General features: G+C 64.7%; 203 protein-coding genes and 1 riboswitch (1 of these 204 running past the window's edge). Of the genes, 99 read left to right on the top strand and 104 right to left on the bottom strand.

Features of this window, described 5'->3' with window-relative positions:
* Window positions 1–14: the 5' end (the start) of a serine hydrolase gene (locus AC6H0R_RS08605; RefSeq protein WP_497580947.1), read on the bottom strand. Its footprint begins 856 nt before the window's first position; 14 of the gene's 870 nt are visible here — the first part of the coding sequence; its start codon is at window positions 12–14; its stop codon lies off the left edge, out of view.
* 246 nt (window positions 15–260) lie between these two features.
* A complete protein-coding gene (locus AC6H0R_RS08600) occupies window positions 261–2,537 on the bottom strand; it encodes an NADP-dependent malic enzyme (RefSeq protein WP_497580946.1) in 2,277 nt (758 codons plus the stop codon).
* A 183-nt stretch (window positions 2,538–2,720) separates the two neighbouring features.
* Between AC6H0R_RS08600 and AC6H0R_RS08595 the strand changes: the two genes are divergently transcribed.
* Window positions 2,721–3,911: a pyridoxal phosphate-dependent aminotransferase gene (locus AC6H0R_RS08595; RefSeq protein WP_497580945.1), complete on the top strand. Its 1,191-nt coding sequence runs from the start codon at window positions 2,721–2,723 to the stop codon at window positions 3,909–3,911.
* A 56-nt stretch (window positions 3,912–3,967) separates the two neighbouring features.
* On the opposite strand, the gene AC6H0R_RS08590 is transcribed toward AC6H0R_RS08595, so the two are convergent.
* Both AC6H0R_RS08590 and ampD read right to left on the bottom strand, forming a co-directional pair.
* Entirely contained in the window at window positions 3,968–4,624 is a 657-nt protein-coding gene (locus AC6H0R_RS08590) for a lytic transglycosylase domain-containing protein (protein WP_497580944.1), read from the bottom strand.
* A 253-nt stretch (window positions 4,625–4,877) separates the two neighbouring features.
* Entirely contained in the window at window positions 4,878–5,453 is a 576-nt protein-coding gene (ampD, locus tag AC6H0R_RS08585; RefSeq protein ID WP_497580979.1) for a 1,6-anhydro-N-acetylmuramyl-L-alanine amidase AmpD, read from the bottom strand.
* 118 nt (window positions 5,454–5,571) lie between these two features.
* Between ampD and AC6H0R_RS08580 the strand changes: the two genes are divergently transcribed.
* Genes AC6H0R_RS08580 through AC6H0R_RS08565 form a run of 4 tightly spaced genes read left to right on the top strand, consistent with a single transcriptional unit; the run spans window position 5,572 to window position 12,485 of the window.
* Complete coding sequence (locus tag AC6H0R_RS08580; protein WP_497580943.1) at window positions 5,572–7,512, top strand: acyltransferase family protein; 1,941 nt, start codon at window positions 5,572–5,574, stop codon at window positions 7,510–7,512.
* On the top strand, window positions 7,509–8,690 hold the full coding sequence (locus AC6H0R_RS08575) for a glycosyltransferase (protein ID WP_497580942.1): 1,182 nt from the start codon (window positions 7,509–7,511) through the stop codon (window positions 8,688–8,690). Before AC6H0R_RS08580 ends, AC6H0R_RS08575 begins: the two co-directional genes overlap by 4 nt.
* A 7-nt stretch (window positions 8,691–8,697) precedes the next feature.
* Entirely contained in the window at window positions 8,698–10,536 is a 1,839-nt protein-coding gene (asnB, locus tag AC6H0R_RS08570; protein ID WP_497580941.1) for an asparagine synthase (glutamine-hydrolyzing), read from the top strand.
* Window positions 10,497–12,485, top strand: coding sequence for a glycosyltransferase (locus AC6H0R_RS08565; RefSeq protein ID WP_497580940.1), 1,989 nt, complete (start codon window positions 10,497–10,499; stop codon window positions 12,483–12,485). Before asnB ends, AC6H0R_RS08565 begins: the two co-directional genes overlap by 40 nt.
* Before the next feature lie 11 nt (window positions 12,486–12,496).
* Here AC6H0R_RS08565 and AC6H0R_RS08560 read toward each other — a convergent pair whose 3' ends face one another.
* The 7 genes from AC6H0R_RS08560 to AC6H0R_RS08530 form a co-directional block, all read right to left on the bottom strand.
* A complete protein-coding gene (locus AC6H0R_RS08560) occupies window positions 12,497–13,639 on the bottom strand; it encodes a glycosyltransferase family 4 protein (RefSeq protein WP_497580939.1) in 1,143 nt (380 codons plus the stop codon).
* The gene (locus tag AC6H0R_RS08555) at window positions 13,617–14,852 is read right to left on the bottom strand and encodes a hypothetical protein (RefSeq protein ID WP_497580938.1); all 1,236 of its coding nucleotides are present in this window, start codon (window positions 14,850–14,852) and stop codon (window positions 13,617–13,619) included. The genes AC6H0R_RS08560 and AC6H0R_RS08555 overlap by 23 nt, the downstream gene beginning before the upstream one ends.
* Window positions 14,849–15,577, bottom strand: coding sequence for a class I SAM-dependent methyltransferase (locus AC6H0R_RS08550; protein ID WP_497580937.1), 729 nt, complete (start codon window positions 15,575–15,577; stop codon window positions 14,849–14,851). The genes AC6H0R_RS08555 and AC6H0R_RS08550 overlap by 4 nt, the downstream gene beginning before the upstream one ends.
* A gap of 163 nt (window positions 15,578–15,740) precedes the next feature.
* Window positions 15,741–16,607 (bottom strand): glycosyltransferase family 2 protein, encoded by an 867-nt coding sequence (locus AC6H0R_RS08545; RefSeq protein WP_497580936.1) that lies wholly within the window; start codon window positions 16,605–16,607, stop codon window positions 15,741–15,743.
* A gap of 36 nt (window positions 16,608–16,643) precedes the next feature.
* On the bottom strand, window positions 16,644–18,656 hold the full coding sequence (locus AC6H0R_RS08540; RefSeq protein ID WP_497580935.1) for a hypothetical protein: 2,013 nt from the start codon (window positions 18,654–18,656) through the stop codon (window positions 16,644–16,646).
* A 115-nt stretch (window positions 18,657–18,771) separates the two neighbouring features.
* Entirely contained in the window at window positions 18,772–19,275 is a 504-nt protein-coding gene (locus AC6H0R_RS08535) for a pilin (RefSeq protein ID WP_497580934.1), read from the bottom strand.
* 214 nt (window positions 19,276–19,489) lie between these two features.
* The gene (locus AC6H0R_RS08530) at window positions 19,490–22,483 is read right to left on the bottom strand and encodes a fused MFS/spermidine synthase (RefSeq protein ID WP_497580933.1); all 2,994 of its coding nucleotides are present in this window, start codon (window positions 22,481–22,483) and stop codon (window positions 19,490–19,492) included.
* A 152-nt stretch (window positions 22,484–22,635) separates the two neighbouring features.
* On the opposite strand from AC6H0R_RS08530, the gene tviB reads away from it, so the two are divergent.
* A complete protein-coding gene (gene tviB, locus AC6H0R_RS08525) occupies window positions 22,636–23,913 on the top strand; it encodes a Vi polysaccharide biosynthesis UDP-N-acetylglucosamine C-6 dehydrogenase TviB (RefSeq protein ID WP_497580932.1) in 1,278 nt (425 codons plus the stop codon).
* A 4-nt stretch (window positions 23,914–23,917) separates the two neighbouring features.
* Here tviB and AC6H0R_RS08520 read toward each other — a convergent pair whose 3' ends face one another.
* Genes AC6H0R_RS08520 through AC6H0R_RS08510 form a run of 3 tightly spaced genes read right to left on the bottom strand, consistent with a single transcriptional unit; the run spans window position 23,918 to window position 27,041 of the window.
* Window positions 23,918–25,258 carry a sigma-54-dependent transcriptional regulator gene (locus tag AC6H0R_RS08520; protein WP_497580931.1) on the bottom strand — a complete coding sequence of 447 codons (1,341 nt, stop codon included), beginning with the start codon at window positions 25,256–25,258 and terminating at the stop codon, window positions 23,918–23,920.
* The gene (locus tag AC6H0R_RS08515; RefSeq protein ID WP_497580930.1) at window positions 25,255–26,814 is read right to left on the bottom strand and encodes a sensor histidine kinase; all 1,560 of its coding nucleotides are present in this window, start codon (window positions 26,812–26,814) and stop codon (window positions 25,255–25,257) included. The genes AC6H0R_RS08520 and AC6H0R_RS08515 overlap by 4 nt, the downstream gene beginning before the upstream one ends.
* The gene (locus AC6H0R_RS08510) at window positions 26,811–27,041 is read right to left on the bottom strand and encodes a PP0621 family protein (protein WP_497580929.1); all 231 of its coding nucleotides are present in this window, start codon (window positions 27,039–27,041) and stop codon (window positions 26,811–26,813) included. Before AC6H0R_RS08510 ends, AC6H0R_RS08515 begins: the two co-directional genes overlap by 4 nt.
* A 106-nt stretch (window positions 27,042–27,147) precedes the next feature.
* Here AC6H0R_RS08510 and mtnA point away from each other — a divergent pair, with 106 nt between their 5' ends.
* Both mtnA and AC6H0R_RS08500 read left to right on the top strand, forming a co-directional pair.
* Window positions 27,148–28,221 carry an S-methyl-5-thioribose-1-phosphate isomerase gene (gene mtnA / locus AC6H0R_RS08505; RefSeq protein WP_497580928.1) on the top strand — a complete coding sequence of 358 codons (1,074 nt, stop codon included), beginning with the start codon at window positions 27,148–27,150 and terminating at the stop codon, window positions 28,219–28,221.
* Window positions 28,214–28,861 (top strand): class II aldolase/adducin family protein, encoded by a 648-nt coding sequence (locus tag AC6H0R_RS08500; RefSeq protein WP_497580927.1) that lies wholly within the window; start codon window positions 28,214–28,216, stop codon window positions 28,859–28,861. The genes mtnA and AC6H0R_RS08500 overlap by 8 nt, the downstream gene beginning before the upstream one ends.
* Here AC6H0R_RS08500 and AC6H0R_RS08495 read toward each other — a convergent pair.
* A complete protein-coding gene (locus AC6H0R_RS08495; RefSeq protein ID WP_497580926.1) occupies window positions 28,840–29,730 on the bottom strand; it encodes a lysophospholipid acyltransferase family protein in 891 nt (296 codons plus the stop codon). The genes AC6H0R_RS08500 and AC6H0R_RS08495 overlap by 22 nt on opposite strands.
* Window positions 29,727–30,575: a lysophospholipid acyltransferase family protein gene (locus AC6H0R_RS08490; RefSeq protein ID WP_497580925.1), complete on the bottom strand. Its 849-nt coding sequence runs from the start codon at window positions 30,573–30,575 to the stop codon at window positions 29,727–29,729. Before AC6H0R_RS08490 ends, AC6H0R_RS08495 begins: the two co-directional genes overlap by 4 nt.
* 247 nt (window positions 30,576–30,822) lie before the next feature.
* Here AC6H0R_RS08490 and metK point away from each other — a divergent pair, with 247 nt between their 5' ends.
* From metK to metF, 7 genes are all read left to right on the top strand, one after another.
* The gene (gene metK / locus AC6H0R_RS08485; RefSeq protein ID WP_497580924.1) at window positions 30,823–31,989 is read left to right on the top strand and encodes a methionine adenosyltransferase; all 1,167 of its coding nucleotides are present in this window, start codon (window positions 30,823–30,825) and stop codon (window positions 31,987–31,989) included.
* A gap of 99 nt (window positions 31,990–32,088) precedes the next feature.
* Window positions 32,089–33,174 (top strand): calcium/sodium antiporter, encoded by a 1,086-nt coding sequence (locus tag AC6H0R_RS08480; RefSeq protein ID WP_497580923.1) that lies wholly within the window; start codon window positions 32,089–32,091, stop codon window positions 33,172–33,174.
* A 32-nt stretch (window positions 33,175–33,206) separates the two neighbouring features.
* A riboswitch (S-adenosyl-L-homocysteine riboswitch) is annotated at window positions 33,207–33,301 on the top strand.
* Window positions 33,302–33,377: 76 nt separating this feature from the next.
* Entirely contained in the window at window positions 33,378–34,787 is a 1,410-nt protein-coding gene (gene ahcY, locus AC6H0R_RS08475; RefSeq protein ID WP_497580922.1) for an adenosylhomocysteinase, read from the top strand.
* A gap of 43 nt (window positions 34,788–34,830) precedes the next feature.
* Window positions 34,831–35,487, top strand: coding sequence for a GNAT family N-acetyltransferase (locus AC6H0R_RS08470; RefSeq protein WP_497580921.1), 657 nt, complete (start codon window positions 34,831–34,833; stop codon window positions 35,485–35,487).
* Window positions 35,484–36,356, top strand: a complete 873-nt coding sequence (locus tag AC6H0R_RS08465; RefSeq protein ID WP_497580920.1) for a carbon-nitrogen hydrolase family protein — start codon at window positions 35,484–35,486, stop codon at window positions 36,354–36,356. The genes AC6H0R_RS08470 and AC6H0R_RS08465 overlap by 4 nt, the downstream gene beginning before the upstream one ends.
* A 27-nt stretch (window positions 36,357–36,383) precedes the next feature.
* Entirely contained in the window at window positions 36,384–37,214 is an 831-nt protein-coding gene (locus tag AC6H0R_RS08460; RefSeq protein WP_497580978.1) for a TlyA family RNA methyltransferase, read from the top strand.
* On the top strand, window positions 37,201–38,043 hold the full coding sequence (gene metF / locus AC6H0R_RS08455) for a methylenetetrahydrofolate reductase [NAD(P)H] (RefSeq protein WP_497580919.1): 843 nt from the start codon (window positions 37,201–37,203) through the stop codon (window positions 38,041–38,043). Before AC6H0R_RS08460 ends, metF begins: the two co-directional genes overlap by 14 nt.
* A 559-nt stretch (window positions 38,044–38,602) precedes the next feature.
* Here the strand turns inward: metF and AC6H0R_RS08450 are convergent.
* The 3 genes from AC6H0R_RS08450 to AC6H0R_RS08440 form a co-directional block, all read right to left on the bottom strand.
* Complete coding sequence (locus tag AC6H0R_RS08450; protein ID WP_497580918.1) at window positions 38,603–38,902, bottom strand: hypothetical protein; 300 nt, start codon at window positions 38,900–38,902, stop codon at window positions 38,603–38,605.
* Between the two features lie 66 nt (window positions 38,903–38,968).
* The gene (locus AC6H0R_RS08445; RefSeq protein ID WP_497580917.1) at window positions 38,969–40,453 is read right to left on the bottom strand and encodes a helicase HerA-like domain-containing protein; all 1,485 of its coding nucleotides are present in this window, start codon (window positions 40,451–40,453) and stop codon (window positions 38,969–38,971) included.
* A gap of 31 nt (window positions 40,454–40,484) precedes the next feature.
* Complete coding sequence (locus tag AC6H0R_RS08440; protein WP_497580916.1) at window positions 40,485–41,141, bottom strand: hypothetical protein; 657 nt, start codon at window positions 41,139–41,141, stop codon at window positions 40,485–40,487.
* 209 nt (window positions 41,142–41,350) lie between these two features.
* Here AC6H0R_RS08440 and AC6H0R_RS08435 point away from each other — a divergent pair, with 209 nt between their 5' ends.
* From AC6H0R_RS08435 to AC6H0R_RS08415, 5 genes are all read left to right on the top strand, one after another.
* The gene (locus AC6H0R_RS08435; protein ID WP_497580915.1) at window positions 41,351–42,076 is read left to right on the top strand and encodes a YebC/PmpR family DNA-binding transcriptional regulator; all 726 of its coding nucleotides are present in this window, start codon (window positions 41,351–41,353) and stop codon (window positions 42,074–42,076) included.
* An 80-nt stretch (window positions 42,077–42,156) separates the two neighbouring features.
* Window positions 42,157–43,032: a DMT family transporter gene (locus tag AC6H0R_RS08430; RefSeq protein ID WP_497580914.1), complete on the top strand. Its 876-nt coding sequence runs from the start codon at window positions 42,157–42,159 to the stop codon at window positions 43,030–43,032.
* A gap of 19 nt (window positions 43,033–43,051) precedes the next feature.
* Window positions 43,052–43,594: a crossover junction endodeoxyribonuclease RuvC gene (gene ruvC, locus AC6H0R_RS08425; protein WP_497580913.1), complete on the top strand. Its 543-nt coding sequence runs from the start codon at window positions 43,052–43,054 to the stop codon at window positions 43,592–43,594.
* A gap of 12 nt (window positions 43,595–43,606) precedes the next feature.
* On the top strand, window positions 43,607–45,397 hold the full coding sequence (locus AC6H0R_RS08420) for a Na/Pi cotransporter family protein (RefSeq protein WP_497580912.1): 1,791 nt from the start codon (window positions 43,607–43,609) through the stop codon (window positions 45,395–45,397).
* A 105-nt stretch (window positions 45,398–45,502) separates the two neighbouring features.
* Window positions 45,503–46,369: a dienelactone hydrolase family protein gene (locus tag AC6H0R_RS08415; protein WP_497580911.1), complete on the top strand. Its 867-nt coding sequence runs from the start codon at window positions 45,503–45,505 to the stop codon at window positions 46,367–46,369.
* A gap of 139 nt (window positions 46,370–46,508) precedes the next feature.
* On the opposite strand, the gene AC6H0R_RS08410 is transcribed toward AC6H0R_RS08415, so the two are convergent.
* Both AC6H0R_RS08410 and AC6H0R_RS08405 read right to left on the bottom strand, forming a co-directional pair.
* The gene (locus AC6H0R_RS08410) at window positions 46,509–47,084 is read right to left on the bottom strand and encodes a histidine phosphatase family protein (protein WP_497580910.1); all 576 of its coding nucleotides are present in this window, start codon (window positions 47,082–47,084) and stop codon (window positions 46,509–46,511) included.
* Between the two features lie 60 nt (window positions 47,085–47,144).
* Window positions 47,145–47,657 (bottom strand): Gx transporter family protein, encoded by a 513-nt coding sequence (locus AC6H0R_RS08405; protein WP_497580977.1) that lies wholly within the window; start codon window positions 47,655–47,657, stop codon window positions 47,145–47,147.
* A gap of 203 nt (window positions 47,658–47,860) precedes the next feature.
* On the opposite strand from AC6H0R_RS08405, the gene AC6H0R_RS08400 reads away from it, so the two are divergent.
* From AC6H0R_RS08400 to AC6H0R_RS08390, 3 genes are read left to right on the top strand one after another with little or no spacing between them, the layout of a single operon-like run.
* Window positions 47,861–49,912 (top strand): TonB-dependent receptor plug domain-containing protein, encoded by a 2,052-nt coding sequence (locus AC6H0R_RS08400; protein WP_497580909.1) that lies wholly within the window; start codon window positions 47,861–47,863, stop codon window positions 49,910–49,912.
* The gene (locus tag AC6H0R_RS08395; protein WP_497580908.1) at window positions 49,906–50,844 is read left to right on the top strand and encodes an ABC transporter substrate-binding protein; all 939 of its coding nucleotides are present in this window, start codon (window positions 49,906–49,908) and stop codon (window positions 50,842–50,844) included. The genes AC6H0R_RS08400 and AC6H0R_RS08395 overlap by 7 nt, the downstream gene beginning before the upstream one ends.
* The gene (locus tag AC6H0R_RS08390; protein ID WP_497580907.1) at window positions 50,841–52,154 is read left to right on the top strand and encodes a GGDEF domain-containing protein; all 1,314 of its coding nucleotides are present in this window, start codon (window positions 50,841–50,843) and stop codon (window positions 52,152–52,154) included. The genes AC6H0R_RS08395 and AC6H0R_RS08390 overlap by 4 nt, the downstream gene beginning before the upstream one ends.
* 7 nt (window positions 52,155–52,161) lie before the next feature.
* Here the strand turns inward: AC6H0R_RS08390 and AC6H0R_RS08385 are convergent, their stop codons facing one another.
* Genes AC6H0R_RS08385 through AC6H0R_RS08360 form a run of 6 tightly spaced genes read right to left on the bottom strand, consistent with a single transcriptional unit; the run spans window position 52,162 to window position 55,335 of the window.
* Window positions 52,162–52,518, bottom strand: a complete 357-nt coding sequence (locus tag AC6H0R_RS08385) for a NusG domain II-containing protein (protein WP_497580976.1) — start codon at window positions 52,516–52,518, stop codon at window positions 52,162–52,164.
* A gap of 32 nt (window positions 52,519–52,550) precedes the next feature.
* Window positions 52,551–53,411 carry an RNase adapter RapZ gene (rapZ, locus tag AC6H0R_RS08380; protein WP_497580906.1) on the bottom strand — a complete coding sequence of 287 codons (861 nt, stop codon included), beginning with the start codon at window positions 53,409–53,411 and terminating at the stop codon, window positions 52,551–52,553.
* A 13-nt stretch (window positions 53,412–53,424) separates the two neighbouring features.
* Window positions 53,425–53,577, bottom strand: a complete 153-nt coding sequence (locus tag AC6H0R_RS08375) for a DUF1289 domain-containing protein (RefSeq protein WP_497580905.1) — start codon at window positions 53,575–53,577, stop codon at window positions 53,425–53,427.
* Window positions 53,574–53,813, bottom strand: a complete 240-nt coding sequence (locus tag AC6H0R_RS08370) for a DUF1289 domain-containing protein (RefSeq protein WP_497580904.1) — start codon at window positions 53,811–53,813, stop codon at window positions 53,574–53,576. Before AC6H0R_RS08370 ends, AC6H0R_RS08375 begins: the two co-directional genes overlap by 4 nt.
* The gene (locus AC6H0R_RS08365; RefSeq protein WP_497580903.1) at window positions 53,801–54,727 is read right to left on the bottom strand and encodes a hydroxymethylglutaryl-CoA lyase; all 927 of its coding nucleotides are present in this window, start codon (window positions 54,725–54,727) and stop codon (window positions 53,801–53,803) included. Before AC6H0R_RS08365 ends, AC6H0R_RS08370 begins: the two co-directional genes overlap by 13 nt.
* Before the next feature lie 5 nt (window positions 54,728–54,732).
* Window positions 54,733–55,335 (bottom strand): 2-hydroxychromene-2-carboxylate isomerase, encoded by a 603-nt coding sequence (locus AC6H0R_RS08360; protein ID WP_497580902.1) that lies wholly within the window; start codon window positions 55,333–55,335, stop codon window positions 54,733–54,735.
* Between the two features lie 108 nt (window positions 55,336–55,443).
* Between AC6H0R_RS08360 and AC6H0R_RS08355 the strand changes: the two genes are divergently transcribed.
* From AC6H0R_RS08355 to AC6H0R_RS08330, 6 genes are all read left to right on the top strand, one after another.
* Window positions 55,444–56,463 (top strand): MBL fold metallo-hydrolase, encoded by a 1,020-nt coding sequence (locus AC6H0R_RS08355; protein WP_497580975.1) that lies wholly within the window; start codon window positions 55,444–55,446, stop codon window positions 56,461–56,463.
* An 18-nt stretch (window positions 56,464–56,481) separates the two neighbouring features.
* Window positions 56,482–58,308, top strand: coding sequence for a PHA/PHB synthase family protein (locus AC6H0R_RS08350; protein ID WP_497580901.1), 1,827 nt, complete (start codon window positions 56,482–56,484; stop codon window positions 58,306–58,308).
* Entirely contained in the window at window positions 58,305–58,757 is a 453-nt protein-coding gene (locus AC6H0R_RS08345) for a putative toxin-antitoxin system toxin component, PIN family (protein ID WP_497580900.1), read from the top strand. The genes AC6H0R_RS08350 and AC6H0R_RS08345 overlap by 4 nt, the downstream gene beginning before the upstream one ends.
* Window positions 58,758–59,401: 644 nt before the next feature.
* The gene (ald, locus tag AC6H0R_RS08340; protein WP_497580899.1) at window positions 59,402–60,505 is read left to right on the top strand and encodes an alanine dehydrogenase; all 1,104 of its coding nucleotides are present in this window, start codon (window positions 59,402–59,404) and stop codon (window positions 60,503–60,505) included.
* A 116-nt stretch (window positions 60,506–60,621) separates the two neighbouring features.
* On the top strand, window positions 60,622–61,590 hold the full coding sequence (locus AC6H0R_RS08335; protein WP_497580898.1) for a TAXI family TRAP transporter solute-binding subunit: 969 nt from the start codon (window positions 60,622–60,624) through the stop codon (window positions 61,588–61,590).
* 110 nt (window positions 61,591–61,700) lie between these two features.
* Complete coding sequence (locus tag AC6H0R_RS08330; RefSeq protein ID WP_497580897.1) at window positions 61,701–64,310, top strand: TRAP transporter permease; 2,610 nt, start codon at window positions 61,701–61,703, stop codon at window positions 64,308–64,310.
* A 61-nt stretch (window positions 64,311–64,371) separates the two neighbouring features.
* Here AC6H0R_RS08330 and AC6H0R_RS08325 read toward each other — a convergent pair whose 3' ends face one another.
* From AC6H0R_RS08325 to argS, 5 genes are all read right to left on the bottom strand, one after another.
* Entirely contained in the window at window positions 64,372–69,141 is a 4,770-nt protein-coding gene (locus AC6H0R_RS08325; protein WP_497580896.1) for an NAD-glutamate dehydrogenase, read from the bottom strand.
* Window positions 69,142–69,181: 40 nt separating this feature from the next.
* Window positions 69,182–69,619, bottom strand: a complete 438-nt coding sequence (locus AC6H0R_RS08320) for a PilZ domain-containing protein (protein ID WP_497580895.1) — start codon at window positions 69,617–69,619, stop codon at window positions 69,182–69,184.
* A gap of 91 nt (window positions 69,620–69,710) precedes the next feature.
* On the bottom strand, window positions 69,711–70,337 hold the full coding sequence (locus AC6H0R_RS08315; protein ID WP_497580894.1) for a thiol:disulfide interchange protein DsbA/DsbL: 627 nt from the start codon (window positions 70,335–70,337) through the stop codon (window positions 69,711–69,713).
* An 80-nt stretch (window positions 70,338–70,417) separates the two neighbouring features.
* Window positions 70,418–71,011: an SPOR domain-containing protein gene (locus tag AC6H0R_RS08310; RefSeq protein ID WP_497580893.1), complete on the bottom strand. Its 594-nt coding sequence runs from the start codon at window positions 71,009–71,011 to the stop codon at window positions 70,418–70,420.
* Between the two features lie 17 nt (window positions 71,012–71,028).
* A complete protein-coding gene (gene argS, locus AC6H0R_RS08305) occupies window positions 71,029–72,792 on the bottom strand; it encodes an arginine--tRNA ligase (protein ID WP_497580892.1) in 1,764 nt (587 codons plus the stop codon).
* A gap of 447 nt (window positions 72,793–73,239) precedes the next feature.
* Between argS and AC6H0R_RS08300 the strand changes: the two genes are divergently transcribed.
* The 12 genes from AC6H0R_RS08300 to AC6H0R_RS08245 all read left to right on the top strand — a co-directional run bounded on the left by AC6H0R_RS08300 (window position 73,240) and on the right by AC6H0R_RS08245 (window position 84,961).
* On the top strand, window positions 73,240–74,076 hold the full coding sequence (locus tag AC6H0R_RS08300; RefSeq protein WP_497580891.1) for an ABC transporter ATP-binding protein: 837 nt from the start codon (window positions 73,240–73,242) through the stop codon (window positions 74,074–74,076).
* Entirely contained in the window at window positions 74,073–74,903 is an 831-nt protein-coding gene (locus tag AC6H0R_RS08295) for an ABC transporter permease (protein ID WP_497580890.1), read from the top strand. Before AC6H0R_RS08300 ends, AC6H0R_RS08295 begins: the two co-directional genes overlap by 4 nt.
* A gap of 28 nt (window positions 74,904–74,931) precedes the next feature.
* Window positions 74,932–75,912: an ABC transporter substrate-binding protein gene (locus AC6H0R_RS08290; RefSeq protein ID WP_497580889.1), complete on the top strand. Its 981-nt coding sequence runs from the start codon at window positions 74,932–74,934 to the stop codon at window positions 75,910–75,912.
* Window positions 75,913–75,980: 68 nt separating this feature from the next.
* On the top strand, window positions 75,981–77,318 hold the full coding sequence (locus AC6H0R_RS08285) for an amidase (protein ID WP_497580888.1): 1,338 nt from the start codon (window positions 75,981–75,983) through the stop codon (window positions 77,316–77,318).
* A 6-nt stretch (window positions 77,319–77,324) separates the two neighbouring features.
* Window positions 77,325–78,134, top strand: a complete 810-nt coding sequence (locus tag AC6H0R_RS08280) for a sulfite exporter TauE/SafE family protein (protein ID WP_497580887.1) — start codon at window positions 77,325–77,327, stop codon at window positions 78,132–78,134.
* A gap of 104 nt (window positions 78,135–78,238) precedes the next feature.
* A complete protein-coding gene (locus AC6H0R_RS08275) occupies window positions 78,239–79,000 on the top strand; it encodes a GntR family transcriptional regulator (protein ID WP_497580886.1) in 762 nt (253 codons plus the stop codon).
* Between the two features lie 75 nt (window positions 79,001–79,075).
* Window positions 79,076–80,608: a ubiquinone biosynthesis regulatory protein kinase UbiB gene (ubiB, locus tag AC6H0R_RS08270; RefSeq protein ID WP_497580885.1), complete on the top strand. Its 1,533-nt coding sequence runs from the start codon at window positions 79,076–79,078 to the stop codon at window positions 80,606–80,608.
* A gap of 107 nt (window positions 80,609–80,715) precedes the next feature.
* Window positions 80,716–82,179 (top strand): high affinity choline transporter 1, encoded by a 1,464-nt coding sequence (locus tag AC6H0R_RS08265; RefSeq protein WP_497580884.1) that lies wholly within the window; start codon window positions 80,716–80,718, stop codon window positions 82,177–82,179.
* Window positions 82,180–82,201: 22 nt separating this feature from the next.
* Window positions 82,202–83,278, top strand: coding sequence for a VanZ family protein (locus tag AC6H0R_RS08260; protein WP_497580883.1), 1,077 nt, complete (start codon window positions 82,202–82,204; stop codon window positions 83,276–83,278).
* 77 nt (window positions 83,279–83,355) lie between these two features.
* A complete protein-coding gene (locus tag AC6H0R_RS08255) occupies window positions 83,356–83,673 on the top strand; it encodes a (2Fe-2S) ferredoxin domain-containing protein (protein ID WP_497580882.1) in 318 nt (105 codons plus the stop codon).
* Complete coding sequence (locus AC6H0R_RS08250) at window positions 83,673–84,329, top strand: alpha/beta hydrolase (protein WP_497580881.1); 657 nt, start codon at window positions 83,673–83,675, stop codon at window positions 84,327–84,329. Before AC6H0R_RS08255 ends, AC6H0R_RS08250 begins: the two co-directional genes overlap by 1 nt.
* A gap of 20 nt (window positions 84,330–84,349) precedes the next feature.
* Complete coding sequence (locus AC6H0R_RS08245; protein WP_497580880.1) at window positions 84,350–84,961, top strand: glutathione S-transferase; 612 nt, start codon at window positions 84,350–84,352, stop codon at window positions 84,959–84,961.
* A gap of 5 nt (window positions 84,962–84,966) precedes the next feature.
* On the opposite strand, the gene AC6H0R_RS08240 is transcribed toward AC6H0R_RS08245, so the two are convergent.
* From AC6H0R_RS08240 to AC6H0R_RS08220, 5 genes are all read right to left on the bottom strand, one after another.
* Window positions 84,967–87,330, bottom strand: a complete 2,364-nt coding sequence (locus tag AC6H0R_RS08240; RefSeq protein ID WP_497580879.1) for a 3-hydroxyacyl-CoA dehydrogenase/enoyl-CoA hydratase family protein — start codon at window positions 87,328–87,330, stop codon at window positions 84,967–84,969.
* Window positions 87,331–87,341: 11 nt separating this feature from the next.
* Complete coding sequence (locus AC6H0R_RS08235; RefSeq protein WP_497580878.1) at window positions 87,342–87,776, bottom strand: acyl-CoA thioesterase; 435 nt, start codon at window positions 87,774–87,776, stop codon at window positions 87,342–87,344.
* Window positions 87,773–89,704, bottom strand: a complete 1,932-nt coding sequence (locus AC6H0R_RS08230; RefSeq protein ID WP_497580877.1) for a 3-hydroxyacyl-CoA dehydrogenase NAD-binding domain-containing protein — start codon at window positions 89,702–89,704, stop codon at window positions 87,773–87,775. Before AC6H0R_RS08230 ends, AC6H0R_RS08235 begins: the two co-directional genes overlap by 4 nt.
* Window positions 89,701–90,981: an acetyl-CoA C-acetyltransferase gene (locus AC6H0R_RS08225; protein ID WP_497580876.1), complete on the bottom strand. Its 1,281-nt coding sequence runs from the start codon at window positions 90,979–90,981 to the stop codon at window positions 89,701–89,703. Before AC6H0R_RS08225 ends, AC6H0R_RS08230 begins: the two co-directional genes overlap by 4 nt.
* 69 nt (window positions 90,982–91,050) lie before the next feature.
* Entirely contained in the window at window positions 91,051–93,369 is a 2,319-nt protein-coding gene (locus AC6H0R_RS08220) for an acyl-CoA dehydrogenase (RefSeq protein WP_497580875.1), read from the bottom strand.
* 175 nt (window positions 93,370–93,544) lie between these two features.
* Here AC6H0R_RS08220 and AC6H0R_RS08215 point away from each other — a divergent pair, with 175 nt between their 5' ends.
* Together AC6H0R_RS08215 and AC6H0R_RS08210 are read left to right on the top strand one after the other, a co-directional pair.
* Window positions 93,545–95,134, top strand: coding sequence for an OpgD/OpgG family glucan biosynthesis protein (locus AC6H0R_RS08215; protein WP_497580874.1), 1,590 nt, complete (start codon window positions 93,545–93,547; stop codon window positions 95,132–95,134).
* 143 nt (window positions 95,135–95,277) lie between these two features.
* Window positions 95,278–97,326 (top strand): TonB-dependent receptor domain-containing protein, encoded by a 2,049-nt coding sequence (locus tag AC6H0R_RS08210; RefSeq protein WP_497580873.1) that lies wholly within the window; start codon window positions 95,278–95,280, stop codon window positions 97,324–97,326.
* Here the strand turns inward: AC6H0R_RS08210 and AC6H0R_RS08205 are convergent.
* From AC6H0R_RS08205 to AC6H0R_RS08190, 4 genes are read right to left on the bottom strand one after another with little or no spacing between them, the layout of a single operon-like run.
* Complete coding sequence (locus AC6H0R_RS08205; protein ID WP_497580872.1) at window positions 97,262–97,885, bottom strand: nucleotidyltransferase family protein; 624 nt, start codon at window positions 97,883–97,885, stop codon at window positions 97,262–97,264. The two genes, AC6H0R_RS08210 and AC6H0R_RS08205, sit on opposite strands and share 65 nt — an antisense overlap.
* Window positions 97,882–98,901, bottom strand: a complete 1,020-nt coding sequence (locus AC6H0R_RS08200) for an XdhC family protein (protein WP_497580871.1) — start codon at window positions 98,899–98,901, stop codon at window positions 97,882–97,884. Before AC6H0R_RS08200 ends, AC6H0R_RS08205 begins: the two co-directional genes overlap by 4 nt.
* Window positions 98,902–98,912: 11 nt before the next feature.
* Window positions 98,913–101,105 carry a xanthine dehydrogenase family protein molybdopterin-binding subunit gene (locus AC6H0R_RS08195; protein ID WP_497580870.1) on the bottom strand — a complete coding sequence of 731 codons (2,193 nt, stop codon included), beginning with the start codon at window positions 101,103–101,105 and terminating at the stop codon, window positions 98,913–98,915.
* Window positions 101,106–101,116: 11 nt separating this feature from the next.
* Window positions 101,117–101,575 carry a (2Fe-2S)-binding protein gene (locus AC6H0R_RS08190; RefSeq protein WP_497580869.1) on the bottom strand — a complete coding sequence of 153 codons (459 nt, stop codon included), beginning with the start codon at window positions 101,573–101,575 and terminating at the stop codon, window positions 101,117–101,119.
* A 102-nt stretch (window positions 101,576–101,677) separates the two neighbouring features.
* Here AC6H0R_RS08190 and AC6H0R_RS08185 point away from each other — a divergent pair, with 102 nt between their 5' ends.
* From AC6H0R_RS08185 to AC6H0R_RS08175, 3 genes are read left to right on the top strand one after another with little or no spacing between them, the layout of a single operon-like run.
* Complete coding sequence (locus tag AC6H0R_RS08185; RefSeq protein WP_497580868.1) at window positions 101,678–102,607, top strand: LysR family transcriptional regulator; 930 nt, start codon at window positions 101,678–101,680, stop codon at window positions 102,605–102,607.
* Window positions 102,608–102,616: 9 nt separating this feature from the next.
* A complete protein-coding gene (locus AC6H0R_RS08180) occupies window positions 102,617–104,416 on the top strand; it encodes an ABCB family ABC transporter ATP-binding protein/permease (protein ID WP_497580867.1) in 1,800 nt (599 codons plus the stop codon).
* A 4-nt stretch (window positions 104,417–104,420) separates the two neighbouring features.
* Window positions 104,421–105,398, top strand: a complete 978-nt coding sequence (locus tag AC6H0R_RS08175; protein WP_497580866.1) for an asparaginase — start codon at window positions 104,421–104,423, stop codon at window positions 105,396–105,398.
* On the opposite strand, the gene AC6H0R_RS08170 is transcribed toward AC6H0R_RS08175, so the two are convergent.
* The gene (locus tag AC6H0R_RS08170; RefSeq protein WP_497580865.1) at window positions 105,386–106,330 is read right to left on the bottom strand and encodes a CysB family HTH-type transcriptional regulator; all 945 of its coding nucleotides are present in this window, start codon (window positions 106,328–106,330) and stop codon (window positions 105,386–105,388) included. The two genes, AC6H0R_RS08175 and AC6H0R_RS08170, sit on opposite strands and share 13 nt — an antisense overlap.
* A gap of 145 nt (window positions 106,331–106,475) precedes the next feature.
* On the opposite strand from AC6H0R_RS08170, the gene AC6H0R_RS08165 reads away from it, so the two are divergent.
* The 7 genes from AC6H0R_RS08165 to AC6H0R_RS08135 all read left to right on the top strand — a co-directional run bounded on the left by AC6H0R_RS08165 (window position 106,476) and on the right by AC6H0R_RS08135 (window position 113,138).
* Window positions 106,476–108,161, top strand: coding sequence for a nitrite/sulfite reductase (locus AC6H0R_RS08165; protein WP_497580864.1), 1,686 nt, complete (start codon window positions 106,476–106,478; stop codon window positions 108,159–108,161).
* A complete protein-coding gene (locus AC6H0R_RS08160) occupies window positions 108,154–108,675 on the top strand; it encodes a DUF934 domain-containing protein (RefSeq protein WP_497580863.1) in 522 nt (173 codons plus the stop codon). The genes AC6H0R_RS08165 and AC6H0R_RS08160 overlap by 8 nt, the downstream gene beginning before the upstream one ends.
* A 10-nt stretch (window positions 108,676–108,685) precedes the next feature.
* Window positions 108,686–109,417 carry a phosphoadenylyl-sulfate reductase gene (locus tag AC6H0R_RS08155; RefSeq protein ID WP_497580862.1) on the top strand — a complete coding sequence of 244 codons (732 nt, stop codon included), beginning with the start codon at window positions 108,686–108,688 and terminating at the stop codon, window positions 109,415–109,417.
* Window positions 109,387–109,512, top strand: coding sequence for a hypothetical protein (locus AC6H0R_RS08150; RefSeq protein WP_497580861.1), 126 nt, complete (start codon window positions 109,387–109,389; stop codon window positions 109,510–109,512). Before AC6H0R_RS08155 ends, AC6H0R_RS08150 begins: the two co-directional genes overlap by 31 nt.
* A 13-nt stretch (window positions 109,513–109,525) precedes the next feature.
* Window positions 109,526–110,440, top strand: a complete 915-nt coding sequence (cysD, locus tag AC6H0R_RS08145) for a sulfate adenylyltransferase subunit CysD (protein ID WP_497580860.1) — start codon at window positions 109,526–109,528, stop codon at window positions 110,438–110,440.
* Window positions 110,441–110,484: 44 nt separating this feature from the next.
* Entirely contained in the window at window positions 110,485–111,765 is a 1,281-nt protein-coding gene (gene cysN, locus AC6H0R_RS08140; RefSeq protein WP_497580859.1) for a sulfate adenylyltransferase subunit CysN, read from the top strand.
* Between the two features lie 131 nt (window positions 111,766–111,896).
* A complete protein-coding gene (locus AC6H0R_RS08135; RefSeq protein WP_497580858.1) occupies window positions 111,897–113,138 on the top strand; it encodes a nitronate monooxygenase in 1,242 nt (413 codons plus the stop codon).
* A 61-nt stretch (window positions 113,139–113,199) separates the two neighbouring features.
* Here AC6H0R_RS08135 and AC6H0R_RS08130 read toward each other — a convergent pair whose 3' ends face one another.
* The 6 genes from AC6H0R_RS08130 to AC6H0R_RS08105 form a co-directional block, all read right to left on the bottom strand.
* Window positions 113,200–115,350 carry an AsmA family protein gene (locus AC6H0R_RS08130; protein ID WP_497580857.1) on the bottom strand — a complete coding sequence of 717 codons (2,151 nt, stop codon included), beginning with the start codon at window positions 115,348–115,350 and terminating at the stop codon, window positions 113,200–113,202.
* Window positions 115,351–115,441: 91 nt separating this feature from the next.
* On the bottom strand, window positions 115,442–116,317 hold the full coding sequence (locus AC6H0R_RS08125) for an AEC family transporter (RefSeq protein WP_497580974.1): 876 nt from the start codon (window positions 116,315–116,317) through the stop codon (window positions 115,442–115,444).
* Between the two features lie 89 nt (window positions 116,318–116,406).
* Window positions 116,407–116,931, bottom strand: a complete 525-nt coding sequence (locus tag AC6H0R_RS08120; protein WP_497580856.1) for an acyloxyacyl hydrolase — start codon at window positions 116,929–116,931, stop codon at window positions 116,407–116,409.
* Between the two features lie 11 nt (window positions 116,932–116,942).
* Complete coding sequence (gene hslU / locus AC6H0R_RS08115) at window positions 116,943–118,271, bottom strand: ATP-dependent protease ATPase subunit HslU (RefSeq protein ID WP_497580855.1); 1,329 nt, start codon at window positions 118,269–118,271, stop codon at window positions 116,943–116,945.
* Window positions 118,268–118,807, bottom strand: a complete 540-nt coding sequence (gene hslV / locus AC6H0R_RS08110) for an ATP-dependent protease subunit HslV (RefSeq protein ID WP_497572515.1) — start codon at window positions 118,805–118,807, stop codon at window positions 118,268–118,270. The genes hslU and hslV overlap by 4 nt, the downstream gene beginning before the upstream one ends.
* A gap of 27 nt (window positions 118,808–118,834) precedes the next feature.
* Window positions 118,835–119,884 carry an STAS domain-containing protein gene (locus tag AC6H0R_RS08105; protein WP_497580854.1) on the bottom strand — a complete coding sequence of 350 codons (1,050 nt, stop codon included), beginning with the start codon at window positions 119,882–119,884 and terminating at the stop codon, window positions 118,835–118,837.
* Between the two features lie 224 nt (window positions 119,885–120,108).
* On the opposite strand from AC6H0R_RS08105, the gene ybgC reads away from it, so the two are divergent.
* The 9 genes from ybgC to queC all read left to right on the top strand — a co-directional run bounded on the left by ybgC (window position 120,109) and on the right by queC (window position 126,664).
* On the top strand, window positions 120,109–120,558 hold the full coding sequence (ybgC, locus tag AC6H0R_RS08100) for a tol-pal system-associated acyl-CoA thioesterase (protein ID WP_497580853.1): 450 nt from the start codon (window positions 120,109–120,111) through the stop codon (window positions 120,556–120,558).
* Window positions 120,555–121,229 (top strand): protein TolQ, encoded by a 675-nt coding sequence (tolQ, locus tag AC6H0R_RS08095; protein WP_497580852.1) that lies wholly within the window; start codon window positions 120,555–120,557, stop codon window positions 121,227–121,229. Before ybgC ends, tolQ begins: the two co-directional genes overlap by 4 nt.
* A gap of 19 nt (window positions 121,230–121,248) precedes the next feature.
* The gene (locus AC6H0R_RS08090; RefSeq protein ID WP_497580851.1) at window positions 121,249–121,656 is read left to right on the top strand and encodes an ExbD/TolR family protein; all 408 of its coding nucleotides are present in this window, start codon (window positions 121,249–121,251) and stop codon (window positions 121,654–121,656) included.
* Window positions 121,653–122,567: an energy transducer TonB gene (locus tag AC6H0R_RS08085; RefSeq protein ID WP_497580850.1), complete on the top strand. Its 915-nt coding sequence runs from the start codon at window positions 121,653–121,655 to the stop codon at window positions 122,565–122,567. Before AC6H0R_RS08090 ends, AC6H0R_RS08085 begins: the two co-directional genes overlap by 4 nt.
* A gap of 112 nt (window positions 122,568–122,679) precedes the next feature.
* Entirely contained in the window at window positions 122,680–123,948 is a 1,269-nt protein-coding gene (gene tolB, locus AC6H0R_RS08080) for a Tol-Pal system beta propeller repeat protein TolB (protein ID WP_497580849.1), read from the top strand.
* Between the two features lie 38 nt (window positions 123,949–123,986).
* Window positions 123,987–124,556: a peptidoglycan-associated lipoprotein Pal gene (pal, locus tag AC6H0R_RS08075; RefSeq protein WP_497580848.1), complete on the top strand. Its 570-nt coding sequence runs from the start codon at window positions 123,987–123,989 to the stop codon at window positions 124,554–124,556.
* Window positions 124,556–125,278: a tol-pal system protein YbgF gene (gene ybgF, locus AC6H0R_RS08070; RefSeq protein ID WP_497580847.1), complete on the top strand. Its 723-nt coding sequence runs from the start codon at window positions 124,556–124,558 to the stop codon at window positions 125,276–125,278. The genes pal and ybgF overlap by 1 nt, the downstream gene beginning before the upstream one ends.
* Window positions 125,279–125,296: 18 nt before the next feature.
* Complete coding sequence (gene queE, locus AC6H0R_RS08065; RefSeq protein ID WP_497580846.1) at window positions 125,297–125,962, top strand: 7-carboxy-7-deazaguanine synthase QueE; 666 nt, start codon at window positions 125,297–125,299, stop codon at window positions 125,960–125,962.
* A gap of 12 nt (window positions 125,963–125,974) precedes the next feature.
* On the top strand, window positions 125,975–126,664 hold the full coding sequence (queC, locus tag AC6H0R_RS08060; RefSeq protein ID WP_497580845.1) for a 7-cyano-7-deazaguanine synthase QueC: 690 nt from the start codon (window positions 125,975–125,977) through the stop codon (window positions 126,662–126,664).
* Between the two features lie 35 nt (window positions 126,665–126,699).
* Here queC and AC6H0R_RS08055 read toward each other — a convergent pair whose 3' ends face one another.
* The 8 genes from AC6H0R_RS08055 to frc (AC6H0R_RS08020) form a co-directional block, all read right to left on the bottom strand.
* Window positions 126,700–127,524, bottom strand: coding sequence for a cytidylate kinase family protein (locus tag AC6H0R_RS08055; RefSeq protein ID WP_497580844.1), 825 nt, complete (start codon window positions 127,522–127,524; stop codon window positions 126,700–126,702).
* Between the two features lie 82 nt (window positions 127,525–127,606).
* On the bottom strand, window positions 127,607–129,076 hold the full coding sequence (locus tag AC6H0R_RS08050) for a tripartite tricarboxylate transporter permease (protein WP_497580843.1): 1,470 nt from the start codon (window positions 129,074–129,076) through the stop codon (window positions 127,607–127,609).
* Between the two features lie 130 nt (window positions 129,077–129,206).
* A complete protein-coding gene (locus AC6H0R_RS08045; RefSeq protein WP_497580842.1) occupies window positions 129,207–129,728 on the bottom strand; it encodes a tripartite tricarboxylate transporter TctB family protein in 522 nt (173 codons plus the stop codon).
* Between the two features lie 143 nt (window positions 129,729–129,871).
* Window positions 129,872–130,882 carry a Bug family tripartite tricarboxylate transporter substrate binding protein gene (locus tag AC6H0R_RS08040; RefSeq protein WP_497580841.1) on the bottom strand — a complete coding sequence of 337 codons (1,011 nt, stop codon included), beginning with the start codon at window positions 130,880–130,882 and terminating at the stop codon, window positions 129,872–129,874.
* Window positions 130,883–131,404: 522 nt separating this feature from the next.
* A complete protein-coding gene (locus AC6H0R_RS08035) occupies window positions 131,405–132,088 on the bottom strand; it encodes a DsbA family oxidoreductase (protein ID WP_497580840.1) in 684 nt (227 codons plus the stop codon).
* A 53-nt stretch (window positions 132,089–132,141) separates the two neighbouring features.
* On the bottom strand, window positions 132,142–134,001 hold the full coding sequence (locus tag AC6H0R_RS08030; RefSeq protein WP_497580839.1) for a DEAD/DEAH box helicase family protein: 1,860 nt from the start codon (window positions 133,999–134,001) through the stop codon (window positions 132,142–132,144).
* Window positions 133,985–134,296: a hypothetical protein gene (locus tag AC6H0R_RS08025; protein ID WP_497580838.1), complete on the bottom strand. Its 312-nt coding sequence runs from the start codon at window positions 134,294–134,296 to the stop codon at window positions 133,985–133,987. Before AC6H0R_RS08025 ends, AC6H0R_RS08030 begins: the two co-directional genes overlap by 17 nt.
* Window positions 134,297–134,445: 149 nt before the next feature.
* A complete protein-coding gene (frc, locus tag AC6H0R_RS08020; protein ID WP_497580837.1) occupies window positions 134,446–135,693 on the bottom strand; it encodes a formyl-CoA transferase in 1,248 nt (415 codons plus the stop codon).
* A 334-nt stretch (window positions 135,694–136,027) separates the two neighbouring features.
* On the opposite strand from frc (AC6H0R_RS08020), the gene AC6H0R_RS08015 reads away from it, so the two are divergent.
* Window positions 136,028–137,014: an NAD(P)H-quinone oxidoreductase gene (locus AC6H0R_RS08015; protein WP_497580836.1), complete on the top strand. Its 987-nt coding sequence runs from the start codon at window positions 136,028–136,030 to the stop codon at window positions 137,012–137,014.
* Between the two features lie 87 nt (window positions 137,015–137,101).
* Here AC6H0R_RS08015 and fdhF read toward each other — a convergent pair whose 3' ends face one another.
* From fdhF to oxc, 4 genes are all read right to left on the bottom strand, one after another.
* Window positions 137,102–139,924 (bottom strand): formate dehydrogenase subunit alpha, encoded by a 2,823-nt coding sequence (fdhF, locus tag AC6H0R_RS08010; RefSeq protein WP_497580835.1) that lies wholly within the window; start codon window positions 139,922–139,924, stop codon window positions 137,102–137,104.
* Window positions 139,925–139,966: 42 nt separating this feature from the next.
* Window positions 139,967–141,667, bottom strand: a complete 1,701-nt coding sequence (locus AC6H0R_RS08005; RefSeq protein ID WP_497580834.1) for an NAD(P)H-dependent oxidoreductase subunit E — start codon at window positions 141,665–141,667, stop codon at window positions 139,967–139,969.
* A gap of 398 nt (window positions 141,668–142,065) precedes the next feature.
* Window positions 142,066–143,322, bottom strand: a complete 1,257-nt coding sequence (gene frc / locus AC6H0R_RS08000) for a formyl-CoA transferase (protein WP_497580833.1) — start codon at window positions 143,320–143,322, stop codon at window positions 142,066–142,068.
* A gap of 302 nt (window positions 143,323–143,624) precedes the next feature.
* Entirely contained in the window at window positions 143,625–145,382 is a 1,758-nt protein-coding gene (oxc, locus tag AC6H0R_RS07995; protein WP_497580832.1) for an oxalyl-CoA decarboxylase, read from the bottom strand.
* A gap of 383 nt (window positions 145,383–145,765) precedes the next feature.
* On the opposite strand from oxc, the gene AC6H0R_RS07990 reads away from it, so the two are divergent.
* Window positions 145,766–146,284, top strand: coding sequence for a Crp/Fnr family transcriptional regulator (locus AC6H0R_RS07990; RefSeq protein ID WP_497580831.1), 519 nt, complete (start codon window positions 145,766–145,768; stop codon window positions 146,282–146,284).
* Window positions 146,285–146,350: 66 nt separating this feature from the next.
* On the opposite strand, the gene pyk is transcribed toward AC6H0R_RS07990, so the two are convergent.
* On the bottom strand, window positions 146,351–147,769 hold the full coding sequence (pyk, locus tag AC6H0R_RS07985) for a pyruvate kinase (RefSeq protein WP_497580830.1): 1,419 nt from the start codon (window positions 147,767–147,769) through the stop codon (window positions 146,351–146,353).
* A 287-nt stretch (window positions 147,770–148,056) separates the two neighbouring features.
* Window positions 148,057–148,944, bottom strand: coding sequence for a 2-hydroxy-3-oxopropionate reductase (glxR, locus tag AC6H0R_RS07980; protein ID WP_497580829.1), 888 nt, complete (start codon window positions 148,942–148,944; stop codon window positions 148,057–148,059).
* Window positions 148,945–149,306: 362 nt separating this feature from the next.
* Between glxR and AC6H0R_RS07975 the strand changes: the two genes are divergently transcribed.
* Complete coding sequence (locus tag AC6H0R_RS07975; RefSeq protein ID WP_497580828.1) at window positions 149,307–149,966, top strand: hypothetical protein; 660 nt, start codon at window positions 149,307–149,309, stop codon at window positions 149,964–149,966.
* Between the two features lie 49 nt (window positions 149,967–150,015).
* Here the strand turns inward: AC6H0R_RS07975 and AC6H0R_RS07970 are convergent, their stop codons facing one another.
* On the bottom strand, window positions 150,016–153,414 hold the full coding sequence (locus tag AC6H0R_RS07970) for a PAS domain-containing protein (RefSeq protein WP_497580827.1): 3,399 nt from the start codon (window positions 153,412–153,414) through the stop codon (window positions 150,016–150,018).
* 180 nt (window positions 153,415–153,594) lie between these two features.
* On the opposite strand from AC6H0R_RS07970, the gene AC6H0R_RS07965 reads away from it, so the two are divergent.
* The 3 genes from AC6H0R_RS07965 (at window position 153,595) to AC6H0R_RS07955 (ending at window position 157,807) form a co-directional block, all read left to right on the top strand.
* Entirely contained in the window at window positions 153,595–154,284 is a 690-nt protein-coding gene (locus AC6H0R_RS07965; RefSeq protein ID WP_497580826.1) for an ABC transporter ATP-binding protein, read from the top strand.
* A complete protein-coding gene (locus AC6H0R_RS07960) occupies window positions 154,274–156,775 on the top strand; it encodes an ABC transporter permease (protein WP_497580973.1) in 2,502 nt (833 codons plus the stop codon). The genes AC6H0R_RS07965 and AC6H0R_RS07960 overlap by 11 nt, the downstream gene beginning before the upstream one ends.
* A gap of 63 nt (window positions 156,776–156,838) precedes the next feature.
* A complete protein-coding gene (locus tag AC6H0R_RS07955; protein WP_497580825.1) occupies window positions 156,839–157,807 on the top strand; it encodes a YcjF family protein in 969 nt (322 codons plus the stop codon).
* 48 nt (window positions 157,808–157,855) lie between these two features.
* On the opposite strand, the gene AC6H0R_RS07950 is transcribed toward AC6H0R_RS07955, so the two are convergent.
* A complete protein-coding gene (locus AC6H0R_RS07950) occupies window positions 157,856–158,968 on the bottom strand; it encodes an NADH:flavin oxidoreductase/NADH oxidase (protein ID WP_497580824.1) in 1,113 nt (370 codons plus the stop codon).
* 83 nt (window positions 158,969–159,051) lie between these two features.
* Between AC6H0R_RS07950 and AC6H0R_RS07945 the strand changes: the two genes are divergently transcribed.
* Entirely contained in the window at window positions 159,052–160,107 is a 1,056-nt protein-coding gene (locus AC6H0R_RS07945; RefSeq protein WP_497580823.1) for a lysylphosphatidylglycerol synthase transmembrane domain-containing protein, read from the top strand.
* Entirely contained in the window at window positions 160,104–162,362 is a 2,259-nt protein-coding gene (locus AC6H0R_RS07940) for a glycosyltransferase (protein ID WP_497580822.1), read from the top strand. The genes AC6H0R_RS07945 and AC6H0R_RS07940 overlap by 4 nt, the downstream gene beginning before the upstream one ends.
* A gap of 13 nt (window positions 162,363–162,375) precedes the next feature.
* On the opposite strand, the gene AC6H0R_RS07935 is transcribed toward AC6H0R_RS07940, so the two are convergent.
* The gene (locus AC6H0R_RS07935; protein WP_497580821.1) at window positions 162,376–162,984 is read right to left on the bottom strand and encodes a carboxymuconolactone decarboxylase family protein; all 609 of its coding nucleotides are present in this window, start codon (window positions 162,982–162,984) and stop codon (window positions 162,376–162,378) included.
* A 162-nt stretch (window positions 162,985–163,146) separates the two neighbouring features.
* On the opposite strand from AC6H0R_RS07935, the gene AC6H0R_RS07930 reads away from it, so the two are divergent.
* A complete protein-coding gene (locus AC6H0R_RS07930) occupies window positions 163,147–163,320 on the top strand; it encodes a DUF1127 domain-containing protein (RefSeq protein ID WP_497580820.1) in 174 nt (57 codons plus the stop codon).
* Between the two features lie 3 nt (window positions 163,321–163,323).
* On the opposite strand, the gene AC6H0R_RS07925 is transcribed toward AC6H0R_RS07930, so the two are convergent.
* Both AC6H0R_RS07925 and AC6H0R_RS07920 read right to left on the bottom strand, forming a co-directional pair.
* Complete coding sequence (locus AC6H0R_RS07925) at window positions 163,324–164,112, bottom strand: enoyl-CoA hydratase/isomerase family protein (RefSeq protein ID WP_497580819.1); 789 nt, start codon at window positions 164,110–164,112, stop codon at window positions 163,324–163,326.
* 104 nt (window positions 164,113–164,216) lie between these two features.
* Entirely contained in the window at window positions 164,217–165,137 is a 921-nt protein-coding gene (locus tag AC6H0R_RS07920) for a LysR family transcriptional regulator (RefSeq protein WP_497580818.1), read from the bottom strand.
* Between the two features lie 174 nt (window positions 165,138–165,311).
* On the opposite strand from AC6H0R_RS07920, the gene AC6H0R_RS07915 reads away from it, so the two are divergent.
* Complete coding sequence (locus AC6H0R_RS07915) at window positions 165,312–166,067, top strand: SDR family oxidoreductase (RefSeq protein ID WP_497580817.1); 756 nt, start codon at window positions 165,312–165,314, stop codon at window positions 166,065–166,067.
* 49 nt (window positions 166,068–166,116) lie between these two features.
* Here AC6H0R_RS07915 and AC6H0R_RS07910 read toward each other — a convergent pair whose 3' ends face one another.
* Window positions 166,117–166,737, bottom strand: coding sequence for a LysE family translocator (locus tag AC6H0R_RS07910; RefSeq protein WP_497580816.1), 621 nt, complete (start codon window positions 166,735–166,737; stop codon window positions 166,117–166,119).
* A gap of 175 nt (window positions 166,738–166,912) precedes the next feature.
* Between AC6H0R_RS07910 and AC6H0R_RS07905 the strand changes: the two genes are divergently transcribed.
* Window positions 166,913–167,311, top strand: coding sequence for a tautomerase family protein (locus AC6H0R_RS07905; protein ID WP_497580815.1), 399 nt, complete (start codon window positions 166,913–166,915; stop codon window positions 167,309–167,311).
* A 14-nt stretch (window positions 167,312–167,325) separates the two neighbouring features.
* Here the strand turns inward: AC6H0R_RS07905 and AC6H0R_RS07900 are convergent, their stop codons facing one another.
* On the bottom strand, window positions 167,326–168,207 hold the full coding sequence (locus tag AC6H0R_RS07900) for a LysR family transcriptional regulator (protein ID WP_497580814.1): 882 nt from the start codon (window positions 168,205–168,207) through the stop codon (window positions 167,326–167,328).
* Window positions 168,208–168,224: 17 nt separating this feature from the next.
* Here AC6H0R_RS07900 and AC6H0R_RS07895 point away from each other — a divergent pair, with 17 nt between their 5' ends.
* The 16 genes from AC6H0R_RS07895 (at window position 168,225) to AC6H0R_RS07820 (ending at window position 183,260) form a co-directional block, all read left to right on the top strand.
* The gene (locus tag AC6H0R_RS07895) at window positions 168,225–169,118 is read left to right on the top strand and encodes a LysR family transcriptional regulator (protein ID WP_497580813.1); all 894 of its coding nucleotides are present in this window, start codon (window positions 168,225–168,227) and stop codon (window positions 169,116–169,118) included.
* Between the two features lie 108 nt (window positions 169,119–169,226).
* The gene (locus tag AC6H0R_RS07890; RefSeq protein ID WP_497580812.1) at window positions 169,227–169,721 is read left to right on the top strand and encodes a cupin domain-containing protein; all 495 of its coding nucleotides are present in this window, start codon (window positions 169,227–169,229) and stop codon (window positions 169,719–169,721) included.
* A 109-nt stretch (window positions 169,722–169,830) separates the two neighbouring features.
* A complete protein-coding gene (locus tag AC6H0R_RS07885) occupies window positions 169,831–170,796 on the top strand; it encodes an SdiA-regulated domain-containing protein (protein WP_497580811.1) in 966 nt (321 codons plus the stop codon).
* Window positions 170,797–170,958: 162 nt separating this feature from the next.
* Window positions 170,959–171,243 carry a toxin-antitoxin system TumE family protein gene (locus AC6H0R_RS07880; RefSeq protein WP_497580810.1) on the top strand — a complete coding sequence of 95 codons (285 nt, stop codon included), beginning with the start codon at window positions 170,959–170,961 and terminating at the stop codon, window positions 171,241–171,243.
* Window positions 171,240–171,599: an HVO_A0114 family putative DNA-binding protein gene (locus AC6H0R_RS07875; protein ID WP_497580809.1), complete on the top strand. Its 360-nt coding sequence runs from the start codon at window positions 171,240–171,242 to the stop codon at window positions 171,597–171,599. The genes AC6H0R_RS07880 and AC6H0R_RS07875 overlap by 4 nt, the downstream gene beginning before the upstream one ends.
* A gap of 231 nt (window positions 171,600–171,830) precedes the next feature.
* Window positions 171,831–172,385 (top strand): hypothetical protein, encoded by a 555-nt coding sequence (locus AC6H0R_RS07870; RefSeq protein ID WP_497580808.1) that lies wholly within the window; start codon window positions 171,831–171,833, stop codon window positions 172,383–172,385.
* Window positions 172,386–172,538: 153 nt separating this feature from the next.
* A complete protein-coding gene (locus AC6H0R_RS07865; protein WP_497580807.1) occupies window positions 172,539–173,162 on the top strand; it encodes a peroxiredoxin in 624 nt (207 codons plus the stop codon).
* Entirely contained in the window at window positions 173,132–173,737 is a 606-nt protein-coding gene (locus AC6H0R_RS07860; protein WP_497580806.1) for a hypothetical protein, read from the top strand. The genes AC6H0R_RS07865 and AC6H0R_RS07860 overlap by 31 nt, the downstream gene beginning before the upstream one ends.
* 181 nt (window positions 173,738–173,918) lie before the next feature.
* Window positions 173,919–175,340: a hypothetical protein gene (locus AC6H0R_RS07855; protein WP_497580805.1), complete on the top strand. Its 1,422-nt coding sequence runs from the start codon at window positions 173,919–173,921 to the stop codon at window positions 175,338–175,340.
* A gap of 98 nt (window positions 175,341–175,438) precedes the next feature.
* Window positions 175,439–175,792 carry a hypothetical protein gene (locus tag AC6H0R_RS07850; protein ID WP_497580804.1) on the top strand — a complete coding sequence of 118 codons (354 nt, stop codon included), beginning with the start codon at window positions 175,439–175,441 and terminating at the stop codon, window positions 175,790–175,792.
* Between the two features lie 117 nt (window positions 175,793–175,909).
* Entirely contained in the window at window positions 175,910–176,482 is a 573-nt protein-coding gene (locus tag AC6H0R_RS07845; protein ID WP_497580803.1) for a peroxiredoxin, read from the top strand.
* Between the two features lie 141 nt (window positions 176,483–176,623).
* Window positions 176,624–177,796, top strand: a complete 1,173-nt coding sequence (locus tag AC6H0R_RS07840; RefSeq protein WP_497580802.1) for a GmrSD restriction endonuclease domain-containing protein — start codon at window positions 176,624–176,626, stop codon at window positions 177,794–177,796.
* Window positions 177,786–178,886, top strand: coding sequence for an AAA family ATPase (locus AC6H0R_RS07835; RefSeq protein ID WP_497580801.1), 1,101 nt, complete (start codon window positions 177,786–177,788; stop codon window positions 178,884–178,886). Before AC6H0R_RS07840 ends, AC6H0R_RS07835 begins: the two co-directional genes overlap by 11 nt.
* A 5-nt stretch (window positions 178,887–178,891) precedes the next feature.
* Complete coding sequence (locus AC6H0R_RS07830) at window positions 178,892–179,869, top strand: hypothetical protein (RefSeq protein WP_497580800.1); 978 nt, start codon at window positions 178,892–178,894, stop codon at window positions 179,867–179,869.
* Window positions 179,870–179,997: 128 nt separating this feature from the next.
* Complete coding sequence (locus AC6H0R_RS07825; RefSeq protein ID WP_497580799.1) at window positions 179,998–180,867, top strand: hypothetical protein; 870 nt, start codon at window positions 179,998–180,000, stop codon at window positions 180,865–180,867.
* Window positions 180,868–181,055: 188 nt separating this feature from the next.
* Entirely contained in the window at window positions 181,056–183,260 is a 2,205-nt protein-coding gene (locus AC6H0R_RS07820; RefSeq protein ID WP_497580798.1) for an OsmC domain/YcaO domain-containing protein, read from the top strand.
* A gap of 145 nt (window positions 183,261–183,405) precedes the next feature.
* Here the strand turns inward: AC6H0R_RS07820 and AC6H0R_RS07815 are convergent, their stop codons facing one another.
* Together AC6H0R_RS07815 and AC6H0R_RS07810 are read right to left on the bottom strand one after the other, a co-directional pair.
* Complete coding sequence (locus tag AC6H0R_RS07815; RefSeq protein WP_497580797.1) at window positions 183,406–184,404, bottom strand: pyridoxamine 5'-phosphate oxidase family protein; 999 nt, start codon at window positions 184,402–184,404, stop codon at window positions 183,406–183,408.
* A 12-nt stretch (window positions 184,405–184,416) separates the two neighbouring features.
* On the bottom strand, window positions 184,417–185,064 hold the full coding sequence (locus AC6H0R_RS07810) for a glutathione S-transferase family protein (RefSeq protein WP_497580796.1): 648 nt from the start codon (window positions 185,062–185,064) through the stop codon (window positions 184,417–184,419).
* A gap of 110 nt (window positions 185,065–185,174) precedes the next feature.
* Between AC6H0R_RS07810 and AC6H0R_RS07805 the strand changes: the two genes are divergently transcribed.
* Window positions 185,175–186,080, top strand: a complete 906-nt coding sequence (locus tag AC6H0R_RS07805) for a LysR family transcriptional regulator (RefSeq protein WP_497580795.1) — start codon at window positions 185,175–185,177, stop codon at window positions 186,078–186,080.
* A gap of 9 nt (window positions 186,081–186,089) precedes the next feature.
* Here AC6H0R_RS07805 and AC6H0R_RS07800 read toward each other — a convergent pair whose 3' ends face one another.
* Complete coding sequence (locus tag AC6H0R_RS07800; protein WP_497580794.1) at window positions 186,090–187,016, bottom strand: ketopantoate reductase family protein; 927 nt, start codon at window positions 187,014–187,016, stop codon at window positions 186,090–186,092.
* Window positions 187,017–187,237: 221 nt separating this feature from the next.
* Between AC6H0R_RS07800 and AC6H0R_RS07795 the strand changes: the two genes are divergently transcribed.
* Complete coding sequence (locus AC6H0R_RS07795; RefSeq protein ID WP_497580793.1) at window positions 187,238–187,657, top strand: putative signal transducing protein; 420 nt, start codon at window positions 187,238–187,240, stop codon at window positions 187,655–187,657.
* 59 nt (window positions 187,658–187,716) lie between these two features.
* Here the strand turns inward: AC6H0R_RS07795 and AC6H0R_RS07790 are convergent, their stop codons facing one another.
* From AC6H0R_RS07790 to yjjJ, 3 genes are all read right to left on the bottom strand, one after another.
* On the bottom strand, window positions 187,717–188,322 hold the full coding sequence (locus AC6H0R_RS07790) for a DUF6498-containing protein (RefSeq protein ID WP_497580792.1): 606 nt from the start codon (window positions 188,320–188,322) through the stop codon (window positions 187,717–187,719).
* Between the two features lie 142 nt (window positions 188,323–188,464).
* Window positions 188,465–190,159, bottom strand: coding sequence for a DUF945 family protein (locus tag AC6H0R_RS07785; protein ID WP_497580791.1), 1,695 nt, complete (start codon window positions 190,157–190,159; stop codon window positions 188,465–188,467).
* A 102-nt stretch (window positions 190,160–190,261) separates the two neighbouring features.
* A complete protein-coding gene (gene yjjJ, locus AC6H0R_RS07780; RefSeq protein WP_497580790.1) occupies window positions 190,262–191,581 on the bottom strand; it encodes a type II toxin-antitoxin system HipA family toxin YjjJ in 1,320 nt (439 codons plus the stop codon).
* A 251-nt stretch (window positions 191,582–191,832) separates the two neighbouring features.
* Here yjjJ and AC6H0R_RS07775 point away from each other — a divergent pair, with 251 nt between their 5' ends.
* Window positions 191,833–192,366, top strand: coding sequence for an NADPH-dependent FMN reductase (locus AC6H0R_RS07775; RefSeq protein ID WP_497580789.1), 534 nt, complete (start codon window positions 191,833–191,835; stop codon window positions 192,364–192,366).
* A gap of 61 nt (window positions 192,367–192,427) precedes the next feature.
* On the opposite strand, the gene AC6H0R_RS07770 is transcribed toward AC6H0R_RS07775, so the two are convergent.
* The 6 genes from AC6H0R_RS07770 to AC6H0R_RS07745 form a co-directional block, all read right to left on the bottom strand.
* Window positions 192,428–193,138: an anti-sigma factor gene (locus AC6H0R_RS07770; protein ID WP_497580788.1), complete on the bottom strand. Its 711-nt coding sequence runs from the start codon at window positions 193,136–193,138 to the stop codon at window positions 192,428–192,430.
* Window positions 193,135–193,713: a sigma-70 family RNA polymerase sigma factor gene (locus AC6H0R_RS07765; protein ID WP_497580787.1), complete on the bottom strand. Its 579-nt coding sequence runs from the start codon at window positions 193,711–193,713 to the stop codon at window positions 193,135–193,137. The genes AC6H0R_RS07770 and AC6H0R_RS07765 overlap by 4 nt, the downstream gene beginning before the upstream one ends.
* Before the next feature lie 110 nt (window positions 193,714–193,823).
* Window positions 193,824–194,228, bottom strand: coding sequence for a COG4315 family predicted lipoprotein (locus AC6H0R_RS07760; RefSeq protein WP_497580786.1), 405 nt, complete (start codon window positions 194,226–194,228; stop codon window positions 193,824–193,826).
* Between the two features lie 114 nt (window positions 194,229–194,342).
* Entirely contained in the window at window positions 194,343–195,851 is a 1,509-nt protein-coding gene (locus AC6H0R_RS07755) for an efflux transporter outer membrane subunit (protein WP_497580785.1), read from the bottom strand.
* A 14-nt stretch (window positions 195,852–195,865) separates the two neighbouring features.
* The gene (locus AC6H0R_RS07750) at window positions 195,866–199,066 is read right to left on the bottom strand and encodes an efflux RND transporter permease subunit (RefSeq protein ID WP_497580784.1); all 3,201 of its coding nucleotides are present in this window, start codon (window positions 199,064–199,066) and stop codon (window positions 195,866–195,868) included.
* Window positions 199,063–200,286, bottom strand: a complete 1,224-nt coding sequence (locus tag AC6H0R_RS07745) for an efflux RND transporter periplasmic adaptor subunit (protein WP_497580783.1) — start codon at window positions 200,284–200,286, stop codon at window positions 199,063–199,065. The genes AC6H0R_RS07750 and AC6H0R_RS07745 overlap by 4 nt, the downstream gene beginning before the upstream one ends.
* A gap of 498 nt (window positions 200,287–200,784) precedes the next feature.
* Here AC6H0R_RS07745 and AC6H0R_RS07740 point away from each other — a divergent pair, with 498 nt between their 5' ends.
* Genes AC6H0R_RS07740 through AC6H0R_RS07730 form a run of 3 tightly spaced genes read left to right on the top strand, consistent with a single transcriptional unit; the run spans window position 200,785 to window position 206,262 of the window.
* Window positions 200,785–201,804: a LysR family transcriptional regulator gene (locus AC6H0R_RS07740; RefSeq protein WP_497580782.1), complete on the top strand. Its 1,020-nt coding sequence runs from the start codon at window positions 200,785–200,787 to the stop codon at window positions 201,802–201,804.
* A 19-nt stretch (window positions 201,805–201,823) separates the two neighbouring features.
* Entirely contained in the window at window positions 201,824–203,971 is a 2,148-nt protein-coding gene (locus AC6H0R_RS07735) for a sensor histidine kinase (protein WP_497580781.1), read from the top strand.
* A complete protein-coding gene (locus tag AC6H0R_RS07730; protein ID WP_497580780.1) occupies window positions 203,968–206,262 on the top strand; it encodes a TonB-dependent receptor in 2,295 nt (764 codons plus the stop codon). Before AC6H0R_RS07735 ends, AC6H0R_RS07730 begins: the two co-directional genes overlap by 4 nt.
* Before the next feature lie 11 nt (window positions 206,263–206,273).
* Here the strand turns inward: AC6H0R_RS07730 and arfB are convergent, their stop codons facing one another.
* The 14 genes from arfB to AC6H0R_RS07660 all read right to left on the bottom strand — a co-directional run bounded on the left by arfB (window position 206,274) and on the right by AC6H0R_RS07660 (window position 218,505).
* Window positions 206,274–206,687, bottom strand: coding sequence for an alternative ribosome rescue aminoacyl-tRNA hydrolase ArfB (arfB, locus tag AC6H0R_RS07725; RefSeq protein ID WP_497580779.1), 414 nt, complete (start codon window positions 206,685–206,687; stop codon window positions 206,274–206,276).
* Complete coding sequence (locus AC6H0R_RS07720; RefSeq protein ID WP_497580778.1) at window positions 206,684–206,908, bottom strand: VF530 family protein; 225 nt, start codon at window positions 206,906–206,908, stop codon at window positions 206,684–206,686. The genes arfB and AC6H0R_RS07720 overlap by 4 nt, the downstream gene beginning before the upstream one ends.
* 13 nt (window positions 206,909–206,921) lie before the next feature.
* Complete coding sequence (locus tag AC6H0R_RS07715; protein WP_497580777.1) at window positions 206,922–207,773, bottom strand: putative RNA methyltransferase; 852 nt, start codon at window positions 207,771–207,773, stop codon at window positions 206,922–206,924.
* Between the two features lie 43 nt (window positions 207,774–207,816).
* Entirely contained in the window at window positions 207,817–209,502 is a 1,686-nt protein-coding gene (locus AC6H0R_RS07710; protein ID WP_497580776.1) for a sensor domain-containing diguanylate cyclase, read from the bottom strand.
* A gap of 88 nt (window positions 209,503–209,590) precedes the next feature.
* A complete protein-coding gene (locus tag AC6H0R_RS07705) occupies window positions 209,591–211,276 on the bottom strand; it encodes a sensor domain-containing diguanylate cyclase (protein WP_497580775.1) in 1,686 nt (561 codons plus the stop codon).
* A 101-nt stretch (window positions 211,277–211,377) separates the two neighbouring features.
* Entirely contained in the window at window positions 211,378–211,836 is a 459-nt protein-coding gene (locus AC6H0R_RS07700; RefSeq protein ID WP_497580774.1) for a bactofilin family protein, read from the bottom strand.
* Complete coding sequence (locus tag AC6H0R_RS07695; protein ID WP_497580773.1) at window positions 211,814–212,911, bottom strand: M23 family metallopeptidase; 1,098 nt, start codon at window positions 212,909–212,911, stop codon at window positions 211,814–211,816. Before AC6H0R_RS07695 ends, AC6H0R_RS07700 begins: the two co-directional genes overlap by 23 nt.
* Before the next feature lie 16 nt (window positions 212,912–212,927).
* The gene (locus AC6H0R_RS07690; protein WP_497580772.1) at window positions 212,928–213,371 is read right to left on the bottom strand and encodes a bactofilin family protein; all 444 of its coding nucleotides are present in this window, start codon (window positions 213,369–213,371) and stop codon (window positions 212,928–212,930) included.
* Between the two features lie 231 nt (window positions 213,372–213,602).
* Window positions 213,603–214,355: a hypothetical protein gene (locus tag AC6H0R_RS07685; protein ID WP_497580771.1), complete on the bottom strand. Its 753-nt coding sequence runs from the start codon at window positions 214,353–214,355 to the stop codon at window positions 213,603–213,605.
* A gap of 2 nt (window positions 214,356–214,357) precedes the next feature.
* Window positions 214,358–215,254 (bottom strand): hypothetical protein, encoded by an 897-nt coding sequence (locus AC6H0R_RS07680; RefSeq protein ID WP_497580770.1) that lies wholly within the window; start codon window positions 215,252–215,254, stop codon window positions 214,358–214,360.
* A 71-nt stretch (window positions 215,255–215,325) separates the two neighbouring features.
* Window positions 215,326–216,240 carry a pirin family protein gene (locus AC6H0R_RS07675; RefSeq protein WP_497580769.1) on the bottom strand — a complete coding sequence of 305 codons (915 nt, stop codon included), beginning with the start codon at window positions 216,238–216,240 and terminating at the stop codon, window positions 215,326–215,328.
* A gap of 28 nt (window positions 216,241–216,268) precedes the next feature.
* Window positions 216,269–216,820 (bottom strand): antibiotic biosynthesis monooxygenase, encoded by a 552-nt coding sequence (locus tag AC6H0R_RS07670; RefSeq protein ID WP_497580768.1) that lies wholly within the window; start codon window positions 216,818–216,820, stop codon window positions 216,269–216,271.
* A gap of 76 nt (window positions 216,821–216,896) precedes the next feature.
* Entirely contained in the window at window positions 216,897–217,523 is a 627-nt protein-coding gene (ycaC, locus tag AC6H0R_RS07665; RefSeq protein ID WP_497580767.1) for an isochorismate family cysteine hydrolase YcaC, read from the bottom strand.
* A 91-nt stretch (window positions 217,524–217,614) separates the two neighbouring features.
* Complete coding sequence (locus AC6H0R_RS07660; protein WP_497580766.1) at window positions 217,615–218,505, bottom strand: pirin family protein; 891 nt, start codon at window positions 218,503–218,505, stop codon at window positions 217,615–217,617.
* A gap of 132 nt (window positions 218,506–218,637) precedes the next feature.
* Here AC6H0R_RS07660 and AC6H0R_RS07655 point away from each other — a divergent pair, with 132 nt between their 5' ends.
* The 3 genes from AC6H0R_RS07655 to AC6H0R_RS07645 all read left to right on the top strand — a co-directional run bounded on the left by AC6H0R_RS07655 (window position 218,638) and on the right by AC6H0R_RS07645 (window position 221,175).
* Window positions 218,638–219,543, top strand: a complete 906-nt coding sequence (locus AC6H0R_RS07655; protein WP_497580765.1) for a LysR family transcriptional regulator — start codon at window positions 218,638–218,640, stop codon at window positions 219,541–219,543.
* A gap of 81 nt (window positions 219,544–219,624) precedes the next feature.
* Entirely contained in the window at window positions 219,625–220,053 is a 429-nt protein-coding gene (locus AC6H0R_RS07650) for a YciI family protein (RefSeq protein WP_497580764.1), read from the top strand.
* A gap of 105 nt (window positions 220,054–220,158) precedes the next feature.
* Complete coding sequence (locus AC6H0R_RS07645; RefSeq protein WP_497580763.1) at window positions 220,159–221,175, top strand: zinc-binding alcohol dehydrogenase family protein; 1,017 nt, start codon at window positions 220,159–220,161, stop codon at window positions 221,173–221,175.
* 36 nt (window positions 221,176–221,211) lie between these two features.
* Here AC6H0R_RS07645 and ccoG read toward each other — a convergent pair whose 3' ends face one another.
* The 4 genes from ccoG to AC6H0R_RS07625 all read right to left on the bottom strand — a co-directional run bounded on the left by ccoG (window position 221,212) and on the right by AC6H0R_RS07625 (window position 225,054).
* Window positions 221,212–222,603 (bottom strand): cytochrome c oxidase accessory protein CcoG, encoded by a 1,392-nt coding sequence (gene ccoG, locus AC6H0R_RS07640; RefSeq protein WP_497580762.1) that lies wholly within the window; start codon window positions 222,601–222,603, stop codon window positions 221,212–221,214.
* Between the two features lie 100 nt (window positions 222,604–222,703).
* Window positions 222,704–224,116, bottom strand: a complete 1,413-nt coding sequence (locus AC6H0R_RS07635; RefSeq protein ID WP_497580761.1) for an aminotransferase-like domain-containing protein — start codon at window positions 224,114–224,116, stop codon at window positions 222,704–222,706.
* A 42-nt stretch (window positions 224,117–224,158) separates the two neighbouring features.
* Window positions 224,159–224,692, bottom strand: a complete 534-nt coding sequence (locus AC6H0R_RS07630) for an SRPBCC family protein (RefSeq protein ID WP_497580760.1) — start codon at window positions 224,690–224,692, stop codon at window positions 224,159–224,161.
* Window positions 224,689–225,054 carry an ArsR/SmtB family transcription factor gene (locus AC6H0R_RS07625; RefSeq protein ID WP_497580759.1) on the bottom strand — a complete coding sequence of 122 codons (366 nt, stop codon included), beginning with the start codon at window positions 225,052–225,054 and terminating at the stop codon, window positions 224,689–224,691. Before AC6H0R_RS07625 ends, AC6H0R_RS07630 begins: the two co-directional genes overlap by 4 nt.
* A gap of 105 nt (window positions 225,055–225,159) precedes the next feature.
* Here AC6H0R_RS07625 and AC6H0R_RS07620 point away from each other — a divergent pair, with 105 nt between their 5' ends.
* The gene (locus AC6H0R_RS07620; RefSeq protein WP_497580758.1) at window positions 225,160–226,248 is read left to right on the top strand and encodes a metal-dependent hydrolase; all 1,089 of its coding nucleotides are present in this window, start codon (window positions 225,160–225,162) and stop codon (window positions 226,246–226,248) included.
* 12 nt (window positions 226,249–226,260) lie between these two features.
* On the opposite strand, the gene AC6H0R_RS07615 is transcribed toward AC6H0R_RS07620, so the two are convergent.
* From AC6H0R_RS07615 to AC6H0R_RS07595, 5 genes are read right to left on the bottom strand one after another with little or no spacing between them, the layout of a single operon-like run.
* Window positions 226,261–227,574, bottom strand: coding sequence for a sensor histidine kinase (locus tag AC6H0R_RS07615; protein WP_497580757.1), 1,314 nt, complete (start codon window positions 227,572–227,574; stop codon window positions 226,261–226,263).
* Window positions 227,571–228,260 (bottom strand): response regulator transcription factor, encoded by a 690-nt coding sequence (locus tag AC6H0R_RS07610; RefSeq protein ID WP_497580756.1) that lies wholly within the window; start codon window positions 228,258–228,260, stop codon window positions 227,571–227,573. The genes AC6H0R_RS07615 and AC6H0R_RS07610 overlap by 4 nt, the downstream gene beginning before the upstream one ends.
* Window positions 228,261–228,294: 34 nt before the next feature.
* Window positions 228,295–228,636 (bottom strand): DUF3325 domain-containing protein, encoded by a 342-nt coding sequence (locus AC6H0R_RS07605; protein WP_497580755.1) that lies wholly within the window; start codon window positions 228,634–228,636, stop codon window positions 228,295–228,297.
* Window positions 228,633–230,303: a PepSY-associated TM helix domain-containing protein gene (locus AC6H0R_RS07600; protein WP_497580754.1), complete on the bottom strand. Its 1,671-nt coding sequence runs from the start codon at window positions 230,301–230,303 to the stop codon at window positions 228,633–228,635. Before AC6H0R_RS07600 ends, AC6H0R_RS07605 begins: the two co-directional genes overlap by 4 nt.
* Window positions 230,300–230,593: a DUF3649 domain-containing protein gene (locus AC6H0R_RS07595; RefSeq protein ID WP_497580753.1), complete on the bottom strand. Its 294-nt coding sequence runs from the start codon at window positions 230,591–230,593 to the stop codon at window positions 230,300–230,302. Before AC6H0R_RS07595 ends, AC6H0R_RS07600 begins: the two co-directional genes overlap by 4 nt.
* Window positions 230,594–230,686 lie beyond the last annotated feature (93 nt).

The following is a 230,686-nucleotide window of genomic DNA, read 5'->3' as shown; positions in this document are numbered from 1 at the left end:
ACAAGACGCTTCATGATGCTTGCCACGTTGCTGAAGAGAACCCTGCGATTTTCATGGGGTTATTTTTGTAACAAATCCAGCAAGATAGCAAGCATCTTTTAAGCACGTTGCCAAAAAAACACGCAAACCCTGTGAATTTAAAGCTTAATTCCTAATCAGAAATGACCGAAGCCGCCCGAAGGCGGCTTCGACACCGTCAGCCTATCGCATGTCGCGCACGAGGTGAACCCGCACGAACACAGGGGGCTTTCAGACGACGATCAATCGCCGTATTTGGCGGCCTCTACCGAAGCCAACGCCGTCATGTTGACGATGCGCCGCACCGTCGATTCGGGCGTCAGGATATGCACCGGCTTGGAGGCTCCGAGCAGGATCGGACCGACCGTGACACCCTGACCCGCCGCATTCTTGAGCAGGCCGTAAGCGATATTGGCCGCGTCGAGATTCGGGAAGATCAGCAGATTGGCCTCGTCGCGCATGCGTGCGTTCGGGAACACATCCAGACGCGCACTCATGTCGAGCGCCAGATCGCCGCCCATTTCACCTTCCACGGCCAGCGTGAGGTGGTCACGATGCAGGATTTCCAGCGCCGCACGCATCTTGACGGCGGATTCGGAATCTCCGCTGCCGAAGGACGAATGCGACAGCAGGGCCACCTTGGGTTCGATGCCGAAGCGGCGCACTTCGGCAGCCGCGAGCAGCGTCATCTCGACAATCTGCTCGGCAGTCGGATCTTCATTGACGTAAGTGTCGGCCAGGAACAGCGTGCGACCGGTCAGCGCCAGCACGTTGAGCGCGTAATAGTGATTCACGCCCTGCTTGCGCCCCAGCACCGTCTCGATGAAACCGAGGTGCACCGGGAACATGCCGTAGGTGCCGCAGATCAGGCCATCACCATAGCCGTGCTTGAGCATCAGCGAGCCGATCAGCGTGGTGCGGCGACGCACCTCCTTCTTGGCATATTCGACCGACACGCCACGGCGCTCCATCAGGCGGTGATAGTCCATCCACAGCTCCTTGAAGCGCGGATCGTCGTCCTGGTTCACCAGTTCGAAATCGGTCTCCGGGCGCATGCGCAGACCATAGCGCTCGATGCGCTGCATGATCACCGCCGGACGACCGACCAGAATCGGCCAGGCCAGACCTTCGTCAATCACGGTCTGCGCCGCGCGCAACACTCGCTCGGACTCCCCTTCGGCGAAGATGATGCGGCTTGGGGCGTTGCGCGCTTCGGTGAACACCGGCTTCATGAGCAAGCCCGAATGCCACACCACGTTGTTGAGCTGGCCGCGATAGGCGTTCCAGTCGCTGATCGGGCGCGTTGCCACGCCCGACTCCATGGCCGCCTGCGCCACCGCCGGCGCAATCTTCACCAGCAGGCGCGGATCAAACGGCTTGGGAATGATGTACTCGGGGCCGAAACCACCGCCCTGCTCGGAATAGGCCGAGGCCACCACGTCACTCTGCTCGGCACGCGCCAGCTCAGCCAGCGCCTGCACGGCGGCGAGTTTCATTTCATCGGTAATCGCGGTGGCTCCCACATCGAGCGCGCCACGGAAGATGAACGGAAAGCACAGCACGTTGTTCACCTGGTTCGGGAAATCCGAACGGCCGGTCGCCATGATTGCGTCGTCGCGCACGGCACTGACTTCATCCGGCGTAATCTCGGGCTCGGGGTTGGCCAGCGCCAGAATCAGCGGCTTCGCGGCCATGCGTGCCACCATCTCGGGCTTGAGCACACCACCTGCCGACAGGCCCATGAACACGTCACAGCCTTCGATCACCTCCGCCAAGCGGCGGGCATCGGTCTTCTGTGAGTAACGCTGCTTGAGCGGATCCATCAGCGTCGTGCGGCCTTCAAAGACCACGCCCTCGATGTCCGTCACCCAGATGTTCTTGCGCTGCACGCCAAGCTTCTCGAGCAGCGACAGGCAGGCCAGCGCAGCAGCCCCGGCGCCGGATGTGACTACCTTGACGTCCTTGAACTCCTTGCCGACCAGATGCAGACCGTTGGTTATCGCCGCTGCGACCACGATCGCCGTGCCGTGCTGGTCGTCGTGGAACACCGGAATCTTCATCCGGGCGCGCAATTGCTCCTCGATGTAGAAGCATTCCGGCGCCTTGATGTCTTCGAGGTTGATGCCGCCGAAGGTCGGCTCCAGCGCCGCCACCACTTCGATGAAGCGATCCGGGTCGAGCGCGTCCACCTCAAGGTCGAACACGTCGATACCGGCAAACTTCTTGAACAGGACGGCCTTGCCTTCCATCACCGGCTTGGACGCCAAGGGACCGATGTTGCCCAGCCCGAGCACTGCCGTACCGTTGGTGATGACCGCCAGCAGGTTGGCGCGCCCGGTCAGCTCGGCGGCCTGCCGCGGGTCTTCCGCGATCGCATCGCAGGCCGCGGCCACGCCCGGCGAGTACGCCAGCGAGAGGTCACGCTGGTTCGACAGCACCTTGGTGGGAGTGACCGCGATTTTCCCCGGACGGGGATGGCGATGATATTCGAGCGCGGCCTCGCGCAACTGCTTGTCCATGAAACCTCCGTGCGTGCGTGACCGGAACACTCGCCCCAGCCATCAAAAGATCATGCCACACGACGAGCGCCCCCTGCGACCCGCAGGGGGCGCTCGTCGTGTGGCGCCATGGCACAATCATAAGCACGCCGTCCGCGACGCTTCAGTCGTATTTTCCACAGCCACACCGGAAGCTCCCGCCCCATGCCTCCACCCCCGCCTCGCCTCGCCCGACGCATGACCGACATCGAGCCCTTCCATGTCATGGAGCTGCTTGCCCGCGCCCGCCAGCTCGAGGCCCAGGGGCGCAACATCATTCACATGGAAGTGGGCGAACCGGACTTTCCGACCCCGCAACCGGTCATCGACGCAGCCCAGCGCTTCATCGCCACCGGCAAGGTGCACTACACCCCCGCGGCCGGCTTGCCGCAACTGCGCGAAGCCATCTCCCGCCACTACCAAGACCGCTTTGGCGTGGACGTCGCCCCTGAGCGCATCGTCGTCACACCTGGCGCTTCCGGCGCGCTGACGCTCATCCTTGCGGCCTCGACCAACCCAGGCGACGGCTGGCTGCTGCCCGACCCGGGATATCCGTGCAACCGCTCTCTGGTGCGCAGCTTCGAAGGCGTTCCGCAGGCATTGCCGGTGAATGCCACTACACGCTTCCAGCCCACCCCGGCACTGCTCGCCGAGCACTGGCAGCCCGACACGCTGGGCGCGATCGTCGCCTCCCCCTCGAACCCTACCGGCACGGTGCTGGCGTCTGACGAGCTGGGCGCCCTTCATTCAGAGGTTTCCGCGCGCAAGGGCCTGCTGGTCGTTGACGAGATCTACCAGGGCCTCAACTACGCATCCGAGCCCTGCACGGTGCTGGCCAATACGCATTGCGCAAAGGCCGACAACCTCTTTGTCGTGAACAGCTTCTCAAAGTACTTCGGCATGACCGGCTGGCGCTTGGGCTGGCTGGTCGCACCGGCATGCTGGGCGCGCGAAATCGAAAAGCTCGCCCAGCACTTCTTCATCTCGGCACCGACGCCGGCCCAGCATGCCGCCCTTGCGGCTTTCTCGGCGGGCACACGCAGCATCCTGGAAGAGCGACGCGAGGTATTTGCACAGCGCCGCTCAGTGCTGTTGCCGGCGCTGCGCGAACTGGACATGCAGATCAAGGCCGAGCCGGAAGGCGCTTTCTACATCTACGCCGACATCAGCGCCATCGCCGAGGACAGTCGCCTCCTCGCCCACCGCCTGCTCGAAGAAGCCGGCGTAGCGACCACTCCCGGCATCGACTTCGGCAACAACCAACCAGACCGGCATCTGCGGCTGACGTACACCACTCGCAGCGAACGCCTGCTTGAAGCCGTCGAGCGCATACAGCGGCTCATCGGCAAGACCTGAAATGAAAAACGGCCCACAAGGGGCCGTTTTTGACTGCAGCAACTCGCGGGCGCGACTCAGGCGCCGGACGACTTGCGCAAGACGTCCTGCAACTGACGCTTCACGGACATCACGCGCTTGGTGTAGCGCATTTCCGGATCGTGCCGGGCACCGTTGTAATACTGCAGCGCAGCTTCCAGCGTGCCATAACGCTGCAGCCCCTCGACCAACACCAAAGTGCCGACCTGCACGTTAAAACGCGGGTCGAACAACACCGTATGGTCGTTCTCCGGCCCGATCTTGTCCATGTGCCAGCGCGGGATCACCTGCATCAGACCCAGTGCGCCGGCATGGCTCTTGGCCTCGGGATTGAAGCCGGACTCGACCGCCATCATTGCAACGATCAGTAGCGGATCCAGCGCAGCTTCGCGTGCGCTCTGCTCCGCTTCGGCGAAAGCCGGATCCAGTGCTTCGGACGATACCCGATAACGGCGCGCGACCCAGTCACGCACGCGCTGCATCTCAGCAGAGAGCTGCATTTCCTGTTCAGCCGCTGCTGCCTCTTCGGCTGCCAGCAGTGCTGCTTCGGACTCCACCGCCTGCGCGCGCAAGTGATGCCCACCCAGAAGCAGAACCGCGGCAAACGCTGACAGCACCAGCACCGCATGGGTTGCCTGCGAAAGATGCCGCAGGGAATTCTTTGCCAGCGTCGAAACGCGAGTTGCGTGATTCATGGTTCCTCCTACCCGCAATCAAGCACCCCGACCGCCCCAACTTCAGGGGCCGTTGTGCGCCGATCAAAGCACGCACAGGCGTTGATTACAGAGGTTGTCAAACCCGTCGCCGCAACCAGACAACGAGTCCCGCGGTGCGAGCGGCCAACTGACTGCGCCGACAAATACCGGCGCCGCACCTGTATAAAAAAACACGAAACAGTACGCTACGTGCACAAAATTTTTCGCACTATGCTGATTTGACTCGACTTTGTCAATCAGCCCGAACCCCGGGGAAACCCGCAGAGCGCAGCACGCTCCAGTCGAAGAACGGCCCTGGGTCAGTCTTTCGCCCCGGCGCGACATCAGAATGACCTACGATGTCACGAATCGGATAGCGTGCGCACAAAGCCCGCAACAGCTCCACCAGCCGGGCATATTGCTGAGGCTCAAACGGCAATGTGTCACACCCTTCCAACTCCACTCCGACCGAGAAATCGTTACAACGTTCCCTCCCCTGCCAACACGACGCGCCCGCATGCCAGGCCCGATCGTCAGTCGACACGAACTGCACCAGCTCACCATCGCGCCGGATGAAGAAGTGCGCCGAGACACGCAAGCCCGCGATCTGCGCGTAATACGGGTGCTCGTCGGGGTCGAGACAGTTGGTAAACAACTGCTCCACCCCCGGACCTCCAAACTGCTCCGGCGGAAGGCTGATGTTGTGGATCACCGCCATGCCCACTACAACGCCGTCAGGTCGGGCATCGAAATTGGGTGAAGCGCAGCGGCGGGTGGCCGACACCCAGCCCGACTCCGGCAGAACCTTCAGCGCTTCGTGGTCACACATTGCAATCTCTTGAATCACGGATGCTTTGCAACGCCAATGATGACACCGACACGCAACTGCCTGCTGCTATCATCGATCACCCCCCAAGCCTCTTGCGCGAGCGAACTGCCCCTCATCAATGCAGACAACGTTAACCACAAAACCACAGTTCGCGCCCCACATTGAGGGCTTGCGCGCCGTCGCAATTCTCATGGTCATTGCCTCCCACTCTGGCCTCCCCGGATTCTCTGGTGGCTTCATCGGAGTCGACGTATTTTTCGTGATATCCGGATACCTGATAACGGGGCTCCTACTCACAGAACATCGCTCCGGCAGAGTCCAGTACGTCCACTTCATCGGAAGGCGCCTGAGCCGCCTGTTTCCCTCATTGCTGCTGGTAGTCGCATGCTCCGGAGTCGCCGGGTACTTCCTGCTGCCAGCAGGAATGCTGTCCGATACAGCGCTAGCGGGAGCCGCTGCTATCGGATGGTACTCAAATCTCCACTTTGCCTTTGCCGGCCTGAACTACTTTGCCCCAGAAGCAGGCGGCAACATTTTTCTCCACACATGGTCGCTCGGCGTGGAGCAGCAGCTATACCTGATCTGGCCTCTTGTGATTTTGATCACGTTGCGGCTGGCGGCATCAAGGCGAGCACTTCATTTCACTTTCACAGGCATGTTTATCACAAGTTTCGCGCTAAACATGTGGTGGACTTCAGCTAGCCCTGAGTACGCGTTCTATCTCACCCCAGCACGTGCCTTCCAGTTCGCGGCCGGTGCACTGGCGTGGATGCTAAGCGAACAGTTGCGGGACAACAATCTGCGCTACGCCACCCCGCTCAGCGCACTCGGAGCCCTGCTACTACTTTCCGGCATTATCCTGCTTAACCCGAACACCCCCTACCCAGGGACGTGGAGCCTTTTACCGACCATCGGCGCCACCCTGCTCATTCTGTGCGGCAACAGAAGCGCGATCGTCGGCACCGCACTTGCTACAACTCCAATGCAGTTTCTTGGGCGAGTCTCATATGCCTGGTACCTCTGGCACTGGCCTGTCCTCTTACTGGGGAGCGAGCTTACCGACAGCGCCGCGCTTTCAACCAACCTTGCACTCGTTACAGCCGCCCTGCTACTGGCTGTTGTTACCCACCTTACTGTTGAGCAGCCTTTTCGCCTACTAGGGGTGCGCTGCACGCACCATTTTCGTCTGACCACCTGCTATTTGGCTGCGATCGTCTTGGGCTCCTCTCTGTTTCTAAAGCTGCACAAGCAGTTCGATGAATGGCTAAGGCACTCACCTGCCGAAATGGCCATAGCGGCCAGAGGCGACATCCCCCCCATCTATGCGCTCGGCTGCGACGACTGGTATCACAGCGCAACACTAAAAATTTGTAGTTTTGGCAACCCTGAGGCTGAGCGCACAGCCGTCGTTCTTGGTGACAGCGTTGGGCTGCATTGGTATCCGGCTTTTGAAGCAATATTTACAAACCAAAACTGGCGCCTGTTGATAATGACAAAATCAGCCTGCCCAATCGCCGACATACCGTATTTTTATCCTCGGATTCGCCGGGAGTTCAACGAGTGCTCAGAATGGCGAGCCACGGCCGTATCGCAGATTAGTGAGATCAGGCCGGACGTCCTTGTCATCGGATCGAGCGCTGGCTATGACTTCTCACCTGAACAATGGGAGAGCGGCTCACGCCGTGTTCTGGACGAACTTGCCCCGCAGATCGATAAAATCATAGTGCTGCGACCGACCCCCTTTCTGGCCGTAGATGGCCCTAGCTGTCTTTCGCGCACACCGCTGCCATTTGCTAATGAAGATTTTTTCGCAGCTTGCTCCGGCGTCGTTGCCCAAGAGAAGAATGAAGCCGCGTGGTCTGGCCTCACCAACGCCGCCTCCGCACATCTGAACGTAACTGTAGTAGACATGAACGATCGAGTTTGCCCTGAAAGCACGTGCAGGGCACAACAGAACGGCCTGGTGGTTTTTCGCGATACATTGCATCTCACAGCCAGCTATGCCCGCTCGCTCAGCACGGAACTGGCCTCCCGCATGGCCATTCACAACTCCCGATGACTCCTTCACCCCGCGGCCCAAGGGTGGCTTTGGTTACGACCTCTTTTCCTTTGTCGCCAGAGAGCTCCAGCGGCATCTTCGTCAAGCGCCTGGCTGATGCGTTGATCGGCGACGCCCAAATCACCGTTCTCGCACCGGATGGCTGCGGGACGGCAGTCACACACACGCCCTACCCTGTGATCGCTTTGCGTTACGCGCCCAAACGTTTTCAAGGATTGACGCACCAGCCCGGAGGAATCCCGGCGGGACTACGCGCCTGCAAGCTCAACTGGCTGCTACTTCCGCTGCTGTTTGGCGGGATGTTTTTCGCCACCCTGTTGCGCGCAACGCGCACGGATGTAATACACGCCAACTGGTCGCTGACCGGGCTGATTTGCGCACTTGTCGGGCGCATCTCCCGCAAGCCCGTGGTCGTCACGCTGCGAGGGTCCGACGTTTCGGGTCTGCAGCACTCGCGCGGCCGGCGCATAGTGTGCTCGGCCGTACTGAAACTGGCCCAGCATGTCGTCACCGTCAGCGAGTCGATGCGCGCCGAACTGCTACGCCTTTTCCCGACCCACGCGGCGCGTATCGAACACATCCCAAACGGCGTGGATGACGCACTGCTATCGCTCCCTGCTGCACGCCCGACAGCGGGGCCGCTGCGTCTAATTTATGTAGGCAACCTGGTCTCCAGCAAGGGCGTGCACGATCTTATTGTCGCACTTCAGGGCGCCGACGGCGCCTTCACCCTGACCATGGTCGGCGACGGTCCGGCGCGCGCCTCATTGCAGGCTCAGGTATCTAAGCTGGGGCTGGAACAACAGGTCCGCTTCACCGGCACCGTCCCACCCGATGAAATCGCCAACCTTCTGGGAGCACATGACGCACTGGTGTTGTTTAGCCACGCTGAAGGGCGCCCCAACGCGGTCGTCGAGGCCATGGCAGCCGGCCGGGCCGTCGTTGCGAGCGACCTGCCCGGCATTGCTGAACTGATCGACAATGGGCACAACGGCCTGCTCGTTCCGGTCGGCGACATCCAGGCGCAGCGCATCGCCCTGCAATCGCTCGCCGCCGATGCTGCTATGCGCGCCAGGCTGGGCGTGGCGGCGCGTGAAACCGTGCTCCAACTTGGTCTCGACTGGCATCATTGCGCCCAACGCTATCTCGCGCTGTATTCCAAAGTTCGCGGAGACTGACCACTGCATGTGCGGATTCGCCTTCCTGTTCGACCCCAATCGCGCGCCGGAAGCGCGGTACACCAGCGTAGACGCCGCGATCGCCGCATTGCGCCACCGCGGCCCAGACGAACAGCGCATCGACTCAGGCGAAGGCTTCGCTATCGGCCACGCCCGGCTGTCCATCATCGACCTGTCGGCTAGCCACCAGCCCATGCGCTCGCCGGACGGCCGGCATGTACTCGCCTACAACGGCGAGATCTACAACTACGCCGCGCTGCGACGTACGCTCGAACCGTACTGGGATTTCCGCACGCACGGCGACACCGAAGTCTTGCTGGCCGGCTTATGCCTGCACGGAACCGACTTTCTTGCCCGACTTGAAGGCATGTGGTCCTTTGTGATGTGGGATACACGCGAGGGCTCAGCCTTGCTGTGCCGCGACCGCATCGGCAAAAAACCTCTGTATTACTCCGTGCGCAGCGGTCGCCTGCTTTGCGCCTCCGAACTACCTGCCCTGCGCCACCTCGACGAGCATGCCTGGGAGCAGGACGCGGACGGCCTTGCCGACTACTTCCGCTACGGCTACTGCCTGCCTGGCCACACATGCTGGCAGGGCGTGAAGGAAGTATTGCCGGGGCACTGGCTACGCTGGCAAACCACAAGCGAGATGCGCCAACAGCCTTACTGGCAGCTACCAACTCCACCCGGGGACGGCCGCGAAGTCAGCGACGAAGCGCTGCGCGCAACACTAACCGACGCCGTTCAAAAGCGGCTGATCGCAGACGTCGAAGTCGGCGCCTTCCTCTCGGGCGGCATCGACTCATCATTGGTTTGCGCGCTTGCCCAGCCGTTGATGGACCGCCACCTCAAGACCTACACCATCGGCTTTGCGGACCCGGCCTTCGACGAAAGCCCTTATGCCGCAAGCGTGGCGCACTTTCTGGGAACCGATCATCACACGGCTACGCTGGAGGCCTGGGATGAAACGCGACTAGAAACCCTGCTCACCAAGCACATCGGCCAACCTTTCGCGGATTCATCCATCCTGCCCACTGCACTGGTCAGCGAACTCGCTGCACGCGACGTTAAGGTGGCGCTTTCCGGAGACGGCGCAGACGAATTCTTTGGCGGCTACCAGCGCTATCAGGCACGTGCCATCCTGCGTTGGTATACCCGGCTACCAAAAGCCCTGAGGGGACTCGCCGAACGCGCCCTGCTGGCGCTCCCAGAACCCAACGTCCACCACAGCCGCAGCCTGCTCAAGAAGGCCCACCTCTTCGTCGATGTAGCCCGCCGAGTAGCGGCCGAAACACCCTATACCGCTCCGCTGATGTTCCACCCGCAGGCTTATGCCCGATTATTCCCCGACCTCGCCAAACGCGGTTACACGGCAGCCGGCCTGCCCGAACAATGCGAACTCGACGATCTGAGTCGAATGCTGCATGCCGATGCGCTGGTCTACCTGCCTCAGGACATCCTTGTGAAGGTCGATCGCGCGAGCATGGCGCACGGTCTCGAAACGCGCGCCCCTTTTCTCGACCACAAACTCATTGAGCTGGCAGTCACCCGCCGTGGCAGCCGGCATCTGCGCCCCGGACTCGGCAAACGCTGGCTACGCAGTGCCTTTGCCGACCGTCTTCCACCCGACACCTGGAAACGCCGCAAGCAGGGCTTCGCCGTGCCCGTACACCAATGGTTCCGTGGCTCCCTCGGCGATCATCTAAATGCTGTACTGGCACGCCACGACGACTTCATCGACCCTATTGCAGCCCGCCGTCTGCTCGCAGAACATCGTTCCGGCTGTCGTGATCACGGATATCGTCTGTGGATGCTGCACGCCAGCCTCGCAGCCTTTTCCACATGAACGCCCGGCCACCGAAGACAATCACGCTGTTCATCCCCGATCTCCAAATGGGCGGCGCTGAACGGGTGTTCGTCACGCTGTCACGACAGTTCCTTCAACTCGGCCAAGGCGTGCGCCTGATCCTCGCCCGCAAGACCGGCCCGCTACTGGCCGAACTAGATCCGCATGTCGAAATCATCGACCTCACCGCGGGCTCGACCCGACCGGCCTGGCTCTTCGGCCTGCGGGCACTATGGCGTCTGACACGCGAGCTGCGCCGCAATCCGCCCGAAGCCATGCTGTCGACCCTCACCGGCGCGAACCTCGTCGCAATTGCTGCACGACTTTTGAGCGGCCGACGTTTTTCACTAGTAGTGCGCGAAGCCTCATCCCTGTCAAACGTGCACAGCCCATTCAGACGTCTGAGCATGCGACTGCTCTACCGCATGGCTGATCGAGTAATCGTGCTCACCCCCCACATGAAAACGCAGTTCACTACTGGGCTTGGGCTGGAAGCTGAACGCTTCGAGATCATCGGCAATCCGTTCGACGCGGAGCGCATCGAAAGCCTCTCGCGGGACATCAATGAACTACCTGACATCATTGCCCAGCAGCCCTACATCGTCGCTCTGGGGCGCTTGGTCCCGGAAAAAGATTACGCAACACTAATTCGAGCGGCCGCCAACAGAGAACTCCCTCGGATCGTCATCATCGGCGACGGCCCCCAACGATCTGATCTGGAGGCATTGATCAAAGAGCACGGACTCGAAAAGAGGGTGCGCTTGCTCGGCACACGTATCAACCCCTACGCATGGCTACGCCACGCGGCGGGGTTTGTGCTTTGCTCACGCTGGGAGGGATATCCAAACGCACTGATGGAAGCCATGCACTTCAGACTTCCCGTTGTAGTAACTCGCTATGACGAATCAGTGGTCAAAGACATCCTTTGCGACTATCCGGATAACCTTCAGACCATCACCACTGTCGGCAATGTGGGCGCCATCGCCGAAGCAATCGCCAACGTACCATTACCACCGCCCTCTCGCCCCACCCGAATTCACCACTCCGCTGACAATCCCGTAAGGCAGTACCTGGCGGCGCTAACGCCGCCAGTTAGGCGACCGACCACTGAGAGTTCGAATATGCCCCCCCCTGAAACAAGCCATAAACAAGAGCTCGAAAGCGGCGCTCGGTACGAATTCGGAGAAAACTGGCAACGATATTTGCGCCACCTGAGCGACGAGCGGATCGAACTCGCCACCGCCAGCCTGACCCGGACATTGGGGGTGGAGTCACTTGCTGGCCTGCGTTTTCTCGACGTAGGCTGTGGCAGCGGACTATTCTCCTTGGCAGCACGCCAACTCGGCGCTCAGGTGGTTTCCTTCGACTACGATCCCGCCTCGGTCGCCTGCACGATGGAACTGAAGCGCCGCCACTTTAACAATGATCAGCACTGGGACATTCAAGCAGGCTCGGCCCTCGACGAAAGCTATCTCGCTAAACTCGGCCGCTTCGACATCGTATATTCATGGGGCGTGCTGCATCACACTGGCGATATGTGGCGCGCTATCGATCTCGTGGCCGGCTCGGTAGCCAACCGCGGCAGGCTGTTTGTCGCCCTGTACAACCATCAGCCATACCTGAGCCGATACTGGCAACATACCAAACGGCTGTATAACCGACACCGCTACGCCCGTCCGTTGTTGGGCTTATTCAACGCCATATTTCTGATGTCACCTGGAATCATCAAACGCACTCTGTTTCCTCGCAAAGATTCGCGTGGAATGAGTTATTGGTATGATTTTCTCGACTGGATGGGAGGTTACCCATTCGAGGCCTCACGACCGGATGAAGTGTTCCGTTTCCTGAAGCAACGCGGTTTCGAACTCGAGGAGCTTAAAACTGTAGGAGGCGGACACGGGTGCAACGAGTTCGTGTTTCGGCGGGCAACTTGGCTACCAGACAAATAAGCGCTGGGCGATCAACCCGGCAACTGGAGCAACTCGCCGAACAACTGTATATAGCGCTCTGCAACCACCTCGATGTCGTAGCGCCCCGCAACCGTCGAACGCCCCAAAGCCCCAAGCGCAGAAAGTTCGGCGGAGGACATCGAAGAAGCCTCCACCAAAGCGCACTGCAGCGCCTCAATGTCATCGGGAGGCACCAGCCAACCGCCACTCTGCTCAAGAATCTCCTCCGATCCACTGACCCGTGTGGCAACGGCGGGCAAGCCATGTGCGCACGCCTCTAGCAAAACGCCGGGCATGCCCTCGAAACGCGAAGGCAGCACGAACAGATCAGCGGCAAGCAAATACTCGGCTACACGATCAGTCGAGACAGCCCCATGAAAGCGCACTCTCTCACGTATACCTATCGACAAAGAGAGCTGCTCAAGATCACGGCGCAAGGGGCCGTCGCCAACTAAGTCCAACTCAATTGCTCGCCCCCTCCGATCGACATCAGGCAGATTGGCTAGCGCCCTCAGCAGGACATCCACACCTTTCTGTGGCGCCAGGCGACCAACGAACAGAATCCGCAAGCACTCGTCGCCAACTCTGCGCCGCAGCGAACTCGCTGCAGGGATGATGGTGCCGTTGGGAATGCGTGTAATGCGCCCCGGCACAAAGCCGACACCCAACAGTTCGCGTTCAATCACCCGGCTGAGCGCGTTCACGCGGTCAGTTCCGCGCTGGATAGCCGCCAACATGAAGCGCCCCAATGCACTGCGCTGGAGTGCCGCTGCACTCGCGCCGTCCAGCACACTCTCAGCGCACGCAGTGCACGCCACCAACGGGTGGCGCAAGCCAAACACGCACTTCGCAACGCAAGCCACGAATGCCTGCTCACGTACAAAACGGCAGTAAATCACATCGTAGGCATGGCGCTCGACCCATAGCAGTCTCAATGCCGAAAACATATAGCTGACGCCGCGCAATAGCCGGGAGGATCGCAAGATTGGAAGCCGACGGATGCTCAATCGGCCTTCAGCTCCCGGCATATTATTGGGGCCTACAATGATCACTTCGTGACCTGCACACGCCCAGCGTTGTGCCAACCGCAGGGCCTGCACTTCAGCACCGCCAACAACCGCCGGCGGCACATCAGCGAGCACGAGAATCTTCACTATTCCCCCGACCGAAGAACACTTTCAGCATCATCGCCAACACAACATACTGACCAACCACCACACCCGCAGCCAGCCCCTCAACCCCTATCAGCCTCATCAAGGGCACGCCGGCACATAGGGTCGCTGCCAATCCGACACCCGCCATCGCAGGCAGGGCTCGCGCCCTACCCGATGCGATAACCCCCCGCGACAGCAGCATATGCAGGATGAACGCCGGTAGGGCAGCAGACATCACCAACAGCACATTCCTGACTCTGAAGAGTTCTTCCTGCCCTATAGCGCCCAAATTTCCCGCCAACAGGGGAAGTGCAATCGCCCCCGCGACAACGATTGCCACCCACAGCATGCTCCATAGCAGACCAGCGCCCAGCATCCTGCGCGTCAATCGCTGATGCTCGGACGCTGATTGCACCCGTGCGAAATACACCAGTGCGACATTGCTGATGCCCAGCGTACCAAGCGACGCGATTGCAACAAACACTCGGTCGGCCATCTCGAAGATCGATACGCTACCAGCCGCACCCCAAGATGCCGCCCAGCGCGCCACAAGCGGCACCATGCCCGCGATCAGCCCTGCAAGCAGAAGGTAAACTGCTGCAGGAGGGAATGACAACGGGGGGCCGCCGCCGCGCCAAACAAAGCGCACGCCTGCCAGCCGTGTGAGAATCACGCAGCGAAGTACATCCGCCAGAGCAATACCGAACATCAACAGCGCCAGTCGAGCGCTTTGGGGCGCCCACACCAGGTAGGCTAGCAGCGGCCCCCCCCGCAGCCCCCATGTGACACCTGCCGCCGCATAACGATGCTCAACGCCAAGAGCGGCTACCGCCGGCGCTGCAAGCAAACCGGCCACCCCTGCGAACCACACTGAGACGAGAACCAGCAGCATCTCCGCGACCGTGAAATACCTGCCCACGAACACAGCTGCAAGAACGCTCATCACCAGTGCCAACGCACCAGCGCGCATAGCGTAGGCACTCTGGTCCAACTGATTTGGACTATTCGCAAGCACCGGAACAAGCGCGGCAGATATAGCATTTGCCGCAGTGCCTTGAATAAAGAACGCGAACGCGAACGCCAGGAAAAATCCGTCTGACGCTGGCCCAGCTCCATGCAGGTAGAACACCACGAACGGCAGTGCCAGATTCGCCAATCGGCCAACAGCTTCGCCGGCGGACGATGCGAACACCCGCCGAAGTGCGGCGATCATCGCGTACGACGCCCCCACACGGCGATCACATCTCCGGCGGAAGCCAGACGATCCGCCGCCCACAGTAGAGACTGCAGGGCCCATCTTCGGGGACCAGGAACACGCCCCGCTCGCCTGGAGGCGAGGAAAGTGGTCTGCGTCTCCACGCTAAAACCACTTGATTCAAGTAGTGTCCTCAGCGAACTTGGCGTGAAGAAATAATGATGATGAATCGAATAAGCCGAATACGGATTGCTCTGCCCACGCCAAACGTTGATGCGGTCCAGGATCCCGTCAAACTGCAGGGGCACTTCGAAATACACCGGTGCTCCCGGCGCCAACAGTCCATGGAGACCTCTCAAGAACGCCCTGACATCCTGGACGTGCTCAAGCACATGACTGCAATGCAGTGCGCTGTAGATACGCCCTTCGTCAGGGAATCCATCGAGCTCACCGCACCAGACCTCGAGCCCTGCTGCCTTAGCCGTATGCGCTGCATAGCTGGAAAGCTCTACGCCAACACCGGAAACGCCTTGTTCACGTGCGGCAACGAGAAAATCGCCTGTTCCACAACCGACATCGAGCAAGCCCGAAGTGATCCCAAGCCTCCTGAAACGAATTGCCCGCTCGATATAGCAACGCAACATCTCGCGCTTTTGAGCCCCGTACGCGGGACCACCACCAGTCGACTCGTAATAAGCAAAATCGTAGAGTTGCGGCCCAACTGGCGGTGGGAACGGGGTCAACCAACGTGTCCCGCAGGATGAACAGCACATCACCTCACAGGGGTGCTGAACGGCGCTCAGCCCGAGAAAAGCACGCGCCCGCTCGTCCCTAGCAGCAACACCTGCACAGATCGGACATTCAGCCACTGCTGACGGCACCCACATTCAAAGCGAACACCCCATATTAATCCCCCTTCGGACCGGAGTCCTTGTAGGCCAGCTGGGTAATCTGCTCGGACACCAAGCCAATCAGGAAAGTCGTCAGGCCGGCAACGAGCAAAGTCACGGTAGCAAGCGAAAGACGGCCCTGAGCAACAAATGTAAATCCGTAATACGCCAGCCCCAGCAGCACCTGCAGCAGTGCAACCGGCACGAACAACTTGAGAGGCGAGTACAACGTACCCACGCGCATGATGATCAGAAAGAATCGCGCGCCGTCATGCAACAGACGAATGTGGCTCTTGCCTACCCGTGCTGCCGCATGGATAGGCTCATACGCGACGGAGTAGCCAGCGCGGAAGAAAGCCATCGTTGAAGTAGTTGGATACGAGAATCCATTGGGCAGCAGAAAGAGAAACTCGCGGAACTTACTTGCCCGCACCGCACGGAAGCCAGAGGTGAGGTCCGCCACGCGATGCCCCGTCATATAGCTGGCCAGACGGTTATAGCAGGCGTTAGCCAAACTGCGTGCAGCGCTGGCCTGCGATCCAGCCTGGCGTGCGCCTACGACCATGTCATAACCCTCATCCAGCTTTGCGAGCAATCGGGGAATATCGGAAGGATCATGCTGCCCGTCGGCATCGAGGAACACTAGGATGTCACTGCTGGCTGCGCGGGCTCCAGTTTTCACTGCCGCCCCATTGCCCCTTGAGTACGGGTGCCGCACAACCTCGGCACCCGACTCACGCGCCTGCTCGTCGGTACCGTCAGCCGACCCGTCGCTAACCACAATCACGTCAGCGTCAGGCACATGTTTGCGGACGTTGCGAACAACACTACCAATTGCAGCGACCTCGTTACGGGCCGGAATGATCACGCTGACACGGGCCATCATCTTTCCTCATTTGCGCAAAGCTACAGCCAAGCGTTATCGCACACTTCCGGATTGCTCATGCCGGCTGAGCTCATGCCATTTTTCAAGCTGCGCCCGCAGACCACGAATACGCTGCTCACTGAATCCATCAACATCCAAACGCTCGGCTTCATCCAGCGCGCGTGAAGCATCCTGAGGCAGCGCATTCACAAGCAGCGTTGCAGCAAGATTGAGCCACAACTGCGCTTGATTGGGGGCGCTGAGAACTGCCCTGCGCGCATACCATAACGCATAGGATGCGTTCCCAGCGTCCATGAACAACTGGGCCAATTCCGCATCAATACGCGCGCCATCGAAGGGACGAAGCGCCGGGTTGGCACCGATTGCATCATCCAGGGCGTACAGCAGCTCATCTTCAAAACTACAAAGCCGCGACCGTTGGCATCGAATTAGATTAATCAAGGCATCGGGCGTGGCAGACGCCATGGGAGGGGTACGCAAGCGTTGCTGCGTGCGCGCTAGCCACTCCTGTGCAACCTGGCGGCCAAGCCTGTTGTCTACAAGCAACAACCCGAGATGGGCCGATGCACCGTAATCATCGATCTTTGCGGCATGATCCAGATGCGTACGCGCAGCAAGCAGCAATGGCTCAGGACGCGAGGCCTCAGATGCCTGTCGTATCAACAGTGCACTGACCTCCACCCGGCTTCGCACCGAATCCGGGTGGCTCTGGACTTCATACTGCGCGCGACGCATGTCATCTCCCCAGTACGCTGCGCGCAAGGCAGTGGCGGCTGCCAGCAGCCCCAACAGCGCCACCGCCCCTACTCCCAATAACACTCTGGACAAACGACTACGCCGTGCAAGCCCCGCCAAAAGGCAGGCAACGATCAACAATGGCCCAAAAGACGCAAGATAGTTGCGATGTTCGTGCACCATTTCAAGACCAAAGACAGAGGACTCCAAAGCATGGGCCAGCAGAAAGAAGGCTACCCCAAAACCGACCACCGGCCACCTGCGCCAAGTCAACGGAACAAACAGCAGCAAAAGTGCGCCCCCGGCCACCGCCAATGCCGTAACCGGTGGTTCCCACAACGCACGGGACACCGCAAAATCATCGTGATACACCCCCATTCGCGAGATGTCCGGCCAAGCAAGCATGGAAAGGTAGAACCACAAGGCACGAGCTTGCGTCAGCACGCGCTCATACAGATCAAAATCCCGGTTGCTGTATGAGCCAAGTATCCATCCAGGATACGCAACCAACAGCATCAAACCGACTACGGCAGGCAGGATGGCACAAGTCAGATGCAGGCCAAACAAGCCTTGCCGCTGTCCGGTGCTAGCTGTCGCCAGACGGAAGACGAAGACCTCGATCAAGAGCAGATACAGCGGCAGTAATGCACCATTCTCCTTGCTGAAGGCTGCTAGCGGCAGACAGAGCACATATGCGCTGGAGATCAAGAGCCCGCCAGGCCGCCCGGCGATTTGCCTTTGCCGCCCCAAGGAATACAGAACCATCCCGAGCAGACAAAATAAGGCCGCCAGGCTGGCCATCCGCTGCACGACATAGAGCACACCCGTCAGCTGCAAGGGGTGCAGCAACCAGAACGCCGCAACCAGCAGGGCAACAAGGTCGGCATGCGGCAGCTTGTCGGTACGCTGCGCGACATCAAAGCGCCGAGCCAGAATGCGCGCCAGAGCAAAGACCAGTGCGCCGCATAACAAGTGAATGAATATGTTGGTGAGTTTGAAGGCAATCGGGCTCATGCCAGCTACAGCCTGATTGAGCGCAAAACTCAACATGCTCATGGGACGCCTGAGCGGCCCCGACTCAGAAGACCACATCGCGCGCCAGATGGATTGCACATCGAAGCCGGCGACGGCGGCAAGCCGCTCGTTATGAACGAGATTGGGGAAGTCGTCGAAAACAAACCCGCCCGACAAGCCGGGCACATATACAAGAAACGCTGCCAGCAGAATGCAGACAAGGACAAGGCGAATCAGTGAACAGGCTGCCATATGGTGCAATTGATTTACCGCGCAGAAGGCCGCGAGATCCAGCAAATGCTTGGCCCCCGACCGAAAGGCATGGGGAAGCGATTCTCAAAAAAAACCGTGCCGCCTTTCGGCAGCACGGCTCACACTCGTTCGGCCAGAAACATCAGCCGAGCAAACGACATCAAGTACGGCAGTCGTTCGGCAGGTATTTGTTTTCAACGGTGGTCTTGTTGGCGCCGACCGCGGTTTGCTTGGCGTTCGGATTGGGTGCGTTACCGCACACCCAAGCCACGTTGGTGGTCGGGTTCGGCATTGCATCCACCGCAACACGGAAAGTGAGGACCTTAGCAGCAATGGCAGCGTTGGCACGGTTACCGAATGTGATGTCGATACGGCCATCGTTCACGGCCGACACCTGAGTCACGTAGTTACCCTGGATACTCGCGGGAATGGAAATACCGATCGAGGAATTAGCAACAGCCGGACCGGGCAAACGACCACGTGCCGCAATGAAATCAGCGTAGCCGTTCTTGGCACCGGCAACGAGACTCATACCTTCAGACACTTGAGCACGGATCGTGTAGTCCTGATATGCCGGCAGCGCAACAGCAGCCAGAATACCGACGATCGCAACCACGATCATCAGTTCGATCAGGGTAAAACCCTTTTGAACCATCTTCTTCATTGAAATTCTCCTTGACTGGATGACGGAACTCCGCCTGAGCTTACACAAGCAAGAACAATGCCGAAAAACAAACAGCCCCTGCCATCTAATTATTACCCCCGTTTCCACGACTGAAAACCCCTGAATCCGTGAGGTTGCTGAAAGCATACACCACAGACCTTTCAACAAGTGCCGTCAACACATGACAACACCCCCCGAACAAAGCATTGCACTGTCACTTATTGACACCACTCCACGCCTGTATCAATGGAAGAAAGATCTGCCAGCGCATGCCTGGCAACAGCTCCGGATACCGCCCCAGCAAAGCTTCGGCCTTGACCTCGTTGCCATCCAACGTATGCACGAAGACCAGCCATTGCAGTACGAATGCCGAGAACCCCTCGAAACCAGCAACCGGCTGATCGAGCCAGTGCTCACCGAACGTTATGGCCGAGTCAAAATCTCTTGAGGCGGCCGCAACGACAAACTGCCACGCCGCCTCAGCACGCTCAGGCAACGGGCCGCAATCCAGCCATGGCGCCGAAACGAACAACTCGTTGAGCTCCGCTGGAGTCAGCCTCGCAAGGGTGATTTCAGCCAGATACTGGAGCCGATTGATAAAAAACTGCTCGTCGTACTCTGTCCAGTCGCGCCGGCACCCGTCTAGAAAGGCATTAAAGGTGAACACCGCCTCCTGCGTGGCTGGATAGCGCTCAGCATCCGGCGCTTCACGATCGAACATCAAATCACGCACCGCGCGCGCGCGGCGCAGATGATCCGCGCGCGGAAAATGCCCAGAGAAACCAGGATCAATATCGCGGGGCAATGCGTCTGAAATGCCCGCCCACGTCAGCAATGGCAGTTCGGCTGCAGGCATTGCGACGAGCCGCTCAGCAGATGCGTTACGAAACCGCGTGCGTGGCGCATTGAGGGACAGCACTGGAAAGTAATCGCTGTTAACCACGCCTTCGTGCAGGGATGCCAACGCACGAATCATGCGTGCGTCCGCGACCTGACGAAAGCGCAACTGCTCCGGATGTGTAATGCCGACCCGGACCAAGTCCTCCCCTAGCGCCCCGTTGAACAGGCGTTCGAAATCTGGCGCATCGGGAAGCGGCTGCATGCTTGCGACGATCAACAGATCCGTAGAGTTCGCCAAATAAGCATGGTAATCGGCAAAGGCTGGGGCCAGCGCTGCCAGCACCGAGCCGACCAGCTCGTCGTCGATCTCATAGAGCTGCAGCCACTGCACAAACACGCCATCCTCGTTGAGGAAGCGTGGCACAAACCGGTAGAACTCCTGGGAGAAAAGCGCCCCAACGCCGCTAATCCAAGGGTTCGAGGGCTCGGAAACAATCAAATCATACTTTTCAGCCTGACCCGAAAGGTGACTCTTGGCGTCGTCGATGATGATGCGCGAACGCGGATCGGAATAGGCGCGCTCGACGCGTTCGCCGAAAATGCGAGCACCGTCGATCATGGCCTGCTCGATCTCGATGGTGTCAACGCGCTTGACATCCGGATCGGCCAGCAACGTATGCGTAGTCAAACCAGAGCCAAAGCCGATTACACCCGCAATCCGGACGTCGTCGCGGTACGCTAGCGGCAAGGCCGCCGCAAGCACCATGGTCGGCTCATCCACTGCAGGCTCCCCCTCCCCAAAAACCAGAATCGAGGCGTCAACCTTGCCGTTGGTGGCGATGGCAGCGTAGCCCCCACGATTGATCATTGAGGAGACGCTGGTCGTTTTCCCGTCCTTGTAAAACAGCACCTCGGTCCCTTCCGGCAGGGACGGCTGGCCAGAGCGGTACACTCCCGAAGCAAGCTGCAGCGGGTCAAAGCGCACCATATTCAATGACAGCACGACCGCGACTAGGGCGCTTGCCAGGGCAAAACCGGTGCGCACGTATTCCCCCCGACCCGCCGCCCACAGGCGCAAAAGCGCGACCCCGACCAGCATGTCGACCAGCGCTGCCAGAACCAAACCCAACTTCAATCCCAGCACTGGGATCAGGAAGTGAATGCTCAGAAAGACCCCGGCGATCGCACCCAGCGTATTCCAGGCATATACGCGGCCGATCGAACCCTCGCCCTGACCATCGCGCAACAATGCCACGGTGAACAGCGGCAGTGTCGTACCGGCAAAAAACGCTGCAGGCATCATGATGACGATGGACACTGCTGCAGTACCCAACATGAACAAGTCGTAGCTGGCATCACTGCGGCCCAGGGCCTGCATGAGATAACCCACCCAGCTGAATGCATTGGCGTACAGCACCAGCGAAAATAAGGCGGCGAGGCCCATCAGCACTTGCAGCCAACCGACCAAGCGCATTGGATTGGGGTGCTCGTCAGCGTGGCGGCGCACCCACAGGCCACCCAGCGCAATGCCGGCGATAAAGGACGCCAGCATCAACTCAAAGGCATGCAGGGTGCTACCAACCGCTAGGCTGAGCATTCGTATCCAGATCAGTTCATAGGCGAACGATGCGGCAGCCGAGACAAAAGTGGCAACGAGAACCACACGCAGCAGGCGGCTCCGCTGCGCAGGCTCACCATGCTCGCTCGAGGCCGAGCGAGCCGGCCTCGCCACCTCGTTGCCACGTCCGAGCAACCAGGCAAGCCCTGCAACCACAAGATTGATGACTCCTGCAGCAATCATTGCTCCATCCAGACCCACGCTCGGCATGATCAGGAAAGCCGCACACAGCACGCCCACCGCAGCGCCAATACTGTTGGTGAAGTACAGCCCCCCCAGTACGTGCCCGTCTGCGCCGGGATAACGGCGAATAATGCCGCTGCTCATCAACGGAAAGGTCATACCGAGCAGAATAGTTTGCGGCAGAATCATCAGCGCGGCGAGCAACCACTTGTAGGCCGAGATCAGCCAGGGGTCTCCGAGCGCCGGAATGATCGTGTCGTAACTGATGCCGAGCAGCCCGACGAAGATCCAATGAAACAGCAGGGCAATCACGCCAATCACAGCCTCGACGACTGCATAGCCACGCACCAGATTTCCCCAGCGTTCGCCCGAACGAGCCACCAGCGCAGCACCAGCTGCCATACCCCCCATGAAAATAGCCAGGACCAGCGCCTGCGCATAGGCGGCATGCCCGAGAAACAACCCGAGGTAGTGCGACCAAACTGACTGATAGATCAGGCCAGCGAAGCCGGACAGGACAAAGACTAGAAGCAGGAGTCTAAGATGCAACCGGGGGTGCTCGTTCATGCGGTATCCAGTATCGTGATGTCGGAAGCGCTGGCGGACAACACTGTTTCTTGTGCCAGCCCCATGCCAAAGCTGTAATCTGCTGCGCCAAGACTTTACCGCAAATGAATGCCACGCATGCCGGCAATGCCGGCCCCGTCTCCGGAACGCAAATGATCGCAAACCCCACTCCCCGCATCGCCATCATCGGCCTCGGCTACGTCGGGCTACCCTTGGCCGTGGAGTTCGCCAGCCACTTTGAGGTGACCGGTTTCGACATCTCAACCAAGCGCATCGCGCGCCTGAAGAGAGGCGAGGACGACACGCTCGAGGTTACGCCGGAAGAGTTGCGCGCGACCTCCCGACTGCGCTTTACGGACAATGTGACCGAGCTGAGCGGATGCAACACTTTCATTGTCACCGTCCCGACACCGATTGACGCGCACAAACGGCCCGACCTCCGCCCCTTGTTGGCAGCATGCGAGACAGTCGGCAGAGCGCTCAAGCGCGGCGATCTGGTGGTGTTCGAGTCAACGGTGTATCCGGGCGCAACGGAAGAGGACTGCGTGCCGGTGCTGGAGGCGCGCTCGGGCCTGAGGCTGAACGATGATTTTGACGTTGGCTACAGCCCGGAGCGGGTGAACCCCGGTGACCGCGAGCACCGCATCGCCAGTATCCGCAAGGTCACATCGGGCTCGTCGCCGGCAGCGGCCGAGCGGGTAGATCGGCTTTACGCGAGCATCATCACCGCCGGCACGCACAAGGCTGAAAGCATCCGCGTGGCCGAGGCCGCCAAGGTCATCGAGAATACCCAACGCGACCTGAACATTGCACTGATCAACGAACTGGCGATCATTTTCAGCCGCCTGGGCATCGACACCCAGGCGGTGCTGGAAGCGGCCGGCACCAAATGGAATTTTTTGCCCTTCCGTCCGGGGCTGGTCGGCGGGCACTGTATCGGCGTCGACCCCTATTACCTCACGCACAAGGCGCAGGCGCTGGGCTACCACCCGGAGATCATTCTCGCGGGGCGACGGCTCAATGACGGCATGGGCGCCTGGGTGGCATCGCAACTGGTCAAGGCAATGATCCGTCGCCGCATTGAGGTGGACGGCGCACGGGTGCTGGTGATGGGGCTGACCTTCAAGGAAAACTGTCCGGATCTGCGCAACACGCGGGTGGTGGACATCGTTCGCGAACTGGGCGATTACGGCATTCAAGCCGACGTTTTCGACCCGCTCGCAGATCCGCACGGGGCGCTTCAGGAATATGGATTGGAACTGGTCACACAGCCCGAGGAGGGCGCCTACGACGGCATCGTGCTGGCTGTCGCCCATCGCCAGTTCCGCGAGCTGGGCGCGGCGCGCATGCGTGCGCTGGGCAAGCCTGCGCACGTGCTGTACGACCTCAAGTACATCCTCGATCGCGACGAATCCGACTTGCGGCTGTAACGCGCTACTCCATGCCCCACTTCTGCAACCGGTAGCGTAGCTGGCGCAGCGTCATACCGAGGCGGCGCGCGGCCTCGCTGCGGTTCCAGCGGGTTTCGTCGAGCGTGCGCAGGATGCAGGCGCGCTCTTCGGCCTCGTTGCCGGAACCGGCTTCGGGCGCAAGCCGCGATGCCACACTCTGAGGCGGAGCCGGATCCGCGGCGATATCCGCCGCAGTGACCTCGTCACCTTCGCTCAGCGCACAGGCGCGCTCCAGCAGGTTCTCCAGCTCACGCACGTTCCCCGGAAAGGAATGCGCGCGCAGCGCAGCCAGCGCCCCGGCCGACAGGCGCCGCGACGGACCGCCGTCACGCACAGCCAGCCGGGCAAGAATGTGGCTGGCCAGTTCGTCGATATCCTCGGGGCGTTCGCGCAACGGCGGCACGTGCAAGGCGATGACATCGATGCGGTAGAACAGATCCTGGCGGAAGCGCCCCTCGGCCACCAGAGCGGCCAGATCGCGGTGGGAGGCGGACAGGATGCGCACATCCACAGCTTCTTCGGCGTGCGCACCGACCGGGCGTACGGCGCGCTCCTGGATGGCGCGCAGCAGCTTGACCTGCATGGCCAGCGGCAGTTCGGCCACCTCATCAAGAAACAGCGTGCCGCCCTGCGCGGCGCGAAACAGGCCCGGCTTGTCGGCACTGGCGCCACTGAAGCTGCCGCGCACATGCCCAAAGAACTCGCTTTCCATCAGCTCGGGCGGAATGGCTCCGCAGTTTACGGGCACGAACGGCCCTTTCGCCCGCGGTCCGAGCGCATGGATCATGCGCGCGATGACTTCCTTGCCGGTACCGGATTCACCACGAATGAACACCGGCGCCTGACTGCGTGCGAGCCGCTCGACCTGTCCGCGCAGATGCACGATGGCCTGCGAGCGGCCAATCAGTCGGCGCTCGCCCTCCAACGCCGGCGCGGACTCCGGCCCATCAAGCTGCATGGCGTGCTGCACCAGCGCCCGCAGCGCCTTGAGTTCGACCGGCTTGGTGACGAAGTCGAAGGCCCCCAGCTTGAGGGCACGGATCGCCGTATCGACACTGCCGAAGGCCGAAATGACCGCGACCGGCAGGCCGGCGTGGTGTTGCTGAATACGCGCGACGATGTCGAGTCCGTCGCCATCCGGCAGGCGCATGTCGGTCAGGCACAGGCGGTAGCGCCCAGCGGCCAGGCGTGCGAGTGCATCGTCCACTCCGGCGGCCGTCTCGCAACTCAAGCCCATGCGCAGCAGCGACAGCTCGATCAGCTCGCGGATATCGTCCTCGTCATCGACCACGAGAACATCGGCAGTCCACGTCGGGGCGTTCATGGGCGGCTCCTTCCGCTCAACACGAAATGGGCGCCGGGATCATCCGGCGCAAGTTCCAGATCGGCACCGTTGGCTTCCGCCAGCTCTCGCGCAATGTACAGCCCGAGACCAGTGCCCTTCGGATCGGTAGTGTAGAACGGCTCGAAGACACCGTTGCGACGCGAGGCCTCGACACCCGGTCCGTCATCGCGCACGTGCAGCTCGACCCTGCCGGCGGCCCGACGCAGCGCGTCAATGCGGATCGCACCGGGCTGCCCGGAACAGTATCGACGCGCGTTGCCGAGCAGGTTCACGATGATCTGGTGAAAATGCGCGCGGTCGATGCAGAAAGTCACATCCCCGGCCACGTCGACGGCATAAATCGAACGTTCCGCCGCGCCCGCCAGCGTCAGTTCATCCACCACCCCGGCCAACGCCGATGCCAACGGCAGCGCTTCGCGCACCACTTCGTCGCGTCGGCCCAGCGCCAGCACGTCGCGCACCATGCGCTCGATACGGCGCGAGTTGTCCTGGATGATGCGCACCAACCTTTGCTGGACTTCGGCGCGCTTCTCCTCGCCGATCAGGTCGGCCGCCTGTGTGACCGCGGTCAGCGGATTGCGGATCTCGTGCGCCATGCTGGCCGTCAGACGCCCCAGCGCCGCGAGCTTCTGTTGCTGGATCTGCTTTTGCACTTCGTCGAGGTCGGTCAGATAAACCACCACGTCCCCGACCAAGCCTTCCGCAGGATCGGCTCGCACGGCTCGACAGCGCACAAACTTGCCGGACGGTTCCAACTGCAGCTGACGTGTGCCACCCCCCTCCGCGTCATGCTCGCAGCCGATCAGCAGCGCCGCGAGCTCCGGCAGACGTGCACCGGGGTGAGCCCGCTCCCCCAGCAGTGCCTGTGCCGTCGGATTGAGCTGGCGTACACGCCCCTCAGCGTCGAACACGAGTACGCCGTCGGACATATCCTCGATGATGCGTTCATTGATGGCCTGTTGCCGGTCAAGCGCCTCGCCACGCTCTTCGGCCAGGGTTTCCTGCGTGCGCGCCCGCAGCGCCAGCCAGCGCGCGGTGATCGCAATGGCGAAGAAGGCCACGCACACCACACTGATGCGGGCCCAGTCGTAGGCACTGGCCGTATCCAGATTGCGCCAGGCGTTCTCGCCCAGTACGGCCAGCGTCGCCAGTGCGGCGAAGAACACCGGCATGCGGCCTTCGGCGAGCACACCCGCCGCCGCCAGATACACCATCATCAGCACTGCCACGCCACTGGCCTGACCACCGCTGATTGCCATAATCACGGTCAGAGCGCCGATATCCACGATGAACTGCAGCCGGAAAAGCGCGGTCACGCCACCCATCAGGCGCACGGCCACGGGAAAACCGGACACGAAGGCGAAAGTCGCGTAGGCCCAGGAAGCAACGAGGAAAATGTCCGGGCGCTCTGCACCCAGCCCCAGACCAGCGCCCGCCACGACCAACAGGCCGGCAACGATCAGGCGGAAGGCATTGAAGATGCGGCGCGGGACCGCGCGCAGCGTATCGGACTGCGCTGGCGCGAGGGCCGTCATTGCCCGCGCTTGCCGAGACGCCGATGTTCGTCGCTGCAGAAGAACCCGGCATCGCTGCGCACACCCTCCGTCTCCGGAATGTGCACGCCACAATGAGCGCAGGCGAGCATGCGTTCCGGCGGAGGCCTTTTCGGCGCAGCCCCTGGGCGCCGCTTGCGGCGTTCGAGCGCTCGGCTCGCCCACCAGCCGACGATGAGAACAAGGATCAGGACTGCCAGCAAACGCACGACGCATATACCCCGGATAAGAGCCGGATCGAGTGTAGCACCGTGAAAGCGGGGCCTGCCGCAAACAGCGCCGTTTCACGCCCTGACGCGACGGTAGAATCGCACCATGCCCTTCGAACAACCCATCCCGACCCTGCGGCGCGACGGCAACGGTATCGTTGTGCTCGACCAGACCGCACTGCCGCATCACGTCGCCACCACACGCATCGAGACGCTCGAACAGGCCGCCCATGCCATTGCTCACATGCAGGTGCGCGGCGCCCCGCTGATCGGCGCCACCGCCGCCTTCGGCGTGGCGCTCGCCTTGCGTGAGGGCTGCGACGACGCGCGGCTCGCCCACGCTTGCAGCGTGCTCGCGGCAACCCGCCCCACCGCCGTCAACCTGCACTGGGCGCTGGCGCGCATGCAGGCGCGGCTCACGCCTCTGGCGCCGGCCGAACGGCTCACCGCAGCATGGGACGCGGCGACAGCCATCTGCCGCCACGATCACGACACCTGCGCCGCCATCGGCCGCCATGGCGCCGACCTGCTCGCCGATTTGGCGGCTCGGCGCCATGGTCCGCTCCGCGTGATGACCCATTGCAACGCCGGCTGGCTTGCCACCTGTGGCGCCGGCACGGCGCTGGCGCCGGTGTATGAGGCGCACGCACGCGGCATCGACGTGCACGTGTGGGTCAGCGAGACCCGCCCGCGCAACCAGGGCCTGCTGACGGAGTGGGAGCTGCGCGAGGCCGGCGTGCCGCACACGCTGGTGGTAGACAACGCCGCGGGCATCCTGCTGGCGCGCGGCGAGGTGGACGTGGTCATCACCGGCGCCGATCGCGTGGCCGCCAACGGCGACTCCGCCAACAAGGTCGGCACCTATCTGAAGGCGCTCGCCGCACGCGACAACGGGGTGCCGTTCTGGATCGCCGCCCCGTATTCGACCGTGGACTTCGCCCTGCCCGATGGCGCCGCCATACCGATCGAGCAACGCGACGCCGAGGAAGTGCGGGTACTGAACGGACTGGGTGCCGACGGCAATCCGTCCAGCCTGCGGCTCGCGCCCATCGAAGCACCGGCGAGCAACCTCGCCTTCGACGTCACCCCGGCGCGATTGATCGACCTCATCGTCACCGAGTGCGGCGCCGTTGCCCCGGCTACGCTGGCCGCCGGACGGCCGGGGAGCGCGCATGCCTGAAGACGCATTGCGCACAGAATTGCTGGCCGCTGCATGCGGTCTGAGCACCAGCGGCCTCAATGTCGGCACCTCCGGCAATGCCAGCGTACGCTGCGACGGTGGCATGCTGATCACGCCGACCGGCCTGAAGATCGAAGACTGCGCGCCGGACGACATGGTGTTCGTCTCGATGCAGGGGGAAGCCCGCGGCACGCGCGCGCCCTCATCCGAATGGCCCATGCATCTCGGTGTGTATGTCGACCATGCGGCAGCCGGCGCGGTACTGCACGCGCACGCGCCCTTCGCCACCGCACTGGCCTGTCGCCGGCTCGAAATCCCGCCTTTCCACTACATGATCGCGCGCTTCGGCGGCTCCACCGTGCGCTGTGCCGGCTACGCCACCTTCGGCACGCAGGCCTTGTCCGACGCAGTGCGCGAGGCCATGCGTGATCGCTCGGCCTGCCTGCTGGCCAATCACGGCATGCTGGTGTTCGGATGCAACGCGGACCACGCGCTGGACATGGCGATCGAGTTCGAAACGCTGTGCGAGCAGTACTGGCGCGTGCTGCAACTGGGGGAGCCGGTGCTGCTGTCGGAGGCCGAAATGGCCGAAGTGATGGAACGCTTTGCCGGCTACGGTCAGCCGCGCGACTTGCGATAGACCTTGCGCGCGCCCTCGGGGCGGCGCTTGAAGCGGCGGTGCACCCAGTAATACTGCTCGGGCATGGTGCGTACCACGGACTCGATCCACTCGTTCATGCGGCGCACGTCGGCTTCCAGGTCGTCGGACGGGTAATCCGCCCACGGCTCGCCGATCTCCACCACATAGCCCTGCCCGCCCGGCAGCATGCGCGTCGGGCACGGCACGACCGCCGCGCCCGCCAGTTTCGCCAGTCGCGGCAAGCCGGTGATGGTGGCGGCCGGCACACCGAAAAACGGCACGAACAGCACATCGCCGGTGCGGAAGTTCATGTCCGGCAGGTAGTAGAACGGCCGTCCGGCTTTCATCGCACGCACCGTCGCGCGCGGCCCGGCATCGCGCGCCAGTAGCAACTGGTCACCGAAACGGCTGCGACCGTGATGCAGCCAGCGGTCGAACAGCGGATCGCTCTGACGTGCGTAGATCGACACGATATCGAAGCGGCTGGTGATCGCGGTGCCACCGGCATCCAGTCCGACGAAATGCGGCGAGAGCAGGATCACCGGCCGCCCTTCGGCCTGCAGGCGGCGCACGACATCCTCGTTTTCGACATGCACCAGACGCTCCAGCCGCGCCCGGCTGCCCCACCACAACACACCGCGCTCGAGCATGCTGCGCGCCAGCACCTTGAAATGTTCGCGTGCCAGACCTTCGCGCTCGGCCTGACCCAGTTCGGGGAAGCACAGCTCCAGATTGACCCGCACCACCGCCCGACGCTGCCGCGCGACGCGATACAGCAAGGCGCCAAAAGCGCCTCCCACCGCTGCCAGCGCCGGCAGCGGCAACCAATGCAGCAACCACATCACGGCAATCGCCAGACGCGCGCTCACGACACTCCCTCCGGCTGTGGCACCCCGCGCGGCACCTTGTAGCGCTCGTAGCTCCACAGGTACTGCGCCGGACAATCCCGCACCATACGTTCGATTTCACGATTGATGGCCGCGCAGCGTTCGGCCAGATCGCCCGTAATCGGCTCGGCCGGCTCACGCGCATGCACGACCCAACCCTCGCCGACAAGCCGTTCGGCCCAGCACAGCAGCACACACACGTTCGGCGTCTCGCTCAGGCGCGCGGCCAAGGTCATGGTCCATGCCGGGCGCCCGAAAAACGGCACCCACATGCCTTCGCCGGCACGCGGCGCCTGGTCGGGCAGGATCGCCGCGATCTCGCCCGCACGCAGAGCCCTGGCCAGTTTGCGCACGCCGCTCACGTCAGCCGGCGCCACGCTCACCGGGCCACGCGCACGCCAGGACATAACCTCGCGCATCGATGCCTTGCGCGGCGGGCGATACAGTGCCGTCAAGGGCGTCACCGCAGCGGCCGCCTGCACGCAGGCCTCGAAACACCCCAGATGCGCGGTCAGCATCAACACGCTCTGGCCGCGCGCGCGCGCCGCCTCGAACAATTCGCGCCCTTCAAAGCGCAGCACTCGAGCGTGCACCTCGTCGAGCGGACGACACCACACGAAAGGCGGCTCCATCATCTGCCGACCTGCGTGGGCGATGGCCTCGTGCAGCACCTGCGGCGGCACCTGGCCAAACGCCTGACGCAGGTTTGCGCGCACGTGCTGACGATGTGTCGGCGACGACCACCACACCAGCCAGCCCAGCCATGCACCGAGTGCATGCAGCCAGGACAGCGGAAGACGGGAGAGCAGGCGAAATAGATTGGTCACGTAGGGTCGGCGGAACGCACTCGAGCAAGATCGGTCGTAGCGTGCGCCACAAGAGGCAGTCGGTTTGACCGCGGTTCAAAGCGCGTTATTATTGCGCAGCCGCCGAGTTAACACGACAACTTGCAGGGCGGCCCGGTCAGCGCGAACACGCGCGACCTACGAAATACTGCTAAAGCGTCGCCGCTCGACATCCCCGGAGCCGGCCACGCCGGAACAACCGGGGATTTTTGTTTTCAGGAGTCGCTCGATGAGCAGGGAATTCCTCTTCACTTCCGAATCGGTATCCGAGGGACACCCGGACAAGGTGGCCGACCAGGTTTCCGACGGCATTCTCGACGCCATCCTTGCCGAAGATCCGCGCGCGCGCGTCGCCTGCGAGACGCTGGTATCGACCGGGCTCGCCGTGGTGTCGGGCGAAATCACGACCAGCGCCAACATCAATTACCGCGAAGTCGTGCAGGACGTGATCCGTCGCATCGGCTATGACGATTCGAGCGTCGGCTTCGACTACAAGTCCTGCGCCATCCTGACCGCCATCAACCGGCAGTCGGCCGACATCGCGCAGGGCGTGAACGAAGGCGAAGGCATCGACCTCGATCAGGGCGCCGGCGACCAGGGCCTGATGTTCGGCTACGCCTGCGACGAAACGCCGTCGCTGATGCCGCTGCCGATCTACTACGCCCACCGCATCGTCCAGCGTCAGGCCGAACTGCGCAAGGACGGCCGCCTGCCTTGGCTGCGCCCGGACGCCAAGAGCCAGCTGACGGTCAAGTACGTCGACGGCAAGCCGGTCGCCATCGACACCGTCGTGCTGTCCACCCAGCATCACCCGGACATCTCGCACGCGCAGATTTCCGAGGCGGTGATTGAGGAGATCATCAAGCCGGTGCTGCCCAAGGAGCTGCTGGGCGACAAGGTGCGCTACCTGATCAACCCGACCGGCCGATTCGTCATCGGCGGTCCGCACGGCGACTGCGGCCTGACCGGCCGCAAGATCATCGTCGACACCTACGGCGGCGCAGCCCACCACGGTGGCGGCGCGTTCTCCGGCAAGGATCCGTCCAAGGTCGACCGCTCGGCCGCCTACGCCGCGCGCTGGGTCGCCAAGAACGTGGTCGCTGCAGGGCTGGCCTCGCGCTGCGAGGTGCAGGTGGCCTACGCCATCGGCGTCGCCCAGCCGGTCAGCCTGATGGTCAACACCTTCGGCACCGCGCGTATCGACGAGCAGCGCATCGAAGCCCTGATCCGTGAGCATTTCGACCTGCGCCCCAAGGCCATCATCCAGGAGCTCGACCTGCTGCGCCCGATCTATTCGAAGACCGCCGCCTACGGCCACTTCGGGCGGGACGAACCGGAGTTCACCTGGGAAGCCACAAGCAAGGCTGCGGCGCTGCGCGCCGGCGCGGGGCTGTAAGAAGCTGCCCCGACGCCCGCTATAATCCGCAACACCAACGGGCCGTTTCAGGCGTCTGCCTGAAACGGCCCGCAAACGTTCCACACACCCGGCTACATCATGCTCACCCACGCCCTGTTCTTCGCCCTCGGACTCGTCACGCTGGTGGTCGGCGCCGAACTGCTTGTCCGCGGCGCTTCCAAGTTCGCACTGTCCTTCGGCGTCTCGCCGCTGGTGGTCGGCCTCACCGTGGTCGCCTTCGGCACCAGCACACCGGAGCTGGCCGTGTCGGTCGGTGCCTCGCTCGGCGGCAACCCGGATCTGGCCATCGGCAACGTGGTGGGCAGCAACATCGCCAACATGCTGCTGATTCTCGGCATTTCGGCGCTGATCACGCCACTGCTGGTGAATGAGCAGATCATCCGCCAGGAAATCCCGATCATGATCGGCGCCTCAGTGTTGTTCGTGGTGATGGCGCTCGACGGCAGCGTGTCGCGGCTCGAAGCCGGTGCGCTGTTCGCGCTAGTGGTGGGCTACACCGTATTCCTGATCCGTCAGTCGCGCAGCGCCTCGCGCGAACTGTCCGACGAGTACGCCGCCGAGATGCCGGCCGACGCCAACTGGGACCGCCACTGGAGCGTGCAGCTGGGCCTCATCGTGGTCGGCCTGGGGGCGCTGGTGCTGGGCTCGGAATGGCTGGTCGGCGCGGCCGTGGCTTTCGCCCAGGCCTTCGGCGTGAGCGACCTCGTGATCGGCCTGACGGTGGTCGCAGTCGGCACCTCGATGCCGGAAGTGGCTACCTCGATCGTCGCCGCGCTGCGCGGTGAGCGTGACATCGCGGTGGGCAACGTCGTCGGCTCCAACGTCTTCAACATCTTCGCGGTGATCGGCGCCACCGGCCTGGTCAACGCCGGCGGCATTCCGGTGTCGGAAGCGGCGCGCGCCTTCGACCTGTGGGTGATGCTGGCCGTGGCGCTGGCCTGCGTGCCGATCATGATGACCGGCAGCGAAATCTCGCGTTGGGAAGGCGGCGTGTTCCTCGGCTACTACGCTGCCTACACCGCGTGGCTGGTGCTCTCGGTGCAGAACCACGCCATCGTGCCGGCCTTCTCGACGGCCATGCTGGGCTACGTCATGCCGATCACCGTCATTGCATTGATCGTCAGCCTGATGCGCCATCAGGACCGGGAAGGTAACGACGGCTGACCGCGCCCGCACAGTCGGGTATACTTCGTTCCGTTTCCGAGGAGCGCTGCAAGGCGTCGGGTTCCCGCCCGGCCCCAGGCTCGGAAGCCGCCATCAGGCGGCATCGCCACAACCGCGCTCGCCCATCCAACCTCGCCGGGTTGGTGCAGGGCGAGGGCACGAACTGCCTCCCCTTCCCCGCCCGGCCCATGCAGGAGCAAAGCATGAACGCTGTGGCTGATATCAAGGATTGCGTCGTTGCCGACCTGTCGCTGGCCGACTGGGGACGCAAGGAAATCCGCATCGCAGAAACCGAAATGCCCGGCCTGATGGCCATCCGCGAGGAGTTTTCCGCCTCGCAGCCGCTCAAGGGCGCGCGCATCACCGGTTCGCTGCACATGACCATCCAGACCGCGGTGCTGATCGAGACGCTGACCGCGCTCGGCGCCGAAGTGCGCTGGGCCTCGTGCAACATCTTCTCGACGCAGGACCACGCTGCGGCCGCCATCGCCGCCACCGGCGTGCCGGTGTTCGCGGTCAAGGGCGAGACGCTGGCCGACTACTGGGACTACACCCATCGCATCTTCGAGTGGTCCGACGGCGGCTACTCGAACATGATCCTCGACGACGGCGGCGACGCCACGCTGCTGCTGCACCTCGGCACCCGCGCCGAGACCGATGCCTCGGTGCTGTCCAAGCCGACCTCCGAGGAAGAGCGCGAGCTCTTCGCCGCGATCAAGGCCCGCCTCGGCGCCGACCCGAAGTGGTATTCGACGCGTCTGGAAAAGATCCGCGGCGTGACGGAGGAAACCACCACCGGTGTGCATCGTCTGTACCAGATGCACCAGCGCGGCGAGCTGCGCTTCCCGGCCATCAACGTCAATGACTCGGTCACCAAGAGCAAATTCGACAACCTCTACGGTTGCCGCGAATCGCTGGTGGACGGCATCAAGCGTGCGACCGACGTGATGATCGCCGGCAAGATCGCCGTGGTCGCCGGTTACGGCGATGTGGGCAAGGGCTCGGCGCAGGCGCTGCGCGCGCTCTCGGCTCAGGTGTGGGTCACCGAGATCGACCCGATCTGCGCGCTGCAGGCGGCGATGGAAGGCTATCGCGTGGTCACCATGGATTACGCCTGCGAGCACGCCGACATTTTCGTGACCGCCACCGGCAACTATCACGTCATCACGCACAACCACATGGCGCGCATGAAGGACCAGGCCATCGTGTGCAACATCGGTCACTTCGACAACGAGATCGACGTTGCCTCTCTTGATGACTACGAGTGGGACGAGATCAAGCCGCAGGTCGATCACGTGATTTTCCCGGATGGCAAACGCATCATCCTGCTGGCCAAGGGTCGCCTCGTGAACCTCGGCTGCGGCACCGGCCACCCGAGCTACGTGATGAGTTCGTCCTTCGCCAACCAGACGATTGCACAGATCGAGCTGTTCAATCATCCGGAGCGCTACCCGGCCGGCGTGCATACGCTGCCCAAGCATCTGGACGAGAAAGTCGCACGGCTTCAGCTGAAAACGCTCAACGCCCAGCTGAGCGTGCTGTCCGACGAACAGGCGGCCTATATCGGCGTTCCGCAGGAAGGGCCGTACAAGCCCGACCACTACCGCTACTGATGCACTGCGCCCCGGCCCGGCCGGGGCGCGCACGAGGACATCCATGCCCCTGGCCACGGTGCGCAACACCCTTGCTGACGACATCGAACCGCTGATCGCGCTGCAGCGTCGCGTCTACCCGGACATTCCGGCGTGGTCGGCCGAGCAGATGCGCCATCAGCTCGACATCTTCCCGCAGGGCCAGCTGATTGCCGAAGTCGACGGCGAACTGGCCGGTTGCGCCAGCTCGCTGGTCATTACCTGGGACGACTGGGGTGAGCATCATTCGTGGGACGAGATCACCGCCAGTGGCAGCTTCGACAGCCACAACCCGATGGGGCGCACGCTCTATGGGGCCGAAGTTTTCGTGAACCCCCAACTGCGCGGCAGCGGTATCGGCCACGCACTGTACGAGGGACGGCGCGACATCTGCCGGCGCATGAACCTCAAGCGCATCATTGCCTGTGGCCGCATGCCGGGCTACCACCGCTTCGCCGACCGCATGACCGCCGAGGAATACGCCAAACGCGTGATCTGGGGCGACATCAGCGACCCGGTGCTGGGCTTTCAGCTGCATGAAGGTTTCAGCTACTGCGGCATCGTGCACGGCTATCTGCCGGAAGACACCGAATCGCTCGGCAACGCTTCGCTGATCGTATGGCTCAACCCGGATTACGATCCGGGCGCCCCGACCCGCATCCCCGAGGAGGACAACCGATGATCGTACGCATCGCTGCGGTGCAGTATCTGCTGCGCCAGATCCACGACTGGTCCGGATTCGAGAACCAGGTCCGTTTCGTCATGCAGGCCGCGGGCGACTACCGCCCGCACTTCGTGCTGCTGCCGGAGATCTTCACCACCCAGCTGCTGTCCTTCATGGACACCCGCGAGCTGCCCGAAGCCGTGCGCAACATGCACGACTACACCAGCCGCTACATCGAGCTGATGCGCGAACTGGCGGCCGAATGGCGCGTGTTCCTGATCGGCGGCAGCCACCCCACCCTGCGTGACGGCCAGCTCTACAACACCGCCTATCTGTTCACGCCCGAGGGCGAGGTGCACGAGCAGGACAAGATCCACCGCACGCGCTGGGAACGCGAGATGTGGGACACCGCCGCCGGCGACCAGCTGCGGCTGTTCGAAACGCCCTACGGCAAGATCGCGATCCTGATCTGCTACGACATCGAGTTCCCCGAACTCTCGCGCATGGTGTGCGAGGCTGGCGCCGACATCCTGTTCGTGCCTTCATGCACCGACGACCGCCAGGGCTTTCTGCGCGTGCGCTACTGCTGCCACGCGCGCGCCATCGAGAACCAGGTCTATGTCGCCATGACCAGCACCGTCGGCAACCTACCGGTGCAGGGGCTGGGCGTGCACTACGGCCAGGCCAGCATCATCACGCCGTCGGATTTCCCGTTCGCACGCGACGGCATCGCCGCCGAGGGCACGGCCAACGTCGAGCAGATCGTGATTGCCGACGTGAGCATCGACAACCTCACGCACAACCGCGTCAACGGCACGACCATCCCGCTGTACGACAAGCGCAACGACGTGTACGACAACCCGGTCGAAGTCGTCGGAATCCGCTGACCTCAAGCGAGTGACGCCGCCGTGTCCATGAACTCCTTCCACGCCCGCAAGCAGCGGGCCGCACCGGGCCGGCGCGCCGAGCAGACGCCGGTCGACCACGGCGGCCTGCTGCGCGCCGACGCGCTGCTGGTCGAACGCGGCCTGGCCGCCTCGCGCACCCGCGCCCAGGCCGCCATTGCCGCCGGACGCGTGATGGCCGACGGACTTCCGGTCACCAAACCCGCGCATCTGCTGCTGCCCGAGTCGCACATCGTCATCGCGCCGGACGAGACCGAACGTTTCGTTTCGCGTGGGGGGCTGAAGCTGGCTGGCGCGCTGGCACACAGCGGACTGGGCCTCAGCGGGCGCACCTGCCTCGACATCGGCCAGTCCACCGGCGGCTTCAGCGACTGTCTGCTGCAGGCCGGCGCGGCCAAGGTGGTCGGCGTCGACGTCGGACACAGCCAGCTCGACCCCAAACTCGCACAGGACGCGCGCTGCATCACGCTCGAAGGTCTCAACGCCCGCGAGCTCGACGCCGCACGACTGGGCGCGCATCATCCGCCAGGCGGTTTCGACCTCATCGTGTGTGATGCGAGCTTCATTTCGCTGACCCTTCTGATTCCGTGCTGGCCCGCCCTGCTGGCCCCGCACGGGGATATCCTCACGCTGGTCAAGCCGCAATTCGAAGTCGGCCCGAAAGGCCTGGGCAAAGGCGGCATCGTGCGCGATGTCGCGCTGTACGCCGATGTCGAAGCCCGCCTGCGCGCAGCGGCTGAAGACTGCGGACTGGCCGTGCGCGACTGGTTCGACTCACCCATCACCGGCGGTGACGGCAATCACGAATTCTTCCTCTGGATGCACCATGCAAAGCACTGAACTTTCCGTCGAATTCTTCCCGCCGCAAACGCCCGAGGGCGCAGAGAAGCTGCGCGGCGTGCACCAGCGGTTGGCCGACGCACTCTCGCCACAGTTCTTCTCCGTCACCTACGGCGCCGGCGGCTCCACGCGCGAGCGCACCTTCAACACCGTGCGCGAGATCGCCGCCACCGGATCGGAAGCCGCACCGCACCTTTCATGCATCGGTTCAAGCCGTGCCGAGCTGCGCAGCATCCTCGACGAATACGCCGCCGCGGGCATCCGCCGCATCGTCGCGCTGCGCGGCGACCTGCCCTCCGGAGCCGGCGCCAGCGGCGAATTCCGCTACGCCAACGAACTGGTGGAATTCATCCGCGCCGAGACCGGCGACCGCTTCATCCTCGAAGTGGCCGCCTACCCTGAATGGCACCCGCAGGCAAAAAGCCCTCGCGACGACCTGCTGGCCTTCAAGCGCAAGGTCGATGCGGGTGCCGACTCGGCCATCACGCAGTACTTCTACAACCTTGACGCCTACACCCACTTTGTCGAGCAGGCGCAGGCACTGGGCGTGGCCATTCCCATCGTGCCGGGCATCATGCCGATCAGCAGTTTCTCGAAGCTGGCCCGCTTCTCCGATATGTGCGGCGCCGAGATCCCGCGCTGGATGCGCCGCAAGTTCGAAGCCTTCGGCGACGACACCGAGTCGGTGCGCGCCTTCGGTCTCGACGTGGTCACCGATCTGTGCGAACGCCTGATCGAAGAAGGCGCGCCCGGCCTGCATTTCTATTCCATGAACCAGGACGGCCCGACGATCGAGATCTGCCGGAGGCTGGGGCTCACCCAGCCCTGACAACTGCGGCAGTATTCGCCTCGACCGGCCGGGATTTCGCCCCGGCGGGCGACCTTCTTTCTTGTAGTGCAACAAGAAAGAAGGCAAAGAAGTGCCCTCTCCTCGCCGCCCCTTCGGGGTCCCTTCGCTACGAGCACTCCCGGCGGCCGGCCTTGCGAACTCGCTGTCGCTCAAACAGCAAGGCCGGAAGGCCCCGCCGTGAGCACTCTTCGCTCAGCGGCTCAGAAGGGAGGGGTAAACAAGCCGTGCCCAAATGTAGCAAACAGTCACAAGCTTGGCGGCTCACCTGGCGCCAATTTCCCCTCTGGCTCGCCGAGTGCAGGGTGGTTTCGCCGGGGCAGTCCGGTCCTGCTGTCTGAGCGAAGCGAGTTCAGGACCGGCCGGTGAAACCGCCCGGAACGAGGGAAGCCCGAAGGGCCGAGACGGCGGGGCACGTTTCTTTGCTTCCTTTCTTGTCGTGCAACAAGAAAGGAAGTCGCCCGCCGGGGCGAGTCCCGGCCAACGCACGCCAACACAACCTCCCACGATTCAGCAAGCAACCGGCCAGGAACGGCCAGACTCAGTGCATCCCGTGCCGCCCCATCCACGCCCGGAAGGCGTCGATGCCATCCTCGCCGCTGCGCAAACGCTTCATGTGCAGCGTGAGGTTCTCGACCATGGTGTGCGCCGCAATGGCGGCCATCATTTCCAGCCGCTCTTCGGCCGCCAGGCCGTGCTCGACCAGACGGCGGTCAAGATCACACAGGTGACTGGCCATCAGGGAACGGGCGTCGGCCTCGTCGATGGAGAGATCGCCCAGGTCGACCGGGTCCTCGGCCTCGATATCGGCGATCAGGTCTGCAAGCGATTGCGGGGTCATGGCCTTCCTCCTCGTTGCGATACGACTCTTCGACACGCGCAGCACAGCAAAGTGCAGCGGACGATGCTACTTGCGCCCTCCGAACAGCGAGCCGAGCACGCCGCGCACGATCTGGCGGCCGATGGCGCTGCCGATGGTGCGCGTGACGGTCTTGGCCGCGATCTGCACCAGACCGTCACGCTTGCCACCGCGCGGGCCGGTCGAGCCGAAGATCACGTCCGACATGCCGCCTGACGCCGCGGGCTTCTGCGCAGGCGCTTCGGCCATGCGCGCCTCGGCCTGCGCGCGCAGCAGTTCATACGCCGATTCGCGGTCGACCTCTTTCTCGTAGTGGCCGTGCAGCAGCGAGCTGCGCACGAGGGCCTCGCGCTCGCTCGCAGTCAACGGTCCGAGGCGTGAATCGGGGGCAATCACGGCGGCACGCTGCGTGACGCCGGGGCGACCCTTCTCGTCGAGGAAGGAAATCAGCGCCTCACCCACACCCAGTTCGGTGATGACCTCCACCGCATTGAAGGCAGGATTCGGCCGCATGGTTTCGGCCGCGCTCTTCACGGCCTTCTGATCACGCGGCGTAAAAGCACGCAGCGCATGCTGTACGCGGTTGCCGAGCTGGCCGAGCACGGCGTCAGGGACGTCGAGCGGACTCTGGGTTACGAAATACACCCCGACGCCCTTGGAGCGGATCAGACGGACGACGTGTTCGACCTTTTCCACCAGTGCCTTGGGCGCGTCGCGGAACAGCAGGTGGGCCTCGTCGAAGAAGAACACCAGCTTCGGCTTGTCGGGGTCGCCGACCTCGGGCAGTTGCTCGAACAGTTCGGACAGCATCCACAGCAGGAAGGTGGAGTAGAGCTGCGGCGAGTGATAGAGCTTTTCGGCGGCCAGCACATTGATGACGCCGCGCCCATCGGCATCGGTCTGCATCAGATCGGCCAGGTCGAGCATGGGCTCGCCGAAGAAGCGCTCGCCTCCCTGAGCTTCGAGATTGAGCAGGCCGCGCTGGATGGCCCCGACCGAGGCGGCCGAGATGTTGCCGTATTCGGTGGTGAACTGGCGTGCGTTCTCGCCAACGTGCTGCAGCATCGCGCGCAGGTCTTTCAGGTCGAGCAGCAGCAGGCCGTTGTCGTCGGCGATGCGGAAGACGATCTGCAGCACGCCGGACTGGGTGTCATTCAGGTTGAGCAGGCGCGAGAGCAGCAGCGGCCCCATGTCGGAGATGGTGGCGCGCACCGGATGGCCCAGCTCGCCGAAGACATCCCAGAACACCACGCTGTTGGCGCGCGGCGCGTACTCGGTGATGCCGATGACGGCCAGCCGTTCGAGCAGCTTGGGCGAAGCCGTGCCGGCCGCGCCGATGCCGGAGAGATCACCCTTGATGTCGGCCACGAACACCGGCACGCCGATGGCTGCAAAGGATTCGGCCATTTTCTGCAGCGTGACGGTCTTGCCGGTACCGGTGGCGCCGGTGATCAGTCCGTGGCGGTTGGCAAGCCGCGGCAGCAGGAGCTGGTCTTCTGTGCCGGCGCGGGCGATCAACATCGGGTCGGGCATGGCGTATTTCCTTCGCAAGCTCCGCCGGGATTCAGCGCCCGGGCTCTCCGCAGGCCGCGACGCAGGCCTCGTTGGCCGGCATGCACACCGGGCAATCCAGATTATTGCAGGTGCGTCGCTGGCATTGCAGCAGCGTATCACCACACTTGTGCACGCAGGTGTTCCAGCCGTCGCGCTGCGCAGACGGCTGGACCGGAATGCGCAGCGTCTCCCGCGGCTCACCCCGTGCGCAGGACGGCAGGTCGATCTCGCGGGCCGGCCCCGGCATGGCGCCCCACTCGGCCTCGGTCAGCATCAGGTCGTCCTGCAGACGCACGACGTAGCGCGGGCTCATCAATTCCGAGTGCAGGATGGTATCGAGCGCCCGGCAATCCGCCCGCCAGGCGTCGCCTACGGTGCGCAGGGCCGTCGCCTCCTGGCCGAGTTCGAGCCGCGCGCATTCGTGCGCATAGAAGAACAGACGCACATGATCCGGCAGCCCGGCTGGCACCGCAGCGTTATAGCGGATCACCGCCTGACCGTTCTCCATACGCGTCTCGAAAGCCTTGTCGAGCAGCGGATCGGCCACCGATCTCACCGCGTTGCCGTGTGCATCGGTACAGCCGTCGAAGACCAGTCGCACCTGCGCCGCGGCAGGCCCGACCAAGAGCAGGCACAGACCGGCCAGCATGCAGAACGTACGAATCATTTCCTCTCCCCCTGCGGGCGACCATGCCCGCTTGGCATGAATCTAACAGACCAGACGCCCCACGGCCGCAGTGGTGGCGCCAACATTGCGTCACAAACTGCAAGCAGGGTCCGCCATGCGTGGTTTCCGATGCGCATCGCGGTCCGCGAAGCAGGTCGGCTTCGAGGTAAAATCGCGCACTTTCACGAACCTTTCATCAGAGAGCAGCCATGGCCGGACACTCCAAATGGGCCAACATCCAGCACCGCAAGGGCCGTCAGGACGAGAAGCGGGGCAAGGTCTTCAGCAAGCTGATCAAGGAGATCACCGTTGCCGCGCGCATGGGCGGCGGCGACCCGAACTTCAACCCGCGCCTGCGTCTGGCCGTCGACAAGGCCAAGGGCGAGAACATGCCGGGCGACAACATCGACCGCGCCGTCAAGCGCGGCACCGGTGAGCTTGACGGCGTCAGCTACGAAGAAGTGCGCTACGAGGGCTACGGCATTGCCGGCGCAGCGGTGATGGTGGATTGCCTTACCGACAACAAGACGCGCACCGTGGCCGACGTGCGCCACGCCTTCTCGAAGCATGGCGGCAACATGGGCACGGACGGCTGCGTGGCGTTCCAGTTCAAGCATTGCGGGCAACTCATGTTCGCCCCCGGCACGAATGAAGACGCGCTGATGGAAGCTGCCCTGGAAGCCGGCGCAGAAGACGTGGTCAGCAATGACGACGGCTCCATCGAAGTCATCACCGCGCCCTACGAGTACACCGCCATCAAGGAAACGCTGGAGAAGGCCGGTTTCAAGGCCGAATTCGGCGAAGTCTCGATGAAGCCTGACAACGAAGCCGAGCTTTCCGGCGACGACGCCCTGAAGATGCAAAAGCTGCTCGACGCGCTTGAAGCTCTGGACGATGTGCAGGAGGTGTACACCTCCGCCGTGTTCGACGAATAAGTACGCCCCCGGCACAGCCCGCCTTGCGCCAATGCGCAATGTGGGCTGCGGCACTCACGCTTCACCCGAGGATTTACGCCATGCCTGGCCCCCTGCTCACCGCCGCGATGCCCATGCTGTTCGTGGTGCTGTGGAGCACGGGCTTCATCGGCGGCAAGCTCGGCCTGCCGTATGCCGAACCGCTGAGCTTCCTCGCCATCCGTTACGCGCTGGTGCTGGCGCTGATGTTGCCGCTGGTACTGCTCACGCGTGCGCCGTGGCCCACCGACCGACGCCAGTACCTGCACATCGGCGTATCCGGTCTGCTGGTGCATGGCCTGTATCTGGGCGGCGTGTTCACCGCCATCGGCGCCGGCCTGCCGGCCGGCATCACCGCCCTGGTGGTCGGCATGCAGCCCTTGCTCACCGCCCTGGGTGCGGGCTGGCTGCTGGGCGAGCGCGTGGTCGGGCGGCAGTGGATCGGGCTGGCACTGGGCTTTGGCGGCGTGGCGCTGGTGGTCATCGGCCAGAGCGGCGCGGCCGGTTTCGATGCGCCGCTCGGCGCCATGCTCATCCCCGCGCTGCTGGCGCTGGGCGGCATCACGGCCGGCACGCTGTACCAGAAGCGCTTCTGCCCGGCTTTCGATCTGCGCACCGGCGCAGTAATCCAGTTCATCCCCACGCTGATCGTCACCGCGCTGGCGGCTTGGGCCACGGAGTCCATGGCCATCGACTGGACCGGTGAATTCGTCTTTGCACTGGGCTGGCTGGTTGTCGTGCTGTCGCTCGGCGCGATCTCGCTGCTCAACCTGCTGATCCGCTCCGGTGGCGCAGTGAACGTAGCGAGCCTGTTCTATCTCACGCCGCCAACCACGGCGATCATGGCCTGGCTGCTCTTCGACGAGCGCCTCGCGCCGCTGGCGCTGGCCGGCATGGCGGTGGCAGTAGCCGGCGTATGGCTGGCGCGCGCACGCTGAACACCGCACAATCGGCCACATGACTTCGGCCTCCCAGATCACCGCCACGCGCATCCTCGGACTCGATCCGGGGCTGCGCATTACCGGCTTCGGCATTGTCGACCAGCTCGGCAACCAGCTGCGCTACGTCGCCAGCGGCACCATCCGCACGAAAGACGGCGAACTGCCCGGCCGCCTCAAGGTGCTGCTCGATGGCGTGCGCGAGGTCATCACCACCTATTCACCCGATCAGGTTGCGGTCGAGAAAGTCTTCGTCAACGTCAATCCGCAGTCCACGCTGCTGCTCGGCCAGGCCCGCGGCGCGGTGATCTGTGGCGCGGTGTCGTGCGACCTGCCGGTGGCCGAGTACACAGCGCTGCAGGTCAAGCAGGCCGTGGTCGGCTACGGCAAGGCGGACAAATCGCAGGTGCAGCACATGGTGCAGCGCCTGCTCGCGCTGGACGGCGATCCCAGCGCCGACGCGGCGGATGCGCTGGCCTGCGCGATCTGTCACGCCAACGGCTCCTCCGGCTCGCTCGGCGGGCTGGTCACCGGGCGCCGAGCAGGCCGGCTGCGCGCCTGAGGCGGTTCGCACATGTCGCGCCATATCGCCTTCGCCGTGCTGTGCCTGTTGCTGGGCTACGGCTTCTGGTCCAGTGCCGAATTCAAGGAGATCGCTGCCGGTGTGGCGGTGTTCCTGTTCGGAATGCTGGCGCTGGAACAGGGCTTCAAGACCTTCACCGGCGGCACGCTGGAACGCATCCTGCAGTTCTCCACCAACCGGCTGTGGAAGAGCGTGCTGTTCGGCATGGCCACCACCACGCTGATGCAATCGAGCTCGCTGGTGTCGGTGATCTCGATCTCCTTCCTGTCGGCCGGCCTGCTCGGGCTGGCGCAGGGCATCGGCATCATCTTCGGCGCCAATCTGGGATCGACGACCGGCGCGTGGCTGGTGGCGGGTTTCGGCCTGAAGGTGGACATCGCAGCATGGGCCATGCCGATGCTGGTGTTCGGCGTGATCTTCCAGTTCACACGCTCGACGACTCTCAAGGGTGCCGGACAGATCCTGCTCGGGCTGGGCTTCCTGTTCCTCGGCATCGCGTGGATGAAGGAAGGCTTCGAGGCCTTCGGCCAGGCGCTGGATCTGACCCAATACGCCATGACCGGCGTGCGCGGGCTGCTGCTGTTCACGCTGTTCGGCATGCTCGCGACGGTGGTGATGCAATCCAGCCACGCCACGCTGGTGCTGACCATCACCGCGCTGGCGACCGGACAGGTGACCTACGAGAACGCGCTGGCGCTGGCCATTGGCGCCAATATCGGCACGACCATCACCGCAATTCTCGGCTCGCTCGGTGCGAACGCGCCGGGACGACGGCTGGCCGCGGCGCATCTGGTGTTCAACCTCGGCACCGGGCTGGTAGCGCTGCTGTTCATCGGCGTGCTGGCAGAGGCCGTTGAAATCGGCGCCGAGCTGCTGGGCATCGCAGCGGATGACTGGACGCTGAAACTCGCGCTGTTCCATACCCTGTTCAACCTCGTGGGTCTGGCGCTGATGCTGCCGTTCACCGGCCGCCTGGTGGCGTGGCTGGAACAGCTGATCCCGCAGAAGTCGGTCAGCGTGGTCACCCCGAGATTCCTCACCCGACCGATGCTCGAAATGCCCGACGCCGGTCTTGAGGCGGTGCGCAAGGAACTGCAGCATCTGTTTGCCAACGTTTTTGACGTGATGGCGCTGGTGCTGCATACCGATCCGGCGCGCCTGCGCCGCGGCGAAGACCTGAACCTGCTCGACCAGCCGCCCGAACGCGTACGCGCGATCGACATCGACGACTACTACCAGCGCCGGGTCAAACCGCTGTACGGCGAAATCCTCGACTTCCTCGCGCAACTCCCGGTACAGGGGGTGCAGACCTCTCAGGCCTATGCGCTGCGCGGCGCCGGCCAGCAGCTGATCGAGGCGCTCAAGGATCTCAAGCACATGCAGAAGAACCTGCTGCGCTACCTGGGCGCGAACACCCTGCACCCGCGGGCCGAGTACGTCACCATGCGCCGCGATCTGGCCGTGCTGCTGCACACGCTGCACCGCATTGCCGGCGGTGAAGAGGCTGACGTCGACGCGGCACTGAGCAGATTGCAGGAGCACGCCCGAAGCAGCGACCTGGCGGCCAACGGCACCATCGACGGACTTATGCGCGAACGCCGCATCGGCCCGGAACAGGCGGGGTCGCTGATGAACGACAACAACTACGCCGTCGACATCGCCGACTGCCTGATCGCCATGGCGCGGGTGCTGTTCGCACCGGGGCCGGCACGCCACCCGCAAGCGCAGGAACTGCAGCCGCCGCTGCGCGAAGCCCTCGACGGCGTCGGTCCGCCGGCCTAGCCACGCATGCTGCGGGAACATCGCGGTACCCCCTGTTGTCTGCACCCGCTGGACACCAGCACAACGACACTCGGGAAGCACCCGGGAGACCAGGAGAGGACAAGAATGAAGACCTGCTCACAATTTGACAGCCTGCTGCCGTCGGCCAAACTCGACCGCCGGGGCTTTGTCACCACACTGGCTGCGGCCGGTTTTGCATTGGCCGTGCAGCCGGTGCACGCGCAGACCGTAGTCACTACCGACGCCGACGGCCTCGACACCGGCGACATCGCACTCCCGGTCGAAGGCGGCACCTTGCCGGCGTACTTCGCCCGGCCGTCGGGCAAGAAGGATCTGCCCACGGTGCTGGTCGTACAAGAGATTTTCGGCGTGCACGAGCACATCAAGGATGTCTGCCGCCGCTTCGCGAAACAGGGCTATCTCGCGGTCGCGCCCGAGCTGTTCTTCCGTCAGGGTGACCCGCGCACCATCGAGAACGTCGGCGAGATCATCCAGGGCATCGTCAACAAGGTGCCTGACGCTCAGGTGCTGGCCGACCTCGACGCCTGCGCGGTCTGGGCGGCCGACCACGGCGGCGATCCTGCCCGGCTGGCCATCACCGGCTTCTGCTGGGGCGGCCGCATCACCTGGCTGTATGCCGCGCACAACCCGAAACTGAAAGCCGGCGTGGCCTGGTACGGCCGCCTCGACGCCGCGCCGAGCGAGTTGCAACCGCAGCAGCCGGTGGATCTGGCCGGTGATCTGAAAGCGCCCGTGCTGGGCCTGTACGGCGGCGCCGACCAGGGCATTCCGCTGCACGACGTGGAGTTCATGCTGGATCAACTCAAGCGCGCCGGCTCACCCAGCACCATTCACGTATATCCGGACGCACCGCACGCCTTCCACGCGGACTATCGTCCGACCTACCGCAAGACGGAAGCCGAAGACGGCTGGCGACGCCTGCTGGCGTGGCTCGAACGCCACGGGGTTTGAGCATTTGCTCGATTTGCTCGGAGCCACACCATAGGCATTCGGGTGAATTGAGCTTGACCGGCCGGGATTTCGCCCCGGCCGGTCGAGGCCAAACACACAGAATCACGCTGACGTGGCAAAAATGCACCCGGCGGACGTCTCAAGGCCGCCAGCGCCCCACCACCTCCAACTTTCCGTCCCGCACCCGCGCCACAACCGCCTCCCCCATCATCAGATAGAAGCCGGTCAGTGCCGAGACATTGACCTGATGCGTCACCCACAGCTCGTTGCGTCCCGCAGGCCAGTCGGCCAGCGCGGCCATCGCGTCTGCGGTCTGACGCCGGCGATCGCCCTGTCCGGCAAAGAAGGAATCCAGCGGCTGCCAGCCTTGCACGGCAACGCCCGGATAGGCCAGCCGGGCGGTATCCAGACAGCGGCACCAACGGCTCGAGCGCACGGCAGCGACCGGCACCCCCGCGGCGCGCAGGGCCTCACCGATGCGGCGTGATTCGTCGCGCCCTGCTGCGGACAGATTGCGCTGCGTCGCGCAGTTGGCGAGCGTGAACTCGGGGGGATCGCCGATACCGGGCTCGGTCGTGGCATGGCGCAGCAGGATGACCACACCCCCCGCACGCATGGCCTCCAGCACCTGCGCTTCATCGGCGGCATGCGCCACCGGCAGCAACGCGGCCAGCAAGGACAGGGTCCCTGCGGCACGCAACAACAAAGACTTCATGAGGGCCTCGTGGTGACGACCGCAGCCGCGGTCTTGAGGCATGGACTACCCGCCTGGCGGCTACGTTCCCTTGCGGACGGGCGGCATGTCACGCAGCAGACGTGCGGCGACCAGGCCGTTAACCAGACCGAATACCGTTGCGGCCAGCGCGAACACCGGCACGAGATAGAAGATGCCGTCGTGCGGCACCAGCCACACGCGCGCCAGCACCAGTTGGCCGCCAATGTGGGCAAAGGCCGCCAGCAGCGACAGCGTAACCGGGCCGAACCAGCGGCGCGGCAGATGCAACGCCAACCCCAGCGTGACCAGACTGGTGACCGAACCGGCGAAGCTCAGGAAGAAACCGGGCGCGAGAAACTGCCCGATCAACAGGCTGCCGGCGAACACCCGCAGCAGCGCCACCCACACCGCATCGCGCCAGCCCCATTGCAGCAGCACAATCAGGATGACGATGTTGGCCAAGCCCGGCTTGACGCCCGGCAGCGGCAGCGGAATGGCCGCCTCGGCCACCGACAGCACGATGGCCGCAGCGGCCAGCCGGGCAATGCGGCCATCGTCGGCGGTCGGCTGGATGGAGAAGGAAGTGGCGTTCACGCGGACGGAGTGTGGATTGCAAAGGCATGATCTTACCTGCCGCACGGGCGCCGCGCGCCGCCACAGGGACGTCAGTTTTGTGCAACGCCGCTGCGCAATCGTTCTCGCTCGCCGTCACCGCGCACCTGCGCAGGCAACGCCGACGGGCATAATCGAGCCGTCCCTCCCGAGTCTGCCACCCGATGCGCCCTGCCCTTCGCCAAGCACTGCTGCTTCCTTGCGCCCTGCTGGCAAGCACCCTGACGCATTCCCAAGGTGGCTTCTTCGACCCGCTACCGGTCGTGCTGACCGCCTCGCGACTGGCCCAGTCACCACTGGATGCGCCGGCCCCGGTGACCATCATCGACCGCGAAATGATCGACGCCTCGGGCTTCACCGAAGTGCACGACCTGATGCGCCTTGTGCCGGGCTTTCTGGTCGCCGACTGGCCCAACGGTGCCCCGACCGTGGCCAACCACGGCATGGGCGACGCCTTTGACCGGCGCATCAAGGTGCTGGTTGACGGCCGCACGGTCAATGATCCGCTGTGGGGCAACACGCTGTGGCAGGACCTGCCGCTGCGGGTGGACGACATCGACCGCATCGAGGTCGTGCGAGGCCCGCACGGCGCGGCCTACGGCGCCAACGCCTTTCAGGGCGTGATCAACATCATCACCCGCGCCCCGGCCACGGAATCGGGCTTCACCGTGATCTCGCGCATCGGCGCGGACGGTTTCTACGACCACGGCGTGCGCTTCAACAGCAACCTCGACTCGGCCATCGACTGGCGCATCTCGGCCTCACGGCGCGCAGCGCGCAACTTCAGGTCGCAGACCGTGCTGGACGACGGCGATGTGGACATCTACTCGCAGGAGTCGATCGGGCGTACGGTGGTCAACCTGCAGGGTTCGACCCTGCTGAGCGATCAGGACGAGCTGCGGCTGCAGCTGGGGCTGGTCGACGGTGTCGACGACCGCGGCTATCCGGCCGATTCCGGCGAGGCCCCGGAATGGCCGATCCGCGATGAGAAGGTGCGCTCGCATTCGCTGCATCTGGCCTGGACCCGCAGCTTCGACGCTGGCAGCGAGTTCACGTTGCAATTCCAGCATCAGGCCCACCGGCGCCGTGTGGCGTGGATCATCCCCGACGACGGGCGCGAGATTCCGACCGATCTGGATACCGACACCAGTCGTCAGAGCATCGAGACTCAGTATTCCGGCATTCTCGCGCCGAACCTGCATTTTCTTGCCGGCGCGGGAGTACGTCGGGATTCGGTACGCTCGCGCCGCTATTTCGACACCGGCGACACGCTCAAAGCCGACTACTGGCACACCTTCGGCAGCCTCACCTGGCGGCCGGTCGAAAAGCTCGCCATCAACCTCGGCGGCACCTATGAGCACCACGACTACAGCGGCAAGCTGTTCTCGCCGCGCCTCGCACTCAACTACGCGCTGACGCCGCTGTCGGCGCTGCGCCTGTCGGCGGGCAAGTCCTACCGTGCGCCCTCGCTGATGGAATCGCATGCAAAGGAAACCATCCGCTACGAGGACATCATCGTGCGGCGCCTATACAACGCGCTGCAAAAAGTCGATGCGGAAGAGGTCACACACGTGGAGCTGGGCTACGTCGCCCAGTTCCCGCAGTACGGTCTGTCGCTCGACACACGCGTCTTCCAAGACCGCTACGACGGCTACCTCGACGACGAGGGCTGCCGCTACCCGACTGCTGGAAGGTCCAGCCCGAGCAATAATTGCGAACCACGTTTCCCGTCGCCAATCGGGTTTGACTACGACTACGCCTTGTCGGGCTCAACGTATTATTTCCTCAACCTGGGTCGCACCGTGGTGCGCGGCGCTGAGTTCACACTCGACTGGAGGAAGCCGGGCTGGGGACGCGTGGTGTGGTCTCAGGCCTTCACCGACATCAAGACCTCGCGCGACATGGAAGAAGAACAGGTCAACGTCAGTGCGCCTTACTCGACCACCTCGCTGTTGCTCATCAAGGATCTACCCGGCCGCTGGCGCGCCAGCCTCGGCTACTACCACAACCACGCCATGGCCTGGCTCAACGACGGCGGCGAACTCGACAAGCGCGACCGCTTCGACCTCAAGCTCGCACGCGCCTTCGGCGCCCCCGGCAGCGACAACGAATTCGCCATCACGCTGCAGAGCATCGGTGGCGACTACCCCGAGTTCGACGGCGAGAAGTTCCGTCACGAAGCCCGCATCTTCGCGAGCATCCGCGCCACATGGTGATCACCCGAGCACTCCCGACGGCGCCGCGCAGGCCCCGCCCCTGGCGATTGCTTGGCGTGGCGCTGCTGGCCCTGGCCTGCATTGCACCGGCCCTGGCGCACGAGATTGCCATCATCACCTCGCGCGCGCAGGGCCCTGACCGCGAAGTCGCCGATGCACTGGTGGCGGCAGCCGGACGCCACCATCTGTTCCTGGCCGGCAGCGCCGAAGTCGGCATTGCGCCGGGGGCGCTGAAGGACAGCGCGCTGGTCGTCGCACTTGGCGTGCCGGCGGCCGAAGCAGCCATGCGCAGCGATCGTCCGGTGCTCGTCGCCCTGATCACCGCCAATGAGTTCGGACGGCTGCGCGCCGGTGCCTCGCGCGCCCGCACGACTGCCCTCTTCATTGAGCAGCCGCCCGAACGCCACCTCGCCCTGATCCGCGCCGCGCTGCCCGATGCCGCTTGCGCCGGACTGCTGCTCGGCCCCGAAAGCCACGGCGCACAGGCCCGTTTCGAGAAACTCGGGCCGCGCACCAAACCCGAGGTGCGCATCGAGTTCGCCGCCAACGCCCGCGAAGTACTGCCGGCGCTCGAGCGCCTGCTGGGCCGCTGCGAGGCGGTGCTGACGCTGCATGACAACATGGTATCCAACCCCACCGTGGCGCGGGCATTGCTGCTCACCAGCTACCGCACGCAACGCCCGCTGTTTGCCTATTCACGTGCCTGGGTCGAGGCCGGCGCCCTCGCAGCGGTGTTCTCCACGCCGGCGACTGCCACGCGCGACCTGCTCGACTGGCTCCACGCACTCGACGACTCACTCACGCTGCCGCCGCCGCGCATGTCGCGACACTTCGAACTTGCCGTCAACGCGCGGGTCGCCCGCGCGCTCAATCTTCCCGTGCCCGACGAGGACACTCTGCGCGCGGCCGTCGCCGCCGGGAGGCAACCGTGATCCGACCCACCCTGCGCCAGCGTCTGCTCCTGATCGTGCTGGTCCCGGCCTTGCTGCTTGCTGCCGGCCTGACCGCGTTCCTGCTCAGGCACAGCAACTCGGTGGCCGACGCGGCACTGCGCGAACGCGCCCAGGCCATCGTCAGTTTTCTGGCTCCCGCCGCGGAATACGGCGTCATCTCGGGCAACCGCTTCGCACTCGAAAGCCTGCTTGAGGCCGTGCTTGCGCAACGCGACGTGACCGCCGCCAGCATCGTGGATGCCGATGGGCTGATGCTGGCCAGCAGTGGTCGGCGCTCGCTCGACGCCACGTCGGTGGTCGACGTGGCCAGCGAAATCACGCCGCGCGTCATCACCCTCAGCGACGGTCGGGTCGCAGCCATTGCCGCGGTATCACTGGCCGCACCGCGCGTCGACGAATCCAACCCGCCGCAAGACCCCTCTGCCACCTACGTGATCGGCTGGGTGCACGTCGAACTGGACACGACCGCGCTCAATGCCCACAAGCGCGACATGATGACGAGCACGCTGGCCATCACACTGGGGGTGCTGGTGCTGACCCTGCTGCTGGCTCTCGGGCTGGCCGGCGCCGTCACCCGGCCGCTGGCGCGTCTGGCAGACGCCGTGCGCCACATGTCCGAGGGCCGGCTTGATGTCCGCGTGACCGAGAACGCACGCATCTCCGAACTGCACACGCTGCAGCAGGGCTTCAACACCATGGCCTCGGCCATTGCGGGCGCGCAGCACACCATGCAGCAGCGCATCGACGAGGCCACCGCACAACTGGCGCATCAGGCCACGCACGATCTGCTCACCGGCCTGCCCAACCGGCGGGCCTTCGAGCAGGCCCTGGAAGACGCCGTCACGGCATCGCGCCGCGCCAGCGACGCATCGGTGCTGTGCTTCCTCGACCTGGACCGCTTCAAGCATGTCAACGACACCGCCGGCCATGCCGCGGGCGACGCGCTGCTGAGCCGCCTTGCCGAGCTGATCCGCCAACGCGTGCGCAACAACGATCTGCTGTGCCGTATCGGCGGCGACGAGTTCGGCCTGATCCTGAACGCCTGCCGCATCGACGAAGCACATCACATCGCCGAATCCTTGCGCAAGGCCGTGTCGGAACACCGCTTCGAATGGGAGGGGCAGGTCTTCTCGGTGGGTCTGAGCGTGGGGCTGGTGCCGCTGGATGGCCGTTTCGATTCACCCGGCAACGCGCTGGTGGCGGCCGACATGGCCTGCTACGAAGCCAAACGCAAGGGCCGCAACGGCATCGTCGAATACACCAAGGTGCCGGGGGATTCGCAGTTCTGAGGGGCGTTCAGTAGTTCAGCGAATCAAAGTCCGCCGAGCCGCCCGCCAGCGACAGGCTGACCTGGTTCGGCGCACAGATGGCCGTGGCACCGGAGCGCGTCAGCCAGCCCTGGCGCACACAGTACTGACGCGGACCGGGGTCTTCGGCAACGCGCGCACGACCCGGCTCGATCTCGATGCGCGTGGTGCCGAGCGGCCCCGGCACCTCGATGAACTGCGCGCTCGACAGCGAAGCCTCCGCGAAGACCTGCCCACCGGCGCGCACGACTACCTTGTCGGGTGCACCGCCCCGCCACAACAGCAGCATCGAGGCCACGCACACCGTCGCGGCCAGCGCCAGCGCCGGGTAGTCACCCGGACGCATCAGCGCACGCCACTCGGCGGTCAGCGCAAACTTCACTTGCCCGCCGCCTTGCGCTGCTCGATGGAGCGGTGACGTACCTGCACCTGAACCTGGTCGTGGAATTCCCGCGCCAGACGCTCGGCCAGATACACCGAACGATGCTGGCCTCCGGTACAGCCGATGGCCACGGTGAGATAGCTGCGGTTGTCGCGCACGAAGCTCGGCAACCAGTCGGCAACGAAGCGGCGGATATCCTCGGCCATGCGGTTGACGTCGGGCACCTGCGACAGGAAATCGATGACCGGCTGGTCCTGTCCAGTGAGCGGGCGCAGCACCGGGTCGTAGTGCGGGTTGGGCAGGCTGCGTACGTCGAACACCAGATCGGCGTCGAGAGGAATACCGAACTTGAAGCCGAAGGACTGGAACAGCAGCGTCAGCCCGTCGGCGGCAGCAACGCCGACAAAATCCTTGATCCAGGCGCGCAGCGTGTTCGGCAGCAGATCGCTGGTATCGAAGTTGTGCGCCATCTCGGCAATCTCGGCCAGCGCGGCGCGCTCGTGATGGATGGCCTCGGCCAGCGTCACCGCGTCACTCGCCAGCGGATGGCGACGGCGGGTTTCGGAAAAACGTGCGATCAGCGTCTCGTCGCGCGAATTGAGAAACAGCAGGCGCAGGTCGGACACCAGCTTGCGCGTGCGCTCGACCAAATCAGGCAACTCGCCGATGCTCGCGCCCGAGCGCATGTCCACCGCAACCGCCACGCGCATCTGACCGGCCTCCCGCAGATGCTCCACGAGTTGCGGCAGCAGCCGCGCTGGCAGGTTGTCGACGGCGAAATAGCCGGAATCCTCCAGCGCCTTGAGCACCACCGATTTGCCCGACCCGGACAGTCCGCTGATCAGTACGACCTGCATCGCCCCCTCCGTTTCACTGCGCCGGCTCCTCGGCCGACGCGCTGCCGGTATCACCGGCCTGTGTGCCGTAGATCTCGTCCGTGCTGCGCCCGCAGCCCAGGCACAGCCCCTGCTCCCAGTCGATGTCGCACAGCCCGATGCAGCCCGGATCGCCCTGTTCGCTCATGGGCGCCCCCGTTTGGCCCGACGGACTTCCACGGCCTCCAGCACACGCAGCCGGTCGCCGGTTTCGAGCCCGCTCCAGGCACAGATCTCGTTCAGCGTGCGCAAGCAGCCCACACACAGGCCCGAGGCCTCGTCGATGCAGCATTGCCGCACACACGGCGATGGAACGCTCGCGGCTTCAGCCGGCGGAGTCGGCACGCCGCCCGGGTTTGCGTCGGGACGCTTCAGTTCGCGCATTGCGCCCCCTCGCGCCGCGCAAGCAGCGCCGACGCCACGCGTGAAGCCGGCTTGCGACCCAGTTCGGCATTGATCCACGCGGCGGTATCGACCAAGCGATCCAGATCGACACCGGTTTCGATGCCCAGCCCGTGCAACAGCCACAACACGTCCTCGGTCGCCACGTTGCCGGTGGCTCCGGGTGCATAAGGACAACCACCCAGTCCGCCGACCGAAGCGTCGAACACCGCCACACCAGCCTCCAGCGACACCAGGATGTTGGCAATCGCCATGCCCCAGGTGTCGTGATAGTGGCCCGCCAGCCGGTCGGCCGGCACCACGCGCAGCACGGCTTCAAGCATGGCGCGCACCGTGGCCGGGTTGCCGCTGCCGATGGTGTCGCCGAGCGAGACCTCGTAACAGCCCATGCCGATCAGCCGCGCCGCGACATCGGCCACGGCCTGCGGCGCTACCGCGCCTTCCAGCGGACAGCCGACCACGCAGGAGATGTAGCCGCGCACCGGCACGCCCGCCTCGCGCGCGGCGGCCATCACCGGCTCGAAGCGCGCCAGTGACTCGGCTACGCTGCAATTGATGTTGCGCTGACTGAAGGCTTCCGACGCGGCAGCAAACACCGCAACCTCATCCACGCCGGCCGCCAGCGCCGCCTCAAAGCCCTTCAGGTTCGGCGTCAGCGCCGCATGGCGCACACCGGCGCGACGCGCGGCATTGACCCGGGCCATGACTTCGGCCGCATCAGCCATCTGCGGCACCCACTTGGGCGACACAAAGGCCGTGGTCTCGATCGACATCAGGCCGGCATCGGCCAGCCGCGCGACGAGTTCGGCCTTGGTGCCGGCCGACACCGGCTGTTGCTCGTTCTGCAGGCCGTCACGCGGACCGACCTCGACGATGCGCACACGCTGCGGGAGCATGGCGCTCAGAAACCGCCGGTTTCGAGCCAGCGCTCGATCTGCGGCAGGCGGTCAGCACCCCAGAACGGTTCGCCGTCGATGACGACGAAGGGCGAGCCGAATACGTTGCCGGCAATCGCCGCCTCGCACACCTCGCGCAGATGGGTCTTCACCGTGTCGTCCGCCGTCGCACCGGCCACCGCCTCGCGCGCGATGTCGAGCCTCTCGCCGATGTCGGCCAGCACGTCGACCGAAGTGATGTCACGCCCCTCGACAAAAAAGGCGCGATACACCGCCAGCGCGAAGTCGCGCGCCAGCTGCGGGTTGCGCGCGGCCAGCCAGTAAAACACGCGGCAGGCCTGATGCGCCGACACCGCGAAGGACTCCGGCAGGGCCAGCGGCAGCTCCAGAAAACGCGCGCTGCGCTCCAGATCACGACGCGCATACGGCCCCTTCATCGGGTGCGAAGGCAGCGGCTGACCGCCGGTATGTTTGAACACCGCACCCAGCAGGAAGGGGCGCCACTGCACTTCGCGGCCGTGCTTGGCGGCCAGTGCGTCAATGCGTTCGGCCATGAGGTAGCCGTAGGGGGACGAAAAGTCGAACCAGAAATCGATGGGGGCGCTCATCGCGCTGCTCTCCTGAAGGGGTTGTGGCAGGCCGACAGTGTGCCATTTCGCCCCGTCCGGGGCCATCGCGCTACCATTCGGCCAGTCTGAACCCGACCGGAACACCGCATCGTGAGCCTCGAATACCCCTTCGACGACATCCCTGAGCCCGGCCGCCCGCAGCCGGTTGCGCCCGGCGTGGCCTGGCTGCGCATGCCACTGCCCTTCGCGCTCGATCACATCAACCTGTGGCTGCTCGACGACGGCGACGATGTCGTCATCGTCGACACCGGTTTCGGCACGCCCGAAACGCAGGCGCTGTGGGAGCAGGTGCTGACCGCCGACGGGCGACGCGTATCGCGCGTGGTGGTGACGCACTTCCACCCCGACCACCTCGGTCTGGCGCAGTGGCTCGCCGCGCGCGAGCAAGCCCCCGTGCTGATGACCGAGGCCGAGTACCTCGCCGCACGCGCTGTATGGCATGCCGTACCGGGCCATGCAGCGGCCGACATGGTCGGTTTCTTCCGGCGTCACGGGCTGGACGACGCACGGCTGGCGGCGCTGAGCGCACGCGGCAACACCTACGCACGCGGCGTGCCGGAACTGCCGCGCGAACATCGCCGCATGTTCGCCGGTGAGCGCCTGGATATCGGCGGAAACGCCTGGGAGGTCATCGTCGGCCACGGCCACTCGCCCGAGCACGCCAGCCTGTACTGCGCCGCACTCGATCTGCTGATTTCAGGCGACATGCTGCTGCCGCGCATCTCGACCAACGTCAGCGTGCACGCGGCCAGCCCGGACGACGATTCGCTAGGTCACTTCCTGACTTCGCTGCAGCGCATCATAAACTTGCCCGAAAACACGCTCGTGCTACCATCACACGGCAAGCCTTTCCGCGGAATACGTGAGCGGGTCGATGAACTCCAGGCACATCACGCGGATCGCTGCAGCGCACTAATCGCGGCTCTGGACGAGCCCATGAGTGCCGCCGAACTGCTGCCGGTACTGTTCCGGCGCGAACTCGACAACCATCAGGTGATGTTCGCAATGGGTGAGGCAATCGCTCACCTCAACCACCTGCAGGAGCGCGGTGAAGCACGCCGCGTCGAGGGGGCAGACGGCAGCATCCGGTTCGCGCGCACCCGCTGACCAACAGGAGTACCGCAGATGGCCGCCAATCCCCAGCAGGACCCCGTCACCCCGCCCGATCCGGCGGAGATCGCCGCCAGCTACGCCGAAGTTGCGCAACGCGCCGCAGCACTGATGCAGGAACACCTGCAGCGCCAGATGAAGAACGGCATCCAGCCCGCCAGCGACGAGCTGGGGGTGGCGCAGGCCTTCAGCGACATGATGACGCGCATGATGGCCAACCCCTATGCCGTCATGCAGGCTCAGATGAAGCTCGCCAGCGACTACATGATGCTGTGGCAGAGCTCGATGATGCGCATGATGGGCGCTGCGGTAGACCCCGTCGCCACGCCCGACAAAGGCGACAAGCGCTTCAAGGACGAACAGTGGCAGGACCACTTCCTGTTCGACTTCATCAAGCAGTCCTACCTGCTGACCGCACGCCACATTCACGACAGCGTTGCGAGCGTCGAGGGCCTGGACGAGCAGACGCAGAAGAAGGTCGAGTTCTTCACGCGCCAGTATGTGGACGCGCTGAGCCCTTCGAACTTCGCCATGACCAACCCCGAAGTGCTGCGCGAAACCGTTGCCAGCCGTGGCCAGAACCTGGTGCGCGGCCTCAACAACCTGCTCAGCGACATCGAGCGCGGTGACGGTGCGCTGCGCATCCGCATGACCGACACCGAGGCCTTCGAGCTCGGCAGGAACGTCGCCACATCACCGGGCAAGGTGGTGTTCCAGAACCAGCTGATGCAGCTCGTGCAATACGCGCCGAGCACCGACAAGGTGCTCAAGCGCCCGCTGCTGATCGTGCCGCCGTGGATCAACAAGTTCTACATCCTCGACCTGCGCGAGAAGAATTCCTACATCAAGTGGTGCGTCGATCAGGGCCACACGGTGTTCGTGATCTCGTGGGTCAACCCCGATGAGAAACTCGCCCAGCTCGGTTTCGACGCCTACCTGCGTGACGGCGTGCTGGCCGCACTCGACGCCATCGAAGCGCAGACCGGCGAGAAGCAGGTCAACGCCGTCGGCTACTGCCTGGGCGGCACGCTGCTGGCCACCGCACTGGCCTGGCTCACCGCCAAGCGCCAGAAGCGCATCGCCGCCGCGACCTTCCTGACCACCCTGACCGACTTCTCCGAACCTGGCGAACTGGGCGTGTTCATCGACGAACAACAGGTTTCGGCGCTCGAGAAAAAGATGAGCGAGCGTGGCTACCTCGAAGGCTCGGAGATGGCGACCACCTTCAACATGCTGCGCTCCAACGACCTGATCTGGTCCTTCGTGGTGAACAACTACCTGATGGGCAAGGATCCGTTCCCGTTCGATCTGCTGTACTGGAACTCGGACTCCACCCGCCTGCCGGCCAAGATGCACAGCTTCTACCTGCGCAACATGTACCTGAAGAACTGCCTCATCGAACCGGGCGGCATCGAACTCGACGGCGTCAAGATCGACCTCGCGAAGATCAAGACCCCGGCCTACTTCATCTCCACGGTCGAAGACCACATCGCGCCGTGGAAGAGCACCTACACCGGCGCCCGCCACTTCGGCGGCCCGGTGCGCTTCGTGCTCGGAGGCTCCGGCCACATCGCAGGCATCGTCAACCCGCCGGTGGCCAACAAATACTGCTACTGGACGGGCGCCGACGAATCGATGCCGGAAAGCCCCGACGACTGGCAGGCTGCCGCCGTGGCCCAGGCCGGCTCGTGGTGGAACGACTGGCAGGCCTGGATCACCGCCCAGGATGGCGCACAGACCGCCGCCCGCGACCCAGCCACCGGCCCGCTTGACGCCATCGAGGATGCCCCCGGCAGCTACGTCAAGCAGCGCCTCGATACCGCCCCCAAGGCCGCTGCGTGAGCGCTGGCAGCACCCGCGTGGTCCTCGACACCAACACCGTGATGGCACTGTGGTGGTGGCAGGACCCGAAACTGGCCCCCCTCGCCCGCGCCCTCGACGCGGGCGTTTTTCAGCCTATCGCGCGGGCAGACACACTCTACGAGTTCGCCCATGTGCTGGCCTACCGCCAGTTCGGCGTGCCGCCTCAACGTCAGGCCGAGTTGCTCGCCGCCTATGAGGCGCGCTGTTCGCCGTGCGCCGCTCCATCCGGGGAGCCGGCGTTGCTGCCGCGCTGTCGGGATGCGGACGATCAAAAATTCCTCGAAGTCGCGCGCGACGCAGGGGCCTCGTTGCTGATCAGCCGCGACAAGGCGCTGTTGCGGGTCGATCGGCACAGTCTGGTGCGGGGGATGTTCCGGGTTCGGACGCCGGAGGCGGTGTGTGCGGAGTTGGGCGCTTCGAGCGCCTGATCTGTGCGACGAAGCCAGGATCGGCCCGAGTTCGTGGCTCAAGCCTCGACCGACCGGGATTTCGCCCAGGCGGGCGACCTTCTTTCTTGTAGTGCAACAAGAAAGAAGGCAAAGAAGTGCACCCTCCTCGCCGCCCCTTCGGGGTCCCTTCGCTACGAGCACTCCCGGCGGCCGGCCTTGCGAACTCGCTGCCGCTCAAACAGCAAGGCCGGAAGGCCCCGCCGGGAGCACTCTCCGCTCAGCGGCTCAGAAGGGAGGGGTAAACACGACGTGATCTGCCGTAGCCGCCAATCCTTTGTTCGGGAGGCTCAGCGCGCGACCTACCCCCTCTGGCTCGCCGAGTGCAGGGTGGTTTCGCCGGGGATGTCCGGTCCTGCTGTCTGAGCGAAGCGAGTTCAGGACCGGCCGGTGAAAGCACCCGGAGCGAGGGAACCGGCGCAGCCGGCGAGGCGGTGGGGCACGCTTCTTTGTTTCCTTTCTTGTCGTGCGACAAGAAAGGAAGTCGCCCGCCGGGGCGAGTCCCGGCCGGTCAAGGCCCAAGACACCGACTCCCGCCCAACAACCGACAGCAGCCGGTTACCGGTTGCCGCCCGGCAAGCCCCTCACCCATACTGACTCCATCGAAATCCCGATGGAGTACCGCAATGCGCGTCGGCATCCCCCGCGAGATCAAGAACCACGAATACCGAGTCGGCCTTGCACCGGCCGGCGTGAGTGAGCTCGTCGCGCACGGCCACGAAGTCATCGTCGAAACCGGCGCCGGACTCGGCATCGGTGCCGATGACTCGGCCTATGCAAAGGCCGGCGCGCGCATCGCGGACACGGCCCTCGAAGTCTTCGACAGTGCCGAGCTGATCATCAAGGTCAAGGAGCCGCAGGCACAGGAGCGCCAGTGGCTGCGCGCCGGACAGATGCTGTTCACCTACCTGCATCTGGCGCCCGACTCGGCACAGGCGCGCGATCTGCTCGCCAGCCGCGTCACGGCCATCGCCTATGAAACCGTCACCGGACCGGGCGGCGCACTGCCGCTGCTTGCGCCGATGTCGGAAATCGCCGGGCGCATGAGCATCCAGGCCGGCGCGCACTGCCTGGAGAAAGCCTCTGGAGGGCGCGGAGTATTGCTCGGCGGCGCCGCTGGCGTGGAACCCGGGCAGGTCGTGGTGCTGGGCGCGGGAATGGTCGGGCTCAATGCCACCGAGGTGGCGCTGGGCATGGGCGCGCGCGTGACCGTGATCGACCGCAGCATCGACGCCCTGCGCCGCGTCGGCGAGCGTTTCGAGCGCCGCGCGACGACGCTGCATTCGAACCACGAGGCCATCACACGGGCGCTGATGTCGGCCGATCTTGTGATCGGTGGCGTGCTGATTCCGGGCGCCTCGGCGCCGAAACTGGTGACGCGCGAGATGGTGGCCGGCATGGCGCCGGGCAGCGTCATCGTGGATGTAGCCATCGACCAGGGCGGGTGCTGCGAGACCTCACGGCCGACCACGCACGACGACCCGACCTACGTTGAAGAAGGCGTGATTCACTACTGCGTGGCCAACATGCCCGGCGCAGTGGCACGCACTGCCACGCAGGCACTCAACGCCGCCACACTGCCGCATGTGCTGGCGCTGGCCAACAAGGGCTGGCGTCGTGCCTGCGCCGACGATCCACATCTGGCGGCCGGGCTCAACGCGCACGACGGCAACATCACCCATGCGCAAGTCGCTCATGCTTTAGGCATGGCGATGGGCTCGCCAGCGTGAAGCGACAAGCGGCCATGCTGGCGGCTTGAGGCAAACGGGGTTATCTTCTGACAATGGTTTTTCCGGGGCGCAGCTTTGAGAACAGCCCCACACTTTGACCCGACAGGAGAGCGAGCATGAAGCAATTCACCGCACTGGCCGCAGCACTAGCCGTCGTTGGCAGCCTTTCGGCCAGCCCCGTTGTTGCACAGCAGAAATTCGTCACCATCGGCACCGGCGGCGTCACCGGCGTGTATTACGCAGCGGGGGGCGCGATCTGCCGCCTGATGAACGCCGGCCGCAAGGAACACGGCATCCGCTGTTCGGTCGAGAGCACCGGCGGCTCGGTCTACAACCTCAACACGCTGCGCGCCGGCGAGCTGGATTTCGGTGTGGCCCAGTCCGACTGGCAGTACCACGCGTACGAAGGCTCCAGCAGCTTCAAGGATGCCGGCGCCAACAAGGACCTGCGTGCGGTGTTCTCGCTGCACCCCGAGCCGTTCACGGTGGCGGTGCGCCCGGATGCCGGCGTGACGAAGTTCGAGGATCTGAAGGGCAAGCGCTTCAACGTCGGCAACCCCGGCTCCGGTACGCGCGCCTCGCTAGACCTGCTGCTGGCCGAGATGGGCTGGGGCATTGATGCCTTCTCGCTGGCGTCCGAACTGCGCCCGGACGAGCACGGCGCGGCGCTGTGCGACAACCGCATCGACGGCTTTTTCTACGGCGTCGGCCACCCGTCGGCCAACATCCAGGATCCGACCACCACCTGCGGCGCCAAGCTGGTACCGCTGACCGGCAAGGCCGTCGACAAACTGGTGGCCGAGCGCCCCTTCTACGCCAAGGTCGAGATCCCGGGCGGGCTGTACAACGCCAACCCGAATGCCACACCCACCTATGGGGTGCTGGCAACCTTCGTGACGTCGGCCTCGACGTCCGATGACGTGGTCTACACCATGGTCAAGGCGGTGTTCGAGAACTTCGAGGACTTCAAGAAGCTGCACCCGGCCTTCGCCCACCTCAAGGCCGAGGACATGATCAAGAACGGTCTGTCAGCTCCGCTGCACGATGGCGCGATGAAGTACTACAAGGAAAAGGGCTGGATGTAAGTCCGCCGCCGCGCCGGCCCGCGCCGGCGCACGCAGTACGACACGAGAACGGCGGCGGTTGATTCCGCCGCCGTTTTCATTGAACGCCCCGAGCACGGAGAGACACGACCATGGCCGACCCGAGCACGCGCGCCACCGCTCATGAACTGAACGAGGATGAACTGCGCCACATCGTTGCCGAAGCCGATACCGGCGGGCGACGGCCGACCGGCATGGCCGAATCGCTGCTGGTGGCGGTGGCGCTGGCGTGGTCGCTGTTTCAGTTGTGGGTGGCCTCGCCGCTACCCTTCTCGCTCGGCGTGCTGGTGTTCAACGACACCGAAGTGCGTTCCATCCACCTCGCCTTCGCCTGCTTTCTGGCGTTCGCCGCCTACCCGGCCCTGAAGAGTTCGCCGCGTGAATACGTTCCGGTCGCTGACTGGCTGCTCGGGCTGGCTGCGGCCTTCTGCGCCGGCTATCTGTTCCTGTTCTACAGCGAGCTGTCGACGCGCCCAGGCCTGCCGACGACCTTCGACCTGATCGCGTCCGTAGCCGGGCTGACCCTGTTGCTCGAAGCCGCGCGCCGTGCGCTGGGCCTGCCGATGGTGATCCTGGCCGTGGTGTTCATGGTGTACATCTTCTTCGGCCCTTATATGCCGGACATGATTGCGCACCGCGGCGCTTCGCTGAACAAGGGCATGAGCCACCTGTGGCTCGGCACGGAAGGCGTGTTCGGCGTGGCCGTGGGTGTATCGGCCGGCTTCATCTTCTTGTTCGTGCTGTTTGGCGCACTGCTGGAAACCGCCGGCGCCGGCAACTACTTCATCAAGTCGGCCATCGCGCTGCTGGGCCATCTGCGCGGCGGCCCGGCCAAGGCCGCAGTGGTGGCCTCGGCCGCGACGGGCCTGATCTCCGGCTCGTCGATTGCCAACGTGGTGACCACCGGCACCTTCACGATCCCGTTGATCAAGAAAGTCGGCTATCGCGCCGACAAGGCCGCCGCGGTGGAAGTGGCCTCCTCGGTCAATGGCCAGCTGATGCCGCCGGTGATGGGCGCGGCGGCCTTCCTGATGGTCGAGTACGTCGGCATCCCGTACACCGAGGTGCTCAAGCACGCCATCGTGCCGGCGTTGATTTCGTACATCGCGCTGTTCTACATCGTGCACCTGGAGGCCATGAAGGCCGACCTGCAGGGCCTGCCGCGGCGCGAGGAGCTGCTGCTGAAGAACGTCTTCGTGTCCACCACGCTGACCCTCTCGGGGCTGATCATCCTGGCCGCCGTCGTGTATTGGGGCTTCGGCTGGATCAAGAATGCAGCGGGCGACGCCTCCGCGCTGATCATCGGACTGGTCCTGCTCGCGGGCTATGTCGGGGTGATCGGCTATTCGGCGCGCTATCCCGAACTGCACATGGACGACCCAAACGCGCCCATCGAATACCTGCCCGAAATCGGGCCGACGCTCAAGTCCGGCCTGCACTTCCTGCTGCCGGTCGCAGCGCTGATCTGGAACCTGATGGTCGAGCAACTCTCGCCGGCACTGTCGGCCTTCTGGGCAACGCTGTTCCTGATCTTCATCCTGGTCACGCAGCGCCCGCTGTTCGCGCTGTTCCGCAAACAGGGCAACACGGTCGACGCCATACGCCAGGGCCTCACCGATCTGTTCAACGGGCTCGTCACCGGCGCGCGCAACATGATCGCCATTGCGATTGCCACGTCGGCCGCCGGCATCATCGTCGGCACCGTGACGCTGACCGGCATCGGCCTGGTCATGACCGAACTGGTCGAAGTGCTGTCCGGCGGCAATCTGATGGTCATGCTGGTGCTGGTGGCGCTGATCTGCCTGGTGCTCGGCATGGGCCTGCCGACCACCGCCAACTACATCGTGGTGTCGTCGCTGATGGCGCCGGTGATCGTCGCACTCGGCGCGCAGAACGGCCTGCTCGTGCCGCTCATCGCGGTGCACCTGTTCGTGTTCTATTTCGGTCTGATGGCCGACGTCACACCCCCAGTGGGGCTGGCGTCCTATGCCGCGGCCGGTATCGCCAACAGCAACCCGATCCGCACCGGCCTGACCGCCTTTGGCTACAGCGCACGCACGGCCATCCTGCCGTTCATGTTCATCTTCAACACCGAACTGCTGCTGATCGGCATCACCAGCTGGTGGCACCTGGCCCTGACCATCTCGATGGCCACCATCGCCAGCCTCACTTTCGCTGCCGGCACGCAGGGCTGGTTCCTGACGCGCAACCGCTGGCATGAAGCGGCCCTGCTAGTGCTCATCACCTTCAGCCTGTTCCGCCCGGGTTTCTGGATGGATCAGCTCTACCCGCCCTACGACGAACTGCCGCCGACCGAGCTGAACCGTCTGGTCGAACAGGCTCCGCCGAACACCAGTCTGCGCCTGTGGGTCGAAGGCCTGTCGATCGAGGGCAGCGAGATCTCGCGCGGCGTGCTGCTGCCGCTGGGCGAGCCGGCAGCCAGCGCACGCGAACGACTCGGCACGGCCGGTCTGGGCGTGATGGATTTTGCCGGCAAGGTACAGGTGTCGATGGTGCGCTTCGGCAGCACCGCGGAGCGTCTGGGGATGGAGCAAGGCTTCGAGATCACGCGCATCGAAGTGCCGGCCGAAGAACGTCCGAGCAAGGACTGGATCTACCTGCCGACGCTGGCGCTGCTGGCGCTGGTGATGTGGCTGCAGTGGTCAAGGGCTCGACGCAAGCACGCACCCGCAACACGCTGAGCCGCAAGGCAAACGAGCGCGCCGACCGGACAAGCAACCCGGTCGGCGCCACTCGCCGGACCTAGCCGAGTCCGCGCAACTCCCGCAGCAATACCGACAGGCTGGCCACATCGACCGTGACGCCACGCGCCTCGGTCACCAGCGCGCGGTAGCGCGCCAGCCGCTCTCCTCCCGTGTCGACGAAGGCGGCAACGCAAGCTTCGACCTCCTCGCCGTGTGCCAGCGCCATGGCCACCAGGCGTCGCGCCTCGGCCGCCAGATCGGCACGCAGGGCACCACGCGCCAGCGACGGCCAACGCGCGTCACTTTGCAGCGCGTCGATCTGCGCGGCGATCCACGGCAAGTCGAGCTCCGCAGACACGGCGAAATACAAGCGGCCGACCGCGATCTCGTCGCGATCATGCTCGCGCGCCAGCTCGACGATGTCGAGCGCCGGGCGCAGCCAGCGCAAGGCCGCGATGCGCTGCGCCAGTTCAGCAGGCACGCCATCGTCTGCGTGTTCCTCTGCCGCGCGGTCGAGCGATTCCCGCTCCCCGGCGGAGAGCAGTTCGGGCAATTGCGCGGCCAGTCTGGTCACGCCGGGGCCGAAGGCCTCGACCGTGGCCGACACCTGATCGAGCCAGCGTGGCGTACGCAGCAGCCACAGCGTGGCACTGCGCGAGAGCTTCAACGCCTCGATCAGCAGCGTGTTCTGGCGCGCGGCCGGGACGAGACTATCGAGCGCCTCGATGTCCCGCCAGCACGGCACCAGTCCGAATATCTCGCGCACCGCCAGCCAGGCCCGCACAATCTGCGGCACGGAATGGCCGGTCTCGTCGCGGATACGGTCGACAAAGCTCGCGCCGACGCGATTGACCATGGTGTTGACGACATGGGTGGCGACGATCTCGCGCCGCAAGGCGTGGCGGCCGATGGCTTCGAAGTAATGCTCACGCAGTGGCTGCGGAAAGTAGCGCCACAACGCACCGGCCACCCAGGCATCGTCCGGCACGTCCGAGGCCAGCACTTCGTCGTACAGCTCGATCTTGGCGTAGGCCAGCAACACCGCCAGCTCCGGCGCGACCAATCCGCCACCGGCAGCGCGTCGCTCGAGCAGTTCCTCGTCCAGCGGCAGGTATTCCAGTTTGCGATTGAGCCGGCCGGCGTGCGCCAGACGGCGCAACGTGCCGGCGTGCTCGTCGAGCACCTGCGCGGCGCCGGTGCCCATCATTTCCAGCACCTGTCCCTGGCCATAGTTGTCGCGCAGCACGAGTTGCGCAACCTCTTCGGTCATCTCTTCAAGCAGCGCATCGCGCGCTTCGCGCTCCAGTGCGCCTTCACGCACGATCTCGCCAAGCAGGATCTTGATGTTCACCTCGTGGTCCGAGCAATCGACGCCACCGGAGTTGTCGATGGCATCGGTATAGATGCGTCCGCCGGCCAGTGCGTACTCGATGCGCGCACGCTGCGTGAAGCCGAGGTTGCCGCCCTCACCGACCACGCCCGCACGCAGCTCGCCACCACTCACCCGCACGGCGTCGTTGGCACGGTCGCCCACCTCGGCGTCGCTCTCGACGGTGGCCTTCACATAGGTGCCGATGCCGCCGTTGTAGAGCAGATCCACCGGCGCCCGCAGGATCGCGCGGATCAGTTCGGCCGGCGTCAGGTGTTCCGCCTCGACAGCCAGCAGCGCGCGCACCTCCGGCGACAGCGCTATCGACTTGGCGCTGCGCGGCCACACGCCGCCGCCGGCCGAGATCAGCGATTTATCGTAGTCGTCCCAGCTGGAACGTGGCAGCGCGAACAGGCGCGCACGCTCGTCCCACGACTTCGCCACGTCCGGTGCCGGGTCGAGGAAGATGTGACGGTGATCGAAGGCGGCCACCAGGCGGATGTGTTTGGACAGCAGCATGCCGTTGCCGAACACGTCGCCCGACATGTCGCCGATGCCTGCGACGGTGAAATCCTCGTTCTGGATGTCGCGCCCCAAAGCGCGAAAGTGGCGCTTGACCGACTCCCACGCCCCGCGCGCAGTGATGCCCATCTTCTTGTGGTCGTAACCAGCCGAGCCGCCGGAGGCGAAGGCATCGCCCAGCCAGAAACCGTATTCCGCAGCCACCGCGTTGGCGTGGTCCGAGAAGGTGGCTGTGCCCTTGTCGGCGGCGACCACCAGATAGGGGTCGTCACCGTCATGACGCACGATGTCGGTCGGCGGCACGATCGCGCCGCCGATGAGGTTGTCGGTCAGATCGAGCAGACCGGACAGGAACAGGCGGTAGCAGGCCAGACCCTCGGCCTGAAAGGCTTCACGTCCGCCGTCGAGCGGCGGATTACGCACGACGAAGCCCCCCTTGGAGCCGACCGGCACGATCACCGCGTTCTTGACGATCTGCGCCTTCACCAGTCCCAGCACCTCGGTGCGGAAATCCTCCATGCGGTCGGACCAGCGCAAGCCGCCGCGCGCGACCTTGCCGCCGCGCAGATGCACACCTTCGACGCGTGGCGAGGACACGAAGATCTCGAACATCGGTCGCGGCTCGGGCAGGCCCGGCACGGCCTGCGGGTCGAGCTTGAAGGCCAGCACCGGGCGTGGCGTACCGTCCGCGCGGCGCGCAAACCAGTTGGTGCGCAGCGTGGCCAGGATCAGTGCAAGGTACTGGCGCAGGATGCGGTCTTCGTCGAGGCTCTGCACTGCTTCGAGCTCGTGTTCGATCTGGGTACGGATGTGTTCGCAATCCGTCTCGCGGTCGGCCTCGCCGGCCGGATCGAAGCGCCGCGCGAAAAGCGCCACCAGCGCGCGCGCAATGCGCGGCTGCGCAGCCAGCGCCTGCTCCATGTAGGCCTGACTGAACGGGAAAGTCGCCTGACGCAGATAACGCGCATAGGCGCGCAACACGCCGACTTCACGCCAGGTCAGGCCGGCCAGCAAGGTCAGGCGGTTGAACTCGTCGTTGTCGGCATCGCCGCGCCAGATGCGCTGAAAAGCGTCCTCGAACAAGGGGCGCAGGCGTTCGACGTCGGGCTCCACGCCAGCCGGCAACGCCAGGCCGAAATCGTGAATCCAGGCGCGTACATTGCCCGTCAGTTGCAGCTGCGCCGGCTGCTCATCCGTGACGACCACGCCCATGCGTTCGAGCATGCGCAGGCTGCGCGACAGCGAGACCGGCGCATCAAGTCGGTACAGCTTGAAGCGCAACCGGGCGTCCGACCCGCCCTGCGGACGAAACAGATGCAGGCCGAGGTCGTCGGCACCGCCCAGCGCATCGAGCTGCTTCAGGTCGGCCACCGCTTCGTCGATGCCGGTCTGTTCGCGGTAGCCCGCGGGAAAAGCCTCGCCCCAGCGCTTGCATAGTTCAAGGCCACGCGTCTCGCCACGCTCGGCAATCAATGCCTCGCGCAGCGCATCCTGCCAACGACGCGCGACCTCGACGATGCGGCGTTCGATGTCCGCCGGATCGTGCGCCGGAATCGATCCCTGCGTGCGGATGGCAAACAGGATGCGCGCCAGCGGCGCGTCCGACAGCACGACGTCGAACTCCGCCGAGGCGCCGTCGAAGGCGGCCATCAGCACCGACTGGATGCGTTTGCGCTGCTCGGTGTCGTAGTGCTCGCGCGGCACGTACACCAGGCAGGAAACGGAGCGTCCGAACGGGTCACAACGCAGAAACAGGCGCGTGCGCTGGCGCTCGCCCAGTTTCAGGATGCCGATGGCGTGCTCGAAGAGGGTGTCGACGTCGATCTGGAACAGTTCGTCGCGCGGGTAGCGCTCCAGGATCACGCGCAAGGCCTTGTCGGCATGACTGCCGCGCAGCAGCCCGGCACGCTCGACCACCGTCGCAACCTTGCGTCGCAGCACGGGGATGTCCCACGGGCTCGCGCTGTACGCCGTCGACGCAAACAGGCCGAGGATGCGCCGCTCACCCAGCACGCGACCCTGCGCATCAAAACTGCGCACGGCAATGTGGTCGGCGTGGCCGGCACGATGCACGGAGGCGCGTGTGGCCGATTTGGTGATGGTCAGCAGCGGCGCCTGTGCAGCTTGCGCCCGCAACTCTTCAGGCAGTGCCGCGAAACTCGCAGAGACCGTTTCGTCGCCATGCTCGCGCAGCAGTCCCAGGCCGGAACCGGCTTCGACATCAAGACGCTCCCCGGCCCCGATGAGGCGGTAATCACGGCAACCGAGCAGCACGAAATTGTCGGCCAGCACCCATTCGAGCAAAGCGCGCGCCTCGTCCGCGTCGGCTTGCCCGGAGGCCAGACCTGCCGCACTTGCGGCCACGCGCTCACGCATCGCTGGCCAGTCGCCAACCACCGCACGCACATCCGCCAGCACCTCGACAATGCCCCGCGCAAGATCGGCGCAGTCTGCCTCGTTGCCGAGCCGGTCGACTTCGATATGCATCACTGATTCACGCAGGCCACCCTCGCCGCCGACCTCCTGCAGGCTTCCGTCGGAAGCGCGCCGCAGATGCAGCACGGGATGGACGAACGCATGCACGGCCAGCCCGCGCCGGCTCAGCTCCATGCCCACCGAATCGACCAGGAAAGGCATGTCGTCATTGACGATGCGCAAGACGCTGTGTGGCGAACTCCAGCCATGGGTGTCGCTGGCCGGATCCTCGACATGCACGCACGGCTCACCGGGAGTACGGTGCTGCAGCGCATGCCACAGCGCCCGCCCGGCACCTGCCAGATCGGCCGCTGTGCGGCCGGCGAGATCATCCGCGGAGAATCCGTCCAGCCAGGCACGCAGCACGCGGGCTGCAGCTTCATGCTCGGACGGAGGAATGGACTGGAGGAACAAGGCAGCGGCCTGATCGGCCACGGTGGTTACGTCACTGCTTCGGGTCATATGCGCTCCGGTCGGAAAAGCCGGCGCGACAGCAGCCCGCTCAGATGAGAGAGGGGCCGGAAACGATGCGCTCGGCGTCCTTTTCGGTGATGGGAATCGTGGCGTTTGCAATCACGTGGGCGACCAGCCACTCGCGCAGGCGATCTTTGCCGTCCGCCTCGAAGGCCTCGAACACGCAACCGGACTGCAGGCCATTGGCCCCTGCAAAGCAGTTGGCCACTTTCACCGTACCACGGATCTCGTCCGGTACTGCAGCACGGTGCAGCACGACCTGCATGCGCCGTCCGAGCTCAAGGCTGCCGGGCACGCCAAAGCCTTCGAGCGACAGATCGGACAGAGGCTGACGCTGGCCATCGACCATCGCCCAGAAGCATTCGCTGCCGCGGCGCAAGGCAAGAAAGCGCTGTTTGCCACGACGCTCGCCACCGCCGGATACGGACTCTTCGCGCAGCGCCTCTTCGCTCGTGTTGCGGATCATGCTCGCCCCCATGACGATGTCACCCACTCCGGCAGCCGCCGGCCGATGACAAAGGTATAGGCTTGCGCACGGGCTGACAAGCGCAAGCTGGTCAAGCGCCCTTGCGGATGCGCTCGACCAGCTGGTCGACCACTCGCAGGGTGTCGGCGTGGGAGCCGGCCATCGAGGCCGACGTCAGATAGCGGCCGCCAACTGCCATGGTCGGCACGCCCTGGATACGATAGGTGCGCGCCAGCTGGTCGGCACGCTGCACCAGCCCTTGGATGGCGAAGGAATTGTAGGTGTCCATGAACACTGCGGCATCAACACCCGTGCTGCCGATCCAGTCGCGCACTTCTGGCTCGGTGAACAGCGGACGCTTTTCGTCCTGCAGGGCAACGAAAACGGCGGGCTCCACCTGATCGAGTACGTTGGCACGCTCGGCCGCGTAGTACAGGCGCGCCAGCGCACGCAACTGCTCGCGCCCCCAGATGGCGGGCACCGGCGTGAAGCGCACGTCGTCGGGCAGCGACTTCTTCCACGTCTTGAGCAGCGGATAGAAATCACGGCAGTGCGGGCAGCCGTAATGGAAGAATTCCAGCACCTCGATCTTGCCGCTGGCGTCCTGCGGCACCTGCGTCGGCAGGACCTGGAAAGGCTCCTTGGCAAGCAGTACGGACGGGGTGGCGGAAAGGGCTGCGAAGGCAGCGGTGCTCTTGAGCATGAGACGGCGGTTCATGTCGATCGTCTTCCTCATCAGTTCGGATACGGACTTCGGACTGCCTTGCATGACGCGGGGTTCCACGCAGCAAGCAAAACTTACGGATTGGCCTGGACGACGTTGCCCGACACGCCGGCTGCCGCCAGACGTGAGCGCACCGAGGTCATGTCTTCAGGGCGCGCAAAGGGGCCGACACGCACGCGATGCACGACGCGTCCGTCGTCAAGCTGGGTGCGCTGGGCAACCGCCTCGATGCCGTTCAGGGCAAGCAGCGCCTTCATGTTGTCCGCCTCGGCGGGGTCTTCGAAGGCGCCGACCTGCAGATACAGCCTGTCTACACGCGGGGCCGTCTGTCCGGTCGGCGTAGTGGCCGGCGCCGGCGCGGGGGCCTGGGCGCCGCCTTCACCTTGCGGCAACACGGTATAGAAATCGAAATCGCGGTTGCCCGTAACCGGGCGATCACCCGGCTTGCCGGGCAAGGCCACCGGCTCGGCTCCGTTACCGCCCGGCACCGCAACCCGCTGAGGCGTCTGGAACGGAGAGGTGCGCGTCAGCAGCCAGGCAGAGCCCGCCGCCAGCAGCGCACCGAGCGCCAGACCGACGAGCAGACCGGTGATCACGCCGCTGCCCTTGCGGGGCGCTTTCGCGGTCAGTCTGCGGGGCGTACGGCGGGGCGAGGAATCACGAGCCATGGGGCCCTCCGAAGGGTTTACATCGACTCCGGCGCGGAAACACCGAGCAGGGAGAGGCCGTTGGCGAGCACGCGTCGCACGGCACTGGCCAGCGCCAGCCGCGCCAGCTTGACGGCTTCGTCATCAACCAGCATGCGCTCGGCGTTGTACCAGGCGTGGAAGTCCCCCGCCAGATCCTTGAGGTAGAACGCGATCTGGTGCGGCGCGTAATCCCCGGCGGCATTCTGCACCAGTTCGCCGAAGGCACCGAGCCGCGCACACAGCGCCAGCTCACGCTCGCCGGCCAGCGGCGCGAGGTCCGCCTCGGCCAGATCCGACTCGACACCGCCCCACTGCTGCAGCACCGAGCACACGCGCGCGTGGGCGTACTGGATGTAATACACAGGGTTCTCGTTGCTCTGGCTCTTGGCCAGATCCAGGTCGAAATCCAGATGCTGGTCGCTCTTGCGCAGCACGTAGAAGAAGCGGCAGGCGTCATTGCCGACTTCGCGGCGCAGCTCGCGCAGCGTCACGAAATCGCCCGAACGGGTAGACATCGAGGCCTTCTGGCCATTGCGGTACAACACCGCAAACTGCACCAGCGACACGTCGAGCTTCTCCGGCGGCAGCTCCAGCGCCGTGATGGCCCCTTTGACGCGGGCAATGTAGCCGTGGTGGTCGGCACCCCAGATGTCGATGACGCGATCAAAGCCGCGCTCGTACTTGTTCAGGTGATAGGCAATGTCGGATGCGAAATAGGTGAACTGGCCGTTCTCGCGCTGCACCACGCGATCCTTCTCGTCACCGAAATCGGTCGAACGGAACCACTTCGCGCCGTTCTGCATGTAGAGGTGCCCACGCCGTTCCAGCTCGGCGACGGCCCGCGCCACCAGTCCGGTGTCGAACAGGCTTTTCTCCGAGAACCACTGGTCGAAATGCACGCCGAACTCGCCCAGGTCCTCGCGGCAATCGCCCAGCTGCTCGTTCAATGCAAAGCCATGCACCCAGGCGTAGTCCTCGCCGAGCAGCCGCTTGGCGTTGGCAATCAGTGCATCCAGATGCAGTTCGCGCTGACGCCCCGCTTCATCATCCTTGCGCGCGGCATCGGGCAGACCGGGCGTACCGGCAAGCACGTCGGCGGCACTGACCTTCGCGAAACGATCCTGGTGGCCGTCGCGCAATTCGCGCGCCATGCCCACCACGTAGTCACCCTGGTAGCCGTTGGGCGGAAACGGCACTTCGATGTCGAACAAGGCCAGATAGCGCAGCCAGGTCGACGTGCCGAGGATGTCCATCTGCCGACCGGCGTCGTTGATGTAGTACTCGCGGGTGACGTCATAGCCGGCGAAATCCAGCACCGAGCACAGCGATGCGCCATAGGCCGCGCCGCGACCATGACCGACGTGCAAGGGGCCGGTGGGGTTGGCCGAGACGAACTCGACCTGCACCTTCAGCTGCTTGCGCTCACCGCGCCCGAACGCCTCACCACGCGACAGCACCTCACGCACCACCGAGGTCTTGGCGTCAGACGCCAGCGTGAAGTTGATGAAGCCGGCGCCCGCGATCTCGACCTTCGAAACCAGGCTCGACTTGGGCAGCTCCTGCATCAGCAAGGCCGCCAGCTCGCGCGGGTTGCGGCGCAAGGGCTTGGCCAGCTGCAACGCAAGGTTGGTGGCAAAGTCGCCATGGCCCGCCTGCTTCGGACGCTCGAGATGAACCGGGGTATCGACCTGGTCCGGGGCAACGCTCGCCAGCGCGGCGTGCAGCAGTTGTGCGATGTGGGTCCTGGGATCGGCGCTCATTGACTGGGGCGAAAAAGGAAAGACCCGAATTATATCGGAAGCCTCCACCCTATCCCGAACCGCCACACAATTTGACACCTGTCACCGCCGACCGACGTCACCCGTGGCAACGCGATGTTGCGCACTTACTTGGCGACAAACTTGCACACAAGATGTGCGCACCCCGTTTTTACCGACCCACAACCGGGCGTGATCACCCGGCTCCTCTGCGCAAGCCTGCAAACGTGCTGCACGGACAGATCCCCCGCCCCCAGCAAGCCGCACAACCCAGACCAAAGTCATACCTCCATGCTGTGCAAGGGCATGCGGAACGTACGGATGCCATCCGGGTTGCCGCCCGGAGCATGCCGTTCGCAAAACGGCGATCAATCCGGCTGATCCCCGAAATCCCTTTGTTTATTGGCATCAATCCTGCTCAAGAGGCTTACCGAACCAGCGGAGCCCATCATGGAAGCAGCAGTAACCACAAGCGTGGAGAGCGCCGTCAAAAGCGGAAGCGACACGGCCATTTCACTCAAGCGCCTCAAGAAGACGTTCGAGGATGACGAGGGCAATCTCGTCGAGGTCATCCGCGACATCACGCTCGACATCAAGGACCAGGAGTTCATCAGCATCGTCGGGCCCAGCGGCTGCGGCAAGACGACGATGTTCAACATCATCGCCAACCTGATCGAGCCGACCTCCGGCGATATCGTGCTGCGCAAAGGATGGCCCAAGAGCAAGCGTGGCTCGCAGATCGGCTACATGCTGCAGCGCGACCTGCTGTTCCCGTGGCGCACGATCCTCGAGAACGTCACGCTGGGGCTGGAACTGACCGGCATGTCCAAGGCCGAGCGCCACGCCAAGGGGCGCGACTACCTGTCGCGCTACGGACTGGGTGACTTCGCCAACGCCTACCCGCACTCGTTGTCGGGTGGCATGCGCCAGCGCGCGGCACTGATCCGCACGCTGATCACCGACCCCGACATCATCCTGCTGGACGAGCCCTTCTCGGCGCTCGACTACCAGACCCGCCTCGTACTCGAGGACGAAATCGTTTCGATCCTGCGCGAGTTCGGCAAGACCGTGGTGCTGATCACCCACGACATCGGCGAGGCCATCGCCATGTCCGACCGCATCGCCGTGATGACCCAACGCCCGACCATGGTCAAGAAGCTCTATGACGTCGGCCTGTCACGCGAGCACGGCTCGTGCATCAGGGCTCGCAGCGACACCCGCTACCAGAACCTGTTCGACACGATCTGGGCCGACCTCGACATCCAGCTGGGAGCCAAACACCCATGAGCACCTCACTTACCTCGACCGACGGCGCCCGCAAGCGCAAGGTGTTGTCGGACCGCAAGCGCAAGGCCCGACAGGTCTTCCTGCAGGACAACCTCGCACGTCTGCTGCTGATCGCAGTCGTGCTGTTCCTGTGGCAGGTCGGCGTCAACCACAAGCTCATCGATCCGTTCCTGATGGGTTCGCCGCTGGGCATTGCTTCCGAGGCCTGGCGCATGATCGGCACCGGCCAGCTGCTGACCGACACCATCGCCACGGTGAACGCCACCGTAACCGGCTTTCTCGGCGGCAGCATCCTCGGCTCGCTGTTCGGCCTGCTGCTGTGGTACGCCAAGCGGCTGGCACGCATCCTCGACCCGTTCTTCATTGCGCTCAACGGCCTGCCCAAGATCTCGCTGGCGCCGATGATCATCATCTGGTTCGGCTCGGGCATGTTCTCGAAGGTCGCGCTGGCCTTCATTGCCACCTTCGTGGTGGCCGTGCTGACGGCCTATCAGGGCACGCACCAGATCGACCAGAACCTGGTGAACATGATGCGTTCGCTCGGCGCCACCAAGCGCCAGATCTTCGCCAAGCTGGTCATGCCGGCCACCATGCCGTGGATCATCTCCGCATTCCGTCTGAATATCGGTTTCGCCCTGATCGCCGAGATCGGCGGCGAGTTCATCGCCTCTGACAAGGGTCTTGGGCGGCTGATCTTCGTCAATGGCAACCTCTTCAATCTCAATGCCGTATGGGTAGGCGTATTCGCCCTGATGGTGGTTGCCGCCACGCTCTACCTCGCCATTTCCGAGATCGAGAAGCGTCTGTTCTCGTGGTCCAAACACTGATTTACCCCCACCCCAAGGAGTACGTGTCATGAAGCAACTGACGAAACTGTTGAGTGCAGCACTGGTATCCCTCCCGCTGCTGGCCGGCGGGCAGAACGCCCAGGCGAAAGACACCATCCTCATCGCCGAGGCCTTCCACTCCCTGCTCTACCTGCCGGTGTATGTGGCTCGCCACGAAGGGCTCTTCGCCAAGCACGACATCGATGTGCCGGTGGTGCGTTCGGCCGGTTCCGGTCCCGTCGCGTTGGCTTCGGTGCTGTCGGGCGAAGCGCAATTCTCGGTGCATGGTCCGGAGCACGTCGGCTTTGCCCGCGAGCGCGGTGGTCAGGCCCGCGCCATCAGTGCGGTCGCCAACAGCGCGCCGGTGTGGGTGCTGGCCAAGCAGGACGTGAAATTCGACGGCCCGGCCGACTTCAAGGGCAAGCGCGTGGCTGTCGGCCTCGCCCCCGGAACCTCCAACACCCTGCTCAAGCGCATCCTGCAGGACAACAAGCTGGAGTGGGGCAAGGACGTGAAAGTGACCGAAGTGCAGAACATGCTTGAGCTCGGTCCGGTGCTGGCCGGCAGCGCCGACATCGCCGTGGCCTACCAGCCGCTGGTCGAGCAAGGCCTGGCGCAGGGCCTGAAGATGGTTCACGACTTCACCGCGGACTACCCCGAGTACGCCTTCTCGACCATCAACGTGGCGCAGAAGACCATCGACACCAACCCCGATCTGGTGAAGCGCTTCGTGCAGGCCATCAATGACGCGCTGACGCTGATGCATGCCAACCCCGATGCGGCCAAGGCCGTGGCCCGCAAGGAGTTCGACAGTCTGGACGCCACCACCGTCAATGCCGCCGTGCAGCGCATGATCGACAGCAAGGTCTATCCGCCGTCCGTGCTGATCACCGAGAAGGCCTTCAAGAACGCCATCGGCATGCAGCAGTTCGTCGGCAACATCAAAGGCGAGATGCACTACGCCGATCTCGTTGACCCGAGCTTCGCCAAGAGCGCGATGGGGCAGTAAGTCCCTTCCGGCGCGCCGGCACTCGCTGGCGCGCCTCCCTTACCCGAATCCTCCGGAGTCTCCGCAAGATGCTTCCCCGCTCCATCAGTGCCCTGCGCACCCTGTACGCCCAACGTGCGATCAGCCCTTCCGAAGCGCTGGCCGAATTCCTGACTGTCATCGAGCGCAAGGAACCCACCGTCAAGGCCTGGACACAACTGCACCTCGACGCGGCCAAAGCCCGCGCCCGGGAGCTCGACCAGATGCTGCAGCGCGTGGCCGAACTGCCTCCGCTGTTCGGCGTGCCCTACGGCGCCAAGGACATCTTCCACACCAAAGGCTGGCGCACGGAAGCCGGCTCGAAGGTGATCGCCGGTGAGGTGTCGCAGCAAGACGCCACCGTCGTGCGTCTGCTGCATGCTCAGCAGACCATCCTGCTCGGTAAGACCACCACCACCGAATTCGCCAACTGGGGCGGCCCGCCGCCGACCACCAACGCATGGAACGCCGGTCACACGCCGGGCGGCTCAAGCAGCGGTTCCGCAGCCGCCGTGGCCAGCGGCATGGTGCCCTTTGCCCTCGGCACGCAAACCTCGGGCTCGTTGAGCCGGCCAGCCGCCTTCAACGGCCTGACCGTGCTGAAGGCCACCTACGGCCGAGTCAGCAAGCACGGCGTGATTCCGGCCAGCCATGCGCTCGATCACATCGGCGCCTTCACGCGCAACGTCGCCGACACGGTGCTGTTCTACAACGCCGTCGCCGGCCCAGACCCGCTCGACCCCACCACCCTGCCGCAGGCGCCGACGCCGCTGAGCGTGCGCGCCGCCGGGCCGATGACGCTGGGCGTGCTCGACACGGCCTACTTCCGCGACGCCGAACCCGAAGTGCTCACGCAGTATGCAAGGGCGCTGGAGACCTTCGCTGCCGCAGGCTACCGCGTGATCGAAGTCCCGACGCCCGAAGGCTTCGAGGCCGCCGTGGCGGCCCACGCCGTCGTGATGCAGGCTGAAGTCGCGCAGTATCACCGCGGCCACTTCGCCGAGCGCGCCGCGCTGTACAGCGACTACCTGCGCGAGTACATCCGCGAGGGCCTGACCATCACCGCCGACCGCTACATTGATGCGCAGGCCACGCGGCAGCGCTATCGCGCGGCCTTCGCCACGGCGTTCTCCGAGGCCGACCTGATCGCCACCCCGGCCGCACCCAGCACGGCGCCACAAGGTCAAACCGCCACCGGCTCCCCGGCCTTCAACCAGCCCTTCAGCAACCTCGGCGTCCCCACGCTGACCATGCCCAACGGCTTTGCCGGCAACGGCCTGCCGACCGGCCTGCAGCTGATCGCGCCATTGCAGCAAGAGCAGCGGCTGATCGACGCCGGCGTGCACTTCCAGTCGAACACCGACTGGCACATGCGCCTGCCGGACTGAGCAGCGATGCACACCCTGCCCCTGATCTGGCTGGGCTACGCCGCCATCGGCGCCTTCTCCGGCCTGCTCGCGGGCACCTTCGGCATCGGGGGTGGCTTTGTCGTCATCCCCGCGCTGCTGGTGGTGTTCGGCCTGCAAGGGGTGGCTCCGGAAGTGACCATGCACCTCGCCATCGGCACCTCGCTGGCCTCCATCGTGGTGTCGGGCGCGGCCGCGGCGCTGTCGCATCACCGTCACGGCAACGTGTTGCTGCACCGCCTGCGCCAACTGCTGCCCGGCCTGCTGGGCGGTGCAATCCTCGGCGTATTCGTCGCTAGCTCGCTCAGCGGCGGCACGCTGAGAGCCGGCTTCGGCGCATTCCTGGTGCTGCTTGCGCTGCATCGGATGAGCGGCTGGCCGCGCGTGGCCGGCCGGGCGCCACCGGGTGCCGCGCCGACCGTCGTTGCCGGCGGCGTCATCGGCGGCACCTCCGCACTGTTCGGCATCGGCTGCGGCATGCTCACCATTCCCTGGCTGAGCCGCTGCGGCGATCCCCTCAAGCAGGCCATCGGCACGGCCGCAGCCTGCGGCGCGCCCACGGCATTGATCGGCACCATCACCTTCGTCGCGGTCGGCTGGAACGATCCCGCCCTGCCGAGCGGCGCGACCGGATACGTGATGTGGCCAGCACTGCTCGGCATCGTTCTGGCCAGCATTCCTTTCGCACATCTAGGCGCCGTGGTCGCGCGGGCCGCCTCGCCGGTGCTGCTCAACCGCGTGTTTGCCATACTGATGCTGGGCGTGGGCTTGCGGCTGTTGCTGAGCGAACTGCTCTAGCCTCGCGGGAGCAGCGCCCGGTATTACGACGCAGCGGCCAGACAGAAGCGACATCAAGCACCCGGAAACGCTGCATCATTACGTTTCGCTCACGATGACTAGGCATGACAGATCGAACGGTGAAAACACAGACCAACGCCCTGGCCGAGCAGATCTACCAGGCCATCAAGCAGAGCATCTTCAACTTCGAGTACTTGCCCGGAGATCGTTTTACCGAGCAGGAAATCGCGGCACGCTTCAGCGTATCCCGCACTCCGGTGCGCGATGCGCTGTACCGGCTCGAACGCGAGGGCTTCCTGCAGGTCGCCTTCCGCAGCGGCTGGCATGTGCGCCCCTTCGACTTCCAGCGCTTCGGCGAGCTGTACGATGTGCGCATCCTGCTTGAAGTCGCAGCCGTCACGCAGCTCTGCCAGACCGGCGACCCGACCGAACTCGACCCGCAACGCCAGATCTGGTGCGTGAAGCGGGCCGAACGCATTACCGATGGCCCGCAGGTTCACCTGCTCGACGAAGCCTTTCACCAGAGCCTGATCGCCACCACAGGCAACCGTGAAATGGCCCGCATGCACCAGGAAATCACCGAGAAGATCCGCATCATCCGCCGGCTCGACTTCATCTCTGAACGGCGCATCCAGACGACCTACGACGAGCACCAGCAGATCCTCGACCTGCTGCGCAAACGCAAGACCACCGAGGCGGCGATCGCGATCCGGGCGCACATCGAGGCCAGCAAGGCCGAGGTGCAGAAGATTACCCTGCACATGCTGCACGAGGCCCGCGCCAAGCTCTCGTCCAGCATCGCGCCCACGCCCGACATCGCCCCCCGCGGACAACGGGCCACCAGCACAGCCGGATCCGACTCGTAGCCAACGGGCGAAGCGTCCTTTCCCCGCTGCCCGCTTCCGGCTAAAGTCGCAGCTTTCCGACCGCATCGAGCCACCGTGCGCATTTTCCGCCTTGCCAGGATCATTCTTGTAAGCCTTCGCTTCGGGCTCGACCGCATCGTGCTCGACGTCGATGCCAGTGGCCGGCTGGCGAAAGTCTGGAAGGTGTTTTTCTTCTGGCGCAGCTTCTCCGAGCCGCGTGCGGTGCGGCTGCGTCGCGCGCTCGAATCGCTCGGGCCGATCTTCGTGAAGTTCGGCCAGATGCTGTCCACGCGCCGCGACCTGCTGCCTCCGGATGTCGCTGACGAGCTGGCCTTGCTGCAGGACCGCGTGCCGCCCTTCCCGACCGCGCAAGCCGTCGCGCTGCTCGAAGAGTTCTACGGCCAGCCGGTAGACGAGGTGTTCCGCCGCTTCGAACGTGAGCCGGTGGCCTCGGCCTCGGTCGCGCAGGTGCATTTCGCCGAGCTGCCCGATGGCACCGAGGTGGCCATCAAGATCCTGCGACCCGGCATCGAGCGCGTCATCGCGCACGACATCGCACTGCTCGAAAGCGCGGCGATGCTGCTCGACGCGCTGTGGATCGAAGGCCGGCGCCTGAAACCGCGCGAGGTCGTCGCCGAGTTCTCCAAGCACCTGAACGACGAGCTCGACCTGATGCGCGAGGCGGCCAATTGCTCACAGTTGCGGCGCAACTTTGCCGATTCGAAGCTGCTCGTCGTGCCGGAGGTGCATTGGGACTGGTGCGGGCGCAGCGTGATGGTGATGGAGCGCATGCACGGCGTGCCGATCTCGCAGAACGAGGCGCTGCTGGCGCAGGGCACGGATCTGTCCGCGCTGTCACGCGCGGGCGTGGAGATCTTCTTCACGCAGGTCTTCCGCGACGGCTTCTTCCATGCCGACATGCACCCCGGCAACATCCTGGTGCATCGCGACGGGCGCTACATCGCGCTCGACTTCGGCATCATGGGAACGCTCAACGAAGAGGACAAGAACTACCTCGCACAGAACTTTCTGGCCTTCTTCAAGCGCGACTACCGCCGCGTGGCGCTCGCCCACATCGAGGCCGGCTGGGTGCCGGCCAAGACCCGGGTGGAAGACTTCGAGGCGGCCATCCGCACCGTGTGCGAGCCGATCTTCGACCGGCCGCTGAAAGAGATTTCCTTCGGCAAGACCTTGCTGCGCCTGTTCCAGACCGCGCGTCGCTTCGAGATGGAAGTACAGCCGCAACTCGTGCTGCTGCAGAAGACGCTGCTCAACATCGAAGGCCTGGGCCGCCAGCTCGACCCCGACCTGGACCTGTGGAAGACGGCCAAACCGTTTCTGGAGCGCTGGATGGGCGAGCAGCTTGGCCTGCGTGGCTTTGGGCGCGCGTTGCAGACCGAAGCACCGCACTGGGCCACCACACTGCCGCAGCTACCCCGTCTGGTGCATGCCGCGCTGCTCGACGCCGACCAGCAGCGTCGCAACCGCGCCGCCGAACATGAACGGATCGCCGCCACGCAGAAACGCCAGGGGCGCCTGCTCGGCCTGATTGGCGTGCTGCTGACGGTGCTGGTGGCACTGGAGCTGTACGTCCGTCTGAGCCCCTGATGCCGAACGCGTAATCCGCCCGCGGCGCGCTCCGGGCTGGCGCAATCATTGCTACACTTTCGCGCACCGAATTTCCGTCCCGTCACCTCTTTCCGGATGATCCGCACATGCTGCTGTGGCTCGTGATTGCCTACCTCGTCGTGTCCGTTGCCATCGGCCTGTATGCGGCCACACGCGTGCACAACGCGCGTGACTACATCGTGGCCGGGCGCAACCTGCCCTTCATATTCGTGCTGGCCATGGTGTTCGCCACGTGGTTCGGCGCCGAAACCGTGCTGGGCATTTCGGCGACCTTCATCGACGAAGGTTTCCGCGGCCTGATCTCAGACCCGCTCGGCGCCTCGCTGTGCCTGATACTGTTCGGCCTGATCTTCGCCCGCCCGCTGTACCGCATGAATTTGCTGACGCTGGGCGACTTCTTCCGCGTGCGCTACAACCGCCGCACCGAAGTCGCGCTGTCGCTGGCCATCATCATTTCCTACCTCGGCTGGGTCGGCGCGCAGATGGCCGCCCTCGGGCTGGTCTTCAACGTGCTCTCCGACGGCGCGATTTCGATCAACCAGGGCGTATTCATCGGCGCCGGCGTGGTGCTGGTCTACACCCTGTTCGGCGGCATGTGGTCGGTGGCACTGACGACCTTCGTGCAGATGATCGTCATCATCCTGGGCCTGATGTATGTCACCTATCTGGCGGGCGACATGGCCGGTGGATTCAACACCGTGATTTCCAAGGCGGCCGCCGAGGGCAAGTTCGAGTTCCTGCCCAGCCTGGACATGATCGACATGCTGGGCTGGATTGCCGCGCTGTTCACCATGGCGCTCGGCTCCATCCCGCAACAGGACGTGTTCCAGCGCGTGAACGCCTCGAAAAACGAGCGCATCGCCGTATGGGGCACCACCATCGGCGGCATCTCCTACTTCTTCTTCGCCGCCGTGCCGCTGTTCCTGGCCTACTCCGCAACCCTCATCGACCCGGCCATGGTCGAGCAGTTCATGGAAGTCGATTCGCAGCTGATCCTGCCCAGCCTGATCGTCAATTACATGCCGTTCGCCGCCCAGGTGGTGTTCTTCGGCGCGCTGCTGTCGGTCATCATGAGTACCGCCTCGGGCACGCTGCTGGCGCCGTCGGTGACCTTCTCCGAGAACATCCTGCGCGGCTTCTGGCCCTCCATGACCGACCGCCAGCTGCTCGCCAGCACACGTATCGCAGTCGCGGTGTTTGCCACGCTGGTCGCGGTGTATGCGGTGTCCACCGACGCCACCATCCACCACATGGTCGAGAGCGCCTACCGCATCACGCTGGCCGGCGCTTTCGTGCCGCTGGTCGCCGGCCTGTTCTGGAAGCGCGCCAACAACCTCGGCGCCACGCTGGCCATCGTGCTCGGCATCGGCACCTGGCTGGTGCTGGAGCTGTTCGTGCCGGAAGGCGACATCGAGCCGCAGCTGTTCGGGCTGGTGGTCAGCGCCATCGGCATGGTCATCGGCGGCTACGTCGGCGCACCGACCCATCACCGCCCGCACGCCGGCCACCACCACGCCGCGTCGGCCACGCATCACACGCCGCACCCATGACGATGCGCGGGGCGTTCTCCCGGTGAGTTTTGACGGCGCCCCCCCTCGTCTGCCGAAGTACCTCGCGGCCTGCTGCGCGCTGCTTATCGCCTACGCCTGCCTGCACCCCTTCGCCGGGTGGCAGGCCAGCGGGCTGCCGTGGTTCGACTACCTCACCGCCCCGTGGCCGAAATACCTGCGCACCGAAGACCTGGTGGTCAACGTGCTCGGCTACGTGCCACTCGGCTTCCTGCTCGTGCCGGCCCTGCCGCGCCGCTGGCATCCACTGGCAACGCTGCTGCTCGCCACGCTGCTCGGCACCTTGCTGAGCTTTGCCATCGAAAGCGCGCAGAACCTGCTGCCGACCCGTGTTTCGTCCAACGTCGACCTGGGCTGCAATGCACTCGGCACCCTGATCGGCGCAGCCGCCGGCGCGCTGTTCGGGCGCAGCCTGTTCGAGTCGGGCGGCGGCATTCAGCGTTGGCGGGCCAACAACGTCGTGCACGGGCGCAGCGGCGATCTGGGACTGATCCTGCTCGGACTGTGGCTGCTCGCGCAGGCCATGCCCGACAGCGCGCTGTTCGCCGCCGGCGACCTGCGCCGCCTGCTCGGCCTGCCGACCCCGATGCCCTTCCACCCGAAACCCTTCATCACCCTCGAAGCGGCCATGGTGGCCACCGGCCTGTTCGCCGTCGGGCTGTTCGCGCGCTGCATGCTGCAGGCCTCGCGTGCCTGGCCGGCACTGTTGCTGCTGGCGCTGGGCATCGCGATCAAGAGCGGTGCGACGAGCATGTTCGTGATCCCCGGCGACGCCTGGCTGTGGCTCACGCCGGGCACCCGCAACGGACTCATCGCCGGCACGGTCCTGCTCTTGGTGGCGCTGATGCTGCCGCGCGTGCTGCAGCACGCACTGGCCGGCATGGCCTTGCTCGGCACCGCCACGCTGGCCAACCTGATTCCGGAGAATCCGTATCTGCTCGGTTCTCCGCGCCTGATCTCCGGCACATTCGAGAACTTCCACGGCCTGATCCGCCTGATCTCGGGGACCTGGCCGCTGCTCGCGCTGGCCTACCTTTCCGCGCTCGGGTTATGGCGCGGCGAGCACCTGCACGACAGGTGACTCCGGCCACGGCGGTATAATCGCGGCTTGCTCCGGAGCACCGCGCGCCGTCGCGCCGGGCCCGGACGGAGGCCACGATGAGTTACTTCCGCCACCACGTCTTCTTCTGCTGCAATCAGCGCGGTGAAGGCGAATCCTGTTGCAACGACCACAAGGCCAGCGATCTGCAGGCCTACGCCAAGAACCGTATCGGCGCGCTCGGCCTGAAAGGCCGCGGCAACGTCCGCATCAACAAGGCCGGCTGCCTCGACCGCTGCGACGAGGGGCCGGTGCTGGTGGTCTACCCCGACAACGTCTGGTACACCTACGTGGATCACGAAGACATCGACGAGATCATCGACGAGCACCTCGTCCATGGTCGCGTCGTGCAACGCCTGAAACTTGGAGACTCCTGATGAACCGTCCCCTTCCGACCGAACAGATCGAGCTCACAGGCCCGGCCGGAAAGATCGACACACTGATCGACGTGCCGCACGAGCCGCGCGGCATCGCGCTGGTGTGCCACCCGCACCCGCTGTTTCAGGGCGCCAATACCAACAAGGTGGCGCACACCCTGGCACGCAGTTTCCGTGACCTGAACTACGCCACGGTACGCCCCAACTTCCGCGGTGTCGGCGGTAGCGAAGGCACGCATGACGAAGGCTGGGGCGAAACCGAAGACATGCTGGCGGTGATTGCCTGGGCGCAGTCGCGCTGGGGCACGCTGCCGCTGGCGGTGTCGGGCTTCTCGTTCGGCGCCTTCGTGGCCAGCCGCGTGGTGAAGAAACTCGCCGAGTCGCCGACACCGGCGCACCGCATCGCGCTGGTCGGTACGCCGAGCGGCGAGATGATCGGCTCCGACCGTTTCTACGACCTCGACAAGCTGCCCGAGGACGTGCCGACCTTGCTGATCCACGGCGAGAAGGACAACACCTGCCCGCTGCAGAACGTTTTTGACTGGGCCGGGGAACAGGACCTGCCGGTTTCCGTCATACCCGGCGCAGACCACTTCTTCGGCGGCAAGCTGCATGTGCTGCGCAAGGTCATCGAAGGAAGCTGGGGCCCGCTGTAACCCAAACCCGAGGAGGCACCATGAAACTCGTTGCATCGCTGACCAGCCCCTACGCACGCAAGATCCGCGTGATGCTGGCCGAGAAGAACATGCCTTTCGAACTGGTCGTGGACTCCCCGTGGGAGCCGACCAGCACCATCCCGGAGATCAACCCGCTGGGCAAGGTGCCGGTGCTGGTTACCTCGGAGGGTGAAGTGTTCTTCGATTCGCCGGTGATTGCCGGCTGGATCGAGAACCTCGCCGCAGCCCCCCGCCTGATTCCGGCCGATCCGGTCGAGGCCGTGCGCGTGCGTCAGCTCGAAGCGCTGGCGGACGGGCTCACCGACGCCGCCGTCATCATCGTGCGTGAGGGGCGTCGCCCCGAGGCACAGCGCAGCGAAGAGGTGGTGGCGCGCCAGTTGCAGGCCATCGAGCGCGGTCTGGATCGGCTGGAGCAACTCGCCAACGGGCGCAACTGGCTGCACGGTGACGCGATCAGCCTTGCCGACGTTTCCGCCGGCGCCATGCTCGGCTTCATCGACCTGCGCCTGCCGCATACGCAATGGCGCAACACTCGACCGGCGCTGAGCGCGCTGGCTGCTCGTCTGTTCGAACGCCCGAGCTTCGTCGACACCGTCCCGCCGGCCGGCTGAGCGGCTCAGTTACGCAGCGGCTTGCCCGTATCAAGCATGTGACGGATACGGGCCTGGGTTTCGGGCGTGCGCAGCAGTGCCATGCACTGCTCACGCTCGATCGCCAGTAATTCGACTTCGTCGAGCCGCGTCCCGCGCGCCACGTCCCCGCCGCACAGCGCAGTTGCCACGGCACGGGCCACGCGCAGATCGTGCGCCGAGCACTCCCGCACACCAACCAGGCCCTCAAGACAGGCCTCGATCCCCTCGCGTCCGGCCACTGCCACCTGGCGCGCCAAAGGACGCGGATGCCAGCCTGCGTCATGCAGGCTGCGCGCTCGCAACAAGGCCACATGCAGCAGTTCGCGCGCATGCATCACGACGTCGTCGCTGTCATGCGCGTAACCCAGTTCGAGTGCCTGCGGCGCGCTGGAAGACACCGTCGCGGCCATGATGCGTTCGAAGGCCTGCCGCACGAAGGGTAGTGGGTCGTCATTGGCTGACTGCCGCGCCAGACGGTCTGCCGCCACGGCCAGCGCAGCCGAACCACCTCCGGCCGGCAGCAGGCCGACCAGTGTCTCGACCAGGCCGATGCGTGACTCGAAGGCCAGCGTGCGATGCGCGGCGCGCATCAGTAACTCGCATCCGCCGCCCACCGCCAGCCCCTCGACCGCCGCAACCACCGGCACGGCCGACTGCTGCACTGCGCGCGCCACGGCGTGAAAACGCCCCAGCATGCGCTCCAGCGCGTCGAAATCGCCTGCCTCGCAAGCGGCCAGCACACGCCGGAGATCGGCGCCGGCGCTGAACGGCGCGGCGTGGCGGATCACCAGCCCGTCCAGATCGCGGCCGGCGCGCGCCACCGCCTCGACGATGCCGTCGAGCACGGCGTCGTCGATGACATGCATCTTGGTCGTAATGCTCAGAATGCCGATGCGCGGGTCCTGATCGGCCCGCCGCCACAGCCGCAGCCCGGCGTTCTCCCACAGCACTTCGTCATGCAGGGGCACGCGCTCCCCGAACAGACGCTCGGGCTCGATCTGGCGTACATAAACGGTCAGCGCCGCACGCGGCTGCAGACGCCCGGCCGCCGCGCTCCACGAGCCGCCGGTGTCGTGCACGCCATCGCGCGCAAACACCCATTCGGGCAAGGGGACATCGGCCATGCTGCGGCCGGCCTCGATATCGTCGGCAATGGCTTGCGCCACCGCCCGCCAGCCGGCGGCCTGCCAGGTTTCGAACGGCCCCTGCGCCCAGCCAAAACCCCAGCGCATGGCGAGATCGATTTCACGGGCGTTCTCGGCAATATCCGCCAGGTGAAAGGCCGCGTAATGGAACAGGTCACGAAAGCTTGCCCACAGCAGCTCGGCCTGCGGATGAGGACAGGCGCGCAGGCGCTGCATGCGTCGCGCGGCGTCGCGCTCGGCCAGGATTTCGGCCACTTCGGGTGCAATCACACTGCTGCTGTCGCGGTAGCTCTCACCGTCCAGCACCAGAATGCGTTTGCCATCCTTGCGGTATACGCCCTCGCCGCTTTTAGCGCCGAGCGCGCCGCGCGCGACCAGCGCGGTCAGCCATTGCGGCTCGCCGAACCACGGGTGCCAGGGGTCATCCGGCAGGCGTTCGCGCAGCGTGCCGATGACGTGCGCCATGGTGTCCAGCCCGACCACATCGGCGGTGCGGAAAGTAGCGCTGCGCGGACGGCCGATGAGCGGGCCGGTGAGTGCGTCGGCCTCGTCAAAACCCAGACCGAGGCGCTCGGTATGCCGCATCACGGCCAGCAGCGCGAACATGCCGATGCGATTGGCAATGAAGTTGGGGGTGTCATGCGCGCGCACCACGCTCTTGCCCAGGCGCGAGGTCAGCCAGGTTTCGAGGCGGTCGAGCAACACGGCATCGGTGTGCGGACCGGCAATCAGTTCCACCAGCGCCATGTAGCGCGGCGGATTGAAGAAATGCACGCCGCAGAAGCGTGACCTCAAGCCTGCCGGCAGCACGGCCGAGAGCTCGCGCACCGACAGACCGGAGGTATTGGTGGCCACCACGGCGTCGTGACGCACATAGGGCGCGATGCGCTCGAACAGTGCGCGCTTGAGGTCAATGCGCTCGGCAATGGCCTCGATCACCAGCTCGCAGTCCGACAGGCGCAGCAGATCGTCAGCGTAGTTGGCTGGCTCGATGGCCAGCGCGTGACGCGTCGTGGCGAGTGGTGCCGGAGTGATGCGTGTCAGACGCTCGATGGCTTCCTGCGCCGGAGCACTGCCACCCTCTTCACCGGGCAGGTCGAACAGCAAGACCTCGAAACCGGCGTTGGCACACTGCGCGGCAATCTGCGCCCCCATCACGCCGGCACCGAGCACGGCCACCTTGCGCACGATGAAACGACTCATGCCGAGGCTCCTCAGTGCATGCCGCCAACCGGCGGGATGGAGCGCTTGTTGCCGTGCTCGTCGAGCGCAACATAGGTCAGCGTGGCCTCGGTCACACGTACCACCCGGGGGTGGGCCGGATCGCGTTCGGCGTAGACCTCGACATCGACTGTGATCGAGGTATTGCCGACGCGCGAAATCTCAGCATAGAAGCTGACCACGTCGCCGATCGACACCGGCTGGTGGAAGGTGAAGGCATTCACCGCGACCGTGACCACGCGACCGCGCGTGAAACGGTGGGCCGCAATGGCGCCGGCCACGTCCACGTGCGACATGATCCAGCCGCCGAATACGTCACCGGCCGGATTGGCGTCGGCCGGCATGGTCATGACGCGCAGTTCCGGCTGGCGGTCAGCCGGCAGCGTGGCGGGGTCGTCGTGCGAGGGGCGGGGCGGGTGATGGGTCATGCGGATTCCTCTGTGCGCGCGGCACGGCGCAGCGGGCCACCGGTAAACGGGGGATAGCCGGCGCCGAAGACCAGACCGGCATCGACAAGATCGGCATCAGCCACCACGCCACGCTCGAGCGCGTCGCGTGCGGCGTCATCGAGCGGGGCAAACAGGCGGGCCGCCAGCGTGTCGGGCGCGGCCTCGACCGCCTCCTGACGCGGCGCGCCATCGGTCCATTCGTACAGGCCATGGCCGGATTTGAGCCCCAGCCGGCCCTGTTCGACGGCCTCGCGCAGACAGGCCGGCACCGGTTCCAGCCCGAGGCCACGCCCGGCCGCCAGGGCGACATCCAGTCCGATGCGATCCACCAGCTCAAGCGGTCCGACCGGCATGCCCGCCTCGCGCATGGCGCGGTCGACGGCGGCCGGGGCCAGGCCCTCGTCCACACAGCGCAGCGCCTCGAACAGATACGGCGCGAGCACGGCATTGACCAGAAAACCCGGTGCGCTCGTGACCTGCAGCGGCAGCTTGCCCAGCGCCACGACAAAGCCGGTGGCGCGCGCAATCACGGATGCATTGCTGTGCCCGGCGGCGACCACCTCGACCAGCGGCATCTTCGCCACCGGGTTGAAGAAATGCAGGCCGATCAGGCGGGTCGGCTCACGCAGGTCGGCGGCGATGTCCTCCAGCGAGAGACTGGACGTATTGGTGGCCAGCAGTGCGTCGGGCCGCGCACGCGCTTCGAGTTCGGCGAACAAGCTGCGCTTGGCTTCGAGCTTTTCGGCAATGGCTTCGATGATCAGGTCGGCACGCCGCACGCCATGTCCGTCCATGTCCGGCACCAGGCGGTCGAGCAGATCGCGCTCGGCCAGCGGGTCGTGCGGGTGCAGTTCGCGGGCGCGCACGGCTGCACGCCCTACGGCGGCGGCAACCGCCTCGCCGCGCGCATCCTGCAGCGTCACGCGGAAGCCGCTGGCTGCGCACAGGATGGCAATCTCGCCCCCCATGGTGCCGGCGCCAACGACATGCACCTGGGCCACCTGATGCGCGACGTTGCCGCTGCGGCGCAGACGCTCGCGCAGGCGGAACACACGCAACAGTTCGCTTGCGGTGTCCGAACGCAGCAGCGCAGCAATCGACACCGGCGATTCATCCGGCTCGGCCAGCGTGTCGCCGCCGTGGCGTGCCCACAGATCGAGCAGCGCGAACGGCGCCGGGTAGTGTTCCTTGCGCACACGTGAGGCCAGGCGCTTGCGGGCCTGCGCCGCCACCAGCCGGCGCAGTACGGTGGCCTTGAGCACGTCACGCCAGGGCAGATGGCGGCAGTGCCGGCCGGACATCACGACAGCGCGAGCGGCGTTCTCCATCACGCGCGGCGGCACGCACACATCGGCCAGACCCAGCTTCCAGGCGCTGCGCGCGGACAGATCACGCCCGGAGAGCATCAGGTCGAGCGCACCCGAGGGCCCGATCAGCGCCGGCAGGCGACGCATGCCGCCCCACGCCGGCACCAGTCCGAGGCGCACTTCGGGCAGCCCGAGTCGGGTCGCGGGTTCGTCGACGACAATGCGGTAGCTGCAGGCCAGCGCCAGCTCCAGCCCGCCACCGAGGCAATGCCCGCGGATCAGCGCCAGCGTCGGAAACGGCAGGCGTGCAATGCGCTCGAACACTTTCCAGCCACGTTCAACCAGCGTCCGCGCAGCCTGCGCGGTGGTGGTGGCGGCAACCTCGTCGAGGTCGGCTCCGGCGCAAAAGCCCTCGCTCTTGGCCGAGGCAATGACCAGTCCGCTGGGCGGCTCGGCCTCGAGCATGCCGATCACTTCGGCCAGCTCGTCGAGCATGTCGGCAGACAGCGTGTTCAGCCGCTCGCCGGCGCGGTCCAGCACCAGCCAGGCCACGTCGTCCCAGTCGCGCTCCAGGCGCAGGTGATGGCCATGGTGGTTCATGTCACGGCCTCGATGAGTATGGCGCCACCCTGCCCGCCCCCGACGCACAGCGTGGCAACGCCGCGCTCCACGCCCTCACGCCGCATGGCGGACACCAGGTGCATGACGATGCGCGCGCCGCTGGCCCCCACCGGATGACCGAGCGCGATGGCGCCGCCGTCGATGTTGACGCGGGCAGGCTGCGGCGCGATACCGCAGACGTCCATGCCAAGTTCCTCGCGGCAGTAGTCGGCGTCACCCCAGGCGTGCAGGCAGGCCAGCACCTGGGCCGCAAAGGCTTCGTTGATCTCCCACAAGCCGATGTCGCTGATGCCCAGCCCGTTACGCGCAAGCAGCGGTGCCACGGCGTGCACCGGCCCCAGCCCCATCGCGGCCGGATCGAGTGCCGCCCAGGCGCAATCGACGATGCGCGCCATCGGCTGCAGGCCATGGCGCTCAACCGCCGCCTCGGTGGCCAGCAGCAACAAGCCTGCGCCGTCGGTGACCTGGGAACTGTTGCCAGCGGTGACGTTGCCGTACTTGCGGTCGAAGATCGGTTTCAGGCGGGCCAGATCGGCCGCATTGGAATTCGGCCGGATTCCGTCGTCGCGTTGATACAGCGTGCCGTCAGCGGCGATGAGAGGCACCACCTCGCCGAACTGTCCGGCCTCCCAGGCCAGCGCTGCACGCACGTGACTGCGCTGCGCCCAGGCGTCCATTTCCTCGCGCGTGATGACGAAACGACTGGCGAGATTCTCGGCGGTCTGGCCCATGAGCTGCCCGACCACCGGATCGGTCAGGCCGCGCTCCAGCCCGATCACCGGCGCGAGACTGGCGAAGCGGAAGCGCCGCAGCAGCCTCATCCGCTCGGCAAACCGGGCACTGCGCCAATCGGCCAGCCAGAGCACGAATTCATCGGACAGCAACAGTGGCGTGCGCGACAGCGCATCCACCCCGCCGGCGAGCACCATGTCGGCACGCCCGAGCAACAGTTCGGCACAGGCTGAGTCAATGGCCTGCAGGCCGGAGGCGCAGTTGCGCTGCGGCGTCCAGGCCGGCACTTTGTGCCCGCAACCCATGCGCAGCGCGACGATGCGCGCGATATTGGCCTCGTCCGCGGCCGGACTGGCGCAGCCGAGAATGACCTGGTCGAGGGCATCCGGCGCAAAGGGCTGGCGCGCCAGCAACTGCGCACCGCAGGCGGTAGCCAGATCGGCCGCGGAGAATGGCCCGGGCCGACCACGCGCCTTCAGAAACGGGGTGCGTGCGGCATCGACGATGTAGACAGCTTCACTCACCTTGCAGAGACCCTGATACGGATTGCTGGTTCAGAGGGCCCATTGTAGGCCGCTCGGGGCAGACCGGCGTCATTGCTCGCACAGGCTGGCACGCAGATCGAAATCGACCGGGAAATCATCCACACGGATGACCTTGTCGCGCAGGCGGTTGCGACGCTCGATCAGCGCATGCTCCTCGGCGTCAATGACGCCCGCTTCCAGTGCCCGCTGCCAGACTTCGTCCACGCTGCCGGAGCTGAGCAGCCCGGCGTCAAACCGGCCCTCGCGCACCGCCTGCGTCAATCTGGCCTCGACCGGCTCGGCCGCGATGCTGGCCACCAGCGCAGCCTCCAGCGCGGCCAGCGGATCGTCCTCGTCGACGGACACGAAGATCGGCTGCGTCAGCCGCTCGCGCGTGGATGAGGGTTCGAGCAGAGTCGCGGCCGCCTCCGCGCCGGTGAGGTCGGCAGCCGCGACATAGGGCCGGCCGAGCGGAAACACGATGCGGCCGAGCACCCAGGCCAGCGGCCGGTTGGGCAGGTTGGCCAGCACGCCCTCAAAGGCGATCTGGGTGCGGAACATCGCGTCCCACAAGGCCGCGCGCAACAGCGGCGCATCGGCCACCTGCTGCCCTTCGGCCTCATAGCGGCGCAGGCAGGCACTCATCAGGTACAGCAGCGAGAGGATGTCGCCGAGCCGCGCCGACAGCTTCTCGCGGCGTTTGAGCGCGCCCCCGAGCGAAGCCAGGCAGGCGTCCGACAGCACCGCAAAGGCTGCCGACAGCCGCGACAACTGCTGGTAGTAGCGCTTGGTATGCGGCGCGACCTGCGCCGGCACGCTGACGAAGTGCGAACCGGTCAGGCCCATGCCAAGCGCCCGCAAGGCATTCATGCCGAGGTCCCGCAGGTGGGCCGAGAAGGCACGGTGGAAGGCCTCGCCATCCTGCGCGGCCACCGCATCCATCTCGGCGCGCAACTGCGGATGGCAGCGGATCGCGCCCTGACCGAACAGGATCAGGCTGCGCGTGAGGATGTTGGCGCCCTCGACCGTGATGCCGATGGGCAGTTGCTGATAGCTGCGCCCGAGGAAGTTCTGCGGACCGAGGCAGATGCCCTTGCCGCCGATCACGTCCATGCCGTCATTGAGCGTCTGCCGAGCGCGCTCGGTGACATGGTATTTGACGATGGCCGAGACCACCGACGGCCGCTCGCCCAGATCCAGCGCACCGGCCGTGAACACCCGCGCGGCGTCGCACAGATACGTGTTGGCTGCGATGCGCGCGAGCGCTTCCTCGACGCCTTCAAAGCGTCCGATCGGGGTGCGGAACTGGCGCCGAACGCGCGAATAGGCGCCGACCGCGCGGGCGGTGAGTTTCTGCGTGCCGGTGTTCGCCGCCGGCAGCGAGATGCTGCGCCCGGCGGCGAGGCATTCCATCAACATGCGCCAGCCCTGGCCGGCGCGTTCCGGCCCGCCGATGATGAAATCCAGCGGCATGAACACGTCCTTGCCGCGGATCGGCCCGTTCATCCAGATCGCGTCCATCGGCAGATGGCGCCGACCGATCTCCACCCCCGGATGCTCGCGCGGCACCAGCGCCACGGTAATGCCGAGGTCGTCCGTCTCGCCCAGCAGGTGCTCGGGGTCATGCAGCCGGAAGGCCAGGCCGAACACCGTGCACACCGGCGCCAGCGTGATGTAACGCTTGTCGAAGGACACGCGCATGCCGAGCACCTTCTTGCGCCCCACCTTCCCCCAGCACACCACGCCGGCATCGGGGATCGATGCGGCGTCGGAACCGGCCCATGGGCTGGTCAGTGCAAAGGCCGGCACCTCGTCGCCGGCTGCCAGCCGCGGCAGCCAGTGCTGCTTCTGCGCCTCGGTGCCGTAATGGATGAGCAGTTCGGCCGGGCCGAGCGAGTTCGGCACCATCACCGACACTGCCGGCGCCGACGAACGGCTCGCCAGCTTGGTCACGATCTGGGAATGGGCATAGGCCGAAAAGCCCTTGCCGCCGTATTCCTTCGGGATGATCAGCGAGAAAAAGCCCTTGCGGCGGATGAACTCCCACACTTCCGGTGACATATCGAGACGGCGCGTGAAGTTCCAGTCGTCGATCATGCGGCACAGCTCGTCGGTCTCACCGTCGAGGAAGGCCTGCTCTTCGTCGGACAGCTGTGGCCACGGAATGTCGAGCAAACGCTGCCAGTCCGGCCGACCGGAGAACAGCTCGCCTTCCCACCACACCGTGCCGGCCTCGAGCGCGTCGCGCTCGGTCTGCGACATCGGCGGCATGGCCTGGCCGAAGATGCGAAACGCCGGGTCGCTCAGCAAGCGTCGGCGCGTGGCATCGTGCCACAGCACGAACACGCAGGCGCCCAGCACCACCATCAACAGGATCAGCCAGAACATTGCACTCCTCCACTTCACCGCATGTCAGTTTCATCAGCTTAACGCAGCCGCCGATCCGTCAGACATCATGGCAATCTTTCGAGGCAGGGAAACGGTAGGATTGCGCACAACGCCGCGAACGACTCCGTTCCTCGCCTGTCATTCGCAAGCCCCACGAACTTCAGGATGCACGACCATGCACGATTCAAAACGTAGACGCTTTCTTCACCTTGCCGCTGCAGCCTCGGCCGCCGGGCTGTTGCCGGGCGGTCTCTCTTCCGCCCTTGCCAGCGCAAGCGCAGCGCCGGACACGACGCCGGGAGAAGCATTTTCGTTCGATCATCTGGCCGACCTGGCACGCGATCTGGCGAGCCGCCCTCACCCTGTCCGCACGCCCTCGAGCGCACTGACCAAGGCCCTGGCGGGTATCGACTACGACGCCTATCAGAAGATCCGCTTCAAGACCGAACGCGCGCTGTGGGAGAAGCGTGATGGCGTTGCCCCGGTGGCGCTGTTCCACCAGCATGCCGGCACGCCGCTGCCGGTGCGTATCGACGTGGTCGAGAACGGCATCGCCCGCGAACTGAAGTACGACCCGACAGTGTTCGACTACACCGGCGAGCTGCAGGCCGGCGAGCTGCCCGAGGACGCAGGCTGGGCCGGTTTCCGCGTGCTGCATGCAGACGACCACGGTCGCGACTGGCTGGCCTTCATGGGCGCGTCCTACTTTCGCACCTCCGGGCCGATGGATCAGTACGGCCTGTCGGCGCGCGGTCTGGCCATCGACACCGCGCTGCCCGGCCACCACGAAGAGTTTCCGGTGTTCACGCGCTTCTGGCTTGAAGCCGAGGGCGACGGCGGCATCGTCATCCACGCACTGATGGAAAGCCCCAGCCTGACCGGCGCGGTGCGCATCGACTGCGCCAAGCCCAATGCTGACGCCATCGTGATGGACGTCTCGGTCCGCCTGTTCCTGCGCAAGGAGGTTCGTCGCCTCGGCGTGGCGCCGCTGACCAGCATGTTCTGGTTCTCCGAGACCAACCGCCACGAGGCCAGCGACTGGCGCCCGGAAGTACACGACAACGACGGACTGGCGGTATGGACCGGCTCCGGCGAGCGCATCTGGCGGCCGCTAGACAACCCGCGCGGCGTGCGCACCAGCAGCTTCATCGACCGCAATCCACGCGGTTTCGGCCTGATGCAGCGTGACCGCGACTTCGCCAACTACGAAGACGACGGCGTGTTCTACGACCGCCGCCCGGCGGTGTGGGTGGAGCCCAAGGGCGACTGGGGCGACGGCAGCGTGCAGTTGGTCGAGATCCCCACCGACGACGAGATCCACGACAACATCGTGGCCTATTGGACCACCGACAAGCCGATTCCGGCCGGCGCCGAGCCGAGCTTCGAGTACCGGCTGCACTGGATGAAGGCACCGGCCTTCGGCGAACAGCCGGTCGGCCACGTCATCGCCACGCGCCTTGGCCGCGCCGGCGTGCCGGGCCAGCCGCGTCCCGAAGGCGGCGTGAAGTACGCCATCGACTTTGCCGGAGGCGATCTGGCCGGTTTCACTTCCGAGCAGCGTGTGGTCGAGGCCGTGGTCGAGGGCCGCAACGCGAAGATCGACAACCCCTACGCCATCCGCGTGGTCGGCACCGACCACTGGCGCCTGATCTTCGACGTCTATCCGGAAACGGACGCGGCCGTCGACCTGCGCGCCTTCCTGCGCGTGGGCGATCGCGCACTGACCGAAACCTGGGTGTTCACGCACCGGCCGGTGCGCTTCTGAGCCCTGTCGGGCTTTGCTGAAACCACCGAACGGGCGCCCTGCGGGGCGCCCGTTTTTCATTCCGGGTTTTCATTCTTAATTGCAACAATATATCATCGCACCATTGATCCACGAGATCGCCACCCTGCCATGAGGAATCGACCATGCTTCGCCCGCGTCACCGCCTGAAATCGCTCCCCGTCCTGATCGCCGCACTGCTTTCGGGCAAGACGCTGGCACAGGCCGAACCGACCACACCGCAACTGGCACCGGTCACCGTTTCGGCCAGCGGGCTGTCATTGGGCTTCAGCGACATGATCCTGCCCTTCAGCGTGCTGGACACCGAAGCCCTGCTGCTGGAACGTGCCGGCACGCTGGGCGAGACACTGGAGCGGCAAGCGGGCGTACGCAGCTCGGGCTTCGCCCCCGGCGCTGGCCGGCCGGTCATCCGCGGGCTCGACGGGCCGCGCGTGCGTGTGCTGTCCGACGGCTCCGAAATCATGGACGCCTCGACCATCAGCCCCGACCACGCCGTGGCCACCGAGACCATGCTGCTCAAGCGCATCGAGATCCTGCGCGGCCCCTCCGCGCTGGCCTACGGCGGTGGCGCCACCGGCGGCGTGGTAAACCTGATTGACGAGCGTATCCCGACCGAAGTGCCGGCTAACGGCGTCGAAGGCACGCTGGAGTTGCGCGGCAATAGCGCCGCAAAAGAGGCCGCTGGCGCCTTCGGCATCACCGCCGGCTCCGGCAACTTCGCCGTGCGCGCCGAAGGGGCGAAGCGCGACGCGCGCGACCTGCGCGTCGGCCGCGGCTGGGACGAAGGCCGCAAGGTCGAGGGCAGCTTCAGCCAGAGCGACACCGGCAGCCTCGGCATGTCGTGGATCGGCGAACGCGGCTATCTGGGCATCGCTTATTCGAGCGAGCGGCGTGACTACGGTCTGCCGGGCCACGTCGACGGACACGACTGCCACGCGCACGGCGATCACCTGCATTGCGACGATCACGATGACGACGACGATGATCACGACCACGATCACGAACACGCCCATGGCGTGCCGGTGGTCGACCTGCACAGCCAGCGCTGGGACTTGCGCGGCGAGGTGCTGGAACCCTTCGCCGGGATCTCCCGCATCGGCCTGCGCGCGAGCCACACCGACTACCGCCACGACGAGATCGAGGAAGGTGAGGTCGCCACGCGTTTCCGCAGCAAGGCGCACGACGCCCGCGTGGAAGTCGAACACCAGCCCATCGCCGGCTGGCGCGGCGTAATCGGCCTGCAGACCACGCGCCGCGACTTCTCGGCCATCGGCGAAGAAGCCTATGTGCCGCCGACGCTGACGCGGCGCAACGCCCTCTTCCTGGTCGAGGAATACCGCCTTGGCAACTGGCGCTTCGAAGCCGGACTGCGTCATGAGCGCCAGCGCATCGATGTCGATTCCACCGCGCGCGACCGCAGCCACAGCGGCACCTCGGTGTCGGTCGGCGCCAACTGGGCCTTTACGCCGGGGTACTCCCTGGGCGTCTCGCTGGCCCGCGCACAGCGTCTGCCGACCGCCGAAGAGCTGTACGCCGACGGCCTGCACCTGGCCACACGCACCATCGAGATCGGCAACCCGAACCTCGACCACGAGACTTCGCGCAACCTGGATGTGACGCTGCGCAAACTTGCCGGCGACACCACCTTCTCCGTTGGCGTCTTCCACAACCGCGTGAACAACTACATCTACGCCAACACGCTGGACGAGCAAGAAGGCATCCGCCTGATCGAATACGCCCAGCGCGACGCCACCTTCACCGGCCTCGAAGCCGAAGTACGCCACCAGCTCAACCGGACCTTCGCCGTCACCGGCTTCGGCGACTACGTGCGCGGCACGCTGAAAAGCAGCGGTGACTCCGACTTGCCGCGCATCCCCGCATGGCGTGCAGGTCTGCGCCTGGACGCCACCTACGGCGCCTGGCAAAGCGAGGTCGAATGGGTGCACGTGGGCAGCCAGACGCAGATCGCGGACTACGAGAGCAAGACCGGGAGCTACAACCTGATCAACCTCGGCGCGGGCTACAGCGCCCGCTACAACACCACGCCCTTCCAGGTGTACGTGAAGCTCAACAACCTCACCGACAAGCTGGCTTTCAACCACGCCTCGTTCAACAAGGACGAAGTGCCGCTGGCCGGGCGCAGCCTGATGGCGGGGGTGCGCGTGAGCTTCTGAGGTCGGCGGGTCGGTCGACATCGCACAGCACGCCGTCGTCGTCGGTGCAGATTAGGTGCAGCGGAACACCCCGCAACAATGCGCGTGCTCCGCTGTCGCCGTCGAGTGCCGCCAGCCGTGCATGCCAGGCTCGTCCAAAGCCGACCGGATGCCCACGCTGCCCACGGCATTCGGCGGCCGCCACCGCGTCGTCATGATCGAGCGCGGCTGCCACGCGCGCTATGACCCCCGGAGGCAACCAAGGCATGTCAGCAAGCGCGACCACCCAGCCCGACGCTTCCGGCAGGCCCCGAACCGCTGCGGCCAGCGCTGCGCCCATGCCCTGTTCCGATTCGGGCGCTTCCAGCACGAGACACCCGGCCTGACGCAGCCAGTGTGCCCGCTCCGTGTGGCCGGGCCGCACTACCGCCAGGCTGGCGGGCAGTGCCGAACACAAGGCCCTAGCGCTGTGCCACAGCAAGGGGCGGCCGTCGGCCAGCGGGGCGAGCAACTTGTCGCACTCGCCAGACGCATCGAACCTGCGACCGTAGCCCGCGGCCAGAAGAACACCCCGGATCATGCAGCACAGGCCGACAGCGCGTCCGCCGCCACATCCATGACCTGCTTGGCCTGGGCCACACCAAGCATGCGTTCGGGCGCGACACCGTTCTTGACCGCAACCAGCTCGGCTGCGATTGAGACCGCGATCTCGCCCGGCGTGCGGCTGCCGATGTACAGCCCGGCCGGGCCGCGCAATGCAGCCACCTGGTCGGCGTCGAGATCGAACAGCTGGAGCCGCTCGCGGCGCGCGTCGTTGTTGCGCCGCGAGCCAAGTGCGGCGACGTAGAAGGCCGGCGAGCGCAGCGCCTCCATCAGCGCGAGGTCATCCAGCTTGGGGTCGTGCGTGAGCGCAACGACGGCCATGCGCGCATCCGGCCGCATCGCCATCACCACATCGTCGGGCATCTCGCGCGTGAGTGTGGTGCCCGGTACACGCCATTCCTCGCTCCACTCCTCACGCGGGTCGCACACGGTGACCGCAAAGTCGAGCGCCAGCGCAATGCGTGCCAGCTGCGCCGAAAGTTGCCCGGCGCCGATCAGCAACAAGCGGTAGCTTGGGCCGAACACGCTGGTCAGCAGCTTGCCGTCGAAATCGAGGGCTTGATCGGGCCGGGCCGCGTCAAGCAGGCTGCGCCCGGTGGCAATGTCGAGCCGGCGCACGACCAGCTCGCCGCGCTGCAGGCGTGCCAACAGGGCGTCGAGCGGGGCCGGATCGGCGAGGGGCTCGACCACCAGCTCCATCGTTCCGCCGCAGGGCAGGCCGAAGCGCCGCCCCTCCTCTGCGCTCAACCCATAGCGCACGCACTGTGGCGAGTCCGGCAGCCCCTCGCTCGCGAGGCGATGGATCATGTCGTCCTCGATGCAGCCGCCCGACACGGAGCCAACCACGCGCCCGTCTTCACGCAGCGCGAGCAGCGCGCCAGGCGGCCGGGGCGACGAGCCCCAGGTCCGCACGACCGTCACCAGCGCAATGCGGCGCCCCTCGGCGAGCCAGTCGCGCGCACGGGTCAGCACTTCCAGATCAAGACTGTCCATCGCGCGCGCCCTCAGCCCGCCTGCAACTGTTCGCCGATCGGCAGGCTGCGGAGGCGTCGGCCGCTCGCCGCGTACAGGGCATTGACCAATGCCGGCGCTACCGGGGGCACACCTGGCTCGCCAACCCCGGTCGGCGCCTCGGCCGAAGGCATGATGTGCACCTCGACCGGCGGCGCTTCATTGATGCGCAACGGCTGATAGTCGTGAAAGTTCGACGGCTGAACCTGCCCGTCCTCGATCATGATCCGTTCGCGCAGCGCAGCGCTCAGGGCAAACAGCGATCCGCCCTCCATCTGCGCCCGCACCACATCCGGGTTCACCGCGATGCCGCAATCGACCGCGCACACGATGCGATCGACCGTAAAGCGGCCGTCGTCGGCAACTGTGACCTCAATCACGTGCGCAACGTAGCTGTTGAAGCTCTCATGCACGGCCACGCCGCGTCCGCGCTTGCCACGCTCGCCGTCAGCAAGCGGCCGGTCCCAGCCGGCCTTGTCGGCTGCCAGCCGCAGCACCGCGGCGTGGCGCGGATGCTTGTCAAGCAGCGCAAGCCGGTAGGTGACCGGATCGGCACCGGCCGCGACGGCAAGTTCGTCGAGGAAGACCTCGGTCGAGAACGCCGTGTGGGTCGAGCCGACCGAGCGCCACCACTGTACCGGCACGCCGACCGCGTCGTTGGTGGTGTGCAACTCGACCGCGAGATTGGGGATCGCGTAGGGCAGATTGCCAGCGCCCTCGACCGAAGTGTGGTCGAGACCGCTCTTCACGGCATCCGTCTCGAAGGGCGAACCGAGCAGGATCGACTGCCCGACGAGTCGATGCCGCCAGGCCGACGGACGGCCGTCGGCGTCGAGCGCGGCCTCGATGCGATGCACGAACAGCGGGCGGTAGTAGCCGGCACGCATGTCGTCCTCGCGCGACCAGACCAGCTTGACCGGCGCACGGCCGTTGATGGCTTTCACGATGTGCGCGGCCTCAAGCACGAAGTCGGACTTCGGGTTCGCACGCCGACCGAAGCTGCCTCCGGCGAACAGCATGTTCAAGCGCACCTGCTCGGGCTTGAGGCCGAACAGCGCCGCCAGCGCCGCCTGATCGACGGTCTGGAACTGCTCGCCGTTCCACACCTCGGCGCCGTCGGCATCAAGGCGGATCACGCAGTTCATCGGCTCCATCGCAGCGTGTGCGAGGTAGGGCATGACGAATTCCGCCTCGATCATCCGACCGCCCTGCGCCAGCGCGGCGGCGGCGTCACCCTCGGCCCGCGCCGAAAGACCCGGCTGACGCACGCGCTCGCGGTAGTCGGCCACTATCGCCTCGGTGCTACCGCGCCACGCGCGCGATTCGTCCCACTCAATCTGAAGCCGGTCGCGGCCGGTCCTGGCACTCCAGTAGTCGCGGGCAAGCACGGCGACCCCGTTCGGAATGCGCACGACATCGTCGACGCCGGCCACTGCCCGCGCCTCCCGGTCGTCGACACTGCGCACCGTCGCGCCGAAGCGCGGCGGGTGGGCCACCACCGCCACCAGCATGCCGGGCAACTTCACGTCCTGCGTGAAGCGGGCCGTACCGGTGGTCTTGGCGACGCTGTCCTTGCGCGGCACACGCGTGCCGATCAGACGGAACTCCGCGGGATCCTTCAGACGCACATCGATCGGCAGTGGCTGACTGGAAGCTGCTTCGGCCAGTTCGCCAAAGCGCGCGCTGCGGCCGCTCTTCGCATGCGTAACGACGCCGTCACGCACCGTGATCTCGCCGGCCGGCACCCGCCACTCGTGCGCGGCGGCCTGCACCAGCATTGCACGCGCGGTCGCGCCGGCGCGGCGCATCTGCTCGAAGGAGTTGGCGATCGCGTTGCTGCCGCCGGTCCCCTGGGCCGGCCCCCAGAACAGGTTGTTGTAGCGTGCCGCATCCGCCGGCGCCCCCTCGACAACCACCTGTGCCCAGGCTGCATCGAGCTCCTCGGCGAGCAGCGTCGCCAGGCCTGTATGCGTACCCTGTCCCATCTCAAGGTGCTTGGCGATGACGGTGACGGTGTCGTCCGTACCGATGCGCACGAAGGCATTCGGCTCAAAGGAGGCAGTCGCTGCACCGGAGGCGGCCAGCGCACGCGCGGCGCCGCCGAACGGCAGTGCGAGCGCGAGCGTAAGGCCGGCACCACTCTTCAGGAAACTGCGACGCGAGACGTTTTCGATATGCGTGGTCATGGTCACTCTCCTCACGCCAGCGCTGCGGCGGCTTCGTGGATCGCCGCGCGGATGCGCACATAGGTGGCGCAACGGCACAGGTTTCCGCCCATGGCCGCGTCGATGTCGGCGTCGCTCGGCTGGGGGTTGGCCGCCAGCAATGCGGTCGCGGACATGATCTGGCCGGACTGGCAATAACCGCACTGCACCACGTCGAGCTTCTGCCAGGCCGCCTGCACCGCGGCGCCTGCTCGCACCGCAGCAACGCCCTCGATGGTGGTCACCGCCTTGCCCGCAACTGCCGACACCGGCGTCACGCACGAACGCAGCGGCTGACCATCCACATGCACGGTACAGGCGCCGCACATCGCCATACCGCAACCGAACTTGGTCCCGGTGAGTTCCAGCCCGTCGCGCAGCACCCACAGCAGGGGCGTGTCGGCGGGCAGCCCGGTTCCGGCCGGGCGGCCGTTCAGCATGAATGAGGTCATTTCCGCGTCTCCCGAAGTGATCGTTCGAAGGCCTTGCGGCCGACTCGCGGAAAGCTTAGGTTTGTCGTTTGTTCAGATAAACAGCCCAATGGTTGAAGAGTCATGAAGCGTAACTTCAGAATCCAGCCGCAGATGCTGCCCGCACTCGCGGCCTTCGAGTGCATCGCGCGCCACGCGAGTTTCAGCCGCGCAGCGGCCGAACTGGCCGTGTCGGCCTCGTCGCTGTCGCAGACCCTGCGCGGGCTCGAAGACCGCCTCGGGGTGCGACTGCTGCAGCGGACCACACGCCGCGTTGGGCTCACCGAGGAGGGGGCGCAGATCCTCGAACGGGTCCGCGAGGGCTTGGCGTCCTTCGCCGACGCACTCGACACGCTCGACACCGGCGGTGACGAGCCGGGCGGCACGGTGCGCATCACGCTGCCGATCTGCGCGTTCGAGGAGCTGTTTGTGCCGCATCTGGAGCGCTTCGCGGAACGCTATCCGCGCATCGACGTGGAGTTCTCGCTCGACAATCTGCTCACCGACATCGTCGCAAGCGGCTTCGACTTCGGCATGCGCATCGTCTCCAGCATCGAGGCCGACATGGTGGCGGTACCGATCGGCCCGCCGCAGCGCCTCATCGTGGTCGGCGCGCCGGCCTATTTCGAACGTCACCCGCAACCGCGTGCGCCCGAAGACCTCGCCGGCCACATCTGTTCAGACTACCGCTACGCGTCGAGCAACCGGCTCGCCGGCTGGACCCTGCACCGTGACGGCGAGCCGATCGACGTGCCGGTGCGAGGCCGCTTCATATGCAACGACCTGAGCGCCGAACGCGAGCTGCTGCGCAGTGGCGTGCTGATCGCACAGACCCTGGAGTCGATGGTGCGCGACGACCTTCGCACCGGGCGCCTGGTGTCGGTGCTCGACGACTACGCCCGCGAACTTTCGCCGTTCCACCTGTACTTCCCGAGCCGTGAGCAGATGCCACGGCGACTGCGCGTGTTCATCGACCACTTCCGCGAGGCCAACGACCCCGCGCGCAGCCAGTAGAATCTGCTCATGAGACAACACGCCACCACCCTGCCCGGCCCCGAACCCACTGAGCGCCGTGACTGGCAGACGCTGAAGAGCCTGATTCCCTATCTGTGGGCCTACAAGGGGCGGGTGGTGTTTGCGCTGGCCTGTCTGATTGCGGCCAAGGGCGCCAACGTGGCGGTGCCGTTGATCTTCAAGGGCGTCATCGACGCGCTGACGATCACGCGCGAGCAGGCCTTCATCGTGGTGCCGGCGGCGCTGCTGCTGGCCTACGGCGTGCTGCGCTTTTCCAACTCTCTGCTCACCGAACTGCGCGAGATCGTCTTTGCGCGGGTCACGCAGCAGGCGGTGCGGCGCATCTCGCTGCAGGTATTCCGCCATCTGCACGCGCTCTCGCTGCGCTTCCACCTTGAGCGCCAGACCGGCGGGCTGACGCGTGACATCGAACGCGGCACGCGTTCGATCAACTCGCTGATCAGCTACACGCTGTATTCCATCCTGCCAACGCTGGTCGAAATCGGGCTGGTGATCGGCATCCTGCTGCTGCAGTACGACGCCGTATTCGCCATCGTCACGGCCGTCACACTGACGCTGTACATCGTATTCACGGTGGTGGTCACCAACTGGCGCACGGCGCTGCGGCGCCACGCCAACGAGCTGGACTCGGCCGCCAACGCGCGCGCCATCGACAGCCTGCTCAACTTCGAGACGGTGAAGTACTTCAACAACGAGGACTACGAGGCGCGTCGCTACGACGAGCAGATCGACCACTGGACGCGCGCCCAGCTCAAGAACCAGTACTCGCTGTCCTTCCTCAACATGGGGCAGGCAGCCATCGTCGCCACCGGCGTGACGATCATGATGTGGCAGGCCGCGGCCCGTGTGGCCAGCGGCGAGATGACCATCGGCGACATCGTGCTGGTCAATGCTTTCCTGATCCAGCTCTACATCCCGCTCAACTTCCTCGGCGTGATCTACCGCGAGCTGCGTCAGGCGCTAACCGACATCGAACGCATGTTCGGCCTGATGCACCAGAACCGCGAGATTGCGGATGCGCCGGACGCCATCGCGCTGGAGCCCGGCCCGGCGGGCGTGCGCTTCGAGAATGTCGGCTTCGCCTACGACCCGAACCGGCAGATCCTGATGGATGTGGATTTCGAGGTGCCGGCCGGTCACACGGTGGCCATCGTCGGCCATTCCGGCTCCGGCAAGTCGACGCTGGCGCGACTGCTGTACCGCTTCTACGACGTAAACAGTGGCGCCATCCGCATCAACGGCCACGACCTGCGCGCACTCACGCAGCACAGCCTGCGCAGCGCCATCGGCATCGTCCCGCAGGACACCGTGCTGTTCAACGACACGCTGTTCTACAACATCCAGTACGGCCGCCCGGACGCCACGCGTGAAGAGGTCGAGGCCGCTGCGCGCGCCGCGCAGCTCACCGATTTCGTCACGCGCCTGCCGGCAGGTTACGACACACGAGTCGGCGAGCGCGGGCTCAAGCTCTCGGGCGGCGAGAAGCAGCGTGTGGCGATTGCCCGCGCACTGCTGAAGAACCCGGCCATCCTGATCTTCGACGAGGCCACCTCGGCGCTCGACTCCAAGACCGAGAAAGCCATCCAGGCGCAGATCGAGCGCGCCGCCAGCGGCCGCACGGCGCTCGTCATCGCGCACCGGCTGTCGACGGTGATGGACGCCGATGAAATCATCGTGCTCGATCAGGGTCGTATCGTGGAGCGCGGCCGTCACGCACAACTGCTGGCCAAGGGCGGCGACTACGCGCGGATGTGGACGCTGCAGCAACAGGAAGCCCAGGAGGAGTGACGCCATGCCACTGCCGAAGATTGCCCTGCTGACCACCGGCGGCACCATCGCCGGCGCGGCGGACGCCGCTTCCGGCCCGGACAGCTACACCGCCGGCACCATTGCCGGCGAGGCACTGCTCGCCGCCGTACCGGGCTTGCGTGAGCGCGCCGACATCGTGGTCGAGCCGTGTATGGCGCTCGACAGCAAGAACATGACGCCCGATCACTGGCTGAAAATTGCGCAAGCTGCGCGCCACCTGATTGCGCGGGCGGACGTGGCCGGGCTGGTCGTCACGCACGGCACCGACACGCTGGAAGAAACCGCGTTGTTCCTCGAACTTCTGCTACCGGCCGCCAAGCCGGTAGTTCTCACCGGTGCTATGCGCCCGGCCGACGCGGTGTCCACCGACGGTCCGTCCAACCTGCTCGACGCGGTGCGCGTGGCGATCGATCCGGCCGCGCACGGGCGCGGCACGCTGGTGGCCTTTGCCGAACACATCCTGCCGGCACGCGGGCTGCGCAAGGCGCACGCCACAAGCGTGGAGGCCTTTGCCGCGCTGGACGGTCCGGTGGGCTCGACGCGGCCCGACGTGCGTTTCTTTCGCCCGCCCGCGCCGCGTGCCGAACTGCTGCCGTGGCCGGACGCCGATCTGCCGCGCGTGGAAATCATTCAGGTCGCGGCCGGCACCTCACCGGACTGGCTGGAGGCTGCGCAGGGCATGGGGGCAAAGGGCGTCGTGCTGGCACTGCCGGGCAACGGCAGCGTGCCGGACGCCTGGCGCGATGCCGTTCGCGCACTCACGCAGAACGGCGTGCCGGTCGTGCGCGCCACGCGCTGCGGCAGCGGCTTTGTGGCCCACCGACGGCTGGATGTGGAACTCGGCACGCTGGCTGCCGGCCGCCTGACTTCGGCGCAGACTCGCGTAGCGCTGGCCCTCGCGCTGGCGGCGGGCGACACGGCAGCCTTCAGCCGCGTCGCACTGACCGATCACAGCTCGTAGTCGTCGACCCCGGCGCCGGTCAGCGCCGCATCCACCATGCGCCGCGACAAGTGCGGCGCGAGCAGTTCGATGAAGGCATACACGTAGCCGCGCAGGAAGGCGTTGCGGCGCAGGCCCAGGCGCGTGGTGCTGGACTCGAACAGGTGCGAGGCGTCCGCCATACCGAGCTTGCGGTCTTCGGCCGCATCAAAGGCCATGCGGGCAAGAATGCCGATACCCAGATCCATCGCCACGTAGGTCTTGATCACGTCCGAATCGAGCGCGGTCAGCACCACATTGGGTTTGAGGCCGCGTCCGAGGAAGGCCTTGTTGACCTTGCTGCGGCCGGTAAAGGCGTCGTCGTAGGTGATCAGCGGGTAGCGCGCGATGGCCTCCAGCGTCAGCGGCTTTTCCTGCAGGATGGGGTGGCGCGGCACGGCGACGATGCAGCGGTTCCACTGCTGGCAGGGCAGCGTCACCAGATCCGCTTCATCGGGAATGAGCTCGGTGGCAATCGCCACATCGGCTTCGCCGTTGAGCACCATCTCGGAAACCTGCCGCGGGTTGCCCTGATGCAGCGACAGCTTCACGCGCGGGTAACGTTCCAGGAAGGCTCGCACCACGGCCGGCAGCGCGTAGCGCGCCTGGGTGTGGGTGGTGGCGATGGACAGGCTGCCCTCGGATTCGTTGGAGAACTCGTCGCCGACTTGTTTGAGGTTGTCGACGTCGCGCAACATGCGTTCGGCGATTTCCAGAATGTGTTTGCCCGGCTCGGTCACACCCACCAGCCGCTTGCCGTGACGCACGAAGATGTCGATGCCCAGTTCGGACTCGAACTGGCGGATCTGCTTGGAAACGCCGGGCTGGGAAGTAAATAGCGCCTCAGCGGCTTCCGAGACGTTGAGGCCGCAGCGCGCGACTTCAAATACGTAACGCAGTTGCTGGAGATTCATGATGGCCTGCGAATCGACTTAATAACCAAGAGTTATTTCAGTTTAACGCATGCACCCTTCTTGTCACTAAGGAGGCACGTTAACATCCGTTCCCATCGCGCAGGACTGTCGGCAATGGACCGACAACCGCCCACGGAGAAGACGGATGTATCAATACGACGAATACGACCAACGGCTGGTAGACGAGCGCGTCGCGCAGTTCCGCGACCAGACGCAACGCTATCTGGCCGGCGAGCTGTCCGAGGACGAGTACCGCCCGCTGCGTCTGCAGAACGGCCTGTACACCCAGCGCTACGCGCCGATGCTGCGCGTCGCCATCCCCTACGGCCTGCTCGCCAGCCGCCAGCTGCGCATGCTCGCGCACGTTGCGCGCACCTACGACCGCGGCTACGGCCACTTCACGACGCGCCAGAACATGCAGTTCAACTGGCCGGAGATCAAGGACGTGCCGGAGATCCTCGCCCAGCTGGCGACGGTCGAGATGCATGCCATCCAGACCTCGGGCAACTGCATCCGCAACATCACCTCCGACCCCTTCGCCGGTGTGGCCGGCGACGAGCTGGTCGACCCGCGTCCGTGGTGCGAGGTGCTGCGCCAGTGGAGCACTTTCCACCCCGAGTTCGCCTTCCTGCCGCGCAAGTTCAAGTTCGCGGTCAACGGCGCCGAGCACGACCGCGCGGTGATCCAGGCACACGACATCGGGCTCGACGTGAAGCGTGACGAGGCCGGCAACGTGGGCTTCCGCGTGCTGGTCGGCGGCGGTCTGGGCCGCACGCCGATCATCGGCGAAGAGATTGCCGCCTTCGTGCCGTGGCAGCACATCATCAGCTACTGCGAGGCCATCCTGCGGGTCTACAACCGCTTCGGCCGCCGCGACAACAAGTACAAGGCGCGCATCAAGATCCTGGTCAAGGCCATGGGCGTGGAGGCTTTCCGCGAGCAGGTCGAAGCCGAGTGGGCGCACTTCAAGGATGGCCCGCTGACGCTGACCGCAGCCGAAGTGGCCCGCGTCGCCGCGCACTTCGTCGATCCGGCCTACGAGGCGCTGCCGGCCGACGACGCCGGCTACCAGGCGCTGCTGGGCGAGAACAAGGCCTTTGCCGCCTGGGCCAAGCGCAACGTGCGCGCCCACAAGCAGCCGGGTTACGCCATCGTGTCACTATCGACCAAGCACAAGGACGTGGCGCCGGGCGACATCACTGCCGAGCAGATGGATCACGCCGCCGACTGGGCCGACCGCTACAGCTTCGGCGAACTGCGCGTGACGCACGAGCAGAACCTGGTGCTTGCCGACGTACGCCAGTCGGACCTCTTCTCGCTGTGGAGCGAGGCGCGCGACGCCGGCTTGGCCAGCCCCAACATCGGCCTGCTGACCGACATCATCGCCTGCCCCGGCGGTGACTTCTGCGGTCTGGCCAACGCCAAGTCGATCCCGATCGCCAACGCCATCCAGGCGCGCTTCGACGATCTCGACTACCTGTACGACATCGGTGACATCGAGATCAACATCTCGGGCTGCATGAACGCCTGTGGCCACCACCACGTCGGCCACATCGGCGTGCTCGGCGTCGATAAGAACGGCGAAGAGTGGTACCAGGTCACGGTCGGCGGCAGCCAGGGCAACGACACCTCGCTTGGCAAAGTCATCGGCCCGTCGTTTGCCGCAGCCGACATGCCTGACGTGGTCACGAAGCTGATCGACACCTATCTGGCCGAGCGCCTCGACGAGGACGAGCGCTTCATCGCCACCGCCCGCCGCATCGGCATCGAGCCGTTCAAGGCCAACGTATATGGCGCCCGCGAGGCGCAGAGGAAGGTCGTCAATGGCTAAGCTCATCCGCAACGGCCGCGTCGAGGACGACGCGCGCATCGTCGTCACCCTCGCCGAGGGCGACACGCCCGAAACCGTCGCGCTACCGCAAGGCGCGCTGCTGGTGCCGCTGGCCGTATGGCAGGCTCGCCGTGAGGATCTCGCCGGCCGCGACGTCGGCGTGTGGCTGGCCGGCGACCAGGACCCGGCCGTTCTGGCCGACGATCTGGCCAGCCTGTCGGTGGTCGGCGTACATTTCCCGGCCTTCACCGACGGCCGCGGCAGCTCCATCGCCGTGCTGCTGCGCTCGCGTTACGGCTACACCGGCGAGGTGCGTGCCATCGGCGACGTGCTGCGCGACCAGTTCAATCTCTACACGCGCTGCGGCATCAACGCATTGCAGCCGGCCGAGGGTCGCTACACCGACGCACAGCTCGAAGCCGCCGTGGCCAGCCTCACCGACTTCAGCCAGCCCTATCAGGCCTCGGTGAAAGACCCCGAGCCGCTGTTCCGCCGCGTCGCCCGCGCCGCCTGAGGAGCCCGCCATGCATCCGAACATGAACCCGAATCTGGCCGATACCGCTCTGCGCGAATCGGTCTCGGCCAAAGCCGCCGCCGCGGCTGAGCTGCTGGCCCGCATCGCGCGCGACTTCACTCCGGTCGGACTGGCCAACAGCCTCGGCGCCGAAGACATGGTGCTGACCGACCTGATCGCCAAGGGCGGGCTGGCCATCGACAACTTCTCGCTCGACACCGGCCGCCTGCCGGCTGAAACCTACGACCTGATGGCCCGCGTGCAGCAGCACTACGGCCTCAAACTCACGCTGTACTACCCGCAGCACGAGAACGTCGAGGCCTTCACGCGCGAGAACGGCATCAACGGCTTCTACGACTCGGTCGAAGCGCGCAAGGCCTGCTGCCACGCCCGCAAGGTCGAGCCGCTGCAGCGCGCGCTCAAGGGCAAGAAGGCCTGGATCACCGGCATGCGCGCCCAGCAGTCCGCGACCCGCGCCGAGCTGCCGGTGCAGCTCTTCGACGCCGACAACGGGCTGGAGAAGTTCAACCCGCTCGCCGACTGGACCGAGAAGGAAGTGTGGGCCTACATCCGCCTCAACGAGGTGCCGTACAACGCTTTGCACGACAAGTTCTACCCGAGCATCGGCTGCGCACCCTGTACCCGGCCGGTGGCGATTGGCGAGGACGTCCGCGCCGGCCGCTGGTGGTGGGAGAACCCGGAGAGCAAGGAATGCGGACTGCACGTACTGAAGAAGGCCTGAAGCTGAAGAGCGAAGCCCCGCGCGGCCGACTGGCCGCACTGAAAGCCGGACTGCGCGCCGCCCTGCGTGCGCTGCGCAGCCACCCGAAACGCTGAAGAAGACGAACCGATGTCCACCCTGACCAAACAGACCCTCAGCCACCTCGACTGGCTGGAAGCCGAAGCCATCCACATCCTGCGTGAAGTCGCAGGCCAGTGCGCCAATCCGGCGCTGCTGTTCTCCGGCGGCAAGGATTCGATCTGCCTCTTGCGCCTGGCCGAAAAGGCCTTCCGCCCGGGCCGCTTCCCGTTCCCGCTGCTGCACATCGACACCGGTCACAACTACCGCGAAGTGATCGAGTTCCGTGACCGCCGTGCCGCCGAGCTGGGCGAGCGGCTGATCGTGCGTTCGGTGGAAGACTCCATGGCGCGCGGCACGGTGGTGCTGAAGAGCCCCACCGAATCGCGCAACAAGCACCAGTCGGTTACGCTGCTCGAAGCCATCGAGGAGTTCGGCTTCGACGCGTGCATCGGCGGCGCGCGGCGCGACGAGGAAAAGGCCCGCGCCAAGGAACGCATCATGAGCTTCCGCGACGAGTTCGGTCAGTGGGACCCGAAGAACCAGCGCCCCGAGCTGTGGAACCTGTTCAATGCGCGTTCGCACAAGGGCGAAAACATCCGCGCCTTTCCGATCAGCAACTGGACCGAGCTGGACGTGTGGCAGTACATCGAGCGTGAAAACCTCGAACTGCCGTCGATCTACTTCGCCCACGTTCGCCCGGTGGTGCGCAAGGGTGACCTGCTCTACCCGATCACCGAACTGACGCCGGCCCAGCCGGGCGACAAGGTCGAGGACATGCTGGTGCGCTACCGCACAGTCGGCGACGTGACCTGCACGGCGCCGGTCCAGTCCGACGCTGACAGCGTCGCCAAGATCCTGCTGGAAACGGCCACGACAACGATCACCGAGCGCGGCGCCACGCGCATGGACGACCAGACTTCCGAAGCCTCGATGGAGCAGCGCAAGAAAGAAGGCTACTTCTGAAACGCGCGCCCGAGCACTCACCGAATACCGAAGGAATCATGAACATGTCCGCCAATGAAAACCTCCCCGGCATCGACACCGGCCTGCTGCGCTTTCTGACCTGCGGCAGCGTCGATGACGGCAAGAGCACGCTGATCGGCCGCCTGCTGTTCGACACCAAGACCATCCTCGTCGACACGCTCAGCGCCATCGAAAAGACCTCGGCCCGACGCGGCATGAATGCCGTCGACCTGTCGCTGCTCACCGACGGTCTGCAGGCCGAGCGCGAGCAGGGCATCACCATCGACGTGGCCTACCGCTACTTCTCGACCGGCACGCGCAAATACATCATCGCCGACGCTCCGGGCCACGAGCAGTACACGCGCAATATGGTCACCGCCGCCTCGACCGCGCATCTGGCCATCATCCTGGTCGATGCACGCAAGGGCGTGCAGACGCAGACGCGTCGCCACTCGTATCTGGCGCACCTGGTGAACATTCCGCATCTGGTGGTAGCGGTGAACAAGATGGATCTGGTCGGCTACGACCGCGAGACCTTCGAGCAGATCCGCGCCGAATACCTGGCCTTCGCACGCAAGCTGGGCATTCCCGACGTACGCTTCATCCCGATGTCGGCGCTCAACGGCGACATGGTGGTGGATCGCGGCGACCAGCTCGACTGGTACGACGGCCCGACCCTGCTGCAGGTGCTCGAAGCCACGCCGACCGCCCACACCGAAGAACCGGAGGATTTCCGCTTTCCGGTGCAGTATGTGTGCCGCCCGCAGGACTCGGCCAACGCGGCGCTGCATGACTACCGCGGTTTCATGGGCCGCGTCGAATCGGGCCAGATCGCGGTCGGTGACGCGGTAACGGTGCTGCCGTCCGGGCGCAGCAGCCACGTCAAGGCCATCGAGATCGGTGGCGTGCGTCAGCCGCTGGCCATCCACGAGCAGTCGGTGACGCTGCTGCTGGAAGACGAGATCGACATCTCGCGCGGCGACATGATCGTCAAGAGCAGCGAGCAGCCGCAGGTCGTGAAGCAGATCGAGGCAGACATCTGCTGGCTGTCCGAGCAAGCGCTGTCGCCGGCCCGCACCTACCTGCTGCGCCACACCACGCGCGAGGCCAAGGCCAAAGTCGCCAAGATCGACTACCGGCTGGATCTGAACACGCTCGACAACGTCGAGGCGAACGCGCTCGAGATGAACGACATCGCCAGGCTGACGCTCAAGCTTGCGCAGCCGGTATTCACCGATGCCTACGCTGATAATCGCGCCACCGGCGCCTTCATCCTGATCGACGAGAGCACCAACAACACGGTCGGGGCCGGAATGATTCGCTGATATGGCGTGACCGGTGCGATAATCGCGGGGGGCCGGAAGGCCCCCCGCTCGCGTTCACTGCGCAAGCAAGGACACCACGGCCCGCCCCCGGAGACAGTTTGGCGACGGCCGACCTACAAGAAAGACGGAACATGAAGCGCCTTGATGATTACCGCCTGAAACTGGGCAACCGCGAATTCGTGCCGATCATGATCGGCGGCATGGGCGTGGACATCTCGACTTCCGACCTGTCGCTGGTTGCCGCCCGCCTCGGTGGCATCGGCCACATTTCGGATGCGATGGTCCCGACCGTCAGCGACCGCCGTTACGACACCAAGTACGTGCGCGACAAACAGAAGCTGTACAAATTCAACGTCGCCAACATGGACAAGTCAGCCGTCCAGTTCGACCTTGCCGTGCTGGCAGAAGCCACCGAAACGCACGTGCGCCGCACCATGGAGCGCAAGCAGGGCGACGGCCTGGTGTTTATCAACTGCATGGAAAAGCTGACGATGAACGGGCCCAAGGACACGCTGCGCGTGCGCCTGCGCTCGGCGCTGGATGCCGGCATTGACGGCATCACGCTGGCGGCCGGCCTGCATCTGGGTTCGTTCGCACTGATCGAGGATCACCCGCGCTTTCGCGACGCCAAGCTCGGCATCATCGTGTCGTCGCTGCGCGCCCTGCAGCTGTTCCTGAAGAAATCCGCCCGCACCAACCGCATGCCCGACTACATCGTGGTCGAAGGCCCGCTGGCGGGTGGCCACCTTGGCTTCGGCATGGACTGGGAGAAATACGACCTGTTTGCCATCGTCGCCGAGATCCGTGACTGGATGCAGGCCGAGCAGCTCGACATCCCGCTGATCGCCGCCGGCGGTGTCTTCACCGGCTCCGACGCGGTAGCGCATATCGAGAACGGCGCCGCGGCCGTGCAGGTTGCCACACGCTTCACGGTGACCCACGAATGCGGCCTGCCGGACGACGTCAAGCAGCACTATTTTGACGCGCAGGAAGAGGAGATCGAGGTCAATCAGGTCTCCCCGACCGGCTATCCGATGCGCATGCTCACGAGCAGCCCGGCCATCGGCGCCGGCATCCGCCCGAACTGCGAAGCCTACGGTTATCTGCTCGACGCCAACGGGGGCTGCTCGTACATCGACGCCTACAACCGTGAAGTCGCGCTGCACCCGGACGAGAAGAAGCTCAAGGTCATGGACAAGACCTGTCTGTGCACCCACATGCGCAACTTCGACTGCTGGACCTGTGGTCACTACACCTATCGCCTGAAGGACACCAGCGTGCGCGGCGAGGACGGCAAGTACCAGCTGCTCACCGCCGAGCATGTGTTCAAGGACTACCAGTTCAGCACCGACAACCGCATCGCGATGCCCTGAACCGGGCAAGCGAAGCCAAAAAAAGCCCGCCGGAAGGCGGGCTTTTTTTATACAGCGCTCTTCAACGGTTGAGGAAGCCGCCCAGTCCTTTCTGCAGGTTCTCCTTCAGGCTTTCCCCTGCTTTCTCCTTCAGTTCCGGCGAAAGCTTCTCCTGCACTGCGCCCTTGAGCTTCTCCTGCGCCTGCTGCTTGACGGCGTCGCTCATCAGATTCTGCAGATCGAGCCCGAAGGACGGGCTGGAGAACGTACCCGAGACCTTGATCGGCACGGTCACGCCCTTGAGACTCTCCATGCCGTCACCGCCCTGCCCGGACAAACTCGCCACCACACTGGCACGAACCGTGTAGTCGATGGTCTCCTCGGGGATGTTGGCGCTGCCCTTGCCGCCGACGCGCAGCAAGGGTGAGCGCACATCCAGATCCTCGTTGCGCGCCACCCCGTTGGCAATCTGCACGGTTCCGGTCAGCTGCGAGAAGTCCGTCTGGTTGGGCTCATTGGTCTCGGGCGCCGACTTGCCGGTCATGCGGGCCTGTGCCTGGCGCAGATACTGGGCAATGTTGATGCCTTTCACGGCCCCGTTCAGAAAACTGAAGGACACATCGCCCCCGAGGGTGCGCTTCATGGCGTTGATGTCATTGCCGCGCAGCTGCAACTTGGCGGTGAGATTGGTGTTGCCGGTCAGACGTTCTTCTGCGCCGGAAAGATCACGCAACAGCGGACCAACCTGTACGCCCTTGAGCGACTCGTCGAGCGACACCGCCAGCGCCTGGCCGCGACCATCCAGCGTGATGTTGCCGGCGTAGCGGCCTTCGTACAGCGCTGCCGACAGCGGCGACACGCGCACCACGCCGTTCTGCGCGTTCACGTCGATGCTGATATCGGTCACAGTCATGCCACTGGCCACCAGCTTGCCGACGCGCAGCTTGCCGATGATGTCGAGCCCGCGCAGCATGGCCGGATCGACAATCTGCTCGGAATCAGCCGAAGCATCCTTTTTGCCGCCACCCCCTGCCGCCGGCTTGGCCGGATCGGAAGGCGGCAGATAGCGGTCGACATTGATGCCGTCCAGTGCCAGATCGAAGCGCAGTGCCTGCTTGGCAAAATCGGTCACGCGGACTTCACCGGTAAGGTTGCTGTCATCGAGCACCGCGACCAGCTCGCGCAACGCAGCCGAGGTCGTGGTGGCCTCGAGGCTGGTCTTCAGGCTCACGCGCTTGAGCACCGCCGGATCAGACACTTTCGGCGCCTCGATGCCCAATGCGCTTATGGTTGGCCCCGGATCGAACGCGGGCACCTCCAGCATGCCGCTGACGGCGGGCGCAGAGGTGAGGTTCTTCGCGGCGAAACTACCCAGCGCCTTGACGCCATAGCCAGTGAATTCCATGCCGTCGATGCTGGCGGTACCGCTCGCCATGTCCACCGCCAGATTGCTGGCCAGCAGCAGTTCGGCCTTGCCGCCGGGCAGGCCCGCTCCGGTGCCGTTGAAACGCAGCGTAAAGCCTTCGATATCGGCGGATGGACCCGCCAGATCGAACAGCACTTTGCCGGCGATATCCACACGCCCCGCCACCTCAGGCTCGCTCACCGCCACATCGAAACCGAGTTCCAGCGGGAAACGTTTACCGGGGCTGACCTCGCCGGTCTTGAGATCAAGGTTGTCGATGACGTATTCGGCCTTGGCCTGACGGTCGGCATAGGACACGCGCGCCGACTCGATCTGAACGCCGGAAACTACCAGCCCGGCCACCGCCGCGCCGCCGTCGGCCGCCGGAGAACCCGTGCTGGCAGGGGCCTCTTTCTCTCCGCCGGCGCCCGCGAGATCTTCCCAGTTGCTCTTGCCCTGTTCGTTGACGACCAGATCCAGTTTGAGATCGCGCAGCACGATGCGGTCGACCTCGACCTCCTTGCGCAGCAGCGGCATCAGCCGCGCGCGCACCTGCACTTCACCCACACTGGCAAACGGCGCATCGCCGAAGCCCGGCGCGTTGCCGAGGCTGACCTGGGCAATTTCGACGCCGATCCACGGGAACACCGACAAGCCGATGTCGCCGTCGATGGCGAGCTTGCGACCGGTGGCCTTCTCCGCCTCCTCGGCGATGCGATCACGATAGTCGTTAGGATCGAAGACAAACGTCAGATAGGCCGCGAGCGCGCCAAACAGCACGACAACGACCCCTAGAATGATGGCGATGATGCGGACTGCGGTCTTCATTGCGGCCTCCTCGCCCGAAGCAGTCGGGACATTGCCTCAAGTAGAGCACCCACTGCCGCCGGATGCAACGTCGGTGCGGCTTTGCGGGGCGTCAGGGCAGCGCCACGGCAAGCGCCAGCGGCAAGGTGATGAGCGCAGCAAGGTTGCCCACCAGCACCATCGAGGCAACGGTGGCCGGCTCCTGCCCGTAACGTTCGGCAAAAATGTAATTGAGCACCGCCGGCGGCAAGGCACCGAACACGATGAGCAGCGCGCGCTCCTGTGGCGGCAGGTCGATGAACAGCATCACGACGAAAGCCAGCGCCACGCCGATGATCGGGCGCACTGCAGCCACCAGCACGCCAAACCCGACGGACTCGATGGTGGAATCGGCCAGCCGTACCCCCAGCGCAAACAGCATCAGCGGAATCGAGATCTCGCCGAGCATGCGGATGGAGGTCAGCAGGGGAGACCACAGCTCGATACCAGCTATCGCCACCGCCAAACCGGCAAAGGTGGCCAGCACCGAAGGCACGCGCCACACCGTCCAGATGCGGATGCGGCGATCGAGCAGCCAGGCGCCGTAGGAAAAGTGCAGCAGGTTGGAGATCATGAACATGACTACCGCTGGCGCCAGCGCCACGTCACCGAAGGCCAGCACGGCCAGCGGCAGTCCGAGGTTGCCGCAGTTGTTGAACATGATCGGCGGCACCAGGGTGCGCAAATCCATCTTCAGCAGGCGTGCAAGCAACCAGGCTGCCAAGCCGGAGCCGATGACGATGACCAGGGTGGCGATACCCAGGGGTACGAAACCACCAATCTCGAACTCGCGGTTGGCCAGCGCCGCGAACACCAGCGCTGGCACGAATACATCCATGTTGAGCTTGTTGGCCTGCGACAGATCGGGCTTCATGCGCCGCCCGACGAAATAACCCAGTGTCGCGATGGAGAACAGCGGAAAGAGGATTTCGACGATGCGGACGGCGATGTCCATGCTCAGCTCACTTCGGGCGACGAGCACCCTGAAAACGCAAGAGGCCGGCACACGCCGGCCTCCTCAGGCTAGACCCGCAGGGGTCAGAATTTCACACCCAAAACGATCTGCTGCATGTCCACGCCATCGTTGGGCTTCTTGATGCCCGCGTTGGAGTAGTGTGAGACGCGCCAGCCGAGCGTGACGTGATCGCCGAACTCCAGCCCCAGGCCAAGCCACTCGGTGAACTGGAAGCGCGTGGAGATGGTTCGGGGGCCGAGCGTGGTCTGGCCAAAGTACGTGCCGCCAAAACCGGCCTCGAAATACGGGCGGAAGCTTGAGGCCTTGCGGGCAATACGGAAGCCGATGGCGACACCGCCGTAGCTGACGCTCTCGTGCTCCGCGCGGTCACCTGTGTAACGGAAGCGCCCGCCCTGGAGCACGGGCTGCAAAGTCATTTTCCAGTTGTCGGACTCGCTTGCCCACATTTCGCCGAAACGCAGGCTGACGCCACGAAAGGTGGTGGAGCTCATCTCCCCGTAATGCAGCTCGACCGCCGTATCCTCGGCCTGAACAGGCGACACGGCAAACAGGCAGGCAGCAGCACAGGCGGCAAGGGCGGTACGCATGATTTTCTCCGTCAGAGCACGTAACGTGCGAGATCTTCGCGCTGCGCGAAGACGTCGAGACGGGCATCGACGTACGGAGCATCGACGATGACTTCCGAAAACCCCGGCTTGCCAGCCTCGAACGACACTTCTTCAAGCAGCCGTTCGAGCACAGTGTATAGCCGGCGAGCACCGATGTTTTCGGTCTTCTCGTTGACCTGGAAGGCAATCTCGGCGAGCCGGCGAATTCCGTCGTCAGAAAACGACACTTTGACGCCTTCGGTGGCCAGCAAGGCTTCGTACTGGCGGGTCAGGCAGGCGTCGGTCTGGGTCAGGATGCACTCGAAATCCTCGACCGACAGATTTTCGAGCTCCACTCGAATCGGGAAACGCCCCTGCAACTCGGGAATCAGATCGCTGGGCTTGGCCAGGTGGAAAGCCCCGCTGGCGATGAACAGGATGTGATCGGTGCGCACCATGCCGTACTTGGTCGACACCGTTGTGCCCTCAACCAGGGGCAACAGATCGCGCTGTACGCCCTGACGGGAAACATCGGCGCCACCGACGTCGGAACGTGTTGCGACCTTGTCGATCTCGTCCAGGAAGACGATGCCGTCCTGCTCGACGGCACGCAGGGCCGCAGCCTTGACCTCTTCATCGTTGATCAGGCGTGCAGCCTCCTCGTCCGTCAGCACCTTGAGCGCTTCGGCGATCTTCATCTTGCGCGACTTGGTTCGCCCCTGCCCGAGGTTCTGGAACATCCCCTGGATCTGCTGGGTGAGATCTTCCATGCCGGGCGGCGCGAAGATCTCGGCGCTCATCGGCATCTGCGCGACATCGATCTCGATTTCCTTGTCGTTCAGCTCGCCCTCGCGCAACTTCTTGCGAAATTTCTGGCGGGTGGACGAGTCGGCCGGTTCCGTATCGGCATAACCGGTCGGCCGCGCCGGCGGCAGCAGCGCGTCGAGCACGCGATCTTCGGCGGCATCTTCGGCACGTGCGCGCACCTGGCGCATCGCCGTTTCGCGCGCATCCTTGATGGCGATCTCCACCAGGTCACGAATGATGGTCTCGACATCACGGCCGACATAGCCGACTTCGGTGAACTTGGTGGCTTCGACCTTGATGAACGGGGCGTTGGCGAGCCGCGCCAGGCGGCGCGCAATCTCGGTCTTGCCCACGCCGGTCGGCCCGATCATCAGGATGTTCTTGGGCGTGATCTCGCCGCGCAGCGGCTCGTCCACTTGAGCCCGGCGCCAGCGGTTGCGCAGCGCAATGGCCACAGCGCGCTTGGCCTTGTCCTGCCCGACGATGTGCTTGTCGAGTTCGGAAACGATCTCTGGAGGCGTCATCCATGTCATGGCTTGAGTTCCTCCACGACGTGGTTGTGGTTGGTATAGATACACAGATCACCGGCAATCGACAGCGCACGGCGCACGATCTCGTCGGGAGGCAACTCAGTGTTTTCGAGCAATGCCCGCGCTGCCGCCTGGGCATAGGCGCCGCCACTGCCGATGGCAACAATCCCCTGCTCAGGTTCAAGCACGTCGCCATTGCCCGTGATCACCAGAGAATGCTCGGCATCGGCAACGGCCAGCATGGCTTCCAGCCGGCGCAGCATGCGATCGGTACGCCAGTCCTTGGCCAGCTCCACCGCGCTGCGCAGCAGATTGCCCTGATGCTTCTCCAACTTGGCCTCGAAGCGCTCGACCAGCGTAAAAGCATCGGCCGTACCGCCTGCAAAGCCTACGAGAATGCGACCATCGTAGATCGCACGCACCTTGCGGGCGCTGGCCTTGATGACGATATTGCCCAGAGTGACCTGCCCGTCGCCGCCGAGCGCAACGTGGCGCCCGCGCCGCACGGACAGGATGGTCGTGCCGTGATATTGCTCCATGTACTGCCTTGAATAATCCGGATGCGCTCAAGAGCGCGGAATGATCTTGGCGACCTGACCGACGCCCATGACATGCAACAGCGCCAGCACCATGGCATTGACGTTGCGCAAGGTTACGTGCCGCCCCTTGGCCTGCAAGGTCGACAACACGTTGAACAAGGTACCGGCGCTGACAAAGTCCATGCGCCGCAAACGCGTACAGTCAATGGCAAGATCGGTGCGTTTCTCGGAAAGCTCGACAAGACGCCCGAACACGCCACTACCGCCGCCAATGACTTCACCCTCGAAGCTCACCGTATCCGCAGCCGGCGCGCTGACCACGGCTTCCGCCTGCGGAGCCACTTCCGCGACCGCCGCCACCGGCGCCCAGGAGGGCGGAGACTCTTCAAAGGTGATCGCGTAATCGAGGGCGTACTGCTCGAAACGATCCTGATCCCCTGCGTGCTGCAGCAGTTCGAGCAACAAGCGCCACGCCGGCTGTTGATCAGGTGTCCCCACCACGACCCGCCCGGCGAGCGCATCGGCCAGCTTGCCGACATTGCCCAGCGAGACCTTGACGCGCTCCCTGCGCATCTGCGCAATCGCCTCGAGCACCTCCTGACACCCTTCGTCGTCGGCTCCACGCACCGTCTGCAGATCAAGACGCACCGCGCCATTGCGCTGGCCGATCACGAGATACGGGGCAAGCTGGCGGGAAACACCGGCAGCCAGATTGCCACTCAGGTTGACCGCCGTGGCGCCGGACGCTCGCGCCTTCGGGGCAGCCGCAGCGGACATATCCTTCCAGGGCGGGGGAGAACGTTCGAAACGCGTGGCGTACTCGATCACGCGCGCCTCAAAGCGCTCACGCTGACCCGTCAGCCGGTAAAGATCGAGCAACATCGTCCACGGCCACTCGTTGCCGGCATGCGTCTCATCACGCAGCAGGGCATCCAGCAGGGCCTCCGCCTCCCGGACATTGCCGTTGGCGTACAGGACCGCGACTTCTTCACACACGGAGCCGATGCCGGTACTGACTTCCTGGACTTCAACCAGCCCTGCACATTCATTCAGCGACAACAGATCCTCATCCAGCATGCTGGATGGCGGCTCCGAATCGATCGAAGGACTGGGGGATTTTCGCTTTGGATTGACTGCCACGCCTGATTCTGTCGTAAATGAACACGCGTTTTGTAAAAAAGTGCCAAAGAATAGCACCTCACCCATAAAAAGGGAGGCCGCCAGGGCCAACGGTTACCCTTGGAAACGGATTGTGCATTGCACACACACACGACCGGGGCTCCCCCGGATAGAATGTGTAAATGCGCACCAGAGTCAGGCTGCAACCCGTCCCCGGGGACGGCTCAACCACCATTTCTGCCCGGGTCTATTACGAGGACACCGATGCGGCCGGCGTCGTTTACTACGCAAACTATCTGCGTTTCTGTGAGCGCGCGCGAACCGAATGGTTGCGCGAACTGGGCTTCGAGCAACATGACATGCTGAGCACACACAATGTGGCATTTGTCGTGCGCTCGGTCGAGGCGCGATATCTGGCCCCCGCTCGGCTCGATGACATGCTGACCATCGCCACACAAGTCTCCGATATCGGACGTGCAAGCATCGAATTTGCCCAAAGCGTGTTGCGCGGAGAGGAACTTCTGTTTGACTCCCGCATCTCTGTGGCCAGCCTAGACACCCTACGCGGCCGCCCCATTGCCATTCCCGCGGCGCTACGCGCCCTGTTGCCTGATACAGCCAATTCAAAATGAACCCTAACGAGAACCTCTCCATCCTGTATCTGATCGGCGAGGCGAGCCTGCTCGTCCAGCTTGTCATGGCGCTGCTGGCCCTGCTGTCGGTCATGTCCTGGTACTGGATTTTCCGCAAATGGTTCCAGATCCGAGCCATGCGCTCGCGCACAGCACGGTTTGAGCGTGACTTCTGGAGCGGGGGCGACCTCAACTCGCTGTTCCAGCAGGCCTCTTCAGCACGAAATGGCACAGCCGGGATGGAACGCATCTTCGAGGCCGGATACCGCGAGTTCACCAAACTGCGCGCCAAGAGCCACGATCACGCAGCCATTCTCGACGGCTCACGTCGCGCCATGCGTGCAACGCAGCAACGTGAGATGGACGACCTCGAAGCCCACCTGGCCTTCCTCGCCTCGGTCGGCTCCGTTGCGCCGTACATCGGCCTGCTCGGCACGGTGTGGGGCATCATGAACGCCTTCCGCGGCCTGGCCAACGTCAGTTCGGCATCCCTGTCGCTCGTTGCTCCGGGCATTGCCGAAGCGCTGGTGGCCACGGCCATCGGCCTGTTCGCTGCCATCCCGGCCGTTGTCGCGTACAACCGCTTCACGCACGATATCGACCGCATCGGCATCCGCTTCGAGAGTTTCATGGAAGAGTTCTCGAACATCCTTCAACGCCATCTGCGCTAAGCCGGACAAGGAGTAGCGCATGCGCCAGCGTCGTCTCATGAACCAGATCAACGTCGTGCCGTATATCGACGTGATGCTGGTCCTGCTCGTGATCTTCATGGTCACCGCACCAATGATCCAGACCGGCTCGATCGATGTGCCGAATGCCTCCAATGTATCCACCCCGCCGCCGGAAGCGGCTACGGTTCGGGTCACGCGTGAGGGCCTGGAATTGCAACGCAGCCCCAGCGTGCAATTCGAGAAGATGGGAGCCAGCCAGCTACAGCGCGTGCTGACAGAAATGCATGCCGCCAACCCCGACCAGCCCATCATCGTGGCGGCCGAAAAGAAGATCGAGTACGACCGGGTCATCACGACACTCGACACCCTGCGTACCATCGGCTTCGCCAAGGCCAGTCTGCAAACCCAGTTCGGCAACGGACGATGATCGACGAGCGGCCGCCCTCCGCGACTGCGGCCACGGCTGACAAGCTGTGGTCGATGATCCTGGCGATCGTCGTACACGCAGCCCTCGCCGTGTTCCTGTTCATTGGCGTGAGCTGGGAGCTCAAGCCGCCGCCCGCGCTGGAAGTAGACCTCATCGGAGCACCGCAGCCGGAAAGCCGGCCTGCGACCCCGGTCGCACGCCCGCCCGAACCGAAGCCAGAACCGAAGCCCGAGCCGCCGAAACCCGAACCCAAGCCGGAACCACCGCCTCCGCCCAAACCGGAGCCAAAGCCCGAGCCGAAACCTGCTCCCAAACCAGAGCCGAAGCCGGCGCCGCCTCCGCCCAAACCGGAGCCAAAGCCCGAGCCCCCAAAACCGAAACCCGAAGCTCCGCCGAAGCCTGAGCCGAAACCCGAGCCGCCCAAACCGGAGCCGAAGCCCGAACCACCGCCTCCGCCCAAGCCCGAGCCCAAGCCCGAGCCACCCAAACCGGAGCCCCCGAAGCCCGCGCCCAAGCCGGAACCGCCGCCTCCGCCCAAACCGGAGCCGACACCCGAGCCGATGATGCCGGACATGACGCGCATGCTCGATCAGGAAATGCGCCGCGCGCAGGCGGCCAGCGCACGCTCGAGCGCCGAGATGGGTGAGTACGTCAACATGATCCGTCTGCATGTGCGCAGCCAGCTCATCATCCCGCCCAACCTGGTCGGGAACCCCGAGGCGCGCTTCCGGGTCATCCAGCGACCGGATGGTTCAGTTGCCGCCATCGAACTGACGCGCAGTTCAGGCAACCCCGCGCTGGATGCGGCTATCGAACGGGCCATTCGCAACGCCAGCCCGTTGCCATTGCCGAACAATCGTGCGTTGTTCGACCGTGAGCTTGACCTGACTTTCAAACCGCTGCTCGAATGAACGAATGCCTCCGGCCGAAGGACTCTGCCCTCGGCTGCCGAAACATCGGGACACAGGGGCAACACACGTGCTTGGCTATACTTTTCGAAACCCGCTACCTGACAGGACGACCATGTCTGCGATCCGCAACCTGATGTGTGCTGGCCTGCTGATGATTTCGGCACTCGCGCACGCGCAACTCTCGATCGAAATTACCGGCTCGAGCTCAACCCGCTACCCGGTTGCCATCCCGCTCCTTGAAAACGAAGGTGCCCTGCCCGACAGCGTCAGTGACATCGTGCGCGCCGACCTCGAGCGTAGCGGCCTGTTCGGCCTGATCGATACCGGTCTGGCGAGCTTTCCTGAATCCGTCATCCCCGATCTGTCCGCACTGCGAGGCAAGGGTGCTGATGCCGTGCTTACCGGATCGGTTGTTCGGCTCAGCGACGGCCGCTTCGGCGCTCGCGTTCGCCTGTTCGACGCGCACCGGCGCACCGAGATCGGCGCCCTGTCGCTGCACATGAACGCCCGCCAGAACCGGATTACCGCTCATCGCATCGCGGATTTCGTGTACGAGAAACTGATTGGCGAGCCCGGGTACTTCTCGACCCGCATTGCCTATGTCGTCGTGAAGGGTCAGCGACACGAATTGCAGATTGCAGACGCCGACGGCGCCAATCCGCAGCCCGCCCTGATATCGCGAGAGCCAATCATCTCGCCCACCTGGTCACCGGATGGCAAGCGCCTGGCCTATGTATCGTTTGAGGCCAAGAAACCGATCATCTACATTCACGACCTGCCCACCGGGCGCCGTCAGCAGATCGCCAACTTCCGCGGCTCCAACTCGGCCCCTGCATGGTCACCGGACGGCTCCCGACTGGCGGTTGTGCTGACCAAGGACGGTCCATCGCAGATCTACATCATCAATGCCGACGGCACGGGCCTGCGACGCCTCCTGACATCCCAAAGCATCGACACCGAGCCGACCTGGTCGCCCGACGGAAAGTGGATCTACTTCACTTCCGACCGGGGCGGTAGCCCGCAGATTTATCGTGTCAGCGTAGATGGTGGCCCGCTGCAACGCGTGACCTTTGACGGGCCATACAACGTTACGCCCCGGCTCTCGCCGGATGGGCGCCAGCTCGCGTACACTGCGCGCCGGGACGGACGCTCACAGGTGGCTCTGCTGGACCTCTCATCGGGTCGCAGCGTCATCCTGACCAACGAGGAAGGTGTAGAATCTCCCAGCTTCTCCCCCAATGGGCGCATGATCCTTTATGCTTCGGGGAACGCAAGCCGCGGTGTTCTTTCGGCAGTATCTTCAGACGGTCGCGTGCGGCAGCGACTGACGATTCAGGCGGCAGAAATCCGAGAGCCCGCCTGGGGGCCAATCTCCCGATGACATGAAGTCATCGGTTTTCCAAACACAAGGGAATACACATGAAAAAAGTTCTCCTGCCGGCACTTCTCGCATCCCTGCTGATCGCTTGCAGTGGAACCGGGGACAAGGCCACCGGGTCGGCTGGTGCCTCGGGCAACGGCACCTCGAGCGCCGCGGTTTCCGATGCTTCGGTCTCGCGCAATCAGATGGGCTCGCTCGGTAGCGGCGTCGATGCCGCCACTGCTGGCGCCACCGGCGGTATCGCTGCGCTGACGGACCCCAACCACATCCTGTCCAGTCGCACCGTGTATTTCGACTTCGACAGCTTCGTCATCAAGCCTGAGTTTGCTTCGCTGGTTGAAGCACATGCCGCTTTCCTCAAGGCCAACGGTCAGATGCGCATGCTGATCCAGGGCAATACCGACGAACGCGGCAGCCGCGAGTACAACGTCGCCCTCGGCCAGAAGCGTGCCGAAGCCGTCAAGCGCGCGCTGGTCCTGCTCGGCGTGAATGACGCCCAGGTCGAGTCCGTCAGCCTCGGCGAAGAAAAGCCCCGCTGCACCGAGCAGACTGAAAGCTGCTGGGGTGAGAACCGCCGTTCCGACATCCTCTACTCCGGCGAATTCTGATGACCAAGCGCCTCACCACCGCGCTGCTGCTCACGCTCGCGTGCGCGGGCTCCGTGCAGGCGCAAGTTTTCGGATCATCTGAATCGAGGCAAGTCACCGCCTTGCGGGAAGAAATGAACGCCCGGTTCAACACCACGAGCCGGGCGCATTTCGACCTACTCAATCAGAACGCGGCGCTTCGCGAAGAGATTGCCAAGCTCCGCGGTCAGGTTGAGTTGCTTACGCACGAAATCGAATCGCTCCGATCCAGGCAGCAGGATTTCTACGTCGATCTCGACGCTCGAATCCTCAAGCTTGAAACAAGCGGAGTGTCCGGAAGCACCGCTCCCGGCGCAGCAACCGCCGTCAACCCGGCCGCTGAATCTGCGGCTTATGAGGCATCGCTCGAACTGCTCAAGAATGGCAAGCATGCGGAATCGCTTAATGCCTTCCGAACGTTCATCGCCGACTACCCGAAGAGTGCTTTCTTGCCGAACGCCCACTTCTGGGCCGGCAACGCAGCACTTCAAGCCAAGGAAGTAGCCGCAGCGCGTTCGCTGTTCGACACCATCGTCAAAACCTGGCCGAATGACGCCATCGTCCCTGACGCCATGCTGGGGCTTGCCAACAGTCAATTGCTGCTTGGTGAGCGTCGTGCCGCACAGGACACGCTGGCTCAGATCATCGCGCGCCATCCCGAAAGTTCTGCAGCTCAGGTCGCGCGTCAGCGCGTCCAGCCGTAGGCCTTGTGCTGAAGCCGGATGAATGCACGTGCCGCGCAACGCGACGAATCGCTGCGCATTACCGAAATATTCTCATCCGTTCAGGGTGAGTCATCGCGTGTCGGGCTGCCCACGGTCTTTGTAAGACTCACGGGCTGTCCTTTGCGGTGCACCTGGTGTGATACCGAGTACGCCTTTCAGGGCGGCAGCAACTGGGCGATTGATGACATCGTCACCCATGTTCTTGCGTGCGGGCTCAGGCACGTTTGCGTGACCGGCGGCGAGCCCCTCGCTCAGAAAGCCTGTCTGACACTTCTTGCACGACTGTGCGATGCCGGCCTATCGGTGTCTCTCGAAACCAGCGGAGCACTCGACATCGCTGGCGTCGATCCGCGTGTTTCCTGCATCATGGACCTGAAGGCCCCCGGTTCCGGTGAGCTCGCACGGAACCGCATGGAGAACCTCGACGAACTCGATGAACGCGATGAAATCAAGTTCGTACTGGCGGACGAGCACGACTATCAGTGGGCCCGCGAACTGGTTGCAAACCACGCCCTTGCCCAGAAGTGCTCGATCCTGTTCTCTCCGGTGCATGGCGCCTTATCGGCTGAAAGGCTTGCAGAGTGGGTCGTTCGTGATCGACTGCCCGTGCGCTTCCAGCTTCAACTGCACAAGATTCTCTGGCACGACGCTCGCGGCCGCTAAACAGATCACCACATGAACGAACGCAGCCACCGATCCGCTGTCATTCTGCTGTCCGGCGGACTCGACTCAACGACCTGTCTGGCCATCGCACGAGATGCCGGATACGACTGCTATGCCCTGTCTGTGGCCTACGGACAACGTCATGCCGCGGAGCTGTCAGCGTCACGCAGGATCGCACAGCACTTCAAGGCGCGCGAACACCGCCTCGCCAATGTCAGCCTAGGGCAGTTCGGTGGCTCGGCGCTCACGGATCCGAGCATCAAGGTCCCGGTCGGCGGCGAAGCCGGTAGCGGGATCCCGGTAACCTACGTTCCGGCACGCAATACGGTGATGCTTTCGATGGCCCTGGCCTGGGCCGAAGTTGTCGGCGCGAACGACATCTTCATTGGTGTGAATGCGGTGGATTATTCGGGCTACCCGGATTGTCGCCCGGAGTACATCCGCGCCTTTGAAGCCATGGCCAACCTCGCCACACGCAGCGCTGTCGAAGGCGCTCGCTTGCGTATCCATGCGCCGTTGATGCATCTGTCTAAAGCCGAAATCATCCGACGCGGCACGTCGCTGGGTATCGACTATTCCATGACCGTTTCTTGCTACCAGTCCAGCGAAGACGGCCTCGCCTGTGGCTCATGCGACGCCTGCCGTTTGCGTCGCGAAGGCTTTGAAACGGCAGGCCTGGACGACCCTACCGAATACAAGTGAGCGGCCCTGCAGGCCGTTTTCACATGTATCGTCGCTCATTCACCGTCCCGCAGGCTGCTCGAAATCAACCGTAGAGCGGACTGCACCGACAACACTCCGGTGACACCACCCACCACACGCTCTGCGGCGGTGCGCTCGCCTTCATCTACCACAACGCCTTCCAGCCTGACTCCCCCGTCACTGGCAGATATCACTACATTGACGTGATCCGTCTCATCGTCGCTGCGCAGAGCGGCCCTTACACGGGCCTCAAGCGTCGCGTTTGCGAGCGTTCTACGGGACTCATCCGTCTCCTGAAAGCCCGGCTGAGACAGCAGAAGCTTGATCTGATCAACACAGGCAGCAACCGACACCCTGTCCGTATTCAAGACCATGTCGTACAGCAAGGGATCGCCCCAGCCCACGCCGAAGCGCACGTTCATGTTGTGGGTGTGCGCTGCATCGCTGCGCTTGAGCTCTTGCCGAACGAGCTCCTCGTCATCGGTATCAAGCCGCTGCATCATCCACGCCAAGCGGCTCTCCAGCGACGCGCAAACGCGCACGCAGGGAATATGAGGAATGCTGCGTAGCAGATAGGTTGCTCCCCACCCACGGATGATGACATTCCCGCGCGCGGCAAGCTCATAGACCTCTTCAGCAACATAGGTCGATACGTTGCGGGAGTTTGTCGACATGCGATCAAGCATGCCGGCCCTGCCCTCCATGACACGTCGGATCAGGCTTTTGCGCTTGTGCATCTTGTCGGCCACATGATCCACGACTTCGTGGGTCACCTGCGAGAGCCCCAACTCTTCGGACAACGCCTGAGCTACATCCTTTCCAAGCGACCCCATCTCCTGGTTCATTGCAATAACGGGCATTTCAGACCTCCGAAGGTGAAATTCCATCACTACAAAAAAAAAACGACCCGCCGAAGCGGGTCGTTTTGGCTCACAGATTCAATCAGGAAGCTGAATCGGTCGCCATTTTCTTCGACACATAAAGCTTCTGATACAGCGCCGTGAAGATCGGCAGCACCGCGAGGATGATCGCGATCGTCATGATCGTCGAAACGATGCCGTTGGCGAAGAAGATACCCATCTCGCCGTTGGACATCAACATGGCCTGACGGAAGGCGTTCTCCGTACCGCCACCCAGCACGAGTGCCAGAACGATCGGAGCCAGCGGGTACTTGAGCTTCTTCATGACGTAGCCCAGCACGCCGAACACCAGCATGTACCACACGTCGCCCATGGCGTTGGCCACGGTGTAGGCACCGATCGAGCACGCGATCAGGATGATCGGAGCAATGATCGAGAACGGTACGCGCAGAATCGCGGCAAACAGCGGCACGGTGGTCAAGCAGACGATCAGGCCCGCGAGGTTACCGAGGTACATCGAAGCGATCAGGCCCCACACGAAATCCTTTTGCTCGGTGAAGAGCAGCGGACCCGGCTGAAGACCCCAGATCATCAGACCACCCAGCAGCACGGCAGCCGTCGGCGAACCCGGGATACCCAGGGTCAGCATCGGCAGCAGCGCGGCCGTACCGGCGGCGTTGTTGGCCGTTTCCGGACCGATCAGACCGTCGAGCTCACCCGTACCGAACTTGTCGCCATTCTTCGAGAACTTCTTGGAGATACCGTAGGCCATGAAGGAGGCCGGGGTAGCACCCGCCGGAGCGATACCGAGGCAGGAACCCAGGATCATCGAGCGCAGGAAGTTGGCCCAGTGCTTGCCGAGCATGCCCCAGGTCTTCAGCACGATCTTCGGATCGATCTTGGCGGCCACACCCTTGAAGGACAGGCCCTCTTCCATCGAAACGAGAATCTCGCCGAGGCCGAACATACCGATAACGGCAATCAGGAACTCGAAACCACGCATCAGTTCGGACGTACCGAAGGTCATGCGCAGCGCACCGGTCACAACGTCCATACCGACGCAGGCCAGTGCAAAACCGAACATGGCTGCGACGAGCACCTTGGAAGCCGCTTCTTTGCCCATCGACATGAAAGCAGCGAAGGTCACGCACATGATCGCGAAGTATTCCGGCGGACCGAAGCGCAGCGCGTACTCAGCGATGATCGGAGCGAGGAACGTGATCAGCAGGATCGCGAAGAACGCACCGATGAACGAAGCGGTAAACGACGTGGTCAGCGCTTCACCGGCCATGCCGCGCTTTGCAAGCGGATAGCCGTCGAAGGTTGTCGCAACCGAATACGAACATCCCGGAATGTTGAAGATGATTGCCGTGATGGCGCCGCCGAACAGCGAGCCCCAGTAGATGCACGACAACATGATGATGGCCGATACCGGCTCCATGCTGAACGTCAGCGGCAGCAGAATCGCGATACCGTTGGCGCCGCCGAGACCCGGCAACACGCCCATCAGCACCCCGAGGAAAATGCCGACAAACATCAGCAAAACGTTCATGGGGGTCAGGACGGTCTGCATCCCCCCCAAAAGAAGTCCTAATTCTTCCACTTCCCTACTCCTTTTTAGTCTTCTCCACCGTGTTGCTCCACGGTGTCATAGCTGGTTGAACGAAAAATCCTAGGCAGAATCAGAGGCCCAGAGCAGCCTCGATCGGGCCCTTCGGAAGCGGAACCAGGAACCAGATTTCGAACATCCCAAAGATGAGAGTCGGAACGATGACCGCGAACGGCAACGTGCGGACAAACGAATATCCGCCGTTCAGCATCATGAAGCCGATGATGTACAGCGCTGCTGCAGCATACAGACCGATGTAGCTCATCAGGAGTACATAGACCACGGTCGGGATATACACCTTGATGACCGACTTGATCTGACCGCGGGTGACGAAAGATGAGTCGCCCGTTGCCTTGTTACCCGGTGCAATGGCGGACAGGATGATCAGTGCAGCACCGAAGATCAGCAAGCAGCCAATATAGAACGGGAAGTAGCCGGATTCGGGGCCCATGTCGCCCCATGAGTTGCCCAGACGCAGCGAGTCATAAATGACGATTGCGCCAAGCAGGATAAAGAACAACGCAGTTGCGATGTCCATGGCCCGGGTCGAAACCAGAGACTTGTCATCGCCATGCGTGGCCTGATCTTGTTCCATTCGTTGTTACCTCAAGTACGTAAAAGGCTCAAACCGGGAGGACGGCCTAACAATATTACGTGCGCAACGGTTCTCACCGGAGCGCACGCGTTTTTACCAAAGAGCAACACGCCCGGCCGGAGGAGGCCGGGCGTGAACTTTGCTTACTTCGCGAGGAAGCCCGCAGTTTCCATCAGCTTGCGGTGGGTCGCTTCAGCGTCCTTGAGCCAAGCCGTGAATTCAGCACCGTGCATGGTGGTCTGGTTGAAAGCACCGGTTTCCATGAACTTCTTCCAGTCTTCCGTGGCCATGACCTTCTCGAACACGCTGACGTAGTAGTCGACCACGTCCTGCGACACGCCCGGGGCAGCCATGATGCCGCGCAGCATCTGGTAGACCACGTCAACACCACCTTCTTTGCAAGTCGGGATGTCGGACCAAGCCGTCGTTTCCGTAACCTTGTTGGTGTAGGTGCTGCGCTGAGCATCAAACAGGCACAGCGGACGCAGCGCGCCACCACGCCACTGGGAGACGGCTTCCAGCGGGTTGTTGACCGAGGAGTCGACGTGCTTGCCGACCACCTGGGTTGCCACAGCGCCACCGCCCTTGTACGGCACGTAGGTCCACTGGGCACCGGTGGATTCCTGCAGGGCCACGGTGATGATCTGGTCTTCCTGCTTGGAACCGGTACCGCCCATGCGGAACTTGCCCGGGCCGGCTTCCTTGACGGCGCTGGTGTAGTCCTTGGCCGTCTTGTACGGCGTATCGGCGTGCACCCACAGCAGGAACTGGTCAAGCGCCAGCATCTTGACCGGAGTCAGGTCGGACCAGTTGAACGGAATACCCGTAGCCATCGGCGTGGTGAACACGTTCGACAGCGTGATGATCATCTTGTGGGCGTCGTTCTTGGCGTTCTTGACGTACAGGAAGCCTTCTGCGCCCGCACCACCGGACTTGTTCACCACGACGAGCGGCTGCTTCATCAGATCATGCTTGACGATAACGCCCTGGATGAAGCGGGCCATCTGGTCAGCACCACCGCCGGTACCAGCCGGGATGATGAACTCGACCGGCTTGGTCGGTTCCCAGGCGGCGCTGGCAGCGATCGGGGCGCCGAAAGCAACTGCGGCGGCAAGGGTGGTCAGGACGGGGATGGTCTTGTTGATAGACTTCATTGATGATCCTCCTTAGGTGATTACCGGACGTTCCGGATGCTTTTCCGGGTCTTCCGATTCGCTTTCCGCCACCCCGACCGGAACAGTCGGAGCTACGGTTTGTCTTAGTACTTTTTCTGAGGCAGCGATAAACCTCGTTGATAAAAGGATAAAGGATGCTGCAGTCGAAGCAAGCTTTTCCTCGGCCGAATCTTGACGGACGTCAACATTTGCTCACAGTACTTGGTTCAGCAACGACGCGGGATTCAAGGTCGCACGCATCGCCCGGAAGAAAAATTGGGGTAAACGCTAGGGGTTTGTAGACGACGGACTTCAGACCATCCTAATGTCATTTACTGGGCGCAAAAAAAAATCCCGAACGGCATTCAATAATGCCAATCGGGATTCTTGAAAACTCTCAAAAACCGCACTACAAAAGGGCTTACGTGAATCTTACACAGACCCCTTTTCGACTCCGCCCCGCCCCTCAGAAAGACAGGCCAACGCAGCAGGAGCGCTCATCGGGGCAAACCCCAACAGCGCTCAAAAGAACGACGGGAGCCACTCCGGGCGTGCTGCGTCCCGGCGCGCCCATTTCAGCGCATCGAGAATCTTGTCAGGCGCCTGATTGCCAGAGAACCCCTTTTTGCCGTTAAGCACGAGAAACGGAACAGTCGTGATGCCAAGTCGCTTGGCTTCCTGGTCAACCCCTTTGACCCACTCAACATCAACGTCGCTGGCGAGATAAGCGCGCAATTCGGCTGCATCCAGCCCGCAAGCAACCCCGATCTCCCCGAGCACGTCGTGGCTTGACAGATTCCGCCCCTCCACGAAGTAAGCGCGATAGAGCGGCTCCGCAACGGCAGCGCGCTTGCCGCGCTGCTCCGCAAATCGCATCAGACGATGCGCATCCATTGTGTTGGGCTGAACCTGAATCAGGTCGAAGCGGGACTCTATCCCCTGCCGCTGCGCTGCCTTGATGGCATCGGCGAAGAGGTTCGGGTCATTCGCGCGTCCTGGATACTTGTGCTTGAGATAGTCCTCGCGATCCACACCCTCGCGCGGCAACGACGCATTGAGCATGAACGGCAACCAACGCACCTCGGGCTGGCGCTCACCTTCATAGGCACTGGCGTAGTACTCAAAGGCCTTGTCGATGTAGCGTTTGCCAACATAGCACCAAGGACAGACGACGTCGGAATAGATGTCGACGGAAAACGGTTTCATTGCAGCTCCACGATTCGCAAAGTCGTCTTAGGACGTCTTTTCAGGAAAAAGTTCTAGGCGCCGCCCCAGCGTCCCAGTGTATGAAAGCGTGCACCGGCAAGCACCTCACGCTGACATTGCGCCGCCTGCGGGTCTGCACGCGGTGAAGCAAAAATCTCCGGCGCTACGACCTGCAGCGCCCCTCTGGTCTCGGCATCCTGCAGCGCCTCATCCAGTCCATCCGGATCGACCCAATCAAGCTTGGCGGACTCAAACCGTGCATACACCCTGCCGCTTTCGCGCAAGACAAAATTCACGCTTGGAAGGCGTCGGATGCATTGCAGCAGGAACAAGGCATTTTGCTCTACGGCCATCTGCTCGGACGGTGGGTAGACGGCCTCGGGGCTTTCGGCATGGACGTTGATCTTGCGAAAGCGGTCAACGTCGATCAACCCCTTCACATCCAGGATGTTCATGCTACCGTTCCAGCCAAACGCCACGGTAAGCGGTGTTTCACCCTTGGGCACGCTGTTGTCGAGGAACTCGTAATGCACGGACTTGGTCGTGCGCAGCGCCCAGGTGAAGAAGATCTCGGGCATGCCCGAGAAGGCCTCTACGTTGTGCGCAAGCAGATCTTCCACCGACTTGAAACGACCGAACTGAAGGCCCCGCAACCACGCACGTTCTACCGTTTGCTGTGGCGGCGTGATCATGAAGAAAATGTAGATCAAGTGCCCGAACCGGGTCAGCAGGTTGCTGCCTGCCTTGTCCGAATCGAGTGCAAAACTGTCAAAGCGAAACCGGTCGATCAACAAGTGCGACATGTTTCCGCCTTCGGCCTTGCGCGCCATGTAGCGGTCGAGCTTGTGGTCGATGATCTCAAGCTCGATCCCGGACAGTGCACCAGCGTACTTGTAGGCTGGGCCCAGAGAAGCATAATCGAGCAGATACTTGCGCCAGATATCCGGACTGATCAGAGCGAAGTCCGACCACTGCGCACCAACCCGCTGAACCAGCCGCTCCTGCATCGGCCGTAAAGTGCTCTTACCGGATGCCGACGCCCCCTTGGTGTTGAGCACGACAGGCTGGGCCTGAGCCGGCAGCACTGCATACCCCTGCTGGCCGGCGGCCTCATGCACCAACGGCTCGATCAGCCCACCGATGGCTTCACTTCCATAATCATTGGCAGCCATGCCGGCAGCCAACGAAGCCAGCACCTCCCGATCCGCCCACATTCGGCCATGCTTGATATGCATGGCCGACACTGCGCGCGACAGGGCGCGGTACACCGCCCGGCGCAGGGCATCGCCATCCTCGCCCGACATCCTGGCCCACTCGCGACGCACGCGTTCTTCGTGCTCGGGGCCGTGATCCCTGACGTCGGGAGTGCCCGCGCGATCCTTGCCGAACAAACGGCCAAGTCGCGACAGCATCCCGGTCTGCTTGACTTCGACCGCGCCCGTGCGGAACAGCGTCTCATCCAGCACCTTGAGGATGAAGGCATCAATCTCAATACGGATCCGATCGTACTCGGCCACGAGATCGCCCATCCGAGGGGCGATCCAGCCCGCGCGGATGCGATCAGCCATTTCACGGAAGTTGATGCCGAGCTCTTCGTAACGACTGCCGGCGGGAACGGAAAGATCGGCGGTGATGCGTATCAGGAGCTCGTGAAGCACCAGCCTCTCGGGCCGAAACACCACCAGCTCCTGCAGCTCGAGACCGGTGAAATCACGACACTCATGCGCGTGTTCAATACTGGTGAACACGTTCTCGGGACGGAAGATGGTCGACAGCGGCAGAAACTGGCGCGGAACTTCGGGGCCGAGCCCAGGATTCCACGGACCGAAGCCATCCGCCAGCTGACCCGCTCCGAGCTGGCCAGCTCCGCCACCTTCGCCGGCGGGCGAGGGGCTATTACTCACGAACCTCAAGCACCCCGGCTTCGCGCAGATCCTGATAGACGCCCGCATCATGCAGGGCCTGGTACATCAGGATGGAAACGGCATTGCGCTTGACCATGCGCGGAATGATGTAGCCGGCGAGGAAGACCAGCACGCCCGTGATGTACCAGCCAATCAGCACCAGCCCGACCCCCGCCCCCAGCACTGGCAGCGTAAACAGCGGCAACCACAGACGCTGTTTGAGGTAATTCTCAGCGGTGACTTGTGGCATGAACGCGTTCAAGGTGCCGTTCTGGTAGGCGTCGACAAACTCCTGATGGTTCATATTGCTTCCACTGATTCCTAAGGTTTGAAACCATTCGCAGCCATGGTGGCTGCGCAACGGGACTCATTATTGCATGGCGCGCTGACGGCAAACGACCCGGCGCAGGGGTACCTGTACCGGGTCGTTCTAGACAGCCTGCGAACTACCGGTCAGATTGCCTTCTCGGTGCGCATCGCTTCAATCTCGTCGGCGCTGTAGCCCAGCTGCGCCAGCACCTCATCAGTGTGCTCACCCAGCAGCGGCGAACGAGTCACCTCGGTGGGGCTGCCGGACAGCTTGATGGGGTTGCCGACGGTCAGGTACTTGCCACGTTCCGGGTGATCGACTTCCACGATGGTACCGGTGGCACGCAGCGACGGTTCGTAGGCAATCTCTTTCATCGACAGGATCGGACCGCAAGGGATATCGTACTTGTTGAGGATATCCATGGCCTCGAACTTGGTCTTGGTCTTGGTCCACTCCTCGATCGTTGCGAAGATCGACACCAGCTTGGGCAGGCGAGCCTCCGGCGTGGCGTACTCCGGATCACTGATCCACTCATCCTTGCCGATGACCTTGCACACTGACTCCCACACCGCAGCCTGGGTGATGAAGTAGATGTAGGCGTTGTTGTCGGTTTCCCAGCCTTTGCACTTCAGGATCCAGCCCGGTTGACCGCCGCCAGAGGCGTTGCCGGCACGCGGCACGGCATCGCCGAACTCGCCGTTCGGATACTGCGGATACTCCTTCATTGTGCCGGTGCGCTCAAGACGCTGCTGATCGCGCAGCTTGACGCGGCACAGGTTCAGTACGGCATCCTGCATCGGGGCCAGCACTTTCTGCCCCTTGCCGGTGACCTTGGCCTGGTACAGCGCAGTGACCACGCCCAGGGCGAGGTGCAGACCGGTACCGCTGTCACCGATCTGAGCGCCGGTCACCATCGGGGGACCGTCCTCGAAACCGGTGGTGGAAGCCGAACCGCCGGTGCACTGGGCGACGTTCTCATAGACCTTGCAGTCTTCATAAGGACCGGGACCGAAACCTTTGACCGAAGCCAGGATCATCTTGGGGTTCAGCTCCTGGATGCGCTCCCAGGTAAAACCCATGCGATCGAGTGCGCCCGGGGCGAAGTTCTCGACCATGATGTCGCACTGTTTGATCAGGCGTTCAAGAACTTCCTTGCCCTTCTGGTTCTTGGTATCCAGCGTCACCGAGCGCTTGTTGTGGTTCAGCATGGTGAAATACAGGCTGTCCACGCCGGGAATGTCGCGCAGCTGCGCACGGGTCGCATCGCCTACACCGGGACGCTCAACCTTGATCACGTCTGCACCGAACCAGGCCAGGAGCTGAGTACAGCTCGGACCGGACTGCACGTGTGTGAAATCAAGAACGCGAACGCCTTCTAGCGCCTTAGTCATCAGGTTTCTCCTCCAATACCAAATTGCGGAATCGCAAATACTTGTTCGGGTCTAGCCGGTTTGCGCACCGTGAAGGATGGCAACCAACGGCGAAAAATTTTGAGCGGGCATCTTAGTCATGCGCCGAAAAGACCTTCAATGACGCCGGTCAACATTTCGGGATCACTGCACGAGATGGCTGACAATCCGGATTATCACGCAAAGATGCGACGGATAACGAAGCGCCGCGGCAGGACCACTTCGGACGACCGGATATAATGGCGGTTTTCGGCGCAGCACGCGACCCCACACGGTAACGCGCTGCGCCCAACACGCAAAGAGGAGCCCCGCAATCATGCGCGCAATCGAAATCACTCAGCCAGGCGGCCCCGAAGTCCTGCAACTGTGCGAACGGCCGGTACCGCAATACAAGTCAGGCGAGGTGCTGATCCGCGTGCTGGCCGCCGGCGTGAATCGGCCTGACGTTCTGCAGCGCACCGGCAGCTACCCCGTGCCTCCGGGAGCGTCCGATCTGCCCGGCCTGGAAGTCGCCGGGGAGATCGTCGACGGCGACTTCAGCACCACCACCCTGAAGAAGGGTGACATGGTCTGCGCGCTCGTGCACGGCGGAGGCTACGCCGAGTACTGCGTCGCACACGCAGGGCAGTGCCTGCCGATCCCGAAGGGCTACACGCCGACGGAAGCCGCTTCACTGCCCGAAACCTGCTTCACCGTCTGGAGCAATGTCTTTGACCGTGGCGAGCTGACCGAAGGAGAATCCCTCCTGGTGCAGGGCGGCACGTCGGGCATTGGCGTAACGGCCATCCAGATCGCTACGGCCATGGGTCACCGCGTGTTTGCCACTGCCGGCTCGGACGAAAAATGCCGTGCGTGCGAGTCGCTTGGCGCCGAAATCGGCATCAACTACAAGTCCCAGGACTTCGTCGAGGTCGTCAAGGAAGCCACCAAAGGCAAGGGCGTTGACGTCATTCTCGACATGGTCGGCGGCGACTATGTCCCCCGCGAGATCAAGGCCCTGGCCAATGATGGCCGGCTGGTATTCATCGCACTGCTTGGCGGCGGCAAGGCCGAAGTACCGCTGGGGCAAATCCTGATCCGGCGTCTGACGGTCACCGGCTCGACCTTGCGGCCGCGCTCGGACGACTTCAAGGCCGCCATTGCCGCCCGGTTGCGTGAGCGCGTTTGGCCGTTGATGGATGCAGGCAAGATCAAACCGGTCGTTTATCAGACCTTTGCGCTTGAAGAGGCCGGCAAGGCACATGCACTGATGGAGTCGAGTCAGCACATCGGCAAGATCGTGCTGAAAGTCGCAGACGCCTGATTCCTGGCGCGCACAAACAAAAAGCCCGGAGAAACCTCCGGGCTTTTTTCATGGCTGGCCGGGTTTCCCCGGCCACAAACTTCTTGCTCAGTGCATGAGTTCCAGCGCCTTGCCACCACCGTAGCTCGACTGCTTGGGCTCCGTGCCTCCGGTGGAAACACGCACTGCGCAGTACTTGAACTCCGGAATCTTGGCGGCCGGGTCGAGTGCAGCGTTGGTCAGCGTGTTGATGGCCGCCTCATAGAACGCGAAGGCCACAAACACCGCACCACGCGGCGTACCTTCTTCGGCACGCGCCCACAGCGAAACCTTGCCACGACGCGACTCGACGGTGATCAGGTCGCCCGGAGCAATCCCGAGCTGGGCCATGTCCAGCGGATGCAGCTGCGCCGTCGGATCCGGCTCGATCGCATCCAGCATGGAGGCGCGGCGGGTCATCGAACCCGTGTGCCAGTGCTCGAGCTGACGGCCGGTGATCAGCACCATCGGGAACTCGGTATCCGGCTGTTCGGCTGCGGGAATGATATCCGCCGGCACGAAGCGTGCGCGACCGCTCTTGGTCGGGAAGTTGTCGACGAAGACCACCGGCTGACCGGGGTCGCCTTCCTTCTCGCACGGATACACAACGGCATCCTCGCGTTCCAGACGGTCCCAGGTAATGCCACCGATGCTCGGCATGGTCTTGCGCATCTCGTCGAACACTTCGGACACGTGCTTGTAGTTCCAGCCGCAATCGAGCTTGTTGGCCATGTCCTGCAGAATCCACAGATCCTGACGCGCATCACCCGGAGGCTTGATCGCGGCACGACCCATCTGCACCAGACGGTCGGTGTTGGTGAAGGTGCCGTCCTTCTCGGGGAAGGCGGAGGCCGGCAGGATCACGTCGGCCAGATACGCGGTTTCGGTCAGGAAGATATCCTGAACAACCAGCAGATCGAGCGACGCAAGACTGTGGCGTGCGTGGTTGGCATCCGGGTCGGACATTGCCGGGTTCTCACCCTGCACGTACATACCGCGGATCTCACCACGATCAATTGCGTGCATGATTTCCACCACGGTCAGACCCGGCTTGGGATCAAGCGACTCCTCCGACACGCTCCAGGCCTTGGCGAACTTCGAGCGAATCGCCGGATCGACGACGCTCTGATAGTCCGGGTACACCATCGGGATCAGACCCGCGTCGGACGCGCCCTGCACGTTGTTCTGGCCGCGCAGCGGATGCAGGCCCGAACCCGGCTTGCCGATCTGGCCCGTCATCAGCGACAGGGCGATCAGGCAGCGAGCGTTGTCAGTGCCATGCACGTGCTGCGACACACCCATGCCCCACAGGATCATCGAGGCCTTGGAGGTGGCGTACAGACGGGCGACGTAACGGATGGTCTCTGCGTCGATGCCGCAGATCGGCGCCATCTTCTCCGGCGAGTACTGGGCAACGTTCTTTTCGAGCTCCTCGTAACCGCTGGTGCGGTTGGCGATGAAGTCCTTGTCGACCAGGCCTTCGCTGACGATGACGTTCATCATCGAGTTCAGCAGCGGCACATCCATGTCGGGCTTGAACTGCAGCACGCGGTGAGCGTGACGTGCGATATCGGTGCGACGCGGATCCATGACGATCAGCTTGGTACCGCCCTTGACCGCGTTCTTGATCCAGCTTGCGCCGACCGGGTGGTTCACGATCGGGTTGGCACCGATCAGGATCACGACTTCGGCCTTGGCAACGTCCATCACCGGGTTCGACACTGCGCCGGAACCGATACCTTCGAGCAGCGCCACAACCGACGAGGCGTGGCAAAGACGCGTGCAGTGGTCGACGTTGTTGTTGCCGAAACCGACGCGAACCAGCTTCTGGAACAGGTAAGCCTCTTCGTTCGAGCCCTTGGCCGAACCGAAACCGGCCAGCGCCTTCTTGCCGTGCTCATCACGAATCTTGCGCAGACCGCCGCCTGCCATCTCCAGCGCCTCTTCCCACGTAGCTTCGCGGAAGACATCCATGACGCTATCCGGATCCATAACGAAGTCGCCGCTCTTGGGCGCATCGGCGCGGCGGATCAGCGGCTTGGTCAGGCGGTGCGGGTGGTGGGCGTAGTCAAAACCGTAACGGCCTTTCACGCAGAGACGTTTCTCGTTTGCAGGACCGTCACGACCCTCAACGTAGAGAATCTTGTTGTCTTTGACGTTATAGGTCAGCTGGCAGCCGATGCCGCAGAACGGGCAGACCGAATCGATCTGTTTGTCGGGCGTCGTCAGGGCCACTTCGCGCGCCGGCATCAGGGCGCCAGTCGGGCAGGCCTGCACGCATTCGCCGCAGGCCACGCAGGTGGAGCCGCCCATCGGATCGTCCATGTCGAACACGATCTTGGTGTGGGCACCACGGAAAGACAGGCCGATCACGTCGTTAACCTGCTCATCACGGCAGGCGCGCAGACAACGCGTGCACTGGATGCAGGCGTCGAGGTTAACCGCGATGGCCGGATGCGACAGGTCCATGGCCGGCTGCTCACGCGGGGCAAAGCGTGGCTTGCCGAGGCCGAGCTTCTGCGACCAGAAATCCACCTCGTTGTGACGGGTGTACTCGGTCTCCGGCATGTCCGACTGCAGCAGCTCGAGCACCATCTTCTGCGACTTGACGGCGCGCTCGCTGTCGGTGGAAACCTTCATGTTGTTCGACGGATGGCGGCAGCACGACGGTGCCAGCACACGCTCGCCGTCGATCTCGACGACACAGGCGCGGCAGTTGCCGGCAGCCTCAAGACCATCCATGTAGCACAGGTGCGGGACAGGAATGCCCTCACGCTTTGCAACGTCGAGAATCGTTTCGTCCTCGCGGCCGCTCACCTCACGACCGTTCAGCGTGAAGGTGACCATCGGCGCGTCGGACTGCACCACTTCGTTCTTGGTAATCGCGTTCATTATTTATTCCTCTGCATCAGTTCCGGAACCAGCCTGACAAAGTCAGGACAGTTCCTGCGGGAAATACTTGATCACGCAGTCGACCGGGTTCGGCGCAGCCTGACCCAGACCGCAGATCGACGCATCGCGCATCACGAGCGACAGATCGGCAAGGGCGTCGACGTCCCACTTGTTGTCGCCTTCGATGAGCTTGACCGTCTTAGAGGTGCCGACGCGGCAGGGCGTGCACTGGCCGCAGGACTCGTCCTCGAAGAAGCGCATCATGTTGCGCGCCGCATCGGCGGCGGTGTCCTTGTCGGACAGCACGATAACGGAAGCCGAACCGATGAAGCAGCCGTATTCCTGCAGCGTATCGAAGTCCAGCGGCACGTCGGCCAGCGACTCCGGCAGGATGCCGCCCGAGGCGCCACCCGGCAGATAGCCGTAGAGTTTTTGACCGTCCAGCATGCCCCCGCAGTAGTTCTCGACCAGCTCACGCAGCGAAGTACCGGCCGGCGCGAGCTTGACGCCCGGGTTCTTGACGCGACCCGAAACCGAGTACGAGCGCAGACCCTTGCGACCGTTGGCGCCGTGCGAGCTGAACCAATCCGCACCCTTCTGCACGATGTCGCGCACCCAGTGCAGGGTTTCCATATTGTGTTCAAGCGTCGGACGACCGAACAGACCGACCTGAGCGACGTACGGCGGACGCAGACGCGGCATGCCGCGCTTGCCTTCGATGGACTCGATCATCGCGGACTCTTCGCCGCAGATGTAGGCGCCAGCGCCGCGACGCAGGTGGAAGCGCGGCATGTTCGGCACCGGCGGCTCCATCACCAGCTTCTCGAGTTCGGCCGTGAGGATGGCGCGACAGGCGTGATACTCGTCGCGCAGATAGATATAGACGTCTTCAATGCCGACTGCCCAGGCAGCAATCATCGCGCCTTCGAGGAAACGGTGCGGATCGCGCTCAAGGTAATAGCGGTCCTTGAAGGTACCCGGCTCACCTTCGTCGATGTTGATTGCCATCAGGCGCGGGCCCGCAAAACCCTTGACGATCCGCCACTTGCGGCCCGCCGGGAAGCCTGCACCACCGAGACCGCGCAGACCGGAGTCTTCCATGGTCTTGATGATCGACTCGACATCGCGCAAGCCACCGTAGCACTCCTGCGCCAGTTGGTAGCCGTCCTGCTCCTTGTAGGCCTCGTAGTCGGCATAGGCGTCCGGATGATGCCAAACATCCTTGGCTTCAACCTTGGCCTTGACGGATTCGATCGTGGCGTTCGGCACCGGATTCTGGTGCACCACCGCCACCGGCGCCTGTTCGCAACGACCGACACAGGGCGCATGGATGACGCGTACGTCTTTGCCGAGAATGGCCGGCAGCTTGGTCAGCAGATCCTGGGCGCCGGCCATCTCACACGAGAGACCGTCGCAGACGCGCACGGTCAGCGCAGCCGGGGTCTGCTCACCTTCACGAACGACATCAAAGTGGTGGTAGAAGGTCGCGACCTCATAGACTTCGGTCTGCGAAAGCTTCATCTCTTGCGCAAGTGCAGCAAGGTGCCCAGCCGACAGATGACCGAAATGGTCCTGCAGCTTGTGCAGGTGTTCGATCAGCAGATCACGCTGACGGGACTCATGTCCGAGCAACGCCTGCACTTCCACCAGCGCCTTCGGATCGACACGACGGCCTTTCGGCGCCATACGCCGGCGTTCCTTGGAGGGCCCTTGCACCGTAATCGGGATGACTTTCTGGTTCATGTTGGATTCCTAATCAGCTAACGCAACACAGGATTCGAGATTCTGCAATAAGCCCTGCCGTGCATAGGTTCAGACGCAGCACACGTACGCAGAATCCGCTGTAGGGCGTTCGATGCGACGCGCGTCGCATGGCGACGGATGACTTAAACAATCAAATTGTGACACATCGGACGCGGCCGACTAATTGACGGCAGTCAACGACTCCCGAAAATTCGGAACGATCCATCTGCGTGCTCGACAACACCGGCGCTGAAAGCCGCCTGCGTGACGATTCAGACCTAACCGTGGAACTATAGCATTGCAGCCGCGCCCTCACGGCACCCGGCCTTTTCTCCCGCCGCAAAAGAAAAAACGGCGCCCGAAGGCGCCGCTTTCAGCTTGCTGCAATCAATCTGCGATCAGAGCGAGGTGACCTTGCTCTCGCGCATCTGCTTGATCTGGTCGGCAGAGTAGCCCAGCTCCGACAGGATCTGGTCAGTGTGCTCACCCAGCAGCGGCGAAGCCTTGATCTCGACCTTCAGATCGGAGAACTTGATCGGGCTACCAACAGTGAGGTACTTGCCCAGCTTCGGGTGATCAACCTCAACGATCGAGCCGCTTTCACGCAGCGACTTGTCTTCGGAAAGCTCTTTCATCGACAGGACCGGAGCGCACGGAATGTCGAACTTGCGCAGGATGTCGACTGCTTCGAACTTGGTCTTGTCCTTGAGCCAGTCTTCGATGATGCCGAAGATGTCGAAAATCTTGTCCTGACGGGCTTCGGCAGTGTTGTACGCCGGATCGTCAATCCACTCTTCGCGGCCCAGAGCCTTGCAGATCGGAGCCCAGGCGTGGCCTTGGATGGTGAAGTAAATGTAAGCGTTGGGGTCGTTTTCCCAGCCCTTGCACTTCAGAACCCAACCCGGCTGACCGCCACCGCCGGCGTTACCACCACGCGGCACGACATCAGTGAACTCGCCGTGCGGGTACTGGGGATACTCTTCCAGATAACCCAGGGCATCCAGACGCTGCTGGTCGCGCAGTTTGACGCGGCACAGGTTCAGAACAGCATCCTGCATCGAGCAAGCAACCTTTTGGCCCTTGCCGGTCTTCTCACGGCCCATCAGAGCGGTCAGGATGCCGATAGCGAGGTGCATACCGGTGTTCGAGTCACCCAGAGCAGCGGCCGAAACGGTCGGGGGACCGTCCCAGAAGCCGGTGGTCGAAGCGGCACCGCCAGCGCACTGCGCAACGTTCTCGTAGACCTTCAGGTCTTCGTAGTGGTGACCTTCGCTGAAGCCCTTGACCGAAGCCATGATGATCTTCGGGTTGAGTTCCTGCATGCGTGCCCACGAGAAGCCCATGCGGTCGAGCGCGCCCGGACCGAAGTTCTCGACGAGAACGTCGGCTTCCTTGATCAGCTTCTCGAGGACTTCCTTGCCTGCCTGGGTCTTGGTATCGAGGGTCAGCGAACGCTTGTTGCTGTTCAGCATCGTGAAGTACAGCGCGTCGGCATCCTTGACGTGACGGAGCTGGTTACGCGTAACGTCGCCAGCACCCGGACGTTCGACCTTGATCACGTCGGCACCAAACCATGCGAGCAGCTGGGTGCACGCCGGACCGGCCTGAACGTGGGTAAAGTCGATGATCTTGATTCCTTCAAGCGGCTTGCTCATGACGGATGATCTTCCTTATGAAACAGGTTAGTTGATGCCCTGTGGGGCTTCTTGGGATGCGCCTCGAATGGGCGCACGAGTTGCGATCAGTGGATCTCAGGAAACGCACCCGGCTACTGCGGGCGTTCATTTCAATCCTAGATACTATTGGCTTGTCACCGGCGAAGTCAAGACAACTCCCGAGCAGCCTTCGAACCGGACAAGCCCGAAAATCTTCGAAAACCGGGCGGTCGGGAGAGCCCCGAACCGCCCGAATTTCCTTGTCTCGTCGGCATGCGCGGCTTACGCCGCGCGCCAGCCGATTACTTCTTTACGCCCGACTGCGGGTTGAGGCTGGTCAGACGACCACTCTCGGTACCGGCCGTTTCGTCGATGATGGCGTTGATGACGGTCGGCTTGCCGGAGGCCAGGGCCTCTTCCAGAGCAGCTTTCAGCTCCGGAACGGTCGTGACGTTGTAGCCCTTGCCGCCAAACGCTTCGATCAGCATGTCGTAACGAGCGTTCTTGACGAACGAGGTCACCGGCACATCGTTGGCGTTGTCCGGGTTGAGGTTGGGGTCGCAACCACGGTACACACCGCTATTGTTCATGATGATGGTGCAGACCGGCAGGTTGTAACGGCAGATGGTTTCGAGTTCCATGCCGCTGAAGCCGAACGCCGAGTCACCCTCGATCGCGACGACCTGACCACCCGACTCCACAGCAGCGCCGATGGCGTAGCCCATGCCGACGCCCATGACACCCCAGGTACCGGTGTCGAAACGACGACGCGGCTTGTCCATGTCGATGATGGCGCGGGCGTAGTCCAGCGCGTTGGCGCCTTCGTTCACCAGGTGGATGTCACGACCCTTGATCACGCTGCCGATGGTGCCGAGCGCGTTGTGGAAGTTCATCGGGTTGGTTTCTTTGGTCAGCATCGAAGCCATCTTGGCAACGTTCTGCTCACGCTTGCTCATCAGCAGGTTGACCCAGTCAGCCGAAGCTTTCGGGAACTTGGCGTCGATCTTGGCGTTGAGCAGTTCCATCGTGCTGACGATATCGCCGACGATCGGCGCATCGATGGGCACGTTGCTGTCCATTTCCATGGCGGAAATGTCGATCTGGATGAACTTCTTGTTCGGGAACTCGCGATCCGGATCGCCGCCCCAGGTCTTGCCTTTACCGTGAGCCAGCAGCCAGTTCAGACGAGCACCGATCAGCAGCACGGTATCGGCTTCTTTCAGAGCCAGCGAACGAGCGGCCATCGCGGACGACGGGTGGCTGTCCGGCAGGATGCCCTTGGCCATCGACATGGCGAGGTACGGAATGCCGGTCTTCTCAACGAATTCCTTGATCTGGCTTTCAGCACGAGCGTAAGCAGCGCCCTTGCCCAGCATGATGATCGGCTTCTTGGCGGACTTCAGCACTTCCAGCGCGCGGTCGATGGCGGCCGGCGACGGCAGGTGAGCCGGGGCAGCATCAACAACCTTGACGATGGACTCGGCGCCACGCACGGCGTCGATGGTCTGGCCGAGCAGCTCGGCGGGGACGTCGAGGTACACACCACCCGGGCGACCGGAAACGGCAGCGCGGATCGAGCGGGCAACGGCGATACCGATGTCTTCGGCGTGGTTGATACGGTAGGCAGCCTTGACGTACGGCTTGGCGGCGTTGAGCTGATCCAGCTCTTCGTAGTCGCCCTGCTGCAGGTCGACGATTTCACGCTCGGACGAACCGGAGATCATGATCATCGGGAAGCAGTTCACGGTGGCGTTGGCCAGCGCGACGAGGCCGTTCAGGAAGCCCGGAGCGGAAACGGTCAGGGCAACACCCGGCTTCTGGGTCATGTAGCCGGCGATGGCAGCGGCGTTCACTGCGTTGGCTTCGTGACGGAAGCCGATGAACTTCATGCCGCGCGACTGCGCCAGACGGGCGAGGTCGGTAACGGGAATGCCGACCAGACCGTAGATGGTATTCAGATCATTTGCCTTCAGCGCATCAATCAGCAGATTGAAGCCGTCGGTCATTTCCTGGGATTGCATGTGAAAACCCTCGGATTGAGTGTCGGTAGTCGTATTCATGGTGAATGCTCTCTCGTTGATACGTCGATTAAGGTTGAGCAATGCGGCTGACATCGGCGAACCTGGATTTCCCGGCCCCGAGCCATTCAGCGGCGGAACACCCTTGTTCCGGTTGCCGGAGAAATGGCGCCTTATGCCAGCTACCTCCGACGATAGGTTGTTGAAAGCCCTGACCTATCGAGCGGGGCGAATCATAGCGAGCGGTACAACGGGCCATCATTGACCCCGGTCAACTTTAACGGGAGAATACGCCGTTAGTCGTATGAGCGACGGATACAGGCGAAGCCCCCTATATGTCGTCAGTCGATAAGCACCCCGAAAAAAACATTATCCGCGTCCAGCTTCGCCAGAACAGCGTTCTCCGCGAACTGAGCGAAGCAGAAATGGCGGTGTTTGAGCCCCACCTCACGGTGGTGGATTGCCAGAAGGGCGACTTCCTGCTTCACCAGGGCGTGCATGAAATGGAACAGTATTTCGTGCTTGATGGCGTGCTCAAGCGCGTCGTCACCAATCAGCAGGGCAAACGCATGATCCTGCGCTTCACCGAGGAGCGCAGCATGGAAACCAGCTACGCTGCCTGGCGCCTCAAAACCCCCACGCCTTACAGCATAGTCTCTGTCACCAAAGCTCGCGTCGCAAAGTTGCCGATGCAGCAATGGGTCACGCTGATCGACAATATCCCGCACCTCAAGCAGCACTTTGAATACGAAGTGATGCGCCTGATGAGCGAGATCATGGCGCACACCATCACGCTGCACCTGCTCGACGCACCCGGCCGGGTGCACCGCTTTCTGCGCAAGCAGCCTGAGCTCTTCGACCGCATTCCGAAGAAGGAACTGGCCTCCTACCTCAACATCTCGTCCGAGACACTGAGTCGCCTGAAGCATCAGGGAAAGATCTGAGGCACACAAATCCGCAGCAAATAAAAAGGGGCCTTGCGGCCCCTTTGTCGTTCACCTCGACGGCGATCAGCCTTCGACGGTAGCGATACGCAGCAGGTTGGTGCTGCCCTGCATGCCGAACGGCATGCCAGCGGCAATGACGATGCTCTGACCCGGCTTGGCAAAACCTTCTTCGTGCGCAACCTTGCACGCGACGCTCACCATGTCGGTCACCGAACTCACGTCATCCACGACCTTGGCATGCACGCCCCACACAAAAGCCATACGACGGGCCGTGTCCAGGCTCGGCGTGATGCTGACGATCGGCGCGGTCGGACGCTCGCGCGCAGCACGCATCGCGGTGGTACCGGAAGTCGTGTAGGTCACCGTAGCAGCAGCGCCGATGATCTTGGTCACGCCACGCAGTGCCGAGCAGATGGCGTCGGCCGGCGTGGTCAGCGGCTCGGGGTGCTGGGCGTCGACCAGCGTGCGATACAGCGGATCACCTTCGACTTCGCGGATGATGCGATCCATCATCGCCACGGCCTGCACCGGGAATGCACCGCTGGCCGATTCGGCCGACAGCATCACCGAGTCGGCACCGTCGTACACCGCACCGGCCACGTCCGAGGCTTCGGCGCGGGTCGGCGTCGGTGCGGAAATCATCGATTCCAGCATCTGCGTTGCCACGATGCTCGGCTTGCCGTGTTCGCGGCAGGCACGCAGGATGCGCTTGGACGCGCTCGGCACGCGCTCCGGCGGCAGTTCCACACCGAGGTCGCCACGGGCAACCATCACGGAGTCGGACAGACGCACGATCTCGTCAAGGTGATCCAGCGCCTGCGGCTTTTCGAGTTTGGTCATCAGCAGCGCGCGGCCACCGATGATCTCGCGGGCCTCGTGCAGGTCTTCCGGACGCTGCACGAACGACAGCGCCACGAATTCCACGCCCAGCGACAGCGCGAAATCGAGGTCACGACGGTCCTTCTCGGTCAGCACCGGGATCGGCAGCACGGCGTCGGGCACGTTCACGCCCTTGCGGTCAGACAGCGGGCCACCGGTGACCACGCGGGTGCGGATCTGCGTACCGTTGCTGTCGAGCACCTGCAGGCGCAGCTTACCGTCGTCGAGCAGCAGCGACTGACCCGCCTCGACTGCTTCGAACAGCTCCGGGTGCGGCAGGCACACGCGGCTTTCGTCGCCCGGCGTGGTGTCACGATCCAGCGTGAACTCGGCGTCGGACTGCAGCACGATGCGGCCAGCCGCAAAGGTGCCGATGCGCAGCTTCGGTCCCTGCAGGTCGGCCAAGATGCCGATCGGGCGACCGACCTTGCGCTCGACCTCACGCACTACGTCGTAGCGCGCCTTGTGGTCTTCGTGGGTACCGTGGCTGAAGTTGAAGCGGAAGACATCCGCACCGGCTTCAAACAGTTTCTGGATGGTCTCCGCACTGGAGCTCGCCGGGCCCAGAGTGGCGATGATTCGGGCATTACGTTCGCGTCGCATTGTTGTTGTCCTGATGAATACGTTGTTGTTCATTGCTGGATCGGCTGCATGGCCTCGCGCAACATACGCCGTCATCATGACGTGCACATTGCCGACGACACGCGCCGGATCACACCTGGTCGCGGCCCGCAGAGCCCTCGACCGACCACTTCCTCCCCTGCTTCGGCGCCCCGACCTTGCGGTCGGCGCCCGGACTCCGCGCGTACGAAGCCCGAAATACAAACGGCCGCATTCATCGAATGCGGCCGTCGGGGCGGGCGGCGCAGGCTGCCCGCCCCGATAGTCGATCAGCCCTGGGCGATCTGGTGGTTCGACATCAGTTCGATCGCGCGGCACAGTGCCGAGTGATCCAGACCCGACATGCCGTTGGCGGCGCAGGTGTTCATCAGCTCCTGGGCCATGGCCGTATTCGGCAGCGAAACACCCATCGACTTGGCGCCTTGCAGGGCCAGGTTCAGGTCTTTCTGGTGCAGCTCGATACGGAAGCCAGGGTTGAAGGTGCGCTTGACCATGCGCTCACCGTGCACTTCCAGGATGCGCGAGTTGGCGAAGCCGCCCATCAGCGCCTGACGGACCTTTGCGGGGTCGGCACCGGCCTTGGAGGCGAACAGCAGCGCTTCGGCCACAGCCTGGATGTTCAGCGCGACGATGATCTGGTTCGCAACCTTGGTGGTCTGGCCGTCGCCGTTGCCGCCGACCAGCGTGATGTTCTTGCCCATCAGCTCGAACAGCGGCTTGACCGTGGCGAAGGTCGCATCCGAACCACCGACCATGATCGTCAGCGAAGCGGCTTTGGCGCCGACTTCACCACCCGACACCGGGGCGTCCATGTACTCGCAGCCCAGCTCGTTGATGCGCTTGGCGAACTGCTTGGTGGCGATCGGCGAGATCGAGCTCATGTCGACCACGATCTTGCCTTTGGAGAGGCCGGCTGCAACACCGTTCTCGCCAAACAGCACGGCTTCGACATGGGGGGTATCCGGCACCATCGTGATGATGATGTCGGCGTTCTTGGCCACTTCAGCGCCGCTGGCGCAGGCAGTTGCGCCGCCGCTCAGCAGATCGGCCGGCGGGGCCTTCACGTCGTGCACGAACAGCTGGTGACCACCTGCCTGCAGGTGGCCCGCCATCGGGGCGCCCATGATGCCGAGACCAATGAATCCAACTTTAGCCATGTCAATCTCCATAAACGTTCAGTTCAATACCAGAACCGGCAAGCCGAGAGGCCCCCGGATCAGCCCGCGGAATGCCTTGCGGCACACCCCGGGCGGCGAACACCGTACCGGAGCGCGCAAAACGGCAGCGCTTTCCGGCGAGCATGCGGCACACGGGCCGCATGTCATCATCCCGCTGCGTATCCGCGAACGGCACAGGGAATTGTGTGGCATGCATGTTAAAGGCAAACGGCAGCTTTGATAAGAACACAAAATATCGCTTGATCCGATACCCCAGGTATCGACAACCCTTTGGAGGACGCATGGACACCCGCTTCCCGGCACACCTATCATCGCGCCAGGTCACGAACGGAGGAATCAACGTGGGGTTCCGAATCATTCTCTGCACCGGCCTGGCGGCCGGCATGCTGCTGTCGGGCAATGCTGCGGCAGACGGCTTTTACGGCGGCATAGAGGCCAGCCGCGAACGCCTGCGCTTCGAGCCGCATTATTACGAACCGGACGGCACGCCCGACAGCAGCTTCGTCAATCGCGCCAGCGGCCGTGCGGGCGCCGTGTTTGCCGGCCATCGCTGGGAGCTTTCCCCGGATTTCTCGCTCGCCGTCGAGGCCCGCCTTGCCGTCAATGACACACGCTGGAGGCTACGCATCCCGGACGAGCCCGCGTCACTGCGCTACGACATTCCCTACGCCGCCAGCCTCAGCCTGCAACCCGCCTGGCAACTCACGGATCGACTCGCCGCGTTTGCCGAGGCCGGCATCGTGTTGGGGCGCATCCACGAGCGCAAATGGGGCAGCCCCGACAGCACCTATGACGAGCGCCACTGGCGACCCGGTACCGTGCTCGGGCTGGGTCTCAGTCTGCGACTGGGCAAGGCCTGGAGCGCACGCCTGGGCTACCGTGAAACGCGCTATCGCGCATTGCGCTACGAAGCGCGCGACGCCGGTGGCAACGTGGTCGAACGCATCCGCGACAAACCGCGGCAATCTACCTGGCACCTGGGCCTGATTCGCCACTTCTGAAGCCTGTGCGCTGCAACCGCCTACTGCACCAGCGGCGCGCCATCCCCATTCAGGCCGACGGCGGCTCGGCGGCCACGCACACCCGGTTGCGCCCCGAACTCTTGGCGGCGTACAGCGCCTCGTCAGCCCGCTCCATGACCTGACGCGCCCGGCCACCGTCGATGTTCGCCACGCCGATGCTGATCGTCACCGACACCGGACCGGCCTCGGTCTGCGCCGGACTGTCTTGCAGTCGCACGCGCAAGCGCTCGGCCAGATCGCGCGCATGCGTAATCGAAGTACCCGGCAGCAGTGCCGCAAACTCCTCGCCACCCAGGCGACCGGGCAGATCGCCGCGGCGCAGGCTGTCGCGAATCAGCTCTGCGACGTGCTGCAGCACCACGTCGCCAACGGCGTGACCCCAGGTGTCATTGACGACCTTGAAGTGATCGATGTCGAGCATCAACACCACGCTGTCGCGTGCAGGCTGCTGGTGCGCCTCTTCCACCGCCTGCTCCAGCCGAGCCAGAAAGACGCGGCGGTTGGGCAGGCCGGTCAGCGCATCGGTAGTCGCCAGGGTTTCCAGCGTGGCCTCGCGCTGCTTGCGCTCGGAAATGTCACGCGCCAGCCAGACGCGCCCCAGCGATTCGTCGTGACTGGAGATCGGCAGCCAGTCGATCTCCAGCGTGCGACCGTCTTCCGCGGTCACCTCGATGGTGCGCCGCTGCTCCCGCCCGCCGTTGTCCGTCGGGTCATGCAGCCAGGCGCGGCGCTCATCTCCCAGCGCCTGACACAGATCCTCGTGCGACAAGCCGATCAGGCGCGCGGCGGCCCCCTTGAGGCCGAACAGCTCACAGAAACCCTGGTTGGCCACCACAACATGGTCGGCGGCGTCCTCCATCAGCACGCCGCCCGGGAAGCGCTCGAGCAGCGTCGTCAGACGCAGCCGTTCGGCCTGCAGTTCGGATTCCGCCCGATGGCGGTCGGTCACGTCGATCAGCGTCCACACAATGCCGCTGTCGGGCGACTCCGGGTCGCGCAAGGTGCCGCTCATGTCGAACCAGCGCGTGCGGCCGCGCACATCGCGCAAGGGATACTCGAAGCGCACGAAGCCCTTGCCGAGCAGGGTGCGGTAGTAGTTCTCCAGCCCGGCATAGTGCGCATCGTCGATGTGCAGGCGGCGCAGATCGATGCCCGCCAGATCCTCGCCCGGCCGCCCAAACACCTGGCGGGCCCGCGCATTGGCGCTGATCATGTGGCGATCGGCCGAGGCCGTGAAGATCACCGCCGCGCTGCGCTCAAGCAGCACCTCGCGCAAGCGGGCTTCCGCCACACGCTCGCTGATGTCGGTAAAGGTGCCCACCATGCGTGACGGCTGCCCCTCCTCCCAGGCCACCACGCGACCGCGCGCCTCAACCCACAACCATGCCCCGCTGGCGGTGCGCACGCGCACTTCCTGCTTGGCGAGCTGCGTCGAACGCGCGGCAAAGTGCTCGCGCAGATACACCTGCAAGCGCTTGCGGTCGCCGGGATGGAGCATCTCGATCCAGGCATCGAAACTGATCTCGAGGCCGCCCTCGGCATAGCCGAGCATCTCGTAGCAGCGCGTATCCCACACCACGGCCCCGCTGAGCACATCCCAGGTCCACAGGCCGTCACGCACCGCCTCCATGGTCATGCGCAGACGGGCCTCGCTCTGCTGCAGCGCCTCGGCCGCCAGATGCTGGTCGGTAACGTCCTGGATATAGCCATGCCACAGCGTCGAACCATCTTCCAGACGCTGCGGATTGGCATGCCCGAGCAGCCAGCGCACCTGCCCCTCGGGGACCACGACGCGATACTCGCAACGCCACGCCGCCAGCCGCTCGGCCGACTCGTCGATGGACTTCGACACCCGCTCCAGATCACCACGGTGGATGCGCTCGAACACTTTCTGCGCCGAAACGCCGGCCTCGTCGGCGCTCAGACCATAGATGGCGCGGACGCCGGAACTGGCGTACGGGAAGCTCGACGTGCCGTCCGGCCGGCGCAGGTACTGGTACACCACCCCCGGCACCTCCTCGAGCAGGCGGGCCAGGCGTTCTCGGGCCTCACTCGCCAGCGCATCGGCCGTCTTGCGCGCGGTGATGTCCAGATGGGTGCCCACCACCCGGCGGGCCGAGCCGTCGGGCTGTCTCGCCACCACCCGCCCGCGGTCCAGCACCCACACCCAGTGCCCGCCACGGTGCCGCATGCGGTGTTCGGATTCGTACTGCGGTGTCTCCCCGCGCAGATGCGGATCCAGCGCAGCATGAATCGCCGGCCAGTCGTCCGGGTGCACCAGTCGTTCCCAGGTAGAGAGATCTCCCTCCAGCTCGGCGATGCTGTAGCCCAGCATCGACGCCCAGCGCTCGTTGAAGCGCGTCGTCCCGCTGGAAACATCCCAGTCCCATGTACCCAGCTCCCCGCCAACCAGCGCCAGCTCCAGGCGCTCGCGCCCCTGTGCAAGCTCCTGGGCATGGCGCTCGCGCTGCACGAACAGGCCGCCGATCAGCGAGGCCGCAATCAGCAACAGGGCCGATGCCACTGCATTCTCAAGACGCGAGGCGCGAATCACCGCTCTCGTGAACGCCAGCGCCGTATCCGCGTCCAGCCCCAGGGCAATGATCAGCGGATACCCCTTCAGCCGCTGAAACGCATACAGCCGCGTCACACCGTCGACCACGCTGGTGGCCTTGGTCACGCCCGACTGCTGATCGGCCAGACGCATGAAATCGTACGTCGCCGGCGCGCGCTGTCCGGCAATCTGCTCGAAGTAGTGGGAACGCGCCAGGTAGACACCGTCGTTGCGTGCCAGCAGCACGGCCTCACGCGGATCCGGCAGGACTGCGCGGAAAGCCTCCGACAGATACGCCGGCGAGATCGAGATCACCACCACACCGTCGAAACGCCCGTCGCGCAGCACCGGGCGGCTGAACTGCACACTCCACTTGCCCGACAGACGCCCCTGCAACGCTTCTCCGACGAACAGTCGGGGCGGTACGCCCTCGCCATGCGCCGTGAAATGCCGACGATCGGCAATCGAAATCATGTTCTCGGGCCGACCGCCCGGCGAAAGCGAGCTGAAGCGGACCAAGCCCTGCGCGTCTGCCACCGCAACCTGCACCAGCGCACCGTCCGGCAGCCCATCTGCAATCAACCGGCTCGCCACAAGAGTCTGCGACAGGTCGTGCTCGACCCACGCTTCGACCACCGTGCGAGCCATCAGGTCGACATCCCCCACCAGCATCTCGACCTGCCCCGCCATGGCCTTCGCAAGCTGCGCCGCACGCAACTGCGCACGCGTCTCGGCATCACGCAGCTGTTGCTCATGTCCGCGCAGCAAAAACGCCCAGTGCAGCCCCAGCACCAGCACACAGGCCAGCAGCATGAGCGCCACCCAGCGCGTACCTCGCGTGAGCTGCAGCGGGGTACGCATACCCGTGGGCATGCCCGGATTGGATGAGTGCGGTTCTTCCATTGCTGCGCGCGGCGTCGACTGGTTGTTTCTGCCAGTATCCGACCCCCCCGATACATTCGCAACAACTGATGTATCAGATGTTGCGCGAGGTCAACCCGAACCAATCCGCCCGCATGCAGTCCGTACCGCGTCCCCCTGAAAGAGCCGCCGATGATCCGCCTGCAAGACCTTTCCATGCACTACACGCTCGAATCCACCCGCATCGACATCCTGCGCGGCGTGGATGTCGACATCGCGGCGGGTGAGCGCATCGCCATCGCCGGCCCGTCCGGATCGGGCAAGACCTCGCTGCTGTTGCTGCTGGCCGGGCTGGAGCGCCCCGCCGCCGGCCGCGTGTTCTTTGACGATGTCGCGCTCGACAGCCTCGACTCCGACGCGCTGGCCGATCTGCGGCGCGACCGCATGGGCATCGTGTTCCAGTCATTCCACCTCGTGCCCAGCCTCACCGCGCTCGACAACGCCGCCCTGCCGCTGGAAATCGCCGGCCGCCGCGACGCCCGCGAACGCGCCCGCGCCATGCTGGAACAGGTCGGCCTCGGCGCGCGCCTGCATCACCACCCCACCGAACTCTCCGGCGGCGAGCAGCAGCGCGTCGCCATTGCCCGCGCGCTGGTGCACGGCCCCAAACTGCTGCTGGCCGACGAACCCACCGGCAATCTGGACGACCGCACCGGCGGCGCCATCGGCGATCTGCTGTTGGATCTGCACCGCGAAACCGGCACTACGTTGGTGCTGGTCACGCACGACATGGACTTCGCACGCCGTTGCGACCGCGTGCTGCGCCTCACCGACGGCCGGTTGGTCGAGGACGCCGGAGGCGCCCGTGCGCATGCTGCTTGAGCTGGCCTGGCGCGACCTGCGCGGCGCGCAACGCACGCTGTGGGTGTTCTGCGCCTGCCTCGCGCTGGGCGTGGCGCTGATCGCCGCCAGCGGCGGGGTCTATCGCCAGGTCGGTGACGCGCTGCTGGCCAACACCCGCGCGCTGTTCGGCGGCGACGTCGAAGTGCGCAGCCGCGCACCGCTCAGTGACGACCTCCTCACGTGGATGAACGAACGCGGCACGGTTTCGCGCCTCATCGAATTCCGCACCATGCTGATGAGCGAGGCCGGCGACGCTCAGCTCGTCGAGCTGCAGGCCGTCGACGGTGCCTACCCGCTGGTCGGCGAGCTGGTGCTCGAACCCGCCGCCCATCTGACGGACGTACTCGCGCCACGCGACGGCGTGCATGGTCTGGCCATCGACCCGGCGGTGGCCTCGCGGCTGGCACTGAACGTGGGCGACCGCATCGAGGTCGGCTTTACCGAGATGGAAGTGCGCGCCATCACGCTGCGCCAGCCCGACCGCAGCCTGAACGCCGACTGGCGCGGCCCGCCGGTGCTGATCGGCGCCGAGGCGCTGGACGTCACCGGCCTGCTCGCGCCCGGCGCGCGCCCCGAATTCCATTACCGCGTGCGCACCGACCTCGCGCCCGACGACTGGCGCGAAGCCTTCATGGCGGCCCACCCGCAGTCCGAAGCCGAAATCCGTACCTTCATCGAGCGCAACGCGCGCCTTGGCGAAGTGCTCGGCCAGATCGGCTCGGGTGTGCTGCTGATCGGTTTTTCCGCACTGTTCATCGGCGGGCTGGGCGTGTTCAACAGCGTGCAGGCCTGGCTGCAGGGCAAGCTCGGCACGCTCGCCACGCTGCGCGCGGTCGGCCTGCGCGACGGCCGGTTGGCGGCGCTGGTGCTGCTGCAGGTCGGCATGCTCGCGGCGGCCGCGAGTCTGGTCGGGGCGATTGCCGGAGGTGCGCTCGCGCTGGCCGGCGCCGGCCTGATGGCCGAGCGCCTACCGCTGCAATCCACCTTCGCCGCGCTGCCCGGCCCGCTCGCCGTGGCCTGGCTGTTCGGCGTGCTCACTGCGCTGGTGTTTGCGCTGCCGGCGCTTGGCCGTGCGCTGTCGGTCAGCCCGGCGGCGCTGTTCCGGGGGCTGGCCGGCGTGAAGACGCATCTGCCGCCACGCTGGCGCAACGCCACGCTGGCCGGTGCGGTGGCGGTCGCGCTGCTGGTCATCTTTGCCATGCCCGACCCGTTGTTCGGTGCTGCCTTCATCGCCGCGCTGGTGCTGCTGCTGGGCCTGCTCGAAGCGCTGGTACGGCTGTTGCGCGTGCTGGCCCGCCGCTTTGCCGACGACCCGCGCCTGTCCGGCCGCTTCGCGCTGCGGCTGGCGCTGTCCGGGCTGTACCGCAAGGATTCGCCGCTGCGCCCTACGCTGCTCTCGCTCGGCTCGGCCATGACCTTACTGGTGGCCTCCACGCTGGTGGTGCTGGCGCTGCTGCAGACCATCGACGAAACCGTGCCGGAAAACTCCCCGGCACTGGTCTTCTACGACGTCTCACCGGCCCAGCGCGAAGATTTTGAAGCCGTGCTACGCGAGTCGCCCAGCCTCGAACGCCTGTCCGTCGCGCCGCTGGTGCTCGGCCGTCTGGCGCAAGTCGGCGATCAGGTGCTGGCCGACAGCAGCGATGCCCGCCAGCGCCGCGAAGCGCGGGACGAACACAAGATGAGCCACCTGCAGGACAACTTCGACGACGTCGTCCTGCGCAGCGGCGCCTGGTGGCCGGACGACTACGCCGGCCCGCCGGTGGTGGCGATGGAAGACCGCGAAGCCGATCAGCTCGGTCTGCAGGTCGGCGACCGACTCACATTCAATATCGGCGGCCAGCCGCTCGCGGCCGAACTCGTCGCCATCTACGGCCAGCGGCGTTTCCAGTCACGCCTGTGGCTGGAGGCGATTTTCCCCGACGGCGTGCTCGACCCCTTCATCACACGCTACGTCGGCATGGCGTGGATGGACGCTGACGAGGCGCTCACCGCGCAAAACCGCATCGCCGCCGCGCAACCCAACGTCGTCACGGTCCGCACCGCCGCGCTGCTGGCCGAGGCCCGCTCGTTGCTCGGCAGCGCGGCCGCCGGGCTGGCCGCCATTGGCGGCGTGACACTGCTGGCCAGCTTGCTGGTGCTGGTCAGCGTGGTCACCGCCAACCGCGTGCGCCAGGTCTATCTGGCCACGCTCTTGCACACGCTGGGTGCGCGCCTGTCGGCCATCCGCGCCAGCCTGCATGTGGAATACCTGCTGCTCGCGCTGGTGACCTCGGCCTTCGCCTCCATCGCAGGTGGCGCACTGGCCGCCATGTTGCTGCACTGGCGCATCGGGCTGGAAACGCCCGTGGCCTGGTGGCCCGGCGCGGTCGTGGCGTTCACCGTAGCCAGCGTGTCGCTAGCGCTGGGCGCGCACTGGCTGATGCGCCAATTGCGCCTGTCGCCGGCCACGCTGCTGCGCAGCAGTTGAGCAAATGAATTCCTGACGACCAACTGATTAAGCTTTGAAACCTCACTCACAGCAGGAGACTCGATGAACCCGCAACAAGCCCGCGCCATCGTCACCATCTGCCTGATGGCCGCCTTCGCCGACGGCCGCAAGGACAGCGCCGAACGCGAACACGTGCGCCGCGTCGCCGAATCGCTCGGTGATGCCACCGACCTCGATTCCATGAAGCTCTACCAGGATGTGCTGCTCGGTCGCGCCGACCTCGGCGCCGCCGCGAGCGCCCTCGACAGCCTGGAGCTGCGCCAGCTCGCCTTCGAGATGGCGGTCGGCGTGGTCGAGGCCGACGGTCGCCACGACGAGGCCGAAACCGCCTTCCTGCAGAAACTGGAAACGGCACTGGCGCTCGATCACGACCAGGCAGAGACCACCGTGCACCGCGCCGAGGAAGTGGCCGAGGCGCCGGTTGCCGGCAACCTGCCGGCCGAGGTGGTGCCGGTCGCCGTAGCCGCAGCGGCTGCCGCCAGCGCTGCGCCGGTGCCGGACCGCGCCGAACTCGACCGCATGATCCTCAACGCCTCCATCCTCAACGGCGCGCTCGAACTGCTGCCGCAGTCCATGGCCTCGATGGCCATCATCCCGCTGCAGTTGCGGCTGGTGTATCGCATCGGCAAGAGCTACGGCTACGAACTCGATCGTGGTCACATCACCGACTTCCTGGCCGCGGCCGGCGTCGGCATGACCGGCCAGTACGTCGAGCAGATCGGCCGCAAGCTGGTCGGCGGCCTGCTCGGCAAGGTCTTCGGCGGGCTCGGCCGCGGCGTCGGCAGCACCGCCACCGGCGCGGCCTTCTCGTTCGCCACCACCTGGGCCATCGGCAAGGTCGCCATCAGCTACTACGGCGGTGGCCGCAAGCTCGACACCGCCGCGCTGAAGGCCGAATTCACCGAATGGTTCGGGCAGGCGAAAGGCTTGCAGCAGCAGTACGCCGGCCAGATCGCCGAGAAGGCGCGCACCGTGGATCTGGCACAGATCACGTCCAGCCTGCGCGCCTGAAGCCGCCCGCCACAAAACAAAAGCCCCGGAATTCCGGGGCTTTTACTGTTAGCGCTGGCCAAGGGTTGTGTCGCCAAACACACCCTTGAATTCCCTTGGCTCGCAGCGCCAGTATTGCGGCGGCGCCTTCACCGTGCCACCCAGCTTCGCCGCAGCGTGCCACGGCCAGCGCGGGTCCCACAGCATGCCGCGCGCCAGCGCCACCAGATCGGCTTCGCCGTTGGCCACAATGGCCTCGGCCTGTTCCGGCTCGGTCAGCAGACCGACCGCGATCACCGGCATCTTCACCTGCTGCCGCACCTGCTTGGCGAACGGCACCTGATAACCCGGTCCGAGCGGAATCTTCTGCTCAACCGACAGGCCACCACTCGACACGTGGATGAAGGCGCAGCCGCGCGCTTCCAGCGCAGCCGCAAACTCCAGGCTCTGCGCCACGTCCCAGCCACCGTCCACCCAGTCGCTGGCCGAGATGCGCACGCCCACCGGGCGGCCCTCAGGGAACACCGCACGCACCGCGTCGAACACTTCCAGCGGAAAGCGCATGCGGTTTTCCAGCGAACCGCCGTAGCTGTCCGTGCGCTGGTTAGCGAGCGGCGACAGGAACTGGTGCAGCAGATAACCATGCGCCGCATGCAGTTCGATGGCGTCCAGCCCCAGCCGCGCGGCGCGCTGTGCGGCAGCCACGAAGGCCTCGCGGATCTCGCGCAAGCCCGCGTCGCTCAGCTCGGCCGGCGGCGGCTCGTCGCGGCCGTGCGCCAGTGGCGACGGCGCCAGCGGCTGCCAACCGCCCTCGTCGGCCGGCACCAGCGAACCACCCAGCCACGGCGCGCGACTCGACGCCTTGCGCCCGGCATGCGCCAACTGCACGCAGACCGGCAGGTCGGCGTACGTACGCACAGCGCCGATCACGCGCGCCAGCGCCGCCTCGTTGGCATCCGAATACAGACCCAGATCCTGCGGCGAGATACGCCCTTCGGCGCGCACTGCGGTCGCCTCCAGAATCAGCATGCCGGCACCGGACATGGCCATCTGGCCCAGATGCATCAGATGCCAGTCGCTGGCGCAGCCATCCTCGGCTGAGTACTGGCACATCGGCGCGACCACGATGCGGTTGGCAAGCTGCAGTCCGTCCAGGCGCAGCGGAGAAAACAACTGACTCATCGAAACCCTCTCATACAAAGCACTGGCAAAGTGTTGCGCACTCTACCCCGGAAGCCCGCAGCCACGCCGGTATCATGACCGGAATGGATACGCCTCAAAGCCGCCCTGCCGATTCCTCGTCGCGACGCCGCCTGGTCTGGTTCGGGCTGCTCTTCGTCGCCTTTTCGGCTGCCGGCGCGTGGGCGGTGTTCGACCAGTTCGCCGGGCGGGAATTCACCTTCGACCGCCGCCTGCTCGCACCGCCCGTGCTCGCCGCTGCGGTCGGCCTGCTGGCGCTGTATTTTCTCGCCGACGGGCTGCGCCTGCACTACACGCTGTGCGCGCTCGGGCACCGCATCCCGCCCGCAGCGATGGCACGCCTGGTCTTCGTCAATCTGTTCTTCTCCAACGTCACGCCGATGGCCACCGGCGGCGGCGTTGCGCAGGTGTGGCTGCTGCGCGAGCACGGCGTTCCGGTGGGCAGCGCCACGGCCGCAACCACGCTGCGCACGGTGCTCGCCACGGTGGTGATCTTTGTTGCCACGCCGCTGTTTCTGGCCTTTGGCGCGCCGAACGACGGGCAGGTGCTGCTGGCACGCATCGCGCCGATCCTGGCGGTGCTGGTCGCGCTGTATGTGCTGTTCTTTGCCGTCGTGGTGCTGCGCACGCGCTGGCTGGTGGCGCCGCTGGGCGGCCTGCTCGCCGGACTGCGCCGCGCCGGCATGGTCGGCGCGCGCCGACACTGGCGGCTGCAATTTGCGCTGCGGCGCGAGATGCGGCGCTTTGCCGGCAGCTTCGGCGAATACCTCTCCGGCCCGCCCCGACTGGTCGCCCTGTCGGTCGGCAGCACGCTGCTGTTCCTCGCCTGCCTGTTCAGTTTTCCGGCGCTGCTGGTGGGCGCGCTGGGCCACGACACCGCCTGGCTGACCACCGCCGGGCTGGCGCTGGTCACCACCTTCGTCATGTATTTCGCGCCCACACCGGGCGCGGCGGGTATTTCGGAGGGCGTGTTCGGCGCCTTTTTCACCAATGTGCTGGGGCCGGGTGAACTGGTGCTGGTGACGCTCGCCTGGCGCTTTCTGACCATCCACCTCGGCATGCTGATCGGCCTTGTACTGCTGGGCCGCCGGCTTGCGCGCGGCGCTACGGAGAACCCATGAACCGCCTGCTCCAACGCCGGCTGACCTACTACGCCTGCCTGCTGATCATTGCAGCCATGCTGGGCTACAAGGCCTATCTGAATTTCATGATGCCCGACCTTGAGGCACTGCACACACGCCAGGTCGAACGCATCCGCGATGCACTGCAGGAGCGCGATTCGTTCAGCTTTGCGGTGGTCGGCAATATCGAGAACTCGGTCGGCGTCTTCGAGCGGCGCTTCGCGCCCATGCTCAACCAGTCCGGAGTAGATTTCGTCGTGTCGGCCGGCAATGCCGTCAGCGGCGGCGGTGAGGACAAGTACCGTGCGCTCGAAGGCACGCTGGGGCAGCTGTCCGTGCCGTGGCTGCTGACCTTCGGCGAGAACGAGTTCGACAACTTCGGCAGCTTCCGCTTCTACGAGCACTTCGGCCCGCACTTCTACACGCTGCGTCTCAATGATTCGCGCCTGATCTTCCTCGACGGCACCGGCAAGACGCCGCTGGGCTGGCAGTTGCGCTGGATGGACGACGTGCTCGAACACGACACCAGCACCGCACGCTTCATCTTCATCGGCAAGCCGCCGCTGCGCCCGGCCGACGAGCCCATGCTCGCCACCGACAGCGACTACCTGCCGGACGACTTCCGGGATGCGCTGCTCGCTGCCGTCGAGCGCCACCGCATCGACATGGTGTTCTCCGCCAACCTGGCGCTCTACGACGAGCAGCGCCGGGGCGACACGCTGTTCGTCACCACCGGCGGTGCCGGCGGTCTGGTGCTCAACGACGACGAGAGCTACTACCACTTCGTGCGCGTGACCCGGCATGCAGACGGCACGATCACGCATGCCGTCGAGCGCCTCGAAGTGGGCCAGCACCCCTTTCCCAAGCAGCTCGAAAGCCTGTGGTTCTTCGTCTATTCGCTGTTCTACGTCGGCTTCGTCAATTTCTTCCTGATCGTTGCCGCCTTTGCGCTGGTCGCACTCAAGCTGCATCACATGATCTTCGTCGGGCGCGACTACTACCCCGACTACGACGTCGACGCCACGCCGTGGCTCACGCGGCCGCTGCGCGTGGCGATGTTCACCAACAACTACCTGCCCTTCATCGGCGGCGTGCCGATCTCCATTGCGCGCCTCAAAGCCGGGCTGACCGCGCTCGGTGACACCGTCAAGGTGATCGCCCCGCGCTACCGCAGACAGCCCGGCCGCGAGGCCGACGTGCTGCGCGTGCCGTCGCTGCTCACGCTGGGCGAGAAGCGCGAATTCCGTCTGGCCAACCCCTTCCTGCCGTCCATCCGGCGCCGCGTGCGCGACTTCGCGCCGGACATCATTCACGTGCATCACCCCTTCTGGCTCGGCTCGCTCGGCGTGTTCGTCGCGCGCCGCCTCAAGGTGCCGGTGATCTACACCTATCACACGCGCCTGGAGCACTACGCCCACTTCGTGCCGCTGCCCGGCGCGCTGTTCCGCAACCTGATCTCGCACGCACTGATCCGGCGCTTTGCCAACCGCTGCGACGGCATCGTGGTGCCGACCAATTCCACCGAGGAATACCTGCGCATCATCGGCGTCACCACGCCCACGCTGGTGCAGCCCACCGGCATCGAATACGAGCGCCTGCGCGACGTTGACCGCGCCGAGGTCACGCAACTGCGCCGTGAACTCGGCCTGGGCGACGAACGCGTGCTGATCAGTGTGTCGCGCCTGTCCGACGAGAAGAACATCGACTTCCTGATCGACGCCGTCGACCGCCTGCGCCGCAGCTGCAAACAGCCCTTCCGCGTGCTGATGATCGGTGACGGCCACGAACGCCGCCGCCTGCAGACACGCATCGACCGCCTCGGCCTGAAGGCGCACTTCACGCTGGTCGGCGCCGTGCCGCCCGAAGACATGCCCAAGTGGTACGCGCTGGGTGATGTGTTCGTGTTCGCGTCCAAATCCGAAACGCAGGGCATGGTCATTCTCGAAGCCATGGCTGCCGGCCTGCCGGTGGTGGCCGTGCGCTCCAGTGGCATCGACGACGTCGTGCGCGACGGCTACAACGGCTTCAAGACGCCCGAAAGCCACATACGCTGGGGCGAACGCGTGGCGCAACTGCTCACCGACGACACCCTGCGCCGCGAGCTGGCCGACAACGCGCTGGCGTTTGCGGCCGAACATTCGGTCGAAGCCTTCGCCACTCGCATCCGCAGCTTCTACGCCGAAACGCTGGCACAACGCGCCAAGCTGGACGCGCCCGAGGAGCCCGAGACACCCGACGCAGCAGCCCGGCCATGACACGCCTGCGCGCTCAGCCCGGATACGGACGCAATGCCCCGCCCTCCGGCACGCTCGGCGCCGGCGTGCGCGCCACGTTCATGACCCAGCACACGCACACGAAGTAGCCGATCAGCGCAGTCAGCTCGACCACGCCCTGCTCGCCCCAACGGCCCAGCGCATTCGCGTAGGTGGCGTCGCACACGCCATGGTGGTCGAGCACCTCGCGCGCAAAATCCCACGCGGCCGATTCATCCGCCGACATCGCACACGGCCAGCGCCCCACGGCCAGATCGTCCAGCGTCTCGCGCGCCGTGCCGGCCTCCAGCGCCAGCGGGTGATGGATCGCCCACTCGAACTGGTTGGCCGTGTGGCGCGCCACGATCAGCGTCACGAACTCGGTCACACGCTGCGGCAATACCGAGCCAAAACGCAGCACCGCGCCGGTTCGCGAGATGCCATCGAGCAGTTCCGGGCTGCGCAGCAGCGGAATGAACGGCCCCTTCACGCCCTTGCGCGGCCCGGCGATCAGCGCCTCGGCCGCCGCGCGTTGGGCCGCGTCGAGCGCATCCATCGCCGGTAGCGGCAGGCGCTCGTGCTGGTCGGCGCCGAAGCCCTGCGCAATCGTGTTGTGCGTCGTCATCGCGTTTCTCCCGTGTGTTCAAGGCCAGTATGCCCGCGCAGCCAAGCATCGCAGACCTGGCCGACCGGGGGATTGAGGTGCGCTGTGCACGGCAACAGGGGATTTCACGCAACCCCGCCGCGGCGGCTGGAAACATGAACTCCGCCTCACCCGGAGACCGGCATGCGCCCGCCCATCTGCCCACTCAGCCGCCTGCTCGCCACCCTGCGCACGCTGCGTCACCGCGCCCGCAGCCGCGCCGTGCTCGCACGGCTGGACGAGCGCATGCTGCGCGACATCGGCATCACCCGCGCCGATGCGCTGCGCGAGGCCGACAAGCCGTGCTGGCGCGCCTGAGGCTCACTGCGCCACCCGGGCCGGCCCGCTCCGCTCCAGAAACCGCTGCGTTCCCTGGCGGAAATCGGCGGTGGTCGCAGCCAGCCCGAAAAAGTCCGCACCCAGCAGGGCAGACTCTTCCAGCGACAGGTTCAGCCCGCGGTGCAGAGCCTCCCAGCTCAGGCGCACGGCGGTTGGATACTGCGCCAGCACCGTATCAAGCAGCGCAGCGGCCTCGCTCAGCAGCGCCGCGCGCGGCACCACGGCATTGACCAGCCCGATGCGCAGCGCCTCTTCGGCATCAATGGCGCGGCCGGTCAGCAGCATCTCGGCTGCACGTCCTTTGCCCACCAGCCGCGCCAGCCGCGTCGTACCGCCAAACCCCGCCACCGCGCCGATTCGCACCTCGGGGTGGCCAAGCTGCGCGCCTTCTGCCACCACGCGCAGCATGCAGGCCTCGGCAATCTCCAGCCCGCCGCCAAAAGTGTGGCCATTGAGCGCGGCCACCGTCGGCTTGCCGAGATTCTCCAGTTGCCCGGTCACCCTGACGGCCTGCAGCGCCAGCTCGCGCACCGCCAGCGGCGAAGCCTGATTCAGATAGCGGATGTCGGCACCGGACGAGAACACCGCATCGCCGGCACCGGTGAGGATCACGGCACGCACGCCGTCATCGGCGGCCACATCCGCCAGCACCTGCGACAGGCGTTCGAGCATGTCGGGGTCGATGGCGTTGTGCACCGTCGGGCGATTGAGCGTGATCAGCCCGACGCCATGCGCATTGACTTCAAACAGCAGCGAATCCGTACCGATCATGGCCAACCTCCTTGCAGTGTCGCGCCGCTACCGGGCGTCGCACAGACTGTAGGCGTCGGGCATGGTGCAAGGCTGAGACGTGGTGGCTGCCGGAGCAGAGAAATTCAGGCTGGCCGCGTATCCAGCCGCGCGGCCAGCACCGGGCGCAACCAGTCGATGAATGCGCGCACGCGCAGCGGCAGATGACGACGGTGCGCGTAGATCAGTGTCACCGGCAGCGGTGGCGGGCGATGCTCGGGCAGGATCTCCACCAGCGTGCCGTCGGCCAGATGCTGCAGCACGCCGTAGTCCGGCAATTGCACGATGCCCAGGCCGGCCAGGCAGGCCTGGTGATAGGCGTCGGAGTTGTTCACCGTCAGCACGCTGGGCATGGGCACGAACGCCGACGCCTCGCCCGGCGCCGGCACGTACTCGAAGCCCGCGGCGCGGCTGCCCAGCGTCTGCGCGTACTCGATCAGGCGATGGCCGGAGAGCTCGTCGAGCGACTGCGGCACGCCATACGCGGCAAGGTATTCGCGGCTGGCGCAGTTGATCTGATGCAGCGCGCCCAATGGCACGGCCACCACGTTCTGCTCACCGATGGGCCCCACCCGCAGCACGCAGTCGAAGCCCTCGCGCACGATGTCCACGCGGCGGTCGGTGCTGCTCAGTTCGATCTCGAGTTCCGGGTGACGCTGCAGGAATGCAGGCAACTGCGGGATGACAATGTCGCGCGCCGCCGCGAGCGGCATATCCACCCGCAAACGCCCGCGCACATCGGCCGGCCCGTTGGCGCCGACCAGCGTATGCAACTCGTCCAGATCGGACAGCAGATCCTTGCAGCGCTCGTAGTAGAGCTGCCCGTCCTGCGTCATCTGCACCTTGCGCGTCGTTCGGTGCAACAAGCGCGTACCGACTTTGGCCTCGAGCTGCCGCACAGCGTTTGAAACCGAAGTCTTGAGCAGCCCGAGGTCGTCTGCCGCGGCGGTGAATCCGCCCAGCTCGGCAACCCGCACGTAGATGCGCATGGATTCGATCTGGTCCATGAGTCGGCCCCTTCAATCATGATCTGATGTGCGATTGTCCAATTTAAGCGGACAGTATTTCAACAACTTCCGTATTTATCAGCACAAATCGCGTCAATACACTGGCCCTGTCGCTGAACGATCCCCCTCTTCTTCGTTCCGGCACCTCTCGTTCAAACACTCACGGAGCCAGACATGCAGCAGATCGCCCTCATCACCGGAAGCAGCCGCGGCCTGGGCCGCAACATGGCCCTGCACCTCGCCCGACGCGGCATTGCCTCGGTCATCACCTACCGCAGCAACCGTGAAGAAGCCGAAGCCACCGCAGCCGAAGTGCGCGCCCTCGGTGCGCAAGCCACCGTGCTGCAGCTCGACACCGGCGACAGCAGCAGCTTTGCGCGCTTTGCACTCGAACTGCGCCAGACGCTGCAACAGCACTGGCAGCGCGAGCACTTCGACTTTCTGGTGAACAACGCCGGCATGGGCATCTACGCAAGCCTTGCCGACACCACCGCAGCGCAGTTCGACGAGCTGATGCGCGTGCATCTCAAGGGCCCGTTCTTCCTCACGCAGACGCTGCTGCCGCTGCTCAACGACGGCGGGCGCATTCTCAATGTCTCGTCGGGGCTGACGCGCTTCTCGATGCCCGGCTTTGCCGCCTACGCGATGATGAAAGGCGGGGTCGAAGTCATGACCCGCTATATGGCCAAGGAGCTGGGCGCGCGCGGCATCACCGTAAACACCCTGGCGCCGGGCGCCATCGAAACCGACTTCGGCGGTGGTCTGGTGCGCGACACGCCGGAAGTGAAAAACGCCATCGCCGCCGAAACCGCACTGGGCCGCGTCGGCCTGCCGGACGACATCGGCGGCGTGGTGGCCTCGCTGTTGGCCGGCGACAACCGCTGGATCAACGGTCAGCGCATCGAAGCCTCGGGCGGCGTGAATCTGTAAGTCCCCCGCCCCCGCCGGTCATGCGTCCGGCGGGGGCGAGGCAGCTCCATCACAGGAACCCGGTGACACCGCCCAGCAACACCCAGCATGCAACGCCTGCCAACATCAGCGCCGCGCCGCGATTGATCCAGCGCGTGTGGCCGTCGCCGATGCGGCGCACGGCCTGCTGCGCGGCAAACGCCCAGGCCATCTTCACGCCGAACACCGCAACGCTCGCGACCAGCAGCACCGCCAGCACATCACCGGCAGCAAGGGATTCGATCTCGACAAAGGCCGGGAACAGCACCAGATAGAACACGATGGCCTTGTGGTCGGCCAGCGTCACGGCCAGCCCGGCCACCACGCTGGCACCGCGCCCCGCAGGCCCGGCCTCGATGCCGGAAAGCGGCGGCGCGCGCCACAGCGACCACGCAAACAGGCCGAGCAACAAGGCCGCGCCCCAGCGCAGGACTTCCAGCCACGGGCCGGCCAGTTCCAGCAGTGCGGCCAGGCCGAACAGTGCGATCAGGATGTAGATCACATCCCCCACCACCACCCCGAAAGCCGCCAGCGCGCCGTGCGCCAGACCGCCGCTGACCGCGCGGGTCACGACAGTGAGCACGCTCACGCTGGGAACGGCAGCGAGCGCAGCAAGCGTCAGGAACAGGGCCGCAAGGCCGGCAAGAGTCATCGTAAACACGGGCGGACGAGGGGACAGCCTGCAGGCTACCGCGCACGCCCCGCCGCACTGCTGAATTCCGGTTTTTTTCATGCATCCAGGATTCAGCCTCGTGCCGCCCGATGCGCGCAGCATGAGTCCGCATGTCACGGGTCACCGCCGGCCCGGCATCGTTCAGGAGAACCCCATGCCCTTCATCCGCATCACCACCACCGCTACCCCGTCGGCCGCGCTGCAGCAGCAGGTGTGCGCTCGCGCCACCGACCTGATCGCCGCGTTGATGGGCAAGCGTCACGAGGTCACCTCGGTGCTGTTCCAGTCAGTGCCGGCGGCCGGCTGGACCACCGGCGCGGCGCCGATTCCGCCCGGACAATGCGCGGCGCACTGCGACATCCACCTCACCGCAGGCACCAACACCGTCAAAGAGAAGGCCGCCATGATCCGCGCCATGCACGCCGCACTGGGCGAAGCGCTTGGCGCATTGCCCGAGGCCACCTATGTGGTCGTGCATGAATTCGCCGCCACCGACTGGGGTTACGACGGCCGCACACAGGCCGAGCGGCGCGCGGCGACCGCCACGCTGTAGGCCTGCGCGTTGCTTCAGCCTGCCGTTTCGGCCAGCGCCGCCAGCACGTCGGCGCAGGCACGCACCACGGGGCGTTCGCGTCCGGCGGTGGACAGCAGCAGCACGTAGCTCTTGGCCGGTACGCGCAGCGGGTGGGCCACCACCAGCCCCAGACGCTGGCGCATGTCGCGGGTCAGGCGCTGCGGCAGCAAGGCCAGACCTTCGCCACGCGCACAGGCCATGAGGATGGCGTACATGTCGTGGCACACCATGTCGGGTTCGCGCATGCGCAGCGGGCCGAAACGCTCGACCAGACCGCGCCACGAAAAGGCCGGGTGTTCGAGCAGCGCGTGGTCCGACACCAGTTCGGCCGGCGTGGCGGTTGCCAGCGCGGTGGCCTGCGCGGCCGGCGCGATCACGGCCAGCTCTTCGGGCCACAGGTGGCGCGCCTCGGGTTCGCGCTCGTCAAAGCTGCAGTAGCGGATCGCGATGTCGCACTGGTTGCGCTCCAGATCCGACAGCGCCTCGCTGACGCCCACGTTGAAGGCCACATCCGGGCAGGCTTCGCGTAACTGGGCCAGCCGCGGCGCCAGCCACAGCCGCGCCACACCGGGGCTGGCGGCGAGGCGGATTTCGGTTTCGCGCCCGCAGTCGAGCGCGTGCAGCGCGTCGGCCGCGCCGCGCGCAAATACCGACACCGCCTGGTAATACGCCGCGCCTTCGGCGGTCAGTTCCACCGACGGCGTGTGGCGCACCATCAGGCGCAGGCCGGTGCGCTCTTCGAGCAAACTCAGCGAACTGGCCAGCGCGGCGCGCGTCACGCCAAGCTCGGTCAGCGCCTGCGCAACCGTGCCGTTGCGCACCAGCGCCTCGAAGGCAACCAGCGCATGCAGTGGCGGAAGAGGTACATTCGTCATCAGGAGGCCCAGGCTCGATGAAGCACTCATTATTGCGCGATCTTCCCCTGCTGGAACTGGTGGCCGTCGAGGCGGTGATCCGCCTTGGCAGGGTTGCGGCCGCGGCCGAAGAGCTGTCGGTCACGCCGTCGGCGGTGAGCCACCGCCTGCGCCAGATCGAGCGCGCGCTCGGGGTGGCCCTGATCGAGCGGCGCGGACGCGGCATTGCGCCCACCCCCACCGGCGAAGCCTGCCACCCCGAGCTGGCCCGCCTGATTGCGGATTTCCGCGACAGCACGCGCGCCCTGCGCAGCCAGAGCCTGCAGCGCGTGCACCTGGATGTGCCGCCGGTGATCGGCGCAACCTGGATCACTCCGCTGCTGCCGCGTCTGCGTGCGCGCCTGGGCGTGCCCGGCCTGCGTTTCGAACTCAGCACCAACCGCGTGCCCGGTGTTGCCGCCAACCCCGACGCCGATCTGTTCATCGACTTCGGCGTCGCCCCGCCCGGCCCCAACGCGCAGCTGCTGCACCATGGCACGGTCGGCGCCTTCGTGGCCGCCTCCGAAGTGCGCAGCGGCGACCTCACGCCCGCGGAGATCACCCGCCGCCCGCTCATCCGCCACACCTCGGCGTGCTGGCTGCAGTGGATGGAATCCGTGTTCGGCGAAGTGCCCGAACACCGCTACGCCGTCACCTTTGACGACCCGGTCAGCGCGGTCGAAGCCTGCCTGGCCGGACAAGGCCCGGTGCTGGTCGGCACCCTGGCCGCGCAGGCCTATGTCGAAGCCGGGCTACTACGCCCGGCCCACCCCGGCCGTCTGGCCGCCGGCAACTACACCATCGAACTCACCCCGCGCGGGCAGTTGAAACCGCTCGCGCGCCGTACGCTGGACCACCTGCTCGCCTTCGGCCAGGAATTCACCGCAGCCTGACACGCCCGGCGCCACGCCGGCTGAATTCCGCTGACATCCGCACAAGCAGCTTTACCGCGCGCACGGCCGCGCTGCGGGCATGCTCAAGGCACTGCCCTGGAGATGCCCATGTCCGTACTTCGCCCCGCCGACCTCGACTGGCACAGCCATGACGACGGCCACACCCATGCCGCCCAGCACGCCGCACTCGCCCCGCAAGTCGGCCTGCGCAAGCTCGGCGCGCGCCGTGTGCGCGTACTGCCCGGCAAGGCCGCGTGGCCGCTGCACGCCCATCTCGCCAACGAAGAATTGCTGTTCATCCTCACCGGCACCGGCTGTTACCGCATCGGCGCAGAGCACTTTGACGTCGGCCCCGGCGACTGCCTGGGCGCACCGGCCGGTGCGGAGCACGCACACCAGCTCATCAACACCGGCGACACGCCGCTCGAATACCTGGTCGTCAGCACCATGCTCGAACCCGACGTGCTGCTCTACCCCGAGCGCGGCTGCTTCGGCGTGCTGGCCGGCAGCGCGCCCGGCGGCGACAAACGCACGCGCAGTTTCGAATACTTCGGCGACGCATCGGGCGCGCAGGACTACTGGGAACCGCCCGCTCGTCCCTAGCCGACATCGTGCCGTAACACCCGGCTGACAAATTTCAGAACACCTTGTGACCTTTCCTTGATGTCTGCTGTCGCAGGATGCGGCCTCTCCCCCCGACGCGGATTCACCCATGCAACGCACGAAACCCTGGCTGCTCGGCTTTGCCGCGCTGGTGCTCACCCTCTCAGCCGTGGCCGCCTGGCATTTCCGGCTGCCCGGCATCGCCTGGCACTGGTTCGCCATGCAGTCGCAGGCCGAAGAGTGGCAGGACGCCGGCGTGTGGCTGCCGCACTACCGCGTCACCATCGACGGCCTGCCGGTCGAGGGCGTCGATGAAAACGCCTCCGGCCTGACCTACAGCGACCACACCGGCACGCTGTTCTCCATCACCAACAAGCGCCCCAAGGCCATCCTCGAACTCGACACCGACGGCCGCTTGCTGCGCACCATCGAACTGGTCGGCACCAGCGACCCCGAAGGCATCACCCACATCCGCGAAGGCATTTTTGCCATCGCCGACGAACGCGACCAGGCCGTCTACCGCGTCGAAATCGGCCCCGACACCACCCGCGTGGACGTGGGCGACACCGCCCGCCTCGGCCTGTCGCTCGGCCGCAGCAACAACCTCGGCTTTGAAGGCATCTCGTGGGACAGCGCCGGACAGCGCCTGTACATCAGTCAGGAGAAGGCCCCCATGCGCGTACTCGCCGTCTCCGGCCTGCCCGACGTGCTCAGCGGTGCCAACTTCAACCTGCAGATCGACGAATGGCGCCCCGCCAACGCCAGCGGCCTGTTCGTCACCGACCTGTCTTCGCTCACCATGCACGAAGCCACCGGCAACCTGCTGCTGCTCAGCGACGAATCCGCACTCATCGTCGAATACGACCCCGCCGGCAACCCGGTCAGCATGCTGCCCATGTGGCGCGGCTTTCACGGCCTCCAGCGGCGCGTGCCGCAGGCCGAAGGCCTCGCCGTCGGCCCGGACGGCACCATTTACGTCATGTCCGAGCCCAACCTGTTCTACCGCTTCGAGCGCAGCGTGCCGGCGCGCTGGGCGAAGCCGGCGAATGCTCGCCCCGTCCCTGCGGGGCAGTGATCTCACAGAGGGCACACCAGCCTGAAGCCAGCTTTCACCTCGGCAACACCCAGCCGTTAAGTACGATGTCATTTCCATGCCATGATGCGTGGCCCGCAAGGGCGTCACAACGCGTGATGGCAAACTTGCCAACACATCGGCTATGATGTCGGAAAAGCCAACATGAAAGCCACGCTGATCACGGACTTCAAGAACGTCGCAGAAGACGGTGGGCTGATCCACATGGTCGTCTGGCGGGTGCCCGAGCCGGTTCCGCCGACAGACCACGGCTTCAAGTATCGACTGGTCTACGTCGTCGACGGCATCCGCGTCGTCGGCTTCGACAACGAACGCGGCAAGGGCGATCACTGCCATCTGGACGGCAAGGAATTTGCCTACGCGTTCTCGAGCATTGAGCAACTGATCGAAGACTTCATCGCCGAAGTAGAGAAACGGAGAACGCCATGACCCGACGCACACTCACCATCACGCTCGGCGCAAACTGGCAGAGCGCACTGCGGCAGGCCGGCAAGGCTGCCGGCGCCAAGGGCTACCAGGGCGAAACGCTGAACTTCGAGACTCCGGCTGCGTTCTTCGGGCGGCTCACCGAGCGGCGCTGGGCCATCGTGCATGCGCTGCAGCAAGACGCCACCGTCGTTGGTGTGCGCGAACTCGCGCGCCGCCTTGATCGAGATGTAAAGCGCGTACATGAAGACGCCGCCGTGCTGGTGGAGCTTGGCCTCATCGAACGCACCGAGTCCGGCGCGCTGCGGTGCCCCTTCGCCGACATCCATGTCGACATGCACATCGCCGCAGCCGCCTGACCTAGTGACTCCGGCACCATGTAGGACGCAATAAGCGCAGCGCATTGCGCGGGCAAACACACTACGTAACCCTTGACCGGGGGAACACGCTTGCTTCGCTCCGGTCAAGAATCCAAGGTGTACGCAATGGCGGAGGATCAGGAGAACGCCCGCCGACTCCCTCGGCGCGGCTTCGGCGTCACCCTTTGCGGTCGCCGGCGTTCCCCGCCACGCATTGAGCGGAGGACCACCATGTTCAAACTCAAATACGTGTTCTTTGGCGAACGGTCCGTCACCAAAGTGGCCGGCCTGTTCAACTCCGACGAGGCCGCCCGGCAGGGCGCCCGCAACCTCGTCGACCAATCCCCACTCGACGCATCCCAGATCCGGGTGTTCGGCCCCTCAGACAGCTCCATGCCCCTTCGCGCCGACCTGGGCCAGGCGCTGGAACCCGACTCGCCGGGCATCTTCCGCACGCTCATCAAGTCACACCTGGCAGCCGGGCTAATGGGGCTCATCGCCGGCGTCGCACTGTTCATCGCGTTGTTCCTGGCCGGCGTGCAGGCCGTCGTCAGCTCAAGCTTTCTGGCGCTCGTTTCGTTTGCCGGCTTTGGTCTGGTCTTTGGCCTGCTGGTGGGTGGTGTCGTCTCACTGCGCCCCGATCACGGCCACGTCCTCACCGTGGTGCGGCACGCCCTCGACGAAGGCCAATGGGCCGTCATCGCCCACCCCCGCAACGCCAGCCAGACCGACGAAGCCATCAAGGTGCTCGAACTCGGCAGCGACCGCGTCATCCGCAGCCTCTGACCCACCCCGCCGCGCCCGGCCGGAGCAAACTCCGCCGCGCGTGGCGCCTGCATCCAGCCCCAACCGGGCAACATGTCACCGTCAAGAGCAAGGCATGACTTGCGCATTTTGAAACCTGCGCTAATGTTGAGGCCTGCCTGATCGGAGCGCGACATGACCAGCGGCCTCACCACCCTGCCCGACGACCTCCCCGTGCCGCAAGACGACGGCGCCGCCGCGCACCTCACCGGCATGACAATGCCCGACCTCACCCTGCCCGCCACCGACGGCACGCTGGTGAACCTCGCCCGCCTCCCCGGCCGGCACGTGATCTACATCTACCCCATGACCGGCCGCCCCGACCGCAAGCTGCCCGACGGCTGGAACGAAATCCCCGGCGCCCGCGGCTGCACCCCGCAGTCCTGTAGCTTCCGCGACCACTACGCCGAACTGCAGGCACTCAACACCGGCGTATTCGGCCTCAGCACGCAATCCACCGACTACCAGCAAGAAGCCTGCGAACGGCTACATCTGCCGTTTCAATTGCTGTCGGATGAAGGGTTGAAACTGAAGGCGGCGTTGGGGTTCCCGACGTTTAAGGTAGGGGGAAGCGAGTTGTACAAGCGGCTGACGTTGGTAATCGAGGCGGGAAAGATCGTGAAGGTTTTTTATCCGGTGTTTCCGCCAGATCGGAGTGGGGAAGAGACGGTGGGCTGGGTGACTGCTTTCCGTGAGCACACCCGAAAGCCTGTCGCAGATGCCGGAAAATGTTCATCCAGCACTCCAAATTCGATTTGAACGCCAGATATGTGGCACAAGTTCAAAAACGCCCGATCAACAACCCATTCAGGAAAACCGTCATGAAAGCACTGTCACTGATTGTTCCCCTCTTTCTTGTTCTGACCGGACAGACTGCACACGCTGGGGTTATCCAACCCCACAAAGTGGACCCTGCCAGCATCAAGACATTTGAATACAAGAGCAAGAAAGCCAGTGTCAGCTCCGATGTGCCAAAGGAAGTGTATGGAGAATATCGCCTTGACATTGCTTCCGGCCGCGCAGCCGTAGCCTCACGAACGATCACATTGAATCAGGATGGAACGGGTAAAGCCCATAACTATGGCAACAAAGAAGAACCCCAGCCTTTTGAGTGGGGCGTGCTCGTCAACGATGGCGTGACCGAGATAACCGCCCCATCCATCACTCATAAATGGTGGGTTGAGGCACCGCTCAACAAAGAGACTTGGTCAGAGCATGCCTATGTGGTCGTCCTGAAATACGATTCAGGAAAGTACGGGTCTCTTTTTGTTTTCGAGCAGGAAGGCGTGATGATTATTCCGGGCCCTGCAGGCATGGGAATCTGGAAATACTGACAGGAAAATAATATCCCTTGCGACTCCCAATATTCATGAGCGCGATCCGCTAGGCGTTCTCATTCCATTAGAAGTTTAGCTTGAAGTCATCGGGCGACTTCTCATCGGCCACCGCCGATATACCTCAAAAACAATCCGTGCAGCCAGGACTGCAGAGACGCCACAATTAAGGAAAACCGCCATGACTACCGGCAAACTCGTTTCCATCGGACTGAGCGCATTGCTATTGAGTGCTTGTGCAAGCTGGGTCGAAGAAGACCGATTGGCACAGCAACGCGCTGCTCAACACCAGTGGTCCAAAATGATGGCTCAGCATCACAACGAGCCAGCGGCATCCGGCCCACTCTGGCAGATGCCCAATCAGACCGCCGTGGCTTACCTTTCCCGCCTGGAACAACTTGCCCAACAGGACAGCGAGGCCTCGCTCAGGGCGGACGCCACCGTGGAATGCGCACTGGACGAGACGAGCAAAGCGCTGCTGATTCACCAAGTCACGCCGGAGCGCCTCGCGCAGTATCGCGCCCAGTATGCAAAGACGCTGCAGTGGGAGGACTTGGGGAACAGCGTCACAGTGGTGGCCGGCAACTGCAGACAAGGCCGACTGGATGGCGCTTTCAGCGCAGTGTTTAGCGACCGCAGTCGAACCCGGTCCCAGCACTTCAACACCGATTCGACCGTTCGAGGGCGCATCGACGGGCATTTCCGCAATGGTCAGCTCGATGGCGAAGTCCGCACTATCAAGTTGGAGACTCGCACCACAAATGGCCAGAGGGTGATTTCGGAATACTACGGCCTTGGAGTTTACGAGAGCGGCGAACAGGTCGGCACACATGTCAGGCTAGACCGCAGCAAAACGAGCGCAGGAGACGTAGACTCATACTCCGTGACCCAGGTGCTGCAAGGAGGTGTTCACCGCCTAAATTCCTGGATGAACGGCCAACCGAGTACGCGCTTTCACATGCGCGACGGGAAAATTGAAGGCTGGATGGACTTCGCCAGCGCCGCCTTGAAAGGGAATCGAACCTGCTACCGCGCCGGCCAGATACTGGAAAATACGGCCTATTGCCAATCGGTCCAGGCGCAATTGGAACAACTCTCCTTGCGTGAAGCCACCCCAGGGCACAGCCGTCTCTCAGGCAAGACGATGACAGATCAGCCTGAACCACGCCCAGCGCAACAGCCTTCAGGCACCCCAACCCAACCCATTACTGGAAGTCAGTCTGGCGGGCAAGCTTCGCCTGCAGAACCTGCCCAGGCCGACAACAGCCGCGACGAAATGGAAATGGGGGAGGTCATTATTTACCGTAGCAAGCGCATGCTGAATTCCGACGTTGATTATCTCGTCAGCTGGCAAGGTAAGCCACAAGGAGTGGTGAGAAATGGCGGCGTTTTGAAGATGCGTTTACCTGCCGGGCCGCAAGTCCTGCACTTCACAAATTTCCGCCCAGGCTCATATGAGCTCCAAGAAAGTTTGACCGTATCACCGCAGACCGAGACCTATCTCTTTATGCGCCTGCACCTCTCGCTGAGTGCACGCAAACAAATGAGTATCGAACCCGTATCAGCAGAGCAAGGGCGTGCTGCCGTGATGGACTCTCGTTGAACTAGCGAACACGAACCGACGTCCGCGAATAGGGGCCAGGTTGAGGTAACCCGGGTTGCCCGGCCCCTCACCTGTCCCCGCCCAACCTGGAGAACAGCATGAACAATGCCGATTCAAACAGTGACGCTAGCGCAGACCTGCTTACATCACTCGACCGAAGCGCCGCAGAAGCAGCAATGCAGGCACCTGTTGCGGTGTTCCCCGTTCTCGTGAGCTTCACCTACAGAGGGCGGCGAGTAAGTGAATCCCTCATGTTTCGGCAAGCTATAGACATCCCGGCACGCGGCGAGACGGTGACGCTACAGTTCAACGACTTTGGAACCACCCGTCGCATATCCGGCAACGTCGAGCTGACGCTTCGCGAGTTCTACGGCCCCGGCGTAGTGAATGGAGTAGATGCCGCATATGTCGTAAAGATCTTCCTGAACGGCGTTACGGATCAACCCCTCTAGGTAGCGCCGCCCCCATACCGCGCATAAACCGGCACCATGTCACTGTCACGTGCAAGGCATGACTTGCGCATTTTGAAACCTGCGCTAAGGTTGAGGCCTGACTGCGCGGAGCGTGACATGACCAGCGGCCTCACCACCCTGCCCGACGACCTGCCCGTGCCGCAAGACGACGGCGCCGCCGCGCACCTCACCGGCATGGCAATGCCCGACCTCACCCTGCCCGCCACCGACGGCACGCAGGTGAACCTCGCCCGCCTCCCCGGCCGGCACGTGATCTACATCTACCCCATGACCGGCCGCCCCGACCGCGCATTGCCCGACGGCTGGAACCAAATCCCCGGCGCCCGCGGCTGCACCCCGCAGTCGTGCAGCTTCCGCGACCACTACGCCGAACTCCAGGCACTCAACACCGGCGTATTCGGCCTCAGCACGCAACCCACCGACTACCAGCAAGAAGCCCGCGAGCGGCTGCATCTGCCGTTTCAGTTGCTGTCGGATGAGGGCTTGAAACTGAAGGCGGCGTTGGGGTTGCCGGCGTTTGAGGTGGAAGGCGTCGAGCTATACAAGCGGCTGACGCTGGTGATCGATGGCGGGAAAATCGTGAAGGTGTTTTATCCGGTGTTTCCGCCGGATCGGAGTGGGGAAGAGACGGTGGGGTGGTTGAGGTTAGCCATGAGTTCTGAGAGATAAGTAATCAGCGCCGACTGGAGGCAACCAAGTCAGGTTTTCGATTGACGCCTGCTTGGATTAGGATGCTTCTCAACGACACGCGCTAGGCACTTAGCGCGGTATCAAATTTTGCTTTATCTACGAGGTATAGGCTTGGTGATTATGCACAACGACGACGATATTCAGCAGCCTATCTTACTGGAGGAATTAACCTCCGATCAGCAAGGGTCTGGTATCGAGGTTGAGCAAGGAATTGCCGATGCTCCTGAAATCAAGGAGCCGTTCGACCCCGAGAAGATCGACGTCAAGACCAAACCCATGACTGTTGATCTCATCATGGCACGCGTACGGGGTGGAGACGAGGAAATCGATTTGATGCCCGACTTCCAACGGCGCGCGGGGATATGGGATCAAACAAGGAAGTCGCGTCTTATCGAATCCTTACTCCTTCGCATTCCTCTGCCCGTATTCTATGTAGCCTCGGACCATGATGATCGATGGTCAGTAGTTGATGGCCTGCAACGCATCACGACACTTAAAGAGTTCGTTCACGACGAGAAATTGGTGCTAAGCGGTCTCGAGTTTCTGCATGACCTCAACGGCAACCGATTTAGCGATCTAAACCGCCAAATGCAGAGACGGATCAAAGAGTCCGAAATTACTTTCCACATCATTCAGCCCGGAACTCCATCGGCGGTGATGTTCAATATTTTTAAGCGAATCAACACCGGCGGCCTCCCATTGTCCGCCCAAGAGATAAGGCATGCGATCAAGCAGGGTGCCGCGACCACACTACTTAAGGAGCTCGCCGAATCAGATCAGTTCAAGGGGGCAACCCGGAACAGTATTAAAGATGAGCGCATGGCTGATCGAGAATGTGTACTTCGATTTTGCGCTTTCTTCATTAACCCTCCTGAACGGTACACATCCGGAGATCTAGATGCGCTACTGATTCAAACCATGGATCAGCTAAACACTTGGACAGACGATGAAATTTTTTCATTAAATCGGCGATTCATAAAGGCAATGAACGCGGCCGCGCTAATTTTTGGAAAGTGGGCTTTCCGTAAATACTACAGCTCTCATTATCGGCTGAGCCCGATTAACAAAGCATTATTCGAAGTATGGGCCGTCCATCTCTCAAACCTATCACAGGAAGAGATAGACTGCCTGGCCGAGCGACGACATTTCCTCATGAAGCGGTATTCCAGCATATTCGTAAATGATTTCGATTTTGTAGCATCAATTTCAACCGCGACCGGCACCGTCTCCAACGTGAGACGCAGGTTTAACATCATCGAAAAACTCATCCATGAGGTCGTTGATGCTGAATAACCTACATCTTGAAAACTTTAAGGGATTTGACGTCGTCGATGTGCTATTTCGCCCTGTAACACTATTATCCGGATTAAACAGCTCTGGAAAAAGCTCAATTCTTCAGGCCTTACTCCTTCTGAAGCAAATCGCCTATCAGCGCGACCCGAACACCGATTACGTGGAGCTATTTCCAAACGGTGACTACGTTTCGCAGGGCAGCGGACGTGACTTGCTGCATGAATTTGCGTCAACAGACGTGATTACTTTTGCCTGCGAGACGGTCACTCGGAAGCATTATTGGCGCTTTCGCTATAATAGTGAAACGCATCGACTCCTCACAGACGACGTGTTTGACCGGACAGACTTGGCCACTCTCTCTGAGCTGCGGTTGTCGTATCTCAGCGCTGAGCGCTGGGGGCCGCGGCTTACGTATCCGTACGAGGATTCGGAAAAGATTGAAGGACTAGGCGTTTTTGGCGAATACGCGATCAGGCATTTGATCGACCACGGTGATAACCCCGTTCAAAACATTGAGGCGAGACATCCCGCAGCAAAAGGGATAGGGCTCATTCATCAGGTTCAGGCGTGGCTCGGGGAACTCAGTCCAGGGGTACGACTAGATGTTAAGCCGTTGCGGGATGCAGGCATTTCGGTAGCCGGTTTTGGCTTTGAACGCAGAGGCGATGTCGCCTCACGCCACTACCGCCCAACCCATGTTGGATTCGGCCTGACTTACTCCCTTCCTATTGTTGTGGCTCTGCTTTCCGCCGAACCCGGCACGGTACTACTTCTTGAAAACCCTGAAGCCCACCTCCACCCACGGGGCCAAGCCCAATTAGCCCGTTTAATTGCGTTAGTCAGTCGAGAAGTGCAGGTCGTAGTAGAAACGCACAGTGACCACATCATGAATGGCTTGCGCACGGCCGTGAAACGGCAAGAACTTACACCGGAGGACGTGGCGTTTCACTACTTCGTACGCGACGGCGTGACGTCCCGTATCCAGACACCGGAGATCGATGCCAACGGTCGACTATCCTATTGGCCTGACGGATTCTTCGACGAGCATGACCGCACTCTCGCAGCCCTTGTCCGACGCCCAAGAGATTAATGCAAATGCGGATTCCTGATATTGTATTTAATGAAATTTCACTATCTCATTGCCCCGTCGCTGATCTCGCGGCTGCGCAGGCTGCATTTGAGGAATTCCTCTTAGCATTAGCTGGAATTATTGACGACAGAGTCGCCCGCTCCGTAGTCAGGTCACAATGCTGCCTGCAAAACGCCAGCATACCGACGCAGACGGGTGATATATGGGCAGCAGAAGACTGGCTGGATAATCCCAGGATAGATTACGACACGCGTCGTTTCTTATTGACCCTTGACTCTAAAGTTCCGATTGAAAATGGATTGCAATTAATCGAAGAGCACGACGCGGCCCTGATGAGTTACTCGTACCGAGCCGCAACCGAGAATGGCCCGGACTGCATTGCTGCTGGATTCGCAATTTATACAGGGGACATCGTTGCGAGCGTACCAACCGATCCGACATGGGATGCTCATCAACTCGACGTCTATGTATGTAGTGAAACCTCGGTCCTACACAAAGCAACGGTTGATCATCTAAGCCGGACAACACACTGCGCGATCCTTGCAGATCTCAGCCGTGACCGACACTTCAACTGCGTAAGAACAGCCGCGGAGTTTAGGGCAGCAAAAACAACGCTGTTCCCGCACCTGCAGTTCTCACCTGACGTGGACGAGCAAGTCGACCAAATCGAAGCGCATTACTTAGAGAATGCACTTCATAAATTAGCCAAGATGAATGAAACAGCGAAATCTTGGGAACAATCGGACTCCGCAACTCCTGACTATCGCTTCAGCTGGCGCCGCGAAAGCGAAACTACCATGACAAGACCTGAGTACCGCAGCAAGCGAGTATTCAATACTCCCGGGGGAGGTACTGCCGTATTCGAGAACCATGTTTCCTTCTCCGACAGGCACCGCATCCACTTCATCGAAGATCGCAACGCCCGCTCTTTCATCATTGGATATATTGGTGATCATTTGCCAACTGTGCGCTTTCCACACTGACTATGCAGCACTCGGGGTCAGGTCTTGAATTTATACCGAGGAACAACGAAACCAAGCAGCCAAATCTTGCAATTCAAGGCTTCTAACATGCCGTCGATCTTCAAGACCTCGCCCCGGCCCCCTGGCTCATGAATATTACCGTTACCCGAGAAGTCGTATGCGCTGCCGACGATCAAGCCGGCCCACCAACGTCGATCAACATCGACGTCCCTGACTCCATGACGGCAGAGGAGTTTGTCGCTGAGCTTACGAGGTTGCAATTTCTCCAGTTTTCATCGAGCCATAGTTGCGTATTTGGCTTCTCGGGATGCCTTCCGCTGTTTCGCGTGTGTTCGACCTTCCACGCACCGGGTGCAGAGAATGCGTTCTACGTCGCTCCAATTGGGCCACTCCGCGATTTCGTGAAGGATGGCCGCGTGGACTTTCAGTTCGTCTTCCCGCAACCCCCTGCACATAACAACAGTCCTTCTCAGATGGCAGAGGCAATTCAGCGCCTTATTACATTCCGGGTGAAGAGCAAGGTCCGCTCGGGCACAAGATCGCTAAGTGCGCGGCCCGCACCAGATGCAGGGAGACGCCGGAGCATTCCTGCCATCGTCTATTTCGTGTGCATAGGAGGGCTCGCCGCCACTCTGTTCTTCCTTTCCGGCGTATCGACCTCTACTGTTGTCGCCACCGCTATCGCAGCCGCTTTGCTTGGCATTCCGTTGTATTTCGATACCCGTAATCGCTCATTGCCGCCGAGTATTGCCGAGCGTGTTTTTGCCAGCGCATGGGTATGGTTTCGTCGCATCACGTGCGTCGGCTGCGGATTGGTTCTTTTGCTCGCCGCGCTGCCGCATATTCACTCTGAGTTCGCTATGTCGGCATTGGTAGCTGCATTGGGAGCATTCTCCATCTATGTCGGGATATTCGGACAAGGTCCGAATAGGGCACGGTTCGATGACGATATATCTCTGCACCGGGAAAACAAGCGTCGCTACAAGTGGTGGTTTTAGCGGTGCAGACCGGGTTTAGAACAGGGCTGAGGCGCCTTTCACATCTTGAGTTGATGCCTGTTTCGGCGAGCCGCGCCCTGCGCCGCTGACCCCCACGGTGCGGCGGTCATGTCAGATCAGTCTGGCGACACGCCCAAAACCCGGATAATGGCCCCCTTCGCCCCACCCGCCTCTCCGGACTCCCCCGCATGGAAATCAAGGTCAACTTCCTCGACAAGCTTCGCCTCGAAGCCAAGTTCGACGACTTCACGGTCATCGCCGACCAGCCCATCCGCTACAAGGGCGACGGCTCGGCGCCGGGGCCGTTTGACTACTTTCTGGCGTCGTCGGCGCTGTGTGCGGCGTACTTCGTGAAGCTGTACTGCGATGCGCGCGACATCCCGACCGAGCACATTCGCCTGTCGCAGAACAACATCGTCGACCCCGAGAACCGCTACAAGCAGACCATCAAGATTCAGGTGGAGCTGCCGGCGGATGTGTCGGAGAAGGATCGCGTGGGCATTCTGCGGTCCATCGACCGGTGCACGGTGAAGCGGGCGGTGCAGGTGGGGCCGGACTTCATCATCGAAGAGGTGGAAAACCTCGACGCCGATGCGCAGGCGCTGCTCACACTCACGCCGGATACGGATGCGAGCACCTTCATTGCCGGCAAGGATCTGCCGCTGGAGCAGACCATTGCCAACATGTCGGCCAACCTGGCGGCGCTGGGCATGAAGATCGAGATTGCATCTTGGCGCAACATCGTGCCCAACGTGTGGTCGCTGCACATTCGCGATGCGCACTCGCCGATGTGCTTCACCAACGGCAAGGGCGCGACCAAGGAGAGCGCGCTGGCCTCCGCCCTGGGCGAGTTCATCGAGCGGGCCAACTGCAACCACTTCTACAACGACCAGTACTGGGGCGAGGAGATTGCCAACGCGGCCTTCGTGCATTACCCGGAGGAGCGCTGGTTTGCGCCGAGCGCGGACGATGCGCTGCCGGACGATTTGCTGGATGAACACTGCCTGAGCGTATTCGACCCCGATGGCGAGCTGCGCGGCTCGCACCTGTACGACACCAACTCGGGCAACGTGGCGCGTGGCATCTGCGCGCTGCCGTATGTGCGCCAGCGCGACGGCGAGGTGGTCTACTTCCCCACCAACCTGATCGACAACCTGTACCTGAGCAACGGCATGAGCGCCGGCAACACGCTGGCCGAGGCGCAGGTGCAGTGCCTCTCCGAGATTTTCGAGCGGGCGGTGAAGCGCGAGATTCTGGAGGGCGAAATTGCGCTGCCGGACGTGCCGGCCGAGGTGCTGGCCAAGTACCCGAGCATCCAGGCAGGCATCGACGCGCTGGAGAAGCAGGGCTTTCCGGTGCTGGTGAAGGATGCGTCGCTGGGCGGGCAATACCCGGTGATGTGCGTGACGCTGATGAACCCGCGCACGGGCGGCGTGTTTGCGTCTTTCGGCGCGCACCCCAGCCTGGAAGTGGCGCTGGAGCGCAGCCTCACCGAGCTGCTGCAGGGCCGCAGCTTCGAGGGCCTGAACGATCTACCGCGGCCGACCTTCGAGAGCAACGCGGTGACGGAGCCCAACAACTTCGTCGAGCACTTCATCGATTCCAGCGGCGTGGTGTCGTGGCGCTTTTTCAGCGCGAAGGCGGATCACGAATTTGTGGAATGGGATTTCTCCGGCCACGGTGAGGAATCCAACGCGCAGGAAGCCGCCACGCTGCTGGGCATTCTCGAAGGCCTGGGCCACGAGGTGTACATGGCGGTGTATGACACCCTGGGCGCCACGGCCTGCCGCATTCTGGTGCCGGGCTACTCCGAGGTGTATCCGGTGGAAGACCTGATCTGGGACAACACCAACAAGGCGCTGCTCTTCCGCGAAGACATCCTCAACCTGCATCGCCTGGACGACGCCCAACTCGAAGCGCTGCTGGCGCGGCTGGAAGAGGCTGAGCTGGACGACTACACGGACATCATCACGCTGATCGGCATCGACTTTGACGAGAACACGGCGTGGGGCCAGCTGACGATTCTGGAGCTGAAGCTGCTCGTGCACCTCGCGCTGCGGCAGCTCGAAGAAGCCAAGGATCTGGTGGAAGCCTACCTGCAGTACAACGAGAACACGGTGGAACGCGGGCTGTTTTACCAGGCGCTCAACGTGGTGCTCGAAGTGGTGCTGGACGACGAGCTGGAACTGGCCGACTTTGAAGCCAACTTCCGCCGCATGTTCGGCGACGAGAAGATGGACGCCGCCATGGGCTCGGTGGACGGCAGCGTGCGCTTCTTCGGCCTGACGCCGACCAGCATGAAGCTGGAAGGCCTGGACCGCCACAAGCGCCGCATCGACAGCTACAAGAAGCTGCACGCGGCGCGCGCGAAGGTGGCCGGTATGGCGGGCTGAGTTTCGCGCTCAGCAAGCTGTCATTGCGCGAAGCGCAGCGACGAAGCAATCCCACGGCGTATCAAGCGGGCGAACACCTGAGATTGCTTCATTACGCTCGCAATGACAGCTACCTGCTGCCGCCTTACCTCTCGCACATCAACCCTTAAACAACCGACCACTCTCCCGTAGCCACCAGATGCGGTGACAACTCAGCCGGCGCACTCCAGCGCAACGGCATGGCGCCAGTGAGCCGACGCACGGCATGGATGCGGACACGCAGGAGGCGCAAGGCCCCGGCGTAGTGCGCAAGCTCCGGGCTGTCGTGGTCGATGGTGGCGGTGCCGGCGATCTGCAGCAGCTGACCACCGTCGAAATCCACAAACAGCAGGCCGACACGCGGGTTGAGCGCAATGTTGCCCAGCGTGTTGAAGAAGGTGTTGCCGGTGAAATCGGGAATGGTCAGCAGATCGGCGTCGGAATCCAGCGAGATGCGGACGAAGCCGGGCTTGCCGCCACGGTGCGAGACGTCCACTCCGTAGGCAATGGAGGCATCCGTGCTAGCGTCGGGGTGGGCGGTGGCGATGAAGAAGGTATCGGCACCAGCCACGATACGGCGGCCCTCGGCATCCAGCCTTGCGGTCTCAACGGCCTTGGCCGGCTGATGCGGCAGCTCGACGTGGTGTGCCTCGCGCGCCTGGATGTACTTGGGGCAGTTGCCGAAGCTCTCCAGCACCTGAATGGCAAAACCCGCTTCGCTCCCCTGCGAGACGACGCCGTTCACCCGGTTGCGGCGGCGGGTGTGCGCCTGCAAACCGAGCAGACCAACCGGCGCGCCACGGGTGAATGCACCGGCCAGCGCGTCTTGCGGCGTGGGCTGCGCGGCAATGCGCAGGGTCTGCGCGTCCGGCGTATCGACAAAGCCGGGAGGGCCGGCAAGCAGCGCGGCCCAGGGCTGACGCGCTGCATCCAGCCCGCCCGCGAGCATGAACGGCAGTTGCGCGAAGAGTTCGCGGTGCTGGTCGGGCATGTGGTCGCGAATGAGGCGCGGGCCCAGCTCGGCCATTTTGGCGGCCGCGCCCGCGCGGGTCTGCACCGCGACTTCACCGGCGTGAAAGCCTCGGGCGAGGCCAGCGGATGGGGTGGTGTCCGGTAGCGTGCTCATCGCAGCCCCGCCTCAGGCAGCGCCGCGCATCGGCACGAAGCCCGGCAGCGCTTCGATGCGTGCCAGCCATGCGCGCACGTTGGGGTAGGGTTGCAGCGACACGTGGCCGTCCGGCGCACGGGCAACGTAGGTGTAGTTGGCGATGTCCGCGAGCGTGGGCGCGTCACCCGCCAGCCACGGGCGGCGGGCCAGTTCGCCGTCCATCACGGCCAGCAGTTGCCCGGCACGGTTGATCGCATCGTCTGCATCCACCGGGGCGTTGAACAGCACTTTGGCGCGCGCACGCGCCGGGCCGAAGGCGAGCAAGCCCGCCGCAACCGACAGCCAGCGCTGCACTTCGGCCATGGCCTGCGGCGCCTCGGGCAGCCAGTCGATGGCCTGGCCGGCGCCGTACTTGCGCGCGAGATAAACGAGGATGGCATTTGCGTCGGCGATGACGAGCGGGCCGTCTTGCAGCACCGGCACTTGGCCGAAGGCATTCATCGTGAGGAACTCCGGCCGCTTCTGGGCGCCGCCGCGAAGGTCGACATCCACGCGTTCATACGGCAGGCCGAGCAGCGACAGGAACAGCTCCACGCGGTGGGCGTGGCCGGACAAGGCGAAGCCGTGCAGCGTGAGGGCCGGAGTGGGGTAATCGGGGTTGGAGGTCGAGGCGATCATGGTGTGCTCCCTGGTTGAGGTGGCCCATTCTTTTCGATCCGTGCACGCAAATAAATGACTGAAAATCACTAAACTCTTGCGAATAGTGGATGAATCGCGGGAGTACGCGGATGGACAAGCTCAAGGCCATGCAGATTGCCGTGGCGATTGCCGACGGCGGCAGCCTGACCGCCGCGGCCGAACAGCTCGACCTGTCGCTGCCTGCCGTGGTGCGCACGCTGGCCGCACTGGAGGCGCAGCTGGGCGTGCGCCTGTTCAACCGCACGACGCGCCGCCTGTGGATGACCGACGAGGGCCGGCAATACGTGGAGAACGGCCGGCGCATCCTGGCCGACATCGCGGACGTGGAAACCCTGCTGGTGAGCGGTGCGGTCGAGCCCAGCGGTTCGATCACGGTCACCGCTCCGGTGATGTTCGGCACGCTGCACGTGGCGCCGGCAGTGACGCGCTTTGTGCAGCAGTTCGAGAAGATGCGGGTCAGCCTGCAGTTGCACGACCGGGTGGTGAACCTGCTCGACGAGCACATTGATGTCGGTGTGCGCATCGGGGTGCTGGAAGACCAGTCGCTCGTCGGGCGGGAAGTGGGCCATTTGCGCCGTATCGTGGTGGCGTCGCCCGACTATTTGCGCCGCCACGGTACGCCCACGCATCCGCGCGATCTGCTCAAGCATTCGTGCGTGTGCTTCACGCGCAGCACCACGTCGTGGTGGCATTTCGCCGAGGGCGGAAAGACGTTCTCTGTGCCGGCATCAGGCCGACTCGAATTCAACCAGATCGCCCCGGCAATCGACGCCTGCATGGCTGGCCAGGGGCCGGGCATGTTCGTCTCGTATCAGGTTGCGGATGCGCTCGCGTGCGGCGAACTGCAGGCCCTGCTGGAAGACTTTGAACTGCCGCCCTTGCCGGTACATGTGGTGTATCCGCATGCGCGGCTGCTGCCGGCGCGCACGCGTGCTTTCATCGACTGGATCACGCAGGAGCTGCGCGAGCAGAACCACGGCGGCTCTGCCCGTTGAGCATGGCGCTCAGCCCTGCTCCCGCTGCAGTTCATACGCCTGCAGATGCGTGAGCGCGAAGCGCAGCAGCGGCACGGCCACATCACTCGCTTCTGCACGCCGCACCATGTCGCCGATGACGTGCTCGGCCTCGGTGCGGCCGCCGCCCTCCAGATCACGCAGCATCGAGGCCTTGAGCGGCGAGCCGCTTTCCGTGAGCGTGTTGCGGTAGGTTTCGAGTTGCTCGGCTTCCGGCCGATGACCGATGGTGGCGGCGACCGCCAGACACTCTTCCAGCAGGCCCAGCACCGTAGCCTTGCCGTGTGCGGTTTCGAGAATGGTGCCGATGCTGGCGCGCAAGGATGTGGTGGCGGCTGCGAGCGTGGCGAGGAAAACCCACTTGTCCCACATGCGGGCTTCGATGTCTGGCGATTCGGTGAAGGCAATGCCGCAGCCGGCCAGCCCCTGCAGGCGCGCATGGACTTCATCCGCCAGCGCCGCATCGCGCGGGCCGGCAAAGATGCGCTGCAGCTTGTTGAGGTGGTGGATGCTGCCGTCCGGCGCCAGCGTGGTGGAGATGTGCGCCACGCCGCCCATCACGGCCGAGCGGCCGAAGCGCGCGTCGAGCCGATCCATATGCGCCATGCCGTTGAGTAGCGGCAACACCATCGCACCACCCTCCACCGCTGGGGCGATGGCGTCCATCGCGGCGTCCAGGTCGTAAGCCTTGCACGAGAGCATGACCAGGCCGTACGCGCCGGGCGTGGCACTGACCGAGGTGACGGCGTTGACCGGGCAATGCGCATCACCCAGCGGGCTTTTCACCACCAGACCATTGCGGCGCAGCAGCTCCGCCCGCGCCGGACGCACGAGAAAATCGACCTCCACGCCGGACTGGATCAGGCGTGCGCCGTAGTACCCGCCGATGCCGCCGGCGCCGAGAATCAGGGTTTTCATGTGTGATATCCGCCATCGCCGCGCCAGGGTGGCGCGCGTTCATTGCAGAGCATTGTGGTGGGCGTGGCGCGTGCTGGGCTGAATCATGCTGTCGCCGCCCTTGCCGGGATTCAGCCGCCGATCGTGGTCGGACTTGGCAGGCGCGGCAACGCGGAGGAAGCTGACCGGGCGCTTGGCTCTATACTCGCCGCAAGACTTTGCGTTCGGCATAACAGACCGCCATGGCACTCGTTACCGTTGAGACCTGCACCGGCCCCATCGAGGCCCATCTTGCCAAGGGGCGCCTGGAGGCAGAGGGCATTCCGGCTTTCGTAGTGAATGAGCACCACGTGTGGGCGAACTGGACGCTCTCTCATGCGCTGGGCGGTGTGCGGATTCAAGTGGCATCGAGCGACGCCGAGAACGCCCGCAGCATTCTGCAGGCCCACGCTTCGGGCGAGTTTGAGGCTGACCTGAAGGAAGCGTTTCCCGATCTGGAAGACGCGCAGTGCCCGCAATGTCACTCAAAGGAGTTCAGCAGCCGCATGCCGCTCGGCATGCTCGCCATAGCGCTGCTGACCCTTGGCGCAATCAGCGTGATCTTTCCGGTCCGGCGAGACCGCCACACGTGCAAGGCATGTGGCACAAAGTGGCGTGGGTAGCCGACCAAGCCTGTCTTGATTTCTTGCGCTGAACGGCAATCCCACCGAAACGACTCGCGCTATTGCAGCGTACCCACATTCACCTTCGCCGCCATGCGCCGATCCGCGTAATCCAGCCCGAGATCGGACAAGGTCTTGAGCAGCGCGAATACCATCAGCATGACCACGCCACCGCCCAGCGAACCGGCCAGGATGATGCCCAAGTGCATGGGCAGCACGCGCAGATAGGGCAGGAACATCAGCGCCCCGAGGTTGGGCCGGCCCTGCAGATCGGCAGCGTGCTGGGCGGCGAAGGTTTCGCGCTGCGACAGCACGAAGGACAGGCCGCAGCCGAGCAACGCGATGATTTCCAGCGGTGCGGTGACCGCATGCTGCACGAGCAGGAAGCCGAGATAGGCCAGGTGGAAGATGCCGTAGTGCAGGACGAAGAAGCGCGCGGTGGAGCGCTTGCCGGCTTCGTCTTCCGGCACGCGGCGGCCGTTGGAGGTGAAGCCTTCGGTGCTGAACGCGTCTAGCGACAGCATGCGCCGCCGGGCGTAGAAGCCGACGATGACGCTCTGGATCCAGTACGGCCACATCAGCCAGCCGACATCCCAACCGAAGGCGATGGCCAGCGCGAGCGTGGCGGCATTGGCGAGGATCAAGTTGCGGGCGGACGGGCTCATGTGGAGCGGCTCTGCGCTGGTCGATGCGGGCATTGTAGTGCGATGGCATGACGTCGGGCTGTTGCCCGGCCGCATGAAAAAGCGCCGGCTCCATTTCGGAAGCCGGCGCTGGTGTGCTGTGCGGCGCAAGGCCGCGTGTGGCTCAGGTGCCGAGCGCTTCGCCGAACATGGCCAGCATCAGCAGCAACAGCATGGGGTCGACCTGCTGGCCGTTGAAGGTGAGCACGTCGCCGGTGAAACCGACATCCGACGTGATGCTGTCATCGGTGACCGTGACATAGGGCAGCTCGCGCATGCCGGCCAACCATTCGGCGTAGCGCGCGTCGCCGATGTCGCTCACGGCTGCGGGGTCGAGACCATGACCCTTGTGCTCGGCTTCAGCAGCCAGATGGAACAGCTGCTTGACCGCATCCAGCCGCGCTGTGAGGCCGCCCTGCACTTTCAGGCGCTCGGGCAGTTCAAGCCAGTTGACCGGCGAGATGGCGGGCACGGTGAGCGACAGTTCCAGATTGCTGCGGATGTCGTCTTCCTGCAGCACGCTCAGACCAGCGTGGTCGATGGACAGCACGGGGGTGCCGACGAAGGTGGCGTCGGCGGCCATCATCAGGGCCTGCTGCACGTCCTGATCCGTAGCCTGCGGCGGCACCTTGGCGTTGAGCCCGGCAAGCTCGACGAGCCGACTCAGCGAAGGGCCATCCATGCCCTTGATCGACGTCACCAGACGGCCGCCACCCAGCTGGGTCTGCCCCCACAGCATGGGGCCCAGCTTGATGGTGATGGTCTGATCAAGCAGCGGGCCGCGACGGGTGGTGTCGGAATCGAGGCTCACGAAGTCGGTGCGTACGTTCACGGCTTCGCTGATGGTGTCGATGTTGCTGGCGTGCAGGCTGGAGGTGCCGCTCCACAACTGCGGCCAGTCTTCGAGCAGATCCGCTTCGGCGCGCACGTTGCCGACGCGCAGGCTGGCCGGGCGTTCGCCCATGGTCTCCACGTTGAAGGAGCGCAGCGTCATGTTGCCTTTCAGGCTCGGGCGCGGTCCCTCGGCGGTGGTGACGAGGTCGAGCAGGGCATCAGCCAGCAGATGCTCGGCGCGCAGGACACCGTCGTGGCTCGAGAACTCGAAGCCGTCCAGCCCGGTATTGAAGGTGCCGGTCCAGTCCACGCCAACGCGTTCCAGTTCGCCCTGCAGGCGCAGGCCGTTGAAGGCCAGACGTGCGGCCTCTTCCACCGGCGCGGCGGTCTCGATCAAGGCCGCTTCCACGCCGTAGTTGAAATCGAGCCAGCTCAACGAGGAGTCGAACTGTGCCCAGCCGTTGGCGCCCTTGAGGCGCGCCGTGCCGCGTGTATCCAGGCCGTCGTTGAGTACCAGCGGGCCTTCGTGCTCCAGCCACGCAAAGTCGGCGCGCACCGAGCGGTCGAAGTGAACCCGCAGCTTCACGTCGAGCAGGGACTTGTCGGCGTCCAGCCCCGGAAGTGCGGCACGCAGCGCGACCGGCACCTCGGCACGACCATCGCCCGCGGCGAGAGCAATGCCGTTGCCCACCCACGGTCCGTGACGCACCACCACTTCGCCACGCGCATTGCGCACGCCGCCCCACTCCGCCATGGCCAGCATGCTGTCGGCCGGCGGGATGTAGTCGAAGTCATAACGCAGCACGCCGTCGAACAAGCGCGCCTCGTAGTCGAGGCGGTTCACGGTCACGCCTTCCTGCTGCGCAAGCGCTTCGGAGAAACGTTCGGTCTCGGACACGATCACGCGCCCGATCACGAACGCCGCCAGGACGTACACCACCACCAGCACGGCCAGGGCCGTGGCGATGCGCAGAACATTCTTCATTGAAAACTCCGAGGGGTGAGAGGCAACACGCCGGCAAGCAAGTCCAGCTGGCGATTCAGAACATTGGGATTGTGCGGCCACACGCGCCGGCTGGGAAGGGCATCATCCCAAACGGGCAACCTTCTCGCGCGTGTCGTCCAGGTGACGCGCCAGGGCTGGCAGACACTGCGTGCGCCAGTCGGCAGAAAAGCGCGGATCTGCGCGCATGCGATCCAGCCATGCGCCCGCCAGCGTACCGGCTCGGCGCCAGACTTCGGCAGGGACTTCCGGGGGCAGACGCGCGGCGGGCACGTGGTCAGGCAGCCCGCCTCCACTGCGCGGCGCAAGCGCCATAGGCAACATGTCATAGGCCGGCGCAAGCGAATACGGACGGCCGTGCTCGGCCACGAACGACAGATTGCCGTTGTGCATGTCGGTGTTGCCGATGAGCGTACCGAACGCATACAGCAGCGCCGCGCCGGCAACGGCCTCGGACGTGATGGTGCCCTGCTCCGCAAGCCGGGCCGTCAGTACGGGCCACGGCGCACTGCCGCCCCCGACGAATTCGGCTTCGACGGCCATGAGCGAGTGCAGGGCGCGCCGACCGCGCTCGCCGACACGGTCGAAGCGCTCGACCTCCAGAAAACGTCGGCCGTCCAGGTCGATCAGCCGCGACACCACCGCCTCGATGGCTGCCTCGCGCAGTACCTCAGCCGCAAGATGCTCCGCCGCCAACAGATCGCGCCAACGCCGGGTGACCGGGTTGGCGCCGGCTGCCGTGAACTTCACCAGCAAATGCCGACCGGCATACGCCACGAACTTTGGCTGCTCGCCGCCGGCCGACGAGCCCGGCACGTCGCCACGCTCCGCAGCGGCTGCCAACTCCGGGTAACGGGCTTGCTCCACCGCTACCGGCGTCGGGGCCTCGATGAATTGCTCGCGTGCGATGTCGCCAAGCAGGATGTTGCCGACCACGTCGTGCCCGTACGCCACCAGAGCACGCAGGATATGGGTGTCCGACCATTCATTGAGCCGTGTCGGCAAGCCCAGCGCGACCGCATGATGTTCCGCATAGGCCCGACCCAGAAATCCCTGGGGGCGCATATCGCACAACCACCACGGCAAGCCTTCACTGTGCAGGGTTTCACCATTCTCCTGCCGCATGACAAAGCCCTGCGCACGCACCGCAATCAACACGCCCAGACGCTGCAATGCGCCATCGATACGCACGCGATAGACCGGAATGTCGCCCAGGCCCCGACCCGAATCACGCAGCGCATAACGAACACCGCGCCCCTCGACGATGCGCACGACCTCGTCCGCCAGCGCCGCAAGGGCACGCGAAACCGTCGGCTGGCTGAGACCCAGCCGGTCGACGAGTTGGCGTGCCGTCAACGGTCCCCTGCCAAGAGCAAGACGAAGAGCATCCGCGTGTACAGACATGGCCGTGAATAGCCTTGTGAATAACGATGTGAATAAGTTTGTGAATAGTAACTCAAGAAAATTGGAAGCGCGAAATGGATGCGGAGAAACCGCCAGACGTTTCCAGGAAGAGGTTTTTCTGGCCCGACCCGCAACACCCCGTAATCACAAGCGGCACTCGACGGGCGCAGAATGTAGGCTCGTGTGGGCGCACGCCCGGAGCATCAAGGCGCGCGGCTCGCCCGTACAACTCATCACGGAGGACCAGGCACATGAAGTTTCTCGGCATTGCAGGAAGTCTTCGCCCGACATCCACCAACAAGGGCCTGCTGCGCGCGGCAGCGGCCAATCTGCCGGACGGCGTGACGATGGAGATCGCCGAGCTGAGCGACATCCCGTTCTACGTTCAGGACGAACCGCAGAAGCCGGCTGCGGTAGAACGCGTGCTGGCGCAGATGGAAGCGGCCGATGCGCTGGTGTTCGGCTGCCCGGAGTACAACTACTCCTTGGCGCCGGCGCTGAAGAACATCATCGACTGGGCCTCACGCGTACCGGACAACGCCCTGCTGGCCGGCAAGCCGGTCGCCATCATGGGCGCCGGCGGCGGCATGGGCACCTCGCGTTCGCAATATCACCTGCGGCAGGTGTGCGTGGCCCTGGACATGCGCGCGCTGAACAAGCCCGAAGTGTTTTCCAATGCGTTCAAGGCCTTTGACGACCAGGGCAACCTGACCGACGAAAAGCTCATCAGCCTCATCGCCAAACAGATGCAGGCACTGGCCGCTCGCGTGGCCGAAAAATCTTAGTGGGTCGCCCAAGGCAAGTGCCTGCGTGGCACGCGCCTTGGGAGCATGGCAGTCGGGGCCGTTACCAGAGCTTGACGCAATGCCCCTCGACGACGAAGTCGGAAGGCGTGTCGCCCGCGGCAGACGGCGCGTCCTCGATGGACACGGCCAGACGCGTGACCTTGGCCAGCAGCTCTTCGGACGTGCCGTCCATCTCGAACACGGTCTGGCCTTCGGGCTGCACGGTGCCCAGCGGGAAGGCCGCAGCATTGTCCGGCAGAGCCCACAGCTGCAGCACCTTGCCATCCGGCACGGCAACCGGCCGCTTGACGCTGACAAACATGTGGCGGCCATGGCGCGAAGAACTGGCCAGCACGGTGGGAACGCCGGCCTCATCGAGCAGGATGCCGACGTAGCCCTTGGTGGGCACTTCAGCCTGCGGCGGCAGCACAGCGTCGATGCCCGGCGGATACAGGCGCAGCGTTGCGACCACGGCGAACACGCCAAAGGCAAAACCGAAGGCCGGCTGCCACCAGCGGCGCGAGCGCTGTGCGGAAGGCCTGGCGCCGTCGAGGCGGCGTTCAATGCCCTGCCACAACTGCGGCGAGGGCGCGACCGGCTCAACCACTTGCGCGAGCGCGCCGGTGCGCGCTTCCCAGGCCAGTACCGCGGCATCGGCGGCCGGCAGCGTACGGCGCAGGCGCGTGAAACGGCGGCGCGCACGGCTGCTCAGCGTGCCGAACACGTATGCGGCGGCGAGCTTGTCGAGGAGTTCGGGCTTGTCGTAGTTCATGCCAGCGCCTCCAGGCAACGGCGCAGGCGATCGATGCCGCGCCGCAACCAGACCTTGACGCTGCCCAGCGGCGCGCCAAGGTGACCGGCCAGTTCGGAGTGCGACAGCCCGTGGTAATAGGCCAGCGCCAGGCACTGGCGCTGCGGACCGTCGATGGCGTCCAGGCAGCCGCGGATGTGCAAGGTATCCGCAGCCTGTTCGAGCAGATTGAGCGGGCCGGGCTTGTCGTCTTCAAGGCCGGCGAGGCGTTCGTCCGCATCACCGCTGGAGCCGTCTTCCACGGCATCGCGGTCACGCCCGCGCAGCAGATCGAGCGCGCGGTTGCGCACAATGGCAGTCAGCCACGTCATGGGCTGGCTGGCATGCGGCGAATAGCTTGCGGCGCGATGCCAGACGGAAACAAAGGCGTCCTGCAATACGTCTTCGGCCTGTTCGCGACGGCGCAGCAGGCGCAGGGCCACGCCAAGCAGCGTCGGCGCGCAGACGTCATACAGCTCACGAAAGGCCTGGCGGTCGCCAAGGGAAACCCGCGACAGCAAGAGCTGCAGGTCGGGGGCGTCAGAAGATCGGGACATCGGGTATTCGGGCTCCGCTACGCGAGGCCCGAATGTGACGTGCGCACATGCATACGTCAAGCCGCGGATCGCCGGGGAATGCATTCGTCACCCCCGGCGACCGTCAGCAATCAGTAGCCGTAGCTCGAGCTGCTCTTGGAAGCAGCAGCGGCCTTGCCCATGCTCACGACGTGCCACACGCCGCCCTGGCCGTCACCCTTGGCATCGCCCGGCGCGGTGTCCGGCGTGTAGTAGTACAGCGGCATGGACTTGTAGGCCCACTGCTTGCCGCCGTCCTTGCGCGTCACGATGCTGAAGCCTTCCTTGGCGGTGGCACCTTCCTTGGCCATGAACGGCGGCCACACGGCGGCGCAACCGTCGTAGCAGTTGCTCTGGTCGGCGCTGTCCTTGTCGAAGATGTAGAGGGTACGGCCATTGGCGTCGGCCATCATGCCGTTGCTCTGGGTGACGGACTGCGCAAACGCGAACGGGGTAGCGCACAGCATGGCAACGGCAGCGAGGGTCTTGAGTTTCATGATGTTCTCCTTGGAATGTCGAATACGAGCACACGCTCGAAGACATATACGAAGGGGAACCGCGATTGGAGACAGGGGGCAGCAAAATATTTTTGCCGCCCCCTGAAATTCGCGTCAGCGCGCGTCGGTGACCGAGGCCGTGAGGGTAGTGCCGGCCTCGACGCTCGCAGTGCGCGGTGCATTCCAGCCGCCGCCCAAGGCGCGGATCAGCGACACCACAGTGCGGGCGCGTTCGGCATCCAGACGCACGCGGGCGCGTTGCTGCGTCAGCGCGCTGCGGTCGGCCTCGATGACGTCGAGGTAGCTCACCGCGCCTTCGCGGTATTGCACGCGCGACAACTCCACGGCGCGGTCGGCGGCGGCCACGGCGGTGTCCTGCGCACGGGTTTGCTCACTCAGGATGCGCAGGCCGGCGAGGCCGTCTTCGACTTCGCGGAAGGCGTTGAGCACGGTCTGGCGGTAGAGCGCGACGTCCTCTTCCCACACCGCCCAGGCACGATCCACCCCGGCGCGGCGACGGCCGCCGTCGAAGATCGGCAACGACAGCAAGGTGCCGGCCACCGGACCGAGCAGGAAGGTACGGCTGCTCCACTGGAACAGGTCGCCCAGCTCGCCCGATTCGAAACCGGCGGCACCGGTCAGCGTCAGGCTCGGGAAGAAGGCCGCACGCGCGACGCCAATGCGGGCATTTGCGGCGGCCATGGCGCGCTCGGCCGCGGCGATGTCCGGGCGGCGCTCCAGCAGCTCCGACGGCAGACCGGCCGGCACGCTGACGGTGATGCGCTGCAGCGGCTGCGGCGCGAAGCGGAAATCCGCCGGACTGAGGCCAAGCAACAAGGCCAGCGCGTGCTCGGCAACCGCGCGCTGACGCTGCACGCCGAGCGACTCGGACTGCGCCGTGGCCAGCTCGGTGCGGCTGCGCGCCACGTCCAGCTCGCCGATGAAACCCTCGGCAAAGCGGCGCTCCATCAGGCGCAGGCCTTCGGCGCGCAACGCCACGGTGTTGGCAAAGATGGCCTGCTCGGCGTCGAGTTCGCGCAGCTGGAAATAGGTGTGCGCGACGTCGGCCTGCAGCGCCAGCAACACCGAGCGGAACAACGCCTCGTCACGTTGCAGGCTGGCACTGGCGGCGGACACGCTGTTGGCTACGCGACCGAACACGTCGATCTCATACGACAGGCCGAGCTGGGCGCGCCACAGCGTGCTCGGGTCGGTGTCGGCATCCTCCGGCAGGCCTTGCGAGGCCGGCGACGGACGCTGACGCGTCGGGCCGAAACCGCCATCCACCGTGGGGAAACGGTCGGCCCGCGCAGTGCGCTGCACGGCACGCGACTGCTGCAGACGGGCCGCGGCGGCGCGCAGATCCTGGTTGGCGTCAAGCGCGGCGGCTTGCAGGGCGTCGAGCACCGGGTCATCAAAGACCTTCCACCACTCGCCGCGCGCGGCGGCTTCGGCCGGCTCGGCGGTTTTCCACTTGCCGGCCTCGCCGGCCGCCAGCGGTTCGGCGTGGCGGAAGGCGGTGGGCGTGGCAACTGCGGGCACTTCGTACTTCGGCGCCAGCGAGCAGCCGGCGAGCACCAGCACGCTGGCGAACACCAGGGGGAGCCGGGATTCAAACATCATCATGCGGATTCCTTTCAATTCGCGGAGTTCGGCGCAACGTGCGGCACGGTCAGCGGAGCCTCGTGCGGCGCGGCCGAATGCAGCGGACGGGCGCCGGCCAGCGTGCGCAACAGGGCGTAGAACACCGGCGTGAGGAATAGGCCGAAGAAGGTCACGCCGATCATGCCGAAGAACACCGCGATGCCCATGGCCTGACGCATCTCCGAGCCTGCGCCGGACGACAGCACCAGCGGCACCACACCCATGATGAAAGCGATGGACGTCATCAGGATCGGACGCAGACGCAGGCGGCTGGCCTCAATGGCGGCGGGAATCGGCTTCATGCCCTGCATCTCCAGCTCGCGGGCGAACTCGACAATCAGGATGGCGTTCTTGCACGCCAGCCCCACCAGCACCATCAGACCGATCTGCGTGAACAGGTTGTTGTCTCCGCCGGTGGCCCACACCCCGGCGAGCGCGGCGAGGATGCCCATCGGCACGATCAGGATCACCGCCAGCGGCAGGCGCAGGCTCTCGTACTGCGCGGCAAGCACCAGGAAGACCAGCAGCACCGACAACGGGAAGACCCAGATGCCCGCGTTGCCGGCGAGGATCTTCTGGTAAGTGAGGTCCGTCCATTCAAAGCGGATACCGCGCGGCAAGGTCTCGTTGGCAATACGCTCGGCCGCGGCTTCGGCCTGGCTGGACGAATAGCCCGGTGCCGGCCCGCCGTTGATGTCGGCCGAGTTGTAGCCGTTGTAGCGCACCACCATCTCCGGCCCGAAGCCCGGCGTGACGCGCACCAGCGACGACAACGGCACCATGTCGCCATTGGCGTTGCGGGTCTTGAGCTGGCCGATGTCTTCCGGCCGGTCACGGAACTCGGCATCCGCCTGGGCACGCACCTGATACACACGGCCGAAGCGGTTGAAGTCGTTCACGTACAGCGAGCCCAGATAGACCTGCATGGTGTCGAACACCTCGGTCACCGGCACGCCGAGCTGACGCGCCTTGACGCGGTCCAGATCGACGTCGAGCTGCGGCACGTTCACCTGGTAGTTGGTGAACATCGGCCCCAGTTCCGGTGCCTTCTGCGCGGCGGCGAGGAAGGCCTGCGTGGCCGCTTCGAGTTCGGCATAGCCGAGCGCGCCGCGGTCCTGGATCTGCAGCTTGAAGCCGCCCATGGTGCCCAGCCCCATCACCGGCGGCGGCGGGAACACGGCGATGAAAGCCTCCTGGATGCCGGCGTACTGCGCATTGAGCGCCCCGGCAATCTCATTGGCCGACATGCCCTCACCCTTGCGCTCGGAGAACGGCTTGAGCGTGGCGAACACGATGCCGGCGCTGGAGCTGTTGGTGAAGCCGTTGATCGACAGGCCGGGGAAGGCCACGGCGCTTTCCACGCCAGGATGCTTGAGCGTGATGTCGCCCATCTGGCGAATGACCGCGTCGGTACGCTCCAGCGAAGCGCCCGGCGGCAGTTGCGCGAAGCCGATCAGGTATTGCTTGTCCTGCGCCGGCACGAAGCCGCCCGGCAGGATGTAGGCCAGACCGGCGGTCGCGCCCAGCAACAGCACATACACCACCATGCTGCGGCCCTTGCGTGCGATGACACTGGTGACGCCGCGACCATAGCTCTCGGAAGCACGCCCGAAGAAACGGTTGAAGCGCGCGAAGAAGCCGCCGAAGACGCGGTTCATGCCGCGCGTCAGTGCATCGGGCGGCGCATCGTGACCGCGCAGCAGCATGGCGGACAGCGCCGGCGACAGGGTCAGCGAGTTGAAGGCCGAGATCACCGTGGAGATCGCGATGGTCATCGCGAACTGCTTGTAGAACTGGCCGGTGAGGCCGGTCATGAAGGCCAGCGGCACGAACACCGCGACCAGCGTCAGACTGATCGCGATGATCGGCCCGCTGACTTCGCGCATGGCGCGGTAGGTGGCGTCGCGCGGACTGAGCCCGGCCTCGATGTTGCGCTCGACGTTCTCGACCACGACGATGGCGTCATCCACCACGATGCCGATGGCCAGCACCATGCCGAACAGCGACAGCGCGTTGATCGAGTAGCCGAACATGTGCATCAGCGAGAAGGTGCCGATGATAGACACCGGTACCGCCAGCAGCGGGATGATCGACGCGCGCCAGGTCTGCAGGAAGATGATGACGACCAGCACCACCAGCGCCACGGCTTCGAGCAGCGTCAGGATGACGGCCTTGATGCTGGCGCGCACGAACTGCGTGGGGTCGTAGACGATGCGGTATTCGATGGACGACGGGAAATCGCGTGCCAGCGCGTCCATGGTCTGACGGACGCGGTCGGACACATCCAGCGCGTTGGCGTCGGGCGTCTGGAAGATCGGGATGGCGACTGCCGGCTTGTTGTCGAGCAGTGAGCGCAGACCGTATTCGGAAGCCGCCAGCTCGATGCGGGCGACGTCGCCCAGGCGCGTGACGGCGCCGTTCGGCGCGGTCTTGAGGATGATCTCGGCAAACTCTTCCTCGGTCTGCAAACGGCCGCGGGTGTTGACGGACAGCTGCAGCGGCACGTCGATGCCGGTCGGCGACGCACCGATGACACCGGCCGCGACCTGCACGTTCTGCTCGCGAATGGCCGCCACCACATCACTCGCCGTCAGCTCGCGCTGGGCGACCTTGGTCGGGTCCAGCCACACGCGCATGGCGTAGTCGCCCGAACCGAACAGACGCACCTCGCCCACGCCTTCCAGCCGCGCCAGACGATCCTTGACGTTGATGACCGCGTAGTTGCGCAGATAGGTCATGTCATAACGGTCGTCCGGCGAGGTGAGGTGCACCACCATGGTCATGGTGGGCGAACTCTTGGCCGTGGTCACACCGAGACGCTGGACGTCTTCAGGCAGGCGCGGCATGGCCTGCGCAACGCGGTTTTGCACCAGCTGCTGGGCCTTGTCCGGGTCCATGCCGAGGTTGAAGTGCACGGTCACGGCCAGGTTGCCGTCGCTGTTGGCCTGCGACTGCATGTACAGCATGTTCTCGACGCCGTTGATCGACTCTTCGAGCGGCGCGGCGACAGTTTCAGCGATGACCTTGGGGTTGGCGCCGGGGAACTGGGCACGCACCACGACCGACGGCGGCACGACTTCGGGGTACTCGGAGATCGGCAGCTGGAACATCGAGATCGCGCCGGCCAGCACGATCAGGATCGACAGCACGCCCGCGAAGATCGGGCGGTCGATGAAGAATTTGGAGATGTTCATGTGCGGATGCGCCCTTCATCCGAGCCGGCCACCTTGCCGGTGGTCGACTTCGGCTCGGCCGGCGCGGCGGCCGAGCCGCCCATCGGCACATCCTGCGGCGCCACCAGCGCGCCAGGGCGCACGCGGTGCAGGCCATTGACGACGATGCGCTCGCCCTCTTGCAGACCGCTTTCGATCACGCGCAGGCCGTCAATGACCGGACCAGGCTGAACCTCGCGGTAATGCACGCGGCCTTCGGTATCGACGACCAGCACGAAGCGCTTGTTCTGGTCGGTGCCGATGGCGCGTTCATCCACCAGCGTGGCAATGCGCTCCTCGGCGCCGCCCAGACGCACGCGGGCGTACAGGCCGGGCAGCAGCATGCCGTCGGCGTTGTCGAACACGGCACGCACGCGGATGGTGCCGGAGGCCGGGTCGAGGCGGTTGTCCACGGAGTCGACGATGCCGACGCGCGGATAGCCTTCCTCGTCGGCCAGACCAAGCAGCACCGGAATGCGGCTGCCTCGCACCAGCGCGCCGTGGATGTGTTGCAGGTAGCTCTGCTCGTCCACCTCGAACGAGGCGTACAGCGTGGCCACCGACACCAGCGTAGTCAGCGGCGCCGAGCCGGTACCGGCCGACACCAGGTTGCCCAGCGTGACTTCGGCACGCGACACGCGGCCGGCCACCGGCGCGGTGATGCGCGTGTGCGACAGATCCAGACGCGCCGCAGTGCGCTCGGCACGCGCCGCCAGCAGTTCGGCTGCGGCTTCACGCGCGGCATTCACGCGCTGGTCATGGTCACGCCGCGCAATGGCGTTGTCGGCGATCAGGCGCTTGCTGCGCTCCAGTTCGGACGCGGTATAGGCGGCACGCGCCTCGGCGGCAGTCACGCGCGCTTCGGCACGCTCGGCCGCCGCCTCGTAGGGGCGCGGGTCGATCGTGAACAGCGGCGCACCGGCTTCGACCAGACTGCCGTCGCGGAAATGCACTTCGGTGATGGTGCCGGACACCTGCGGGCGGATGGCCACGTAGTCGACCGCTTCAAGCCGGCCGGAATAGTCCTGCCAGTCGATGATGCCGCGATGGACCACGGTGGCCACGTCCACCGGCGTGGCCTGTGGTGCGGCGCCTGCCGCGGGGTCGGCCACAGCATGAACGCGGAAGGCGCCCACCGCGGCAATCACCGCAATGGTCGCGGCAGAAAGCGCGATGACAAGACGCTTGCGTGTGAGTGACATATCAATAATCCCTGACAATGAATTCGGAATACGCCGCCCATGACGGCGGGGTCGGGGCGAATGTTGAGTCTTTTAGTTGGTTAAATAAATACCGATAATTTGGTAACACTGTTCGCCCATGGAGAACAATCTGCACCGACAACCGACCAGGCCCCTGCCGCCGAACGGGCTCCGGGCGACGCCGCCGGGACGCCGCGCGGCAGTGAAGCATCCCGCAGCGAGCAGACCGGAACGAGAGGCAAACCGGCCGATTCCCTGACATTCCGGCCAATTCAAGGCCCTTGCAGCCCGGCGGCAACTGCTCCGCACACGCCGCAGCAGAACATGCGTATGTGACAGCACTGCGCTCGCCGCTCAGCGCTCGCTCCGAGATCAAGAGTCGCCGCGGTAAGGCGCTGCCCGCTGGACTTTGATCGGCGTATATTTGCAATTCACGAACGAACTCGACCGAATTGAACGGTCTGTTCGCTCAAGACGAACAATTTCCGGAGTTCAGCCATGGATCGCTTCCAGGCCATGCAGGTGTTCACTCGGGTGGTCGAGGTGAACAGCTTCACGCAGGCCGCCGACAGCCTCGGCATGCCGCGTGCCACGGTCACAACCACCATTCAGGCGCTGGAGCGGCGCCTGAAGGTGCGTCTGCTCAACCGAACCACGCGCAAGATCAGCCTGACGCCGGACGGCGCGGCCTACTACGAGCGTTGTCTGCGCATCCTGGCGGACGTGGAGGAAGCCGAGGCGACCTTCTCCGAGAGCGCGCGCGGGCCGTCGGGCCGTTTGCGCATCGACGTCCCGACCTCCGTGGGCCGGCTGATCCTGATGCCGATGCTGTGCGATTTCCACACGCAGTACCCGGAGATCGACCTGGTAATCGGCATGACCGACCGGCCGGTGGACATGGTGCAGGAGGCGGTGGATTGCGTGATCCGCATCGGCGAGCTGAAGGATCCGAACATGGTGGCGCGACGCATCGGCATGCTGCAGTTCGTTACCTGCGCCGCGCCACGCTACCTCGAGCTCCATGGCGAGCCCAAGACCATCGACGAGCTCGCCGACCACAAGGCGGTGCACTACTTCGCATCCCGCACCGGGCAGGTTTTTGACTGGGATTTCGTCATCGACGGCAAGGCCGTGGCGGTGAAGATGAACGGTGCCGTGGCGGTGAACGACAGCGACGCCTACCTGGCCTGCGGCCTGCAGGGCTTCGGCATGCTGCAGGCGCCGAGCTTCATGGTGCAGGAGCATCTTCAGTCGGGCGCGCTGGTGGAAGTGATTTCGCAGTGGAAGCCGGTCCCGCTCCCGATGTCGGTCGTGTATCTGCAGAACCGGCATCTGTCGCCGAAGGTGCGCGCCTTCGTGGATTGGGTCAGCGAGCTGTTCAGCAGTTGTCCGCTGATGACCAACAGCCCGGCGCTGGACCGCGGCGAATGCCGCTTCGCCGGCGCCAAGGCCGCCGCGGGCGGCTTCACCGTGCGCGACTTCGTCGATCAGCAGAACACCGCCGAGAGCCTGCTCTGAGAGGAAGTCGGCGACTCCGGTGCAGTACCATTCCGGCTTGATCGGACAGCGCGCAAGGCCGGGCATGGCAAAGGCGGCGGTAAACGAGGTTTCCACAGAGCGCGAGTCGGGTCGGGGCGGAGCCCGACAGGGCGCCTTCGCCGCGCTGCTGGTGCTCGCGCTGATGCTGACGATGACCGCAGCCCATGCAGCGTCCTGCCTCGCGAGTGCCAGCGCCGAGAGCGCTTCGCCGAATGGGGTGTTCGTGCTCCAGCCCAGCGCGGCAGCGCAAACCATCGAAGAGGTCGCGGCGATGCCGCCCGAGGCATTCGACGCCCTGGCCGGCAAGCGCTCACGGATCAGCGCTGACGGTCCGCTCTGGTTGCGAATCTGCCTCCCCGACGGCGCGCGCGATCACGTGCTCGCCATCCTGCCGTCGTACCTGCAACAGGCCACGCTCTACACGCCGGCCGCACAAGGCTTCAAGGTGCGCACCCGTCTGCGCTATGACGTCTCCAGACCGGACGACGTGGATTACCGCTCAACGGCCTTTCTGCTGTCGCCGACGGAGGCCCCCGGCGCACCGTGGTTCCTCGAGCTGCACAGCGTGCGCACGATGACGCCGGAGATCATGCTGCTCGATACGACCGAATGGTCGCGCTTTGTCGCCCGCGACTACGCCTTGTTTGGGCTGTATCTCGGCATGCTGCTGCTGGCTGCCACGATCAATCTGCTGTTCTGGCTGCACCAGCGTGACCGCATTCACCTGCGTTATGCGTGCGCGATTCTGGCCATTGCGGCCTTCAGCTCCATCGTCAGCGGCTATCTGCCGCAATGGCTCTCGGGCATGCCCCCGTGGCTGAACGAATCGCTCGCCTCGGCGAGCTTTTCCGCCAGCGCCGGGCTGCTGACGCTGTTTCTGCTCGACGCCTTCCGCATGCGTCTGTACTACCCGCTGCTGTATCGGGTGGGGCAGGTGAGCATTGTGGCTTTCGCCGTCCTCGGGCTGCTTGCGGCACTGCACATCGACCTCGGCTTTTCGCCCTATCGCACCATGCTGCGGATGTCGCTGGTGTGCATCGTGCTGGGCAGCGTGATGACGCTCCATGCAATCTGGCGGCATCGCAGCGTGCGCATCTATGCCATCGCGTTGCTGCCGCTGTTGCTTGGATTGCTGGCCAACCCGTTGGCACAGCGCATGCAGGCGCTCTCCCCGGTAATCTCCGACGAATTGCCGCGCCTGGGCGCGCTGGTGCATCTGATTCTGCTCAACATTGTTTTGGCCCGCCGTGCGCAGCGCAGCGAACGTCTGCGCCATCGCGCCCAGGCCGCAGCACTGCGCGCGGCGCAGGCTCACGAGCGCGAACTCCAACAACGCATCGAAGATCGCACGCTCGAACTGCGCACCGCCAACCTGCAACTGATGCACGAAATTGACGAGCGCACCGCCGCCCAGCTGCGCGTGCGCGAGACATTGGAAGGCGAGCGACGCACCGCGCACCGTGAGCGTCAGTTGCTGGCCATGCTGTCGCACGAACTGCGCACCCCGCTGACCGTCATCGACACCGCCGCACAGTCGCTGGCCAGCGGTTTGCGCGAAGTGCCGCCGCTGTTCACCAAGCGTATCGAGCGCATCCGCCACAGCGTCTCAAGGCTCAGCAGTCTGACGCACAACATGCTCACCCGCGACCGCCTGTCGGCGCCGTCGCGGCTGTACCTGCGCACCCATGACCTGCGCACCACACTGAACAGTTGCCTGACCCCGGGCGAGGCGGCCCAGCGCGTCCGCGTGCACGTCCCGGACGAGCCTGTGCTCGTCACCGTAGACCCCGCGCTGATCGACATCGCAGTGTCGAATCTGGTCGGCAACGCGCTCAAGTATTCGCCCTCCGACCAGCCCGTCGACCTCCGCCTGTACACCTCGCCCGACGAGGTAATCATCGAAGTCAGCGACCGCGGCGCCGGCATCCCTGAAGATGCGCGCGAGTTGCTGTTTGATCGCTACTTTCGCGTCGATGCGGAGCTGCAGCCGGACGGCACCGGGCTGGGGCTGTACCTGACCCGCGAGATCGCGCGCCGGCACGGCGGCGACGTGGAGCTGGCGCCTCCGCGCGAAGACGGCGGTTCGACCTTTCTGCTGTACCTGCCGCGCGATGCGACGCCCGACACTGGCGGCGGCGTCACATGAAACCGACTCTGCACTGCAATGCCTTTGCGATCGGCCTGATGTGCTGCGGACTGGCGAGTGCCGCAGACCTCGCCGTCGAAACCACTTTGCCGGCCGTCACCGTGCAGCCGGCAGGTGAGCCAAGCAGCGACACCCCGTCGACCACACGCATCGACAGCGAGGCTTTTGCCGACACGCCTGCGCCCTCGGCAGCCGATCTGTCCGCGCACGCGGTATCGCTTCAGCTCACGCGTCCCGACAACCGCAACACCGGCATCTTCGTGCGCGGCCTGGGCACCACGTCGTTCAACGACGGCCTGTCGGGCAGCGTCGGCGTGACGATGGACGGCGTTGCTCTGGGCCGCCAGGGCATGTTCCCGAAGCGGCTGTACGACATCGAATCGGTCGACGTCCAGCGCACCCCGTCACTGGCCGGCCCCGGCCCGGCGACGAGCGCCGGGGCAGTGCATCTGCGCACGCGCGCCCCACAATGGCATGACGAAGCCGAACTGCGCATGCAGCGCGGCACGCACGGCTTCGAGAGTTACGAAACGGTGGTGGGCGGCACGCTGATCGACGGTGTGCTCGCCGGACGCTTCTCGGCCTACTCGCAGCGCCGCTCGGGCCTGGTGCACAACCGCACTTCGGGCCAGGACATCAACAACGAAAGCCACAATGGCCTGCGCGGGCAGTTGCTGTGGCAGCCCGATGCGCCGGTGCGCGCACGGCTGACGGTCGAGCGCAACCGACTCGACGAGAACTGCTGCGCCTATATCGCCACACGCTACAGCCCCGCGACCCTGGCCCGCGCCGCCGCGCTCGGTCACACGCTGCCGCCGGCCGATCCGCGGCAGCGTACCGTGGCGCAGGACGGCAGCAACCGCACCCAGATGGATCAGGACGCCGCCACACTACAGCTGGAGTTCGATCTGCCCGGCGGGCAACGGCTGGTCAGCACCACCGGCTGGCGCAACTGGCGTTATGACACGCGCTACGACCTCGACAGCATTGATCTGGCAATCGCGCCGATCGGCACCTGGAACGTCGATCACGAGCAGTGGAGCCAGGAGTTGCGCCTGGAGGGCGAACTGGCGCCGACGCTGGACTACCGCGTGGGCGCCTATTACCTGCGCGAATCCCGCACGCGCAATGGCCGCCTGACTTACGGTCCGGACGCAGCGCGCTGGTTTACGGTGGGCGCGCCGCTGCCACCGATTTCACCCGAGGTGCTGGCCAACATCCTGGACGGCGCGACGGTGAGCTCTCCGGGCCGGCAGACCGCCACAACCCGCTCGCTGTTCGGCCAGCTCGATTGGGCTGTGCGCGACGACCTCGATGTAAGCGGCATCCTGCGCTACAGCCGGGACCGCAAGAGCGCCTCGCGCGGACGACAGATCAGCGGCCTGCAACCCGTTCCGCCCGTTCCGGCGCTGGTCACGCTGGCCGAACAGCTACGCGGCCTGCTGCTCGGCGCGGAAACCGCTGGCCGCGCCGGGCTACGCGACAACAGCCTCGATGGCGCACTGCGTGCAAGTTTCCGTCCGCGGCCCCGCATGCAGCTCGATTTCGGGGCCTCCACCGGCTACAAGCCCGGCGGCATCAACTCCGAGCCGGTCAGTGACCCGGTCTCCCCGACTTTCGACGCGGAACACAGCGTGAGTCTGGAAGCCAGCCTCACGCTTGCCCTGCAGCGCAACGGCCACTTGCGGATGACGCTGTTCCAGACCGACATCCGCGACTACCAGACGCGGTCCTACAACCCGGAGTCCTCCCCGCTGATTCCGCTGATGAACAATCTCATCAACGTCGAGCATGTCCGCTCGCGCGGTGTCGAGGTGGAGTCGGCCTTCGATCTCTCGCAAACCCTGCGCCTCGCGCTCGGCGCGGCCTACAACGACGCGCGCTACGTGGACTTCGACAACGCGCCCTGCCCGCCCGGCTCCGGTACGCTGTACTGCGACTTCAGCGGCAAGCAGATGGCCCAGGCGCCGCGCTGGACGGCCTTTGCGAGACTGAGCCACGAACATCCGCTGAGCAACGGACAGAGTTTCCACGCCGGCTTGAACTACCACTGGCGCAGCGGCTATTACGGCAACACCGAACGTGGTAACGGCAGCTACGTCGACGCACGCGGCCTGGTCGACGCCCACGTCGGGCTGCGCGACCGCCACTGGGATCTGACACTGTGGGTGCGCAACCTCACCGACCACCAGCACACCACCGCCACCTACGCACTCAATGGCGGCGGGGACTACGGCGTATTGATCGGCGAGCCACGCATGCTCGGCCTGAGCCTGACACTGCGCATGTAGTTCCGCCTCAGCTAGTCTTCGCCACGCGCCCGCCGCCCGGCCTTGATGCCGGCACGGCGGGTTTTTGATTCGAGGCGACGCTTCACCGAAGCGCGTGTGGGGCGGGTTGCCACGCGCGTGCGCGGCACGAAGGCGGCGGCGCGGATGAGGTCTTCGAGTCGGCGCAGGGCCTCGGCGCGGTTCTTTTCGAGGCTGCGGAATTTCTGCGCCTTGATGACCACCACACCGTCACGGCTGATGCGCCGGTCGTCGTGCGCGAGCAGGCGCGCACGCAGCTCTTCGGGCAGGGACGAGGCGCGGATGTCGAAGCGCAGGTGCACGGCATTCGACACCTTGTTCACGTTCTGGCCGCCCGCACCCTGGGCGCGGATGGCGGTGATCTCGACTTCTTCGAGCGGTACGGAAAAGGGGGGCTCGCGGCTCATTTGCGCGCGGTGAGACCGGCCACGTACAGCGCCTCGACCTGTTCGCGCGCCCACGGTGTGCGGCGCAGAAACTTCAGGCTGGAGGCGATGCTCGGCTCGTTCATGAAGCAGCGCACGGCAATGCGCTGCGCGAGGCCGTCCCAGCCGTAGCGGGCGACGAGTTCGGTGAGGATCTTCTCCAGCGTGAGGCCGTGGAGCGGGTTGTTGGGCTGGGTCGTCATGGTGTGCACTGTCTCATGCCGTGTCGCTGCGCGAGAAGCGCGCAAGGCGCACATCGACGGTCAGCGTGATGGAAGTCAGCGCGGCGGCGCGTACCCGGCCTTCTGCGCTGGCGCGATACAGGTGCGGCGTCATGGCCAGCAGGTCGGCGATGCGCTCGGCGCCATCGAGCTGCAGCGTGAAACCCAGCGATTCGGTGGCAAGGTGGCGGAAGCCTTCGGGCGTATCAGCTTCAGTCGTGCGCTCGGGCTTGAGTACGGGGTAGATGACTTCGCGCAATTCACGCAGATGCGCCGGCCCGGCATCGACCTGCAGCAACTCGCCGCCGGGTTTGAGCACGCGCGCAAACTCGACATGAACCGGAAAGCCGAACATGCATAACACGCGATCGAGCGTGCCGGGCAACACCGGCAGCCGCGCGTTGCTGCCGACCACCCAGGCAGCCCGCTTGTCGCGCTTTGCCGCCGCCTGCACGGCCCACTTGGAAATATCGAGACCGAGCAGCCCCAGGGCGCGCGCACCGGGCGCATCCGCCAGACGGCGCAAGTAGTAGCCCTCTCCGCAACCGGCATCGAGGCAGTTCAGCCGCTGAGCGGGCGCGGCACCCTCCAGCACGGCACGATTCACGGCCGCAGCAATCGGCGCGTAGGCGCCGGATTCGAGGAAACGGCGACGCGCGGCCACCATCTCCTTGCTGTCGCCGGGGTCCAGCGAGCGCTTGTGCTGCACCGGCAGCAGATGGGCGTAGCCCTGCGCGGCGATGTCGAAGCTGTGCCCGGACGTGCAGCGCAAGCTGCCGCCCTCGCGCTGCAGCGGGGCGCCATCCAGCGGGCAGGCAAGGAACGGAAACGGGGTGATTGCGGACATCGGTGTCACTGCGGGCGGCGCGCCATTGTGCCAGCGGCGGGGCTCAGGCGGCGGATTCGACGCGATTGCGGCCAGCCTGCTTGGCGCGATAGAGCGCCTCGTCCGCCTGGGCCACAAATCTCTCGGGCTGCTCGTCGCGCTGCGGCACGCGGGAGACGACGCCGATACTGGCAGTGACGGTACCGGATGCCGACGCCGGGTGCGCAATGGCTGCCGCCTCGATGCCAGCCCGCACTGATTCAGCCAGTTCGCGGGCGCGCTCGCCATCCGCATCAGCAGCGACGACGACGAACTCCTCGCCGCCGTAGCGCGCCACCAGCTCACCGGCACGCCGCACCTTGTACTGCAGGATGGCGGCAACCTGGCGCAGGCAGTCATCCCCGGCCTGGTGGCCGAGCGTGTCGTTGTACTGCTTGAAGTGGTCAAGATCGATCAGCAGCACGGCCAGCGGCGTGCCGGCACGACACGCACGCGCCCATTCAGCGGCCAGCACATCGTCAAAGCGGCGGCGGTTGGCCAAGCCGGTGAGGGGGTCTGACAACGACAGCGCTGCAAGCTTCTCGTTGGCCAGCTGTAGCTCTGTGGTGCGCGCCTCGACCTTCTGTTCGAGCCACAGATTGGTCTTGACCAGCTCGGCCCGGCGGCGCAGGAGGGTGGCCGTCATGCCGCGCAGCGAAGCTGCAAGGCGCCGGATCTCGACGATGTTGCTGCGTTCGGGAAAGTCGGCAGTTTCGTCACCTTCGTCGATTCTCCGCGCCACCAGTGCGAGCTCTTCCACCGGACGGCTAAAGCTGCCGGCCAGCAGCCAGGCCAGCAACATGCTCAACAAGGTCAGCGGTGCGGCCAGCCACAGCAGCTCGCGTTGCAGCCGCTTCACCGCTTCGAGCGCCGCCTCCACCGGCTGGCGCAACACGACCTGCCATTGGAGATCACCGACGACCGGCGAACTGACCGGCACCGAAACGGTGAGCCAGCTCATCTCGTCGGGCCAGCGCAACACCCGGCTGCCCTCCGTGGGCGCCAGCGACTCGTCGATGCGGAACTCGCCGGCGCGGTTGAAGGGGTACAAGACGTTGCCCTGGTGATCCCGCACGAAGACTTGCACGCCGTTGTCTCGCGCCGCGTCGGGCAGGGCCGCTGCCACCACACTCTTGATCCAGCTCCAGTGCAGATGCGTCGCAACCACGCCGCGCAACCGCCCTTCACGGTCGCTCACCGGCGCCGCAAAGTCGACAAAGCGCAAGGGCTCGTCTCCCTGCTGCTTGAGCAGACTGGCCAGCAGCAGCGCCTCATGCACGTCGCCGATGAAGAGACGTTCGCGCCCCTGAATGAACCACGGCCGCTTCGAGACATCCCCCCCTTCCAGCAAACCCTCTGCCGCCACCACCACGCGCCCGTCCGCATCGGCCAGCCCGAGCCAGGCGTAGGGCCGATAAGTGCGCGTGATCTCGTCCATGGACTGACGCACGGACGGGTCGCTCCAATCCCCGCCCACCAGCAGCGGCGACCCGGCCAGCAACTCGACCTCACGCGTCCGCTCTTCCAGGCTGCTGGTCAGCGTGCTGGCGATGGAACGGGCGATGGTCTGCAGACGCTCCCCGCTGGTGGCCGTCATGTAGCCGGACGCGAGATGCCCGACCAGCAGGCTCACGCCCAACGTGAGCGCGAGCACCAGCCCACCGAAAAACACGGTGAGGCGGAAACGCAGCGAACCAAAGGTCTGGGCCATGGCAGCCTCGAAACTGGAAACGGAGTACACAGTACCGTTTCCAGAAGGCCCGCGCGCGCGGACCGCGCCATCAGACCTGTGGCCGCGCTCAGGTGGCAGATTCGACGCGGTTGCGGCCGGCGTTCTTGGCGCGGTACAGCGCCGCATCGGCCTGGGCAACAAAGCTTTCGGCGTTCGTATCGCGCTGCGGGACGCCTGCTGCGATGCCTATGCTGACCGTGACTGTGCCGGTGGGGCTGCCGGCGTGTGCCATGGCCGCCTCTTCGATGGCGGCGCGAATCGACTCGGCCAGTTCGCCAGCCCGCACCGGATCGGCGCCCGCCGCAATGATGATGAATTCCTCACCGCCGTAGCGCGCCACCAGTTCACCGGCCCGGCGCACCTTGAACTTGAGGATGGAGGCAACCTCCTTCAGGCAGTCGTCACCGGCCTGGTGACCGCGCGTATCGTTGTACTGCTTGAAGAAATCGATATCGAGGAGCATCACGGCCAGTGGCGCGCCGACACGGCAGGCGCGGGCCCACTCGTTTGCCATCACCTCATCGAAGCGGCGGCGGTTGGCGAGTCCCGTCAGCGGGTCTGTGGAGGACAGCATTTCGAGCCGGCAATTGACTTCCTGCAGCTCTACGGTGCGCGCTTCGACCTTCTGTTCCAGCCAGAGGTTGGTTGTCACCAGTTCGGCACGACGGCGCATCAGCGTGGCCGTCATGCCCCGCAGGGAAGCCGCCAGCAGACGCACTTCGTCGATGTCGCTGCGCTCGGGAAAGTCGGCCGTCTCGTCACCCTCGTCAATACGACGGGCAACCACGGCCAGCTCCCGGATGGGCCGACTGAAACTGCCGGCCAACAACCAAGCCAGCAGCATGCTCAACAAGGTCACCGGAACCGCCAGCCAGAGCAGCATGCGCTGCAGTTCGGCTACCGCGGCGAGCGCGGTTTCGACGGGCTGGCGCAACACCACCTGCCATTCCAGATCGCCCACGGTCGGCGCCACGACCGGCACGACACTGGTCAGCCACAGGATCTCGTCGGGCCAGCGCACAAGACCAGTCCCTGTCTCGGGCAGGAGCTCGGCCGCGATCAGGAAATCACCCGCACGATTGAAGGGGTACAGCACGTTGCCTTGAGCGTCACGCACGAACACCTGCACGCCACTCTCGAGCGCCGCTTCGGGCAGTGCTGCTGCAACGACTCCGTTGATCCAGCTCCAGTGCAGGTGGGTTGCCACCACCCCGCGCAACTGCCCCTGCGGATCGCGCACCGGCGCAGCGAAATCGACAAACCGCAAGGGGTCGCCGCTGTCGTTCTCGAGCAGGCTCGCAAGCAGCAAGGCTTCATGCACGTCACCGATGAATACCCGCTTGCGGCCGCCGATGAACCACGGGCGCTTCGAGACATCACCGCCTTCGAGCATGCCTTCGGCGGCCACTGCCACGCGACCGTCGGCATCGGCCAGACCCAACCATGCGTAAGGCCGATAGGTGCGCACGATCTCGTCCATGGCCTTGCGCAGCGACGGATCACGCCAATCGCCACCAACCAGCAACGGGGAGCCGGCCAGCAATTCGATCTCGCGCGTGCGCTCATCCAGACTGCTGCTGATGGTGCGGGCGATGGAGCGGGCAATGGTCTGCAGCCCGTCTCCGCTGGTTCGGGTCATGTAGCCGGACGCGAGATGCCCGACCAGCAGGCTCACGCCCAGCACCAGGGAAGGCACGAGCGCGCCGAAAAACAGCGTGAGACGGAAGCGCAGGGAGCCGAAGAGAGGGCGCATGACAAACGGGGCAAGAGGACTTGCCAAGAGCGTACGTCAGGACGCCCGTCATGCGCAGGACAAAACTGATAGCCCTTGTTGCAGGGCCATCCTGAGCGGAGTTACTTGCGCTCTTCGCCGATCAGCACGTCGGCATTGATGGCCGCGCCGAGCTTGAGGTTGAGTACGTTGCAGCGCACGGTGCCCGAGATGCGTGCGGTCTCGCCGGCCGAAAACTCGCGGCACAGCACTTCGCCGTCCATCTGGCCGTCGAGCACGAAATGGCCACACTTGAGACGACCGCGCAGCATGCCTTCCTGGCCAAGCGACACGTGCGGGGCCTGGACATCGCCTTCGACGGTGCCCTGCAGATGCAGCGGGCCCGGCGCACGGATGGAGCCCTTCAGCACCGCGCCCGGCGCCAGCACCGACGGCGCAGCCGCTTCGGTACGAACCGGCTGCGCGCCGTTGCCGTTCTGTTCGCGGGTGACCAGCGCCTGGGGGGCGCGCTCGTTCTCGCCGCCGGTCACCGTGCTGTCCGCCTCACCGGCCTGGCGATCATTTTTCTTGATGTTGAACATTTCTGGCGACCTCGAACATCTTCAGGGGATTGACGCTGCGACCGTTGAAACGGACCTCGAAATGCAGGTGCGGACCGGTCGAAAGTCCGGTGTTGCCCATGCGACCGAGCACGGCACCGGGGCGCACGCGCTGGCCGGGCTGAACGTCGATGCGGGACATGTGGGCGTAAACGGTCTCGATGCCGTAACCGTGATCGACGGAAACCATGTTGCCGTAACCACCGTTCTCGCCCGCGAACTTCACCACGCCCTGCCCGGAGGCAAAGATGCGGGTGTCGTCATAGGAGACGAAGTCGATGCCGGCATGCATGTCCGGGCGGCGCGTGATCGGGTGGCGACGCATGCCGAAGGTCGAAGTCAGGCGCGCGCCACGCATCGGATCGGCAGCCGGCAACTCGGAAACGAAATTGCCCAGCCGCTGCAGCTCCTCGTACTTCGACAGGATCGCGTCGTCGATGTAGTAGCTGAAAATGTCGGCTTCAACCGGATCGAGCGGCAGTCCGCCGGTGCCGCCGGTACCGGTCACGAGATGGCGCACCGTGCGGCGGTCAAAGCCGGCCGCGGCGAGATCGGACATGAGACTGCCGACCTTGTCCTTCATGACCACGCCGGTGGCGGCCACGTAGCTGCGGAACACCGAATCCTTGCGCTGCAGGAATTCGACAACCTTTTCGATCTTCTCTTCCTCGGTGACTTCGTCCGGACGCACCGCCAGCGAAACGCTGAGCGGCACGGCTTCGGCGATGACATTGAGCGTGTTGCTCAGACGCGCGACCTCGGCCGCCTGGGCCTCGGCCTGCACTGCAGCCAGTTCGACCTGGGCGCGCAGACTGGCGGTGCTCCAGAAGTGCGTCGCCACCGCGATCGCCATCAGCGCCAACAGGCCACCGATGACCGACAGCGCCATGACGCGGTGACGGTGGGCGGTCTGGATGTGTCGCTCGATCTCGGAGGGATGCAGCCGCAGATACTGCGAGCCGCGCTGGCCCGCAACGATCAGGGTCGCGTCGTCATCGTGCGGCAACTTCGCACGCAACTCCTCGATCCATGTCGGAATACCGAAAATTCGCTTCAAGCGCCCGCCCTCCGGCTTACTGCTTTTCGTCCGGGTCGATCACTTCCGGGGCTTCCGGCTCGTCGGCTTCTGGCTTGCCCGGAGCAGCCGGAGCCGGCTCTGGCTGCGCAGAAGTGGCGTCACCGCCAACACCCTGCTGTTCGAGCTTGCCGCGAATGCTCGCGCCGCTCTCGATCTCGATATTGCGATAGGAAATCGTACCGACCACGGTCGCGGTCGAGCGCACCGCCAGCCGGCGGGACACGCTGAGAAAATCGGAAGCGTAGCCGTGCAGTTCCAGCTCTTCCGCCACCATGCGGCCCTCGATACGGCCGGTAGGGCCGATCTCGATCATGCCGGCACGCACCTCGCCGATGATCTTGCCGTGCACCTCAAGCGAGCCAGGTACATCGACCTTGCCGGTGATCTCGACACCTTCTCCGACGACGAGGCATTCCTTGCCCGAGGCGGCTTTATTCATCGGCTGTACCTTGCTGGTTGGCGGGGCCCAAAAGTAACACCATATTAGTAAGACCTGCAAACCCAGGAATCTGAGTTATCGGGGCTTTGCACGCACACGCCGGGGCGGGCCCGGCAGACCTGTCACAGCCTCGCGGCTTCAGATCAGTCAAGTCGCATATGCAGCGCTGCTGCGCCTTCCCGATCCGGCCTGCACTCTAAACGGACAGGCCGGCCATAAACTTGAGCCGCATCAAAGGTCTTCCGCTTTTGCGCGTTCGCGAAAGTCGACATAGGCCAGCCCGTCGGAGGCCTGTGCGAGTTCGGTGATTCCCGGCAACTCCAGCGCATAGACTCCGCGTTCGAAGTTCCAGATGAGCGCAGGGTTCACGCCAGGATAGACATCCACGATGCTGCGGCGATCAAGGTAGTACAGGCCTACCAGCACCGGCAGCTCATGCACCAGGAACTGCGCGAACTGCGGCAAGCGCTGATCGGGCACGTCGGCTGGCGCCACGGCCCGCGTACGCGCCAGCACGTCGGCCCGAAAACGGGTCGGTGCATTGAACGCGGCGTGCACTTCGTCACGCATCCATTGCGGAATACGCTGCTCCAGCTCGGCCCACGAGCGGAGCGTGATGCCGGCTCCGGGATGGCGGCGCAGCACCCGCTCACAGCGGACAAGCTGCTCGGCGGCGATGCGCTGCAGCTTTTCGAGCTCGGCCGCAGCCCGCTCTGCGTCGTGCTGATTGGCGCGGATATTGGCGACATACGGGGTATCGACGATGGTCACACAGGCTTCACGGAAGCCGTGCGCCACCACCAGCCGGCAGAAGCCATCGACCAGCCGGTTGGAGAAGGCAGGGTTCTTGACGCTGATCATCAGCCAGGCGCTGCGCTGGGCGAAGTCCCCAAGCCGACTGTCTCCGCGCAGGGTGCTGAGGTCGAACACGAAGTCGTCACCGAAGGCCTGCCGCATGCGCTGCGCTTGCACGAAATCATTCATGTTCAGTCCTGACCCCTTGCAAACCCGGCCAGCCGTTGCGACACCGCATCGAGAAAGCGGGCAACCTCGGCGTGCTGATCAGCCCAAGCCTGGGTGAAGGTCGTGGTCTTGTTGGCGTCGATCGGCCAGGCCTGGCCATCCACCATGAAGTAATCAATAGAGCCGAAATCCAGATTCAGCGCAGCGCGCAGTTCGCGCACGGTATCCGGCACGGAGTCCGGAAATTCGACCTGGCGCATGCTTTCGGGCTCACACAACAGGGAGTCGAAACTCGCACGGGTGTGGAGCTCAAGGTCCAGCATGAAGTCGTAGCGGTATTTCACCACCGGCGTTTCCATGCGGCCAGGCAGGAAACGCTCGATCACCAGCGCAGGATCGTTCCACGCGGCCTCCGGTACCTCTTCAGGCGACGCGTACAACCCGTAGGGCGGGCACAGCCGCTCGCGCAGGCCCCGTCGGGACGCTGCCGAACCGTTCCGCAACACGCCGCGACGCATCGCGAAACGCAATTCGGGCAGGCCACGGTGATTGAGGGTGCTCTTGACGATGACCGGCCCACGCCAGTCGCTGTCGCGCGTGAGCAGGGCGCGTGAGTAGAGTCGTCGGTTGATCGACAGCGCTCGCCCGTTCAGGCAGCGCTCGTAGAAATGACGCACATGCTCGAACGGCGGCGGCAACTCGGTGAGGTCTACATGCACTACCGCAGCGCGGCCCAGCGACTGCAGGTCAAGCCTGTCGAGCACGCGATACCGGACGCCGGACGACCGCAGATGGGGCAGCGTGTTGCCCAGGATGTAGGCCTTCGAGCGCAGGAAGTGCGGGCGCGACTCGACGTAGAAATCGAGCATCGAAGCGCGCCCGCCGCGCGCAGCCATCAGGGATGACAAGCAATTCAGCATTCACGCCCACCCGGCGCGAATGCGCCACGTTTGACCCGGAGGATAACCGCTAGCGGGTCGCCGCAGACACCTCACCCGGGCAAGGGAATGAATTCCTCGCTGTCTCCCGGCACGGTCGGGAAACGCCCGGCCTGCCAGTCGGCGCGCGCCTGCTCGATGCGCTCCTTGCGGCTGGAGACGAAGTTCCAGTCGATGAAGCGCGGACCGACCGCATCGCCGCCGATCAGGGCAATGCGCGATTCCACCACGGCCTCGACCTCCACGCCTGCGGTGCCGTCAAGAATCGCCAGCGAATGCTCGGGCAGTGCCACATCGCGCGCCTTGAGTTCCCCGTCGGCCACATACAGCGCGCGCTCGGCGGCCTCCGGCAGCACCAGCTTCTGGCCGGCCTGAAGATGCGCTTCTACATACATTGCACCCGCCCACGTGCGCACCGGCGAGGTCACCCCCCAGGCCGACCCCATCAGCACGCGCGCCGGCACACCGCCGACGTCCACACGCGGAATGGCGTCCGACGGGTAGTGCAGAAAGGCCGGCTCGATCTCCTCGTCGGCTTCGGGCAGCGCGAACCACAGTTGCAGGCCGTGCAGGCGATGCGGCACGGCGGTGACTTCGGGGCGCTCGCGCTCGGAATGCACGATGCCGCGGCCGGCCACCATCAGGTTGATGTCGCCGGGGCGGATGGCCTGCAGGCTGCCGAGCGAATCGCGATGCAGGATCTCGCCCTCGAAAAGATAGGTGACGGTGGCGAGGTTGATATGCGGGTGCGGGCGCACGTTGATGCCCTCACCTGCCGGAAAATCCGCCGGGCCCATGTGATCGAAGAAGATCCACGGGCCGACCATCTTGTGGCGTGCGGTCGGCAGCAGGCGGCGCACCGAGAAGCCGCCAAGATCCTTCTCGCGGGGCTGCAGCACTTTCTGGAGGGCGCCGCAGCCGGTGACACAGGGGCAATCGTCGTGGAGTTCCTGGGTGGTGTTGCTCATGGGCATGCTCCTTCAATCGGGCAAGAATTCAGCGGTACAGCCATCGGGATACGAGGCGTGTGTAGTGCGGCATGATGGCGTACACCATCAGTGCCACGATGACGACCGCGACCAGCGCCTTGGCCACCAGCAACGGCAGGCCGCCGAGCAGCGGACCGAGTGCCCAGGGCACGATCACGGTGAGCGGGAAGATTGCCGACAGCGTCAGCAGGTACTGCTTCCAGCGCTTCGGCGGCTTTACCGCAGGCGGCGCAAACCAGAAGTCCAGCCCGCTGCGGATCTCGTAACGGTCGGCCTGCTCCAGCGTATGTTCAATGCGCTGCAGGTGCTCACGCCGCTCGGGCGATTCCATCCAGGCGCGCAGGGCCTCGACCCCGGCAAAGCGGATGATCACGGTGTAGTTCGGCAGGTTGCCGACCGGACGGATCACGTCGGTCGACAGATAGCCCGGAAACTGCCGGCAGGTCTCGCGGATATCGGCGAGCCATTGCTCGTACTCGTCACGCGCGTCAAAGCGCGGGTGGTGCACGATGATGCCGGTGACGGTCTCATCGGCGGCGGAATCGGCGGGGGTGCTCATGCAGATACTCTCCTGCTGGAACGACACATTCTGGCACGGCCGGCGGGCTGCCCCACCGGCCGTGCCTCACCGCAGCTTACTTGCCGCCCTTGAGCGTGAAGTAGCTGGTCATCAGGTTCTTGTAGTCGGGGATGTGGTTGGCGAACAGCGTGCCCAGACCCTCGACGTCGTTACGCCAGTCGCGGTGCAGCTCGCAGGCCAGGCCGAACCAGGTCATCGGTTGCACACCGGCGGCAGACATGCGCTCCCACGCGGAGTTGCGGGTGAGTTCGTTGAAGGTGCCCGAGGCGTCGGTGACAACGAAGACCTCGAAACCTTCTTCGATGGCCGACAGGGCCGGGAAGGCCACGCACACCTCGGTGACGACGCCGGCGATGATCAGTTGCTTCTTGCCGGTGGCTTTCACGGCCTTGACGAAATCCTCGTTGTCCCAGGCGTTGATCTGGCCAGGGCGAGCAATGTAGGGCGCATCCGGGAACATCTCCTTGAGCTCCGGCATCAGCGGGCCGTTGGGGCCGTCTTCAAAGCTGGTGGTGAGGATGGTCGGCAGCTTGAAGTACTTGGCCGCGTCGGCCAGCGCCATCACGTTGTTGTTGAAACGGTCGGGGTCGATGTCGCGCACCAGCGACAGCAGACCGGCCTGGTGGTCCACCAGCAGTACGGCGGCGTTGTTCTTGTCGAGTTTGACGTAGGGCTTGGTCATGGTGTTCTCCTTGGGGGTTTCTCTATGGGGCTTGGGGTGCCGCCTGCGCGGCCGGGTTTGACCTCCGGCCCGTAGGGGCCGGGGATCGGGTTCAGGCACTTGCCTCGGCAGCTTCCGCACGCGGAATCTCGCCAAAACGGCCACTGTTGAAATCGTCGATGGCCTGCTTGATCTCGGCCTCGCTGTTCATCACGAACGGGCCGTAGCCCACGATGGGTTCGTCGATGGGCTCGCCGGCCAGCAACAACACCACTGCATCATTGTTGGCCTCCAGTGTTACGGCGACGCCCTCGCGGTCGAGCACCGCGATCTGGTCGGCGCGCACCACCGCATGGCCGTTGACCTGCACCGTGCCGCGCAGCACCACAACAGCGGTCGTCCAGCCTTGCGGCAACGGCAGCTCGGCCACGCCACCGGCAGCAAGACGCAGATCCCACACGTTGATCGGCGAAAAGGTCTTCGCGGGGCCACGCTTGCCGGTCAGTTCCCCAGCGATGATGCGTGCCGTACCAGCGCCGTCCAGCAGATCAACCACCGGGATGTCGGCCGAACGGATGGCCTGGTAGCCCGGTGCCGTGAGCTTGTCGCGGGCCGGCAGGTTCACCCACAGTTGCGCCATCTCCAGCTCGCCGCCGCGGCGGGCAAAGCCTTCACCGTGAAACTCCTCATGCAGGATGCCGGCGCCAGCCGTCATCCACTGCACATCTCCGGGGCCGATCAGGCCGCCCTGGCCGGTGGAATCGTGATGGGCCACTTCGCCGGCATACACGATGGTCACGGTCTCGAAACCGCGGTGCGGATGCTGGCCGACGCCGAGCTGCTCGGTGGTGGCGTCAAAATGCGCCGGGCCGGCGTGGTCGAGCAGCAGGAAGGGGCTCAGCGCCTTGCCCTGGCTGCGGTACTCGAACAGCGAACGCACCGGGAAGCCGTCACCGACCCAATGGCCACGCGGTGCGCTGAAAATGCCCTGGACTCGTTTCATGTTCGTCTCCTTGTTTGCGGTTCGTGTTGCGTGTTGTCACTTTAGTTGTGGGACGAACGCACCGGAAGACCGCAAAATTCGCACGCAGTGTTCCACCAGTAGGACAATGCGTGCGTTACAGGAGGAAACTGCATGGACGACCTGAACGACCTCTATTACTTCGCCCGCGTCGTCGAGCACGGCGGCTTTGCACCCGCCGGCCGCGCCACCGGCGTACCCAAGTCCAAACTCAGCCGCCGCATCGCGCTGCTCGAGGAACGCCTCGGCGCACGCCTGCTGCAGCGCTCGACACGGCACTTCTCGGTCACGGAACTGGGTCAGACTTTCTACGAGCACTGCCGCGCCATGCTGGTCGAGGCCGACGCCGCACGCGAGGCCGTGGAAGCCACCCGCGCGGAGCCGGCCGGCACGGTACGCATCAGTTGCCCGATCACGCTGCTGCATGTTCATGTGGGAGCCATGCTGGCGGACTTCCTGGCGGAATACCCGCGCGTATCGCTGCAGCTCGAAGCCACCAACCGCAAGGTGTCACCGGTGGGCGAAGGCATTGATCTGGCCATCCGGGTACGTCCGCCCCCGCTCTCCGACAGCGATCTGGTGATGCGCGTACTGGCTGACAGTGCGCAATGCCTGGTCGCCAGCCCGGCGCTGATCGCCACCCACGGCCAGCCCGCCGGCCCGGCCGATCTCTCCGCCTTTCCGAGTCTGTCGCTCGGCCCGCCGCAGGACGAACATGTGTGGACCCTGTTCGGCCCGGATGGCGCCGACGCCCAGCTGCACCACCATCCCCGCCTGATCACCGGCGACATGGTGGCGCTGCGCAACGCGGCACGCGCAGGGGTCGGCATCGTGCAGTTGCCCACGCTGATGCTGCGCGAAGACATTGCCGACGGCACGTTGCTGCGCCTGTTGCCGGAATGGGCACCGCGCCGCGAGATCATCCACGCGGTATACCCATCCCGCCGCTGCCTGCTGCCGGCGGTGCGCACGCTGATCGACTATCTGGCGGCGCGCTTCCAGGCGCTGACCGAGGACTGACGAAGCACTCCTGCCCCGATGTCGATTTCCGCCAGGCTGCTTCGACTAGCTCGGCAACCCACATCATCAGGAGGCACCAGCATGCGATTCATGATCCTCATCAAAGCCACCGCCGACTCCGAAGCCGGCGCAATGCCCGGCGGCGAACTGCTCGAAGCCATGGGCACGTACAACCAGGCGCTGATCGACGCCGGGGTCATGCTCGCCGGCGACGGGCTGCGCCCGAGCCGCGACGGGGCACGCGTGCGCTTTGCCGGCGACAAGCATGTCGTCACCGACGGCCCCTTCATCGAGACGAAAGAGCTGATTGCGGGGTTCTGGATGTGGCAAGTGGCCTCGCTGCAGGAGGCCATCGAATGGGTCAAGCGCTGCCCCAACCCGATGCCCGGCCATGAGGCGGAAATCGAGATCCGGCGGGTCTACGAGCCGGAGGATTTCGGCGAGCTGTACTCCGATGAATTACGCGCAAAGGAGGACGCACTGCGCGGGCGAACACCGCAGGGCAAGTGAATCCGGCCGGACAGGCAAGACGGCTTGAACGCTTGGTGCTCAATGCACTCCGCAGAACCGGAGCACCTCAGGCAGAATGAGCGCACACAGCATGAGGACCCCGCCATGAAAGCCGTCGCCTACCGCATCACCGAAACGCCCTCTGCCGATGAGCCGTTGCAGGACGTCGAACTGCCTGACCCGACCCCCGGTGCGCGCGATCTGCTGGTGGAAGTACGTGCGATCTCGGTCAATCCGGTCGACACCAAGGTGCGCACGCGCCCGGCCGCGCCGGCCGGTGGCTGGAAAGTACTCGGCTGGGACGCCACCGGCGTGGTGCGCGCGGTGGGTGCCGAAGTCACCGCCTTCAAACCCGGCGACCGCGTGTGGTACGCCGGCGACATCACCCGCTCCGGCACCAATGCCGAGCTGCATGTGGTGGACGAGCGCATCGTCGGCCATATGCCGGCATCGCTGGATTTTGCGCAGGCTGCCGCGCTGCCGCTGACCGCCATCACGGCGTGGGAACTGCTGTTCGACCGCCTCGGGCTGCTGCCGGGCAAGGCCCCCAGTGACGCCCGCCTGCTGGTCATCGGCGCGGCCGGCGGCGTGGGCTCCATCCTCGTTCAACTGGCCAGCCGGCTCACCGCCGCGACCGTGATCGGCACGGCATCCCGCGCCGAAACACAGGCCTGGGTGCGCGAACTGGGTGCGCACCACGTTATCGACCACACCCGCCCGCTGGCCGAAGAACTCAAGCGCATCGGCGTGAATGACGTCACCCACATCGCCAGCCTGACGCACACGGATCACCACTTTGCGCAGATCGTCGAGGCCGTCGCGCCGCAAGGGCGGCTCGCGCTGATCGACGACCCGGAGCCCATCGACGTGCGCCTGCTCAAGCGCAAGAGCGTGTCGCTGCACTGGGAGCTGATGTTCACGCGCTCGATGTTCGGCACCGCCGACATGGTCGCGCAGCAGCGTCTGCTCAATGAGGTGGCCAAGCTGGTCGATGCTGGCGTGATCCGCAGCACCGTGGCCGAGCACTTCGGCCCCATCAACGCCGCCAACCTGGAGCGCGCCCACGCCCTGCTGCGCTCCGGCAAGGCGCGCGGCAAGATCGTGCTGGAAGGGTTCCGCTGATCGGACGGGCGGACGCCGCCTTCTGAGGGGGCGCGCTCAGGGCATCAGGAAACTGCTCGGCCCGGAGCTGCGGATGTCCGGCCGATCAGCCGCGAACACCGAAAAGCGGATCGGCAGGATCGCGCCGGGCAGGCTTTCGGCCGGAGCGGAAACCGTGACGGGTACCGGGGCCACGCTGCCGGACGAGGCGACAAACTCCGGGACGCCTTCGATGCGCAGGCCAGGCACTCCATCCACCGCCACCACGTAGCGGTGCGCGTGCTCATCGAGGTTCACGAGCTTGAGCAGGAAGACGTTCTCGATACGCCCGTCGGGCAGTTCGCGCATCAGTGCGTTGCGGTCACGCAGCACGTTGACCTGCAGCAGCGAGCGATCCATCAGGTTCCAGCCGAGCAGTGCCGCCATCACCGACAGCACCCCGGCGTAGATCGCCAGTCGCGGACGTATCCAGCTGCGCTTTGATGCCGGGCTTGCGGCAAGTTCGTTCTCCGACGCGAAGCGGATCAGACCACGCGGCGCGCCGATGCGGTCCATCACCGGGTCGCAGGCGTCGGCACACAGGCCGCAGTTGATGCAGGCGTACTGCTGGCCGTCGCGGATGTCGATGCCGGTCGGGCACACCTGCACGCACAGGCCGCAGTCCACGCAGTCGCCCTTCTCGGCCGCAGAGCGCAGCGATCCGCGCGGCTCTCCGCGGGCCACGTCGTAAGTCACGACGCGCGTGGCGGCATCCACCATCACGCCCTGAATGCGCGAGTACGGGCACATGTGCTGACACACGGCTTCGCGCGCAAGGCCGGCCTGCACGTAGGTGAACAGCGCGTAGAAGATGAGCCAGAACGATTCCCACGGGCCGGTATCCAGCGCGGTGATGGCCGGCAACAGCTCACGGATGGGCGTGAAGTAGCCGACAAAGGTGATGGCCGTCCACGCCGCCAGCACGATCCACAGACCATGTTTGAGCGTCTTCAGGCCGAACTTGCGGGGACTCATCGGTGCGCTGTCGAGGCGCAGGCGGGCGAGGTGATCGCCCTCCACCCTGGCCTCGATCCACGTGAAGATCTGCGTATACACCGTCTGCGGACAGGCGAAACCGCAGAACACCCGCCCGGCCAACGCGGTGGCAAAAAACAGCCCCACCCCGGCGATGATCAGCGCCAGCGCGAAGAGCAGCGCGTCCTGCGGCCACAACACCAGACCGAACAGGTGCAGCTTGCGCTCGGGAATGTCGAACCACAGCGCCTGCCGCGCGCCGTCGCCGGCATTCCACTGCAACCAGCAGCCACCGTAGAACACGATCTGCGTGATCCACACCATGGCCCAGCGCAGCGTATTGAAGCGACCGGACACCGCTCGCGCATGGATGCTGCCCTTGTTGCGGTACAGCTCCACCCTGGCTTCACGAATCTTGCTGCGCGCGATACCCATCATCTGCTCCGGTTCGGTAGGGGTTCGAGTACATCACCCCTGCCCGGACAGGAACAGATTCAGAACATTTGATTTTTTATAGGCACAGATTGCCGCCCACTCAGACTTGTGCCGCCACCAGCCGGCCCAGCGTGCGCAGCGCCTCGTCCTGCCCACCATGATCGGCGTGGCCGAAGTTCAGGCGCAGATAATTGCCGAAATCCCGCCGTGCCGAGAAGATCGGGCCCGGAGCCACGCTGATGCCGCAGTCGCGGGCCTGCTGATGCAGGCGCAAGGCATCGACGCCGGCAGGCAGTTCCAGCCACATGAAATAACCGCCCTGCGGCCGCACCAGCCGCGTGCCAGCCGGGAAATGTTGTTCCACGGCGTCGATCATGGTCGCCGCCTGCGCCTCCAGCCGTTGTCGCAGACCGCGCAGATGCGTCTCGTAGCCGCCCTGCTTGAGATAGGCCGCCAGCGCGATCTGGACCGGCACGGTCGTGGCCAGGCTGGTGGCCAGTTTGAGGCGGCGGATGCGTTCGGCAAAACGCCCGGCCGCCACCCAGCCGATGCGGTAGCCCGGCGCCAGACACTTGGAAAATGACGAGACGTGCATCACCCAGCCGCCGTCGTCCTCGACCTTGCTGCACAGCGGCGCCTCGCGGCCGAAGTACAGCTCGGCATACACGTCGTCCTCGATCAGCGGCACCTCGTGGCGCGCAAGCAGGCGCACCAGCTCCCGCCGCGCCTCGTCGGGCACGCGCGCGCCGGTGGGGTTGGCGAAGTTCAGCATCAGCAGGCAGGCCTTCACCGGGTGGCGCTGCAGCGCGTCGGCCAGCGCAGGCAGGCTCACGCCCTCGCGCGGATGGCTGGGAATCTCGATCACACGCAGGCCAAGGCGCTCGCTCGCCTGCAGGCCGGCGTAGAAGGTGGGTGACTCGACCGCGATCACGTCGCCCGGCCGCGTCACCGCCTGCAGACACAGGCTCAGCGCCTCCATTGCCCCAGAGGTGACGATGATCTCCTGCGGCGAAACCGTCGCGCCATGCGCGAGGTAACGCAGTGCAATCTGCCGGCGCAGTTCGTCATTGCCCGGCGGCAGGTCGGTGGCGGTCGCCAGCGGATCGAGCCGGCGCGCAGCAGTGGCGAGGAAACGCCCGAGGCGCTCGAGCGGGAACAGATAGGGGCTGGGAAAGCTCGACCCCAGCGGCACCACCGACGGATCACGCACGCTGTCGAGAATCTGGAAGATGAAGTCGCTCACCTCCAGCGCCGTCTCGCCACGGTGCGGCTGCGTCGCCTCCGGCTCCAGCAACCGCGTGACGAGGCGTGGCCGCACGAAGTAGCCGGACTTCGGCCGGGCCTGGATCAGGCCGCGGCTTTCCAGCAGGTGATAGGCCTGCGTCACCGTGACCGGGCTGACGCCATGCGTGCGGCAAGTCTGCCGCACCGACGGCAGACGGTCGCCGGTGCGCAGCACGCCTTCGCGGATCAGGGCTTCGGTGCGGTCAGCGAGATCGAGGTAAAGCGTCATGCGCGGATCGTATCAGCGACTCGCACCAGGCCGCTGCCGCGCTCACTCGGGCAGACGTCGGGCGTAATCCTCGCGCAGACGGCTCCAGTGGTCCCAGTGTGGCTGCGGGCGGGTACCGGTCATCAGGTCGGCGAGCAGATCAAGGTGGGCGTGCCAGCCGGAGCTGACGTTGAGCAGGCTGTTGCGGTCGGCCAGGCGGCGGTGGGTGACCGTCAGCAGCACCTCGTCGCCCTGCACTGCCAGATCGAAGCAGACATTGCCTTCCGCACCCCAGGTGAAGGCCAGACGACGCGGCGGGTCGAGTTCGGTGATGTGGCTCTGCATGCGATGTTCATCGCCAAAGCCCTCGGGCCGACGACCGGGCGGATCGGTCAGCTCGTCGTTGCGCCAGACCAGTTCGAAGGCGGCACCAGGCTGCAGCTGCATGTCGCCACTGGCCAGCCAGCGGCGGCGCAGTTCGCTGTCGGTCAGATAGGCCCAGACGCGTTCAATGGGGCCGGGCAGCACACGCTGGATCTTCAGGGTGGTCGGCTCGACCAGTACGCCCCAGGCGTCGAGGGTGTCGGATTCGCTCATCGTTGTTCTCCTTCGGGAGTGGATGGAGGGCTGGCATCCGCCTCGCGGAGCAGCCGTTCGAGCGTGTCCAGACGCGTGTTCCAGAAGCGCTCATAGAAGCCCAGCCATTCGTGCGCGCTGGCAAGCGGGCCGGGATCGATGCGGCATACGTGAGTGCGCCCGCGCACTTCGCGCCGGACCAAGCCGGCGCGCTCCAGCGCCTTGATGTGCTTGGAGGCGGCCGCCAGCGACATGTCGAAGGGCGCGGCCAGTTCGCCGACGCTGCGTTCGCCATCGGCAAGCGCATGCAGCATGGCGCGGCGCGTGGCATCGCCAAGGGCATGGAAGACGGCATCGAGCGGAGGGGGATTTAATTCAACCATAGAGTTGAATTTATGCGCCCGCAGACCAACTGTCAACCATTTGGTTTAATAACCCCCGTACGCCAGGATCCGGAACGAAATAAGCGCCATTCATTCGAAGACGCCATGGATACCCTGACCCACGCCCTTTCCGGCGCCCTTGTCGCGCGCCTGCGCGCCCGCCCCGCCGATCCCCTGCAACACCCGAACCGCCCGGCCGTATGGCAGGCGGTCGCGGTCGGCACCGTCGCTGCGGTATTTCCCGACAGTGACTTCGTGCTTGGCTACATCTCCGAGCTGACCTATCTGCGCGGCCATCGGGGCATCACGCATTCGCTGCTGATGCTGCCGCTGTGGGGACTGCTGATCGCCTGGATCATGGCCGGCGCATTCCGTCTGCTGCACCGCCCCGGCCAGCCGCAGCCGGGCTGGCGCAATCTGTATTCCTTTGCCTGCGTGTCGCTGCTGGTGCATATCGCGGGCGACTTCATCACCCAGTTCGGGACGATGATGTTCTCGCCATTCACCGACTGGCGCTTCGGCCTCGGCACCACCTTCATCATTGACCTCGGCATCAGCGGCATCCTGCTGGCTGGTCTGATCGCCAGCACGGTGTGGCGTCGCAGCCGGGTGCCGGCGGCATTGGCCGGGGTGCTGCTACTGGGCTGGATCGGCAACAGCGCAGTGGCGCGCAGCGATGCCATCGAGGCCGCGCGGGCCTGGGCCGATCACAGCGGTGTGGAAGTCGTGTCGGTGGATGCAGCGCCGCGCCCGGCCTCGCCCTTCAACTGGACCGCCATCGTCTTCGACGGCGAGAACTATCACTACGCGCACCTGAACACGCAGCGCAGCGAGCCGCTGGTGGCCACGCCCGACGACCATTTCATTCGCCGTTTCTCGGCGCCCTATCTGCCGGTGCACATGGCCGAATGGCGCAGCGTGCCGGTCTTCGGCGAGCCGGAGGTGGCCGATCTGGCGCGCCGTCTTTGGAATGCCGAGGCCTTCGGTTTCTTCCGCTGGTTCGCGATGTTCCCGGTGCTCGACCAGCTCGAGCCGCCAAGCGCGGAATACGGCCTGTGCGCCAATTTCCGCGACCTGCGTTTCGAGACACCGGGGCGCGACGGCACCCCGTTCCGCTTCGGTTTGTGCGAGAACGGCGACACGTGGCGGCTGTTTGAACGCACCACTGAAGGCATGCGCTGGTTGAGGGACTGAAGGCTCGCGCCTTCAGCCGGTGGCGCTCACGAACTCGAGGCGCAGAACACACGGAGACTGCGACACGAAGCGTGCCTCACCACCCAGATTACGCAGGACGCGCTGCACGATGGCCAGCCCAAGGCCGGCGCCGAACGAATCCGCGCGGCCCTTGCGGAAGCGCACGAAGTACTCGTCCTGGCGCGCCAGCGACACGCCGACGCCCTGATCCTCGACTTCAAGCCAGACACGATCATCGGCCGCACTCAACCAGCGCACGCTCACATCGCCCGCGCCGTGGGCCAAGGCGTTCCCCAGCACGTTCGCCACAACTTCACGCAGCAGGGCATGCTGCCCGAGCACCCGCAGGGCTTCGGCACCCGGCTCGATGCGCAAGGCGCGACCGGCGCTTTCGAACAATGGGTAGAGGTCGGCCACCACCTCGCGCACCAGGGTCGCGATGCGACAGGAGCCGGCCGCCGATGTCAGCGCAGCGTGGTCCTGCCGCGCCAGCAACAGCACCTGCTCGGTGACGCGGCGAAGGTGCTGCAGGTCCTTGCGCAGCACCGGCCAGTCGATGTGCCCGTCCTGCTCGAACTGCTGCAGGCGCAGGTCGACCACGGTCACCGGTGTGCGCAGCTCATGCGCGCCATCCGCCAGGATCTGGCGCTCGGTTTCGAGCGCCTTGCGCAAGCGCAGCACGGCCTGATTGAGCGCACGCGCCAGCGGACGGATTTCGCCCGGCAGGGTCTCTTCGCGAATCGACTCGGCGCGCTCCGGGCCGATCTGCTCGGCCAGTCTTGCCGCGCGACGCACCGGTGCGAGAGTCCAGGCCATCAGCGCCCATACCAGACCACCGAACAGCGCCAGCACCGGCAGCAGCAACAGCAGGCTGTGCTGCAGCCGGGCCTCGAGCAGACTTTCGATGGCGGCGCGCTCCTTGCGGTCGCGCCGCGCCACCATCAGGGTGCGACCGTCCTCGAGCCGCACAGGCACGCTGATGACATGCCCGATGTCATTGCGATACCAGAAGCGCCGCGCCAGCTCTTCGAGCGAATCGTCGCGCAGGCGCAGCGGGCGAGTGCGATCAGGCGATATCCACAACACGTCGCCGGCTGCGGAGTACAGCGTATAGGACACATCGCCGCCGGCGTAGTGCGCAGGGAGCCGGGCGACGTCCCCCGTGGCCAGAAAGTCGGCCACGATCTCGGGCGCCTGGATGAACACCAGCCCGCGCCGCACGACATCGCGCGAACCATGCAGATAGAGGCTCATGCCGACCATGCATACGGCAATCACCACGCACATCGACAGCAGCACACGACGACGCAGACTGAAGGCCTTCACAGGCACGTCCCGGAGAGCGTGACAAGACGATATCCGACACCGCGCACGGTATCGATGCGCACATCGGCATGCAGTTGCTGCAGTTTCTTGCGCAGGCGCGAGACCAGTGCCTCGACGGCGTTCAGCGAGGTCGACTCATGACTGTCGTAGATGGCCTGTTCGAGTCGGTCCTTGACGGCGATGCGGGGAGCGGCACGCATCAGCTCCTCCATCAGCATCGCCTCACGGCGAGGCAGATCGAGGGTTTCGCCGGCAATGCCGATCTGCATGAAGACCGGGTCGTAGGCCACGTTACCGAGCGTCAGCACGGTGCTGCCACTACCGCCTGCGCGGCGCAGCACGGCGCGCAGGCGCGCCGACAGCTCGCTCATCTCAAAGGGCTTCAGCACGTAGTCATCGGCGCCGGCATTGAGGCCGGCGACGCGACTTTCGAGCGCATCGCGGGCAGTCAACGCAATGCACGGCAGCCGCGGGCCCGGGCGCGCCGTGATGGCCCGCAACACCTCCATGCCGTCGATATCGGGCAGACCCAGATCGAGCAGGGCCAGATCATAGTGGTGCAGGCGCACAGCCGTCAGGGCCTGACGGCCCGTGCCGACGGCATCCACGGCAAAGCCCGCCTGCCGGAGGTGATGCTCCAGCAGACTGCGCAATTCATGGTGATCCTCTACGACCAGCACCTTCATGATCCTTGCCCATGCATGCGGGAGTGCCGACGTTTCATGCGCCCCCCGCCAACCACAGCATCGCCGCAGCCAGAACCGCCGCCCCCAGCAATCCGCCGACCGCCCGACGTGAGACGTAGGTGAAACCCACCCCCAGCGTCAGCGCGGACAGGCTCAGCACGCCCAGCCAGACGGCCACACCGACCGACGGCCACCAGCGCACGATGCAGACCCACAGGGCCACGACAAGCAGGGCCGTGCCGGCAAGCTGCCCCAAACGCACCCATGCCGCACGCACGGGTACAGCCGACAAGCTGTCCTGATGGCGTTCCATGCCCAGCGCCAGCCCCGCGAATCCGAGCAAACCCAGGCAGTACGCAAGCAACACGCTGCTCATGATGGCGACACCGCCTGATCGATGACGGCCTCCACATCCGCGGCAGGCGCAACGCCAGCCGTGCGCCGCGCAAGCTTGCGGTCATCGGCAGCACGCAACATCCGCCAGGCTGCCACGCCATGCACAGCCGCCAGCAACAAGGCCGCCACATCAAAACCAGCGACGGGCCACTGCCCATGCACCAGGCTCCAGCTCAGCGGCACGCCACCGGTCAGCGCGTTGAGCAGGGGCAACAGCGCGAACAGCGACGTCGCGAGCAGCAATTGCTCGATCCAGGCACGACGATGCGGACGTAGCAGGGCATGCAATGACATCACCGCCCACACTGCGAAAAATCCGCGGATCTCCCAGTCGGAACGCCCGGCCATATCCAGCGGCAGCGTGCGGTTGAACCAGAACAGCGCCGCAGTTGCCACCGAGAGGCCGCCGATACTGGCAACGTTGAGCACCTCCACCAGCCGGTGGCTGAACGGCGTGCGCCCCAGGCGCTTGCGGTCGGCCTGACGCTTGACCACCCACAGCACCAGACCGGTGGCCGCCATCACGGTGCCAAGTACGCCGGACAGGAACAACAGCCAGCGCACCACCGGATCGGCAAAGCGCCCCAGATGCGCGGCGGTCATCACGTTGTAGGCCTGTGTCACCACCGGCACCTCCGGCGCGGGGTCGGAGACCGATTTGAGCTCACCGGAAACGCCGTCAAAGCGCATGCGCTCGCTCGCGCCGCGATCGGCCAGGCTGCGCCCGCCGCGCTCGCGCAACTCCACCATCGCGCGCGACGTACCCGGGGCGCTCACGCTCACGCTGCCCACACCGCGCTCGGGCCAGCGCACCTGTGCGGCGGCCAGCATCGGCGCCACATCGGCCAGCGGCACCTGCGCCGCATCCACAGCGGGCTCGGCGGCTCGTGCGCCGCCTCCACCTCCGCCCTGCCCTCGGCGCTCGCTGAAGTAAGCGCGCGTGTCACCGTCATACACCGCCTGCACACCCCAGGGCATCAACAGGGTCATCAACAGCAGCAAGCCGCTGAAAGTGATGACGACATGAAACGGCAAAGCCAGCACCGCCGTGGCGTTGTGCGCATCGAGCCACGAACGCGCGCCCTTGCCGGCACGGAAGGTGAAGAAGTCGGCAAAGATCTTCTTGTGCGTGATGACGCCGCTGAGGATGGCCACGAACATGAACATGGTGGCAATGCCGACGATCCAGCGCCCCCACGTTCGGTCGATGCCGTGCAACTCGAAGTGGAAGCGATACAGGAAGTTGGCGCCGGCAGTGTCGCGCGTGTCGATGCGCTCGCCGGTGGTGGCGTCGAACTCGGCCCGTTCAAACGCCGCACGCCCCTGCGGCGCCTCTTCGCCGGGTGCCACCGGCTTGCGCCAGGAAGCGCTTACGGTGGTCTGGCGCTCACCCGGCAGGGTGAGGTTCCAGCTGTCCGAATGCGGCGCAATGCGTTCCAGCGTGCGCAGGGTGTTGCCGACCATCTCCGGCCCGGGCACGGAACGGTGGGTTTCGGGCTTCATCCAGACGTTGATCTCGTCCAGGAAGTAGCTCAGCGTGCCGGTGAAGAACACCGCATACAGCAGCCAGCCAAGCAGCAGACCGCTCCAGGTGTGCAGCCACGACATCGAGCGGCGTACGGTTTCGGGCTTGCCGTCGGGTCTCATCGGAAGATCTCCGGTGCAATGCGCCACGCCAGCAGCGCCAGCAATGCAGTGGGAAGGGCGATGCCAAGCCAGGCGCGACGCGCGCTGGCGCACCCGAAGGCCCACAGGGCAGCACAGGCGTGTGCAATGAAGGACAGCAGCGTGCCGCTCATCACGGCATGCACGCGCGGCGTGCCGGCGTCGACCAGCAGCAGGCCGACTGCCGCAGCGACAGCGGCGGCCAGCGCATAGCCGCCGAAGATCGCGGCCATTGCGCGCGACAGCACTGCGAAGCGATAACGCCAAGGCAACGGGGCGTCCCTGCGGACGCCCGTTCCGGGGGAAGAAGCGGTAGTAGTGGTCACGATGTACGAGCCAGTGGTTTGCAGACGGGCGCCAGTGAT

Source organism: Pseudazoarcus sp. NS36 (assembly GCF_059703705.1).
This window is presented reverse-complemented; position numbering and strand designations above follow the sequence as displayed.

Bases quoted from the DNA above. Each gene is read 5' to 3' on its own strand.
- AC6H0R_RS07755 (WP_497580785.1), bottom strand. From the start codon at position 195,851: ATGATGTTTGAATCCCGGCTCCCCCTGGTGTTCGCCAGCGTGCTGGTG.
- AC6H0R_RS08330 (WP_497580897.1), top strand. From the start codon at position 61,701: ATGGCCGACCCGAGCACGCGCGCCACCGCTCATGAACTGAACGAGGAT.
- AC6H0R_RS07960 (WP_497580973.1), top strand. From the start codon at position 154,274: ATGCTGCTTGAGCTGGCCTGGCGCGACCTGCGCGGCGCGCAACGCACG.
- AC6H0R_RS07650 (WP_497580764.1), top strand. From the start codon at position 219,625: ATGCGATTCATGATCCTCATCAAAGCCACCGCCGACTCCGAAGCCGGC.
- ruvC (WP_497580913.1), top strand. From the start codon at position 43,052: ATGACTTCGGCCTCCCAGATCACCGCCACGCGCATCCTCGGACTCGAT.
- AC6H0R_RS07705 (WP_497580775.1), bottom strand. From the start codon at position 211,276: ATGCGCCCTCTCTTCGGCTCCCTGCGCTTCCGTCTCACGCTGTTTTTC.
- glxR (WP_497580829.1), bottom strand. From the start codon at position 148,944: ATGGCTAAAGTTGGATTCATTGGTCTCGGCATCATGGGCGCCCCGATG.
- AC6H0R_RS07850 (WP_497580804.1), top strand. From the start codon at position 175,439: ATGAACAATGCCGATTCAAACAGTGACGCTAGCGCAGACCTGCTTACA.
- AC6H0R_RS07730 (WP_497580780.1), top strand. From the start codon at position 203,968: ATGAAACCGACTCTGCACTGCAATGCCTTTGCGATCGGCCTGATGTGC.
- AC6H0R_RS07765 (WP_497580787.1), bottom strand. From the start codon at position 193,713: ATGTCCCGATCTTCTGACGCCCCCGACCTGCAGCTCTTGCTGTCGCGG.
- AC6H0R_RS08350 (WP_497580901.1), top strand. From the start codon at position 56,482: ATGGCCGCCAATCCCCAGCAGGACCCCGTCACCCCGCCCGATCCGGCG.
- frc (WP_497580837.1), bottom strand. From the start codon at position 135,693: ATGACTAAGGCGCTAGAAGGCGTTCGCGTTCTTGATTTCACACACGTG.
- AC6H0R_RS08300 (WP_497580891.1), top strand. From the start codon at position 73,240: ATGGAAGCAGCAGTAACCACAAGCGTGGAGAGCGCCGTCAAAAGCGGA.
- AC6H0R_RS07645 (WP_497580763.1), top strand. From the start codon at position 220,159: ATGAAAGCCGTCGCCTACCGCATCACCGAAACGCCCTCTGCCGATGAG.
- pyk (WP_497580830.1), bottom strand. From the start codon at position 147,769: ATGCGACGCGAACGTAATGCCCGAATCATCGCCACTCTGGGCCCGGCG.
- AC6H0R_RS07865 (WP_497580807.1), top strand. From the start codon at position 172,539: ATGACCAGCGGCCTCACCACCCTGCCCGACGACCTCCCCGTGCCGCAA.
- AC6H0R_RS07855 (WP_497580805.1), top strand. From the start codon at position 173,919: ATGACTACCGGCAAACTCGTTTCCATCGGACTGAGCGCATTGCTATTG.
- AC6H0R_RS07965 (WP_497580826.1), top strand. From the start codon at position 153,595: ATGATCCGCCTGCAAGACCTTTCCATGCACTACACGCTCGAATCCACC.
- AC6H0R_RS07810 (WP_497580796.1), bottom strand. From the start codon at position 185,064: ATGATCGCCTCGACCTCCAACCCCGATTACCCCACTCCGGCCCTCACG.
- AC6H0R_RS07845 (WP_497580803.1), top strand. From the start codon at position 175,910: ATGACCAGCGGCCTCACCACCCTGCCCGACGACCTGCCCGTGCCGCAA.
- cysD (WP_497580860.1), top strand. From the start codon at position 109,526: ATGTCCACCCTGACCAAACAGACCCTCAGCCACCTCGACTGGCTGGAA.
- AC6H0R_RS08535 (WP_497580934.1), bottom strand. From the start codon at position 19,275: ATGAAGAAGATGGTTCAAAAGGGTTTTACCCTGATCGAACTGATGATC.
- AC6H0R_RS07875 (WP_497580809.1), top strand. From the start codon at position 171,240: ATGACCCGACGCACACTCACCATCACGCTCGGCGCAAACTGGCAGAGC.
- AC6H0R_RS07785 (WP_497580791.1), bottom strand. From the start codon at position 190,159: ATGAAGAATGTTCTGCGCATCGCCACGGCCCTGGCCGTGCTGGTGGTG.
- AC6H0R_RS08275 (WP_497580886.1), top strand. From the start codon at position 78,239: ATGACAGATCGAACGGTGAAAACACAGACCAACGCCCTGGCCGAGCAG.
- hslV (WP_497572515.1), bottom strand. From the start codon at position 118,807: ATGGAGCAATATCACGGCACGACCATCCTGTCCGTGCGGCGCGGGCGC.
- AC6H0R_RS08055 (WP_497580844.1), bottom strand. From the start codon at position 127,524: ATGCCCGTTATTGCAATGAACCAGGAGATGGGGTCGCTTGGAAAGGAT.
- queC (WP_497580845.1), top strand. From the start codon at position 125,975: ATGAACGAACGCAGCCACCGATCCGCTGTCATTCTGCTGTCCGGCGGA.
- AC6H0R_RS07885 (WP_497580811.1), top strand. From the start codon at position 169,831: ATGCAACGCACGAAACCCTGGCTGCTCGGCTTTGCCGCGCTGGTGCTC.
- AC6H0R_RS07880 (WP_497580810.1), top strand. From the start codon at position 170,959: ATGAAAGCCACGCTGATCACGGACTTCAAGAACGTCGCAGAAGACGGT.
- AC6H0R_RS08175 (WP_497580866.1), top strand. From the start codon at position 104,421: ATGCCACTGCCGAAGATTGCCCTGCTGACCACCGGCGGCACCATCGCC.
- AC6H0R_RS07685 (WP_497580771.1), bottom strand. From the start codon at position 214,355: ATGAATGATTTCGTGCAAGCGCAGCGCATGCGGCAGGCCTTCGGTGAC.
- AC6H0R_RS08195 (WP_497580870.1), bottom strand. From the start codon at position 101,105: ATGACCACGCATATCGAAAACGTCTCGCGTCGCAGTTTCCTGAAGAGT.
- AC6H0R_RS08265 (WP_497580884.1), top strand. From the start codon at position 80,716: ATGCTGCTGTGGCTCGTGATTGCCTACCTCGTCGTGTCCGTTGCCATC.
- AC6H0R_RS08500 (WP_497580927.1), top strand. From the start codon at position 28,214: ATGCCTGAAGACGCATTGCGCACAGAATTGCTGGCCGCTGCATGCGGT.
- queE (WP_497580846.1), top strand. From the start codon at position 125,297: ATGAATGCACGTGCCGCGCAACGCGACGAATCGCTGCGCATTACCGAA.
- AC6H0R_RS08460 (WP_497580978.1), top strand. From the start codon at position 36,384: ATGAACTCCTTCCACGCCCGCAAGCAGCGGGCCGCACCGGGCCGGCGC.
- AC6H0R_RS07680 (WP_497580770.1), bottom strand. From the start codon at position 215,254: ATGCTGAATTGCTTGTCATCCCTGATGGCTGCGCGCGGCGGGCGCGCT.
- AC6H0R_RS08290 (WP_497580889.1), top strand. From the start codon at position 74,932: ATGAAGCAACTGACGAAACTGTTGAGTGCAGCACTGGTATCCCTCCCG.
- AC6H0R_RS08480 (WP_497580923.1), top strand. From the start codon at position 32,089: ATGCTCACCCACGCCCTGTTCTTCGCCCTCGGACTCGTCACGCTGGTG.
- AC6H0R_RS08315 (WP_497580894.1), bottom strand. From the start codon at position 70,337: ATGAACCGCCGTCTCATGCTCAAGAGCACCGCTGCCTTCGCAGCCCTT.
- AC6H0R_RS08530 (WP_497580933.1), bottom strand. From the start codon at position 22,483: ATGAACGAGCACCCCCGGTTGCATCTTAGACTCCTGCTTCTAGTCTTT.
- AC6H0R_RS07715 (WP_497580777.1), bottom strand. From the start codon at position 207,773: ATGTCCGCAATCACCCCGTTTCCGTTCCTTGCCTGCCCGCTGGATGGC.
- AC6H0R_RS07740 (WP_497580782.1), top strand. From the start codon at position 200,785: ATGGATCGCTTCCAGGCCATGCAGGTGTTCACTCGGGTGGTCGAGGTG.
- oxc (WP_497580832.1), bottom strand. From the start codon at position 145,382: ATGAATACGACTACCGACACTCAATCCGAGGGTTTTCACATGCAATCC.
- AC6H0R_RS07625 (WP_497580759.1), bottom strand. From the start codon at position 225,054: ATGGTTGAATTAAATCCCCCTCCGCTCGATGCCGTCTTCCATGCCCTT.
- AC6H0R_RS08105 (WP_497580854.1), bottom strand. From the start codon at position 119,884: ATGCTGGATGAGGATCTGTTGTCGCTGAATGAATGTGCAGGGCTGGTT.
- AC6H0R_RS08395 (WP_497580908.1), top strand. From the start codon at position 49,906: ATGGTGATCACCCGAGCACTCCCGACGGCGCCGCGCAGGCCCCGCCCC.
- AC6H0R_RS08435 (WP_497580915.1), top strand. From the start codon at position 41,351: ATGGCCGGACACTCCAAATGGGCCAACATCCAGCACCGCAAGGGCCGT.
- AC6H0R_RS07635 (WP_497580761.1), bottom strand. From the start codon at position 224,116: ATGACGCTTTACCTCGATCTCGCTGACCGCACCGAAGCCCTGATCCGC.
- AC6H0R_RS07895 (WP_497580813.1), top strand. From the start codon at position 168,225: ATGAAGCACTCATTATTGCGCGATCTTCCCCTGCTGGAACTGGTGGCC.
- AC6H0R_RS08555 (WP_497580938.1), bottom strand. From the start codon at position 14,852: ATGATCGCCGCACTTCGGCGGGTGTTCGCATCGTCCGCCGGCGAAGCT.
- AC6H0R_RS07770 (WP_497580788.1), bottom strand. From the start codon at position 193,138: ATGAACTACGACAAGCCCGAACTCCTCGACAAGCTCGCCGCCGCATAC.
- AC6H0R_RS07915 (WP_497580817.1), top strand. From the start codon at position 165,312: ATGCAGCAGATCGCCCTCATCACCGGAAGCAGCCGCGGCCTGGGCCGC.
- AC6H0R_RS08015 (WP_497580836.1), top strand. From the start codon at position 136,028: ATGCGCGCAATCGAAATCACTCAGCCAGGCGGCCCCGAAGTCCTGCAA.
- AC6H0R_RS07720 (WP_497580778.1), bottom strand. From the start codon at position 206,908: ATGACGACCCAGCCCAACAACCCGCTCCACGGCCTCACGCTGGAGAAG.
- AC6H0R_RS08220 (WP_497580875.1), bottom strand. From the start codon at position 93,369: ATGTTCTGGCTGATCCTGTTGATGGTGGTGCTGGGCGCCTGCGTGTTC.
- AC6H0R_RS07630 (WP_497580760.1), bottom strand. From the start codon at position 224,692: ATGAGCGAATCCGACACCCTCGACGCCTGGGGCGTACTGGTCGAGCCG.
- cysN (WP_497580859.1), top strand. From the start codon at position 110,485: ATGTCCGCCAATGAAAACCTCCCCGGCATCGACACCGGCCTGCTGCGC.
- AC6H0R_RS07860 (WP_497580806.1), top strand. From the start codon at position 173,132: ATGTTCATCCAGCACTCCAAATTCGATTTGAACGCCAGATATGTGGCA.
- AC6H0R_RS08040 (WP_497580841.1), bottom strand. From the start codon at position 130,882: ATGAAGTCTATCAACAAGACCATCCCCGTCCTGACCACCCTTGCCGCC.
- AC6H0R_RS08520 (WP_497580931.1), bottom strand. From the start codon at position 25,258: ATGAACGCCCCGACGTGGACTGCCGATGTTCTCGTGGTCGATGACGAG.
- AC6H0R_RS08050 (WP_497580843.1), bottom strand. From the start codon at position 129,076: ATGAACGTTTTGCTGATGTTTGTCGGCATTTTCCTCGGGGTGCTGATG.
- AC6H0R_RS07835 (WP_497580801.1), top strand. From the start codon at position 177,786: ATGCTGAATAACCTACATCTTGAAAACTTTAAGGGATTTGACGTCGTC.
- AC6H0R_RS08465 (WP_497580920.1), top strand. From the start codon at position 35,484: ATGATCGTACGCATCGCTGCGGTGCAGTATCTGCTGCGCCAGATCCAC.
- AC6H0R_RS07675 (WP_497580769.1), bottom strand. From the start codon at position 216,240: ATGAGCAACACCACCCAGGAACTCCACGACGATTGCCCCTGTGTCACC.
- AC6H0R_RS08045 (WP_497580842.1), bottom strand. From the start codon at position 129,728: ATGGAACAAGATCAGGCCACGCATGGCGATGACAAGTCTCTGGTTTCG.
- AC6H0R_RS08515 (WP_497580930.1), bottom strand. From the start codon at position 26,814: ATGACGGCCCTCGCGCCAGCGCAGTCCGATACGCTGCGCGCGGTCCCG.
- AC6H0R_RS08165 (WP_497580864.1), top strand. From the start codon at position 106,476: ATGTATCAATACGACGAATACGACCAACGGCTGGTAGACGAGCGCGTC.
- AC6H0R_RS08155 (WP_497580862.1), top strand. From the start codon at position 108,686: ATGCATCCGAACATGAACCCGAATCTGGCCGATACCGCTCTGCGCGAA.
- AC6H0R_RS08600 (WP_497580946.1), bottom strand. From the start codon at position 2,537: ATGGACAAGCAGTTGCGCGAGGCCGCGCTCGAATATCATCGCCATCCC.
- yjjJ (WP_497580790.1), bottom strand. From the start codon at position 191,581: ATGTCTGTACACGCGGATGCTCTTCGTCTTGCTCTTGGCAGGGGACCG.
- AC6H0R_RS08310 (WP_497580893.1), bottom strand. From the start codon at position 71,011: ATGGCTCGTGATTCCTCGCCCCGCCGTACGCCCCGCAGACTGACCGCG.
- AC6H0R_RS08090 (WP_497580851.1), top strand. From the start codon at position 121,249: ATGCGCCAGCGTCGTCTCATGAACCAGATCAACGTCGTGCCGTATATC.
- AC6H0R_RS07945 (WP_497580823.1), top strand. From the start codon at position 159,052: ATGGATACGCCTCAAAGCCGCCCTGCCGATTCCTCGTCGCGACGCCGC.
- AC6H0R_RS07940 (WP_497580822.1), top strand. From the start codon at position 160,104: ATGAACCGCCTGCTCCAACGCCGGCTGACCTACTACGCCTGCCTGCTG.
- AC6H0R_RS07655 (WP_497580765.1), top strand. From the start codon at position 218,638: ATGGACGACCTGAACGACCTCTATTACTTCGCCCGCGTCGTCGAGCAC.
- AC6H0R_RS08190 (WP_497580869.1), bottom strand. From the start codon at position 101,575: ATGACCTCATTCATGCTGAACGGCCGCCCGGCCGGAACCGGGCTGCCC.
- hslU (WP_497580855.1), bottom strand. From the start codon at position 118,271: ATGACATGGATGACGCCTCCAGAGATCGTTTCCGAACTCGACAAGCAC.
- AC6H0R_RS08410 (WP_497580910.1), bottom strand. From the start codon at position 47,084: ATGAAGTCTTTGTTGTTGCGTGCCGCAGGGACCCTGTCCTTGCTGGCC.
- ycaC (WP_497580767.1), bottom strand. From the start codon at position 217,523: ATGACCAAGCCCTACGTCAAACTCGACAAGAACAACGCCGCCGTACTG.
- AC6H0R_RS07920 (WP_497580818.1), bottom strand. From the start codon at position 165,137: ATGGACCAGATCGAATCCATGCGCATCTACGTGCGGGTTGCCGAGCTG.
- AC6H0R_RS07605 (WP_497580755.1), bottom strand. From the start codon at position 228,636: ATGAGCAGCGTGTTGCTTGCGTACTGCCTGGGTTTGCTCGGATTCGCG.
- AC6H0R_RS07795 (WP_497580793.1), top strand. From the start codon at position 187,238: ATGGCACTCGTTACCGTTGAGACCTGCACCGGCCCCATCGAGGCCCAT.
- AC6H0R_RS08205 (WP_497580872.1), bottom strand. From the start codon at position 97,885: ATGATCCGGGGTGTTCTTCTGGCCGCGGGCTACGGTCGCAGGTTCGAT.
- rapZ (WP_497580906.1), bottom strand. From the start codon at position 53,411: ATGCAGGTCGTACTGATCAGCGGACTGTCCGGGTCGGGCAAATCGGTG.
- tolQ (WP_497580852.1), top strand. From the start codon at position 120,555: ATGAACCCTAACGAGAACCTCTCCATCCTGTATCTGATCGGCGAGGCG.
- AC6H0R_RS08240 (WP_497580879.1), bottom strand. From the start codon at position 87,330: ATGAGTCGTTTCATCGTGCGCAAGGTGGCCGTGCTCGGTGCCGGCGTG.
- AC6H0R_RS08035 (WP_497580840.1), bottom strand. From the start codon at position 132,088: ATGAAACCGTTTTCCGTCGACATCTATTCCGACGTCGTCTGTCCTTGG.
- arfB (WP_497580779.1), bottom strand. From the start codon at position 206,687: ATGAGCCGCGAGCCCCCCTTTTCCGTACCGCTCGAAGAAGTCGAGATC.
- AC6H0R_RS08365 (WP_497580903.1), bottom strand. From the start codon at position 54,727: ATGCTCCCGCAGCGTGTGCGCATCGTCGAGGTCGGTCCGCGTGACGGC.
- AC6H0R_RS07660 (WP_497580766.1), bottom strand. From the start codon at position 218,505: ATGAAACGAGTCCAGGGCATTTTCAGCGCACCGCGTGGCCATTGGGTC.
- AC6H0R_RS08130 (WP_497580857.1), bottom strand. From the start codon at position 115,350: ATGAAGACCGCAGTCCGCATCATCGCCATCATTCTAGGGGTCGTTGTC.
- AC6H0R_RS08430 (WP_497580914.1), top strand. From the start codon at position 42,157: ATGCCTGGCCCCCTGCTCACCGCCGCGATGCCCATGCTGTTCGTGGTG.
- AC6H0R_RS08005 (WP_497580834.1), bottom strand. From the start codon at position 141,667: ATGAACCAGAAAGTCATCCCGATTACGGTGCAAGGGCCCTCCAAGGAA.
- AC6H0R_RS08545 (WP_497580936.1), bottom strand. From the start codon at position 16,607: ATGGCCCGTGTCAGCGTGATCATTCCGGCCCGTAACGAGGTCGCTGCA.
- AC6H0R_RS08120 (WP_497580856.1), bottom strand. From the start codon at position 116,931: ATGCGTACCGCCCTTGCCGCCTGTGCTGCTGCCTGCCTGTTTGCCGTG.
- AC6H0R_RS08450 (WP_497580918.1), bottom strand. From the start codon at position 38,902: ATGACCCCGCAATCGCTTGCAGACCTGATCGCCGATATCGAGGCCGAG.
- AC6H0R_RS08085 (WP_497580850.1), top strand. From the start codon at position 121,653: ATGATCGACGAGCGGCCGCCCTCCGCGACTGCGGCCACGGCTGACAAG.
- AC6H0R_RS08440 (WP_497580916.1), bottom strand. From the start codon at position 41,141: ATGATTCGTACGTTCTGCATGCTGGCCGGTCTGTGCCTGCTCTTGGTC.
- AC6H0R_RS07910 (WP_497580816.1), bottom strand. From the start codon at position 166,737: ATGACTCTTGCCGGCCTTGCGGCCCTGTTCCTGACGCTTGCTGCGCTC.
- AC6H0R_RS07970 (WP_497580827.1), bottom strand. From the start codon at position 153,414: ATGCCCACGGGTATGCGTACCCCGCTGCAGCTCACGCGAGGTACGCGC.
- AC6H0R_RS08580 (WP_497580943.1), top strand. From the start codon at position 5,572: ATGCAGACAACGTTAACCACAAAACCACAGTTCGCGCCCCACATTGAG.
- AC6H0R_RS08210 (WP_497580873.1), top strand. From the start codon at position 95,278: ATGCTTCGCCCGCGTCACCGCCTGAAATCGCTCCCCGTCCTGATCGCC.
- AC6H0R_RS08400 (WP_497580909.1), top strand. From the start codon at position 47,861: ATGCGCCCTGCCCTTCGCCAAGCACTGCTGCTTCCTTGCGCCCTGCTG.
- AC6H0R_RS08385 (WP_497580976.1), bottom strand. From the start codon at position 52,518: ATGCGTCCGGGTGACTACCCGGCGCTGGCGCTGGCCGCGACGGTGTGC.
- AC6H0R_RS07950 (WP_497580824.1), bottom strand. From the start codon at position 158,968: ATGAGTCAGTTGTTTTCTCCGCTGCGCCTGGACGGACTGCAGCTTGCC.
- AC6H0R_RS07610 (WP_497580756.1), bottom strand. From the start codon at position 228,260: ATGAAGGTGCTGGTCGTAGAGGATCACCATGAATTGCGCAGTCTGCTG.
- mtnA (WP_497580928.1), top strand. From the start codon at position 27,148: ATGCCCTTCGAACAACCCATCCCGACCCTGCGGCGCGACGGCAACGGT.
- AC6H0R_RS07620 (WP_497580758.1), top strand. From the start codon at position 225,160: ATGGATACCCTGACCCACGCCCTTTCCGGCGCCCTTGTCGCGCGCCTG.
- AC6H0R_RS08285 (WP_497580888.1), top strand. From the start codon at position 75,981: ATGCTTCCCCGCTCCATCAGTGCCCTGCGCACCCTGTACGCCCAACGT.
- AC6H0R_RS08255 (WP_497580882.1), top strand. From the start codon at position 83,356: ATGAGTTACTTCCGCCACCACGTCTTCTTCTGCTGCAATCAGCGCGGT.
- AC6H0R_RS07690 (WP_497580772.1), bottom strand. From the start codon at position 213,371: ATGAATAAAGCCGCCTCGGGCAAGGAATGCCTCGTCGTCGGAGAAGGT.
- AC6H0R_RS08245 (WP_497580880.1), top strand. From the start codon at position 84,350: ATGAAACTCGTTGCATCGCTGACCAGCCCCTACGCACGCAAGATCCGC.
- AC6H0R_RS07750 (WP_497580784.1), bottom strand. From the start codon at position 199,066: ATGAACATCTCCAAATTCTTCATCGACCGCCCGATCTTCGCGGGCGTG.
- fdhF (WP_497580835.1), bottom strand. From the start codon at position 139,924: ATGAACGCGATTACCAAGAACGAAGTGGTGCAGTCCGACGCGCCGATG.
- AC6H0R_RS08170 (WP_497580865.1), bottom strand. From the start codon at position 106,330: ATGAATCTCCAGCAACTGCGTTACGTATTTGAAGTCGCGCGCTGCGGC.
- AC6H0R_RS08230 (WP_497580877.1), bottom strand. From the start codon at position 89,704: ATGAACCACCATGGCCATCACCTGCGCCTGGAGCGCGACTGGGACGAC.
- AC6H0R_RS07670 (WP_497580768.1), bottom strand. From the start codon at position 216,820: ATGAGCACCCCCGCCGATTCCGCCGCCGATGAGACCGTCACCGGCATC.
- AC6H0R_RS08185 (WP_497580868.1), top strand. From the start codon at position 101,678: ATGAAGCGTAACTTCAGAATCCAGCCGCAGATGCTGCCCGCACTCGCG.
- asnB (WP_497580941.1), top strand. From the start codon at position 8,698: ATGTGCGGATTCGCCTTCCTGTTCGACCCCAATCGCGCGCCGGAAGCG.
- AC6H0R_RS07745 (WP_497580783.1), bottom strand. From the start codon at position 200,286: ATGTCACTCACACGCAAGCGTCTTGTCATCGCGCTTTCTGCCGCGACC.
- AC6H0R_RS08200 (WP_497580871.1), bottom strand. From the start codon at position 98,901: ATGGACAGTCTTGATCTGGAAGTGCTGACCCGTGCGCGCGACTGGCTC.
- ald (WP_497580899.1), top strand. From the start codon at position 59,402: ATGCGCGTCGGCATCCCCCGCGAGATCAAGAACCACGAATACCGAGTC.
- frc (WP_497580833.1), bottom strand. From the start codon at position 143,322: ATGAGCAAGCCGCTTGAAGGAATCAAGATCATCGACTTTACCCACGTT.
- AC6H0R_RS08335 (WP_497580898.1), top strand. From the start codon at position 60,622: ATGAAGCAATTCACCGCACTGGCCGCAGCACTAGCCGTCGTTGGCAGC.
- AC6H0R_RS07800 (WP_497580794.1), bottom strand. From the start codon at position 187,016: ATGAAAACCCTGATTCTCGGCGCCGGCGGCATCGGCGGGTACTACGGC.
- tolB (WP_497580849.1), top strand. From the start codon at position 122,680: ATGTCTGCGATCCGCAACCTGATGTGTGCTGGCCTGCTGATGATTTCG.
- AC6H0R_RS08150 (WP_497580861.1), top strand. From the start codon at position 109,387: ATGCGGACTGCACGTACTGAAGAAGGCCTGAAGCTGAAGAGCGAAGCC.
- argS (WP_497580892.1), bottom strand. From the start codon at position 72,792: ATGAGCGCCGATCCCAGGACCCACATCGCACAACTGCTGCACGCCGCG.
- AC6H0R_RS07830 (WP_497580800.1), top strand. From the start codon at position 178,892: ATGCGGATTCCTGATATTGTATTTAATGAAATTTCACTATCTCATTGC.
- AC6H0R_RS08375 (WP_497580905.1), bottom strand. From the start codon at position 53,577: ATGAGCGAACAGGGCGATCCGGGCTGCATCGGGCTGTGCGACATCGAC.
- AC6H0R_RS08250 (WP_497580881.1), top strand. From the start codon at position 83,673: ATGAACCGTCCCCTTCCGACCGAACAGATCGAGCTCACAGGCCCGGCC.
- AC6H0R_RS07990 (WP_497580831.1), top strand. From the start codon at position 145,766: ATGGCGGTGTTTGAGCCCCACCTCACGGTGGTGGATTGCCAGAAGGGC.
- ybgF (WP_497580847.1), top strand. From the start codon at position 124,556: ATGACCAAGCGCCTCACCACCGCGCTGCTGCTCACGCTCGCGTGCGCG.
- AC6H0R_RS07840 (WP_497580802.1), top strand. From the start codon at position 176,624: ATGCACAACGACGACGATATTCAGCAGCCTATCTTACTGGAGGAATTA.
- AC6H0R_RS08360 (WP_497580902.1), bottom strand. From the start codon at position 55,335: ATGAGCGCCCCCATCGATTTCTGGTTCGACTTTTCGTCCCCCTACGGC.
- AC6H0R_RS07890 (WP_497580812.1), top strand. From the start codon at position 169,227: ATGTCCGTACTTCGCCCCGCCGACCTCGACTGGCACAGCCATGACGAC.
- AC6H0R_RS07710 (WP_497580776.1), bottom strand. From the start codon at position 209,502: ATGGCCCAGACCTTTGGTTCGCTGCGTTTCCGCCTCACCGTGTTTTTC.
- AC6H0R_RS08215 (WP_497580874.1), top strand. From the start codon at position 93,545: ATGCACGATTCAAAACGTAGACGCTTTCTTCACCTTGCCGCTGCAGCC.
- AC6H0R_RS07805 (WP_497580795.1), top strand. From the start codon at position 185,175: ATGGACAAGCTCAAGGCCATGCAGATTGCCGTGGCGATTGCCGACGGC.
- ampD (WP_497580979.1), bottom strand. From the start codon at position 5,453: ATGTGTGACCACGAAGCGCTGAAGGTTCTGCCGGAGTCGGGCTGGGTG.
- AC6H0R_RS08370 (WP_497580904.1), bottom strand. From the start codon at position 53,813: ATGCGCGAACTGAAGCGTCCCGACGCAAACCCGGGCGGCGTGCCGACT.
- AC6H0R_RS07930 (WP_497580820.1), top strand. From the start codon at position 163,147: ATGCGCCCGCCCATCTGCCCACTCAGCCGCCTGCTCGCCACCCTGCGC.
- AC6H0R_RS08280 (WP_497580887.1), top strand. From the start codon at position 77,325: ATGCACACCCTGCCCCTGATCTGGCTGGGCTACGCCGCCATCGGCGCC.
- AC6H0R_RS07760 (WP_497580786.1), bottom strand. From the start codon at position 194,228: ATGAAACTCAAGACCCTCGCTGCCGTTGCCATGCTGTGCGCTACCCCG.
- AC6H0R_RS08325 (WP_497580896.1), bottom strand. From the start codon at position 69,141: ATGACCCGAAGCAGTGACGTAACCACCGTGGCCGATCAGGCCGCTGCC.
- AC6H0R_RS08595 (WP_497580945.1), top strand. From the start codon at position 2,721: ATGCCTCCACCCCCGCCTCGCCTCGCCCGACGCATGACCGACATCGAG.
- AC6H0R_RS07900 (WP_497580814.1), bottom strand. From the start codon at position 168,207: ATGACGAATGTACCTCTTCCGCCACTGCATGCGCTGGTTGCCTTCGAG.
- AC6H0R_RS08160 (WP_497580863.1), top strand. From the start codon at position 108,154: ATGGCTAAGCTCATCCGCAACGGCCGCGTCGAGGACGACGCGCGCATC.
- AC6H0R_RS08295 (WP_497580890.1), top strand. From the start codon at position 74,073: ATGAGCACCTCACTTACCTCGACCGACGGCGCCCGCAAGCGCAAGGTG.
- AC6H0R_RS07905 (WP_497580815.1), top strand. From the start codon at position 166,913: ATGCCCTTCATCCGCATCACCACCACCGCTACCCCGTCGGCCGCGCTG.
- metK (WP_497580924.1), top strand. From the start codon at position 30,823: ATGAGCAGGGAATTCCTCTTCACTTCCGAATCGGTATCCGAGGGACAC.
- ccoG (WP_497580762.1), bottom strand. From the start codon at position 222,603: ATGGGTATCGCGCGCAGCAAGATTCGTGAAGCCAGGGTGGAGCTGTAC.
- AC6H0R_RS08415 (WP_497580911.1), top strand. From the start codon at position 45,503: ATGAAGACCTGCTCACAATTTGACAGCCTGCTGCCGTCGGCCAAACTC.
- AC6H0R_RS07790 (WP_497580792.1), bottom strand. From the start codon at position 188,322: ATGAGCCCGTCCGCCCGCAACTTGATCCTCGCCAATGCCGCCACGCTC.
- ybgC (WP_497580853.1), top strand. From the start codon at position 120,109: ATGCGCACCAGAGTCAGGCTGCAACCCGTCCCCGGGGACGGCTCAACC.
- AC6H0R_RS08320 (WP_497580895.1), bottom strand. From the start codon at position 69,619: ATGATCCGCAACACGAGCGAAGAGGCGCTGCGCGAAGAGTCCGTATCC.
- AC6H0R_RS07825 (WP_497580799.1), top strand. From the start codon at position 179,998: ATGAATATTACCGTTACCCGAGAAGTCGTATGCGCTGCCGACGATCAA.
- AC6H0R_RS07600 (WP_497580754.1), bottom strand. From the start codon at position 230,303: ATGAGACCCGACGGCAAGCCCGAAACCGTACGCCGCTCGATGTCGTGG.
- AC6H0R_RS07775 (WP_497580789.1), top strand. From the start codon at position 191,833: ATGAAGTTTCTCGGCATTGCAGGAAGTCTTCGCCCGACATCCACCAAC.
- AC6H0R_RS08590 (WP_497580944.1), bottom strand. From the start codon at position 4,624: ATGAATCACGCAACTCGCGTTTCGACGCTGGCAAAGAATTCCCTGCGG.
- tviB (WP_497580932.1), top strand. From the start codon at position 22,636: ATGATCGCAAACCCCACTCCCCGCATCGCCATCATCGGCCTCGGCTAC.
- AC6H0R_RS07955 (WP_497580825.1), top strand. From the start codon at position 156,839: ATGAACCCGCAACAAGCCCGCGCCATCGTCACCATCTGCCTGATGGCC.
- AC6H0R_RS08025 (WP_497580838.1), bottom strand. From the start codon at position 134,296: ATGAACCATCAGGAGTTTGTCGACGCCTACCAGAACGGCACCTTGAAC.
- pal (WP_497580848.1), top strand. From the start codon at position 123,987: ATGAAAAAAGTTCTCCTGCCGGCACTTCTCGCATCCCTGCTGATCGCT.
- AC6H0R_RS08420 (WP_497580912.1), top strand. From the start codon at position 43,607: ATGTCGCGCCATATCGCCTTCGCCGTGCTGTGCCTGTTGCTGGGCTAC.
- AC6H0R_RS08445 (WP_497580917.1), bottom strand. From the start codon at position 40,453: ATGCCCGACCCGATGTTGATCGCCCGCGCCGGCACAGAAGACCAGCTC.
- AC6H0R_RS08575 (WP_497580942.1), top strand. From the start codon at position 7,509: ATGACTCCTTCACCCCGCGGCCCAAGGGTGGCTTTGGTTACGACCTCT.
- ahcY (WP_497580922.1), top strand. From the start codon at position 33,378: ATGAACGCTGTGGCTGATATCAAGGATTGCGTCGTTGCCGACCTGTCG.
- AC6H0R_RS07870 (WP_497580808.1), top strand. From the start codon at position 171,831: ATGTTCAAACTCAAATACGTGTTCTTTGGCGAACGGTCCGTCACCAAA.
- AC6H0R_RS08135 (WP_497580858.1), top strand. From the start codon at position 111,897: ATGAAGCGCCTTGATGATTACCGCCTGAAACTGGGCAACCGCGAATTC.
- metF (WP_497580919.1), top strand. From the start codon at position 37,201: ATGCAAAGCACTGAACTTTCCGTCGAATTCTTCCCGCCGCAAACGCCC.
- AC6H0R_RS07700 (WP_497580774.1), bottom strand. From the start codon at position 211,836: ATGTTCAACATCAAGAAAAATGATCGCCAGGCCGGTGAGGCGGACAGC.
- AC6H0R_RS07820 (WP_497580798.1), top strand. From the start codon at position 181,056: ATGGAAATCAAGGTCAACTTCCTCGACAAGCTTCGCCTCGAAGCCAAG.
- AC6H0R_RS07815 (WP_497580797.1), bottom strand. From the start codon at position 184,404: ATGAGCACGCTACCGGACACCACCCCATCCGCTGGCCTCGCCCGAGGC.
- AC6H0R_RS08235 (WP_497580878.1), bottom strand. From the start codon at position 87,776: ATGACCCATCACCCGCCCCGCCCCTCGCACGACGACCCCGCCACGCTG.
- AC6H0R_RS08180 (WP_497580867.1), top strand. From the start codon at position 102,617: ATGAGACAACACGCCACCACCCTGCCCGGCCCCGAACCCACTGAGCGC.
- AC6H0R_RS08470 (WP_497580921.1), top strand. From the start codon at position 34,831: ATGCCCCTGGCCACGGTGCGCAACACCCTTGCTGACGACATCGAACCG.
- AC6H0R_RS07925 (WP_497580819.1), bottom strand. From the start codon at position 164,112: ATGATCGGTACGGATTCGCTGCTGTTTGAAGTCAATGCGCATGGCGTC.
- AC6H0R_RS07935 (WP_497580821.1), bottom strand. From the start codon at position 162,984: ATGACGACGCACAACACGATTGCGCAGGGCTTCGGCGCCGACCAGCAC.